This window comes from Pseudoclavibacter sp. CFCC 14310 (genome assembly GCF_008831165.1).
In the GTDB taxonomy this organism is placed as follows: domain Bacteria; phylum Actinomycetota; class Actinomycetes; order Actinomycetales; family Microbacteriaceae; genus Pseudoclavibacter_A.
Genome location: NZ_WBKC01000001.1, coordinates 287,723 through 518,408 on the forward strand (window position 1 = coordinate 287,723; position 230,686 = coordinate 518,408).

A 230,686-nucleotide genomic window follows, 5' to 3' on the forward strand; every position below is an offset into this window, starting at 1 on the left:
CTCTCTGCGCTCGTCGATGCGGGGGTCGCCCCGCAGCGAGCGCTCGAACTCGTGGCCGACGGCGTCGGCGGTCTCGACGGCGAGGTGCTCGCCGAGGCGCTGCCCAGAGTCCGGCAGCACGGTGCCTCGGCGTCGCTGCTCGATGCGGCGGCGCGACTGTCCCACGCGCCGCGCCGGTTCGCCGAGCAGCGTGGGCGCACATTGCAGCAGTCGGTTCGCAGCTGGCGTCGCATCGCGGCAGTCTGGGGCATCGCCGAACGAGCCGGGGCACCGTTGGCCGACGCGCTGCGGCGCATGTCCGGCATGCTCGAGCAGCTCGAGCGCATCGAGACCGAGTCGCGCATCGCCGCATCCGGTCCGACGTCCACGGCCCGACTGCTGCAGGCGATGCCGTTGGTGGGCGTGCTGCTGGGGGCGCTGCTCGGCGTCGATTCGCTCGGAGTGCTCTTCGGCACCCCGTTCGGGTGGGGCTGCCTCGTCGTCGCACTGGTGCTGATGCTGGTTGGTGCTCGCTGGCAGAAGAGGCTGCTCGCTTCGCTGCAGCCGCCCGATGACTCTGACGGCATGCTCCTGCTAATGGTGTCGCTGGGGGTTCGTGCGGGGCATGCCGCCGACAGCGCGATCGACCTGAGCGAGCGGATGCTGACTCGCGCCGGTCTTGACGCCGACCGCGACGACGAGCGCGCGAGACTGGATCGTCTGGTCGCACTCTGGCAGCGCTCCGGCGTGCCGCTGTTGGGGCTGCTCGACGGTCAGCTCGATGACGTGGCACGCATGCGTGCGGCCGCATTGCGAGTGCGTGCCGCCCGGCTCGAGACGCTGCTGCTGCTGCCACTGGGCGTCTGCTCACTGCCGGCCTTCATCGTGGTCACCGTGCTGCCGATGATCGCATCGATTCTGTTCTCCACATTTGTCGATCTGCGCTGATCTGTGCACAGCGGTCACGTATCCCAACGCTCTCTCCTCGGTTTCCGCGACGCTGAAAGCACAGCCAGGGTCATCCCTGACAGAGCAGAGAAAAGCACATCGAAGAAAAGAGGACACCATGCCGACGATCACCACAGTGACTGACCCCTCAGAGCCGCATGGCCGCCGAGCTCTGCACGCGGTCGCCAGCGCGCTGCTGCTGCGCGTGTCGCTGGCCGTCACCGACGTCGCGGCCGCGGCGGCTGCGCTGGCGCTCCAGCGTCTGAACGAGCTCCGGGCGCGCCCGCAGGAAAGCGGGGCCGCCACTGCTGAGTACGCCATTGCGATGCTGGCCGCCGTGGGCTTCGCCGGCGTGCTCGTGGTCATCCTGCGCGGCGACGAGGTGCGCGGGGTGCTCACCAACCTTGTGCGCAACGCGCTCAATGCGGCGCCTTAGAACGGCACCCGAGAATATGACTGTGCGCAGCACCAGAGGCGAGCGTGCCGAAGGCGCCGTCTGCGGCAGGGCTTGGGATGCCTGCGAGCAGGAGCGTGGGTCGGCCACCGCAGAACTGGCCGTCGTGCTGCCCGTCGTCGTGCTGGTGCTGGGCCTCGTGCTCGGCACCGGCGCGGCGTCGGCGCGCATCACCACGACCACAGAGGCCGCTGCGGCCGCCGCGCGCAGCCTGGGCCGCGGCGAGTCTCAGGCACAGGCGCGCAGCCTCGCCGCAGCGGTGCAGCCAGACGCGAAGCTGCAGATCTCTGACCAAGGCGATCTGGTCTGTGTGCGCGCGAACTCTGCCCAGCGTCTGCTCGGTGCGCTGCCGCTCGATATCACCCAACGTGTGTGCGTGCCGCGCGAAGGCCGCTGAGGGGCGTTGCGCCGCCGCCAGCGCGTGCTGACACGCCGGGTTGCGTCGAACACCCGATTCGCCGCGAGCGCACAGAGCTCCCGGCCCACATGCGAACAGTCGCAGAGAAGAGGAACGAACGGTGACGAACGACTCAGAACGGGGCAGCATGACCGTCGGCATCGTCGTGCTGGTCGCCGCTGTGGCGCTGCTGGCTGCGCTGGCAGGCGTCATCGCCGCACAGAGTCAGCACGACCAGGTGCGAGCGGCTGCAGGCATCGCCGCGCTGCAGGCCGCTGACGCACAGCGTGGGCTGATCGCAGACGTTCCGTGCTCACGAGCCGAACGAGTCGCCGTCGCTCACTCGGCGACAGTGGCGTCGTGCGGCGAGACTGACCGCGGCATGCTCGTCACGCTGACTCGTGACACGCTGCTTGGCCGGGCGGCCGCCACAGCGCATGCCGGCCGCAGCGATGAAGATTAGATACCGAATCGCTCAGGCGCTGCACAGCTTGTCGCAGGCCTCGTCTTTGTCGAGCTGCGGGCGTCGCCTTTGTAGAACCGAGAGCGCTCCCCTATATTGTGGAACGACGAGTCACAACTGGCGGAAGACTGAATCTCAAGGTCGCCGGGCGAGCTGTGACCGCAGGAACACCGCTAGTGCGCGGGGTGAGGAATCTCAAGTGGCACATACGAAGAGGCTGGTCATCGTCGAGTCTCCGGCCAAGGCGAAGACCATCGGCAAGTATCTCGGCGAAGACTACACAGTGCTCGCCTCGGTCGGTCACGTGCGTGACCTCATCGAGCCCAAGAACCTTCCGCCAGAGCTGAAGAAGGGCTCGCTCGGCAAATTCTCGGTCGACGTCGACCACGGGTTCGAGCCGTACTACGAGGTCAGCAGCTCGAAGAAGAAGACCGTCGCCGAGCTGCGCCGAGCGTTGAAAGGTGCCGACGAGCTCTATCTCGCAACTGATGAGGACCGCGAGGGGGAGGCCATCGCGTGGCACCTGCTGCAGGTGCTCAAGCCGAAGGTTCCCGTGCGGCGCATGGTGTTCCACGAGATCACCAAAGAGGCGATCACCAAGGCGAAAGAGACCACCCGAGATCTGAACACCGCGCTGGTCGATGCGCAGGAGACCCGACGCATCCTCGACCGTCTCTACGGCTACGAGATCTCGCCCGTGCTTTGGCGCAAGGTCGGGCCGGGGCTTTCGGCAGGGCGAGTGCAGTCGGCGGCGACTCGTCTGGTGGTCGACCGTGAGCGCGAGCGCATCGCCTTCCGATCGGCCGAGTATTGGGACGTCGTCGTCGAGGCCAAGGCCGATGAAGACGCGACCGAGTTCGAGGCCCGACTGGTCAGCTACAACGGTGTGAAGATCGCGACGGGGCGAGACTTCAGCGACCGAGGTGAGCTGAAGACCGCTGCGCATGTGCTCACCGGCGACGAGGCCAAGGCGCTCGCGACCGCACTCGAATCAGCGCGGCTCGAGGTCGCATCCGTCGAATCGAAGCCGTATCGTCGTCGTCCGGCAGCACCGTTCACCACCTCGACGCTGCAGCAGGAGGCCGCACGCAAGCTGCGCTTCTCGGCGCGACAGACGATGAGCCTGGCGCAGGGGCTGTACGAGAACGGCTACATCACCTATATGCGAACCGACTCGCCGATTCTGTCGCATCAGGCGGTCACCGCCGCCCGGGCGCAGGCGAAGTCGCTCTACGGTGAGAGCTCGGTTCCTGAGAAGCCTCGTGTCTACACCGGCAAGTCGAAGAACGCGCAGGAGGCCCACGAGGCGATCCGTCCGTCGGGCGACCACTTTCGGCTGCCCAGCGATCTGCGCTCGAACCTGCGCGCCGACGAGCTGAAGCTCTACGACCTGATCTGGAAGCGCACCGTCGCCTCGCAGATGGCCGATGCGACCGGTTCGACCGCCACAGCCACGCTGCGCTACGACGGCAAGGGCATGAAGAGCGAGTTCACCGCCTCGGGCACCGTCATCACGTTCCGCGGCTTTCTCGACGCCTACGAAGAGGGGCGCGACGCCGACCGCCATGCGACCGCAGAGCGCGCCGCCAAAGAGCATCGGCTTCCGGCGCTCGCGCAGGGGCAGTTCGTCTCGGTGATCGAACCCGAGTCGAAGCAGCACGAGACGCTGCCTCCGCCGCGCTACACCGAGGCGAGCCTGGTCAAGACCCTCGAAGAGCTGGGCATCGGGCGCCCGTCGACGTACGCGGCGATCATCTCGACCATCGTCGATCGCGGCTATGTGACACCCAAGGGGCAGTCACTCGTGCCGACGTGGGTCGCGTTCTCAGTGGTGCGTCTGCTCGAACAGCACTTCACGTCGCTGGTCGACTACGACTTCACCGCAGGCATGGAGGGCGACCTCGACCGCATCGCGGCCGGTCAGGAAGACCGCCGCCACTGGCTCAGTCAGTTCTACTTCGGCGAAGGCGATCACCCCGGCCTGCGCTCGGTCATCGACAACCTGGGCGAGATCGACGCCCGCGGCATCAACTCGACGCCGATCACCGACGCGATCACGCTGCGCATGGGCAAGTTCGGCCCGTATCTCGAGCAGCAGGTCGACGGAGAGGAGACCCCGAAACGGGTGAGCCTGCCCGACGGCCTCGAACCCGACGAGCTCACCGCTGCGAAGGCCGTCGAGATCATGGATCGCCCGAGCGGTGATCGCGAACTCGGCGTGAACCCCGACACCGGGCACGCCGTCGTCGTCAAGGCTGGCCGTTTCGGGCCGTACGTCACCGAGACGCTGCCCGAGGGCGAGGAGTGGCCCAAGGGGGTCAAACCGCCGACGGCGTCGCTGTTCCGCAGCATGGAGCCGGCGACGGTCGATCTGGCCACAGCCCTGAAGCTGCTCTCGCTGCCGCGCGTGGTCGGCGAGGTCGACGACGTGCCGGTCGAGGCGCTCAACGGCCGCTACGGGCCGTACCTCAAACACGGCAAAGAGACGCGTTCGCTGCCCGACGAGGATGCGATCTTCTCGATCGACCTCGAGAAGGCGAAAGAGCTGCTCGCCCAGCCGAAGTACGGCGGTCGTCGCGCGGCGGCTCCGCCGCTGCGCGAGTTTGACAAGCCCGACCCTGTCAGTGAGAAGCCGATCGTCGTGAAGAACGGCCGCTTCGGGCCGTACGTCACCGACGGTGAGATCAACGCGACCGTGCCCAAGGCCGAGAACGCCGAAGAGCTCACCTACGAGCGCGCCGTCGAACTGCTCGCCATCAAGCGAGAGAAGGGGCCGGCCAAGAAGCGCACTCGTAAGGCTCCCGCGAAGAAGGCGCCGGCGAAGAAGACGACCGCGAAGAAGTCGACTGCTCGCAAGACCGCGGCGAAGAAGACCCCGGCGGCGAAGACGTCCACAGCCAAGAAGACGACCCCGGCGAAGAAGGCCCCGTCGAAGAAGGCGACAACGGCCAAGACGACCACGGCAGCGAAGCCCGCGACCGCAGGTGACGGCGAGAGCACCGGCCAGTGACCGAGAAGGCTGAGCGGCATGGCCTCTTCGTCACCATCGAAGGCATCGATGGGGCCGGCAAATCGACACAGCTGACTCTGCTGCGAGACTGGCTGACCGATGCCGGCCGTGAAGTCGTCTCGACCTTCGAACCGGGTGCGACGCCGCTCGGCGTCAGTCTGCGAGAGCTGCTGCTGCATACTGAGGGTCCCGTCTCCGAGCGCGCTGAGGCGCTGCTCTATGCCGCCGACCGCGCCCAGCACGTCGATCAAGTCGTGCGGCCCGCTCTCGAACGCGGCGCGGTCGTGATCTCTGACCGCTATCTCGATTCGTCGATCGCCTATCAGGGCGCCGGGCGACGCCTGCTCGCGAACGAGATCCGTGATCTGTCGCTCTGGGCGACCGACGGGCTGCTGCCCGATCTGACCGTACTGCTCGATCTGCCGGTTGCGCAGGCTGCGTCGAGGGTGGATGCCGAGCCCGGCGAACGAGATCGTCTCGAGAGCGAGCGGGCAGACTTCCACCAGCGCGTGCGCAGCGGCTTTCTCGCGCTGGCAGCCGCCGACCCCCAGCGCTTCGAGATCATCGACGCCCGACTGGCGGTCGACGAGATCGCCGAGCGCATCCGCCGCGCCGTCATGCAGCGAATGACTGGGCAGATCGCGGCCGACGACTCTGTCAGCGAGCCTGCGAACCCTGATGTCAGCGGCGAACGCTAGGCTCCACACATGAACGCACCCGCAGCATCCGCATCACTGAGTCGGCGACTCGTCGGCCAGCCGCAGGTCGTCGCCCAGCTCGAGCACACCATCGCGCACGCCGACGACCCCAAAGTGATGACGCACGCCTGGCTGTTCACCGGCCCGCCCGGGTCGGGCCGGTCGGTCGCCGCGCTCGCCTTTGCCGCCGAGCTGCAGGCGATCGGCGCCAGCGATCCCGATCACCAGCGGGTCATGGTCGAGGCGGGCACGCACCCCGATGTGCAGGTGGTGCGCACCGACAAGGTCATTATCAGCATCGACGAGGTGCGCGACATCGTGCGCCAGTCGCAGCTGTCGCCGTCGGTGGGGCGCTGGCGCATCCAGGTCATCGAAGACGCCGACCGCATGAGCGAGCACACCTCGAACGTGCTGCTCAAATCGCTCGAAGAGCCGCCCGACCGCACCGTGTGGATTCTCTGCGCACCGGGCGAGGCCGATCTGCTGCCGACCATCCGCTCGCGCGTGCGCATCGTGCGGCTTGGCACGCCCTCTCCAGACGCCATCGCCGATCTGCTCACGAGCGAGTCGAACGTGAGTCGCGACCTGGCGCTGCTGGCCGCACGCGCTTCGCAGTCGCACATCGGCATGGCGCGGCGTCTGGCCACCGACGCGGCGGCGCGGGAACGGCGCCGCTCATCACTCACCGGCATTCTGAGCATCGACAGTCTCAGCCGTGCCATGGCCGTCTCGCGCCAGCTGCTGCAGATCGCCAAAGACGACGCCACTGCGCTGGTCGGCGACGAAGAGCAGCAGGAACGCGCCAAGCTGATGCGTCAGATGGGGCTCGGCCCCGACGACCGGGTGCCGCCGAAGCTGCGCTCGCAGCTTCGCGAGGCCGAAGACAACTGGAAGCGTCGCTCGAAACGTGCGCTGGCCGACGGCGTCGACCGGGTGCTCACCGATGCTCAGGCGCTGCTGCGCGACGCACTGCTGTCGAAGCTGGGCAGCGGGCAGCAGCTGATCAACGGCGACCTGATCGACGAGCTGCAGACCTTCGCACGGCGCTACACCGAGGCTCAGCTGCTGCACGGCATCGACGCCACCGAGCAGGCGAGAGGCCAGCTGGCGCACAACGTCTCGCCGGCCCTCGTGCTCGACGCGTATCTGGCGAGTCTCGTTCCGGGGGTGCTGCAGTGAGCGGGGCGGGCCGGTCGGCTCGAACGAGACCGCTGCTGGCCGCGCTCGCCGGTCTCGTTGCGCTGGCGCTCTCTCTTGGCGGATGCGCCCTCGGTCCGGTCGTCTCGGGATCGGACCCGAACTCCGGTGTGGCCGACGACTTCGACCCGACGCAGGGTGTGCCCGCCGAGCTGCAGCAGTTCTACGGCCAGCAGCTCGACTGGTCAGACTGCGGCGACGGCGCAGACTGCGCGGCGCTCACGCTGCCGCTCGACTGGTCGCAGCCGCAGGGCGATACCGTTTCGGTCGCTCTCGCCCGAAAAGCTGCCGACGGCAGCGGGCATCACCGGGCACTGGTGATGAACCCCGGTGGCCCCGGGGCTCCAGCCCTGGAGTACGCCACCGACAAGTCGTACCGCGACTACTTCTTCGGGTCTGCGCTGCAGCGTGAGTTCGACATCGTGACCTTCGACCCGCGAGGCGTCGCAGGCAAGTCCACACCGGTGCGCTGCGTCGATGCGCAGCAGATGGACCACTACCTCTACGACCTGCCGGCCGCGCCGCGAGGCACCCCGGCCTACATCGCCGAGGCAGAGGCGAGTTCGAAGGCGTTCGGTGCGGCCTGCCAGGCCAACACCGGCCCGCTGCTCGGGCATGTCGACACGGCGAGCGTCGCCCGTGACCTCGACGTGCTCCGCGCCGCCTTGGGGCAGCCGCAGCTCGACTACCTCGGTTACTCGTACGGCACGCGCATCGGCGCTACATACGCCGATCTCTTCCCTGATCGAGTCGGGGCGTTCGTGCTCGATGGGGCCGTCGACCCATCGCTGTCGGCCGAAGACATGCTGGTCGAACAGGTCGGCGGGTTCGAATCGGCGGCGCGGTCATTCCTGCAGAACTGCGTCTCGAACGCCTCCTGCCCCTTCACCGGCACTGCAGACGAAGCCGCCACACAGCTGGCCGCACTGATCGGCGGGCTCGACCAGCATCCGCTGTCAGTGGCAGACGGCCGTCAGCTGGGCAGTGACACCATGGTGACCGCGATCAGTTCGGCGCTGTACTCGCGCTCGCAGTGGGGCGCGCTGGCTCGGGCGATCACCAGCGTGAGTCAGGGCGACGCCCGAGGTGCGATGGCTTTGGCCGACCAGTACAACTCGCGCTCGGCCGACGGCACATACGAAGACAACTCCACCGAAGTGCTCACTGCGGTCAACTGCATCGACCTGCCCGCCGACCAGACCCCAGAAGGCGTGCAGCGGCTGAACGAGCGCATCCGGGCGGCGGGGCCGGTGTTCGGGCAGTTCCAGGCAAATGGCACGGCGATGTGCAGTGGGTGGCCGGTGCCGCCCACGGCAGCGCCGCACAAGGTCAGCGCGACCGGCTCGGCGCCCATCATGGTGATCGGCACGACCGGCGACCCAGCGACGCCGTATGCCTGGGCGCAGTCGCTGGCGGACCAGCTCGATCACGGTTTTCTCGTCACGAACGTGGGCGAGGGGCACACCGCCTACAACAGCATGGCATCGGTCTGCATCACGCGTGCGGTCGAGCGCTTTCTCGTCGCCGGTGAGCAGCCGGCCGACGGGCTGCGCTGCGAGTAGTGCGCAAGCCGCGCCGCAAGTTGTGCTGTGCGTCGTGCTGCGAATGGTGAATCCGGCTGAACTTCTGGTAGTCTGTTCGGCGGTGCCGCGAGGCATTGGCCACCTTAGCTCAGTCGGTAGAGCACTTCACTCGTAATGAAGGGGTCGCGAGTTCGATTCTCGCAGGTGGCTCTCGAATCTTCTCTGTGTTTCCTTTCTGCCTGCCAGGTAGGCTGAATCCATGAACCCCGCTTGACACGCCGGCTGGCCTGCAGTGCACGGTGATTGCTCCGCATTCTTTTCTCCCTATCCTCGGCCATGCAGAGGTCTGCCCTGCCAGGGGCACCGTCGGGCTGCCCTTCCATCTCGAGCTGCTGTGAACGAACGACAGCATGGATCTCGGCCCGTTGCTGCTGCCTGCACGAACGGCGGCTGCTGTCTTCACGAACGCTGGTTGCCCCAGTGAGAACCCTTCGGCTCGGGCAGCTTGCCCGTCTGTCTGACAGCAGTGATGGCACTTCGGTGGACATGTACTTGTAGGACAGCTTCGTACGCTCAGAAATGTTGCCTATGAGTCACATTTGTGATTAGATGAACGCGTCGTTGACCGCATGCGGGTTCTTGTATTGAGCATGCGGGAATTCCATGAGGGGGGAATGTGCGAAGCATAGTCAAGCCTGCGGGCGGGCTGGTTGGGGTCGCTGCACTGGCCAGTGTCTTGCTTGTCGGTTGCTCGAGCACCACCACCAGCACCAGCGGCACAAATGATGCAGTGCAGGAATCGGCGCAGCAAGATGCGAACGGCTCGAATGTCGAACCTGCCCCCGACACTGCGATCTACGAATATGACTCTGCGGATTCTCTGCCTGTTCGGGCCAAGACGATCACGGTCCGGCTGCCTACTGCTTTGGAGGCCAGGCTTCTCGCAGACGGGCTGCCTCGCCCAGAATTCGAGTCATACACTTTCGCCGCTGCGGCGGCGGATCCGCAGAATGACTCATCGAGGGATCTGTGCACGCTCAAGGCGAAGGCGGTCAGATCTGATGGGTCTGGTGATGAAGACGAAGCCCTTCGTCTTGCCTGTGGGAAGCCAGATCAATCTCTCAACGGCAGAAAGGGAGCCGTGTCGTACACCTTCCAAGTGGATCTGTCTCAAGTGCCAGCGTCGACTCTGTCGAAGCTGGGATTCGCTGACAAGGGCTTATCCACCGGCGGTGATCGTGGTGGAGCTGTCGTCGCATCAGTAACAGTCGCACCGATGAATGACGGCACCGTTGAGGTCGTCGGCGACCTTGATGGTCAAGTGGGGACGAAAGTCGACAAAGAGATGTACGTCATGGATCAGGGCGGCAACTGGGTGCCGAAACGGCCTCTGTGATGAGGAATGACACAGACGGGATCACAAAGCACATGATGAGGGCAGGCATGTTTCGGAAGACCTATCTCACGAACTCCCAAGACGGGGCAACTGTGAACCATGCGGGTACCGGCGCGCGAGTGGCGGCGCTTCTCCTCGCGGTGAGCGTGCTCGCAACCGGTTGCGCTACGTCTTCTGGCGGCTCGCAGAACGAGAGCAGTGCCTCATCGCCCGCCGACAGTGATACGACCTCAGGCTCTCAGGAGGGCACCGACGCTACCGCGGCCGATGTGCCGGATTCATTGACGTATGCCTATGACCCGTCCCAGCAGCTGCCTCTCCGTGCGAAGAAGATCACGATATCTCTGCCCGACTCGTTGAAACAGAAGCTGACCGCTGATGGAGTGCCCCTTCCAAAAATAGAGTCGTTCACGTTTACGGGGCTTGGTGAGAAGGCGACTTCCACGGGCGGCACGTCTGGGCAGTGCTCCATTCAGCAGTCGGCTTCGCCTGCAGGAGACGGAGCATATCCAGACGGCACACAGGATGTCTCCTGCGCATCGCCGATCAGAGGGGGTGGGACGCCTCTGCAGGTGCGGTTTGTCGCTCAGATGGACGGCGTCTCATCGACACGCCTGGCAGAGCTCGGTCTCGGTGATTCCTGGGCCGTTGGCTCTGCGACCGTTGTGTCGCTCCCAGACGGGAGCGTCATGCTCCTAGAGAAGACTCCAGACGGAGGCCGTACAGAGCTGTCATCAAACTATGTGCGGAATGCGAGTGGGGACTGGGTTGTGAATGTCCCAGAAGGCTCACGGTGATCGGCGATCAGCTCGGGGAGCCCATCTCTTCAAGGTATCGGGCCTCGGCTGGGCAGAAGGGGCATTTGAGCGTGGGGGAGTCCGAGCCTGGTGCGGCGGCGCTGCTGCGGCCTGCGACCCAGTCTGGCTGCCCGCGGAGTCGATGAATGAGGTTGGTGAAGCCAGGCTGTCGTAGTACTCACCGAAGAGCGCCCTTGGGGGTATCTGAAGCGCTTGGGCCAGTTTGACAATCGTGTCCAAGGTTGGATTTCGGCGGCCGCGTTCTATCCCAGACACGTACGTGCGGTCTAACCCTGCATGGAGGGCGAAGGCCTCCTGCGACGTCCACCCCGCGGAGCGACGGAGCCTTCGGAGCTGCCGTCCGAATGCAAGTCGATGAGCTGGAGTATCCACCCATCAACCTTGTAGACGAAGGGCTGATAAGTCCACGGACAATGAGTCACACAGGTCTGCGCCGACGGCCTGACGAGCAGGGACGCCATGGGGCGGACTGCGAGGCATGACCGAGAGGGGCAATGTGACGAAGTCTGAGGGATGCGGGCATGAAGAGAATTCGATCGTGATTGAGGGGGTGTGGAGTTTGTGAAAGACGCAAAACTGATCAGCATTCTCATTCCGGTGTACAACGAAGCTGAAGTGCTCCAGAAGTTGTACAGCAAACTGCAGAACATGGCTGAGGGTTTGAATGCCTACCGCTTTGAGTTTCTCTTTGTCGATGACGGAAGTGCTGATGCGAGCATGAGCATCATCCGCGACCTGGCCGCAACAGACGCACGCATTGCGTGGGTGAGCCTGTCTCGCAACTTTGGCAAGGAGCTTGCCATGCTTGCAGGGCTGGATAACGTCCGTGGCGACGCCACCGTGGTGATAGACGCAGATCTCCAGGACCCTCCAGAGCTCATTCCTCGCATGATCGAACAGTGGGAGCGCGGGTTCGATGATGTCTATGCTCGTCGAAGAACGCGCAGCGGAGAGTCTTGGCTGAAGAAGTCCACGTCAAAGCTCTACTACAGAATTCTGCAGCGAACGACCCGTGTGCAGCTGCAGATGGACACCGGAGACTTCAGGCTTCTTGACCGCAAATGTGTGGAAGCCCTTCGTCAGTTGAGGGAGTCGGAACGGTATACAAAGGGGATGTTCAGCTGGATAGGGTTTCGCAAGGTCGAAGTGGTCTACGATCGCCCGGCTCGGCAAGGGGGCATCACGAAATGGAACTACGGCCAACTGGTCCATCTTGCCATTGACGGGCTGACATCCTGCACGACGGCTCCTCTGCGGTTCTCCAGCTTCATGGGAGCCGTCATCTCGATCGCCGCTTTCGCCTATCTGCTCGTCATCGTCGTGAGAACGCTGATGTGGGGCAACACAGCTGTTGGGTACCCATCGCTCATGGCGGTGATGCTGTTTCTTGGTGGGGTGCAGCTGCTGAGTCTTGGCATCATCGGCGAGTACATCGGTCGCATCTTCATGGAGTCGAAACGCCGACCGGCATATCTCGTTCAGTCGATGCATGAGAGCAGGCCGGAATGACCAGAATGGCGTCAAGCTGGCAGAGATGGTTGGCTGTGGACTGGGCTCTGGCCGCTGTCACCTCGGTTGGCGTATTCTTTCTCGCGCTATGGCTGGCTGCCGGGCAGTCGATCTGGTACGACGAGGCCTACTCTGTACTGGTCGCTCAGAGCCCTGTTGACGACCTGTTTGCGCTGACCGCGGTGGATGCCCACCCGCCCTTCTACTACCTCTTGGTCAAAGCATGGGCGGGAGTGTTCGGGTGGAGTGAGCTGTCGCTTCGCAGTCTGAGTGCATTGGCGGCAGGTGCGACCGTCTTCGTCATGTTCTGCATCGTGCGAAGGATGTTCTCGTCGAGAATCGCGCTTATGACGTTGCCCTTCGTCTCACTGTCGGCGTACTCCCTTCGGTACTCATATGAAGTTCGAATGTATGCGATCGCCGGATTGATCTGTGCGTTGGCAACTCTGTGCCTGGTGAGCGTCGTGCTGTCGGAGAACACGCGGCGCCAGACAATTTTCAAGTGGTCTGCCTACAGCCTTCTGGTCGTACTCGGCATGTACACCATGTACATGTGTGCCGTTGTCTGGGTTGCGCATGCGATCTGGCTTGCAGCGCGATGGCACCGACTGCGAACGGGGCCGCTTGTCAAGCAACCGTGGCTCCTCGCGTTCGGAGCGGCCGCTCTGCTGTTCGCGGCGTATGTCCCGGTGGTCATGAACCAGCTGAGAGACAGTGCGTCTTCGGGGATCGAATCAGCGGTCACGGTCGAGAAGGCTGTCAACTTCTTCACAATGAGTCTGACGTACACCCCGATCTGGCGGGCGGGCGCATGGCTTTCGTGCCTGACTCTTGTGGCAGTGCTGCTCGTGCTCTACTCATTGCGTCATGTCGTGATCGAGCAGAGCCACCGTGACGCGATCAGCCTCTTGACCCTTCTCTCCATGGTGCCGATGCTGTTCGAGATGTGCGTCTCACTGCCTCCGCTGTCACCACATTTCGTCAATAGGTACATCTCTCACACGGTTGTCTATCCGCTTGCGCTCCTTCCTGTTCTGCTCTGGTTGGTCTGGAGGCGAAATGGCAGGAAGCAGCGTTGGGTCGCGATCATCAGCGCCTGCAGCGTCGTCGCGCTCCAGATCGTGGGCGTGACCACGCTGAAAGCCACCGGCAACTTCAACTTCGATAATCTGACCACGAATCATGCCCGCGAAGTGCGTGATTCGGTCGAATGCAGTCCACAGAACACCGTTGTCGCCGACACGCCGTTGGAAGGGATCGGATTCAGCTACTACTTTGCGGACTGTCCGCTGTACTTCGCCAGCAATGACGAGGTGGCCTTTCACGGTGGATACGCTCCACTTCACGGGAGTGACCGGCGAATTTCCTCATCATCGTCTATCGGCACACCTGAGCTGACGGTGCTGCGGATGGAAGAACCAGGGAAGCTATTGGTCGATGACCGCTACGAGCTGGTCAGAACTGACCGCATTGGCAGCGCGATCGTCGACCATTATGCGCTGCGCCCGTGAGAGCGCGTCTGGCTGGGCACACCTCTCAGCAGCATGAGCTGACTTGACTCTGGGCACAGAGACCGGCCCGACTCAACATCCCCCGAAGTGAGCCGGGCCGGCGTGGTTCGCGCTGAAGTCGGCCCTGCAGTGCACCGGTCACGGTGTGCAGCCGATCTGGGCGGTGCAGCGCCCGATGCCTGACCAGGGGCACGGGCATGCGCCGACTTCAACGCAGTCAGTGGGCGATCAGGCGGTCTCCTTCTCGCGTTCGTAGTTGTGCACGGCGATCTGCACGAGCGTCAGCGTGGCCGTGTCTTCGATGGTCGGCGGAACGATCAGCTTCTCGCCGTTGACGATCTGTCGCAGGTTCTTGCGCAGGATCTTACCTGAGCGCGTCTTGGGCAGCCCCTCGACGACGACCACGTCTTTGAACGCCGCGACGGCGCCGAGCTCTTTGCGCACCTTCTGCACGAGCTCTTTGCGCAGCACCTCTTCGGTGCTGTCGAACCCGTGCTTGAGCACGACGAACCCGAACGGCTTCTCTCCTTTGAGCGCATCGGCGGCCCCGATGACCGCCGCCTCGGCGACAGCCGGATGCGCACCCAGAATGCCTTCCATCTGGCCGGTGCTGAGGCGGTGGCCGGCGACGTTGATCACGTCGTCGGTGCGGCCCATCACGTAGACGTAGCCTTCACGGTCGATGTACCCGGAATCCCCGGTGAGGTAGTATCCCGGGAACGGCTTCAGGTAGCAGCGCTGGTAGCGCTTGTGACGGCGCCAGAGCGTGGTCAGCGTTCCCGGCGGCATCGGCTGCTTGATGACGATGTTGCCTTCGCCCATGTTCGGCACAGGGTTGCCCTCGTCGTCGACGATCTGCACGTTGTAGCCGGGGGTGGGCAGCCCGGACGATCCCGGCCGAGACTCGACCGGCTGCAGACCGATGAAGTTGCCGGTGATCGCCCAGCCCGTCTCAGTCTGCCACCAGTGGTCGACCACTTTCGGGTGGATGTTGGCGACCGCCCAGTGATATGTGTCGGGATCGGTGCGCTCGCCGGCGAGAAAGAGCGCCTGCAGCGACGAGATGTCGAACTGCTTCACGAGCTCGGCCTTCGGATCCTCCTTGCGCACGGCGCGGATGGCTGTGGGCGCAGTGAAGAACGAACGCACTTTGTGACGTTCGATGATGCGCCAGAACTGGCCGGCATCCGGCGTGCCGACGGGCTTGCCCTCGTAGACGACGGTGGTCGCACCGACCAGCAGCGGGCCGTAGATGATGTAGCTGTGCCCGACGACCCAGCCGACGTCCGACGCCGTCCACATGACCTGACCGGCCTCGATGTTGTAGAGGTTCTTCATCGTCCAAGCCAGCGACACGGCGTAGCCGCCGGTGTCACGGACGACGCCCTTCGGCGCGCCGGTGGTGCCCGAGGTGTAGAGAATGTACAGCGGATGCGTCGAGACGACCGGCACCGGTTTGTGCGGTGCCGCATGGGCCATTTCGTCGTCCCAGTCGTACCACTCGGTCTCGATGAGGTCGGCGACCCAGTCGGAGCCGTCCTTCGCGCCGCCGGGAATCTCTGGGCGGTCTTTGACGATGATCGAGTCGACGAAGTGGTCGCAGAGGGCGATGGCCTCGGCGACGATCGGCAGGTACTCGACGATGCGGTTCGGCTCGATGCCGCCGTCGGCGGTCACGAGCACCTTCGGCTTCGCGTCGTTGATGCGGGTGGCGAGCTCCTTGGCAGCGAACCCGCCGAAGACGACGGAGTGCACGGCTCCGAGTCGAGCACAGGCGAGCGAGGCGATCAGCGCCTCGGGGATCATCGGCATGTAGATGACGACGCGGTCGCCGAGGCCGACGCCGTGGGAGGCCAGCACGCCGGCGAAGCGAGCGACCTCGTCGCGCAGTTCGTTATAGGTGTACGTGCGCGACTTGTCTGTGACCGCCGATTCGTAGATCAGCGCCTTCTGGTCGCCGCGGCCCGCCTCGATGTGTCGGTCGAGCGCGTTGTAGGCGACGTTCAGCGTGCCGTTCGGAAACCACTGGTATTCCGGATCGTTGGACGAATCGAGCGCCTGTGTGGGCTCTGAATGCCAGTCGATGGCCTTAGCGGCGTCGAGCCAGAACGACTCTGGATCCTGGATGCTCTGCTGGTACGCCTGCCCGTAGGCTCTCTCACGCACCTGGTCACGCGTGATGTTCATCGTGTCCTCCTCATTGAGTACCTCCCGAGGATGCCGACACGACGGCTCTGTGGCGCCTCATCCTCGAAGCATGGGATCAATATACCGACGTTGTATACACAGATGCAAACATCAACAATGAACTGCAGATGCAATGTGCCAAATACGGCGCTTGATCGCGGGAGATGACGGGCTTCTGCGAAACTGTGTATACATTGACGTGTGATTTGTGTATACACTGATGGCGATCGATCGACGATGACCGAAGGAGGGGATCATGCGCGCAGGTGACCGGGCGTATCAGACTCTCCGTGAAGAGATCACCAACGGCGATCTGCCCGCGGGCACGGTGCTGGGCGAGGTTGAGCAGGCAGTGCGCCTCGGCATCTCCCGCACCCCGGTTCGCGAGGCCCTGCGGCAGCTGATCAGCGAGGGTTTGGCAGTGCAGCGGCCGCGCGGCGTCGAGGTCTCAGAGGTCTCGTTCGAGAACATCAGCGAGCTCTATGACGTGCGCCTGGCCCTGGAATGCCAGGCTGCTCGACTCGCCGCACGCAATCGTGACGTCGACGTGTTCCGAGCGCTGCTCGTGGACTTCCAGCACGTCAGCGACCTGCTCAACACCCGTGACCGCAACCGGCACGACTACTACGAACTCGTCAACCGCCTCGACGACGCCCTCGACCAGGCCGTGCGGAATCCCTACCTGGTCTCGGCGATGGCGACGGTGCGCACGCATCTCGCTCGCATCCGCCACATGGCGCGCAGCGATCGCGCCCGACTCATGGACGCCGCCCGCGAGCACGCGCTCATCGTGCAGGCGATCATCGACGGCGACGGCGATCTCGCTGCGCACGCCACGCATGTGCACCTCTACAACAGTCTTTCCCACCGACTGGCGAAGGCCGCCAGTCTCGAGACCCACTCCGCTGACGCCGTCAGCCCAGATGAAGGAGATGCTCGTGAGACAGCATGACGTCCGTGTGTACAAGAGCGAAGAGAACCTGGCTCGCAAGGATCAGCTCGCCTGGAAGATCGCCGAGGTCGCCGCTGACCCCGTCGAGGTCAGCCAGGAGGTGACCGACGAGGTCATCAACCGTGTGATCGACAACGCCTCGGTGGCCGCGGCATCGCTGCTGCGCGCCCCGATCGTCTCCGCTCGCGCACAGGCAAAGGCTCACCCGTTCACGCGGGGCGGCTCGACGGTCTTCGGCCTGCCCATTCCCAAACGCTACTCGCCAGAGTGGGCCACCTGGGCCAACGGCGTCGCCGTGCGCGAGCTCGACTATCACGACACCTTCCTCGCGGCTGAGTACTCGCACCCCGGCGACAACATCCCCGCGATGATCGCCGTGGCCCAGCACGTCACCGGCACCCGCAGCGCACAGGTCTCCGGCCACGACGTCGTGCGCGGCATCGCCACCGGCTACGAGATCCAGGTCGACCTGGTGCGCGCGATCAGCCTGCACAAACACAAGATCGACCATGTGGCCCACCTCGGCCCGTCGATCGCCGCCGGCCTCGGTACGCTGCTGCATCTCGATCCCGAGGTGATCTTCCAGGCGATCGGCCAGGCACTGCACACCACCACCGCGACGCGTCAGTCTCGCAAGGGGCAGATCTCGACCTGGAAGGCGCATGCCCCGGCATTCGCCGCGAAGATGGCTGTCGAGGCGGTCGACCGCGCGATGCGCGGCCAGACCAGCCCCGAACCCATCTACGAAGGCGAGGACGGCGTGATCGCGTGGATGCTGGACGGCCCCGACGCGCATTACTCGGTTCCGCTTCCCGAGCGCGGTGAGGTCAAGCGCGGCATTCTCGACACCTACACCAAGGAGCACTCAGCCGAGTACCAGGCGCAGGCCTGGATCGATCTCGCCCGTAAGCTGCACAACGAGCACCCGGAACTGGCGAACCCCGCAAACGTCAAGTCGATCGTGCTGCACACCTCGCACCACACGCACTACGTGATCGGCTCGGGCGCGAACGACCCGCAGAAGTACGACCCGACCGCGAGCCGTGAGACGCTCGACCACTCGATTCCGTACATCTTCGCAGTCGCACTGCAGGACGGACGCTGGCACCACGTCGACTCCTACGCTCCCGAGCGGGCCGGTCGGTCTGACACCGTGCAGCTGTGGCACAAGATCACCACTGAAGAGGATGCCGAGTGGACCCGTCGCTACCATTCGATCGATCCTGAAGAGAAGGCCTTCGGCGGCCGTGCCGAGATCGAGCTCGCCGATGGTTCGCACATCACGGCAGAGATCGCCGTCGCCGATGCGCACCCGCTGGGCGCACGCCCGTTCCAGCGAGAGAACTACATCCAGAAGTTCAAGACCCTCGCCGAGCCCGTGCTCGAACCCAGCGAGATCGAGCGCTTCCTTGATGTCGCTCAGCGCCTTGACACCCTGACCGCCGACGAGTTGGGCGAGCTGACCATCGTGGCCCGGCCCGGCCTGCTCGAGAGTGTCAACGACCCGAAGGGAATCTTCTGATGCTGTACTCGAAAGTCACCCCCGAGGCGAAGCGCCGAGCTTTTCGCGACGGGCTGGCCAGCGGACGACTGCAGCGGCTGCCAGGCGCGTTCAACGCGCTCTCGGCGCGGTTGATCGAGCGCAAAGGCTTCGAAGGGGTCTACGCGTCGGGCGGCGTGCTCGCCAACGATCTCGGCTTTCCCGACATCGGCCTGACGACGCTCACCGAGGTCGCCGGTCGCGTGCACACCTATGCGCGCTCGACCGATCTGCCGGTGCTCGTCGACGCCGACACCGGCTTCGGTGAGCCCATGAACGTGGCCCGCACGGTTCAGGAGCTCGAAGATGCGGGCGTCGCCGGCATCCACATCGAAGATCAGATCAACCCGAAGCGATGCGGCCACCTTGACGGCAAAGCCGTCGTCGATCAGGCGACGGCGGTCAATCGAATCCACGCCGCCGTCGAGGCGCGTCGCGACGAGAACCTGGTGATCCTGGCACGCACCGACATCAGGGGGTCTGAGGGGCTTGAAGCGGCCATCGACCGCGCGAAGGCCCTGGTCGACGCGGGCGCCGACGGTATCTTCCCGGAGGCCCTGAGAGATCTGGGCGAGTTCGAGGCGTTCCGCCAGGCGGTCGACGTGCCGCTGCTGGCGAACATGACCGAGTTTGGCAAGAGCGAGCTGTTCACGAATCAGCAGCTGCAGGATCTCGGATTTAACCTGGTGATCTACCCGGTCTCGCTGCAGCGACTGGCGTTGGGCGCCGCTGAGCGCGGGCTCGACGCGATCATCAGCGAAGGCAGCCTGAGCTCGCAGGTCGAGCACATGCAGACCCGAGCCGACCTCTACGAGTTGGTCGACTACCCGGCGTACAGCGAGTTCGACACCTCGGTGTTCAACTTCGACGTCGAGCGCGACAACTACCACTGATCCGCATTTCGAAAGAGACAATCATGACTGAGATCTACAAGGGCCTGGCCGGTGTGCCCGTCGACTACACCGCCATCTCGAAGGTGAACCCCGAGACGAACTCGCTGCTCTACCGCGGTTACCCCGTGCAGGAGCTCGCTGCGACGCAGTCGTTCGAGGCCGTCGCCTATCTGCTCTGGCACGGTGAGCTGCCCAACGACGAGCAGCTCGCCGAGTTCGTGTCGACCGAGCGCTCGCTGCGCGGTCTCGATGCGAACGTCAAAGCCGTCATCGACTCGCTGCCGACTGACTCGCATCCGATGGATGTCGTGCGCACGGCCGTCAGCGTGATCGGCGCGAACGACCCCAAGACGGCTGACGAGTCGCCCGAGGCCGAGCTCGAGAAGGCGGTGAACCTCTTCGCGAAGCTGCCGTCGATCGTCTCGTACGATCAGCGTCGCCGCCGCGGCGAGGCATACGTCGAGCCGAACGCCGACCTCGACTATTCGGCGAACTTCCTCTGGCAGACCTTCGGCAAGGAGCCCGACGACTTCGAGGTCGACGCATTCAGGGTGTCGCTGATTCTGTACGCAGAGCACTCGTTCAACGCGTCGACCTTCACCGCCCGCGTCATCACCTCGACGCTCAGCGACCTCTACTCGGCGGTCACCGGCGCGATCGGCGCGCTGAAGGGGCCGCTGCACGGCGGAGCGAACGAGGCGGTGCTGCACATCTTCAACGAGATCAACGCGCAGGCCGAGCAGCAGGGCGTCGAGATCGAGCAGGCCGCGCACGACTGGCTGACTCAGGCGTTCTCCGAAAAGCGCAAGGTCATGGGCTTCGGGCACCGCGTCTACAAGAAGGGCGACTCGCGTGTGCCGACCATGCAGCAGTCGACGCTCGAGCTGATCGAGCGCTACGACCGCGACGACCTGAAGCGTCTCTACGACGCGCTGGCCAAAGAGGTCGACGAGGCCAAGGGCATCAAGCCGAACCTCGACTACCCGGCCGGCCCAGCGTACTTTCTGCTCGGGTTCGACATTCCGACGTTCACGCCGATCTTCGTGGCGGCCCGCGTCACCGGCTGGACGGCGCACATCATCGAGCAGCGCGCGAGCAACGCGCTGATTCGCCCGCTCTCGCTGTACAACGGCGTCGATGAGCGGCACGTGCCGGGCTTCGAGGGATAGGCTTGCACTGCGGCACCCGAATCGGACGGGGCCGCGACTCACAGACCGGCGTCACTTGGGCATGAGCGTGGGTGGCGTCTACAGACGGGCGGGATGCGGAATCGGGGGATGCCGCATCCCGCCCTTTCCTGTCTGCTTGGGCGTCTGGCGCTTGGGCGCCTGGCTGCTTGGTGCCTGGCTGCTTGACACCTGTCAGCTGGGTGCCTGTCTGGCTGGGTTCCTGTCTGCCTGAGGCAGTGCCCACGGCATGGCATTCGTCGTCTGCTGCCGGCCTCACGTCCCCCGGATGCAGTGCTCTGCAGCCCGACGTGTTCGTTCCGGGCTTTGCCCCATCGAGACATGACAAATGACTGTCCTCCCCATCGAGACATGCCAAATTCCATGCCTGGATGCTTCAGAAGGACATCTGCCATGTCTCGATGCCTCGGCGGGTGTTCGTTCTGCACACATGAGCTGAACACGCTGCAGACAGACGAAGAGGCCGGGTCAGACATCATTCGTTGATGTCAGACCCGGCCTGTGTCATGCCCGGCTGCCGCAGCTCCAACGTCCGGCGGCAGCTCAGAGGGAGCTACCTTCGATCGAACCGTACGCCCTCGGGCTTGGAGTCGAGGGCGAGCAGCACGATCACGATGATGCCGCCGGCGAACGGGATCAGCGACAGGAAGTAGAAGGCGCCCGACTTGTCGGTGTCATGGAAGCGGCGCCAGACGAGTCCGAGCGTGGGCAGCAGCACGGCCAGGCTGTAAAGCACCAGAATCACGGCGACAGCGATGCCGAACGGCCCGGGCACGGACTGCTGGGTGGTCATGAGCTGGTCGCCGACGCGCACGGTCGAGACCTCGGTGCGTGAGCCGACCCCGGTCAGCACGCTCAGCACGAACGAGATCACGGCGTTGACCAGCATGACCCACCAGAACTCGCTGCGGCTGGCACGCCCTGAGAAGTTCACGTAGTTCTTGAGCCAGCGGACGACCGCCTGCTTGATCGTCGCACCGTAGAGCGGGAGCGTGAGGTCGTCGGGATCGCTTGCGCCGAGCGGCCCCGAGGGCTGGCCGTATCCCTGCGGGCCTCCGTACTGCGGCGGCTGTGGCGGCTGCTGCGGAGGCTGACCGTACTGGCCCGGTGCACCGTACTGCGGCTGCTGGGGGGCTCCGGCCTGGGGAGGCTGGGGCGCGGCATACTGCGGTGGCTGCGGGGGACGCGGTGGCTGTGGCGGCTGCTGGCCGCTGCCATCGGTCGGCTTGGGGCCGTTTGGCGACGCCGGAGGCTCATAGGGAGGAGGAATGGTCATGTCAGTGCCTTTCTCAGGTATCAGCCAGTCGTTGCCCAGCAGCCTAACAGCGAGCGGGCGGGGGAGACCAGTGACCGGCCGTGATCGCGAGGAGTCGGTGTGGCATCGGGGCGATCCGGTGATCACTGCCGAGCACTGATCACACCTGCAGCTCGGCCCCCATGACAACAGTGCGCTCTGGCGGCAGGTGAAACGCCTGTGTGCGGTTCGTCGACAGTCGCTCAAGCGCACGAAAGAGGCGGCGCTGCCACCGAGGCCAGTGGGCGACGTGCTCTGTCGCACCGGGCTCGATGCGGAACACGGAGAGCACGTAGGTCGCCGTCGACGGATCGATCTCGAGCTCTGGCGAGAGACCACGGGACTGCTCAAGCGCAGCAGGGATGTTCTGCGAATCGTTGAAACCGACTTGGTAGCGCAGCTGTACGATGCCGTCCTCTGTGTCGGTGAGATTGTCTACGACGATCCGCTGGTCGACCGGCACATGCGGAACGCCCAGGCTGCGCACGCAGACGATGACGACATGCTCGTGCAGCACGTGCGTGAAGTCGATGTTCGCGCGCAGAGCCAGCGGCGTGGTCGCGATGTCGCCATGTGGGTAGACGGCCACTCCGGGCACGCGATCGATGCCGCCGCAGCGCACCTCGTCGACGAGGTCGCCGATCGGCCCCTCCATATCGTGCCGTCGGCCGAAGGCGATCTTCGAGCCGCGGCTCCAGGTGAACATGATGACGACGAAGATCGCTGAGATCGTGAGCGGCAGCCATCCGCCGGTGATCACTTTCAGCGAGTTCGCCGCCAGCAGCAGCATCTCGAGCCCGCCGATGAGCACCGCCATCGTTGCGATGACCGGCCACGACCACTGCCAGACCGTGCGGGCGAAGACCAAGAAGAGCGTCAGCTCGAGCACCAGGGTGCCGGTCACCGCGAGCCCGTAGGCAGAGGCGAGCCGTTCGGAAGACCCAAATCCGAGCACTAAGGCGAGCACGCCGACCAGCAGCAGCGCATTGACCGCCGGCAGATAGATCTGTCCGGCGTTGCTGCGTGAGGTCTGCACGATCTTGAGCCTCGGCAGCAGGCTCAGACGAACAGCCTGGCGCACGATCGAGAAGGCGCCCGAGATCACGGCCTGCGACGCGATCACCGTCGCCAGCGTTGCCAGCACGACGATCGGCACCAGCGCCCAGCTCGGCGCCATGCGGAAGAACGGACTGCTGAGCGCGTCAGGATCATGAAGCAGCATCGCACCCTGGCCGAGGTAGTTCAGCAGCAGTGCCGGGAAGGCGAACATCAGCCAGCCGAGCACGATCGGGCGTCGGCCGAAGTGCCCGAGGTCGGCGTAGAGCGCCTCGGCGCCTGTGACGGCGAGCACAGCCGCTCCGAGAGCCATGAACGCGACCCATGGGTGAGCGGCTGCGAAGGAGAGCGCGTACGTCGGGGAGAGCGCTCGCAGCACGCTGGGGTCGGTGGCGAGCCAGCCGACGCCGAGCACGGCGAGCACGACGAACCACAACGCCATGATCGGGCCGAAGGCCTTGCCGATGCGCCCGGTGCCCCGAGGCTGCACGAGAAACAGCAGAGCCAGAATCACCACTGAGATCGGCACGACCCAGGATCCGAAGTCGGGGTCTGCCACCGAAAGCCCCTCCGACGCGCTCATCACGGAGATGGCCGGGGTGATCATGGAGTCGCCCAGAAAGAGCGCGGCGCCGACCACGGCGACTGCGATCGCGAACCCGGAGACGCGAGCACCGCGTCCGTTTTTGCGTCGAATCATGGCGGCGAGTGAGATGATGCCGCCCTCGCCCTGGTTGTCGGCTCGGGTGATGATGCCGACGTATGTCACTGTGACTATGACGATCAGGCACCAAATGATCATCGAGATGACGCCGAGCACGCTCTGCTCGTTGATGTCGGCGTCGGAGTGAGAGCGCAGCACCGTGCGCAGCGTGTACAGCGGGCTCGTGCCGATGTCGCCGAACACGATGCCGATGGCGCCGAGGGTGAGCGCAGCGATTGGACCGCGCTTCGATGCCGTCAGGGCGGTCATCTGCGTCGTGACCGGGCCGGTGTACGGATGACTCTCACCGGTGTTTCTGCGCGAGGCGAACATGATCGCCATCATGCCACTGGCGGGGTACGTCGTCTGCATCGCACGGCGTGTCACGGATACGACACTGAACGCTGTTTCGCGCAGCAGGCCGGACGAATTGGGCGGATGTCGGGCGGCTTCTCGTGGCACACCGCTCGGCCAAGAGTGCGCCGGGTGCGAAAGAAGGCCCCTCTCCCGTGTAAACACTGGGGAGAGGAGCCTTCGTGACGTGCCCCCCGAGAGTTTCGATCTCTCTACCCGCGGATTAAAAGTCCGCTGCTCTTCCGATTGAGCTAGAGGGGCCCAGTGCGCTTTGCGGCGCACCGCCCATCATTCTGCCACAATCGCCGAACCTTTCGCTACCAGCGCTCCTATTTACTTAGGCTAACTAATTGTCTAGTGTTGTAGCCAACATGAGTGTCTCTTCTACCTCTGAACCTGTCTCCCGATCACAGCCCCAGTCGACTCCGCCGGCTCCGGCGATCGCTGACGGCTCTGACCCCGCCTCGCTCCGCACGATCGCCGACCTCGCCGAAGAGCTGCGCACTGCGGTGGCTCGTATCAACCGGCGGCTGCGCTCAGAGAACCCCGGCGGCGTCACTCCGGCCCAGCTGACCGTGCTGCTCACCCTCGACCGCAGCGGCGAGCAGACGCTGGGGTCGCTGGCCGAGATCGTCATGGTCAGCCCTCCGTCGATGAACCGCACTGTGTCGCATCTGGTCGAGGCCGGTCTCGTCGAGCGCGAGCAGTCGCAGACCGACCGTCGCGTGACGCGACTGCGCATCACGGCATCCGGCCGAGTCGAAGCCGACCGCACCCGGGCTCACCGCGACGAATGGCTCGGGCGGCAGCTCGCGGCTCTCACCGCCGAGCAGCGCGCCGAGCTCGGCCGCGCCGCCGCATACCTCAGCGAGGTCGCCGCCCGATGATCTCGACCTTTCGCTCGCTCGCGGTGCGCAACTATCGCTGCTGGTTCGCCGGCGCGCTGGTCTCGAACGTCGGCATGTGGATGCAGCGCACGGCCCAAGACTGGATCGTTCTGACCCAGCTCACCGACCACGACGCGGCTGCCGTCGGCGTCATCACGGCGCTGCAGTTCGGCCCGCAGCTCCTGCTGACGCCGCTGGCCGGAATGGTGTGCGACCGGTTCCAGCGTCGTCGTGTGCTGTTGGTGACCCAGATCGTCATGGGGCTGCTCGGCTTCGCCTTGGGCGCTTGGGTGCTGCTCGGCAGCCCCGATCTGCTGCACATCTATGCCTTCGCCCTTGCCCTCGGCGTCGTCAGTGCGTTCGACACCCCGGCCCGTCAGGTGTTCGTCAGCGACCTGGTTCCCCGTGGAGCGGTCGGCAACGCGGTCGCGCTCAACTCCACGTCGTTCAACCTCTCGCGCATGGCCGGCCCGGCCGTCGCCGGTGTGCTCATCGCCATCGTCGGCGCGGGCTGGGTGTTCGTGATCAACGGATTCACCTTCGTCGGGGTGATCGCGGCGCTGCTGCTGATTCGTCCTCGCGACTACTACGGCGAACCCGTCGCGACCACGCCCAAGACGGCGCGCACCAGCGGCATCCTCGAGGGCATCCGCTACGTGCGCGGACGCTCCGATCTGCAGCTCGTGATGCTGATGATCTTCTTGATCGGCACGTTCGGCATGAACTTTCCTGTTCTGCTCTCGGCGATGGTCACCGTCACGTATCAGCAGGGGGCGCAGGAGTACGGCGTCATCTCGTCGGTGCTCGGCATCGGCTCGCTCGTCGGTGCGCTCATCAGCGCCTCTCTCGAACGGCCTCGGCTGCGCAGCGTGATGCTCGGCGCCGTCGGTTTCGGCTTCGTCATGCTCGGAGCCGCCTTCGCCCCGACGCTGCTCACCTTCGCGATCGCACTGGTCGCGCTGGGGCTGTGCACGCAGACCATTCTGGCAAGCGCCAACGGCTACGTGCAGCTGACCAGTGCCCCCACCGTGCGCGGCCGCGTGATGGCGCTCTACATGGCGCTGCTGATGGGCGGAACCCCGTTCGGCGCACCGCTGGTCGGCTGGGTGGCGAACACGTTCGGCCCCCGCTGGTCGTTGGTCGTCGCCGCAGCCTCGGGTCTGGTAGCAGCAGGAGCGGCGGCCTGGTGGCTCTTTCTCACGCACCATGGCCGTCTGCACCGCAACCCCGACGGCGGGCTGCGTCATGCCTTCGTCATCGAGCTCGACGGGGGTGAGGCTCGCACACCGGCGGATGTCGATCTTGCGGCCGCCTCGAAGCCCAGAGCTGGGCACGCGGGGGCCGGTGGCGACAGCGATCGGCAGCCTGTCACTCAGCCGGTCTCGACCGTGACGACCGAGATCGCCGTGATCGACGTCGACAGGCTCGGACGGCGTCGCCGAGTGCAGCGGCGGCAGAGGCCTCCGCATACACTGGAGCGGTGAGAGAACACCACAGACCCGTGCTCTTCGGCGACGGGGAGTTCGAAAGAATCGAAGGCGCAGCCGACCCGGCGGCGGTCTACCGCCTAGCTCATGAGACCGCCCGAACTCTGATGGCTCGGGCTCGAGGCATGGACGATGAGAACGTGCTCAAACGACTGTCTCACTACACCGACGAGCACGGCGTCGAAACGATCACGGAGCTTTGGGCGACCGCCTCTGCCGAGAGTCTGCCCGGCGTGCTCTGGCGCATCTATCTGCTGCGCAGCCTGATCATGGCGTCGACCGAAGAGGTGACCGCGCTCTACGACCTCGGGGCCCGGCGGCTGAGCACCGCAGACCCGATCGTCACCGGGCTCGACACGCCCGCACAGGTGCTCGAGGTGCAGCGACTCAGCGAACGCATCCTGCGCGGCGTCTTCAGCGGCGACTTCCACCTGGCTCTGATGCAGGCGGCGGCGTTCTGCAGCGTTCTCGCGGCCGGCTGCCTGGCGCACGTCGACGTGATCGAGCTCGCCGAGCCGGATGCGGCTGCACGACTCACCCGCCAGGCCGGGACGCTCACCGACATGGTCGTGGTCTTTCGCAGGGGGGCTGTGCTCTGGACGCAGGATGCCCTAGACTGACATGGCTCTCGGCAACGGGAGCTGGCCAGGTCGTGTAACCCCGGGCTCCAACTTTTGCCGCTTCGAGCGGCCTTCCGCCGAGAGGCGTTCGCGGCCTGGCCACACCACTTCTGATCGAGGGCGATGACGTGCCGATCGGCTGCCTCCCCGAGAGAGACAGGATCCGACATGCTCGACCGCCAGCGCATCCGCCATGACCTCAGAGTTCGCGAGGTGACGGTCAGCGCCGTCTCGCAGGTCTCGCCTTCCATGCGGCGAATTACTTTCTCGTCGCCGACGCTCGACGACTTTCTCGCCCCCGGACCAGCCGATCACGTCAAGCTCTTTCTGCCTGACGAGCACGGGGTGATCAACGCGCCCGCCGTCGATGCCGAGGGCCGCCTGCGACGCCCTGATGCGCCGCTGACCAGCCGTGACTACACCCCACGCGCATGGCGTGCCGCCGAGAGCGGGCACGAGGCGCAGATCGACATCGACTTCGCGCTGCACGAAGGCGGACCGGCGACCAGCTGGGCGCGTGCGGCGGCCGTCGGAGACCACTTGGTGATCGCGGGCCCGCGTGGATCGCGCACGGCTCCGCTTGAAGCCGCTCGCGCCGTGCTGATCGCGGATGTGACCGCGCTGCCCGCCTTGGCCCGCTGGCTCGAGGCGCTGCCGGGTCGCACGGTGATCGACGTGATCGTGTGGGGCACCTACGAGGCCGATGCCGAGTATCTCGACGCGCGGCTGCGAGCCCGCATCGCCAGTCTGAACTGGGTGCCCGCGGATGCGCCGTCATCGGCTCTCGAGGATGCTGTCGCCGGGATCGACTTTGCGGCGGGCACGTTCGTGTGGGCAGCCGGCGAGGCGTCGGCGCTGATTCCGGTGCGGCGTCATCTGCGCGGTCTTGAGACGCTCGACCGCCGTGATCTTGACGTCCAGGGATACTGGAAGCGGGGCGTGGTGGCACTTGACCATCACGCCCCGCTTGATCCCAGCGATCCGGAGTGACCCGGCACTGACGCCGTCGGCTTCCCCCTCCGAAGCCGACGGCAGGCCGGTGTTCGCTTTACCCGAAGCGACCCGAGATGTAGTCCTCGGTCTCTTTCTCGGTCGGGTTGGCGAAGATCTTGCGCGTGTCGTCGTACTCGATGAGGCGACCCGGCTTGCCGGTGCCCTCGATGTTGAAGAACGCGGTCTTGTCCGAGACGCGTGAGGCCTGCTGCATGTTGTGCGTCACGATCACGATCGTGTACTGCAGCTTCAGCTCTTCGATCAGGTCTTCGATGGCCAGCGTCGAGATCGGGTCGAGGGCCGAGCAGGGCTCGTCCATCAGCACCACGTCGGGTTTCACCGCGATCGTGCGCGCGATGCAGAGACGCTGCTGCTGACCACCCGAGAGACCCGATCCCGGGGCATCGAGTCGGTCTTTGACCTCGTTCCAGAGGTTTGCTCCCCGCAGCGACTTCTCGACGAGCTCGTCGGCGTCGCTGCGCGAGATGCGTTTGTTGTTCAGGGTGACGCCGGCCAGCACGTTCTCGCGAATCGACATGGTCGGGAACGGGTTCGGGCGTTGGAACACCATGCCCACCTGGCGGCGTACGAGCACCGGGTCAACGCCCGGGCCGTAGAGGTTCTCGCCATCGAGCAGCACTTCGCCCTCGACGCGGGCGCCGGGGATGACCTCGTGCATGCGGTTGAGCGTGCGCAGGAACGTCGACTTGCCACAGCCTGAGGGGCCGATGAAGGCGGTCACTGACTTCGGCTCGATGTCCATGTTGACATCGGCGACGGCCAGAAACTTGCTGTAGTAGACGTTGAGATCCTTGGCGACGATGCGTTTTGACATGTTCTGTGAATCCTTACGATGTGGGTCTGCGAGTCAAAGATGATCGGTGGGTGCTAGCGCGACTTCGGCGAGAAGATCTTGGCGATGATGCGCGCCGCGAGGTTCAGCACCATGACGATGAGCACCAGGGTCAGCGCACCGGCCCAGGCTCGCGCATAGTACGGGTCGGCGTCGATGCCGGGGTTCTGGTACTGGTTGTACACGAACACCGGCAGGGTCGTCATGCGCTCTGAGAACGCGTTGTAGTTCATGTTCGAAGCGAGCCCAGCGGTGACCAGCAGCGGGGCTGTCTCACCGATGACGCGGGCGAGGGCGAGCATGACACCGGTCATGATACCGGCCACCGAGGTGCGCAGCACGACCTTGACGATGGTGAGCCACTTCGGCACGCCGAGGGCGTACGAGGCCTCTCGCAGCTCGTTTGGCACCAGGCGAAGCATCTCTTCGGTCGAGCGCACGACCACCGGGATCATGAGCACCGACAGTGCGACTGCACCGGTGATGCCCATCTTCGCGTCGGCGCCGAAGAAGATCACGAACACTGAGAAGGCGAACAGGCCGGCGACGATCGAGGGGATGCCGGTCATCACGTCGACGAAGAACGTGATCGACTTGGCGAGCTTGCCGTGGCCGTACTCGACGAGGTACACGGCAGTCATCAGACCGATCGGCACTGAGATCAGCGCCGTCCAGCCGGTCACGATGAGCGTGCCCATGATGGCGTGGATCGCGCCGCCGGGAGCGCCCAAGGGCACCTGCATCGAGCTGCTGAAGAACTCGCCGTCGAAACGCGAGAGACCCTTCGAGATCACGACCCACAGGAGTGAGATGAGCGGAATCAGCGCGATGATGAATGCGCCCCAGACGACCACGCGCATCGTGACGTCTTTGGTCTTGCGCCGTCGGCTGTTGCCGGCCAACGCCGAAGAGGCAGAGAGGGTGTTGACTGTGCTCATCAGTTGGCTCCTGAGAATTCCTTGCGGCGGTTGACGATCCAGCGTGCGCCGAGGTTGGCGGCGATGCTGATCACGAAGAGCACGAGACCGCCGAAGATCAGCACGCTGATCTTGGTGCCTGAGGCCTCGGGAAAGTTCTGCGCGATAGCGGCGGCGATAGTGTTCGGGTTCTGACCCTGCAAGAGAGCAAAGCTGACCAGCCCGGGCGTAGCCGAGAGCACCATGGCGACAGCCATGGTCTCGCCGAGCGCGCGGCCGAGGCCGAGCATCGCACCTGAGATGATGCCCGGGCGTGCGAAGGGCAGCACGGCCATCTTGATCATCTCCCAGTGCGTGGCGCCGAGAGCGAGGGCGGCCTCTTCGTGCAGCGCAGGAGTCTGCAGAAAGACCTCACGGTTCATGGCAGTCATGATCGGCAGGATCATGATCGCCAGCACGATGGCTGCGGTCAGTACCGAGGTGGCTGGGTTGGCGACCGGGCCGGCGAACAGCGGGATCCATCCGAGGTAGGTCGACAGCCAGTCGTAGAAGGGCTTGATGGCCGGCGCGAGCACTGCGATGCCCCAAAGGCCGAAGACGACTGAGGGGATGGCGGCCAGGAGGTCGATGACGTAGCCGAGAACCTGAGCGAACTTGCGGTTCGCGTAGTGCGAGATGAACAGGCCGATGCCGATCGAGAACGGAAAGGCGATCAGGAGGGCGATCAGGGCGACCCACAGCGTGCCGAAGGCGAGCGGCCCGACGTACTCCCAGACGTTGTCGCCTGCCGTGCCGGGAATGTCGCCGTTCGCCCGCGATGCTCCGAACGCGGGCAGTGCCTGCCCGACCAGGAAGATCGCGACGCCGGCGAGGATGACCAGGATCAGCACGCCGGCGATGAGCGAGGTGCGCGAGAAGATGATGTCGCCAGGGCGCTGTTTCGCCCGCGGAGCGACTTGAGGGCTTGCGGTAGTGCTCATGATTCCCATCGGGTCAGAACGTAGAGGAGCGTGGAAGAGAACTGCTGAAAGACGACTGAGGCGGAGCGACGAAGGAATGTCGCTCCGCCTCAGCGAGGCTCGCGATGGGCGAGCCGGGTGTTTCGGACTACTTGATCGCGTTGACCGCGGTCTTGGCCTTCTCAGTGACGGCGTCGCTCAGCGGAGCAGAACCGGCATGGTCGGCAGCCTGCTTCTGGCCGTCGGCGCTGATGACGTACTCGAAGTACGCCTTGACGAGTTCGCCCTTGCCCTCGGTCTGGTACTCCTGGCAGCCGATCAGGTAACTGACGAGCACGATCGGGTAGGCGCCCTCGACGCTGTAGTCGAGCTTGTACGCCAGGTCGGCGTCGCCACGGCCGTCGACGAGCTTCGAGTGCTCGACGATCTTGGCGGCAGCGTCGGCCGAGTACTTGACGCCGTTGACGGCGACAGTGCCGAGGTCGCCGGCCTGAGAGGCGTCGAGGTAGCCGATGGCACCCTCTGCGCTGCTCAGCGCCTGCTTGACACCCTGGGTCTTCTGAGCCGACTGTGCGTTCGGGTTTGAGGCGAAGGGGAAGGTCTCGCCGACCTCTGCGCCGCCGAAGGCGTCAGCGGCCTCTGACTTCAGGTAGTTCAGGAAGTTCTTAGTGGTGCCCGACTCGTCGCCGCGGAAGATCACCTTGATGGTGGTGTCGGGCAGGTCGACGCCCGAGTTGAGGTCGGCGATGGCCGGATCGTTCCACTTGGTGATCTGACCGGCGAAGATCTTGGTGATCGTCGGAGCGTCCAAGCTCAGCGAGTCGATACCGTTGAGCTTGAAGGCCACGGCGATGGGCGAGATGTACGCGGGAATCTCGACGATGTCACTGGTCTTGCAGGCGGCGAACTTGCCGGCCAGCTCATCGGTGCTGACAGCGGCGTCACTGCCCGCGAAGTCGGCGGTGCCGCCGATGAACGCCTTTCGGCCTGCGCCCGAGCCCTCGGGGTCGTAGTTGACGGTCACGCCCGAGTTCGCAGCGGTGAAGCCGGCCTTCCATGCCTCCTGCGCGCCGCTCTGGCTCGAAGCTCCCGAGCCGCTGATCTGACCGCTCAGCGAAGAGGTCGATGAGCTGCTGCCGCTCTCGTTGCTGGCGCAGGCCGACAGCGAGATAGCGGCGACGCCGAGCAGTGCGGCGGCCTGGATGAGGCGAGTCTTCTTCACGATGTACCCTTTCAGGTTTCTTGCATGCGGCCGCAGTGAGAAGCGGCCCGGTTCGACTCTCAACCTACGGAGGCTCGGTGTCGGGATTCTCACCAGCGTCTTAACGGGAGGTGAACGACGGTGGGCCGTTCAGGTCGTCGAGTAACTCTGTGCAGAGAGCAGTCTGCCCGGGTCATCTCGTGGAGGGATGCCCCGGGCAGGTTGCCGTGCTCGCTCAGCGGCCAGGCAGGTCAGCTCTCATTCTCTTCGTCGAAGGGAGCGTAGGTCGCCACCGTGACGAGTTCGAACGGGTGCTCGGCGTCGCCCGTCTGGGCGATCTGCGCGATCACCAGCTCTGCTGGTGCCAGCGTGGCGTGTGAGAGCAGCAGGGCGCGGGCCGGTTCGTCGATGAGCGCGCCGACTGCTGAGAGTACGCCCGGAAGCACCGGCCGGTGGGTGCAGAAGAGAGCCGAACGCCCCTGCGAGACGACGTCGGTGACCAGATGCTCCGAGGCCTCGGGGTCGGTGGCATAGTCGGTCTCGGTGAGTTCGCTGGCACGACGCACGCGCGTTCCGCAGGCTGTCGCATACGGCTGCACTGTCGACAGACAGCGCTGCCACGGGCTCGTCACGATCTGCTGGAACGCTCCCCAGCACTGCAGCAGCGCAGTCAGGTGTGTGGACTGGGACTGTCCGTGCGAGGTCAGCGGGCGGCTGGCCTCGCCTTTGCTCCAGTCGACACGGGATGTGGCCTTGGCGTGTCGCAGCACCCCCACCGTGAGGATCGGGCGGTCGAGTGTGGGCAGCTGACCCTCGAGTCGAGTGAGCAGCTCGCGGTCGAAGTCGTAGGTCAGCAGTCGCTGCGCTTCTGCGAAGGGCAGCCAGAGCAGCTCGTCGACCTCATGATTCGGCGAGAAGTGCTTCGCACTGTCTTTGACCTGCTCGGCAGAGATCTGAGAGGTCCAGTAGTGCACGACCTTGGGCTTGCCCCCGACGTGATAGTGCACGGCGTCGAGATACGGCCCGAGAGCGGCCCGAATCCGGCTCTCTTCGCGCAGCTCGCGAATGGCCGTCTCAGGCACGCTCTCGCCTGGGTCCTGTTTGCCCTTGGGAAACGAGTAGTCATCATGGGCAGCGCGGTGGATGACCAGAATGTAGGGCTCGCCGGCGATGCGTCGCCAGCAGAGCACTCCGGCGGCGACGATCATTTGCGCTTCGCCCGGGCCCGAGCCTTGCGCGTCGCGGCGATGCGCAGGAGCTCCTCCTGCACATCGAGCAGCCGGTTGCCGTGATCGTCGAGGTAGTGACGTTTCCAGCTGCCGTCTGCGCTGAGGTGCCATGACGAGGTAGTGTCGGCGACACCCATCGCGAGCAGATCGGTGAGCTCTGAGATCTGGTCGGGGTCGACCAGCCGCACGAGCGCCTCGACACGACGATCGAGGTTGCGATGCATCATGTCGGCGCTGCCGATGTACACGATCGGGTCGCCCTCGTTCGCGAACCAGAAGATTCGCGAGTGCTCGAGAAAGCGACCGAGCACCGAGCGCACGGTGATGTTCTCGCTGAGCCCCGGCTCGCCCGGCTTGAGTGCGCAGATGCCGCGCACCCAGACCTCGACGGGAACGCCGGCCTGGCTGGCACGATAGAGCGAATCGATGATCTGCTCGTCGACCAGCGAGTTGACCTTGATCTTGATGCCGCTCGTCTTGCCTGCGCGTGCATGCGCGATCTCTTGGTCGACCAGATCGATCAGGCCCGTGCGAATGGTCTTGGGGGCGACCAGCAGACGGTTGTAGTCCGACTCGGCCGAGTATCCCGAGAGGTGATTGAACAGCCGGCCCAGGTCGGCTCCGACCTCCTCGGAGGCGGTGAGCAGGCCGAGGTCTTCGTAGAGACGTGCGGTCTTCGGGTTGTAGTTTCCGGTGCCGACGTGGCTGTAGCGCACCAGACGGCCCTCTTCTTCGCGCACGGCGAGCGAGAGCTTGCAGTGCGTCTTCAGCCCGACCAGACCGTAGACGACGTGCACGCCTGCGCGTTCGAGCTTGCGCGCCCACGAGATGTTGTTGGCCTCGTCGAAGCGTGCTTTGATCTCGACGAGGGCAAGCACCTGCTTGCCTGCGTCAGCCGCGTCGATCAGTGCCTGCACGATCGGGCTGTCGCCCGAGGTTCGGTACAGCGTCTGCTTGATGGCGAGCACGGTCGGGTCAGCCGCAGCATGCTCCAGGAACGCCTGCACGCTGGTCGCGAACGACTCGTAGGGGTGATGCAGCAGGATGTCCTGCTTGCGAATCGCCCCGAAGAACTCGGCGTGCTGATGCGGCTCGATGTCCTGCAGAAAGCGATTGGTGACGGGAACGGCGACAGGGTAGTGCAGCTCGGGTCTGTTCAGCCCCGAGATGGCGAACAGGCCGGTGAGGTCGAGCGGCTCGCGCAGCTTGTAGACGTCTTCGTTCTGCACGCCCAGTTCGCTGACCAGCAGCTCGAGGATCGTCGGGTTGATGTCGCTGGCCACCTCGAGGCGAACCGGCGGGCCGAAACGGCGGCGCAGAAGCTCTTTCTCAAGCGCCTGCAGCAGATTCTCCGCCTCGTCTTCGTCGACCTCGAGGTCTTCGTTGCGAGTGACGCGGAAGGCGTGCGACTCGACAACCTCCATGCCGGGGAAGAGCTGGTCGAGATGCGCAGAGATGAGCTCTTCCAACGGGACGAAATGCGTCTGTGCGTCGCCGATCTCGCCGACGCGAATGAAGCGGGGCAGTGACTGCGGCACTTTGACGCGGGCGAACTCGCGCTTGTTCGTCGTGGGGTTGCGCACGATCACGGCCAAGTTGAGCGAGAGGCCGGAGATGTACGGGAAGGGATGCGCCGAATCGACCGCCAACGGGGTCAGGATCGGAAAGACCTTCTCATCGAAGTAGGTGCGCAGACGAGCGCGGTCGGCCTGATCGAGGTCGTCGAAGTGCGAGATGCCGATGCCGACCTTCTCGAGCTCTGGCAGAACGTGCTCGTGCAGGATGCTCGACTGACGCTCCTGCAGACGGTGTGCCTCTTTCGAGATCGCGCTGAGCAGCTCGAGCGGGGCGTAGCCCGAAACGGCGGGAACGGCGATGCCGAGTGCCACGCGGCGCTTCAGGCCGGCGACGCGCACCATGAAGAACTCGTCGAGGTTGTTCGCGAAGATGGCCAGAAACGAAGCTCGCTCGAGCAGCTGCAGTCCGGGGTCTGCGGCCAGCTCCAGCACGCGCTCGTTGAACCCCAGCCACGAGAGCTCTCGATCCAGATAGCGGTCAGGTGGCAGCTGTGCGCTCTTCGGCTCTGCTGCGGCCGTGGGCGAAGGCTCTGTGACGGTGCTCTTCCCCTGGCTGTTCTTCGTCTTAGTCTGCTGTGACGGTTCGCTCATTCCTCAATCATCTCACCTGCCAATGAATATCTCGTGAACGCTCTTCGAAACCGAGTCGCCGGTACAGCGCGAGGGCAGGCGCATTGTCTGCTTCGACATACAGCGACACGTCGGCGACGCTCTCTGCCAGATGGCGAAGGCCGTGCTCCATGAGCACCCGTCCGAGACCGCGTCCGCTGTGGTCGGGGCTCACCGCGATCGCGTAGATCTCGCCCTCGGGTCTGCCGTCGGGGCCGGGGGCTATCTTCGTCCAGTTGAACCCGACAAGTTCGTCAGCCTGCCAGAGCAGCAGCACGTCGTCGGGCGAGTACCAGCTCTCGCGCTGCAGCGCGGCGAGATCGTCAGCGGTGATCTGGCCCTGCTCTGGATGCGCTGCGAAGGCCCGCGCATTCAGATCGAGCCAGGCCTGCTCGTCGCGGCCGGTCTGCATGGTCCGCAGCTCGAGCCCGTCTGGCAGCGTCCGGGTAGGTGCGTCGGAATCGGTCAGCTCCAGCAGCGCATGGTGCGGCAGCTGCATCAGCAGCAGCTCGCGAATCGCGACGGCGCCGCATGCCGTGGCGAGCGCCCGAGCCTCGTCAAGCCCCCCGTGGGCCCAGACGAGGCGTCCGCCGGCGCCGACCGCTGCCTGCCACAGTCGCCTGCCGAGCCCCTGTCGGCGCGCGTCAGGGGCGACCACGAGCTCGAATTCGTCGCCGGTGACGACTGCGGCGGCAGCCAGCGTCTTCTCGTCGGCGTGTATCAGTGCCACGCGGGCCTGACCCTCGCTCAGCTGGCTCCATGAGTGGTCGTTGAAGGGCTGGGCTCCGTCAGCCTGGAACGCTCGTGCGGCGAGGTCGCGCAGCGCTCGCAGGTCGGCGTGGCGCACCGGCCGTGGCCCGTCGATCGCCGAGACGATCACAAGCCCGCTCCGCTGGCGCCGTTCGCCGCGGCTATGGGGCGCTCTTGATCGACCGGGTTGAAGCGATAGCCCACGTTGCGCACGGTGCCGATCAGCGAGTCGAGCTCGCCGAGCTTGGCGCGCAGACGACGCACGTGCACGTCCACTGTTCGCGTACCGCCGAAGTAGTCGTAGCCCCAGACTTCGCTGAGCAGTTGCTCGCGGGTGAACACTCGGCCGGGGCGGCCGGCGAGAAAGCGCAGCAGCTCGAACTCTTTGTACGTGAGATCGAGCGGTTTGCCGTTGATGCGCGCCGAGTAGCTGGCTTCGTCGATGGTGAGCCCGGCAGCGCGGATGACCGAGGGGCCGTCCTGCTCGACGGCTGCGCTGATGCGCCGGGCCAGACGTATGCGAGCGTCGATTTCGGCCGGCCCGGCGGTCGACAGAATGAAGTCGGATGCGCCCCAGTCGCGGCTGATCGCGGCGAGTCCGCCTTCGGTCACGACCAGAATGACCGCGACATCGAGATGAGAGGCGGCCATCAGCGAGCAGAACTGTCTCGCGGCAGGCAGGTCGGCCCGAGCGTCGACGAGAACGACGTCGGCGTCGATGCATGACATGACGCTGCTGCTCGACGGCTGCACGGTCGTGACCTGGTGGCTGAGCAGGGTGAGAGCGGGCAGCACGCCGTCTTTCATGCTGGTGAGAACGACGAGCTTCGACACTGGGGGCCTTCCTGGGGAAAGTTGACCTCATCATAGTCGAGGCTGGGGCGATCGGCGTCAGCGCCGCGTCTCAGCCGCATCCATACCCCTGCTCGGGACGTGCGCGAGGGGGTGCGGAACGGGTTAGACTGCTGGCATGGACGGAATCGTTGCACTTGAGATTTTCTTCGTCGGCCTGCTCGCACTGGCCAGCCTCGCGATCGCCTTCGTGTCGGTGACCGTGCTGGTCAAGCTCTTCAAGGGTCAGCGCTGAGCGTGTTTGACATCCCAGAGGGGCTGCCCGCCGAGGTCAACCCGCTCAGCTGGCTGATCGGCGTGTGGGAGGGCACTGGCGTCGTCAGCTACGGGGTCGACGAAGACCACGTCGAATACGAATTTGGGCAGCGTGTCAGCTTCACCAATGAGGGCCTGGCTGACCTGCACTACAACTCGTACTACTGGCTGCTCGACGATGAGCGCACCCCGCTGACGACAGAAACCGGTTACTGGCGCCTGGCCGCGCCCGAGCGGCCTGCTGATCACGGGCCTGCGCTGCTGCCCGGAGCCGACGGTGCCGCACGCACCATCGACGACGTCGACGAGCTGCGCTCTGAGACCGGGTTTCCGCTCGAGGTGAGCGTGCTGCACCCTGACGGCATCAGCGAGCTCTATGTCGGCACCATCAACGGGCCCCGCGTGCAGATCGGCACTGATGCCGTGCTGCGCCCGGCAGAGTCGCGTCTCTATACCGCCGCCGAACGCATGTACGGCCTGGTCGACGGCCAGCTGATGTGGGCGTGGGACATCGCCGCGTTCGGCCGGCCGATGGCCTCGATGGCCTCGGGTGTGCTGGCTCGACGCAGTGCCTCCGGGGCAGATGCGGGAGCCGCTGAGTGACCTCCCGCGCACCGCTCGAGCCCCGACAGCTCGGTGACCCCCTCGGCGAGCAGCATCGGCTGATCACGGGGCGGGCGGTGCTGAGCATCCCCACGCGTGACGTCGTTCACGTGACCGGCGCCGATCGCGAGCGCTTTCTCAACGTGCTGCTCTCTCGTGACGTCGGATCCCTGCCCGCAGGCGCCAGCGATGAGGCTCTGCTGCTCGATGCCGCCGGCCATGTGCAGTTCGCCGTCGGTGCCGTCGGCGGCGCCGATGACGACATCTGGCTGCTGCCCGAGCGCGGTGGTGCCGAGCGCGTGGTCGAGTGGGTGCGCAAGATGCGCTTCATGCTGCGGGTCGATGCCGAGGATGCCACCTCGCGTTTTGCGCAGGTCGGCTGGTTCGCCGTCAACGGCCGTGACTGGCAGCCGGCGCTCGAACAGCTCGCCGACTTCGTCTGGTGCGACCCGTGGGCGCACCTGGCTGTCGGAGGCTGGCAGTACGCCGACGCTGAGACAGTCGAGTATGAGACGTGGACCTGGCGCATCGCCTTCGTCGACGGCAGCCGGCGTGCCGAGGCGAAGACGCTGCTCGACGACGCTGAAGTGCGCCGTTCCGGCGGCGACGCCTGGCAGGCGCTGCGCATCGCGGCTGCCCGCCCGCGTGAGGCCGACGAAGTCGACGACCGCACGATTCCGCATGAGCTCGACTGGCTGCGCAGCGCAGTGCATCTCGACAAAGGCTGCTATCCGGGTCAGGAGACGATCGCCAAGGTGCACAATCTGGGTCACCCGCCGCGGCGGCTCGTGCTGCTGCAGCTCGACGGCAGTGACACCTGGGTCGAACACGGCGACGCCGTGCTGGCAGGAGACCAGCAGGTCGGCACGGTCACGACCGGCGGCATGCACTGGGAGATGGGGCCCGTCGCGCTCGCGGTGGTGCGACGCGGGCTCGCTCTCGACGCCGAGCTGACCGTGCAGCACGGCGACGAGACGATGGTCGCTCGTCAAGAGGCGATCGTGCCGGCGGATGCCGGAGGACTGGCCGCCTCTGCCGTACGCGATCTGCGTCGGGCGCGTCGCCGGGCGCACTGACCTACGACGTCGAGGCGCGACGTTCGAGCGGCGTTAGGAGCGGGCCGGCCGGGTAGACTTGTCGCATGACTCAAGAGACGCGCACGTTGGTGCTGCTGCGCCACGGCAACAGTGAATGGAACAAGCTGAATCTCTTCTGCGGGTGGGTCGACGCCGACCTGTCCGAGAAGGGTGTCGAAGAGGGACGGCACGCAGGCGAGCTGCTCGCCGAGGCGGGTGTGCTGCCTGACGTCGTGCATACGTCTGTGCTCAAACGTGCGATCAAGACGGCGAATCTCGCGCTGGAGGCAGCGGATCGTCACTGGATCGACGTGCGCCGTTCCTGGCGTCTGAACGAGCGCCACTATGGCGCGCTGCAGGGCAAGAACAAGAGTGAGACCCTCGAGAAGTACGGCGAAGAGAAGTTCATGACCTGGCGCCGCTCGTACGACATCGCGCCTCCTGAGATCGCCGAAGACGACGAGTACGCCCAGACGAACGATCCCCGCTACGGGCTGCTCGAGCGCGTGCCGCGATCGGAGTGCCTCAAAGACGTGCTGGGGCGACTGGTGCCGTACTGGCAGGATGCCATCGTGCCCGATCTCGCAGCCGGCCGCACCGTGCTGGTCACGGCGCACGGCAATTCGCTGCGTGCGCTCGTCAAGCACCTTGATCAGGTGCCTGACGACGAGATCGCCAAGCTGAACATTCCGACGGGCATCCCTCTGGTCTACCGTCTGAACGAGGAGCTGCGCCCCCTCGTGCCGGGCGGCGAGTATCTCGACCCCGAAGCCGCCGCGGCCGGTGCTGCCGCCGTTGCCGCTCAGGGGCGCAAACAGCAGTGACCAGCTGAGCTGTCAGAAGAGGGCCCCGACACTGTACTGAGCAGTGTCGGGGCCCTCTTCTGACTGTCGCCTCTGGGCGAGGCGATCAGAGCGTGCTGCTGTCGCTCTCGTCGCCCTCGTTCGCCCAGTCGCCTGTGGCCAGATAGATGACCATGTTGGCGATGTTGACCGCGTGGTCGGCGAAGCGCTCATGGTAGCGGCTGGCGAGGGTCACGTCGACGGTGTCGAGCGCAGCGTTCTTCCACTCGTCAGAGAGCACGGTGTCGAACACATGCTTGTGCAGTGCGTCGACCTCGTCGTCGGCCTGACGGATCGCCTCGGCGAGCTCGAGATCCTGGGTGGCCAGGAGCTCCGGCACCTTCTTGGCGATGGCGACGTCGAGTGCGCCGAGGCGCATGAAGGTGTCGCGCAGATCGCCGGGAACGACGCGATCGGGAAAGCGGTACCTGGCCAGCTGGGCGACGTGCGCGGCGAGGTCGCCCATGCGTTCGACCGATGCGGTGATGCGCAGAGTGCTCACGATGGTGCGAAGATCTCGCGCAACCGGCTGCTGCTTGGCGAGGATCATGATTGAGAGCTCGGTGAGATCGGAGGCGAGCTCGTCGATGCGGTCGTCGTTGTCGATGACCTCTTCGGCGAGATGCACATTCGACTCGTTGAATGCGGTGACGGCCTTCTCGATGGCCTCGGAGACGAGTGTCGAGATCTCGACGAGCTTGCCCTGGACCTCTTCGAGCTCCTGCTGGAAAACGATGCGCACGGGATTCCTAACGACGTGACGGGTCAGCGATGCTGAACAACGCTGCTGATCATCTCGGAGTGAAGTGAACAACCGGTGAAGTGACGCTGAACACGAACGAACCGGCAGCTTACCATGCGACGGCCGTGACGATTCTGCGCCAACCTCCTTGCCTAGAATGGTGCCCATGGGTCTTTGGACGGTCGTTCTCGCCGCAATGGTCGGCGCGCTCGTGGCGACGACCGTCGGGCTGCTGCTCTTTCGCTCGTATCAGAAGGGCGAACGCGGTCGGTATATGGTCGCTCAGATTCTGCCCGACGGCGTCGTGCAGTCGCTGGAGGCTCTGCCCTTTCCCGCCTTCGTCGTGAACGCGTCGAACGAGGTACTGCTGACCACTCCGTCACTCAAGCCGTTGGGCATCGTCTCCGGCCGACGTGTGGTGCTCGACGAGATCACCCATGACATCGACCAGGTCAGAGAGACCGGTACCGCAGTGCAGCAGGAGCTCGTGCTGCGCCGCGGCCGCGGCGATCGGGCAGACAGCCACGTCACCACGCACGTCTCGGTGCTGGGCAACCGGTACATTCTCGTCGTCGTCGAAGACCGCACCCAAGAGGTGCTGGTCGAGGCCATGCGCCGCGACTTCACGACAAACGTCAGTCACGAGCTGAAGACGCCCATCGCCGCGGTGCTGCTGCTCAGCGAGGCTCTCGCCGATTCTGCGGACGACCCTGAGATGGTGGGTCGGTTCGCCCGGCAGCTGCGTTCCGAGACGCAGCGACTGAGCGACATGGTCGGAGACATCCTCTCGTTGAGTCGCATCGAGAGCGAGCTCGATCAGCGTACGCAGTTCTCCGACGTCAATCTGGCGGCGGTGGTCGACGCGGCAATAGCCACTGCGCAGGTGACGGCACAGCGCAAAGGGGTCAGCCTCTCCGCGCGCACAGAGGGCGATCTCAGCATCGAGGGCGACGAGAAGTCCCTGGTCTCTGCGGTCGCCAATCTGCTCACGAACGCCATCGAGTACTCGCCCCAGGGGAGTGACGTCGGTGTGCTGGCCTCAGGTCGTGATGATGGCGTCTCGATCGTCGTCACCGACAAAGGCGAGGGCATCTCGAAGGCGCAGCAGTCACGCATCTTCGAACGCTTCTATCGAGTCGACCCTGCGCGGGTGCGCTCCACCGGCACAGGGGGCACCGGTCTGGGGCTCAGCATCGTCAAGCATGTCGCCCGCACCCACGGTGGCACGGTCAGTGTCTGGTCCAGGGTCGGCATCGGCTCGAGCTTCACCCTGAATCTTCCGCGCAGCGGAGACCTGACCGGGCAGGTGATCGGCACCGATCGCGAGACGCCCACAGCTGCTCCCGTGGTGGTGCGGCGGCCGTGACCTCTGACATCCGCCCCCTGTTCAACAGATGCCAGAGCCAGTTCTGGCAAGATGGCGGCCTGCTGCCGCCGCGCGACGAGAGGAAGACACGTTGACGCACCTGCTGCTAGTCGAGGACGCACCGTCGATCAGCGAGCCCCTGACATACCTGCTGCGACGCGAGGGCTATGAGGTCACGGTCGCGCACGACGGTCTCAAGGCTCTCGAGGCCTTCGCCCAAGTCGAGCCGGATCTCATTCTGCTCGACCTCATGCTGCCGGGCATGAACGGTCTCGACGTCTGTCGGCAGATCCGCCAGACCTCGGACGTCCCCGTCATCATGCTCACCGCGAAAGACACCGAGCTCGACACGGTGCTCGGCCTGGAGGTCGGCGCAGACGACTATGTGACCAAGCCCTACTCATCTCAGGAACTGCTGGCTCGCGTGCGCGCAGTGCTGCGGCGCAGCGGCGGGGCCGACGTCGGCGGCGATGAGATCACGGTCATCGAGGCCGGCGGCATTCGCATCGACCTTGATTCGCATGTGGTCAGCGTCGAGGGCGGCGAGGTCTATCTGCCGCTGAAGGAGTTCGAGCTGTTGGCCTACCTCGCTGAGAACGTGGGCCGTGTGCTGACTCGAGGCCAGCTGATCGACCAGGTGTGGGGGCCCGACTACTTCGGCGACACCAAGACCTTGGACGTGCATGTCAAGCGCATCCGCTCGAAGATAGAGAAAGACCCCAAACACCCGCAGCGTCTGGTGACGGTTCGGGGTTTGGGGTACAAACTCGAGGCGTGACGTCTCGCGCGCCCGCCGGCGATGAGCCGGTCAGTGCGTTGTGTGCGACGGCGTCGCGGCTTCGTTCGGCGCGGTGGATGCGGTGCTCCCGTTCGGCGACGGCGTCTCGGACGACGAGATCGCAGCAGGCGAGCTGGGCTCGCTGCTCGGCACCAATGACGAGTACTCCTTGAGGTGCCCGGCGATGACCGGAATGGTCTTCTGATCTTCGGTCTGGCCGTCAGCGGTCGCCTTCGCGCGCAGCGTGGCGCCGGGCTTGGCGCCGAGATCGGTGAGCACGTGCTCGTTCTCGGTGGTCTCGAGATCGATCGGCTGGTTCGGCTCGACGTTCCAGCTGATCGGCTGCTGGCCTTCGATGGTCAGCGTGACGCTGGCCGCTTTGGTTCCAGAGGTGGCCACCTGGCCGATGAGTCGGGCCTGGCTGCCTTCGTCATCAGAGATCAGAGCGATGTTGCTCAGGGTGACGTCGCCGACGCCGATCACGATGCCGTCAGAGGCGTTGTAGGTGCGCTCGGTGGCGACTGGCGTCGCGTACGAGCAGCCGGCCGCTCCGACCGAGACCAGCGCGACGACGAGGGCGGCCAAAGATGCTCTGCGAATGCTCACGTTTCCTCCGCGGTAGTGCCCGCCCACGGCCGCGGGCGGTGAAATACTAGACGTACTCGGTCAGTCTACCGCGAATTCTGTGCGTCTCTCGTCACTCTGGGCGGGCACGGCGGAACGGACATATGAATATGGTATCCTTGCGGCCTACGGAGGGCGTTATTCAATGCGTTTTGAAGTCGGCGAAGTCGTCGTTTACCCCCATCACGGGGCAGCCAAGATCACTGAGGTCAAGAAGCGTGCCGTGCGTGGCGAAGAGAAGCTCTATCTCACGCTCGAGGTCGCACAGGGAGACCTGACGATTCAGGTTCCTGCAGACAGCGTCGAAGAGGTCGGCGTTCGTGACGTGATCGACAAGAAGGGCCTCGAGACCGTCTTCGCCGTGCTCCGCGAACCCTTCACCGAAGAGCCCACCAACTGGTCGCGTCGGTACAAGGCCAATGTCGAGAAGCTGGCCTCCGGCGACGTCATCAAGGTCAGCGAAGTCGTGCGCGACCTGTGGCGCCGCGACCAGGATCGCGGCCTGTCGGCGGGTGAGAAGCGCATGCTCGTCAAAGCTCGTCAGATTCTCATCTCAGAGCTCGCCCTGGCCGAGAAGACCGACGAAGACAGCGCCGGCGAGATGCTCGACAAAGTTCTGGCCTCCTGAGGCCGCAGCCTCTGAACTTCCCTCGATGACCACTCCGCCCGAGGCTCCGTCTTCCGCGACGCGAACCGGCATCGCCAGCGATGTCCATGCGTTCGGCGACTCCGGCATCCTGCGCCTCGCGGCTCTCGACTGGGCCGACACCCCTGCGCTCACCGGGCACAGCGACGGCGACGCAGTCGTGCACGCCATCTGCGACGCGCTGCTCTCTGCAGCGGGCCTGGGTGATATGGGCGAGCACTTCGGCACCGATCGGCCCGAGTATGCAGGTGCCCGAAGCGAGGTCTTTCTGCACGAGACGCTGCAGCTGGTCGCACAGGCCGGCTGGAGGGTCGAACACGTCGCCGTGCAGGTGATGACTCAGCGGCCTCGGATCTCGCCCCGCCGTCGTGAGGCCGAGCAGCGTCTCACCGAGCTGGTCGGGGCCCCGGTGTCGTTCGCGGCGACGACCGCAGACCGGCTCGGAGTCATCGGGGCGGGTGCCGGGCTGCTGGCCCAGGCGGTCGCGACGCTGCGACGATGACCTGGTCTTCGATCTGAGCCTTCGACGTAGACTTGCCCTGTGACGATTCACCTTTTTGACACCAAGAGCCGTGCCCTGCGCGAGCTGCGGCCGGTGCACCCCGGCCAGGTCGGCATCTACGTCTGCGGCCCCACTGTGCAGTCTGCGCCGCACATCGGGCACCTGCGATCGGCGCTGATCTACGACATCATGCGGCGGTGGGCCACGGCATGCGGACTCGAGGTCACACTGATTCGCAACGTCACCGACATCGACGACAAGATCCTCTCGGGCGCCGAGCAGACCGGCGAACCCTGGTGGGCGCTGGCCTATCGGGTCGAGCGGCTGTTCAACGACGCATATGACCGGCTGCGCGTGCAGCCGCCGACGTACGAGCCGCGTGCCACGGCCAACATCCAGCGCATGCAGCAGATCATCGCACGGCTGATCGAGCGCGGTCATGCCTATGCAGCCGAAGACGGCAGCGGCGATGTGTACTTCGACACGAAGTCCTGGCCGGCCTACGGCGAGCTCACCCACCAACGCCTCGAAGACATGGCCGACGCGGCAGACGCAGATCCGCGGGGCAAACGTGATCCCAGAGACTTCGCGCTGTGGAAGGGGCACAAGGCCGGTGAGCCCGAGACCGCCGCATGGGATTCCCCATGGGGGCGCGGTCGTCCTGGCTGGCACATCGAGTGCTCGGCGATGTCGACCCAGTATCTGGGCGAGACCTTCGACATCCACGGCGGCGGGCTCGACCTGCGCTTCCCCCATCACGAGAACGAGCTGGCCCAGTCGACCGCCGCCGGCTTCGAGTTCGCCCGCATCTGGGTGCACAATGGTCTGGTCGCCGTCGGCGACCAGAAGATGAGCAAGTCGCTCGGCAACTCGGTCTTCGCAGCCGATCTGCTCGATGCCGCCCCGGCGCAGGCCGTGCGATACTTTCTCAGCTCTGCGCACTACCGCTCGACGCTCGAGTACTCGCCGAGTGCCCTGGACGAGGCAGCTGCTGCTGTCGGACGCATCAACGGGTTCGTGCAGCGTCTGCATGAGACCGTCGAGGGCGTGGACGACGGCGCAGACCCCTGGGCCGCACTGCCGACGGCGTTCGTCGAGGCGATGGACGACGACCTCGGTGTGCCGCTGGGACTCGCCGTGCTGCACGAACAGGTGCGCCGCGGCAACGCAGCTCTGGCTGATGGCGATGCGGCGACGGCGCTCCAGGCCGGCGCTGCAGTCGAAGCCATGCTGCGGGTTCTGGGGCTGCACCCCGACGACTTCGCCGCTGAGACCGGCGGTGACGATGCGGCTGAACGCGTGCTCGACCATCTGGTGGCAGAGCGCCTCAAAGCGCGTGCGACGGCACGGAATGAACGGGACTTCTCGGCTGCGGATCGCATCCGTGACGAGCTGATCGCAGCCGGGCTGCAGATCGAAGACACCCCCAACGGGGCGAAATGGAGTGTGGAGTGATGGCAGAACGTCGTCGCGCGGGAGCCGTGCGCAAACACAAGAAGGGCGCGCAGGCCGGCTCGGGCGGTCAGGGGCGCAAGAAGCTCGAAGGCCGTGGGCCGACGCCGAAGGCTGAGGATCGGCCGTATCACCCCAAAGCCAAGGCGAAGGCCCGAGCCGAGCGCTCCGCCTCCGGTGCACAGCCCTACCGCGGCCATCAGAGCAGTCGCGCCGGTCGGCCGACTGTGCACAAGCAGCGCGACACCGAACTGATCGGTGGCCGCAACTCGGTCGTCGAGGCCCTGGTCGCCAAAGTGCCCGCAACCGCCCTCTATGTGGCCGAGCACATCGACGCCGACGACCGCGTTCGCGACGCGCTCGCTCGCGCGACCGGGCGCGGCATCCCTGTGACGACCGTCACCCGAGACGAACTCGACCGCCTGGTCGGCGAGGGTGCAGTGCATCAGGGCATCGCACTGCAGGTGCCGCCCTACCGGTATGCGAAGCTCGACGACCTGCTCTCGCAGGCCAGCGACCATGCGCCCCTCATCGTCGCGCTCGACGGTGTGACCGATCCGAGGAATCTCGGTGCGATCATCCGTTCGGTCGCAGCCTTCGGGGCTGACGGCGTCATCATCCCCGAGCGCCGCAGCGCCGGCGTGACGGCATCGGCCTGGAAGACCTCGGCGGGTGCCGCACTGCGCACGCATGTGGCGATGGTGCCCAACCTCACTCAGACACTGCGCCAGCTCAAGAAAGACGGCCTGTTCGTCGTCGGTCTCGACGGGGGCGGAGACGTGTCGCTGCCCGAGCTCAACCTCGCCACCGATCCGCTGGTGATCGTTGTGGGCTCGGAGGGCAAAGGGCTGTCACGTCTGGTGCGCGAGACGTGCGACGAAATCGTGTCGATTCCGATCACGAGCGGCGTCGAGAGCCTGAACGCCGGCATCGCCGCCGCTGTTGCGATGTATGCGGTCTCAACCGCGCGCAGCGGGAGCGGCGAGTAGTCGTCCGCTGTCGGCGTGGAACACCCATGCGAGCTCGACGGCGACGGCTAGACGCACGCGGTCACCGGGCTGCAGCCTGACGCCGTCGGTGCGCATCTGACACTCGCTGCGGTCGCGGTCGGCCAAGCGCAGGGTGAGTGTGTGCCCGCCGTTGGGCCCCGGTGCGATGTGTTCGACCGTGCCGCCGAGATCTTCGCGCTGGTCGCTCAGCGTCATGTGTCGCGAGGCGATCGCGAGCACCACCGGGCCGTCTGCTCCCGGAACGATGCGGCACTGATCGCCGACGCAGATCGTGCCGTCTTCGGCGGAGGCCGTCCAGCAGGTGAGCGGCTCGTCGATGACGGTCTGGGCGACGGTGAGATCCTCTGGTCGGCTGCGCAGATGTGCGAGCGAACCGATCTGGTGCAGCCGGCCGTCGTCGAGCACGGCGATGGGCTCGTCGAGCAACGCCGCCTCTGAGAGATCTCTGGTCGCGTAGAGCGTGGTGACGCCGAGTCGCGCAGCCAGAGTGCGGATGCTGCTGAGCAGTGGATGGCGCACATCGGCGGGCAGGCTGGTGAAGGGCTCGTCGAGCAGCAGTAGATCGGGGATGCGAGCGAGCGCCCGCCCCACGGCGACGCGCTGGCGCTCGCGGCCGGAGAGCTCGTGCGGTGACGAACTCAGCAGATCGTCGAGATCGAGGCCGTCGGCGACCACGCTGACGCGGCGATCACGTTCGGTCTGGTCGACGCCGGCGACTTTCAGCGCGAACGCGATGTTGTCGCGCACTGACATCTGCGGGTACAGCGCGTAGTTCTGAAACACCATGGCGACGTTGCGGTGTTTCGGGGGCAGGCGTGTGACCTCTCGCCCGTCGATGCGCACAGTGCCCGAGGCGGTCTCTTCGAGGCCGGCGATCATGCGCAGCAGCGTCGACTTGCCTGAGCCGCTCTGGCCCAAGAGGGTGAGAAAGGCTCCGTCGTCGACAGACAGCGACATGTCGCGCACCGCGGGATCGGCCGCGCCCGGATAGACGCAGGAGGCGCGTTCCAAAACCAGAGAGGGCATAGTCTCATTATGCGCGATTCTCGGGGACGCCAGGCAGTGGGTGACGCGGTATCCTCGGTGAGAGCTGTGAGACCACGCGATCCGGCCTGCTGTGTGGCATGCTGGTATGCGCAATCCATTGTAGGTGCAACTTATTTGGCCGAATCGACCAGAGGGAGATCATGGCAGGCAGCACATCAGGCGGCAATCCGCAGAGCCGCCCGACAAAGAACCAGCGCCGTGAGGCGGCGCGTGAGAAAGCCCGCCAGTTTCGCGAGCAGCAGGAGCGGCAGCGCAAGCGCAAGCGACTGCTCATTCAGATCGGCGTGATCGTCGCTGTGGTCGCTGTGGTCCTCGGAGGCTGGCTCATCATTCAGAGCGTGCAGAAGCACGAGCAGGCAGCGGCTTCGGTCATGCCGGCGAACATGCCCAACGACGGTGTGGTGATCTCTGAAGGTCTTGCGGTGCAGAAGGCCGAGCCACGTGCCGCCGACGTGCAGCCGGAACGTCAGACCTCGCCAGACGGGCGTCTCGTCGTAGAGATCTACGCCGATTTCATGTGCCCGATCTGCGGTCAGTTCGAGCAGACGTATGGACAGATGCTCAGCGAGCAGGCGCAGGCGGGCAACATCGACTTGGTCATCCACCCGGTGTCGATCTTGGATCAGGCGTCTCAGGGCACCAAGTACTCGACGCGGTCTGCCGCAGCCGCTGCCTCGGTCGCGACGTATGCGCCCGACAGCTTTCTGAACTACTTCACCACGCTGCTGCAGCCCGGCGTGCAGGCGAACGAGAGCACGAGCGGGCTGAGCGATGACCGGCTCGTCGAGCTGGCTCGCCAGGTGATCGGCGACGACCACCCCGAGCAGCAGGATCAGGTCGAGAAATCGATCCGTGACGGCGAGTTCAAGAAGTGGGTCAAACGGTCGACGGACGCGGCGAACCTCACCGGCACGCCTACGGTCTACATCGATGGACAGTCGCTTGACGACCTCAGCAAGGTCAGTGACACCCTGCAGCAGAAGCTCAAAGATCGCGGCATCGACATGACGCAGACCGGTGCCGGCGCTTCTGAAGGTCAGTGAGCGCCAGGCTGATCTGAGCATGATCGTGCGGACGGCCCGAATCACCCGCTAAGATGGGTTCGGCCGTTCGCGCGGTCGATGCCGACTTAGCTCATCTGGTAGAGCACCTGTCTTGTAAACAGGAGGTGGCGGGTTCGAGCCCCGCAGTCGGCTCAAGTGGAACAGCCCGGAATCACGGGCGAGTAGAGGCCTCAGAGCCCGCTTCGAACGTGAGCGCCACCGAGTTCATGCAGTAGCGCTGTCCCGTCGGCGTCTGGGGAGCATCCTCGAACACATGCCCCAAGTGCGAGCCGCACTTCGCGCAGCGCACCTCGGTGCGCACCATGCCGTGGGAGTCGTCCCTGACCAGCGTCACGGCGTCGGTGTCGCGCGGATCGTAGAAGCTGGGCCATCCGCAGCCTGACTCGAACTTCGTCGTCGAGGTGAAGAGCTCGGCGCCGCAGGCGCGGCAACGGTAGACACCGACGCGATGCTCGTCGAGCAGCTCGCCCGTCCACGGGCGCTCAGTGGCCGCCTCGCGCAGCACCGCGTACTCGATGGGGTCGAGCCTCTGCCGCCATTGCGGCTCGGTGACCGTCGCCGGGTCAGAGGCCGTGTCTGCATCGTGCGCGGGTGAATCGTGCTGATCTGTCATTGGATTGACCTCCGTGCCTCACCGCAGTCTGCGCAACGGCGAATCGTGCCTGAACGCCCCCACACTCATAGCGTAGACTCCCATACCATGTGCACGGGCGGGCTCACCTCACTGCAGCGTGACGTGCTGCGCTGCGAGATGGAGCTGCAGAACCTGCGACAGGGGCGCAGCCGGGCGATTCGCGACAGACTCGGCCTCAGTGCCGTGCGCTACGAGCAGATTCTGCGATCACTGGTCGGCGTGCCTGCCGCGGTGGCGTTCGCCCCCGACGTCATGCATCGCGTCGAGCGTCGACTGCACCGTCAGGAGCCTCGCGACCCACGTGCGCAGAAGTGAGAGAGAATTGAGACATGGCTGAGAAGTTCCCGAAAGACGAGTTCGACGACCTGCCCGTATCGCGCAAGGTCGGCGCGCATCGTGCGGTCGAACGTGGCTGGCGCACGCTGCGCATCGTGATCGGCGCGCTGGTCGCCACGGCTCTCGTGGTCGGCATCGTCTACGGAGTCATGCAGATCACTCGCAGTCAGAGCGTCTTCGATGACTATTCGGCCGCACCGCAGCAGAGCGAGAGCTCTGAGCCAGCGGAGTCTGAGAGTGCGTCGGCTGAACCTGCCGAACCGTCTGAAGAGCCCAGCGAGCCGGCTCCGTCGCCCAGTCCGTCGGCCCCGACCGTCAACCCGCACTCGCTCCAGGTCACTGTCTTCAACGCACAGGGAGCCAACGCGCAGAGCGGCCTGGCCGCACGCACCGGTGCGAAGCTCACGGCGAACGGCTGGAAGGTCGGGCAGGTGACCAACGCTCCTGCCAGCTTTGGCACACACCGCACCACGGTCGTGTACTACACCGATGAGCGCTACGCTGACGCCGCCAAACAGCTCAGCAGCGATCTGCAGCTTTCCAGCTCGCCGCAGCTCAATCAGACGCTGTCAGTGCCGCTCACGGTGGCGATCGGCAGCGACTATTCGACTCGCCGCTGACCGTTCGGCCGCCCTGCACCGGCCACGTCGCCGAACCGCACCACGAAGGAGACCCCATGAACAGCATCCGCACGCGAACCGCTCGTCGAGGCACGGCGGTGATCGGTGGTCTGCTGGCCCTGGGGCTGGGGGCTGCGGGGTTCGCCGGCTGCGCGAAGCACGAGCCGGAGCCAGATCCGGTCTCAGAGTCGCCGAGCCCGTCGGCCCCGGCTCTGGCTCCGCTCACCGGCGAAGAGATGCCCGACGTCGATCTGAACCATGCCGCGGTCACCGTGAAAGTGCCGAACGCGAACGACGGCGCTCGCCCGCAGGTCAACCTCAACTCGGCCGACCTCGTCTACGAAGAGCAGGTCGAAGGTGGCATCACCCGGTATGTGGCCGTCTACCACTCGCAGCTGCCGAGTCTCGTAGGGCCGGTGCGTTCGGCCCGCCCCACTGACACCAGTCTCGTGTCGCCCATTGGTGGAGCCTTCGTCTACTCGGGGTCGCACAGCGCTTTCGACGACGTGCTCGGATCGATGGCGGCCACCCGAATCGACGAGAGCCATGGTGATGTGCTCACTCGTGACGACAGCTGGGGGCGAGGCGCTCCGAACAACCTGTTCGCGCATCCGCAGGCCGCGCTCGATGCGCTCGACGACGGAGCGCGGACGACGCAGCCGGCCGCCCAGTTCGCCTACGCCGCGAAAGACCAGCCCGCGTCGGCCGCGCAGAGCGGCGACGCGCTGACGGGGCTGTCGGTCTCGGTCGGGGCGGATGCCCCGCGTCGTTGGACGTGGGATGCTGCGCAGAACCGGTGGGTGCGTTCGACGGCCAACGGCCAGGTCGACAGCACGCTGCAGGGCGAGTCTGCCAGCGCTGCCCAGTCGCAGCAGATCGCAGCAGACAACGTCGTGGTCATCAAATCGGTGCTCGGAAAGCCCTACGACCTGGGGCCGAAAGGCCTCTCGCCGCGCTACCAGCTCGACGGTGCCAACGGGCAGGGGTACGTGCTCTCGAACGGACGTGTGCTCGACGTCTCGTGGAGCAAGGCCGATGCCGCGTCGCCGTTCGTGCTGACCACGACCGACGGTGCCGGCGAGGTTCGTCTGCAGCCGGGATCGAGCTGGATAGAGCTGGTGCCCGACGGCAGCGGACAGGCCACGCCGGAGGGGCGGACCGCCGCCTGACGAACTTCGTCGTGTGACTTGCACTCTCATGGTGCGAGTGCTAATCATGTATTGGCACTCGTGAATGCCGAGTGCTAACGAAGCTGACACTTCCGAGAGTCCAGAAGGGACGATTTCACATGGCTAAGATCATTGCCTTTGAAGAGGAGGCCCGTCGTGGCCTCGAGCGCGGTCTGAACACCCTGGCAGACACGGTGAAAGTGACGCTGGGCCCGCGCGGTCGCAACGTCGTGCTCGAGAAGAAGTGGGGCGCCCCCACGATCACGAACGACGGTGTGTCTATCGCCAAAGAGATCGAGCTCGAAGATCCGTACGAGAAGATCGGCGCCGAGCTGGTCAAAGAGGTCGCAAAGAAGACCGATGACGTCGCTGGTGACGGCACCACGACCGCAACCGTGCTGGCACAGTCGCTGGTCAAAGAGGGCCTGCGCAACGTGGCCGCCGGAGCCGATCCGGTGGGGCTGCGTCGCGGCATCGACAAGGCGACCGCTGCAGTCGTGAAGCAGCTGCTCGAGACCGCCAAAGAGGTCGAGACCGAAGAAGAGACCGCTGCGACCGCATCGATCTCAGCCGGCGACCCCGAGATCGGCAAGATCATCGCCAAGGCGATTCACACGGTCTCGAAAGAGGGCGTCGTCACCGTCGAGGAGTCGAACACCTTCGGCATCGATCTTGAGATCACCGAGGGCCTGCGTTTCGACAAGGGCGTGCTCTCGCAGTACTTCATCACCGATCCGGAGCGTCAGGAGGCCGTGCTCGACGACCCCTACATCCTGATCGTCAACGGCAAGATCTCGGCGATCAACGACCTCGTTCCCGTGCTGAACAAGGTGCGCGAGGCAGGCAAAGAGCTGCTGATCATCGCTGAGGACGTCGACGGCGAAGCGCTGGCCACTCTCGTGGTCAACAAGATCCGCGGCATCTTCAAGTCTGTTGCCGTGAAGGCTCCGGGCTTCGGCGATCGTCGCAAGGCCATGCTGCAGGACATCGCCATCCTGACCGGCGGTCAGGTCATCGCCGAAGAGGTCGGCCTCAAGCTCGAGAACACCGACCTCAGCCTGCTGGGCCGTGCCCGCAAGGTCGTCGTGACCAAAGACGAGACCACCATCGTCGAGGGCGCTGGCGACAAGGCTCAGATCGACGGTCGTGCCGCGCAGATCCGCGCTGAGATCGAGAAGACCGACTCGGACTACGACCGCGAGAAGCTGCAGGAGCGCCTGGCGAAGATCTCGGGCGGCGTCGCCGTCATCAAGGTCGGCGCTGCGACCGAGCCCGAGCTCAAGGAGCGCAAGGCCCGTATCGAAGACGCTGTGCGCAACGCCAAGGCTGCTGCTGAAGAGGGCATCGTCGCAGGCGGCGGCGTGGCGCTGATCCAGGCCTCGCACGTCATCGACACCCTCGACCTCGAGGGCGACGAGGCGACCGGTGCACAGATCGTGCGCAAGGGCGTCACCGCACCGCTGAAGCAGATCGCACTGAACGCAGGGCTCGAGCCCGGCGTCGTCGCTGAGAAGGTCTCGACTCTGAAGCCCGGCGAGGGCCTCAACGCCGCGACCGGCGAGTACGTGAACCTGCTCGAGGCCGGCATCGCCGACCCGGTCAAGGTCACCCGCTCAGCTCTGCAGAACGCCGCGTCGATCGCCGGCCTGTTCCTGACCACCGAGGCAGTCGTCGCCGAGAAGCCCGAGAAGGCTGCTCCGGCTGCTCCGGCTGACCCGTCTGCAGGGATGGACTTCTGATCGGCTGACCTGCTCGGCTGACTGGTCTGGTTGATCTGTTCAGCTGACCGGTTTAACTGATCTGGTCACAAAAGCCCTGGCTGCGTTTCGCAGTCAGGGCTTTTGTCTGTCTGCGCGGCTGTGCCGCTGGTGCTGGTGCTGGTGCCGTGGGCTGTGCTGCTGCTCCGCCACGGATTGGGCGGCTTCGTCGCGGATTGGCAGGAATCGACCGACTTCCTGCGATCGGCGGTGGTGTTCTGAAATCGGTGCAGGTGCAGGTGCAGGTGCTGGTGCTGGTGCTGGTGCTGGTGCAGGCGCAGGTGTAGGTGCAGGTGCTGGGCGTTGCTGCAGGTGCTGGCGCTCAGCACAGGCGCAGCGGCAGAACGCAGCTGCGACAGTCGCCAGCTCAGGCGGGGATGCTCACCGGCAGGTCTTCGGCGTCGACGATGCGGTACGAGTAGCCCTGCTCGCTCAGAAAGCGCTGCCGAGACAGCGCGTAGTCCTGGTCGACGGTGTCAGCCACCACGATCGAGTAGAAGATCGAGCGTGAGCCGTCGCTGTTCGGGCGGATGATGCGCCCGAGTCGCTGCGCCTCCTCCTGCCGCGAGCCGAACGCTCCCGAGATCTGGATCGCGACGCGCGCATCCGGCAGATCGACCGAGAAATTGGCGACCTTCGAGACGATCAGGGCCCGCTGCTCACCGGTGCGGAACGCCGCGAAGAGCCGTTCTCGCTCCGGGGTCGGCGTCTTGCCCGTGATCAGCGGCAGCCCGGTGCGCTCAGCGACGAGCTCGAGCTGGTCGAGGTACTGCCCGATGACCAGAGTCTGATCGTCGGCGTGCTCGTCGAGCAGCTCGGCCACCGTGTCGAGCTTCGCCTCGGCCAGCGCCGTCGCGTGGTAGCGCTCGGCATCGGCGAGCATCGCATAGCGTGCCTGCTCGTCTTCAGTGAACTCGACGCGCACCTCGACACAGTCAGCCGGTGAGATGAATCCCTGTGCCTCGATGTCGCGCCAGGGCGCCTCGTAGCGCTTCGGCCCGATCAGTGAGAACACGTCGGACTCTTTGCCGTCTTCGCGCACCAGTGTCGCGGTCAGCCCCAGACGGCGGCGCGCCTGCAGCTCAGCCGTCAGTTTGAAGATGGGCGCCGGCAGCAGGTGCACCTCGTCATAGACGATGAGGCCCCAGTTCTCGGCGTCGAGCAGACTGAGGTGCGTGTACTTCTTGCTGCGACGAGCGGTGAGCATCTGATAGGTCGCGATGGTCACCGGCGCGATGATCTTGGCCTCGCCCGAGTACTCGCCGATCTGCTCGTCGGTGAGCCGGGTGCGTCGCAGCAGCTCGTCACGCCACTGGTGCGCCGCGAGCGTGTTCGTGACCAGAATCAGGGTCTTGCGGCTGAGCGCGGCCATCGCCCCCGCCCCGACGATGGTCTTGCCGGCGCCGCACGGCAGCACGACGACGCCGGAGCCCCCGGCGACGAACGAGTCGACGGCCTGCTGCTGGTAGGGGCGCAGGTGCCAGTCGTCCTCGTTCAGGTCGATCTCGTACGGGTCTCCGTCGGTGTAGCCGGCATGGTCTTCGGCCGGCCAGCCGATGCGCAGCAGCTCCTGTTTGAGCTGGCCGCGGGCCCACTCCTGCACGATCCAGGTGCGCTGGTCGACCTGCTCGGTCAGCAGCGCGGCGACGCGCTTGTGATTGGCCACGTCGGTCAGCAGGCGGGCATCGTCGGCGGTGAGCACCAGCCGGCCTTCACTGTCACGGATGATGTCGAGGCGGCCGTAGCGGTCGATCGCATCGGTGATGGTGCGCACGACGGTGTCGGGCACCGCGAACTTCGCATAGGTGTTCAGGGCGCTGATGATCTCGTCGGCGGTGACCCCGGCTGCAGCGGCATTCCAGAGCCCCATGCGGGTGATGCGATAGGTGTGCACGTGCTCGGGAGCGCGCTCCAGCTCGGCGAAGCCGCCGATCGCCTGCCGTGCGGCGTTGGCGTCGGGATGGTCGAGTTCGAGCAGCACCGTACGGTCGCTCTGCACGATCAGTGGTCCCATGAGGTCTCCTTCGTGATCGGATGCACTTCGGCGATGGCCTTCAGCGGCAGCGTGCGCTCGATCTCGGCACCGGGCTCGCGCCCGCGCAGGCGCGTCGCGCCCATGCCGATGACTTCGAGTACGACGGTGCGCAGGGCGTCACCGACGCGCACCGTGATCGAGATCGGAGCATGCTCGCGCAGCGCCGTCTCGAGCAGCAGGCGGATGCGTGCGTCTGGCGAATCGCGGAACTCACCGACCAGCGCACGTGCTCGGCTGACCGGGTCGCGGTCGTCGGTGGACTCCATCGTAATGCTCGGTGTGCTGCTTGGAGAGGTGCGGGGCGCAGCATGAGTCGATGCGGCTGCGGTGTCTGGCCGGCTGGGGCTGACGACGGCTTGGGGCGACTCGGCGAAGGAGCGCAGCAGATACTGCAGCGGCTGGCTCAGATCGCCGCGCAGCAGCGTCTTGAGAAAGTCGCGGATCTCGCCCACCGATTCGCCATGACCCACTGCTGCGGCGATCGTCTGCTCGCTGATCTGGTAGGTGTGCGTCTCGACGAGTCGCGTCGGCGTCGCGATCCGTCGCAGCTGCCTGGCGAGCTGCGGCGTGAGCAGTCCGGGCACCAGCAGCTCGAGGTGGTTGTAGAGATAGCCGTACTCGGTCGGAGCGGGCCACTGTTCGGCCAGGCTCTGCTGCCGTTCGTCGTCGTGGGCGCCCCACGCCTCACCGAGATCGGTCAGCTGGCCTGCCGCATCGATGACCGCAAGAACTCGCCAGTCGTGAAGCAGACGCTGCAGCCGGGCGGCGAGGTGCTCGTGTGCCAGCGGCCAGCGCGTGTTCGCCGCGTCGATCAGTCGATCAGACATCGACTGTGCGGTCTCGGCACCGTGCAGAACCGCCTGCTCGACGACAGGCGCGAGGTCTTTCGGGACTGTCGCGTCGGCGAGCGTGCGCCAGACATCGAGCAGTGAGAGGCCGAGCCAGCTCTCGGCTTCTGCTTCGGCAGAGATGTGGTCGTCATCGGTGTGGAACAGGCCTGCGGTCGTGGCGATTGAGATGAGCGCGCTCACCGTGCTGGGCTCGATGTCGAGGATGTGCCCCAGATCGGTCAGTGCGGAGACCGGCACATGGCCGGTCGCGGTCAGCGGCAGGGAAGAGTTCTCGGCCTGCAGCACGACGGTCTGCACTGCGACGACGGAGTGCCACGGCGCGGGTGCATCGAGAGCCGGTATGGCCGACACCTCTGGGCGCGGCAAGCCACGCATCGCCGCGATGCGATCTGCGACTCCGGGAAGAGGATGCCCGGCGCCATCAGCCAGCAGCAGTGCAGTGGCTGCCGCGCTGGGGGTGTCGGCTGCGAGCAGCGCGCGCAGGTCTTCGTCGGTGAGTACCGCGAGTCGGCGGTCGATCGCGTCAGGGTGGGCCAGCCGCGAGCTCAGATCGTAGAGATCGGCGATGCGCAGTCTGGGCAGGTGCGAGAGCGAGACGACGGTGTCGAGATCGGTGTCGGAGAGTGCGACCACGGCATCGGAGTAGGCGATGGTCTGTGACATTCACATCACGACTGTTCGCGACGGCGCTGGCGGATGATGACTGTGGTCAGCACCGCGATGAGCACGATTCCGATGGGGAGGCCGATGAGCGGCACGGTCTCGACAATGCGTGCGAACGTGCCGAGTTCGCTCTGCCTGGAGAGGAAGAAGATGGTGATCAGCGCACAGACTGAGGAAAGCACGAGGATGCCGATCGTGATCGCTCCGAGCACGTTCACCGCTCGCGAACGGCGGGGTGTGTCTTGTTGGATCATCCTTATAGAATACTTGTCGTGCGCGATCCGCGCGACGGAGTATCTTGCGCAGATGTCGCGAGACCGTGAGTGAACTCGAAAGAGATGTGCGATGCCAACCGGAAAAGTGAAGTTCTTCGACGAGGAGAAAGGGTTCGGCTTCATCACCGCTGATGACGGCCAACAGGTCTTTCTGCATACCTCGGCACTGCCCGCCGGGGTGACCTCGCTGCACCCGGGAACCCGTCTGGAGTTCGGTGTGGCCGAGGGCAAGCGAGGGGCGCAGGCGCTCTCGGTTCGCGTGCTGACGGCGCCGCCGAGCGTCGCGAAATCGCGTCGACGTGCGGCCGAAGACATGTCTGTCGTGGTCGAAGACCTGATCAAGCTGCTCGACGGCATCGGAGGCGGCCTGAAGCACGGCCGTTACCCGTCTGACGCACATGCGCGCAAGGTCGCTGCGGTGCTGCGAAAGGTGGCGGACGAACTCGATGTCTGACCCGACTGTGTCTGATCCCGCCGAGTTCCTGGCTCAAGAGGCAGCTGCGCGCTCGGCTTTGGCCGAAATCGCACCACGCCGGCAGATCGGGGCGCTGCTGCGGGCAGACCCCGAACCCGACGAGAACGTGTTCACTCTGCGGTTCGCCTCTGACGTTCCCGGCTACCCGCACTGGGAATGGGCCGCCGTGCTGGGCCGCGTCGACGCCGAATCGACTCCTACGGTGCTCGAAGTCGGGCTCATGCCCGGCGAGGGCGCGCTTGTTCCGCCCGCCTGGGTGCCGTGGTCCGAGCGCTTCGCCGAGTACAAGGCGCAGCATGATGACGACTCTGACGACTCTGACGACTCTGACGACTCTGACGACTCTGACGACTCTGACGACGTCGACGACGCGGACAGCCGTGACGACGCCGACGAAGATTCGACGGCCGATGCCGAATCGCAGTCTGACGGTGACGCCGAGTCCGAGTCTGCGGATGAGCCGATGAGCGAGGAAACATCTGAGACGACGTCTGAGGCGACGGCTGAGGCCGAGGGGTCACCCGCGCAGGAGTGACCCCGGCGGCATCACATGCGGTCGAGCACGTAGGTGACCGACTCGATGAGGCGCTGCACCTCAGCCGGCTCCACCGCGACGAACGTGCCGATGCGCAGCTGGTTGCGGCCGAGCTTGCGATAGCCGTTCACGTCGACGATGCCGTTCTCGCGCAGCGCTGCCGTGACATCGGCGGCGTGGATGCTCTCGTCGAGATCAATCGTCGTCACGACCTGTGATCGCACGGCCGGATCGCTGACGAACGGCGTGAGCCGCGTGTCGGCCTCTGCCCAGTCGTAGACGAGCTGTGACGACTCTTTCGTGCGAGCGTCGGCCCATGCCAGGCCCCCGTTGGCGAGCAGCCACTGCACCTGCTGATCGAGCAGAAAGAGCGTGGCGATCGCCGGAGTGTTGATCGTCTGATGCTTGCGCGAGTTCGTGATCGCACCCTGCAGCGAGAGGGCGGCAGGGATGAAGCGATCGCCGTCGGCGATGCGCGCAGCCCGTTCGATCGCAGCTGGTGACATCAGCGCGATCCAGAGGCCGCCCTCCGAACCGAGGTTCTTCTGCGGCGAGAAGTAGTAGACGTCGAACTGGGCGGGATCGACGAATGTGCCGCCTGCTGCGCTGGTGCCGTCGACGACGCTCAACGCGCCCATGGCATCCACTCGGCGAACCGGCAGCTGTACGCCGGTCGACGTCTCGTTATGCGGCCACGCATAGAGATCGACGCCAGGAGTCGGCACGTTGGCGGTCGCCTCACCGAACGCCGCCTCACGCAGGTCGGGCGCCTGCAGCCACGGTGCGCTCGCGGCCTTGGCGAACTTGGCGCTGAACTCGCCGATGACCACATGCTGACTGCGCTGCTCGATGAGCCCAGCGGCTGCAGTGTCCCAGAACACGCTCGCACCGCCGAGGCCGAGCACGACCTCGTAGCCGTCGGGCAGACCGTAGAGCTCGGTGAGATGCTGCTGCAGATCGGCGACGAGCTGTTTGACCGGAGCAGCTCGGTGCGAGGTGCCGATCAGGGCGCGTCCGGCGGTGTTGAGAGCGTCGAGCTGTTCGTCTCGCACTCGGCTCGGGCCAGAGCCGAAGCGGCCGTCACGGGGAAGCAGGGTCTGGGGAATCTCGATGGAAGCCATGCGTCAATGCTAGCTGCCGACATGACCGGACATCGGGACGATCATTGACGATCGTGCGCCGAGTCGACCAAATAATTAGGCTAGACTAACTTGGCGTGACGGCCGTGCGGGCGTCGGCCGAAGGAGGACTGCTCGGTGACTGATCTCATTGACACGACAGAGATGTATCTGCGAACCATTCTCGAGCTGGAAGAAGAGGGAATCGTGCCGCTCCGTGCACGGATCTCAGAGCGACTCGGTCATTCGGGTCCCACGGTCTCTCAGACGGTCTCCCGCATGGAGCGTGACGGACTGGTCGTGGTCAGCGGAGACCGTCACTTGGAGCTCACGGCAGAAGGGCGGGCAAAGGCCGTCCGCGTCATGCGCAAGCATCGCCTTGCCGAGCGTCTGCTCTCAGACGTGATCAAGCTGGACTGGGAGCTGGTGCACGACGAGGCCTGCCGCTGGGAACACGTGATGAGTGAAGACGTCGAGCGCCGCATCATCCCGCTCATCTCGCGGCTGGACGAGAGCCCGTACGGAAACCCGATTCCGGGGCTGGACGAGCTGGACGAACAGAGCAACGTGGAGTTTCTGCACGGCGTGGTCGACGTGCACACGCTGGCACGCACGGCCAAGGGGTCGCTGCAGCGCGCGGTGCGCCGAATGGGCGAGCCGGTGCAGCTCGATCCCGACCTGCTCAAACAGTTCCGCGAGGTCGGCATCGTGCCCGGCGCCGAGGTCACGATCCAGGCAGTGGGTGACTACACGCGCGTCAAAGTCGAGGGGCGCGACGAAGGGCTCGAGCTGGCACCCGAGATCGCGACGCACATCTTCGTGGACGACCACTGAGCCCGAGCCTGCGTGGGGGCGACGGGCGCAATGGTGACAAGAAGAGCGGGGCAAAGTAAGCTGGTTCACTGAGTATGTTCGCCCAAGAGAGGAATTCGCACGCGAATGCAGAGCGACAGTGACGCGGCTCGAGCCGAGACGCCCGCAGAGCAGCCGCTGACTCGACGTCAGATGCGTGAGATCTGGGCAGCTCAGGATCGTCTTGCCGAACAGCGCGCTCAGGACTCGTCGACATCTGAGACGCATGCCCTGCTTCCGGTGGCGATTCCCGGACACCTGCCTGTGTCAGAGCGGATGCCACGTCGGCAGCAGCTGCCCGATGGCGGAACGATTCGTCGTCGGCGTTCGCTCTCGCTGCCGTTCTCCTCACGCCGTATGCGCAGCACGCTCATCTTCTCTGTGGCGATGGGGCTGAGCTTCACCGCTGCGGTTCCCGCTTACGCGGTCTCGCCGTCGGTCTCGGCAACCGTCGACATGACTCGCACGTCACCGCAGGATCTCGTCCGGCATGAGGCCGAGCTCGTCGACAACGGCCACCTGCAGTCGGGTGCACTGCTCGCCTCTTCGGCGAGTGCCGTCGGGCAGCCCGGAGACGAACTGCTGACGGCTGAGGCTCGATCGGCTGCGCGCCTCACTGTGAACAACGTCTGCGAATTGGGGCAGAGCCCCTATACCGACGACGTCCAGTTCTCCATTCCGGTGCCGCAGGGCTCGTACACCGTGAGCTCCAGACTCGGCGAACGCTGGGGGCGCATGCACAAGGGCGTTGACTTCGCTGCGCCGATCGGAACCACCATCGCTGCGGCGATGTCGGGCACGATCACCAACGTCGGATTCACCGGAGTGAACCCGTATGTCCAGCTGACCAGTCGACTGCCTGACGGCACGAAGATCGACACTCTGTATCTGCACATGCCGCTCGACTCGGTGCGCGTTCAGGTCGGTGACCAGGTGAAGACCGGTCAGCCGATCGCCGAGGTCGGCAACGAGGGCAACTCACAGGGTGCCCATCTGCACTTCGAACTGCACATCAACGGCGGGGCCGATGTGACCTACGGGGCGGGTGAGGGCACGATCGTCGACGGGCTTGACTGGCTGCAAGCCCACGATGCCGCGACTCTGCCGGGTTGCACGGCCTGAGTCAGGGCTGTGCGCCTCTGACCTTTGTGGCAGCTGAGGCTTCGGCTGCCTGGGTTGAGTCAGCAGACCACTGCCTGTACTCTGAAACATATGGCTCTTTTCCACGTTCGTCAGCTTGTCCAGCCGCTGGCCACCGCAGCAGTAGTAGGTGGGATTCTCTTCTCGACGGCGGTTCCGGCTCAGGCCCAAGAGGTCTCAGCAGCCGTCGATCAGACGATTGAGGCTCAGGCGTTCAGGCAGAGCGTCGGCGCGATACGAGAGCCGCTCGACGAGACGCAGCAGGAGTTCGTGCATGCGGCGCTGGCGAATCCAGAACCGCTGACAACCGCAGATGACGATCGCGTCGCTCCGTCGCCGACCGCCACGACGGCCGTTGGGGCACAGTCGGCTGTCGCGGCGTCTGACAGCTCGCCCAGGGCGACCGTCGTCGGCAGCAGCATCACAGACACCGCTCTGCGGTACCTCGGCGTTCCCTATGTCTGGGGCGGGGCAAGCCCTGCAGGTTTCGACTGCTCGGGGTTCACCTCGTTCGTGTATGGGCTGCACGGCAAGTCGCTGCCGCACTCCTCATCGGCTCAGCGTGCTCTCGGCACAGTCGTTTCAGAGAGCAGTGCGCAGCCGGGTGATCTGGTCTGGTGGCCGGGACACATCGCGATCTACCTCGGCAACGGCAAGATCGTGCATGCGCTCGAACCTGGTTCCACCGTCGTCGTCGGTGCCGTCGGAGACCTTCGGGGCAGCGCCCCCACGTACCTGCGTTTCTGAGTCATGACCTGCTCAGCGCGCGCTACCGTAAAGACGATGTGCCAGTGGCACAGACAGAACTCGATATTCGTGAGTGCGTTAGGATGAATGAATGCTGATCAGACTCAACTCTTCGACGCTCACCGGGACCCTTGCTACGTTGGCGGTCTCAGGAGGCCTCGTCTTCGCTACGGCCGTACCCTCGCAGGCAGCAGAGGTGAGCCTCACACAGCAGTCGGGTGAGTCGCAGTTCGTGCGTCAAGAGATGCAGCGTCAGCAGGTGGTCTCGGCGTCAACGGGAGTGGACGCTGCTGGAACAGACGTTGTCTCACTCACGGCGTCCGTGCCCACACCGGAGCCGGCAGCACCCGCCGTCACTCCTGCGGCCACAACCGTGCTCACGCCGGGTGCAGGTGCGGCTGCGGCCGCCGCCACTGCCGGTGCCACAGCGACTGCCGCGGCGCCAGCGCGCCCGCAGGTGGTCGTTGGCTCGAGCATCATCGCCACCGCGTCGCAGTTCATCGGGTACCCGTATGTTTCGGGTGGCAACAGGCCTGAGACGGGCTTCGACTGCTCTGGACTGGTTCAGTATGTCTACGGGCTGCACGGGATCAGCCTTCCGCGCACTGACGCGGCTCAGAAGGCCGCAGGCACGGTCATCAGCGAGGCCGAGGCGCAGCCCGGCGATCTGGTCTGGTGGCCCGGGCACATCGGCTTCTACGCCGGAAACCATCAGGTCCTCGACGCTGGCAACCCGCGAGTCGGCGTGTCTCAGCGTGCGATCTGGGGGTCGCCGACCTTCATTCGCATCTGACCCGGTCGCGCAGCCTCTTCCATCGACTCCATCAGAGATCAGCGATGGTCGTCGTTGGTCTGCCTGCCGCCGTAGCTCAGTGGATAGAGCGACAGTTTCCTAAACTGTGCGTCGCGAGTTCGATTCTCGCCGGTGGCACTTGTCGGTCGAGCAGTCGGCATGTCACCGGCTGTCTCGCAGACAGTTTTGTCTCGCTCGCAAACGGCGGCAGACAAGTAAGCTGAGAGATGGAGTGCAACCGGATTTCGGAGGAGTTCGTGTGACTGCAGAATCAGATCAGCGCAGCGCCGCCTGGGCGGGGTGGCGCGATCGACTCACAGCAGTCGGCGAAAGCGCCCGCAGAGGCACCGAACGCTCGGCGATCCTCGATCTCAGCACCGCGCATCCCGGCGGCATCGCCCGACTCTTCAGCGGGCGAGTCACCCGTCTCTCGACGCTCATTCGCGATGAGAAGGCGCGCGCACGTTCGATGCGGGTCGCTCGGCAGATCGAGCACAAGGCGGCCGAACTGGCCGAAGACCGAGGCATCGACGCGGTGCACCTGCTCGCCGGCGAGATGCTCTGGCACGGCAGCAGAGGGCGCTCCGGACACCTGCCTCTGATCGTGCAGCCAGCCGCGATTCAGGCCGTGCCCGGAGACTTCGAGCTGCTCATCACCGGTCGTTCGCTGATCAATCCCGAGGTCGTCTCGCTGCTGGAACGCCGATTCTCTTCAGAGATCGACGTCGACGGCATCGTTGCGGCCGTGCATGACGAGAACGGCTTTCACCCGGATGAGGCGCTGCACCGTCTCGATCGCGAGTTCCACTTCGTCGACGGCGTCGACTTCCAGAGCCGACTCGTCATGGGAACGTACAGCACCGCGGCGAGCGGTCTCTCGACGCGGGCGGCCACGCGCATCCACCCCATTCTGGATGCGGTCGCCGGTGTGCCGGGCGCGGCCGATTCGCTGCAGGAACGGGCCCGGCTCGTCACTGTGAACAGCGCCGACGAACGCTCTGCGCTGTCGGATGCGCTGATACTCGATGCGAGCGCCGAGCAGGAGCGCGTCGTCGCCCAGGCCAGCACCGGCACATCGTTCGTCGTGCGCACAGTGCCGGGGTCAGGGGTTGCCCAGGCGGTGTCGAACATCTTGGCCACCCTGGTGCCGGTCGGGCGTCGGGTCGCGGTGGTCGCCTCGTCGCGCGCGACGCTGGATGCCGTGGCGGCGAAGCTGGCATCGCGCGGACTGGCCGGCATGGCGGTGACGGCGCAGCACCTGCGCCAGGATGTGGTGCACGCGATCTCGCGCAACGAGCGTGCGCAGGCGCCCCAAGACCGTGAGGAGCGCGCTGGGGCCTACGCCCGCATCCGCGACGCGCTGCTGGGCTACCGGCGCAGTCTGGGGCAGGTCAGTCAGACGTATGGCGTCTCGGTCGAGCAGGCGCTGAGCGAGCTGGCTCGTCTGTCGCTGCTGCCCGACCCGCCGCACACCAAGGTGCGTCTGCACTCGACCGTTCTCGAGGCGCTGGCCGTTGACCGCACCTCGGCAGCGGCTCTGCTGCGCAAGGCCGCTGATCTCGGCCAGTTCGACTTCGGGCCTGACGACTCGTCATGGTACGGGGCCGAGTTCGACACCCCGCAAGACGCTGAGAACATCTATCTGCTCGCCAAACGGCTGGCGGGCAATGACCTGCAGGTACTGGTCGAGAAGTCTCGGCGGGTGTTCCAAGACGCCGGTCTGCGCCGCCCCACGAATCTCACCGAGATCGGTGAGGGGCTCGCTCTGCTGCTGCGCGTGCGCAGCACTCTCGACCGTTTTCAGCCGGTGGTCTACGACCGGTCGCTCGAAGAGCTCATCATCGCGACGGCTCCGCGTCGCGAACAGGATATGCCGGTCGGCTCGCGCCGTCGCCTGCGTCAGCTGGCCAAGGAGTATCAGCGGCCGGGTGCCCACGTCAACGACGTGCACCAGGCGCTGCAGGAGATCCAGGAGGAGCGCATCCTCTGGGGGCAGCTGGTGGCCGACCACCGACCGCCCAACGTGCCGGTCGGCCTCGGCGACGTGAACATCATGTACACCGCGCTGACCGCCGACCTGCAAGAGCTGCAGCGGCCGCTCGACCGTGAGCGCATCGGCGATCTGATGCGTGTGCCGATCGAGCGGGTGCAGGAGGTGCTCGATTCCCTGTCGCGCGACGTCGGTGCGTTGGAGCACCTGCACGAGCGCGCCGAGCTGCTGGCAGCGCTCGAACGCGAGGGGCTCTCTGAGCTCGTCGACGACTTCGCCCGACGGCATGTGACGGCCGAGCACGCCGCTGACGAGCTCGAACTCGCATGGTGGCAGTCGGTGCTCGAACTGCTGCTCGAGCGCGACGGTTCGCTGCTCAACGCCAACACGCAGGTGCTGGCGCGGCTGGAGCGCGATTTCGTGCTCGAAGACCGCCGCGTGGTCGACGATCACGCCCAAGAGCTCGCAGCCACGCTCGCGAGCCGCTGGCGTGAGGCCATCGACGTGCATCCGGACGAGGCGGCCGAACTGCGGCAGCGTCTGCTCGACGACGCCGTCACGCCATCGACGCTCATGCAGCGTCTGCCTGTCGTCGGGCGGGCCATCGCACCGGTCTGGCTGTTCTCGCCGTACCAGTTCGGATCTGATGTGCCTGATCGAGCACATTTCGACACGGTGATTCTGCTCGATGCGGCGAGTATGGCGCTGTCTGAGGCGGTGCTGCCGATCGCCCAGTCCGAGCAGGTCATCGCCATCGGCGACCCGGTGCTCGGCACGCCCAGCCGGTTCAGCATCGATCCGAACGACCCCGAGGTGGTGCCGATCACCGACGAGCCGTCGGCGTTCGCAGCGCTTCGCGGGCTGCTGCCCGAGTTCACCCTCGACTTCAGCTATCGATCCGGCGGCCGTGCCCTGGCGTCGCTGGTGAATCGTCGCTGGTACGACCTGCAGATTCGCGCGCTGCCCTCGGCAGCCGAGTTCGCCGGACAGCGAGCCTACGACGTCGTGCAGGTCGACGCTCCTGGACGCGGCACGCCCGACCCCGACAGCGGCAACGTCGAGGCGCTGCCCGCTGAGGTGGCCAAGGTCGTCGATCTGGCCTTCGCCACTGCGGTCTGGCACCCGGACGACTCGCTCATGGTGGTCACGCCCAGCGAGGCCATGGCACAGCAGGTGCGTGCGGCGCTGCGCTCCGAGCTGGCTACGCGGCAGGCGCTGCAGACGTTCTTCGATCCGCGGCAGCCAGAGCCGTTCTTAGTGCTCACGGTCGCACAGGCTGCGGCGCGCAGTCGCGATCGCGTGATCTTCGCGCTCGGATACGGTCGCACGCCGCACGGCCGGATGCTGTCGGCGTTCGGGGCGATCACCCCAGACCCCAGCGGGATGCGCTGGCTGGGGGTGGCGCTCACCCGCGCTCGTCGTCATCTCACGCTGGTGGCAGCGCTGCAGCCGAGAGGCAATGAACTGGAACGGCTGACCGGAGCCCCGCGGGTGCTCTTCGACCTGCTCGGCGGAGACCGCGACCCTGCTCCAGAGCGCCGCTTCTTCTCAGCGCAGGCACTGCTCGTCGATCTCGGACGTCGGCTGCACCGCAAGGGGCTCAAAGTGAACGATCACTTCGACGACGACCTGGGGCTGGCGGTCGACGACGGCACCACGCAGATGATCATCGAGACAGACTCCGACTACAACCGCGACACGCTTCGAGAGGTGCTGCGCCTGCACCCGACGCTGCTCACCAAGCTCGGCTGGAAGTTTCGCCGGGTCTACTCGTTCGAGCTCTTCGCGAACCCGCAGCGCATCGCCGACGAGATAGCGGCCGAGCTCGATCAGCATCGTGCTGCGGCCGAGCGACAGCAGCGCGAGTACGCGCGCCGAGGGCAGCAGTGACCGAACGCATCCGTCGCATCGGCAGTCGGCGCGTGGTCTATGGCGAGGTGCCCGACGAACACGACGTGCAGGCCGAACGTGCGCTGACCCGGCGTGATCAGACCCTGGCCGCGGACGCATCCGCTGAGCACGGGGAGTGGGGCGATCAGACGGCCGAAGCCGAAGAGGACCGCTGGCTCAAAGCACAGCGGCCTCCGCACTGGGGCTGAGCCGGCGCGATCGGCTCCTGCCGCTCAGCAGACAGACAGAACCCCGCTGCCACGCCGATAGGGCGATGGCAGCGGGGCTCTGTCATGACACGGTTCTGTCACGACACAGTTCGCCGGGGCCCAGCGGAAGGACGCCCGACCACCGGTCATTTCTGCGCGTGAGCGCCGGAACCGGTGGAGCCGTTCTGCGCCTGCAGAGCCTCCTGGATCTCTTTGAGCACATCGAGCTCGGTGCGCGGGTCTACCGGTGCCTCGGGCTTCTTGGCGCTGTGCTTGACCTGGTACTCGCGCAGCTTGTTGAACGGCAGCACGATGCAGAAGTACAGTGCCAGCGCGATCAGCAGGAAGTTCACGATGGCAGTGATCACTGCGCCGACTGAGAAGTCAGCGCCGTTGATCGTGAAGTTGCCGACTGAGTCGAAGTCGGGCTTGCCGAAGATCGCCGCGATCAGCGGCATGATGAGCTTCTCGACCAGTGCGTTGACCAGCCCGGTGAAAGCCGAGCCGATGACCACACCGACGGCCAGCTCGATCGCGTTGCCTTTTGAGATGAAGTCTCGGAATCCGGCGAAGACCTGTTTCATTGCGTTTGCTCCTGAATCATGTGATTGCACGCATGGCGCGTTGAGGGGCGCCCCGTGCGCCTGTGCAGCGTCTGTGGAACGCCGCCACTCTCTACTGTATAGGCGTCGGCGGAGTCACGGCGAGGATTCGCCGATCGGTGACGATCCAGTCGACCGGTCGGTCGTGCGCTTCGATCGGCAGATCGGCGATCACCTCGTCGTCGAAGACGGCGGCGACCACTGGGGCGGTGAGCGCCCGGTCGGCCAGCGTGCGGTCGTAGAAGCCGCCGCCCTGCCCGAGACGTGCCCCGGTTTCAGAGGCGGCCAGCGCAGGAACGACGATGACCGACGCTTCACGCAGCGCACCCTCAGGCAGTGCGGCAGCATCCGCTTCGGGCACGCCGAGGCCGCTGTCGCGCTCGCCCGCCCCAGCGGCGTCGGCCCAGTCCAGGCCGCCGTCGACCCTGACCTGCGGCAGCAGAACACGGTGCCCGGCCTCTTGCGCGGCCGCGATGAACCCGCGCGTCTGCGGTTCGCTTCGGGAGGCCAGATAGCAGGCGACGGTTGCCGGGATGTCACTGGTCAGCTGGCTGAGCAGGCGCAGCAGATTGGGGGTGAGGTCTCGAGTCGGTGCTGGAGGCTGGCGCCTCGCTGCGCGGATGCGCTGACGCAGCGCTGCCTTGCGGGCTGTCGACGGCTCGGCCGCGGCGGTGCCCGGCGACATGTCTGGAATCGGGTCAGCGGCCATCGGCATCAGTCTAATCCCGTGAGCGCGCACGGGTGCCGGTAAGCTGAGGCGTATGACTGCAGAGAATCAGGGTGGTACGCAACAGCATCGTGCGGTGAAGGCGGTGGTGCCGGTTGCGGGTTTGGGGACGCGTTTTTTGCCGGCGACGAAGGCGGTGCCGAAGGAGATGCTGCCGGTGGTTGATCGTCCGGCGATTCAGTATGTGTTGGAGGAGGCTTCGGGTGCGGGGCTTTCTGATGTGTTGTTGGTGACGGGGTCGGGCAAGGGCGCGATCGAGGATCATTTTGATGCGGCGCCGTATTTGGAGTCTCGTTTGGCTGCTGATGGCAAGGATGCTTTGTTGGCGTCGGTGCGTGAGGCGACTGGGGTGGCTGATGTGCATTCGGTGCGTCAGGGTGTGCCGCGTGGTTTGGGGCATGCGGTGCTGTGTGGGCGTGAGCATGTGGGGGATGAGCCGTTCGCGGTGTTGTTGGGTGATGACCTGATTGATGCTGATGAGGATTTGCTGAGCCGGATGTTGGATGTGCAGGCTGCGCGGGGGGCGTCGGTGGTGGCGTTGTTGGAGGTGCCGGCTGATCGTACGCATTTGTATGGTGTGGCCGAGGTTGAGGCGACGGGTGAGGCTGATGTGGTGCGGATCACGGGTCTGGTGGAGAAGCCGGAGCCGGGGACGTCGCCGTCGAATCTTGCGGTGATTGGTCGGTATGTGCTGCAGCCGGGTGTGTTCGATGTGTTGGCGCGCACGGCTCCGGGTCGGGGTAATGAGATTCAGTTGACGGATGCGTTGGAGACGTTGGCGGCGGATGAGTCGATTGCTGGTCCGGTGTTGGGTGTGGTGTTTCGTGGTCGTCGGTTCGATACGGGTGACAAGCTCGAGTATCTGAAGACCGTGGTCACGCTGGCCAGCGAGCGCGACGATCTCGGGCCCGCATTCCGCACCTGGCTCAACGACTTCAGCAAGACGCTGTGAACCTGCCGCTGCATCGGTGCGTCTGGGGCGAGGTCGCCATTCGCCCGGTGCGGCAGCGTGACTGGCGGGCGCTCGACGCCGAGCTGAGAGCCGGCCGGGCCTGGCTGCAGCAGTGGGAGGCCACGCTGCCCGGTCAGCCGGCGGGAATGCCGGACACCCGACGTCAGGTGCGATCGATGATCGTCAGCATGCGCGAGGGCCTCTCGGTCACCTGCGTCATCGAATGGCGCGGCGAGATCGTCGGTCAGGTCAGCGTGGCGCAGATCGCCTGGGGAGCGATGAACTCGTGCTCGATCGGCTATTGGGTCGCCGAGCGTGTGGCCGGTCGCGGCATCGCACCGACGGCGACTGCCCTGATCTGCGATCTGCTGTTTCGGGAGTGGGGCATGCACCGGATCGAGATCTGTATGCTGCCCGAGAATGCGGCTTCCCGCCGCGTGCCCGAAAAGCTCGGCTTTCGCCCCGAGGGGCTGCGTCGTGGCTACATCCACATCGGTGACCGCTGGCGCGATCACCTGGTGTTCGCGCTGTTGGCCGAAGACACTCCTCGTGACGGCCTGATCGCGCACCTCGCGGCCGACGGCGGATGCTCGCCACACCGTGGCGAATCATCGCTAAACGACTCTGCCGAACGTAGGTTAATGCCATGAGTGGACTTCTCGGGCAGATCGGCGGCGCCATGCTGGTGCTCTGCATCGTGGGGCTGTGGCTCGCCGTGCTCACTCCAGGCTGGATCGAGCGACGCAATCTGCGCACCACCGCTCGCAACGCCACGCGTGTGCAGCGTGCTGTCAACGTCATCGCTCGCAACCAGGAACTCCCAGACGAATACGAAGAAGAAGTGAGCGCCCGCCGCGCAGCGGTGCTCGCGAGAGAGGCACGCCGAATGGAACGTGAGAGACAGCGTGCCCAGCGTAGCGAAGCTCGCCGCGAAGCCGGTCTGCCGCCGAAACTGCGGGCTGCCGTGCGCGGACAGCGAGTCGGCTCGACACTGAGCCTGATCGCTCTCGGCCTGGTCATCATCGGGGCGCTGCAGGTAACAAATCGTGCGAGCGGGTGGCTCTGGCTCGGCTGCGGCCTGGTCATCGGTGTGCTGGGGCTGGCCATGCGGGCGCGGGCGACTCGAGTCGTGCGCCATCAGCGTCGTCGGCTCGCGGCCGAGCAGACGGCGCAGCAGGTTCCCGCGCAGCAGACACCGGTCTATGACGTCGCCGACGATCTCGACGCCGATGCCCGGCGTCAGGCAGCTGCAGAGGGCGTCCAGGCGGATCACACCTGGACGCCGAATCCGCTGCCGAAACCGCTGGGCGTCACCCGCGACGAAGTCGTCGCGGCAGCCCTCGCTGAGGCAGCGCGCATCGGTGACGACTCGGCTCCCGGCCTTCGGCCCGCGGCGCCGAACCGCGCTGCAGACGAGCAGCAGGCAGACGTGCGCCAGCTCCCGGTCGTGACTCCGCAGGCGGACGCCGCGGGCGCATCCGCCGCAGAGCCAGCGCACAGCCGTGACACGCAGCCAGCCGCAGAGGCGGTCGCCGAAGAGATCGAGGCATCGCTCGGCGAGCACGACGAATACGACTGGATCGACGATCGTGCCGGGGTCGATGCGAGCTTCGACTCGGGGCGCCTCGACGACATTCTGAATCGGCGCCGCAACGTCGGATGAGCACGTGCTCATCGTCTCAGCTTCAGGCTGATTTGTTCTGCTCATAATTTTGAGTTCATCAAAATATTGCTAGACTGTGGGCATGAGCGTTCATGTCTCCATCGCTCCCGAATCGTGGGGTGAACAGCTGCGTGAGAGCGGACTGCGCGTCACTGCCGGCCGCCTGGCGACGCTGCAGTATCTCGACGAGCACCCGCACAGCTCGGCCGCAGACATTCTCGCGGGACTGAGCGACGACATGCCGAGCATCTCGGCGCAGTCGGTGCACAACATCGTGCACGATCTGACCCGCCACGAGCTTGTGCGGCGCATCGATCTGCCAGACTCCGGCAGCGCGCGATACGAGACGCGCACTCACGACAACCATCATCATGTGCAGTGCGTGGTCTGCGGACGCATCGAAGACGTCGACTGCGTCGTGGGGCATGCCCCCTGCCTGACGCCTGACGACGTGCACGGCATGCGCGTGCTGACCGCCGACATCACTTTTCGCGGCGTCTGTCCCGAATGCGAGCAGAAGCTGCGCGACCATGACCCCCAGTACTGAACACAGGGGCGATGTTGCCCTGTGACACGCAGAATCACAACCACAGCACGGAAGGAAGCACACATGTCTGAATCAAAGTGCCCCATCGACCACGAGACCGGAGCACCGGTCAGCGGCGATGCCACCGGGGTCACCATGCCCGGAATCCCTCAGAAAGAGCTGCCGCATCCCACGCAAGGCGACGCCAGCTTCGCCTGGTGGCCGAAGCACTTGAACGTCGGGCTGCTCGATGAGAATCCCCGTGAGCGCAACCCCGAAGAAGACGGCTTCGACTACAAAGCGGCTTTCGAGGCGCTCGATCTCGACCAGGTCAAGAAAGACATCGCCGAGGTGCTCACCACCTCGCAGCCCTGGTGGCCGGCCGACTTCGGGAACTACGGTCCGCTGATCATCCGTGTGGCCTGGCACAGCGCCGGCACCTATCGTCAGTTCGACGGACGAGGCGGTGCGGGCACCGGGCAGCAGCGTTTTCTGCCGACCGAGGCCTGGCCCGACAACGTGAGCACTGACAAAGGCCGTCGTCTGCTCTGGCCGGTGAAGCAGAAGTACGGTCGCAGCATCTCGTGGGGCGACCTGATCGTGCTCGCCGGCAACGTCGCACTCGAGATCATGGGGCTGCCGACTGCCGGCTACGGCGGCGGGCGCATCGACGCGTGGGAGCCCGAGAACGTCTACTGGGGCTCAGAGCCGCAGTGGAAGGGCACTGAAGACCGCATCACTGACAAGCAGCGGCGCGATCTCGAGAAGCCGCTCGGCGCGACAGTGATGGGGCTCATCTACGTCGACCCCGAGGGCCCTGAGGGACAGCCCGATCCGGCCCGCGCTGCGCATGACATCCGTGAGACCTTCGACCGCATGGGCATGAACGATCGCGAGACGCTCGCGCTGATCGCCGGTGGGCACACCTTCGGCAAATCGCACGGTGCCGCACCCGACGGAGAGCACGTGCACGGCAGTCCGGCTGAGGCCGGCATCCAGGATCAGGGCCTCGGCTGGAAGAACGACTTCAAGAGCGGCATCGGCGACGACACCATCACCTCGGGCCTCGAAGTGACGTGGACGTATCACCCCACTCGTTGGGACAACGAGTACCTGCACATTCTCTTCTCATACGAGTGGGAGTGCTACAAGGGTGAGGGCGGCCACTGGCAGTGGCGGCCGAAGGACGGCGCCGGGCAGGACATGGTGCCGCTCGCACACTCCGATGGCCGGCGCGAGCCGCGCATGTTCACCACAGACCTCGCACTGCGCGTCGACCCTGAGTACGAACGCATCGGTCGTGAGTTCCTCGGCGATCAGAAGCTCTTCGAGCAGGAGTTCGCCAAGGCCTGGTACAAGCTGGTGCACCGCGATATGGGCCCGAAGTCGCGTTACCTCGGCAAAGAGGTGCCCGCGGCCGACTACATCTGGCAGGATCCGCTGCCCGCAGCGACCGGGGAGCCGGTGCTGGCCGCCGACATCAACGAGCTCAAGCAGCAGATCCTCGCTTCGGGGCTGACTCGACAGCAGCTGGTGAAGACCGCCTGGGCGTCAGCCTCGACGTTCCGCGCGACCGACTATCGCGGCGGCGCAAACGGCGCGCGCATCCGTCTGGAGCCGCAGCGCCACTGGGAGGTCAACGAGCCCGAGCAGCTTGACCAGGTGCTCTCGGTCTACGAGAAGATCCAGAGCGATTTCAACGAGCAGAACGCGCCGCGCCACATCTCGCTGGCAGACCTGATCGTGCTCGGCGGCTCCGCTGCGATCGAGCAGGCCGCTCACGAGGGCGGCGTCGACATCGAGGTGCCGTTCACACCGGGTCGTGTCGACGCCACTCAGGACGACACCGACCCCGAGACGTTCGCATACCTCGAGCCGACCAACGACGGGTTCCGCAACTATCTGCGCCCCGGGCACTCGCTGCCGGCTGAGAACCTGCTGATCGACCGTGCTCAGCTGCTCGGACTGCGTGTGCCTGAGCTGACGGCGCTGATCGGCGGGCTGCGCGTACTGGGGACGGGCTATGAGGGCACCGACCTCGGCCTGCTGACCGATCGTCCCGGCGTGCTGAGCAACGACTGGTATCGCAACCTGCTCGAGAACGGCAACGTGTGGAACTCGACCGACGAGACGCAGAACACCTTCGAGATGCGCCACTACGGCGAAGACGAGGTCGTGTGGCGGGCCAGCCGCTTCGACCTGGTCTTCTCGGCCAACTCGGAGCTGCGCGCCGTCGCCGAGTACTACGCCTCAGACGATGCTCGTGACATCTTCGTGCGCGATTTCGTGGCCGCCTGGAACAAGGTGATGAACGCGGATCGCTACGATCTGCGCTGAACGGTGCGCAGCCGCTGAACGAAGCGCTGCATCCTGAGCGAAAGGGCCCCGTCCACGATCATTCCGTGGACGGGGCCCTTGCACGTCGCGAGCGCTGGCAGCGTCAGCGCTCAGACGATCGGCAGATCATCTCAGTTCGTCGGAAAGCCCAACTCGATCTGGCTTTCGCTGGGGTGCGGCCAACGCGAGGTCACGACCTTGCGGCGAGTGTAGAAGTTGAACGACTCCGGCCCGTACATGTGGGTGTCGCCGAAGAGAGAGCTCTTCCAGCCGCCGAACGAGAACGAGCCGACCGGCACCGGAATCGGCACGTTCACACCCACCATGCCCACCTCGATGTCGAACTGGAACTCACGGGCGGTCTTGCCGTCACGGGTGAAGATCGCGGTGCCGTTCGCATACTGATTGGAGTTGATCAGGTCGACGGCCTCGTCATAGCTGTCGACGCGCACCACTGCCAGCACCGGGCCGAAGATCTCGTCGTCGTACACGCGCATGCCGGGGCGCACGTGGTCAATCAGAGAGACGCCGATGAAGTAGCCGTCGCCCTCGAAGTGCTGCTCGCGCCCGTCGACGACGACCGTCGCACCTTCGCCAGCGGCAGAGCCGACGTACTCGGCGACGCGCTCCTGAGCCTGCCGGGTGATCAGCGGCCCCATCTCCGAATCCGGGTCGAAGCCGTCGCCGATGCGCAGATCGGCGATGCGGGCCGCGACCTTCTCGATGAGCGGGTCGGCCGTGTCGCCGACGGCGATCAACACCGAGACCGCCATGCAGCGCTCGCCGGCAGAGCCGTATGCCGCTGAGACCGCAGCGTCCGCAGCCGAGTCGAGGTCGGCATCCGGCATGACCACCATATGATTCTTGGCGCCGCCCAGCGCCTGCACGCGTTTGCCCGCGTGCGCCGCCGTCTCGTAGACATAGCGTGCGATCGGCGTCGAGCCGACGAAGGCCGCGCCGGCGATGCCGGGGTTGGTCAGCAGCTCGTCGACGACCTCTTTGTCGCCGTGCACGACATTGAGGATGCCATCGGGCAGACCGGCCTCGCGGAACGCCTCGGCGATCCAGACTGATGCGGAGGGGTCACGCTCAGAGGGCTTCAGGATGACGGCGTTGCCTGCTGCGATCGCAGTCGTCACCATCCACAGCGGCACCATGGCCGGAAAGTTGAAGGGCGTGATGCAGGCGACGACGCCGAGTGGCTGGCGCAGCTGATGCACGTCGATGCCGGTGGCGACCTGCTCGGCGAATTCGCCCTTGAGATGGTGTGTGAGCCCGGCGCAGAACTCGACGTTCTCGAGCCCGCGCGCGATCTCGCCGCGTGCATCGGGGACGGTCTTGCCGTGCTCGGCGGTGATGATGCGGGCGAGTTCGTCTGCGCGCTCGTTGATGATGTGCACGAGGCGGAAGAAGACCTGCGAACGCTTCGCGAGGCCGACGCGACGCCAGGCCCGCTGGGCCTCAGCAGCCTGCGCGATGGCGGCATCGACCTGTGCGGCACTGGCGAGCGGCACCTCGGCGGTCTGCCGCCCGGTGGCCGGGTTGAAGACCGGGCCGTACCGTTCTGCTTCGTCCGTCTCCTGACCGCCGATGACGTGCGGGATGCGAGTGAGCGTCTGCGTCGTGCTGGTGGTGGTGTTCATCTGAGCTCCTGTAGCTGCGAATCTGGTGTTTGTGATGAGCGGTGGGGGCGGCGCATGCGCATGATCAGGGCTGCCAGCCGCGCAGGGTGCCGTCAGGTGTGGCGTACTTGGCGACCAGGGTGCAGTCTTTGCCGCCGAGCCCTTCGTCGATCAGCCGCTGCAGCTGATCGGCCGCCAGCGTCGCCGCCGGGAGATGCACGCCGGTCTGTCGGCCGGCCTCAAGCGCCAGACCGATGTCTTTGTTCGCGAGGTCTGCGGTGAAGGTCGCGTCGAAGTTGTGGTCTGCTGCCGAGGTCGGAATCACGCCGGGCACTGGGTACCAGGTCTGCTGGGCCCAGGAACGGCCGGATGACGCGCTCGCGATCTGCCAGAAGACCTTGGGGTCGAGCCCGAGCTCCTCGGCCAGCTGCGAGCCCTCGGAATTCGCGAGCACGTCGATCAGCAGCATCATGTTGTTGACGATCTTGGCGGCGATGCCCATGGTCGGGCCTCCGGCGACGATGGTGCTGCCGCTCATCGGCTCGATGTACTCGGCGGCGCGAGCGGTGTCGGCCGGGTCTCCGCCGAGCATGAAGGCGAGTGTGCCGTCGGCGGCTCCGCTGATGCCGCCGCTGACCGGCGCGTCGACGAAATGGTGTCCGCTGACCTCTGACTGCTCGTGCAGATAGCGCGACGTCTCGACGTCGATCGTCGAGCAGTCGATCAGCAGCGTCGACGTGGCGGCATGCGCCCACACGCCGTCGGCACCCTCATAGACGCTGCGCACATGCTGCCCCTTCGGCAGACTGGTGAACAGCGCATCGGCGCCGTCGAGTGCTGCGGCGATGCTGTCGACGATGGTCACGCCCTCGGCCTGAGCCGCGGCAGTCGCCGCCGGGTTCAGGTCGTAGCCCAGCACGGTGTGGCCGGCACGCACGAGATGGCCGGTCATCCGACCGCCCATGTTGCCCAACCCGATCCAGCCCAAAGTTGCCATGATGATTCTCCTCGGCTCCGTTGTCGAAAAGTCGTATGTGTGATGACAGGCTAAGTCGCCGGTTCTGTGCGTGGCAATCTCTGAGAGACGTCATTTGTGCACCAGAGCTGTGCATTCATGCACAGCTCATGACGCGGATGCGGCACAATGGGGCCATGGAACACAGACTTGACGAGACGCACCTGCAGGGCCTGATGACGTTGCTCGCTGTTGCTCGTTCAGGACGCTTCACCGCCGCAGCGAAAGCGCTCGGAGTGAACCATTCGACGGTGTCGCGCAGAATCGGGCAGCTCGACGAGGCTTTGGGCGGACGCGTGCTGGTGCGGGGTGCGACGGGGTGGGAGCTCACCGTGCTCGGCACGAGAGCGATGCAGGCGGCTGAGCGCATCGAACGCTCCGTGCACGATCTGGTCTCAGACAAGCCCCATGATGCCGTTCGGGGCCTCGTGCGCGTGGGAGCACCGGATGCGTATGCGGTCTTCATCGCCATGCCGGCCTTGGCCTGGCTGCAGCGCAGGCATCCCGCACTCGACCTTGAGGTCGTCGCGGCGACGCAACAGGCTCGACAGCGCCGCTCAGGCGTCGACATCGAAGTGGTCGTCGGTCGGCCACAGGTCAACCGAGCGGTCACCGTCGAGCTGTTCTCATACCAGCTGCGGCTGTACGCGACTGCGGAGTATCTGTCGCGGATGGGTCGGCCTGCGAAGATCGCCGATCTGACCGAGCACCGTCTCAACTACTACATCGAATCGGCGCTGCAGGTCGACGATCTCGACGTTGCACTGCAGCTGCTGCCGCGGATGCGCGAGGCCATCAGCTCGACGAGCGTCTTTGCACACGTCGCTGCTACGCGTGCGGGGGCAGGCATCGGACTGCTGCCGGACTATGTGGCGCAGCGGTACGACGACTTGACCGTGGTGCTCGAACACGAGTTCTCTCACGGTGTCTCGTACTGGGCCGCGCTGCGCGAAGAGAACGACCGCAATCCGGCGGTCGGGGCCTGCCTGTCGGCAATGGTCTCCTACGCCCAGAGCAGCGACTTCGTGAAATGAGTCTGGCGGGCGGCCGAGAGGTCTCTCCTCGGCCGCCCGCCAGACTGTGACGGATGCGTTCAGGCTCCCGGTGTCGCTTCTGCGCGTGTGCTCTGCATCAACGGGGCGATGTGTCGTTCGTGGTCGCGCCGGTCGATCTCTTCGAGGGTGATTCCCTTGGTCTCGCGCAGTGAGACTGCGGCGATCAGGGTGATCAGTGCGGCTCCGACGAGGTAGAGCGCAATCGGCACCCACGAGGAGAATTGTCCGAGCAGCGCAGTCGCGATGATGGGCGCGACGGAGCCTGCCACGATCGAGGTCACCTGGTAGCCGAACGAGACGCCGGCATAGCGCATGCGCGTCGGGAACATCTCGGACATGATCGCAGGCTGGCCGGCATACATCAGGCCGTGCACGAACAGTCCGAGGATGATCGCCAGAATCACCATCAGCGGCGCAGCCGTGTTGAACATCGGGAAGGCGACGAACGGCCAGACACCGGTGAGCACGGCCCCGGCGATGTAGACGGGTTTGCGGCCGACCCGGTCAGTGAGCGCGCCGGTCAGTGGCACGATCACGAACTGGAAGACATGTGCGAAGAACATCAGCCCCAGAATGCTGCTGGTGTCCATCTTGACCCAGACCGACAGATACGTGATCGAGAACGTCACGACCATGTAGTAGAGGATGTTCTCGGCGAAGCGCAGACCCATCGCAGTGAGCACGCCACGCGGGTAGCGTTTGAGCACCTCGAAGACGCCGTAGCGCACCTCGTCCTCCTGCTCGATCTTTCGCTGCGTCTCTTGGAAGATCGGCGCATCAGAGATCTTCGTGCGCACGTAGTAGCCCACGGCCACGATGACGACCGACAGCCAGAAGCCGATGCGCCAGCCCCAGCTCAGGAACGCTTCGGGGGAAAGCGACGCCGAGAGCACCAACAGCACGATCGTCGCCAGCAGGTTGCCGAGAGGCAGGGCGGCCTGCGGCCAGCTGGCCCAGAAGCCGCGTGACTTCGCCGGTGCGTGCTCTGCGACGAGGAGCACCGCTCCGCCCCATTCCCCGCCGACGGCGATGCCCTGGATGAACCTCAGCGCGACGAGCAGCGCGGGCGCCCAGTACCCGACCGTGGCGAAGGTCGGCAGGCATCCCATCAGGAACGTCGAGGCTCCCACCATGATGATCGCCACCTGGAGCAGATGCTTACGGCCGTAGCGGTCGCCGAAGTGTGCGAAGACGATTCCCCCGAGCGGTCGAGCGACGAAGCCGACGGCGTAGGTAACGAATGCGGCGATGATCGGCGCATAGGGGTCTTCGCTGGGCGGAAAGAAGACCTTGTTGAAGACCAGGGTCGCGGCCGTCGCGTAGAGAAAGAACTCGTACCATTCGACGATGGTGCCCGCCATTGATGCGAGCACGACCTGTCGCAGGCCTTTCTTCGGGGCTGCCGGGGCTGACACAGACATCTGCTACCTCCTTGTAGTCAGGGATCTGAGAACATCCTGCAAGAGATGGTGTGTCATGTCTATGCACCGGCGCTGGTGATTGCGCACAGTGGCTGTGCATATACGCACAGGCACTGTGACCTCGCCAGACATGCAGCGAGCCGGGGTCTCCGTCGTGATGACAGAGGCCCCGGCTCGCGGGAATCGTATACGGAGTCAGTCGCTCACTTGTGCGATTCGGTGCGGTTCAGCTCGTCGTGCAGGTCTTCTGGAGACAGGTTGGCCTCTTCGAACGCCTCGGTGCGCGGCAGCGACAGACGCAGGTCTGTTCCGAGGCAGACCTCGACGGTGCCCTTGGCCATCTGGAAGTCGAGCACATGCCCGCCCATGGTGCGTTCATCGTCGATGAAGTGCACGTGGCAGCCGGGCACCGAGATACCCTGCTCATACACCGGCGTGCGGAAACCGCCGACGACGCCTGACACATTCTCGAAGCGCAGCGTCGGCTCGTCGTTGGTCGCATCGACCATGCGTGGGTAGGGCTTGCTCTGCAGCTGCACCGTGCGGGTCTTGACCCAGTCGAACTCGCCGGTGATGCGCAGCGCGTACAGATAGTTCGGCGACACCGTCAGCGAGTCGACCAGCGCCGAGACGTCTTCACGGCTGGAGTGCGGCTTGACCTCGGCACTCAGGCTGGTCACGAAGTTGGTGACCACGGCGAACGGCGTGCGCGCGTCGAGTGGTGCGGGCTGCACTGAGCCGTCGACGCGCATCTGCCAGCAGTGACCATCGAGAATGATCATCTCGCCGTCGAGCCCGTCGAAGGTGCCCAGACCGAAACTGCCCTGGCCGAGCAGCTCCGCGATGGTCATCTCGCCGTCATAGATGCCGTCGAGCAGTGCGCTCATCAGCGAGGTCTGAAAGACCTCGTGGCGGACGATGTGGTTCGAGACCCGTTTGGCGGCGGGTGCCGACGTCGAATCGGTAATGTCGGATGATGTGGTCATGACAGAACTCCCTCTCTGAGATCACCGGCGAGACCCGCGAGGTTGTCGCGGTAGTCGACCGGTACGTCGATGATGGTCGGGCCCGACTCGGCGAGCCCTGCGCGCACCTCGGTGACGAGTTCTTCGAGCGAGGTGGCGCGGCGGCCGTGGGCGCCGAACGACTCGGCGTACGCAGCCAGATCCGGGTGCCCCAGGGTGATGCCCGAGGTGCGCCCGTACTTCTTCATCTGCTGGAAGGCGACCATGTCATAGGTGCCGTCGTTGAAGATGACGTGGGTGAAGTTCGCTCCGCGGCGCACGGCTGTGTCCAGCTCCATGGCCGAGAACAGGAAGCCGCCGTCGCCCGACACCGAGAGCACCGGCTCGTCGGGGCGAACCATGGTGGTGGCGATGGCCCACGGCAGCGCGACGCCGAGCGTCTGCTGGCCGTTCGAGAACAGCAGTCGACGCGGGCGGTAGGTGCGGAAGTAGCGGGCCATGTAGATGTAGTGCGAGCCGACGTCTGAGATCACTGTGGTGTCATCGCTGACGAGGTCTCGCAGGGTGAGCGTCACGGCCACAGGGTCGAGTCCGAACTTGTCGTCGTGCTCTTCGCTCGGGCGTGCCTTCTCGGCGAGACGGGCGAGCTGCGAGTCGACGACCTCGCGAGCCGCGCTCTCGAGCTTCAACCCCTGCAGCCGGTCGGCGAGAGCCGAGACCGTGGTGGGAATGTCGCCGCGCAGCTCGAGCGCGGGCGCATAGCTTGCGTCGATGTCGGCTGCGATCTCGTCGAGGTTGATGATGCGACGCGAGCTGTCGTGATTCCACATCTTCGCGTCGTACTCGACCGGGTCGTAACCGATCGCAAGCACCACATCGGCGTGATCGAGGATGACGTCGCCGGGCTGGTTGCGGAAGAGCCCGACGCGACCGAGGTAGTGATCTTCGAGATCGCGTGACACGAGCCCCGCAGCCTGGAAGGTCTCGACGACCGGCAGCTCGGTGGTCTTCAACAGCTGGTGCAGTGCCTCGGCCCCAGAGGTGCAGGCTGAGCGCACGCCGGCCAGGATGACCGGGAACTTGGCCTTGCGCAGCAGATCTGCTGCCGCATCCAGCGACTTCTGAGAGGCCGGACCGAGGTCGGGCACCGGCTGCACAGGAGGCAGCGGCACTGAGGTGTGCTCCGCCATCACGTCAGAGGGCAGCACCAGCGAGGCGGCGCCCCGCGGCATCACCTCAGCCTGGCGGAAGGCGTTCACGATCGCCTCGGGAACGTTGTCTGCGGAGTCGACCTCGCCGGCGAACTTCGAGACGGTCGACAGCAGGCCCACGGCATCCATCGACTGGTGAGTGCGCTTCAGGCGGTCGCCGCGCGGCACGGCGCCACACAGCGCGATCATCGGATCACCCTCGGTGGTCGCCGTCACCAGTCCGGTGGCGAGGTTGCTGGTGCCGGGCCCTGAGGTGACCAGTGCGACGCCGGGGTGACCGGTCAGACGACCGACGGCGGCGGCCATGAATGCCGCATTCTGCTCGTGTCGGCAGACGACGACCTCGATGGGGGAATCCTCCAGAGCGTCGAAGACCTGATCGACCTTCGCGCCGGGAACGCCGAAGACCCATTTCACGCCTGCCGCCTCGAGTGCTTCGACGATGCGGTTCGCGCTGCGCACCGATTCTGCGCTGCTGTTCATTGCTGCTCCTGAACTGTGCGGTCGCCAGCTGGTGCCGGCGACCGGGATGTGTGTGATGGAAACCTGTGGGAAAGTGTGGACGAGCGGGTCGGTCTCGTCATGGCGCCTGCCGCTCTGTGAGGGAGCGGCAGCATCGCTGAGACGCTGAACCGACTGGCTCGAGAACACCCCGCGTCTTTGAGGTGGACTCACCGTATACAACATAGATACTAGATCTCTTTGGGGCTGAGCGCGAATCTGTTTCAGAAGAGCTCATCGGGACGAAGGCGATAGCTGCGGTCGTGCGGCGGTTGGGGCTGATGTGGGTGGTCAGCCGGGCGACTGTTCGGCCGGCCGGACGGATGATATGCGAAAAGTGTGGTCTACCCGAAGGTAGACCACACTTTTCGCTCGTCAGCTTTGTGCGCTGTTGCTACTGGCTCATCACGCTACTGGTTCAGCGGAATGCCCAGCGCGTCGAGCGTCGCCTCATGCATCGTCTCAGAGAGCGTCGGGTGTGCGAAGACCACATGCTCAAGGTCTTCGGCGGTGCCCTCGAGAGCTCGCAGCACGCTGAACCCGGGCAACAGCTCGGTCACGTTCGGGCCGACCAGGTGTGCGCCGAGCAGCTCGCCCGAGGCCGCATCGTAGATCACCTTGACGAAGCCCTCGGTGTCGTCGATGCCGATGGCGCGGCCGTTCGCGACGAAGGGCATATGCCCCACGTTGAGCTCATGACCCGCCGCACGAGCCTGCGGCTCGGTCATGCCCAGACTGGCGACCTCGGGATGCGTGTACGTCGCCCCCGGGATCCAGTCGCGGTCGACGGGCTGCGCACTGCGCACGCCGGCCAGGTGCTCGACCGTCGCGACACCCTCATGCGCGGCCTTGTGCGCGAGGCACGGCGGGCCCGCCACGTCGCCGATGGCGTACAGCCCCGCGACGTTAGTGCGCCCCCATTCATCGACCGCGATGAAGTGACCGCGATCGGTCAGCTCGCAGCCGAGGGGTTCGAGGCCGAGCCCCTCGGTGTTGGGCTGCACGCCGGCGGCGATCAGCAGACGATCGGCACGCACCTCGGTGCGTGAACCGTCGCCCGACACCAGTACCGCCGTGACCACGTCGGCCGTCGACTCGACCTGCTCGAGATGCGAACCGGTGTGCACCTCGATGCCGCGACGCTCGAACGAGCGACGCACCACGGCCGAGACCTCGGGGTCTTCGACCGGCAGATTCTGATCGGCGAGCTCGACGATCGTCACGCGGGCACCGAGATCGCGGTACAGACTTGCGAACTCGGAGCCGATCGCCCCCGAACCGACGATGAGCAGGTGCTCGGGCACATCGGTGGGAATCAGCGCCTCGGCGCTCGTCCAGATGCGCTCACGGTCGGGAACGATGCCCGGCAGTGCTCGCGGTCGTGCGCCGGTGGCCACGATCACGTGGTCGGCGGTGAACGTCTGGTCGGCGGCAGAAGCCTCCGACGCCTTGCCCGCGACCGGGGTGACGGACACCTCGCCCTTGCCGGTGAGCGCGGCCTCGCCGGCGATGACCCGCACGCCATTCTTGCGCATGAGGCCGGCGACGCCCTGTGACAGGCGATCGGCGACATCGCGGCTGTAGCGCACCAGAGCAGACAGATCGATGCCGAGCTCACCGGTGGTGAATCCGAGTCGGCCGGCCTGCGTGATGCTGTGCAGCGTGTCGGCTCCATGCAACAGTGCCTTGGTGGGGATGCAGCCCCAGTTCAGGCACACGCCGCCGAGCTCGGCCCGCTCGACGAGCACGGTGTCGAGACCGAGCTGCGCCGAGCGGATCGCTGCGGTGTAGCCGCCGGGCCCGCCGCCGATGATGAGCACATCTGCATGTTCGTTCTGTGTCGTCATCTCAGCCCCTCACGCCAGCAGCAGTTCGGGCGATTCGATGATCTTCGCCAGCTCGGCGAGGAATCGGGCGGCGAGTGCGCCATCGATCACCCGGTGATCGCTCGACATCGTCAGCGCCAGAATGCTGCGGCCGATGACCTGCCCATCTGCGTCGAACACGGGTCGACGCTGAGCGGCGCCGACGGCGAGGATCGCCGCCTGGGGTGGGTTGATGATCGCATCGAACTGCGTGACTCCGAACATGCCGAGGTTCGAGATGGTGAAGCTGCCGCCCTGGAACTCGTCCGGGGTCAGCGTGCCTGCCTTCGCCTTGGTCGCGAGCAGACGAGTCGCATCGCTGATCTCGGCCAGCGACTTGACGTCGGCCTCGCGCACGATCGGCGTGATCAGCCCGTTGGGCGTCGCCACGGCGATCGCGATGTCGGCGTGCCGGAACTGCAGAATGCTCTGGCTCGCTTCGTCGAACTGCACGTTGACCTCGGGCACCGTGACCAATGCCTGTGCCACCGCTTTGACGATGACGTCGTTGACCGAGAGGTGCACTCCGGGCAGCTTGTCGTTGAGTGAGGCGCGCAGTTTCAGCAGCGCGTCGACCTCGACCTCGTGCGTCACCCGGTAGTGGGGCGCGTTCTGCTTCGAGGCCTGCAGTCGCTGCGCGATGACCCGCCGCACCGAGGTGAACGGAATCGTCTCGAACGCCGGCTCGGCGAGCTGCTCCGGCGTCACTCCCGAGGCTTCGGCCTCGACGGCAATGCGCAGACGGTGTGCGGCCTCTTCGACGTCGGCCTTCGTCACACGACCGGCGCGACCGGTCGCCTTGGCGTCGTGCAGGTTGACGCGCAGCTCTTTCGCCACCCGACGAGCGACCGGCGTGGCAGGCACGGTCGAGTCGTCCTCGGTCGACCGCAGCACGACGCCGCGACCGCGAACGGGTTCGGGTACGGAGCCTCCTGCGGAGAGGACGGCTTTGCGCACGTCTTCGACGCTCACGCGACCGTAGCGATCAGTGCCGGTCACCTTCGACAGATCGATGCCTTCACCGTCAGCCAGTCGTCGTGCGTGCACCGTCGCTGCGACATCTGCATCGGTGCTGCCCGACAGCGCCGCCGGAATGCGGTACTCCTGGTCGGCGGCCGATTGCGCCGGCGCGCCCGAGGGCACGCTGACCGTCGCTGCGAAGGGCGATGCTGCGGCGGATGCCGGAATCGCCGCCGCTGGCACAGGTGCGCTGGCCGTCGGTGCCGGTGCGCTCACGGCCGCAGCGGCCGGGGCGGAGGCGACCGGCGCATCCGACGATGCTGCTGCCGCCGGAGCCTCGCCGAAGCGAACCGCGTCTTCGGCCTTGCGCTGCTCGATGAACGCGTCGATCTCGTCGTCGGGAACGCTCGGATCAGCGCTCACGCCGATGATGGCGCCCACGGGGCGCACATCACCCGAGTCGGCGACGATGCGCCGCAGCGTGCCGTCGAACGGCGCCTCAAGGTCGTTGGTGATCTTGGTCGACTCGACGGTGACGATGGGGTCGCCCTGTTTGAAGGAGTCGCCGACCTTGATGTTCCACGAGTCGATCGCCCCCTCTTCCATGGTCATGCCCCAGTTGGGAATCTCAAGGGCCTTGATCTCTGCCATGGTCATGCCTCCATGAGTTTGCGCACCGACGCCTCGATGCGCTCTGCCGAGGGCACCCAGTGCTTCTCGAGTGCGGGGGAGAACGGCACCGGGGTCAGCGGCGGGGTGATGAGCTCGACCGGTGCCTTCAGGCTGTTGAAGGCCTTGATCGACACCAGTGCGGCGACGTCCTGGCCGAACCCGCAGCGTGCGGACGACTCGTCGACGACCACGACGCGGCCGGTCGACTCGGCTGACTCGACGATCGCGGCCTCGTCGAGCGGCGAGGTCGTGCGCGGGTCGACCACCTCGACCGAGATGCCCTCGGCGCCGAGCTTGTCGGCGACCTCGTTGGCGGTGTTGACCAGCTTCGACAGCGCGATGATGGTCACATCGGTGCCTTCACGGGTGTAGTTCGCGACGCCCAGAGGAATCGTGTACGGCTCATCGGGCACCTCGCCCTTGATGTCGTAGAGCGCCTTGTGCTCGCAGAACATGACCGGGTCGTCGTCGCGGATCGAGGCCAGCAGCAGCCCCTTCGCATCGTATGGGTTCGACGGGGCCACGACCTTCACCCCGGCGGTCGAGGTGAACACGTTGTAGGGCGAGTTCGAGTGCTGCGCCGCAGCGCCCACCCCGGCGCCGATGATGCCGCGCACGGTGAGAGGTGTCTTGGCCTTGCCGCCGAACATGTAGCGGAACTTGGCCGCCTGGTTGTAGATCTCGTCGTAGCAGACGCCGAAGAAGTCCATGAACATCAGCTCGGCGACCGGGCGCAGACCGGTGACGGCCGCACCGGCGGCGAGCCCGAGGATGGCCGACTCACTGATCGGGGTGTCGACGACGCGCTCGTCGCCGAATTCCGTCCACAGGCCGCCGGTCACGTTGAACACGCCGCCGAAGGCCTCGACGGTCTTGTCCGGGTTCGTGCCGCCTTTACCGCCTCTGAGGTCTTCGCCGACCAGAAAGACGTTCTCATCTTCGCGCAGGGCATCGGCGAGTGCTTCGCGGATGGCCTCTCTATAGCTTTTCTTGCTCATTGCCGTTCGTCTCCCCAGTTCTTCAGTAGCTTGCGTACACGTCGGTGGTCAGCTCGTCAGCGCTGGGCCATGGCGATTTGCGGGCGTACTCGACCGCGTCGTCGACCTGCTGCTTGACTTCGGCTTCGATGGCGTCGAGCTCTTTGGCTGTGACCTTGCGACCGACCTTCTCACGGAAGATGCGCAGCGGGTCGTTGGCCTTTTTGATCTCGTCGAGCTGCTCTTTGGTGCGGTAGAGCCCCGGATCACCCTCAAAGTGGCCGTACCAGCGGTAGGCCTTCGCCTCGATCACCGAGGGGCCCTCGCCGGCGCGCGCACGGGCGATGGCTTTGCTGGCAGCCTCGTGCACGGCGAAGAAGTCGGTGCCGTCGACCTTCTCGGCGGGCAGACCGAAACCTGCGGCACGAGCGGCGATGTCGCCACTGCCAACCGCGAAATCAGCGCCGGTCGCTTCGCCGAAGCCGTTGTTCTCGAAGATGAACAGCGCCGGCAGCTTGAGCACGACGGCCATGTTCATGGCTTCGAAGACGGTGCCCTGGTTCGAGCCGCCGTCGCCGCTGAATGCGACGCCGATGTTGCCTTCGCCCTTGTACTTGCCGGTGAACGCCGCGCCGACGGCCAGCGGAGCAGCGCCACCGACGATGCCGTTGGCGCCCAGCATGCCCACTGAAAGGTCGGCGATGTGCATCGAGCCGCCCTTGCCGTGGTTCAGGCCGGTCTCTTTGCCGAAGATCTCGGCCATCATGCCGTCGAGGTCGCAGCCCTTGGCGATGGAGTGCCCGTGACCACGGTGCGTCGAGCCGATGACGTCGGTGGGGCGCAGGTTCTCGCACACACCGACGGCGACGGCCTCTTGACCGGCGTAGAGGTGGATGAAGCCGGGGATCTCACCCGACTGGTTCTCAAGGTGGACTCGCTCTTCGAAATAGCGGATCTCAGCCATTTTGCGGAATGCGTGCAGCAGCTGCTCTTTCGTCAGCTGGGACGCCTGTCTCTGAGCCATGCTCTTCCCTTCACTCGTGGTCGGTACGGTGATGGATGAGCCTCGGTGTCTCCATCGATACCGGCAACTTCAGGTTGATCTCAGACTACGCTGGCCGTCTGACGTCGAGGGTGCAGGTGAACACCATTGCAGAGGGTTGCACGGAGGTGGTTGATGGCACAAGAATCAGACGTGTGCCGAGGCCTCGGGCCACACCCCAGAGACACGAAAAGTGTGGTCTGCAGAGCTGCAGACCACACTTTTCACTACTCAGCTTTCGAGCGATGCCCCAACTGTCATCGGGCGCACTCCCGGCATCCGGCGATCAGATGTGCGTCGGGTACCCGATCGCGATGTCGGCGGCCTCGGCGATGGGCTCCGAGAGCGTCGGATGCGGGTGAATCGTCAGCGCGATGTCTTCGACGTTCATCTGAGCGTTGACCGCGAGGCTGAGCTCGGAGATGAGGTCGGAGGCCCCCGGGCCGACGATCTGCGCGCCGATCAGCGTGCCCTCGTCTTTCGTCGACACCAGTCGCACGAAGCCGTCAGGCTCGCCCAGCGACACGGCGCGGGCGTTGCCGGCGAAGGGGAACTTCGCCGTCTCGACCGCGACGCCCTGTTTCTCGGCCTCGTCTTTGGTCACGCCCACTGTCGCGACCTCGGGGTCGCTGAAGCAGACGGCAGGCACACCGATGTAGTCGTTCGCCGTCGGCTGCCCGGCGATGGCGCCGGCAGCGGTCTTCGCCTGGAAGAACGCCTTGTGCGCCAGAGCTGGCCCCGCCGTGATGTCGCCGATCGCGTAGATGTGCGGTGACGCTGTGCGTCCCTGCTCATCGGTGACGACGAGACCGTGGTTGTCGATCTCGACGCTGGTGAACTCGAGCCCGATGTTGTCGGTGTTGGGGCGGCGACCGACGGTGACCAGACAGTAGTCGGCCTCAAGAGTCTCTTCTTCGTCGTTCAGCGTAACGAAGACCTGCACGCCGTCGGCATCCTCATCGACGTCGCGCGCCCGCACGCCGGTGTGGATCTCGACGCCCTTGGCCTCGAGCCGCTTCGTGACGATCGACGAGAGATCGCTTTCGAAGAGCGGCAGGATGCTGGGGGAGCCTTCAAGGATGATCACCTTGGCGCCCATGTCGGCGTAGGCGCCGGCGAGCTCGGTGCCGATGTACCCGCCGCCGATGACGATCATGCGCTTGGGCACCTCGGGCAGATTCAGCGCACCAGTCGAGTCGATCACACGGTCGCCCCAAGGAAAGCTCGGGATCTCGATGGGGCGAGAACCGGTCGCGATGATCAGGTCGTCGAAGGTGAACTGTCGGCCGAGGTCGACGCTCATGAACTGCTGCGGGCCTGCCGGCATCACGCGCAGCACGGTGTCGCTGTCGAGGGTGGCGAAGCCCTGGACGATCTCGACGTCGTGCTTCTTGAGCAGCCCGCGCACGCCACGCGTCATGCGCTCGACCACGTCGTGCTGCTTCCAGTGCTGCGTCTTGGCGAAGTCGAGCTTCGGTGCTTCGAAGCTCAGGCCGTACTGGTCGGTGTCGTGTGCGGCGCGGATGCGGTGCCCGACGCTGATCAGAGCCTTCGAGGGCACGCAGCCCTCGTTCAGGCAGATGCCGCCGACTCGATCGGTGGCCTCGATCAGCGTGACCTTCTGCCCGAGCTCTGAGGCGCGGATGGCCGCGACGTAGCCGCCGGGCCCCGAACCGATGACGATGGTGCCGCGGTGTTCGACTGTGGAGTCGCTCATGATGTTCCTCTCAATGCTTCGTGTCGTGACGCGGCCGGATCAGGCCTCGACCAGCAGACGTGCTGGGTCGTGCAGCACCGCGGTGAGCAGGTTCAGCGCCTGCTGTGCCTTGGCGCCGTCGATGACGCGGTGGTCGGTCGTGAACGACAGCTGCAGCAGCTGCCCGACTTCGAGTTCGCCCTCGTCGTTGACGACCGGGCCCGGTTTTGCGCGCCCGACGCCCAGAATCGAGGTCTCAGGTGCGTTGAGGATCGGTGTGAACCAGCCGCCGCCGACGCTGCCGAGGTTGCTGATCGTGATCGACCCGTCGCCCATGTCGTTGGGGCCGAGCTTGCCGGCCTTCGCCTTCTCGGTGTTCTCGGCGATGCGCTGTGCCACCTCGAAGAGGCTCAGCCGGTCGGCATCGCGCACCACCGGCACGAACAGGCCGCGGTCGGTGTCGGTCGCAATGCCCACGTCGATGCGGTCGCGGTAGACGATCTCACCGGCGTCGAGGTCGAGCCGGGTGTTCAGATCGGGGAACTGCTTCAGCACGGCGACCAGCGCTTTGACGATGTAGGCGAGCGGCGTCAGATGGATGTCGCGTTCGACGGCGAGCTGCTTGTACGTCTTGCGATGTGCGAGCAGCGCAGAGATCTCGACCTCGGCGAAGAAGGTGACCGGCGGAATCTCGTGCGCCTTCGTGACGGCGTTCGCGGTGGCCTTGCGGATGCCGTTGAAGGGAGTGCGACGCTCGCCGCTGCCGTCGTAGGCCGGCGTGACGCTGACCTCGTCGGTCGGTGCGGCGGCTGCCTCGGGATGCGGCTCGGCGCTCGCGGCGACGGCCGGAGCCGACTCTGCATCCGCCGGCGCGGCGCGATGGCCGAAGACGGCGTCGACATCGGCACGCAGCACGTGACCGTGTGCCCCGGTGGGCACCACGGTCGACAGATCGACACCGTGTTCGCGGGCGTACAGGCGGACTGACGGCATCGCGAGCACCGGAGCGCCCTCGGCTGTCGGCGCTGCTGCGGGTTCGGCCGCGGGTGCGGCTGCAGCCGGTGCCGGGGATGCCGGAGCGGCGGGTGCCGCAGGTGCCGGTGCAGCGGGCGCGGGTGCGTTTGGCGCCTCGGGCTCGGCGGCATCCGCGGCTGGCGCCTCATCAGACGCGTCGGGCTCGTCTGGCGAGCCGTCATCGATGTCGATGATGACCTGGCCGACTTCGACGGTGTCGCCTTCTTTGAACTTCAGGCTCTTCACCGTGCCGCTGACCGGTGACGGCAGGTCGACGACCGACTTGTCGTTCTCGATCTCGACGAGGGTCTGATCAGTCTTGACCTCGTCGCCCTCTTTGACCTGCCAGGCTGAGATGACGCCCTCAGAGAGGCCCTCACCCAGCTCGGGCAGTTTGAACTTGAATGACATCTTGACAGTCCTTTCATTGCCCCGGTGGGGCCCGGCGTCTGCGCAGTCACACTGCGCAGACGCGCTTTGCAATCGACGTTTCGGCGCTGGTCGTGACCAGCGTGGGCAATCAGTAGGTCAGGGCCTCGCGGGCCTTGGCCTCGATGTCGGCGGCATTCGGAATCCAGTCGAGCTCGGCGGCGGCGAACGGATAGACCGAGTCGGGAGCCGCGACGCGCATGATCGGTGCCTCGAGGCTGAGGATGCGCTCTTCGGCGATGGCCGAGACCACCTGAGTTCCGACGCCGGCGATGCGCTGCGCCTCCTGCGCCACGACCACGCGGTGGGTCTTGTCGACGGAGGCGAAGATCGTGTCTGTGTCGATCGGCTGCAGCGAGATCAGGTCGATGACCTCTGCCTTGATGCCGTCGGCTGCCAGTGCGTCGGCCGCCTTGACGGCCTGCTGCACCATGGCGCCGTAGGCCACGATCGTCACGTCGGTGCCTTCGCGCACGACCTTCGCCGTGTCGAGTGCCACGCGGTACGGTTCTTCGGGCACATCGCCTTTGACCGAGCGATAGAGCTTCAGGTGCTCCATGAACAGCACCGGATCGTTGTTCTCGATCGCCGCGATGATCAGGCCCTTGGCATCGTAGGGATTGCTGGGGGTGACCACGCGCAGACCGGGAGTGCCGGTGAAGACATGCTCCAGGTTGTCGCTGTGCAGCTCGGCGGTGTGCGTGCCGCCGCCGTACGGGGTGCGCACGGTGATGGGCTGCGCGACCTTGCCGCCGAAGCGGAAGCGGTTGCGAGCCATCTGCGCGTTGAGCGAGTCGGCGGCTTCGAACGTGAACCCCATGAACTGGATCTCGGGGACGGGACGCCAGCCAGTGGCGGCCAGTCCGATCGAGAGTCCGAGGATGGCCGACTCGGCGAGCGGAGTGTCGAAGACGCGGTCTTCGCCGTACTTCGCCTGAAGGCCCTGCGTGGTGCGGAACACGCCGCCGTTCTTGCCGACGTCCTCACCGAAGATGAGGGTGCGGTCGTCTTCGGCGAGCGCCTGATCGAGTCCTTCAGTGATGGCTTTGATGTACGTCAGTTTTTTCGAGCTCATCTCACTCGGCCTCCTTCGCGGTGAATGCTTTGATCTGCTTGGCGACGCCCGGGGTGGGCACCTCGTAGGTGTTGCGCAGGAACTCTGCGACGGTCTGCTTCGGCGCTTTGTCTGCCTCTGCGAGCGCCTCACGGAACGACTTCTTGTACTGCTCGGTGAGGTCGCTCTCTTTCTCAGGGCTCCAGAGGCCGCGGGGAACGAGCAGGTCACGCAGACGGTTGAGCGGGTCACGCTCGATCCACGGCATCTCTTCATCGTGTGTGCGGTAGCGGCTCGGATCGTCGCCGGCGCTTGAGTGCGCTCCGAAGCGGTAGGTCAGAGTCTCGATCAGCACGGGGCCGTTGCCGGCGACCGCGTAGGCGCGGGCGGCGCGGGTCACGGCGTTGACCGCGAGAATGTCCATGCCATCGACCTGGACCGAGGGAATGCCTGCGGCGACGGCCTTCTGAGCGAGCGTGAGCGTATGGGTCTGCTTCGAACGCGGCACCGAAATCGCCCAGCCGTTGTTCTGGATGATGCCCACCAGCGGAGACTGGAACGCGCCGGCGAAGTTCAGTGCCTCGTAGAAGTCGCCTTGTGAGGTGGTTCCGTCGCCGCCGTATGCCAGAGCCACGTTCGGCTCGCCGTTCTTCTGGATGCCGAGGGCTGCTCCCGCAGCCTCGACGTACTGGGCGCCGATGATGATCTGCGGCATCCAGGCGCGGTGGCCTTCGGCCATCGCGTTGCCCTGCACGTGGCCGCGTGACCACAGATAGCCCTGAGCGGGTGTGATCGCACCGTGCTGAATGAGCTGGGGGAGGTCGCGGTACGCAGGGAAGAGGAAGTCCATGGGCTCGAAGGCGGTGATGGTGCCCATGTTACTGGCTTCTTCACCGAGAGTCGGGGCGTAGAAGCCGAGGCGACCCTGTCGGGAGAAGACGATCGTCTGTTCGTGCAGCGCACGCTCCCAGACCATCAGCTCGAGAAAGTGCACGAGCTCGTCTTCGCTGTAGGAGTCGAAAGTCTTCTGGTCGACCACGTTGCTGTTGCGGTCGAGCACGCTCACTGGGTGGTCGTACTCTTCGCCGAGGTTCTCGGCGATCGCCGCGAAGTCGACGATGGGTGTGGCCTCGTCGGTGGCCGGTGTGGCCTCAGGGCCATGAGGTGTGGTCATCATGCCTGTGGTTCCTTTCCTTGTTCATTGCTGCGGGTGCTCGACCGGAGTGCGAGCAGAGAATCGGTCGGTCATTCGACGGGGGCGGGTTTGCGGACCAAGAACAGGATCACCGCGCTGACCGCCAAGAACACGCTGCCGATCAGCAGCGAAGTGCCGAAAGTGATGATCTTCTGTGCCATCAGAATGTTGAAGATCAGCGTGATCAGGGCGCCGCTGGCGAAGCCCTGGTAGATCACGGAATAGTTCTTCGCCTGGTTGTTCTTGCCGAAGAACTCGCCGACGATGGTCGGGTAGATCGTGATGCAGCCGCCGAACGAGGCGCCGAAGAGCAGGAAGCCGACGATGTACAGCGCCGGCTGCGGCAGCCAGGCCAGACCCAAGACGAACGCGAAGACGGCGAGCACCGCGAGAGCCACGGCCACGATGAGGGTGCGCCGCACCCGGTCGGAGAGCCAGCCGAAGAAGAAACGACCGATCGTGTTGACCAGCCCGACCAGCGACACCAGCGTGATGGCCGTACCGATCAGGTACTTCGAAGGATCATCTGCCGCGATCGCGCCGTCACCCGCGTGCCCGATGATGAACAGGCCGGCGAAGCAGAACGCGGTGATGCCGAAGTACAGCAGGTAGGCCTGCGGGCGGCGAAGCATCTGCGGAATGGTGTATTCGTTGCTCGCGTGCGAGTGGTCTTTGGGGATCTCTGGGGCGTCTTTGAGCAGCAGCCCGCCGCCGCCGATGAGCACGATCACCGTGACCGCCCAGAGGATGAAACAGGTGGTGAGCCCGGCATAGCCGTTGTCGGCGCTGCCCAGCACGGGCGTGACGATGAACGGCAGGATCACAGCGGGCACGCCGTACGAGCCGACCGAGACGCCGGAGATCGCACCAGCTTTGTCGGGGTACCAGCGCAGGACGTTGGTCAGGCTGAGCAGATAGCCGATGCCGTCGGCGGCGCCGACGATGACGCCGGCGAAGATGTAGAGCATCCACAGGTTGGTGGCGAAGGCCGAGACGATCAGGCCGGCTCCGAGCACGATGCCGCAGGCGACCAGCACTTTACGCACGCCGAATCGATGCTGCAGCCATCCGATCAGCAGCGTCGACACCGACAGGCTGATCATCATGATCGAGAAGGTGATCGCGATGGGGAAGGTCTGCGTGCGATCGCCCGAGATGCGCTGCGCGAGAGCGGGATTCAGCACGCTCCAGGCGTAGACCGTGCCCAGGCCAAGCTGGGCGAGCACCGTGCCGAGCAGGACGCGACTCCGAGAACCGCCGGCACCGAGCGCGGCGGACGTCTGGGGCTTGAGTGTCTGGCTCATCGTCACTCCTTCGCAGAGCGAACCTGTGCGCAGCCATGTAGAAGACCATCGGTTTCAGTCTCACTCTGCGATCGGTTCTGATTCCACTCTACGTCTCTTTCCCCGACAGATGTCGGGGAGTCTGCATTGCGTTCAGACGTTGTTCATTCCTGACACGAAGCAGGTGCAGAAGATGTGCGCAGAGGGCTGGCGATGAGGCCGGGAAAGTGCCTATGCAGGGGAGGTGAAAGAAAGTAACGGCCGCCGAGTCTTGTCTGTGCAAGAACCGACGGCCGACTGTGGAGCTATGGGGAATTGAACCCCAGACCTCTTCATTGCGAACGAAGCGCTCTACCAACTGAGCTATAGCCCCGTGACCCTGACGGGCACCAGAAGATGCTACCACTTCTCAAGTGACGTCGCATCAGTCGAGATAGCGGTTGATCGTGATCATGGCGGTGCGATCGTCTGATGTGGCCGTCTCGGCCTCGCAGTCCGCGAGCCGTGCGGCGACGTCGGCCGCATCGACGCCGATGCCGATGAGCACGAGCTGCGTCTCGTCGACGAGCGGATGATTCGGCGACTGGCGCTGGCGGGCGAAACGCACGTGTGCGCCGACGCTCTGCACCTCGAGCGGATGCCGTGCCGCTCCCGGCCCCCGGGTGACGGTGAATCGGACGTGCCCTTTCAGGCGGTAGAGACCTGCCGGGCGGTGATAGAGGAGTTCGAGGAAGCGATGCGGGCTGAGCGGGCGGTCGGTGCGGAACGAGACGCTGGCGTACTGGTCGTGCAGGTGCGGGGGATGCCGGTCGTGAGCATGGCGTTCCAGGTTCTCGAAGGGCAGAGGCACCTGGCCGTATCGCGGCGGTTCGTGCCGGGCCCGGTCGAAGAGCAGCCGAGGATCGATCGTGCCGAACGTGGTCGGCAGCACCGGCGCACCTCGTGAGGAGTCGTCGAGCGTGCGCATGAGCTGGTCGAGGTCGGATGAGGACACCAGGTCTGCCTTGTTCAGCACGATCAGGTCGGCGATGCGGCCGTCCTGTGCGATCTGCGGGTGGCTGCGCAGCGTCTCGAGGTATTCGCCGGCGTCGACCATGAGAACGACGCCGGCGAATCTGACGCCGCGCGTGCTGCTGCGGCTGACGCGCAGAGCAAGGTTCGCCGGATCGGCCAAGCCGCTGGCCTCGATGACGACGGCGTCGATCTCGAGGCTCGGGTCGAGCAGCTGCTGCAGCATGTCGTCGATCTGACCGGCGTCGGTGACGCAGCAGAGGCACCCGCCGCCGAGCGTCACCATGGTGTCTACCGAGGCATCGACCAGCCAGCTGTCGACGGGGATGTCGCCGAAGTCGTTGATGATCACCCCGACGCGCACACCGAGTGCATTGTGCAGCAGCCCGTTCAGAAAGGTCGTCTTGCCACTGCCGAGAAAGCCGGCGAGCACGAAGACGGGAATCTGACGTGTGGGCATGGCAGCATCCTACGGCGATCGCAGCACGCCGAGAAACAGCATCAGCGCATCGACCATACGCTGTGCGCTCTCAGGTGTGAGATCGACGCCGAGGCCGTCGTCGGTGCTGCAGGTAAGGTAGGGGTCGGTGCCGCACTGGATCAGCCCGACCCAGCATTCGTGCCCGCGCGGCGTCGAGAGGACCTGTCCGTCGGTCATCAGCGTCTCGCGTACGACCAATGGCACGGGAACCATTGCGCTCATGTGCATCAGGTCGACCTCGAGGTCGTGCTGGTGGCTCTCGCCCAACACGCACCACGACGGGCAGTCGAGATGCAGTGCGTGGGCGTTCTCGAGAGGCCGCTGGTCGTGCGACGACGTGGCGGGAGCGTCGATCGAAGGGGCGTCGTCGGGCGTGGGCTCTGGGATGTCGTGTTCGTTCATGCGGCCAGTTCACCGGCAGGCGCTGACAGATCGGCACGTGGGTGGCCTCGGCCATCGAAGTGTGCACAGACGATGGTCGGTCGGTCGTCTGTGCAGAGTGCTCAGTCCAAGCGGATGTCGGGGTACTGGTCTGGAATGATGTCTTCGACGCGAACGTGCAGAGCGTTCGCCAGACAGATCAGGTTGATGAGCGTGAGGTTTGCAGGTCGACCGTCCTGGCCGCGCCCCTGCTCATAGCGCACATATGTGTAAGGAGCCATGCCTGCCTGAGCGGCGACGTACTCCTGACTGAAGCCGCGCTCTCGCCGCACCTGAGCGAGCAACAGCCCGAAGTCTGCCATGAAACGCTGCCAGTCCTGCTGCGCGTGAGCGGTCAGGCGGGCGTGACGGGGCATCCAAATAGGATGCAGCTCGCCTCGCCGCGGCATACCCTTGCAGACAAGGGGGAATGCGCAGACCGGCTTCGAGGCCTACGCTGTCTGTGTGAGCACCAATACCACTGCACCAGATGTGACCGCCGAAACCGACGTCGCCGCAGGCGAGAGCACGACGGTCTTCGCCGAGCTCGAGACGCCGCAGCAGCGAGCCGATCGGCTCTCGCGCGTCGGCACGGGCCCGGTGTGGATCATCACAGCGATCGTGCTCGACGCCGTCTCGATTCTGCTGTTCGCCTTCATCGGCGGTCGTGCGCACGCAGCCGACCCGAGCTTCCTGCATGTGCTCGAGGTGGCCTGGCCGTTCCTGCTGAGCGCGTTCGTCGGGTGGGTCTGGACGCACGCCTGGCGTCGCCCGCTCGACCTCTCGCACACCGCTGCGCCGATCTGGCTGTTCACCCTCGTCGGGGGCGTGCTGCTGCGCGGCCTCACGCTGCACGGCGTCGCCTTCGGATTCGTGATCGTCACCGGCACGGTGCTCGCCGTCTTCATGTTCGGCTGGCGAGCCATTCTGCGGTCGTTCGCTCGACGCTCAGCCGGCTGGCGTCGCTGACCTGCTGAGGTCGACCACGATCGGTCGATGATCGCTCGCGGTGACTCGCTGGCCGGAGATCGGCCAGAGGCCTCTGACCTGCCACTGATCGGTCGTGTATGCACGATCGATCGGCGCTCCCAGCCATGCCGGCAGCACGCTCGGCCAGGTGCCTCCTGTGGCCGACCCCTGCGTGTCTGAGCCCGGCGCCCGGCACGAGCCCAGCGTCGGCCCGATGTTCGCGTCGGTGCCGTTGAAGTCGCCGACGATGACGGCCTCGCCGCTGTCGCACCATGAGCCGAGCCACCCCAGGTGTGCCCGCCAGATCTGGGCTTGTTCCACGGCGAAGCCCGGCTGCTGCGCATGCGCCACCACGATGGTCGGCCCTTGGCCGTTGACCGGTTTGGCGGCGACTCCCGGACGCACCGACTGCGAAGTGTCGTCGACGACGCGGTACCTGCCCAGCTTCGAGCTGATCAGCACCGACGACGGCCATGCGCTGTCGCTGCCCTGCGCGGGAAGCACTCGCATGTCGAGACCGTCTGCTGCGAGCTGGTCGGCCAGGGCGTGCGCTTCGCTGGGGGTCGTCTCTGGGAGCGCGATGACCTGCGGCGAGACCTGCTGAGCGAGGGCTGCAACGTCGTCGATCGAATCGGCTGAGCCGCCCACGTTCCAGCTGAGCACGCGCAGGCCATCAGCGGATGCCGAGGGCAGGCTGGCGACGTCGAAAGCGCGCGGCGGGGCGGTCAGGCGCGGCGAGAGCCATGGCACCGAGGCGAGGGCGACGGCGAGCACGCAGACCAGCGTCAGCATCCGTGCGCGACGGTGCAGCAGCGAGGTGATCAGCAGCAGCAGGCCGATCAGAGCGAGGGCGGCGAGCCACGGCGCGGGCATCGCGAAGAACTGTGCGAAGCCGATCTGCTGGCCGAGGTGCGCGGGCAGCCAGGCGAGGGCTCCGAGCAGCGTCAACACGACGAGCGCCCAGAGCACCGTCACGAGACGACGCATGTGCGGCCTTCCCTCTCATCGCACGGCCGGGCTGCTGAGAGAACAGTACAGTTGAGAGCGTGCCGCACGCTCAACCCATGTTAGCGATGCGCGCCACGTTCGGGTGTCGAGTGCGCCTCCCGTACCTGTGAATCCGCTGAACACTCTGACAGGAGAACCACCCGTGCCCGATCTGCCCAAACTGGTCGCCTTCGATCTCGATGACACACTCGCGCCCTCGAAGTCGCGCGTGCCGGAATCGATGGCGCAGGTGCTGCGCCGGCTGCTCGACCGCACCCAGGTGTGTGTGATCTCGGGTGGCAACATCGGGCAGTTCCAGGCTCAAGTCATCGATGCGCTCGAGGCCGCCGGCGGCACCGACGACGAACTCGACCGGCTGCACCTGATGCCGACCTGTGGAACGCGCTACCACCGGCATGCAGGCGGCGCCTGGCACGAGGTGTACGCGCAGGATCTCAGCGCCGACGAGAAGGCGGCCGCCGAGCGTGCGCTGACCGAGCAGGCGAAACGGCTCGGACTGTGGGAGTCGAAGACGTGGGGGCCGATCATCGAAGATCGCGGGTCACAGATCACCTTCTCAGCGTTGGGGCAGCAGGCGCCGGTCGAGGCCAAGCAGACGTGGGATCCGACCGGCGAGCGCAAAGACGGGCTGCGACGTGCGGTGCAGGCCGTGCTGCCCGACCTCGAGGTGCGGGCGGGGGGCACCACGTCGATCGACATCACGCGGCGCGGCATCGACAAGGCGTATGGCATCCGGCAGCTCGCCGAACAGACCGGCATCGGCCTCGACGAGATGCTCTTCTTCGGTGACAAGCTCCATGAAGACGGCAATGACTACCCCGTGCGGGCTCTGGGAGTGGAGTCGGTCGAGGTGACCGGCTGGCCCGATACGGAGCAGCGTCTGCGACACCTGTTGGGGCTGTAGAAAATCGTTCTCGTGGCGTGTCGCACCCGCTTGGCGCACGCGATCCGCGTCATTCCGCGGCAGAACGCCATCGTGGTAATTACATTGGTGTTACACATCATCTAGTGGTGGCTTGCGTGGCCCGCCACTAGATGTAGTATCGACTCATATCTGCTGCGGCAGGCGCTCCAAGAGAGGGATCATCGAGAGCGCAGCTGCCCAGAACACTGAGAAGACACCGATTCGAACTGCCGCTGAGGGCGAGTGCGAGTCTGAAGAATGGAGACGAAAGATGTCAGTCACGGTCTACAGCAAGCCAGCATGCGTGCAGTGCAACGCGACCTACCGCGCTCTCGATAAGCGTGGCATCGACTACACCGTCGTCGACATCACCGAAGACGCCGCTGCGCTCGCCCAGGTCAAGGAGCTCGGCTACATGCAGGCGCCGGTCGTCGTGACCGATGGCGGTCACTGGTCGGGCTTCCGCCCCGACAAGATCGACGCGCTCGCAGCATCCGCCGTCGCAAGCCTGGCTTGAGACCGAGGCTGAGAACCATCTTGGACACCACGCACCCCGGCTCCGGAAGCGGCGAGAACAGCCAGCTCGACTACCACGCGCTCAACGCGATGCTGAACCTGTATGACGAGCAGGGACACATTCAGTTCGACAAAGACCACGAGGCGGCTCGGCAGTACTTTCTGCAGCACGTGAACCAGAACACGGTCTTCTTCCATGACCTGGAAGAGAAGATCGAGTATCTGATCGAGAACGAGTACTACGAGAAAGAGTTCCTCGACCTCTACCCGTGGCAGTTCGTCAAAGACCTGTTCAAACGGGCCTATGGCTACAAGTTCCGCTTTCCGACCTTCTTGGGTGCGTTCAAGTACTACACGAGCTACACGCTCAAGACCTTCGACGGCAAGCGCTATCTCGAGCGTTTCGAAGACCGCGTCACGATCGTGAGCCTCTACCTGGCAGCAGGCGACCAGGAGCTCGCGACGCATCTGGTCGACGAGATCGTCTCGGGCCGGTTCCAGCCGGCGACGCCGACGTTCCTCAACGCGGGCAAGAAGCAGCGCGGCGAACTCGTCAGCTGCTTTCTGCTGCGCATCGAAGACAACATGGAGTCGATCGGCCGTTCGATCAACTCGGCGCTGCAGCTCTCGAAGCGCGGCGGCGGCGTGGCCTTCCTGCTGTCGAACATTCGCGAGTCGGGTGCGCCGATCAAGCACATCGAGAACCAGTCGTCGGGTGTCATCCCGATCATGAAGCTGCTCGAAGACTCGTTCAGCTACGCGAACCAGCTCGGTGCGCGTCAGGGCGCCGGTGCGGTGTACATCAACGCACACCACCCCGACATCTATCGGTTCCTCGACACCAAGCGTGAGAACGCCGACGAGAAGATCCGCATCAAGACCCTCTCGCTCGGCGTGGTCATTCCCGACATCACGTTCGAGCTGGCCAAGCGCAACGAAGACATGTACCTCTTCAGCCCCTACGACGTCGAGCGCGTCACGGGCAAGGCGTTCGCCGACCTGTCGGTCAGCGAGCACTACTACGAGTGGGTCGACGACTCCCGTATTCGCAAGACGAAGATCAGTGCCCGCGAGTTCTTCCAGACGCTCGCCGAGATCCAGTTCGAGTCGGGCTACCCGTACATCCTGTTCGAAGACACGGCCAACCGGGCGAACCCGATCAAGGGCCGCATCAACATGTCGAACCTCTGCAGCGAGATTCTGCAGGTCAACGAACCCAGCCAGTACGACGAAGATCTGTCATACGCCCAGATCGGCAAAGACATCTCGTGCAACCTCGGTTCGCTGAACATCGCGAAAACGATGGACTCCGAAGACTTCGGTACCACCGTCGAGACCGCCATCCGCGGTCTCACCGCGGTCAGCGACCACAGTCACATCCACTCGGTGCCGTCGATCGAGGCGGGCAACGACCGCAGCCATGCGATCGGCCTCGGGCAGATGAACCTGCACGGCTACCTCGCTCGTGAGCGCGTCTTCTACGGCAGCGAAGAGGGCGTCGACTTCACGAACATCTACTTCTACACGGTGCTCTACCACGCACTGCGCACATCGAACCAGATCGCCATCGAGCGCGGCGAGCGCTTCGACGGCTTCGACGAGTCGAAGTACGCCAGCGGAGCGTTCTTCGACAAGTACATCGAGCAGGAGTGGAAGCCCACGACGCAGCGCGGCCGCGAGCTGTTCGAACAGGCCGGCGTGCGCATCCCCACACAGGACGACTGGCGCGAGCTCAAGGCGAGCGTGCAGGAGCACGGCATCTACAACCAGAACCTGCAGGCGGTGCCGCCGACCGGCTCGATCAGCTACATCAACAACTCGACCTCGTCGATTCACCCGATCGCCTCGAAGATCGAGATTCGCAAAGAGGGCAAGATCGGTCGCGTCTACTACCCGGCGCCGTTTATGACGAACGACAACCTGGAGTACTACCAGGATGCCTACGAGGTCGGCTACGAGAAGATCATCGACACCTATGCCGCGGCGACGCAGCACGTCGATCAGGGGCTGTCGCTCACACTGTTCTTCAAAGACACCGCGACCACCCGTGATCTGAACAAAGCCCAGATCTACGCATGGCGCAAGGGCATCAAGACGCTCTATTACATCCGTCTGCGCCAGATGGCGCTGGAGGGCACCGAGGTCGAGGGCTGCGTCAGCTGCATGTTGTAACGCAGATGTGACTGTTTGGCTGCGGCAGTCGGCTCAGGTCGATTGATGCGACTAGTCTCAGGAGGAGTCCCCGTTTCTGCGAGGGCTCCTCTTGTCTGCTGCCGTGACCGCGATTTTCATTCTGAGGGAGAGAGATGTCTGCACCGAAGCTCAAGCTCGTCGACCGGGTCGACGCGATCAACTGGAATCGCATTGAAGACGACAAAGACCTCGAAGTCTGGCAGCGTCTGACCGGCAACTTCTGGCTGCCTGAGAAGGTGCCGCTCTCGAACGACATCCAGTCGTGGGCCACGCTCACCGAGGCTGAGAAGACGCTCACCATGCGTGTGTTCACTGGCCTCACCCTGCTCGACACGATTCAGGGCACGGTCGGTGCGGTCTCGCTGATTCCCGACTCGATCACCCCGCACGAAGAGGCGGTGTACACGAACATCGCGTTCATGGAGAGCGTGCACGCGAAGTCGTACTCGTCGATCTTCTCGACGCTGTGCAACACGCCTGACATCGACGATGCCTTCCGCTGGTCGGTCGACAACCAGAACCTGCAGCGCAAGGCCGCGATCGTGCTCGAGTACTACCGCGGTGACGACCCGCTCAAACGCAAGGTGGCCTCGACGCTGCTCGAGTCGTTCCTGTTCTACTCCGGCTTCTACCTGCCCATGTACTGGTCGAGCCATGCGAAGCTCACGAACACGGCCGATCTGATCCGCCTGATCATTCGTGACGAGGCGGTGCACGGCTACTACATCGGCTACAAGTTTCAGAAGGGGCTCGAGGCGGTCGATCAGGCCAAGCGCGACGAGCTCAAGGAGTACACGTTCTCGCTGATGTACGACCTGTACGACAACGAGGTCGAGTACACGCAAGATCTCTACGACGAGGCCGGGCTCACCGAAGACGTCAAGCGCTTCTTGCACTACAACGCGAACAAGGCGCTGATGAACCTCGGCTACGAGCCGATGTTCCCGTCATCGGTCACCAACGTGAGCCCGGCGATTCTCTCGGCGCTGTCGCCGAACGCCGACGAGAACCACGACTTCTTCTCTGGCTCGGGCTCGTCATATGTGATTGGCAAGGCCGTCAACACCGAAGACGACGACTGGGATTTCTAATCTGACCCGGCACAGCGGTAGGTGCTGAGCTCTGTCTGCTGGAGCGCACCTGCGCCGATTGCACTCTGCCTGCAGGGATTGGACGAAATCGGCCGGTTTGCGAGTGATCGCGGTAGAGAGCGAGTGATCCGCGCAGGTGGGCTGTGCGCCCTCGCGAGAATCGACACCCCGGCATTCCTGAGCTCTCGATGCAGCAGGGGGCAGGCGGGTTGAGGTTGGGGCTCTCGCTGACACCGACGCTGAGAACAAACCTTTGTGCACCTCGGATTCAGCCACCCCTGCTGCAGTCTCCCACTACAGCTGCTCACGCGTCGCGGCGCGCTTGACCTTGACGCGGCCGTGCTGCGGCCTCGATCTGCTGCCTCCACGCATTCGCTATTGGCCGTGGTGTGCGGTTCCAGGTGGCGTTGGAAGCGGGCGCTGGGTGCGAGCGGATGAGGCACTCCGGTCGCAAGGTATATTGTTTACTAAGTTAGGTAAATCAAGTCAGCGACCTTCACTGACGCCTTTTCACGCGATGAGGCTGCGTACGCAGGTTCGGGGTGCGCCACCAACGCCTTCTCGCCATGATCGGAGCTTTCGATGGAGCAGAACACCGCTGTGCCCTATGCCTCGCCTGCAAGCGCAGCAGGGGCGCCGTTCGTCTCCCAGCCGCAGCGATACGACGGCATTCTTCTTGCCGGCTTCGGAGGCCCCGAAGGGCAGGAAGACGTCATCCCGTTTCTCAGAAACGTGACGCGCGGTCGCGGCATTCCAGAAGAACGGCTTGAAGAGGTCGCCCACCATTACCGTCGCTTCGGCGGCATCAGCCCGATCAACGCACAGAACCGAGCACTGAAGAAGGCGCTCGAGCGCGAGCTGGCGGCGCGAGGCATCGACCTGCCCGTGTACTGGGGCAACCGCAACTGGGCACCGTATCTGACTGAAGCGGTACGCGAGGCGGATGCGGCAGGCGACCATCGACTCCTGGCGCTCGCCACGAGTGCCTACAGCTCGTTCTCAAGCTGCCGTCAGTACCGAGAAGACTTCGCTCGTGCGCTCGAAGAGACCGGCCTCGCCGAGACCATGACGATCGACAAGATTCGTCAGTTCTTCGATCACCCGGGCTTCGTCGACTCATTCGTTCCGAGCGTTCTGTCTGCTCTGCAGAGGTTCCGCGACGATGGAACCGACGTCGAACACATGCGTGTGCTCTTCACCACCCACTCGATTCCTCTCGTCGACGCGCAGCGGTCGGGGCCACGAGATGCAGACTTCGGCCCGGGTGGCGCGTATGAGGCACAGCACCGGGCGGTGGCCGCAGCGGTGATGCGTCGCGTCGGCGATCAGAATGCGATGCTCAAAGACGTGAGCTGGGAGCTCGTCTACCAATCTCGATCAGGGCCCGCGGCGCAGCCCTGGCTGGAGCCGGACGTCTGCGACCGCATCGCCGAGCTGCCGGGCGAGTCGGTCGAGGCCATCGCGATCTCGCCCATCGGATTCGTCAGCGACCACATGGAGGTGCTCTGGGACCTCGACACCGAGGCACTCGAAGCGGCGTCAGAGGCCGGCCTTCGCGCCGTGCGAACGGATACTCCCGGCACCGCTCACACACAGGTGACCGGCATCGTCGACCTCATCGAAGAACGCATGTCGGCGGTCGATCCGGCTGATCGCCCGTCTGCCACCGCGCTCGGACCGTGGTTCGACGTGTGTCGGCCAGGCTGCTGCGAGAACGTCAGAGCGGGGTTCAAACGTGCTGCCGCAGGCGTCGCGCCGTGAGTGCAGCCGTCGTCGTGAAGCGTCCGCAGAGGCGCATTCCGCTGTTCGGCTGAGGGCCGTGACCGCCGATCGCGGCGTGTAACGTGGTGGAGGCAGGATGCCCTTCGGACGCGTCGAGGGTCGGCGCGTCGCTGCGAGACAGGATGAGGATTTCTGATGGCGACACACGGACTGATCATCGACCACCCCGGGCTCCCGACCGTTCCCGACCAGCGCGCGGCCCTCGACGACGCCCAGGTCAGCCAGTGCACAGAGATCGCACCACGCACGCAGGAAGACTGGCACTACCGCATTCGCGAGGCGCTGGAGACCTTCGACGCGGACGACACCGCGGTGGTCTCAGAACTCTGCGTACTCGGTCTGAACGCGGTGAGCCTGCTCGACAGTCTTGAGGCCGTCAGCGCGAGCCACGTGCGCTTCGTCTCGCTCGGGGAGGGCATCGACACCGCTGAGGATCCCCGCTTTCTGGCGCACGCCAAGACCATCAGCAACGCGCTCGAGGCCGGCAGGCTCGCGCAGGCGCGCACCATCATCGACCGCGCGAAGCATCGAGACGCGGTGACTCCGCCCAAAGCCGACTTCGTCGATCGCGACCTCTGGGAGGCCACGGCCGCTGAGACCATCGAGGACTGACTCAGGAAAGCGGGAGACCATGTCGCCGAACCAGTCGCAGCGTCTGAACGCCGAAGCGCTCGAGAAGTTCTCGTCGAACGCGCAGCGCAGACTGGACGCCGCCCGGCTGCAGGGCCGTGTGATCGATCAGTCTGACAAGGTCGCGGTCGACGGCTGGCTCGGCGCCATGGAGCGCGGTTTTCTCGATGCGCTGCCGCCGACACCGCGCATGCGTCGAGAGCTGCGCGACACGTTGGTCGGCAGCCGCATCATCGGCATCTACGACGAGGCTCTCAGCGTCGAGGTCGATTCTGCCGATCAGAGTGATCGCGAAATCGACGAAGACCCGACTGACGAAGAGGCCATGCACAGCGCGATCGCGGCATCGCCGGCGGGCACCGCCCAAGGGTGGCCGACCGGTCTCACGCTTGTCGGTGGCGCATCGGTGGATGCCTGGGCGATTTCTGCTGTGACGGTCGCCGGCACGCATCGTCGGCGGGGCATCGCCCGAGCCATGATCACGGATCAGCTGGACGCAGCGATCGCGAGCGGAGCATCCACCGCTGTGTTGACCGCAACCGAAGGCGGCATCTACGGGAGATTCGGATTCGGCCCGGCCACACGCTCGACGACGCTGCGCTTCGATCCGAGACGAGTCTCATGGCGCGACCAGGCAGACGACGATATGACTGTGCAGCTGGTCGCGCCGCAGACTCTGCGCGCCGAGGCGCCGCAGGTGTTCGAACGTGCGCGGAATGCCGGAGACATCGGCAGATGTGACGTGTGGTGGCAGCAGGCGCTGCGCGTCTTCTCGCTGCGGCTGTTCAACCACGGTGACTCAGGCACCACGCTTGCGCTGCGCGTCGACTCTGCCACGACTGGGCGACTTGAAGGCTTCGCCCTGTACCGAGTCTCCGGCGGCGAGGAGCACGGCCGTCTGGTGGTCGACGAGGTCTGTGCTGCAGATCCCGCTGCCGAGGCGGCGCTCTGGCACCATCTGCTCTCGACCGATCTCGTCGGTGAGGTCTCTGCCCGCAGCCAGCCGGTCGATTTCCTGCTGCCGTGGCTGCTGAACGATCCGCGGGCGGTCGCGGCGAAGCAGACCAGCGACTCGCTCTGGGTGCGTGTGCTCGATGTCTGTTCAGCGCTTGCAGCACGGTCGTGGTCGCGCAGCCCGGCCGGAACTCGGCTGCAGCTGCGCGTCGGCGACGCGTTGGGCTATGCCGACGGAGACTATCTGCTGCAGGTCGACGATCTGGGCGCAGGCACCGTCGAACGCCTGCGCAGCGCCGCGACGACGGACGCTTCGGTGCCGACGCTGGAACTGGACGTCGCCGACCTGGGGTCGCTGCTCTTCGGATACACCTCGGCGAGCCTGCTGGCTGGTGCCGGGCGAGCCCGTGGGCTGGGCCAATGCGAGGCGGAGACCTTGGCCCTGGCCGATGACCTGTTCTCGACCGCCCGTGCGCCGCACCTGCGCACACCCTTCTGAGGTCTGACCACAGAGGGGAGGCGCCAGCCCGATCGCGGGCGACGGAACCTCGACAGCGCTGGCGCACACGTGCGTGAAGACGTGGTGACGATTCGCCGCACACGATGCAAAAGACGGGCATACAATGAGGGGCGTGCCACGGCAGAATGACAGAGTTCTCGACCCCAGGGCGCAGCGAACTCGTCAGGCGCTGCGCACGGCCGTGCTCACCCTGATCAGTCAGGAGCCGATCGAGGTCATCTCGATCTCAGACGTCGTTCGTGAGGCAGGCGTCAACCGCAGCTCGTTCTACGTGCACTACAGCGATATTGACGAACTGCTCGCCGACGCGTTCGAAGAGCTCTCGATCAGCGTCAATCAGACGAACATGATCTCGCCCGGAGTGCCGCACGACGCCGAGACCGGCCTGCCCAAGACGCTCATGCAGTATCTGGAGCACATCGCCGAATACAAGTCGGCCTATGCCTGGGCGCTCGGCCCGAAAGGCAGCGCCGCGGTCACGCACCGTCTGCGCGAGCAGTTTCGTGCGATCATCGAGCAGAGTCTGTTGCAGTACGCCGACCGCAGCACCGCAGTGCCGATGGGGTTCGACGCCGACGCGGCCTTTCTCGCCGGTGCAGTGATCGGGACCATCTCGATCTGGCTCTCCGAAGCTCCCGAGGTGCCCGCCAAACGCGTGAGCGTGTGGCTGTGGCGCCAGCTGCAGCAGGACTTCCTGCGCATCCTCGAACGCTACGCACTCACCAACCGGCCGGCCGCCCGGCTGCCGAAGCGCGGGCGTCGTCCGAGCAATCCTGGTCGCGGCTGAGCGTCAGCGCACCACCTGTACCTGATCGCCCACAGTCTTCTGCACGAACGCGTAGCGGCTGTCGGCGCTTTCGCCGGGAAACTCGCTGCGCACCCGCTCGTCGGCCTGTGACATGGGCAGGATGCGCAGGCCGTGTCGAGCCCCCAGCGAGACGCCGCGAGCGACGAAGTCCATGAACGTCGGTGTGAACGTGGCCTGCTCGACGGTGACTGGTCCGTCGCCGGTGCGCACCAGCTGCCACTGCGCGATGCCTCCGGTGCGGTTGTTGACCGGCACCTGCGTCGAGAGCATGTTGCCCAGCGAGTTCCAGACCAGCGTGCGCCCGCCATCCGGACGATCGATGAACTCGGCCGGCTGCAGGACGTGCGGGCCGGTGCCGATGACGACGTCGGCGCCCGCGTTCACGAGCTTCTGCGTGAGCTCGCGCTGCGGGGCATCGGTCGCCGTGGAGTCTTCGGTGCCCCAGTGCATCGAGACCATGACGACATCGGCCTGTTTGCGGGCCTCGGCGAGCTGCTCGTCCATGAGCGGGCCGTCAGTGGTGTTCAGACCGAAGGTCGTGTGCCCCATGTTGCTCTGCGCGGTGAAGGCGAGCTGGGCGATCTTCATGCCGTTGATCTCGGCGTAGGCGATCGTGCGCTGCTCTTCGGAGCTGCGGTTGGCCCCGGCGATGAGCTTCGGCTGCAGGGCATCCCAGGTGTCGCGGGTGCGGTCGATGTCGGCCTGCTCGTAGTCGGCCATGTGGTTGTTCGCCAGGTTGATGTCGTTGCAGCCGACGTCGCGGCTCAGACTCTCGGCGAACTGAGTGGGGGCGCGGAACCGAGGATAGGTCGTGATCTGTGCAGGGGATGTGGCCGAGGCGAGCACTTCTTCGTTGCAGAAGACCAGGTCAGAGCTCTGGTAGATCGGCCGGATCGCGTCGAAGTAACGGCCGTAGTCGTAGCCGTCTGTCGTCTTCGCCTCGGCGTTGACCGCCTGATGCGGCAGCATGTCGCCCATTGCGCTCACGGTCACGCGCTGTTCTGTCGGTGCGCTTGGTGTGCTCGGTGCGGTGCTGGCCTGCTCTGGGGTGGATGAAGCAGGTGCATCTGGTGCGCTGTTCGAAGTGCACCCCGTCAGCGCGAGTGTCAGACCGAGCAGGCCGACGGCGAAAGACAGCGGCAGAGACCGAGGCAGGTGGCGCATGCGACTCATTATATGGGCTGCTGTGATTCAGCTGTGAGAGACGTTGTGCGAACGGTGACAGCCTGCGGAGTCGACTGATGAGGCGGAGCCGCCCGCGCATCCGCTCGACACGTCTTTGCGTTCGCATCTGCAGCCGTTGAGCGGGGTGTTCATCGATGCATCGGTCGCGGTAGAGTGAACGGCGTGACCAACGCGATTCCCACCCCATACGAAGACCTGCTGCGCGACGTCTCCGAACACGGCGCAGCCAAGGGCGACCGCACCGGAACCGGCACGCGCTCGCTCTTCGGGCGTCAGATTCGGTACGACCTCTCGAAGGGGTTTCCGCTGATCACGACGAAGCGCGTGCACTTCAAATCGGTCGCATACGAGCTGCTCTGGTTTCTGCGCGGCGAGTCGAACGTGCACTGGCTGCAGGAGCATGGCGTGAGCATCTGGGACGAATGGGCAGACGCCGACGGCGAACTCGGGCCGGTCTACGGTGTGCAGTGGCGGTCATGGCCGACGCCCGACGGCGGGCATATCGACCAGATCGCGCAGGTGATCGAGCAGCTGCGCAGCGACCCCGAGTCGCGACGCATCATCGTATCGGCCTGGAACGTCGCCGAGATCTCGAAGATGGCGCTGGCGCCCTGCCACGCCTTCTTCCAGTTCTACGTGGCCGACGGCAGGCTCTCGACGCAGCTGTACCAGCGTTCGGCCGACATGTTTCTCGGGGTGCCGTTCAACATCGCCTCGTATGCGCTGCTGACACACATGATCGCTCAGCAGGTGGGGCTCGAGGTCGGCGACTTCGTCTGGACGGGCGGAGACTGCCACATCTACGACAACCACACCGAGCAGGTCGAACGGCAGCTCGCGCGTGAGCCCTACCCGTATCCGACGCTGAAGATCCGTCGTCGGCCAGAGAGCATCTTCGACTATGAGTACGACGACTTCGAGATCGTGAACTACCAGCACCATCCCGGGATCAAGGCTCCGGTGGCGGTGTGAGCACGGGGGATGCTGCTGAGCAGGCTGCTCGTGGCGAACGCGGGGCAGACGTCGGCCTCGAAGAGATCATCGAGCACAGGCCGTTGATCGGGCTGATCTGGGCGCAGGATCGCCACGGCGTGATCGGCGCACAAGGCGGCATGCCCTGGCACGTGCCCGAAGATCTGGCGCACTTCAAAGCTGTGACGATGGGCGCGCCGGTGATCATGGGACGGCGCACCTGGGATTCGCTCAACCCGCGGTTCCGTCCGCTGCCCGGGCGGCGCAACATCGTGGTCACTCGACAGGACTCTTGGGGCGAAGCCGCCGCGGCGAGCGACGAGCGCGCCCGGCGCGGCCTCGAACGCGGCGATCTGCAGGTCGTGCACGCGCTGAGCGAAGCCGTGACGCTCGCGACGCAGGATGCAGCGGCAGAGGGAGCGGGGCATCCTGCGCCCGTCTCGCAGCCGACCGCAGGTGGCACGATGTCGCACGATGCGGCTGCGCGTGCTGGTGCGCAGGGTGCTGGTGCCCACGGTGCTGGTGCCCAGAGTCCGGCTGGTTCGGGCACGGCTGCACACGGCGCTGGTGCCCATGTGGAGATCGACGCCTGGATCATCGGGGGCGCCCAGCTGTTCGCCGAGGCACTCAATTCGGGGCTCGCCGATGTGGTCGAGCGCACGATGCTCGACGTCGACGTAGCGGGTGATGAGGGTGTCGTCGGCGATACCTTTGCTCCGGAACTCGGGGCTGACTGGCGGGCGGTCGCCGCCTACGAGGCAGACTGGGCGACCTCGCGCTCGGGCATGCGCTATCGCTTCGAACGGCTTGTGCGGGTCTGACTCTGCTGATTGGGCTAGGCCTAGGGGGGCGAGTGGGCGCTCTCAGCCGGTTGGCCGCTGGGGCTCACCTAGACCATCTGCTCTCAGCCCATCGAGCCATGGGATCTGCCGAGGCGTATCTGGTCTCAGCCCATCGAGGCATGGGAAATGATGCCTAAACCGATCCAGACATGGAACTTGGCATGACTGGATGTTCTGGTGCGTCATTTGAGGCGTCTGGATGTGGAGACGCGGCATTTGGAACGCTTGGAAAGAACCGATCAGTCGTGCGCAGGATGGGCTCTGGCCCATGCCTCTGAATAGGCGGCGCACACCTTGCGGGCAATGGCGAGTTCGCCTTCACGAATGTGTTTGGCGTTGAAGCGGAGGTTGACAATCCCGGCGCGTACCAATGCCTCTCCGCGTTCGGCGTCGCGAGCGTATTGGTAATTATCCAACCGATGATGCTGGCCATCGTACTCGAAGCCTAGCCGCAGGCCCGGATAGTAGAGGTCGAGCCGAGCAACGAGCTCACCCGAGTTCGTCATAATCTCGAAGTTCAGCTCTGGCTCGGGCAGCCCAGCACGAAGCACGATCATCCTGAGCTTGGTCTCGCGTGCAGACTGAGATCTTGTGCGTATCAGCTCGGCCGCTTCACGAAGACGTTGCGCACCCCGACAACGCTGCTCAGCCGCAACACTCTGAAGTTCGGTCGGCTGGCAACTCGGCACCCGACGGTCTGAGCGCAGTGGCTGCGACAGTACGATGGCATCGCCAAGCGTGACCAAATCATCGAGGCTGAACTCCTTCATCTGCGTCACCGTGCAGAACGTCATTGATTCAGACAGCACCGCCACACCATGGCGCCAGACAGTCGCACCCATCAGCTCTGCGTTGAGCTGGTGTCCGGTGATGCCGCGACCCCGAGGGCGATTACGGCGTTTCGGCACTGAGACATGCAGATTGAGCGCTTCGGGCGCACCCTGAATGGTCAGATAGTGGTCAGGGATTGGAAGTCCGTGCAGGATCGCCGCGGTGAGGTGGCTGAAGACTGCGTCTTTGCGCTCACGGCTGACATAGGCCTTGCACAGCGCAATGAGGCGTCTGCGAATCGTTGCGTATCGATCCTTCGCATCAGCGATCGGCTGTGGACGGTCGGCGGGCATACGCACACCATGGAACGGAGCCAGCAGGTCCACTGCATCGACAACGGATCTTCGCACGCCGAGATTGATCGCCTCTGTTGTGCTGAACGCGCGGTTTCGAAGTTCCATCGGTAGCTTTGTGCCGCTGCGAGGTGTGTGAGCAGCTGCTCCGTCGTCGCTTCGATTGGGTGGCCATGTCGACATACGCCCAGTCTCCGCCGAGATGGTCGTATGTGAACAGCGCAGCGAGCGCATTGTGAACACACTTGGAGCATTCCGAGCGATGTGGACAGCCAAAAGCTCACGCAACGGGGCTCCGGCTTGATCCAGACATGGCAAATGCCCTGCCTAGGTATCGAGACATGGAACTTGGCATGTCTGGATGTCTTGGTGCGTCATTTGGGACGTCTGGATGCCGTGGTGCGTCATTTGGCATGTCTGGATGCCGTGGTGCGTCATTTGGGACGACTGGATGTGGAGTGGGGTGGGACGGTCGCCACCATAATGCGACTGAATGCTGCCGAACACTGCTGAATGCTGCCGAACACTACTGAATGCTGCCGAACACTACTGAATGCTGCTGTTCGGAGCAGCGACAGAGGTCAGCCGCCGAACCGATGCGAGTCGATGACTCGCTGAGCGCGCTCGGCGTCGTCGAAGCTCGTGAACACGACCGTGTAGAGCCGCTGATCGAAGGTCTGCATCTGCAGCGCGGCCACGCCGCCGAGATTGAGCCGCACCCCGCGTGGATCGCGAGGCCGACCCATCACCACCCAGTCGAAGCCGGAGCGGCCGAGCGTCGCGTCGTCCACGACCGCCGTCTGTGCGATGTCGGCGATGTGCACCGACGCACGGTAGAACGGGGCTGCGAGCCGCACCTCATGCGACTGGATGCGCACGCGGATCACCGTCCATCGCATCCACCACCAGGTGACCAGCCCCAGGGCGACGACGACCGCGACCGAGAACACGACGCCGATCACGCCGCCGTCGAGCGTCATGGCGATGATGACGAGCACTGCGGCCACGAAGATCAGGGGCGCGACGGCGATCCATCGGGCCCATGTCGGCGGCCGGATGGCGAACTCTGCGAGATGCTCACCGGTCGTGCTCATGCCTCCACCATAGGCGCATGCCGGCGGGCGGGGCAGCGATGCAATACGACGCGCGCCCACGGAGCCGTGACTCCGTGTCGGCGGCCAGCGGGTCAAAGACTGACGGCGGGTGCGCCCCGCAGCAGAGCGGCGACCGACGTCACTCCGGGATCTCGGTGACGAAGTCGATCAGCTGCTCGACCCGACCGGTGAGCGAGGGCTCGAGATCGCGGTAGCTGCGCACCGTACCGAGAATGCGCGACCATGCTTTGCCGACGTCGGCCCCCGTCTCGCCGGGCCAGCCGAGCGCTCGGCACATGCCCGACTTCCAATCGATGCCGCGGGGGATGCTGGGCCAAGACCGTATGCCGAGTCGCTCGGGCTTGACGGCCTGCCAGATGTCGATGAACGGATGCCCCACGACGAGCACGGCGTCTCGCGCCGGCCCGGCGGGCAGCGCGTCGACGATGTGGGACTCCTTCGAGCCCTTGACGAGGTGATCGACGAGCACCCCCATGCGACGGGTGGGGCCGGGCTCGAACTCGGCCATGACCTCGGCGAGATGGTCGACGCCGAGCAGCTGCTCGACGACCACGCCAGTGGCCTTCAGATCGTCGCCCCAGACCTTCACCACCAGCTCGGCGTCGTGCTTGCCCTCGACGAAGAGCCGACTGGCCCGAGCCACCCGGGCCCGCTGATTCGGATCGACCCGCATGCCCGAGGCTCCGATGCGCAGCGATTCCGCAGCGCGACCGGCCGATCCGGCAGCTCCGCGCGCCCGTGGCGACCCGGCCGCCGTGCCAGCGCGACCTGCGCCGCCTTGCGCACGCGCGGCATCCCCCGGATGCACCAGATCGATCGGCTTGCCCTCAAGCAGCAGGCCGGGCCCCCACTGAAACGCGCGCACCGCACCATGCCGGTCTTCGAGCTCGACCACCTGCCGGTCGAAGCGCACCAGAGCTCCGCAGAATCCGCTGGCGACGTCTTCATAGACCTCGCCGAGCTGTGCGGCGACTCTCTTCGGTCCCACCGTGCGCCGCCACGACTGGTCGGCGAGCGGGTCGATGTCATAGCGATCGTCAAACATATGTCTTCTTCGGCTCCTACTTGGGCAGCTTCGCGAGCAGCTTCTTGAGTCGGGGAACGCTCGCCGTGCTGGCCGTGCCGAGCTCCTGCGCCCAGAGCCCGACCTGCAGCTCTTCGAGCATCCAGCGGGCTTCGTCGAGCACGCGGCTGCGCTCGTCGATCACACCCAGCCACCAGTCGGGCGAGGGAATGCTGCCTCCTGCGCCCTCGAAGAGCCGCAGCGCAGTGTCGGCCTCGGCACGCCACGTGTTGTCGCGGCCGGGCTGCGTCTCGAGCTTGTGCAGCCGCAGCGCGAGGCCCTCGAGATAGCGGGCGATGTGCGGCAGGCGCGCGGTGCCGCAGGCGCGGATGAACCCTTCGTAGACGAGTTGTTCGATGTGCGCACGGATGCCGCTGGTCGCCCCGAGCAGCGCCATCGAGGTGACCTGCTTCAGCGCGCGCTCGGTGTCACGCTGGGCTCCGAGCACCTTCGCCACCTGCGAGGTCGCCGCGAACAGGGCGTCGACGAGGTCAGCGCTGACTCGGTCGCAGAACTGTTCGAAGGCCTGCGGGTCGCGGGGCAGCGCCTCGGCGAGGTGCAGCAGCCGGGCGCGGTCACGACTGCCTGCGGATGCCCCGCTCGCCCCCGCCTGCGGGTCTGCTCCCGCCGTGTGGCCGGCGGCGTTCGGCAGCACCAGCTCGGCGAGGTGAGCGTCGATCACGGCCAGCGCCGCGTCCTCGATCGCGGCCCGCGGCGAGCGGTACGGCGACGAGGCCAGCGCGAGCTTCTCGGGGCCGGTCAGGTGTTTCAGCACGTACTCGGTCGGCATGGGTACGTTGAGCGCGACGAGGCGACGCACGCCGGCCCAGTGGCTGCGCAGCGCATCGCCCGGGGCGGCGAAGAGTCGCACCGCCACACTCCTGCCCTCGTCGACGAGGGCAGGGTAGCTGCGCACGACGTTGCCGCCGAGATCTTCGACGGTCTCGACGGGCAGCGCGCCGATGCCGCGGTCGGCGGCCTCGTCGCCGGGCTTCGACGCCCACGCGGTGAGCCCGGTGCGCTCGCTGGCCGAGCTGCGCGCCGCCACGGCGACTCGTGCGCTGTCATGGTGCTCTCGCTGCAGCTCGAGCAGGTCGGTCGACTCGCTGATCGCGCGGCCCTGATCGTCGAGCACACGGAACGTGGCCCGCAGATGCGCGGGCACGCGCTCGACCTCCCACGCGTCGTCGGGAATCGGCACGCCGCTGAGCGAGCGCAGGGCTGCGCCCAATGCGACGGCGAAGGGGCGGCCGTCAGGATGCTGCGGCAGCGTCTCGAGCGCGCGCCGCGCCCAGTCGGCTGCAGGCACCACGTTGCGACGGTGCACTTTCGGCAGCGAACGGATGAGAGCGACCGCAAGATCCTCACGCAGCCCGGGCACCAGCCAGTCGAAGCCCTCGGGTCGCAGCTGGGCCAGCAGGGCGAGCGGAACATCCACATTCACGCCGTCGGAGTCGCTGCCGGGGTCGAATCGGTAGCTCACGGCCAGCGTCAGGTCGCCCTGCCGCCAGGTGTTGGGGTAGTCGGTCTCGTCGACCGACTGGGCGCGATCGTCGGTCACGTCGTCGATGCTGAGCGTCAGCAGATCGGGCGTCTCGCGGCGCTGCTGCTTCCACCAGCGGTCGAAGGCGCGGCCGGTGTTGATCTCAGCGGGAATGCGGTGGTCGTAGAACGCGAAGAGCGCCTCGTCGTCGATCGCGATGTCTCGTCGCCGACTGCGGTTCTCGAGGTCTTCGACGTGCGCGCGCAGCCGCTGGTTCTCAGCGAAGAAGGCGTGCCGAGTGTGCCAGTCGCCCTCGACGAGCGCCTGCCGAATGAACAGCTCGCGGGCGACCTCTGCATCGACCCGGCCGTAGTTCGCGCACCGGCCGGCCACGATGGGCACGCCGTAGAGCGTCACCCGCTCGGTCGCGACGACCTGTTCGCGCTTCGCCGACCAGCGCGGCTCGGCATAGCTGTGTTTGGCGAGGTCGCCGGCGAGCTCCTCGGCCCAGCCCAGATCGACCTTGGCGTTCACGCGCGCCCAGAGCCGCTCGGTCTCGACCAGCTCGGCGGTCATCACCTCGGTCGGCGGCTTCTTGAACAGCCCCGAACCGGGGAACACCCAGAAACGCGTGCCACGGCTGCCCAGATAGTTGCGCTTCTTCTCGTCGTAGACGCCCAGCTGCGAGAGCAGTCCCGCCATGAGAGCGCGATGGATACCGTCGGCAGCCTCGGTGGTCGCGTCATCGCCGCGTCGGCGCCCGCTGCGCTGGTTGGAGCCGTGTCTGCTCTTCGTGTGACCGCGGTCGTTCGCGCGCTCGCCGACTGCTGCGGCACGCGTGGTGTCGTTCACTGCGGCCGTGCTCTCAATGCGGAACGACGACGGGTCATCGGGCTGCATGCGCTCAAGCTGGCGCACCAGATCGATCCACTCGCGCACCCGCACATAGTTGATGAACTCTTTGTGGCATAGCCGACGGAACGCGCTTGATGAGAGATCGTGGCGCTGCTGCTCAAGGTACTTCCAGAGTTTGAGCGTGCCCAAGAAGTCGCTCGACGGGTCGACGAACCGCGCGTGCTGCTGGTCGGCGGCCTGCTGCCGGTCGCGCGGGCGCTCGCGGGGATCCTGCACCGTGAGCGCTGCCACGATGACGGTCACCTCGTGTGCCACACCCAGACGCTGTGCTTCGACGATCATGCGCCCGAGTCTGGGATCGATCGGCACCCTGGCCAGTCGCCGCCCGATGTCGGTGATGTGCATCTCGCCGTCACGGCTGACCTTGGGCGACTCGATCGCGCGCAGCTCGACCAAGGTGTCGATGCCGCTGGCGATCGCTCGTGAATCGGGCGGCTGCAGAAAGGGGAAGTCGTTGATGGCACCGACCTTGAGCGTGGCCATCTGCAGAATGACGCTGGCGAGATTGGTGCGCAGGATCTCGGGATCCGTATATTCCGGTCGAGACATATAGTCGTCTTCGCTGTACAGCCGGATACAGATGCCCTCGGCGACACGGCCGCATCGCCCTGCGCGCTGATTCGCACTCGCCTGCGAGATGGCCTCGACCGGGAGGCGCTGCACGCGCGACCGAGTCGAATACCGGGAGATGCGGGCGGTGCCTGTGTCGATCACGTAGCGGATGCCGGGCACGGTCAGCGAGGTCTCGGCGACGTTGGTCGACAGCACGATGCGTCGACGGATGCCCGGGTTGCGGCCCGTCTCGAAGACTTTGTGCTGGTCGGCGGCGCTGAGTCGGCCGAAGAGGGTGAGCACCTCGGTGAAACGGTGGCGACCGGCGAGTGCCTTGGCCGCTTCGCGGATGTCGGCCTCGGTGGGGAAGAACACCAGGATGTCACCGTCGGGCTCGAGCATGAGCTCGTCGGTGGCCGACAGCATCGCGTCGAGGGTCTCTTCGTCCTTCTCTGGCGGACGATACCGAATCTCGACGGGAAAGGTGCGGCCGGACACCTCGATCACTGGAGCCTCGTCGAAGTGCTTCGAGAAGCGGTCGACGTCGATGGTCGCCGAGGTGATGATCAGTTTGAGGTCGCGGCGCTTCGGCAGCAGGCGCTTGAGGTAGCCGAGCAGAAAGTCGATGTTCAGGCTGCGCTCGTGCGCCTCGTCGATGATGATCGTGTCGTAGTTCATCAGGCGGCGGTCGCGGCGAATCTCGGCGAGCAGAATGCCGTCGGTCATCACCTTCACACGCGTCGAGGTGTCGGTGTGATCGGTGAATCGCACCTGATAGCCGATCTGCTCGCCAAGCTTGGTGTTCGTCTCGACGGCGAGGCGTTCGGCGATGGTTCGTGCCGCCAGACGGCGCGGCTGGGTGTGACCGATCTGTCGCGTGTAGGTGCGTTTTCTGCCGTCGTTCCCGGTTCGTTCGACGGGCAGGCCGCGGCCGAGCTCCAGACACATCTTGGGAATCTGCGTGGTCTTGCCCGAGCCGGTCTCACCCGCGATGATGACGACCTGGTTCGCCTCGATTGCCGCCATGATCTCGTCGTGGCGATCGCTGACCGGCAGCTGCGGGGGATAGGTCAGGGTCAGATCGGTCATCTCATCCACTGTACTTCGTACCTGAACGGAGCCTGATCGTCTCTGCGCGTTTTCGCACGTCGGCTCAGCGCGGGGAGTGGCCGTTCAGCACACAGCGTCAGAGCCAGCTGTGCGGGAGCCACGCGTGCAACGACCAGAATGTGCGCGAGACGTCCATCCCCGTCCAGAGGGGATAGAAGAATGCCGAGACGGCGACGACGAGAACGACGAACCCCGCCACGACGGGTCGTGCCCAGACCCGACGCGCCACCGCGGCGCCGGAGTTGTCCTGCGGGGGCGGCACCAGCATCCGCACGACGGCGACCACCGCGAGAATCAGGAACGGCTGCCACGCCACCGCGTAGAAGAAGAACACCGTGCGGTGCAGGTACATCAGCCAGGGCAGGTAGCCTCCGGCGAAGCCGAACAGAATTGCGACGGCCTGCCAGGTGACATCGCTCGCGGGCGACATCACACGCCAGGGCCGCCGCGCAGTCGAGCGACGCAGCACCCGAACGATCACGAAGACGATCAGCGTGAGCACTGCGAGGTGCGCGACCCACCAGAGCAGTGGGTTGGCGACCGATGAGATCGTGTTCACGCACCCGGAGTCATGCAGGCAGCCGTTCTCACCCGGATCGTCGATGGTGCGCCAGAACAGCGTGGGCTTGAGCATGAGCGGCCAGCTCAGCGGACTCGATGCCCAGGGGTGCGGGCTGTCGAGCCCCGTGTGGAATCGGTAGGCGACCGCGTGATACTGCCCGAACGACCGCAGCGCGTCGGGTACGACCGCGAGCCACCCTTCAGCCGGATTCGACTCGGCCCAGTGGCGTCCCCAGCCGTTCGAGGTGACGAACCAGCCCGTCCACGAGGCGAGATACACCAGCACGACGGTGGGCAGCACGGTGACGAGGCCGACCCCGGCCTGAGCCAGCGACTGCAGCGGCCAGGCCCGCGCCCAGAATGTCTGCCGGTGCGCGTGATGCCCTGAGGTCGCCCTCATGGGGATGCTGCCCGCGGCCCGAGCGAGCCGCCGCCTGGCGAGCAGGTCGTCGACGACGGTGTAGAGGCCGAAGGCGACGGCGAAGTAGACGCCCGACCACTTCACGCTGGTCGCGCAGCCGAGGAACACTGCGGCTGCGAACAGCCAGGGGCGCCACCAGACCACCCCCATCGACCCGCGTTCGTGCAGCCGTTCGGCGAGCATCCGGCGGTGCCGGCTGCGGTCGATGAGTAGCATCCAGAACGCGGCGAGCACGAACAGCCCGATGAACACATCGAGCAGTCCCGTGCGGCTCATCGTGATGGCGAGGCCGTCGATCGCGAGCAGGCCGCCAGCGAAGGTCGACAGTGCGGCGCTGTGGAACATCCGCTGAGCCACGACGCAGACCAGCAGCACCGTGAGGATGCCGGCGATCGCCGTCGACAGCCGCCATGCCCAGGCGTGTTCGGGCCCCGCCAGCATGCCCAGCCACATCATCCACTTGCCGAGCGGCGGGTGCACCACGAAGGCGCCGTCGCCGCTGAGAAACGAGTTGACATCGCCTGATTCGAAAGCCGGATTCGGTGACTCAGGCCAACGCGCCTCATTGCCGCGAGCGCCGAGCGTCCAGGCGTCTTTGACGTAGTAGGTCTCGTCGAAGACGAGTGTGTTCGGCCAGCCGAGATTCCAGAGGCGCAGCGCCGCAGCGAGCAGGGTGACTGCGGCCGGACCGAGCACTTTGAGACTCAGCCAGATTGGCAGTGGGCTCTGTGTGCCGAACCAGTGGGCCACCGGCTCGTGCCAGGTGGCGTGACGCAGGGTGTGCTGCTGCCCTCGCTGAGCGTCGTGAGCAGGAGTGGTGGAGGGCACCTCGCCATTCTACGGTCGGGACGGGGCGGGGTGGTCGGGACGGGGCGGGGTGGTCGAGACGGGGCGGAGTGGTCGAGACGGGGCGGAGTGGTCGAGACGGGGCGGAGTGGTCGAGACGGGGCGGGCAGAGCTGGTCAGGATGGCCGACCGTGATCGGGCTGGTCGGGACGGCTTCGAACGAGGCATGGCAAATGTCGTTCCAAACCATCGAGGCATGGAACTTGGCATGTCTGGATGGGGTTGGGCTGCATTTGGCATGTCTGGATGTCTGGATGGGGGATGGAAGATGCCTCAAGTTCCGGAGGGCTGACACTCGGCACGGGGCATTTGGGGTTGGGCGCTGGACACTGGGCACGGGGCACTTGGGGGTGGGTACTGGGCACTGGTTACTGGTTACTGAGCACTGAGCCCTGAGCACTGGTCTCCAGGAGTCCGGAGGCTGTGGAGGCGCAGACCTCGGCGACGTCAGCCGATCAGTCGGCGAAGTAGATGTCGTGGTGGCGCGAGCACCGCGGGTTGAAGGCCGCGCCGCAGACCGGGCAGCACGGCTCGATCGTCTCCATCGTCGTGAGGTAGGCCGAGGCGTTGAACTGGGAGCCGCATCCGCCGCAGCGCACGGCAGGCTGCGCGCGATCGACCGGCCACGGCAACGCCGCGTGATCGGCGAGCTGGGCGTGGCACTCTGTACACGCCCAGTAAGTGTCGCAGCAGGCGAAGCGCAGTGCCACGATGTCAAGTTCGGTATGCCAGTGCGCGCAGCGCGACGCAGGGTCGAGGTCGACTCCGCGCACGGGCAGGCAGGCGTCAGACTCCAGAGCAGGCGCATGCCGGTCGCTCATCCGACGCCTCGTGCGGTCAGCGCGTCGGCGAGGTCGTCCGAGTACTTCAGCGTCATGACGAGCAGCGGCAGCACGTAGGCGCGGATGCTCGGCGGCGTGCCGCGCGCGATCTGGGCTTCGCGGATGCTGTGCGAGAGCCCCGAGACGACGGGCACGGCGTTGATCGCCAGTGAGAGCGTGAGCGCCACCCGTTCTGGGGAGATGCCGACGAACCGCAGCGGACCCATCGCCCGGGTCAGCGCGTCGAGCATTGCGGTCGTCGTCGTGGTCAGGGTGATGAGCCCGGCGAGCACGATCAGCGTGACGAAGCGCGTCGTCTGCACGAGCGCGGGCATCGGCCCCTGAAAGATCAGAATCAGCAGGCCAAAGAACACGATGATCCACTTGGCCATCCAGAACTGCGCAGGCAGCCTGCGCAGCACCGGCCCGGCCAGCGCATAGAGTGCCACGGTCACGACCAGCAGCCCGGCCGACGCCCACCACACTGCAGGCAGCAGCGAGACGATCAGCGCGATCGACAAGAGTGCCAGCAGCTTGAGGCCCGCGGGCAGGCGGTGCATCGGGCTGTCGCCGGGAACGTACTGCGAGATCACGCGAACGCTCGCTCGTATTCGTCGACGACCTCGGCGGGGTCTCCCACGCGGATGATGCGGCCTGCCTCGAACCGGATCGCCAGGTCGCAGCGGCGTGCGAGGGCGAGGTCGTGCGTGGCGATGACCACGGGGCCGGGCAGCTCGTCGACGAGCAGACGGCTGATGCGTCGGGCATTGCCCAGATCGAGCATCGTGGTCGGCTCGTCGGCAAGCACGAGACGGGGCTCGCGAATGAGCACCGCAGCGATCGCGAGGGTCTGCTTCTGTCCGCCCGAGAGGCTGTGCGCCGGAACGTCGGCGCGATCGAGCAGCTCGTAGCGGTCGAGCCAGGCGTCGACCCGCGCCCGCACCTCGTCGCGCGGCAGTCTGAGCCCGCGCAGCGAGAACGCGAGGTCTTCGCGCACGGTGGGCATCACGATCTGCGTGTCGGGGTTGGTGAACACGAAGCCGACCTGGCGGCGCAGTGCCTTCGCCTCGCGCACCGGGTCGAGTCCGAGCACCCGCACTGCGCCTGCACTGGGGCGCATCAGGCCGTCGAGCACACGCAGCAGCGTCGACTTGCCAGACCCGTTGGCCCCGATCACCGCAAGCCGACGCACGGCGACCTCGAGACTCACCTCGTCGATGATGCGCGTGCCGCCCGCGTCGACGCAGAGCGCGTCGAGCCGAATCTCGGCAGCATCCATCAGAGCACCTCGGAGGTCATGATGTCGAGCCTACTTGCCGGCCAGCTGCATGCGTGCCGGGAAGGCCTGTGGGTACGCCTTCCAGAGTCCCGTGGTGATCAGAGTGGCCAGAACGGCTTTGATGGCGTCACCGGGCAGAAAGGCGAACGACGAGACGAGAGCCTGTGACAGCGGCAGGCCGGCGACCATCGAGGTCACCGGGATACCGAAGAGGTACACCACGAAGATGCCGCCGACGACGGCGCCGAGCAGGGTTCGCCACCAGACGATTCTGCGGCCGGCATGGGTGATCGCGCCGGCGACCAAGGCTCCGGCGATCCATCCGAAGAGATAGCCGGCAGACGGGCCCATGAACGCCGCTGGGCCGCCGCGCCCGCCACTCAGCAGTGGCAGACCGATCAGTACGAGCAGCAGCAGCACGACCACGGCGAGGGCGCCGCGTCGGCCGCCCAACACCGTGCCGGCCAGCATCACCCCCAGAGTCTGTGCGGTGATCGGCACGAGCCCCGGCACGGGGATGGGCCCCACCAGGCCGAGCGCGGCGATCAGAGCAGCGAACACCGCGATGCGGGCGATGTCGCGGTTGTCGAAGCCTCGGTGCGTCGTCGCCGGGGTCTTCGTGGATGCGTCGCTGACGGCCGACGTGGTGCGCGTCGGCTGGGTGGGCGAGGTGGACATCGTGTCTGCTCCTTCACTGAGAACGACCCCTGTCGAGTGTCAGGGGCGGTCGTCGAGCCGGTGGCGACCGCTCATCACACTACCTGAACGGCGTTCACCTGAACACTGTTCGGTTGGTACGACGCCGCTACACTCGTTTTGTGGATGTCGACAACGAGCGCACAGGCGCCGAGCAGCGGGAGCGTCGTGGCGCACGTCACAGCCGTGACGACGTCATCGCTGCGGCAGTGCAGCTGCTCGACCACAGCGGGCTGCCCGATCTGACCATGCGACGACTGGCCACCACTCTGGGCGTGCAGCCCAGTGCCCTGTACTGGCACTTCGAGAACAAGCAGAGTCTGCTGGCCGCCGTCAGCGACTGGATCACTCGCGACCGCCCCGAACGCGACCAGCTGCGCACGGCGTTCGTGCAGGCACGCCCCGGGTGGACGAGCGCCCTGCGCGCCGAGGCTCTCTGGCTGCGCTGCGCACTGCTCGATCACCGAGACGGCGCTGAGATCGTCGCGAGCACCGTCGCGCTGGGTCTCGGCCATGGCATCCCCATGCGCCACCTCGAGAAGAGCGTTCGCGACGGCGGCTTCGACGATCAGACCGCCCAGGCCAGCGCCGCGGCTCTGCTGCACTTCGTGCTCGGTTCGACCCAGCACGAACAGCAGCGTGACCAGGCAGGCGAGCTGGGCCTTGATGTGCCGGCAGCACCACGCGTCGACCATCGCATCGGCGACGGCGCGTTCGCCGCAGCCGACCTGGACGCCTTCGGCGCGATGGTGGTCGATAGCGTGCCCGGCGACTTCGCGTTCGGCGTCGACCTGCTCGTCGACGGCCTCGCGGCTCGCCGCAGCGGTGCAGACCAAGAGTCGAGGCGCATCCGATGAGCTCTGTGCTGCAGCCGGGCCTCGCCGTGCTCGCCGTCGTGCTCGGCACGCTGGTCGCATTCGTGCTCTTCGTGCCCTTCGTCATCGTCAGCTACCGTCGTCGCGGCAGCGCTGACGGCTGGTGGGTCGGCGGGTGGCTGATCACCGCGGTGTACCTGGCCGCTCTGGTCTGCTACACGCTGCTGCCGCTGCCGTCGAGCGGGCAGTACGTGTGTCGCGGCGTGCAGCTGAGCCTCGGCCACGATCTGCGCCATCTGCTGGCGAGCGGGCCGTCGGTCGGCGGGCTGATGCGCAGCATGGTCGTCTGGCAGCTCGCGCTCAATGTGGCGCTCTTCGTGCCGCTCGGCGTGCTGCTGCGTGTGCGTCACAGTGCGGGCGTCGTCGTCGCAGCCATCGGCGGGCTCGGCGTCTCGCTGCTCATCGAGCTCACCCAGCTCACGGGGGTTTGGGGGCTCTATCCGTGCGCCTATCGGGTCTTCGACGTCGACGACCTGACCACGAACACGCTGGGTGCGATCATCGGGTCGCTGGCGGCCATCCCCTTCATCAGTCGCGGAACACAGTCAGACCGCACCGCGCCGACGCCGGTCACCGCACTTCGCCGCCTGACCGGCATGCTCTGCGATGCGACCCTGGTGTTTCTGGCTCCGCAGGGCCTGTCGCTGATGTTCTTCATGGTCGTCGCCGGGCTGTGGCCGGGCAGCGGCCGCGCCGAGACGCTGGCGGCCGACCCGCGTGTGACCTGGCTGATCTGGTGCGTGCCGTTGGCCGTGCAGCTCGTGTTCGTGCTCTGGCGCGGTCGCACGTTCGGCGAGTGGGCGGTGCTGCTGCGCAGCAGGCCGGCGGATGCACGACCTGCGTGGCTCGAGCGTGGCCTGCGTTTCCTGGCCGGTTCGGGCGGGTTCGGGCTGCTCGCCATGCTCGATGCGGCTTCGGTGTCGGGCACGATCAGCGGAGCGGCCGGTGAGAGCGCCGACGGCTGGCGGGCGTGGCTGCTGCCCGCGGCCTGGGTCTTTGCGATCGCGAGCCTGATCGGCGTCTGGGCGACGCGCGACCGCCGCGGTCTCGCCGCTGCCGTGGCGGGTCTGCGCATCGAAGACCAGCGTGCGTCGGCCGCCAGCGCGCACGCCTCACGCCCGGCGGGCGACGCATCCGCATCCCGCGAACACACTGAGGAGACACGATGATCATCTTGGCCGGAACACCCATCGGCAACGCGGGCGACGCCTCGCCTCGACTCATCGAGCTGCTCGAGAACGCCGAGATCGTCGCGGCCGAAGACACCCGGAACACGCTGCACCTCTTCGACGTGCTGGGCGTCGAGAACCGCCCGCGCATGATCAGCATGCACGAGTACAACGAACGCGAACGCATCGACGAACTGCTCGACCTCGCCCGCGACCACGACGTGGTGGTCGTGACCGATGCCGGCATGCCGACGATCAGCGACCCCGGCTTTCAGCTGGGCGCCGCGGCCCGCGAGGCCGGCGTCACCGTGACGTCGGTGCCCGGGCCGACGGCGGTGCTGACGGCGCTCGCAGTCTCAGGCCTGCCCACCGATCGGTTCAGCTTCGAAGGCTTCGTGCCGCGTCGACCGGGCGAGCGCACCAGGCTGTGGCGGGCGCTCGCCGATGAGCAGCGCACCATGATCTTCTACGAGTCGCCGCACCGCGTCGCCGAGGCGCTGGCGAGCATGATCGAGGTCTTCGGCGCCGATCGGGCCGCGAGCGTGAGCCGCGAGCTGACCAAGCGCTTCGAGCACACCGAGCGCGGCTCGCTCGGGCATCTGGCCGAGTGGGCTGCCGAAGGCGTGCGCGGCGAGGTGGTCATCGTGATCGCCGGTGCGCCCGCTCGCATCGAGTCGCCCGACGATCATGTGGATGCCGTGCTCGCGCTGGTCGCCGAAGGGCGTCGGCTGAAAGAGGCGTCGGCCGAGGTGGCCGAACGCACCGGAGTGAGCCGCAAGGCTCTCTACGATCTCGCACTGCAGCGCCGTGCCGAGCGCTGACGCTGGCGAGTTTGCGGGCTCTGGGACTCTGCACAGCCTGAGCTGTGCACAGACTTATCCACAGGCATGCCGACGCCATCGTCGGTGAGCTGAGACCCTCGTAACGTGCTGATCACGAACGACGCCACCCGGCGTCGGCACTGATCATCAGGAGGGTCATCATGGCAGGTTCGAGCATCTCGGTCTCATACGACGAACTGCAGGGCGCGGCAGCGCGGCTGGAGTCACAGAAGCAGACGATCATCGGCGAGCTCGACCGGGCACGGTCGCAGATCGCCGAGCTGGTCAGCGGAGGCTTCGTCACGCAACATGCGTCCGGCAAGTTCAACACGGCGACCGAGCAGTTCGTGACCGGGTCGCAGCGTGCGATGGAAGGTCTCGCCGATCTCGGCCAGTATCTGCGGCAGACGGCCTCAGCGCTGCAGCAGGTCGACCAAGAACTCGCCTCGCGCATCGGCTGAGCGACACAGACGAGCGGCGAGGGGCGGGAGCGAGCATGTCGATGACACTCGAACTGAGTCATGAAGTGCTGCACGACGTCGGCAGCACGCTGAGCGGCGCGCAGGCGACGGCTGCGCTCGAGAGCCTGAGCCGAGTGCAGACGGCAGAAGGGCTCGACTACGGCGATGCCAGGGTGCAGGCGGCCTTGTCGCAGGTGGGCTGCGCGCTCGCAGCCGCGGCTCGGGTGCTCGTCGAGGGGTGCGAGCTCGGTGCTGCCGCGGCTCGCACCATCTCGACATCGGTCACTGCAGCCGATCAGCAGCTCGGCCTCTCAGCCGATGCGCTGCGCGCCGGAGCGGGGGAGTGATGGCGAGCGTCGAGAGCGTGCTCACCGGCGATCATCCCGGACGAGGCGAGCCCGAGTCGATCCACGGACTCGGAACCCACCTCGCCCGGCAGACCGACGGCGTGCTGCAGGTGCATGCCGCGATCGTCCAGTCACGCTCGGCTTTCGCAGGGCAGCAGGCGACGGCCTGCGATCGAGCCGAGCAGCTGCTGGCACGACCTCAGCAGTTGGCGGTATCGCTCAGTGAGACGGCACAGCAGAGTTCCACCCAGCTGCACTGGTACGCCGGTGAGGTCTCTGAGCTCGATCTGCAGGCCGAGCGAGTACGCAGTGAGGCGGCAGATCTGCTGCAGCAGATTGCACGGTGCCGCCGAGAGCTGATCGCGAGCGGCGGGTTCACCCAGATGGTGACGACCGACTGGCGGGCTCCTTCGGCGGCCGGCGTCGACCGACTGGCGCAGCCGGGCGCAGAAATGGCCGATGCGGAGCTGCAGCGTCGGGCGGGTCGGGCTGCAGAGGCCGAGCGAGTGCTGAGCCGCTGGCGAGCGCTGGAGGGCGAGGTCGATCGTCTGATCGCCGCGTGGCAGCGGCTGCAGAGTCGACGCAGCGAGGTGAACACCGAGATGTGCGCCCGAGCGAATGGGCTGTCGCTGCCAGCGCAGTGCTCCGGCACCGGCTATGACGGTGCGCTGGTCGCCATGCGGGGCCTGCACGGCTGGGCGGCTGACCGGGCCTCGGCCCAGGCCTATCTGCAGCAAATGCAGCACGACCCGGCCGCAGTCGGCGCGTTCTGGGTGCAGCTCGACGAGAGCACGCGTGCCGAGCTGATCACCGGTGCGTCGTGGTTCGTCGGCGGTCTGGCCGGCGTGCCGTTCGTCGACCGGATCGCGGCCAACCGCCACAGTGCCGAAGACGTGCTGCACGACGCAGAGGAGTCGCACAGGCAGTGGGAGCAGCGCTGCCCACAGGGCGAAGCGACCAATGGCGACTGCGCGATGATGCTGCCGCGCTCGCAGGAACAGCTCGACTATCTGCGCGGCATCGTCTCTGGCGAACGACAGCTGGTCGTCTTCGATCCGCGCAACGACAGGCTTGTCGAGGTCATCGGCGACATCAGCCGACCGGCGACTCACGTCATGACCTACCTGCCTGGCACCGGGGCCGATCTGCACGGCTTCTACCGCAACGAGACTCAGCAGGTGGCGAACTACCTCGTTCGAGATCTGAACGAGACGTCGGGCGGCAACGCCGTGGCGTTCGTGTACAAAGACGGTCCGTGGCCCAGCTGGGCAGGGGAGCGTGCCAATACCAATGAGCGCTATCTCTCAGATCTCGGCAGTCGGGTGGCGGAATTCGAACGGCAGATCGGTGCTCAGCCGAACCTCGCAGACGCCAGACGGGTGGGCATCGGTCACAGCGCTGGGCACACCATACAGCTGGCCGCCGAGACGCATGGGGCTCATCGCCATAGGGTGCTGGGCATCGGCGGGGCCTACGCGCCGCAGTCGTGGACGGCGGCAGACGAGACGTTGTATTTCAGCTACAACTACGAGGGCGATGCGATCAGGGTCATCGACCGAGTCAGCGACGCGAGCGAAAGCCTCTCGCCAAGCGGAGCGAGACTGCCCTACCAGACGGCCAGTGCCTCGGATTTCTTCGCGCACCGGTTCTTCCCCGAGGTCGAGGGCGACTCTGCGATCGACCAGCACAATCGCATTGCCAAGGGGCCAGACGAGAACGAGAGGGCGCTGGGCGCGATGCGTGACGACATTCTCGGAAGAAGACCACAATGATGCGTGTATCGACGACGCCGAGCAATTTCGGCGGCAAACGGCGCCACGTGACGAGGCAGGTCCTGCCGAGGATGCTTCTGACGATGATGCTGACAGCCGGGCTGCTGCTGAGCGCCTGTGTCACCCCGAAGAAGCAGGCCGTTGAGGCGTTTCCCAATCTCGAAGCTGCGAAGACCAGTTTGTTCGAACACCGCAATGAGATTCTTGCGCTGCTTCCGGAGGGCTCGATCGTGGAGCACACCGGGTCGCCGGATCGTAAGCGAACGGTCTTCAAATGCAACGAAGAAGAGACCCTGTTCAGCTGGCCGAGCACGAGTGATACGAAGGTCACGCCAGAGACCGATCTGTGGGCACATGCGCACCAGGTCGAGCAGGAGTGGGGTGCGCGCCCCGAGTGGAAGCTGGAATGGGACGAGACTGCTGGCGGCACGACGAACCTTTACATGAAGCACGAGAATGGCATGTCGCTCAACATGTTCATCCACAATGACACGCATTGGCTGAGCATTGCAGGGTTCACCGCCTGCTTTCCGATCCCGGACTACAACCGTCTTTCGGAGTACTGAGTTCGCTGGTGAAACCCTGCTGGCCCGACGACCTGCTCAGAACAGCGAGCCGTGCACCTGCTCGCCGTCGATGAGCGTGGCCACCACCTGGTAGCCGAATGTCACGCCCTGGAACGGCGTGTTGAGCCCCTTCGTGTGCTGCGAGGCACCGTCGACGGTCTGCTCCTGCTGCTCGTCCACGAACACCAGCGTTGCTGGGTCTCCGGCGCGCACGGCGCTGTTCGCAACCTCGGGCAGACTGCCGATCGCAGCAGGCCGATCGTGCATGATGTGGGTGATCATGCGCCAGTCGACCACACCGTCGACCGCGGTCACGCTGGCCACCACGGGCAGCGCCGTCTCGAGCCCGGTCATCCCGAACGCCGCCTGCGACCATCCGCACGACTTGCTCGCCACCGTGTGCGGGGCATGGTCGGTCCCGATCGTCTCGATCACACCGTCGGTCAGCGCCGCGCGCAGTGCGTGTACGTCGTCGGACGAGCGCAGCGGCGGGTTCACCTTGAACGTCGGAGAAGCCAGTGCCGAGAGCTCGTCGGTCAGCAGCAGATGATGCGGAGTCACCTCGGTCGACACCGGCCAGCCGTTCGCCTTGGCCGCACGAACGACCTCGACCGTGCGTCGCGTCGACACATGGCACACATGCAGGTGTCCGCCGGTCTCAGCGGCGAGTACCGAGTCGCGGGCGACGATCGCAGCCTCGCCGCTCACCGGCCACGGAGCGAGTCCGGTGCGCTCGGCGGCGAAGCCTGCGTTGAGCTGCCCCGAGCCGGCGAGAGCATGCGACTGCGCATGCTGCGCGACGGTCAGGCCCAAGGCACCCGTGCGCTGCAGAGCGTCCTGCATGAGACCGGCGTCGTCGACGCACTTGCCGTCGTCAGAGAACAGGGTGACCCCGGCATCGGCCAGCTCTTCGATAGGTGAGACGCGCTCGCCGGCCAGGCCGATCGTGATCGAGCCCACCGGATGCGCACGCACGCGCGACGTCTGCTCGGCCTGCTCGCGCATCCACTGCACTCGCTCGGGAGTGTCGGTGACGGGGTTGGTGTTCGCCATCGCAAAGACATCCGAGAACCCGCCGGCGGCAGCCGCAGCCAGACCGGTCGCAATCGTCTCTTGATCGCTGCCGCCCGGCTCGCGCAGGTGCACGTGCAGGTCGACGAACGCGGGCACCACGACGAGGCCGTGCCCCGCGATGACCCTCGCCGGCTGCGCATGCTGCAGCACGAGCGGGCGCAGGCGGGGGTCGAAGACGCCGGCGATGACCGGCCCGTCGATGAGCAGGTCACGCGGCTGCTCGCCGTACGGGCGCACGTCGGTGATCAGCACAGCAGAAGTGGTTCGGGGGATGCCTTGGTGTGACTGTGTGGAATCCTGCGTCATCGGGTGGTCTCTTCTCTATCTCGGGGGTGCAGCGTCAGCTGCGGGGTGACGAGTTCGTGTCTTGGGCGGTCAGTGCGTGCGCACGAGCGGCATCGAGCAGCAGGCGCACCGCGAAGACGATCACGACGATCAGGGCGGCGACCTGCAGGCACTCGAGTACGACGTAGGCGCTGTGCAGCAGGGAGGGGCCGGGATCGCCGCCGGCGACGATGACGTCGCTGCGGGCGTTGAGCAGCGGGCGCACCCAGACCACTTTGAGCAGGAGCACGCCTACGGCGGCGACCAGCGACCAGGTGAGCCCTCTGGCACGCAACTCATGGATCGCCGACGAGCGGCGGGCAACCAGCAGCGTGACGACCGTCGCGAGAGCGAGGGCGATCTCGACGATGTTCAGCGCGGTGAACACCAGACGCCCGATGCCCAGACCGAGCGGGATCGTGATACCCGGTGCCTGGAACTTCAGCGGAGCCTCAACGAACGAGATCGCCAAGATCATGCCGAGCCACAGCGTGGGCAGCAATGGCAGCACGGCCACCGCACGCAGGCCCGCGTGGCTGCGCACAACTTCCACCGAGACGGCGTTGGGCGAGTTGGTCATGCCCCCAGTCTACGAAACAGGGTGTCAAGCATGGCTCGCATGCGCGCACGTAGAATGGAGGTCATGGCCAAGCGCGACTCCTTCTTCATCACCACCCCCATCTTCTATGTGAACGACGTGCCCCACATCGGGCACGGCTACACCGAGGTGGTCTCAGACGTGCTGGCGCGCTGGCACCGGCAGCGTGGTGACGACACCTTTCTGCTGACCGGCACCGACGAGCACGGGCAGAAGATTCTGCGCACCGCCACGGCCAACGAGGTGACCCCGAAACAGTGGGCCGATCGCCTCGTGGAGTCTGCCTGGAAGCCGCTGCTGAAGACGCTCGACATCTCGAACGACGATTTCATCCGCACCACCGACCAGCGCCACGAAGACAATGTGAAGGTCTTCCTGCAGCGCCTCTACGACCGCGGATTCATCTACACCGGCGAGTTCGAGGGCTACTACTGCGTGGGCTGCGAAGAGTACAAGCAGGAGAGCGACCTGGTCGACGGCGTGGGGCAGTTCGCCGGTCAGAAAGTCTGCGCGATTCACTCGAAGCCGGTCGAGCTGCTCAAAGAGAAGAACTACTTCTTCAAGATGAGCGAGTTCACGAAGCCGCTGCTCGACCTCTACGAGCAGCACCCTGACTTCATTCAGCCGGCCAGCGCGCGCAACGAGGTCGTCTCGTTCGTGAAGCAGGGGCTCACCGATCTGTCGATCTCGCGTTCGAGCTTCGACTGGGGCATCAAACTGCCGTGGGACGAATCGCACGTGCTCTACGTGTGGATCGACGCGCTGCTGAACTATGCGACCGCGGTCGGCTATGGGCAGGACGACGAGGCGTTCGAGCGTCGCTGGCCTCCGCAGGTGCACATCGTCGGCAAAGACATCCTGCGCTTCCACGCCGTGATCTGGCCGGCGCTGCTGCTCGCGGCCGGGCTTGACCTGCCGCAGCACGTCTTCGGCCACGGCTGGCTGCTGGTCGGCGGCGAGAAGATGAGCAAGTCGAAGCTCACCGGCATCGCACCCACGCAGATCACCGACGTGTTCGGCTCAGACGCGTTCCGCTACTACTTCCTGCGCGCCATCACCTTCGGCCACGACGGATCGTTCTCGTGGGAGGACATCGCCGCGCGCTACGAGGCCGAGCTCGCCAACGGCTTCGGCAACCTCGCCTCGCGCACGCTCGCGATGATCGCGAAGTACTTCGACGGCACCGTTCCCGAGGCTGGCGAGCTCACCGAGGCAGACCAGGCGATCGTCGACCTGGTTGCCGAGGTCCCGGCGAAGGCTGACACCGCGATCGCCGAGTTCCGCACTAACGACGCGATCAGCGAGATCTGGCGTCTGGTCGACGCGCTCAACGGCTACATCACCGAGCAGACCCCGTGGGCCGTCGCCAAGCGCGGCGAGACCGAGCGGCTCGGCACGATTCTGCACACCGTCTGGTTCGGGCTGGGCGCGCTCGACGTGCTGCTCTCACCGGTGATCCCTGAGGCCGCGGCGAAGCTCTGGGAAGTGCTCGGCACCGGTGCGATCACCGACGTGACCATCACCGAGGCAGATCAGTGGCAGCGGTACGCCGCACCGACCGTGCACGCGATCGAGGCGCTCTTCCCGCGCGTCGACTCGTCCGAGGTGCCCGAGACCCCCGTGCCCCAGCACCAGGCGTAGTCGATGGGCCACAAACACCGCGACCACAGCTACCCGCCGGCTCCCGAGCCGCTGCCCGCTCCCGTCTACGACAACCACACGCATATCGAACCGTGGCTCGAGGATGCGATCCTCACGCCCGCCCGAGAGGCAGCGGCCGCTGCGGCGCGCGACGCGAACGGTGATGCGGATGCCATCGCGGGCAACGCCGATCGCACCGACTTTCCGGGCACGGACGTCGAGAACGCGCCCGCCGACTGGGTCGAGCAGCTCGACAGGGCCCAGGCCGTCGGGGTGGCCGGCATCGTGCAGGCGGGCACGACCATGGCATCCTCACAATGGGCGGCCGAGCATGCGGCGCAGGATCGCCGCATGCTCGCAGGCATCGCGATTCACCCCAACGAGGTGCCGGCCTACGTCGACGCGGGCGTGCTCGACGACGCGCTCGTCACGCTCGATCGTCTCGCGGCCGAAGACCGGGTGCGCGTCGTCGGAGAGACCGGGCTCGACTTCCACTACACCGAGCCAGAGCGCTTCGCCGACCAGATCGGGTCGTTCGAGCGTCACATCGAGCTTGCGAAATCGCACGGGCTGGCGATGCAGATTCACGATCGTGACGCGCATCGCGAGGTCGTCGAGACGCTGCTGCGGGTCGGTGCGCCCGAGCGCACGGTCTTTCACTGCTTCAGCGGTGACGCCGAGCTGGCCGAGATCTGTGCCGAACACGGCTGGTACGCGTCGTTCTCGGGCACGGTGACCTTCAAGAACGCTGAGAACCTGCGCGACGGCCTGCGGCGCATGCCCCGCGACCACATCCTGGTCGAGACCGACGCGCCGTATCTGACGCCGATGCCGTACCGTGGCCGGCCGAATGCGCCGTATCTGCTGCCGAACACGCTGCGGTTCATGGCCGAGACGCTTGAGACGCCGGTCGCCGAGCTCGCCGAGCAGATCGCCGCGACCACGGTGCGCGTCTATGGGGAGTGGTGACGATGACGGTGCAGCTGTTGGGGCCGGCGCAGGTGCGAGCGCTCGCCGAGCGGCACGGGGTGACCCCGACGAAGCGGCTGGGGCAGAACTTCGTGATCGACGCCAACACGATTCGGCGCATCGTGGCCGCGGCCGGAGTGCGTGCCGACGACCGAGTGCTCGAGGTGGGCCCGGGGCTCGGGTCGCTGACGCTGGGGCTTCTTGAAGTCGCCGACGACGTGACGGTCGTCGAACTCGATCCCGGGCTGGCTGCGGCACTGCCGGGCACGATCGCCGAGCAGGCGCCCGGTCGCAGCGTGCGCGTGATTCAGGGCGACGCCGTCAAAGTCACCGCCGCCGACTGGGACGAAGCTCGGGGCGGCGCATCCGGTGCGCCGGGCATGGACGCAGTTGCCCATGCCGCCGATTCTGCAGCGCTCACTGCCGTCGATGACGGGCCCACTGCGGTCGTCGCGAACCTGCCGTACAACGTCGCCGTGCCGATCATGCTGCATCTGCTCGAGACTTTTCCGAGCATCCGCCGCGTGCTGGTGATGGTGCAGTCCGAGGTGGCCGATCGCGTCGCGGCGGCACCAGGCAGCAAGATCTACGGCGTGCCAAGCGTGAAGGCGGCCTGGTACGGCCCGTGGCGGCTCGCCGGATCCGTCGGTAAACACGTGTTCTGGCCCGCGCCGAACGTGACGTCCGGGCTGCTCGCCGCCGACATCCGTCCGGTCGCCGACCGCCCGGGTGACGAGGCGCTGCGGCTGTCGACCTTCCGCGCGGTGGATGCCGCCTTCGCGCAGCGTCGAAAGACCTTGCGTCAGTCGCTGGGCGCTATTGTCGGGGGGCCGAAATCGGCCGAGACCCTGTTGCGCGCGGCCGGGGTGGAACCCGGTCTGCGCGCCGAGCAGCTGGAACTCGACGAGTTCGTGGCGATCGGTCGCGCGCTTGCGGCGCCAGAACGGCGCTGACCGCTTCTGGACGACTTTCACAAGGAGTGAACAGATGACTGTTCTGCAGGCTGTGCTCGGATTCGGCGCGATCGCCGCGGTACTGACGGTCATTCCCGGGCTCGACACGATGCTCGTGCTGCGCAGTTCGCTGGTGAACGGTCGCAGTCACGGCTTCGCGGCTGCGGTCGGGGTGAATCTCGGTGCGCTCACCTGGGGTGCCGCGGCCGCGCTCGGTGCGGCCGCCCTGGTCGCCGCTTCGAAGATCGCGTACTCGATCGTGACCTATGTCGGTGTCGCGTACATGGTCTATCTGGGCGCCTCGATGATCTGGAAGAGTTGTCGCAAGGTTCCGCAGCGCGCTGACGTGCTGATCGATGCGGCGCCGGCCCCGCTGTGGCGCAGCTTCGTCAACGGGTTCACCACGAATCTGCTGAACCCCAAGATCGGCATTTTCTACATCGCGACGATTCCTCAGTTCATTCCGTCTGGCGTGCCGAATCTGCCGATGGGACTGCTGCTCGCTGGTGTGCATGTCGTACTGGGGATGCTCTGGCTGGGTCTAGTGACCATGGGCGCGTCGATGGCGCGTCGATGGCTGTCGACCCCGTTCGCTCAGCGCATCGTCGACCGCGTGGCCGGTGTGGTGCTGATCGGCTTCGGGGCCGAGATCGCCTGGCGAACTGCTCGTGCCTGAGCTGCTGCCGCTCGTCCGGTCGCAGCCGGGCGCTTTGTATGGTGCCCGGCTCTAGGAACAGTCGCTGAACTCACAGTGAACCGCTGTCTGGGGTCGCGTTTCCCCCAAATCGTACATGTATTGCGAGGGGTTATCAGTACGTGTACGATGAACAGTCGTCGGCAAACCTCAAAAGGTATTGCTTGTGATCGTCTGATGAAGTGTGAATCTGGCTGCAGTCGACCACTCATGGTCCGAGCCGGGCAGTCCTCGCCAGTCGACACTGACATCCGAACACTGAAAGACGAGGCGTCATGCACGCGACCACATCCACTCCCCAGTCGAAATCGGCATCCGGGGCCGCAGCTCGAAAGCGGGGGCTCACCCCTCGTTCGCTGATCAACGTCGGCATCTATGCGGCGCTGTACTTCGTGATCGTCTTCGCCTGCGGCATGATCGGCATGGTCAGCCCGCTGTTCAGCGTGGTCGGCTACGTGGTCGGCATTCTGGTCAACGGCACGGTCGTCATGCTCTTCATGGTCAAGACGCCGAACTTCGGCGCGATGACGCTGCTCTCCCTGATCACTTCGTTGCTCATGGTGGCGACCGGTCACTTCTGGGGCACCATTCCGATCGCAGTCGTGTGCGGTCTGATCGCCGACTCTCTCATAAAGTCGGGAGGCTACCGGTCGAAGGGCCGCAACATCCTGGCCTACGGCATATTCCAGCTGTGGCTGATCGGCCCGTTCCTGCCGATGTTCTACGATCGCGCCGGCTATGCCGAGTACGTGGGGTCGTCAATGGGCGCCGAGTACGCAGAGGCCTGGATGCAGCTGTTCACCCCGCTGAACCTCGTGCTCATCCTGGCGCTGCTCTTCGTCGTCTCGCTGGTCGCCGCATGGATCGGTTCGCGCATTCTTGAGCGCAGCTTCGCGAAAGCCGGCATCCTGTGACCCAGCAGACGCTGTCTGCTGCGACCGTGCAGGTGCCGTCGGTCATGAGGTCGACGGCCCTGCTCGATCCACGTACCAAACTGCTTGCGCTGTTCCTGATCAACACGATCGCCTACGGCACGGGCTCACTGCTCGCACAGTTTCTCGCCGCTGCCGCTGTGGCGCTGTTGCTCGCCACCCTGCGCGACCGCAAGCCCTTGGCGATCTATGCGATCACCTATGCCGTGTCGACTGCGCTGTATCTTGCCCTGCCTCACCTGATCACGGGCTGGCTGCCTGCGCTGCTGGTCGCCGTTGGCTTCTGGGTGGCCCGGTTTGCGATCACCATCGGCTACTTCGCCTACTTTCTGCTGTCGACGGGCCCCAGCGAGCTGACCGCCGCGCTGGCCACGCTGCGTGTGCCGCGACTGATCTCTGTGCCGCTCGCCGTCGTGCTGCGCTTCGTGCCGACCGTCATCGATGAGCTTCGCGCCATCGTGGATGCCATGCGGCTTCGAGGCCTCGCCTCGAGTGCCAGCGCGCTCGCATTGCATCCGATCAGCACTACACAACATGTGCTGTTGCCACTGCTCGCCTCGACGTCGCGCATTGCCGACGAACTCAGCGCCTCGGCTCTGATTCGCGGGCTCGGCCGACCGGAGCGTCCCACCACGGTGGTGCGTCTGCGCTTCGGTCTTGCCGATGCCGGCATGCTGGTGTTCCTGGGCGTGCTGGTCGCCGTCTCTGTGATGAACGTTGGGGTCTCATGGTCGTTCCGATGATCCGCGTCGAAGATGTGCGCTTCAGCTACGCGCAGGGGCATGCCGACGCCTCGCCTTACGGGCCGGCGCTCGACGCAGATGCGATCTCGAAAACCCCGGCTGTTCTCGTGCTCGACGATCTGTCGTTCGAGGTGCCAGCGGGCACTCTGACTGTGCTGTGCGGTGCGAGCGGTTCGGGCAAGTCGTCGGCATTGCGTCTGCTGAACGGGCTCGTGCCGAACTTTCATCATGGCGATCTGACCGGTGTGGTCGAGGTCGCCGGCATCAATGTGCCCGCAACCGACCTGCTGGAGGCCGGCCGCACCACCGCGACCGTATTCCAGAACCCGCGCACACAGTTCTTCACCGCCGATGTGCGCAGCGAGCTCGCCTTCCGAGACGAGAACTACGGGCTTGACCCGGCAGAGATCCAACGTCGCAGCGTGGCCGCGGCCCGCCAAGTGGGCATCGAGAACCTGCTCGACCGCGGGCTGCGCCAGCTCTCGGGCGGCGAACTGCAGAAGGTCGCCTGTGCACAGGCGATCGCAGCCGGAACGAGCGTGCTGCTCTTCGACGAGCCCACCTCGAACCTTTCGCCAGCCGCCATCGCCGAATTCGCCCAGCTGCTGGGCCGCCTCAAAGCTCAGGGCCACGCGATCGTGGTCGCCGAACATCGTCTCTACTTTCTGCGCGACCTCGCCGACCAGGTGCTGCAGCTCGACCACGGTCGGGTGCATGATCGCTGGTCTGGTGACGAGTTTCGTGCACTGAGCGAGAGCTCCGCGGCTGCGCTCGGGCTGCGCACGCTGCGTGCGCCGGCTGCGCTTGCGGCCCTGCTGGTCGCCGAGCATGCGGATGCCGTGGTCGCCGACCACGCCGGCTCAGGTTCGTCACGGCTCGCCGACGAACGAGGCGAACTCGCCCGTGAGATCGTGGGCCGAAGCAATCGAGCACAGGAGCCTCGAGAGGCAGGTGCGTCCACGCCCGAACATGGACTCGTGCTCGATGCGGTGCGGTTCCGCTACGGTCGGCACGACGTGCTCGACATCCCGCACCTCGAGTTTCCCCGCGGGCAGATCAGCGTGATCGTCGGGGCGAACGGCGTCGGCAAGTCGACGCTGGCCCGCGTGATCTGCGGGCTTGCCGCCGAAGATCGGGGCAGTGGCATTCGTCTCGATGGCAGGCGCGTCTCGCCCAAGATGCGCATGGCACGCAGCGGCATGGTCATGCAGGATGTGCACCGACAGCTCTTCTGCGACAGCGTGGCCGACGAGGTGCGGCTCGGGCTCGATTCGCAGGCGCGTGACGAGGTCGACATCGATGCGCTGCTGCAACGCTTCGACCTGGCCGAGCTCGCAGACCGGCATCCGCTGTCGCTCTCGGGCGGGCAGAAGCAGCGCGTCGTCATCGCTGCGGCGCTGGCGAAGCAGCCGCAGGTCTGTGTGTTCGACGAACCGACCAGCGGCGTCGACCGCCGGCACCTGCGAGCCATCGCCGAGTGCCTGCGCGAACTGGCCGAGGCCGGCACGGTCGTGATCGTGATCACCCACGACCCCGAACTCATCGATGCGTGTGCCGATCGCCTCGTCGCCATCGGCCGTCTCGGCGATGAGCACCCAAGCGGCCAGAGCATCCACATCACAGAACTCTCGAGAAACAGGTCAGACCATGCAGACTGAACAGAGCGAACGGTCGACGCAGCCAGGGTCGTCAACCGCTGACCGCGCGGCGAACGCCGTGGGGCAGGCCGCACCCGACCTCGCCGACCCCAAGCAGAAAGACAAAGCCGGCCGAGCGGCGCTGAAAGACATGATGAAGCCGGTCGCAGGGCATCTGATGCTCGCTCGCGCGCTGTCGGCGCTCTCGGCGGTGCTCGCGATCTTTCCCTATGTCTCGCTGGTGTGGCTGGGCGGACTGCTTCTCGACGCATGGACGCAGGGGCGTGCTCCGGACGCACAGGCGGTCGGCCTTGCGGTCAACGTGCTGATCGGCACCTTCATCGGTCGCCTGGTGCTCTACTTCGTCGCACTCACGGTGACGCACTTCGCCGATATGCGGCTCGGCGGTCTGCTGCGTGGTCGCATCATCGACACCTTGGGCCGCGCGCCGCTGGCATGGTTCACCTCGGCCACGTCGGGGCGCATCCGCAAGGCTGTGCAGGACGACACGCACACGCTGCACGCCCTCATCGCTCACGCCCCGGTCGAGACGACGTCTGCAATCGTGATGCCCATCGCGATGTTCGTCTACGCGCTCATCGTCGACTGGCGGCTCGGCCTGCTGACCATTGCGATCTTTCCGCTCTATCTGGCCCTGCAGCTGCTCGGCTATCGAGGCATGGGCACGAAGACCGCTGAAATGGACACGAAGCTGGCCAAGGTCTCGGCGACTATGGTCGAGTTCGTCAGCGGCATCACGGTGGTGAAGGCCTTCGGCCGAGTCGGTCGCGCGCACAGAAACTACGCTCAGGCGGCAGACGAGTTCAGCAAGTTCTACCTCGACTGGGTGCGCCCGATGCTCAAGACGTCTGCGCTGTCGATGGCGGTCGTCTCGCCTGCTGTGCTGCTGCTCGTCAACCTCGGCTGTGGTGCGGCGATGGTCGCCGCCGGCTGGGTGACCCCGGTTCAGGTGCTCACCACCACGCTGATCGCTCTGGTGCTGCCCGCTTCGATCACCACGATCGGAACCAGCCAGTGGTCGTATCAGCTTGCCGGGGCGGCCGCGCTGCGCATCGAAGAGGTGCTGCACGTCGACGCTCTCGTCGAGAGCACGACCCCGCAGCATCCGCAGGGGCACGCCGTGCGCTTCGAACACGTGAGCTACGGATACGGCGATCTGCTGGCCGTCGACGACGTCACGCTCGACCTTGCCGAGGGCAGCACCACCGCGCTCATCGGGCCCAGCGGATCGGGCAAGTCGACGCTTGCCACGCTGGTCGCCCGGTTCGACGACCCGCGGTCGGGCACGGTGACGATCGGCGGCGCCGATGTGCGCCACATCCCGCGCACCGAGCTCTATCGCACCGTCGCGTTCGTGCTCCAAGACCCGCAGCTGCTGCGCATGAGCGTGCGCGACAACATCGCACTGGCGCGGCCGGATGCCTCGCTTGAGCGGGTGCGCACGGCTGCGCGCGATGCGCAGATCGATGACTTCGTCATGACGCTGCCGAACGGCTACGACACGGTGATCGGCGATGACACCGTGCTGTCAGGTGGTCAGCAGCAGCGCATTGCGATCGCACGGGCGCTGATCACCGACGCGCCTGTCCTGCTGCTCGACGAGGCCACTGCGTTCACCGACCCGGAGTCGGAGGCTGAAATTCAGAAGGCGCTGAACCGACTGGTTCGCGGGCGCACCGTGCTGGTGATCGCGCATCGGCCGGCCTCGGTCGCCGGGGCCGATCGCATCGTGGTGCTCGACCGCGGCAGGGTGCTCGCACAGGGCACCCACGAAGAGCTCGTCGACGAGCCGCACTATGCGGCGCTGCGACGAGCGACCGGCGAGCATATGGCTGAGCTGGGGCGCACCGCGACAGCTGGATCAGTCGCTCAGGAACAGGAGGGCCGGGCATGAACACCTCGCGGCAGAACATCGGCGTCAGCAGCGCCGCCGAAACAGGCGCGATTCCCGAAGACGAGATCGTGCACGCACCTGAGATGATCGCGCGCTTCGCGAGGCTGGTGTCGAAGCCCGCCCGCGGCCAGCTGACGCTCACGCTCGTGCTCGCCATCGTCTCCGGCGTGCTGCGGGGCATCGCACTCGTCGTTCTGCTGCCCGCCGCGGTCGCACTCGCGATGGGGGAGACGATCTGGGGGCTGCCCGTCTCTGGGTGGCTGTGGACTTTTGCGGTGCTGGCTGTTCTCGGCATGATCGCCGAGTACTGGCTGGCGATCACGAACTATACGGTCGCTCTCGACCTGGTCAAGAACGTGCACCGTCGCATCGGCGACCGGCTGACGCGGCTGCCGCTCGGGTGGTTCCGCGATTCGGCTGCCGGACGCATGTCTCGGCTCGTCTCGCACGAGGTGCTGATGCTCGGCGAGTCGCTGGCGCACCTGCTCGCATCGATGGCGTCGAACGCAGCGACAGCCGCAGTGATGGTCATCGGCAGCTGGATCTGGGACTGGCGCCTCGGTCTCGTGCTGACGATCGCGGTGCCTTTCTACCTGGGGGCGCTCTGGCTCGGTCGCAAAGCGATCACCCGCGGCAAGCGCATCAGCGAACCGGCCGAAGAGGATCTCGGCGACCGCATCGTCGAATACGCGCGCTGCCAGGGGGCGCTGCGGTCGACCGGTCGCTCGGGCGACTTCGAGCCGCTGCGTGCGGCGAATGAGCGTTCCGTCGTCGCCGGCCGCACTGATCTCTGGTGGGGAACCCTCGCGCTCATGCTGCATGGTCTGGTGGGGCAGTTCATCGTGGTCGCAATGATCACCATCGCTGTGCGGTTGGCGCTCGGCGAGGCGATGGGGCCGATCGAGACCATCGCGTTCATCGGTCTGTCGCTGCGGTTCATGCAGACGCTCGAAGACCTTGGGGGCATGGTGGTCGCCAACGAAGAGCGCAAGGTCATGGTCGAGAACGTGAATGAGATTCTGACCACGCCGGGGCTCCCCGCACCGGCGACGTCTGCCGAGTCGACGGCTCCCGGGCGCATTGAGGTCGATCACGTCGACTTCGGCTACGACGCCGAGCATCAGGTGCTGCACGATGTGAGTTTCGAGGTGTCGGCAGGATCGATGTGCGCGCTGGTCGGGCCGTCGGGGTGCGGCAAGACGACCGTCGCGAAGCTCGTCGCGCGCTTCTACGACGTCGACCGCGGAGTCGTCCGCGTGGGAGGCGCAGACGTGCGCGACCAGACGACGGCCGATCTGATGGCTCAGCTCTCGATGGTGTTCCAAGACGTCTATCTCTTCGACGACACGCTGGAGGCGAACATCCGCGTGGGCGACGAATCGGCGACGGATGCTGAGATCCAGGCCGCTGGCGATCTCGCGGGCGTGACCGAGATCGTCCGACGCCTGCCAGACGGCTGGCAGACGCGAGTCGGTGAGGGCGGGCATGCGCTTTCAGGCGGTGAGCGTCAGCGCGTGTCGATCGCACGTGCACTGCTCAAGCACGCTCCGATCGTGCTGCTCGACGAGGCGACCAGCGCGCTCGACCCCGAGAACGAGGCCCATGTGATGGCGTCGATGCAGCACCTGCGTAAAGAGGCCACGCTGCTGGTCATCGCGCACAAACTCGACACGATTCGGTCTGCCGATCAGATCGTGGTGCTTGGCCACAACGGGCACGTCGAACAGCGCGGCACCCACGATGAGCTGATCGCACAGCCCGGTCAGTACCGTTCGTTCTGCGAGGCGCGGGCTGCGGCCTCTGGCTGGCGGCTGGTCTGACTCGTCACTCCTGCGCAGCAGCGCTGCTGGCGGGCGCGCCGGCAGCACTGTGCTGCAGCACCGTTCCGGTCACCAGCGCTCGTATGGACGTCTGCAGCGAGTACCCGGCAGAGAGCTCTCGCCAGTGCGGCAGCAGCCTGCTGACCTGTGTCAGGCCCTGCACACACTCGCTGTCGGTCGTCTCATACCAGGCACGTTCGTCGCTGCTGCGTTCGGCAGCCGCCGCCTGCATCTGCAGGTCGGCCGAGATGAGGTACCAGACTCCTCGCCAGAGGGCGAGCATCGCGGCGTCGTCGAGGCCGGCGTCAGCTGCGGCGGCGAAGAAGTGCTCAGTCGAGGCCAGTGCAGAAAGACCGATATTGGTGCCGCGCGACAGAATCGGCACGACCCAGGGCAGCCTGCTGAGGTTCTCATGCACCTCGACGCCCACTGCGACCATGCGCTCGATCGGTGTTCCGCTGGGAATGGCCCAGTCGATCTCTGCGGCGGCGTCAGACAGTGCGAGCGTGAGCAGCTCCGACTTGTTGCGCACGTAGTGATAGAGACTCATCGGCCGTGAGTTGAGGCGTGCCGCGAGGGCACGCATCGTCAATGCGGAGTAGCCTCCGGTCTCGAGCAGCGCGCGGGCCTCCGTGACGATGCGCTCCAGAGTGAGCGGCTGAGCCGGATCAGCGCCATGAGCGTCATCAAGTCGGGCCATAGAGCCAGCCTAACGGCTGTCCATGTGTCCGAGACCGCGACTGGGCCGCGTGGTATCGTTATGAGAATGGCTCGCAATAATAGTCGCTCGCTGTCGCGCAGTGGAGACCCGCGCAAACGTGCGCAGCACCGTCGGCAGAATCAGCCTGTTGCGGTCACTGTGCTGAACGGCTTTCTCGGTGCGGGAAAGACCACTCTGCTGCAGAGCCTGCTGGTACAGGCCTGGCAGCGCACGCCTCACCTTCGGCCCGCGGTGATCGTCAATGACATGAGCTCGCTCGACGTTGACGGTCTGGTGGTCGAAGACACTGAAGTGGTCAGCCACCAGATGGGCAACTTCGCCAGCATCAAGGGCGGCAGCGTGCACAGCGCCGAGCTGCTGCCCAAGCTGATCGCCACTGCCGAGCAGATGCTCGACGGCTATCAGCCTGAGCACATCTTCATCGAGACCTCAGGCAGCACGCGACCTTGGCCTCTCGTGAAAGCCCTCACCCGGCATCCGCGCCTGCAGCTGCACGGGTTTCTCTCTCTCGTCGACGCGGCCATGCTGCGCGACGACTTCGCCTGCGGAGAGCTGATCGCCGATCAGGTGGCCCGTCAGCTCGGCGCTGGCACGCTCGGGGTCGAGTCGCTGGTCGCCGAGCAGGTGATGTTCGCCTCAGGGGTCTATCTGACCAAGCTCGACAAGCTCGAGCCCGAGCAGGTCACACGCACCGCTGCCGCCCTGCACCGGCTCAACCCCTACGCGGGCATCACCGGTCTGCGTTTCGGCAACCTGCGGCTCGACGCAGTGCTCGCACAGCCGCGTTATCCTCGTGACCGAGTGGCGCAGCTGGGTCGCGAGACCGAGCAGCGTGACGCAGAGCATCCAGAGACCGGTCGGCTGGTGTCGCTGGTGCTTGACGATGCGCGTCCGTTTCATCCTCGCAGGCTCTGGGAGGCATACACGACCGCACTGCCGCAGACGCTCTATCGCAGCAAGGGCATGACCTGGATTCCCACGCGCGACGACAAAGTGCTGCTCTGGAACCAGGCTGCCGGGGGCGTGAACCTTGAGTTCTTCGGCTACTGGAAGTCGGGTGTGCTCGACCGCGAGCAGCGCGCGGTCGCCGACGCGCAGACTTCCTCTCGCGAGGCAGAGCGGCGCAGACTGCTGCCGCGCGAAATCGAGCAGCTGCAGCGTGAGGTCGACGAGATCGACCCGGTCTTCGGCGACCGGCGCACGAGCATCACCCTCCTCGGCGAAGACTCCGACACCCGGGCGTTTCTCGCTCGGCTCGAGCAGTGCCTGTGCACTCCGGAAGAGGTCATGGCATGGCGCAGCGGCGAGGAGTTCGACGACCCATGGCCGCAGCAGACGGTGACGGTCGACCAGTTCGCCCGTACTGCCGGTCTCGGCCGTCGGCGCATCTGAGCTTCGCCTCGTGCCGCAGCTGCGTTCGGCCCTCAGCGACGGCGGCTGCCCCCACGACGTCCGTGCACTATCGGCGCAGAGTCGTCACCGCAGCGCCCACATCGCCACGGCACTCGATGCCGCGACGTTGAGCGAGTCGATGCCGTGGGCCATCGGAATCTCGACCAGTGTGTCTGCCGTGCGCAGGCAGGCGTCTGAGACGCCGTAGCCCTCAGACCCGAGCACGAGCGCGAGGCGGTCGAAATGAGCGGGCATCGAGCGCACCTGCTCGGCGAACTCGTCGAGCGTGACCGATCGCTCGTCGAGTGCGAGCGTCGCCACGTGATAGCCGGCGTCGTGCAGCTGCGGGCCGAGTTCGCGCCATCCGCCGACATGCGCCCACGGCACCTGCAGCACCGTGCCCATGCTCATGCGCACCGCCCGGCGATACAGCGGGTCTGCAGTGCGGGGCGTGAGCAGAATGCCGTCGGCTCCGAGCGCTCCGGCCGACCGAAAGATCAGCCCCACATTCGTGGGATCGACCACGCCCTCGATCACGACGAGACGCCGTCTGTCGGTTCCGCCTGCAGCATCCGCCGCCGTGCGCCCGGCGATCACATCAGCCGCATCGAGCAGGGAGGGCCGATTCATGCACCCGATCACGCCATGATGCAGCTCGAAGCCGGTCAGACGTTCGAGCACGGCGGCATCGCCGGTGAACACCGGAACCGGTGGCAGACCCGCCTGCTCCCGCACGGCATCCCCGAAGCCGGCAGCCGTCAGCAGAAACCCGACCTCGGGCAGTGCGCTGCGCTCGGCCAGCACCGAACGCGGTTCGTGCCCGGCGGCCAGCGCGCGCTCGAAAACGAACTTCGACTCGGCCAGGTAGAGCCCGCGCTCACTGTCGATGCGACGCCGCAGCGCCGAGTCGGTCAGTCGGGCGAAGTCGTTCAGCCGCGGGTCGTCGAGGTCATGCAGTTCGATGGTGGGCACGCAGTCAGGGTACCGTGCGCGGTGGTGCGATCGTCGGGCGCGCCGCGGCTAGACTTGGGGCCATGCATCCCGCATCGCCGCCGATCGTGACCCGCACGCCGGGCAAGATCAACCTGCTGCTTGCCGTGGGCGGGCAGTATGACGACGGGTATCACAAGATCGTCAACGTGTTTCAAGCGGTCGATCTCTATGAAGACATCTCGGTGCGCTGGGCCCCGGAATGGTCGCTGCACTTCACCGGCAGCCACTCTCTGCTCGTCGACGACGACAACCTCGTGCTGCGTGCCGGTCGGCTGCTTGCCTCGCGCGCCGCAGATCTGCGCACCGCATCGTCACCCGAGAACCTGGCCGCTGCGTGCATGGTGCGCAAGCGGGTGCCGATCGCGGGCGGCATGGCCGGCGGTTCGGCGGATGCCGCAGGCACGCTGGTCGCACTCGCCAAGCTGTGGCGGCTCGAGGTCGCGCGCGAGCAGCTCGGCGAGATGGCGGCGGAACTCGGTGCTGACGTGCCGTTCAGTCTGGTCGGTGGTACGGCGATCGGCACAGGGCGGGGCGACCGTCTGACGGCTGTGATCACGCGCGAGTCCTACCACTGGGTGCTGGTGACGCAGGCCGAGGGGCTGAGCACGGTCGACGTCTATCGCCGGTTCGACGAGCTGGTCGACGACGGCGAGATCGATGCGACGGGCAAGGCTCGGGCGCTCTCGGAGGCTGAATCCGTGGTCACTGCGCTGGCAACGGGTGATCCGGAGCAGCTGGGCAGGCACCTGCGCAACGACCTGCAGGCTGCGGCGATCAGTCTGCGCCCGAGCCTGCAGCGCACGCTGGACGAGGCACGTGACCTCGGTGCCGTCGCAGGCATCGTGTCAGGGTCGGGGCCGACGATCGCACTCTTGGCCGGTGATGCGCATCACGCTGCGGCGCTGGCGCAGTCGCTGCTGGCTCGCGGGCATCAGGCCAGTGTGGTCTCGAGCCCTGCGCGCGGTTCGCACGTGTTGTGAGGAATGCGGGACGGGCTGCGCTTCAGATCAGCCCGAGTTCGAGAGCCTTGGTCACCGCGCGGGTGCGGTCGTTGACCTCCAGCTTCTGGTACGTGCGCAGCAGATGCGTCTTCACAGTGGGCTCAGAGATGTAGAGGCGCTCGGCGATCTGCGCGTTGCGCATCCCCTGTGCGACCAGCCGCAGCACTTCGGTCTCTCGCGGAGACAAAGGGCTGATCCGTCGGGCATGAGTCCACCTGAGCGCATCCGCCGCGACTTCCACCACCTCATCGACTTCAGAAGCCTCTGGGAAATCGGCACCTGCGGTATCCGGCACAGCGCTGCGCTGCAGCCGTGACACCAGTGCAGTCGCCACCTGTGGAGACAGAGCGACCTCGCCCGCGACCACGGCACGCACTCCTGCGATGAGCTCATCCGCAGGTGCGGCCTTGATCAGGTAGCCTTTGGCCCCCGCAGCGATAGCTGCCACGATTGCCGCGTCATCCTCATACGTCGTCAGGATGATCACCCGTGTCTCTGGGGCCTGCTCTGAGACGACCCGCGTGACCTCGACCCCGTCACGTCCGGGCATGCGCAGATCGCACAGCAGCACATCGGGGTGCTCAGCCGTGACCAGCGCCACCGCCTCGTCGCCGTCGCTCGCCTCGCCGATCAGGTCGATGCCGGTCAGGTCGCCGAGCAGCGCGACGAGTCCGCTGCGCACGATGGGGTGGTCGTCGGCGATCGCCAGTCGAATCGTGCTCACAGGGTCGCCTCCAGAATCGTGCCGTGCGGGTGCCGAGAACGCAGGGTCAGGGCGCCGCCGGCCTGAGCGATGCGCTGTTCGAGACCGGGCAGACCGAACCCGTGGCTGCTCGCCACAGTGAACCCGGGCGGCAGGCCACGCCCGTCATCCGTCACGGTGAGAGTGACCGCGTCGCCGGCGGATGCCCGGCGCAGCGCCACCTGCACCACACCAGCACCAGCGTGCTTGCGTGCGTTCGCGAGCCCCTCCTGCGCAGCGCGGACGAGCAGCGTCTGTCGTCTTTGTGTCATCGCCTGATCATCCACAGTGATGAAGTCGGTGCGCACATCGATGCCGGTCTCACGCGCGAAGCGCTCACAGGCCTGCGCGAGCGCGGGCGCCAGGCCGGTTGCCGAGCTGAGCCCCACAGTGCTGGTAGCGGCTACCAACGACCGGGCCTCGGTGAGCGCCTGATTGGCGCTCGACTCGATGACTGCGAACAGCTGGGCTGACCGCTCGGGGCTCTGCTCTCGTGCACCCTGCTGCGCGAGCATGACGATGCCGGCGATGCTCTGCGAGACGGTGTCGTGTAGATCGGCCGCCATGCGAGCGCGCTCGCGTTCGGCAGCCAGATCGGCTCGCTCTGCTGAGAGCTCTGCCTCCTGCCGGCGCAGCTGGTTGAGCAGCACCTCGCGCTCGTGTCCGCGAGTGAACGCCATCGTCAGCCAGACGCCCATCGCGGTGCTGAACAGCCAGGAGACGACGCCGATCGATCCGGCTCGCAGCAGCTCGGTCGGCAACGTGCCGTCGCCGGCATCGCTTGACGACAGGCCGGTCCAGCCGCTGTCACCCCATGCGCCGAGCAGAAGCCCCGCGGTGACGCTGACTGCGGTGATCAGATTCCAGATCAGCCCGCGTCGAAGCCCGCGCGCGAGCATCCACAGGCTCGGATAGAACACCGCCTGCAGCGTCGCCATCTGCGGGTCGCCGGTCAGGGCGAGCATCAGCCCGGGGATTGCGACGGCGAAGTACCGCATCACCTGTGCGGCGTGGCTGCGCATCGCGCGTGGCGGCACCGTGCGGCCGGCGACGAGCTGCCGATCGAGTCGTGCCGTCGAAGCCATCGCCCTGCGGCCGAAGACCAGCCAGGCGAACAGAAAGACGGCTGAGCCCGTCAATGACATCACCAAGGCGAGCGGCGAGGCTCGAAAGTCGTTGGCCCACTGCGAATCGGCGCCGACGCCAGTGCCTGTACCGCTTTCGGCGTACCACGACAGCACGGTCGAGGTGGCGAGAGCCACGGTCACCGCAATGAAGAGCAGGGACCACACCCAACGCCACGAGCGCTGGGCGTGCTCGTCGGTGGATGCCCGCGTGCGCCCGTCGACGGATGCGTCAGCGATGAGGTCGGGCATGTCCATCAGCCTAGCCGCACGTGTCCGCGGCCTGGCCTCTCGCGAGAGCTCGCCGGATTCGGCATCCGCAGACAGGGATCATCGGCGGTCACCGGGCACCCATCTGAACGTGAGCAGGGTCACGACCAAGCCAGAGACGAACCACACGGCCAAGACCGTCGCGACGAGACCCAGGTGCCAGGCCTCGCCACGCTCGAGCACCGCGAACTGGTCAGGCAGCAGGGCTGCGCGAAAGCCCTGGGCGATCCACTTGAGCGGAAACACCGAGGCGACATTCTGCAACCACTCGGGCAGTTGCGAGAACTGCAGGTAGACGCCCGAGACGAACTGCAGAATGAGCACCGGTGGCAGGATGACGGCTGTGGCACTCTTTGCGCTGCGCGGCAGATACGAGACGAGAAAGCCCAACACGACCGACGTGCCGAGCCCGAGCAGAAAGACCCAGATCAAGGTCGTCCAGGCTGACCAGGAATCGGGCAGAGGCACATCGAAGGCGAAACGGGCCACGGCGATGAGCAGCACCGCCTGCACCAAAGCGGTGATCAGCACGAGGCCGAGTTTGCCGAGCAGATAGGCGGCGACGGGCAGGGGAGTCAGGGCGAGGCGCCTGCGCGTGCCGTCATATCGTTCGACGGCGAGGTCGGAGCCGAGATTCTGAAAACCGCTGAGCAGCACACCGCTGGCGAGCATCGCAGGCAGGTAGTAGCCGGCGGCGGTCAGCCCGAGGTCGTCTGGGCCGAATGACAGGTTTGAGAAGGCCGTCGCGAAGATGCAGAGCATCATCACCGGGAACAGAAACGTGAAGAACACGGTGTCAGGCTGACGGCGGTAGCTGCGCAGCTCCACGCTGATGCGCGAAAGCGTCAGCGTTGCGAGAGTCGGTCGGTGCCGGGGGCTGCCCTTCGCCGGTCGGACCTTGTCTTGCAGTTGGGTGTGCTGATGCGGGTTCATCGTCTGGGCGCTCATGCTGCGGGCCTTTCTTCGGTGCTGCTGGAGTTGTCGTCGATCAGCGCGAGGTAGGCGTCGGCGAGGGTGGGGCGGTGCACCTCGAGGTGCTCGGGCTCGCCCTGAAGCCGGGCAGTGAGCGAAACGATCAGTGCACCCGGCGTCGCGGTGGTCTCGGAGCGGTCTCGGCCGTCCTCGTGCCACCGCACAGTCGGCAGATGCAGCTCGGGTCGATCTGCGAGGGTCGGCGTCTGGGCCAGGTCGCTGCCCAGCGCGACCAGACGGCCGTTGACCATGACGGCGACGCGGTCAGCGAGATGCGCGGCCTCTTCGAGGTAGTGCGTGGTGAGCACGATGGTGGTGCCACTGGCTTTGATCGAGTCGATCAGGTGCCAGAATGCGGTGCGCGCCTGCGGATCGAAGCCGGTGGTCGGCTCGTCGAGAAAGAGCACCTCGGGGTGTCCGACGACTCCCTGGGCGACGTCGAGACGTCGGCGCTGCCCACCTGACAGTGCTCGCACGCGTCGGTCGGCTGCGGCAGTGAGGCCGACGCTCGCAATCAGGTCGTCGACCGGCCACGGATCGTCGTACATACCGGCGAAGTGCGTGAGCTGCTCGCGAACGGTGAGCACGCCTGACTCCTGAGTCTCTTGCAGCACGACCCCGACGCGATTGCGCATGTCTCGGGTTGAGTGTCGCGGGTCGGATCCCACCAGTCGCACACTGCCTTGGTCGGGACGGCGAAAGCCGACGATCGTCTCGACCAAGGTGGTCTTGCCGGCGCCATTTGGCCCGAGCAGCGCGAGCGTCTCTCCGCTGCGCACCTCGAGGGTGATGTCGTCGAGCACCTTTCGGCCGCGATACGACTTTGAGAGACCGCGCACCGCGATCGGTGCGGGTGTGGGGGCTGCAGCTCGTGCAGGTTCAGGTGCGAGGGCCGGCATTGGCGCGAGTGCTGGTTCGCCTGCATGAACCGAGTTTGCGGGGTGTGTGGGATCGTCTGTTTGAGCCATGACCCAATATTCGCCGGATGCAGTGCTCGAGCACATCGACCGGCTGACTGAATGTGCGGGGGCTGGGGGCATCGCCGGTGTCATCCATTCGGTTGACACGTGCGGGATGCCGGTGCAGCTCATTACCCGACCCAGCATCCTCGTCTCGCCGAACCCCGCCGCACCGGCACACCGCCGCACCGCTGCACCGGCGCGGTACCCTTGTCGAATGGCACATCTTCTCGGCGCCGAACACATCAGCCTCAGTTACCCCACCAAAGACGTCTTCGACGACCTCTCGCTCGGCCTCGCCGAAGGGCAGCGCATCGGCATCGTCGGCCGCAATGGTGACGGCAAGACCACGCTGCTGCGACTGCTCGCCGGCGAGATGCAGCCCGACACCGGCCGGGTCACCCGTCGCGGCGGCATCACCGTCGGAGTGCTCGCCCAGACACCAGACCTCGACCCCGACGAGACGGTCGGCCACGCAGTGGTGGGCGATCTGCCTGAACACGAGTGGGCGTCGCAGCCGCGGGTGCGAGACGTGCTGCAGGGTCTGCTCGGCGACCTCGACTGGCACGCTACGACCGGTGTGCTCAGCGGAGGCCAGCGTCGTCGCGTCGCGCTCGCGGCCCTGCTGCGGCAAGACTGGGATGTGCTCTTTCTCGACGAGCCCACCAACCACCTCGATGTCGAGGGCATCACCTGGCTTGCTCGGCACCTCAAGCAGCGCTGGCCGAAGAACGCCGGCGGCCTCGTCATGGTTACGCACGATCGGTGGTTCCTCGACGCGGTCTGCACCGACACTTGGGAGGTGCACGACGGCACTGTCGAGCCCTTTGAAGGCGGGTACGCGGCCTACATTCTGCAGCGCGTCGAGCGCGACCGGCAGGCAGCGGCGGTCGAGGCCAAGCGTCAGAACCTGATGCGCAAAGAGCTGGCCTGGCTCGGCCGCGGTGCGCCGGCGCGCAGCTCGAAGCCGAAGTTCCGCATCGAGGCGGCCAACGAGCTGATCGCCGACGTGCCGCCCGTTCGCGACCGCGTGCGGCTGCAGTCGATGGCGACCTCTCGTCTGGGCAAAGACGTCATCGACGTGCTGGGCGTGACGGTGCAGTACGACGAGCATGTGCTCATGCACGACGTCGAGTGGCGAATCGGCCCCGGCGATCGACTCGGGCTGCTCGGTGCGAACGGCGCCGGCAAGTCGACACTGCTGAGCCTGATCAAAGAGGCCTCGGCCAAGGCCGGATCGACCCAGGCCGCCCAGCTCGACGCAGGCGACGGCACCGCGGTCACGGCCGGCCGCATCAAGGTCGGCAAGACCGTCAAGCTCACCGAGCTCACCCAGGAGCTGCACGAACTCGACGCGGTGAACGACGACCGCGTGCGCGAGGTCATCGGCCGAGTGCGCACGACCTACAAGGTCGGCGACGAAGACCTCAGCCCGTCGCAGATGCTCGAACGGCTCGGCTTCTCGAGCGTGCAGCTGTCGACCCCCGTGCGCGATCTCAGCGGAGGCCAGCGCCGCCGCCTGCAGCTGCTGCTCACCCTGCTCGACGAGCCGAACGTGCTCGTGCTCGACGAACCCACCAACGACCTCGACACCGACATGCTCGCCGCCATGGAAGACGTGCTCGACGCCTGGCCCGGCACGCTGATCGTCGTGTCGCACGATCGCTACTTCCTGGAGCGCGTGACCGACGACCAGTACGCCCTGATCGGCGGAACACTGCGGCACCTGCCCGGCGGGGTCGACGAATTCCTGCGGCTCGACGCTGCTGCGCATGAGGGCTCTTCGGCGGATGCCGACAAGACCCCGTCCTCATCTCGCGCCGCGAGCGGGGCCGGTCACGCAGCGGGCGCGGCTTCGGGGGCGGGGGCGAGCGGTGCATCCGCCGCGGGGCTGAGTGGTGCCGAGCGTCGGGCCGCCGAAAAGCGGCTTCAGGCGCTCGAGCGCAAGCTGGCCAAGGCGCGCGATGCGCTGACGAAGGTCGATGCCGATCTCGCCGCGGCCGACCAGAGCGACTTCGAGGGGCTTTCGAAGATCGATGCGCTGCGCAGGTCGACCAGCGGCGAAATCGATGAGCTTGAGGCCGAGTGGCTCGACCTCGCGGAGCAGCTCGAGGGATAGTCGCACGTTCTGCACTCTCGCTGGGCCCTGCTCTCTGGGCCCTGCTCTCTGGAACCCGCAGGTTCTGCGCTCGCTCAGGCCCTGCACCTGAACCGGGCAGATTCTGCGCTCTCGCCAAGGCCTGACCGCAGAAAAACACAGGTTCTGTGCTTTCGTTGGTTCAGACTGGTGCTTTTACTCGTTGAGTGTGCAGAATCCGTCATATGCGCGTCGAGAGTGTAGAAGGTGCGGGCTTCATCGGCTGATGCTCGCAGGTTCTGCACTTTCGGTGGGCTTGTGTCGCTGAACCCGCAGATTCTGCGCTTGCGCCCTACGCCGCAGCCGCAGCCGCAGCTGCAGCGACCTCCCACTGCATGAGCGCGGCATTGACGGTGGCTTCGACGGTGGCATCAACCGTGGCTCCACTGCCTATTGAGACGGTATGTCGGCACGTTCGCGGCCGGATGCTCACGTTCTCGGCGGTCCACAGCAGCGGGCGGCTCGTGCGCCCATGGCGTCGGTCTGCAGAAGCGATCTCAACCCGAACGGTGCGTCGACATGGTCGAGTTTGATATCGGCGACGCACGCGTCCAGCGGATGCACGCGCGACTACACGAACAGGGCGTCGAACTCGAGCACTGATCTTTCGTTCGTCTCGAAGCCCCCGCGTTCACTCAGCCGGTGGTGCAGCTCCCCGAGCTCACCGTCGCAGTGAGCCCGGGGGCTTTCTGTACCACGGGCTTGAGATCGCTGAGCGGAATCGCATAGCCCACGTTCGACACCGACCTTTCTTTGGCGAAGACCACACCGGCAATCTCGCCGTCTGTGGTGATCAGTGGACCGCCCGAGTTGCCCGGCTGCACGTTCGCCGCCAAGGTGAGCACGTCGCGCGGGCCTGAGCCGCTGAAGTCAACAGTGCCGGCAGCCATGACGCTTGCCGGGCCTGAGGTGAACGGGCCGCCACCGGGGTAGCCCTGCACCGCGCCCTGTGTGCCGCGACCGACGGCTGCGGCGGATGCCAGCGGCAGCACGGGGGCCCCGAGCCCGTCGACGTCGATGACGGCGAGATCGGCCTTCGGGTCGAAATAAGTTATGCGGCCGCTCTTCGCGGGCTTGCCGGGCACCTCGACGACCGGCTCTGAGACGCCGCTCACCACATGGGCGTTCGTGACGACTCGATCATCGCTGATCACGAACCCCGAGCCGGTCTGCTCCTGCCCGCATGCGTATGCGGGGCCGCTGATGCGCACGACCGACTTCGCCGCCTGGGTGAGCTGGGGTGTCTCCAGATCGACTTGAGGCAGCGATGGCTCTTGCGACACACCGCCCAGCGCCTCGACGACCCAAGGCAGGCCCTCGTCGATGGCGCTCTGGCCCCAAAGCGTGGCAGTCGATCGCAGGCTGCTCGGCATCAGTCCGTCGATCACGGTGACGACGCGAGACGAACTCAGCGCCTGAGTGAGCCACGGGGCACCGATTCCCGAGACCGCCGAAGAGACCAGCCCGATCATCAGGCTGCTTGCGAGCAGCCCGGCCACGGCGCCCAACAGCCTGTTCACGGTACCGAGCCGCACGCGTTCGAGCACACCGCCGATCGATCTGCCGATCGCCCCGCCGATGCAGCCGCCGATGACGACGAGCCCCAACCCCACGATCATGACCATCGCGATGCGGGTCGCACCGTTGCCTCCCAAAGTCACGACCCAAGGGATGGCGAGCCAGGCGGCGAAACCGCCCACCACCATGCCGGCAAGACGCAGCGCGACCCGCGCGAGACCGCGCCGCGCACCGCTGACGGTCTGCCACGTGATGATGCCCAGCAGCACGAGGTCGAGAGGCAGCGCGCCGAGTGTCAGATCCATGAATGACATCGTATGCACTGCCTGCGACATTGCAGAGAAGAAGTCGACGTGGAACCGGTCGGCAAGGTGCTGCGAAGCAGCTGGAGAGTGCGGGGTCTTCTGCAGCGAGGTGGCAGCAGACGATCAGCCACGAGTAAAGTGGTCTGCGGCAGTCTCGCTGCCGGTCCGCCTTAGTGTAACGGCAGCACGACAGCCTTTGGAGCTGTGAAGACCAGGTTCGAATCCTGGAGGCGGAGCGCAGTCGAACCGATGGGAGCTCAGGCAAATGGCTGACAGCAACTTGGCAGTGATCATTCTGGCGGCAGGGCAGGGAACCCGCATGAAGTCTGCGACGCCCAAAGTGCTGCACGCGCTTGCCGGTCGGCCGCTCATCGGGCACGTGCTCGCCGCAGCCGATGCGCTCGAACCAGAGCGTGTGGTTCTCGTCGTCCGTCATCAGCGTCAGCGCGTCGAAGAGGCCGCCCGCACACTGCTGCGCCGCGTCGAGATCGCCGAGCAGGGAGATATCCCCGGCACCGGTGCCGCTGCCGAAGCAGGTCTCGACGTGCTCGACGAGGGGTTCGTCGGCGATGTGCTGATCACGAGCGGTGACGTGCCGCTGCTGGGCGAGGATGCCTTGGCCGAGTTCATCACCGCGCACCGTGCCAGCGGGGCGGCTGCAAGCGTACTGACTGCACGAATCGCAGACCCGACGGGTTACGGCCGGGTCGTGCGCACGGCATCCGGCGACCTCGAGGCGATCGTCGAACAGCGTGACGCGACCGAGCAGCAGCTGCTCATCGACGAGGTCAACTCCGGCACTTATCTCTTCCAGGCCAACGACCTGCGCCGCTCGCTCGCCCAGGTGGGCGTCGACAATGCGCAGAACGAGAAGTACCTCACCGACGCCGTCGGCGTGCTGGTGCGCGAAGGGCGACCCGTCGCCGCCCACGTCATCGACGACCCGATGCTCGTACAGGGCATCAACGACAGAGAGCAGCTGGCCGAGGTCGCCACCGAGCTCAACCGACGCATCATCCGACGCTGGCGTCTGGCCGGCGTCACCATTCAGGACGCCGCGAGCACCTGGGTCGACGTGACCGTCGAACTGGGGCAGGACGTCACGCTGCTGCCCGGAACCCAGCTGCGCGGCACGACTGTCGTGCAGGATGAAGCCGTGATCGGCCCGGACACCACACTGGTCGATACCGAGGTCGGCTTCGGCGCCGAGGTCTGCCGCACCCACTCGCTCTCTGCCCGCATCGGCGAGAACTCGCACGTCGGGCCGTTCTCGTACCTGCGCCCGGGCACCGTTCTGGGCAACGAGGGCAAGATCGGCACGTTCGTCGAGACGAAGAACGTCACCATCGGCCACGGTGCCAAGCTGCCGCATCTCAGCTATGCGGGCGACGCCGAGATCGGCGAGGGCTCGAACATCGGTGCAGGCACGATCTTCGCGAACTACGACGGCGTGCACAAGCACCGCTCGACGGTCGGCCCGCAGGTGCGCACCGGTGCGCACAACGTGTTCGTCGCCCCTGTGCACATCGGCGCTGGCGTCTACTCGGGCGGCGGCACCATCATTCGCAAAGACGTCCCGGCGGGTTCGCTCGTGATCACCCAGGCCCCTCAGGTCAACAAAGAGGGCTGGGTTATCGAGCATCGCGCCGGAACGGCCGCGGCGGAGGCAGCCGAGGCCGCTCTGAACGGCGATCAGAACGCCGAGCAGAGCAACAGCCGCACCAGCGGCAACGAGTAGTCAACAACGAGCAGCAGTCGGCGACAGGCGACAGAAGGGCATCCCGTGTCGGGAATTAATGCGGACAACCATAAGCGACTCGTTCTGGTCAGCGGCAGGGCACACCCTGCACTGGCCCGAGAGATCGCGAAGAACCTCGGCACTGAACTGGTGCCGACCAAAGCGCTGAACTTCGCCAACGGCGAGATCTACGTTCGATACGACGAGAGCATCCGCGGGTCTGACGCCTTCGTGATTCAGTCGCACACCTCGCCGATCAACGAGTGGCTCATGGAGTCGCTCATCATGGTCGATGCGCTCAAGCGCGCCTCGGCCAAGCGCATCACTGTCGTGGCCCCCTGCTATCCGTACGCTCGCCAGGACAAAAAGCACCGAGGTCGCGAGCCCATCTCGGCGCGCCTCGTCGCCGATCTGTTCAAGGCCGCAGGCGCCGACCGCATCATGTCGGTCGACCTGCACTCGCCGCAGATTCAGGGTTTCTTCGACGGCCCCGTCGACCACCTCTTCGCGCAGCCGATTCTGCTCGAGCACTTCCGTGAGACCCTCGGGCATGACGATCTGACCATCGTCTCGCCCGACATGGGCCGCGTGAAGGTCGCCGACACCTGGAGCGACAAGCTGGGTGCGCCGCTGGCCATCATCCACAAACGTCGCGATCCGCTGGTGCCGAACCAGGCGACTGCGCACGAGATCGTTGGCAACGTGCAGGGGCGCACCTGCCTCGTGGTCGACGACCTGATCGACACCGGCGGCACGATTCTCGCCGCTGCCCGTGCCCTCAAGGCGCATGGAGCCGCGAAGGTCGTCGTCGGCGCCACGCACGCCGTGTTCTCAGACCCGGCTGTCGAGCGGCTGACCAGCCCCGAGATCGACCGCGTCGTGGTGACGAACACGCTGCCGCTGCCGGCCGAGAAGATCTTCCCGACGCTCACCGTGCTGTCGATCGCGCCGCTGATCTCCAAGGCGATTCACGAGGTCTTCGCCGACGGTTCGGTGACGTCGATGTTCGACGGCGCGGCCTGAGCCGTCTTCGAGCGAGTGCGTCTCACACTGGTGCACACCGGCGGCACAATCGGCATGTCCGAGAGCGCCGCCGGTCTTGTTCCCGACCCTGATTTCGTCGGTCGCCTGCTCGCCGAGGGGGCGCTGCCCGAGGGCACAGACGTCGTCGAGCTCGCTCCGCTGCTCGACAGTGCCAATGTGGGGCCGGTCGAGTGGCAGCTGATCGTCGACGCAGTGGTCGCCGCGATCGAACGTGGTGCGGATGCCGTGGTCGTGCTGCATGGCACCGACACGTTGGCCTTCACTGCGGCTGCGCTCTCACTCGCGCTGCCGATCGTGCTGCGGGAGGTCGACCGACCGGCACGGGTGGTGCTGACCGGTGCGCAGCATCCGCTGTACGGGGCCGACGGCACGCACGATGCCGACGCCGAGGCCAACCTGCGCGATGCGCTTGCTGCAGCCCAGACGCTTGCGGCGGCCCTGACTCAGGCGCTTGCGGCGGCCCCGACCCAGGCGCTTGCGGCGGCCCCGCCCCAGACGTCTGCGGCGAGGTCTGCGCAGGCACCCGAGGTCGGCACCGCGGGCGCGGTCGGCGTGTTCGTGCAGTTCGGCGGCCGTCTGCTGCCCGGTCTGCATGTCTCCAAGATTTCGTCGGTCTCGGCGCAGGGCTTCGTCGCGACGAACGGCCGCCGCGACTCGTTCGCCGCTGCGGGTGCTGTCGACGGCGCATCAGGAGGCCGGCTGGAGTTCGGGGCGTTCGCTCCGCACGAGATCGGGGTCGCCATGGTGTATCCAGGGGTGACCGCCGCGCAGCTCGATGCGGCGCTCGGCAACGGGCCGGCCGCTGTGCTGTGCTGCTTCGGCTCGGGCGCGGTGCCGTCTGGGACTCCCGGAGTCGAAGACGTGCTGCGTCAGCACGCGCGCCGACAGACCGTCGTCGCCATCAGTCAGAGCGGACACGGCGGTGTGCATCTGGGGGCCTACGCCGCAGCGGCCCCGCTGCAGACCGCTGGAGTCGTCGACGGCCGCGACCTCACCCTCGAAGCGGCGCTGGCGGCACTGCACGTCGCCCTTGCCTGCGGCCTCTGTGGCGCGGGCGCCGCCGACTTCGTCGCTGCGGTGGCTGGTCAGAGCGCGAGTTGACGGCCGGGTCGGCCCTGATCGCCTCGCAGCGTTTCACGACCTGCTGAGGTCTGACCACACGGGCGACTCGATCTGAGCGCCGCCACCACACAGATATCCATGACAACAGCATCCATCACAAGACAACCTTGAGAGCAGAGCAGTATGAGCGAGCATGACGACGTCTGGTCGCCAGCCGAGAAGCGCGCCGGACGCATCGGCACCGAAGAGCAGACCGGATTCAAGAAAGGGCTGAAGCCCCGGCAGGTGCAGATGATCGGCTTCGGCGGGGCCATCGGCACCGGGCTCTTCCTCGGCTCCGGCGGGCGACTCGAACAGGCCGGCCCTGCCCTGCTGATCGACTATGCCGTCTGCGGAATATTCGCCTTCCTCATTCTGCGCGCGCTCGGCGAGCTGGTCGTGCATCGCCCGTCGTCGGGGTCGTTCGTCTCGTACGCCCGCGAGTTCTACGGCGAGAAGATGGCCTTCTTCAGCGGGTGGATGTATTGGGTGAACTGGGCCACGACATCGATCGTCGATGTCACCGCGGTCGCGATCTATGTCAAGTGGTTCGGCGACGTGGGCATGCTGCCCTGGCTGCAGGGCGTGCCGCAGTGGTCGATCGCACTCATCGCACTCGTCGTCGTGCTGGGCATGAACATGATCTCGGTGAAGGTGTTCGGCGAGCTGGAGTTCTGGGCGGCGCTCATCAAAGTCGTCGCGCTGGTGGCGTTCTTGGTGGTCGGGTCGCTGTTCCTGATCTTCGGCATGCCCGACGGGTCACCCCGCGGGCCGACGCTGATCTTCGAGAACGGCGGCATGTTCCCGAACGGCGTGATGCCTGCGCTGGTGATTCTGCAGGGCGTGGTGTTCGCCTACGCCAGCATCGAGCTGGTCGGCACCACCGCAGGCGAGACCGAGAACCCTCGCAAAGTGATTCCCAAGGCGATCAACACCGTCGTGATGCGCATTGCCCTGTTCTATGTGGGATCGGTTCTGCTGCTCGTGCTCCTGCTGCCGTACACAGCCTTCCACGCGGGCGAGAGCCCATTCGTCACCCTGTTCCGCGGGGTCGGCTTCGAGGCCGCTGCCCCGATCATGGAACTGGTCGTCCTCACCGCCGCCCTCTCGTCGCTGAACGCCGGCCTGTATTCGACCGGGCGCATCCTGCACTCGATGGCTAAGGGCGGAACCGCACCCGCCTTCGCCGGGCGCCTGTCGAAGGCGGGCGTGCCCTACGGCGGCATCCTGCTGACATCGGTCGTGACCCTCGCTGGCGTCGTGCTGAACATGGTCGTGCCCGACCAGGCCTTCGAGATCGTGCTGAACCTCGCGGCCTTCGGCATCATCTCTGCCTGGGGAACCATCACGCTCACGAACATGCGCTTCGTCAAGCTGTCGAAGCTTGGTCTCTATGAACGCCCTGAATATCGCATGCCCGGTGCGCCGTACACGAACTGGATCACGCTGGTGTTCCTGGCCGCGGTCGTGGTGCTGATCGGCTTCGACTATCCGACCGGAACCTTCACGATGCTCTCGATGGTCGTGGTGGCTGCCGCGCTCGTTGCCGGCTGGTTTGCCTGCCGCGGTCGGGTGCGTGCGATCGCCGAGCAGCGCCTTGGTGAGACGGGGATGTTCCCGGTCGTCGCGAACCTGCCTCACGAACCCGGCGAGGTCGGGCTTCGTCGCCGGGTAGAGGGACGCGTGACGCACGACGATGAGGCTGAAGGCTGACCCGCGCTGAGCCTCGCGCGCAGCAGGCGGCACCACTTGACCTTGCCCCCCAGCTCAGCCATCTCTCCGTCGAGAAGTGCACGGTTCCGCCCAGATGTACATGGTTCCGCTCAAACTTGGCCAATCTCGACGGAACCGTGCCCGTCTCGACGGAACCGTGCCGTTCTTGACGAAGCTGTGCGCAACCCCCTGTGGGCAGAGTCGCCCAGCCGCACATATGTGACAGCAGCCCGTCGATCTGTCGATGCGTCTCTTGCAAAGAGAATCGCCCTGCCCCTCATTTGCGAGGACGCAGGGCGATTTGTCAGGGCAGCCGCAGTCTGTCTCGGTGTCCAGAATCAGCGGCAGGCTGTGATCACTCTTGAGAATCAGCGGCAGGCTGTGATCACTCTTGAGAGTCAGCGGCAGGCAGTGCTCAGTGCTCAGAATCAGTGGCAGGCTGTGCTCAGTCGTTGACGCGGTGAATGAGCTTCACGAAGGCGTCGACGATGCTCGTCACGAACTTCGTGGTGCTCTCGCTGGCGAACTCGCCGGCCTCGTTGAGCAGCTCCGGCGTGAACTGGATGAAGCCCTCGGGCTGACCCAGCTGAATGGTGTTGAGGAATGAGAGGATCGAGCGCAGGTGCTGCTGTCCTGCGGCGGTTCCTACTGCACCAGGGGAGGTACCGACGACTGCGACGACCTTCTCGTTGAACGAGTTGGTGCCCCAAGGGCGGCTCGACCAGTCGATGGCGTTCTTCAGAGGCGCGGGAATCGAGCGGTTGTACTCCGGGGTGACGATGAGGATGCCGTCTGCACCCTCGATCGCTGCCTTGAGCTCCTTGCCTTCGGCAGGGTAGTCCGCATCGTAGTCGTAGCTGTACAGCGGCAAGTTCTTGATCGGAATCTCGAAGAACTCGACGTCGGCGACGTCGAGCTTCGTGATGGCCTCGGCAAGCTTGCGGTTGATTGACTGGCTGGCGATGCTGCCGACGATGTAGCCGATCTTGAGAGTCATTCGGGTCTCTTTCTGCTTTCGTGCTGATGGGTAGTGATGCATGACGCGTGTGTGCGTGGAGTCGATTGCGGACGACGCGCTGCGCACTTACACAAATCTATAACTATTGTTGTGTCAACTAAATGTTTCGCGCCTCGTCGGCGTGTCGGCCCTAAGGCACTGCTCCCCGACACTGCGCGCGCTTCGCGGCCGCACCAGGCTCGCCCAATAGAATGACCGCATGACTACCGCTGCTGAGATCAATGCCACTCGTGCTTGGAACCGCTTCTATGCAGACGGCACGCCGAAAGACATCGATCTGCCCGCAGGATCGCTCTACGACATGCTCGAAGGCAGCGCCAACCGTTTCGGCGATCGCGTGGCCATCGAGTTCTTCGGGCAGGAGCTCACCTTTGCCGAACTGCGCTCCCAGGTCGACGCGGTGGCTGAGGGGCTCCGGCTCGAAGGCGTTGCCGCAGGCACCCGCGTCGCACTGATCATGCCGAACTGCCCGCAGCACGTGATCGCGTTCTATGCGGTGCTGCGGCTCGGCGCGATCGTGGTCGAGCACAACCCGCTCTACACCGCCAGCGAGCACGAGAAGCAGTTTCTCGATCATGAGGCCGACATCGTCATCGCCTGGACCAAAGTGGTCGGTGCCCTGCGCAGCATGAGCGACGCCGCCGTGCCCAGTCGCGTCATCTCCGTTGATATCACCCGGGCAATGCCACTCAAACTGCGGCTCGCACTGCGGCTGCCAGTTGCGAAGGCCCGCGAGAAGCGTGCGGCGCTGGTCGGCCCGGCGGCCGAGACCAAGCGTTTCGAACAGCTCGCCAAATACGGCCCGATCGACCCGTCGTACCCGCGGCCGACGAACGAGTCGCTTGCGGTGCTGCAGTACACCAGCGGCACGACCGGCGACCCCAAGGGTGCGAAGATCACGCATGGCAACCTCTGGGCCAATGCCAGGCAGGGTGCCGCCTGGATGCCGCGTTTCACTCCGGGTGCTGAGACGATCTACGGCCTGCTGCCGATGTTCCACGCGTTCGGACTGCTGCTCTCGGTGATCTATGCCGTGCACGTTGCCGCACGGGCGACGCTCTTTCCCACCTTCGATCCGGCGCTCGTCGTCGAGGCGTCGAAGAAGCATCCGGCCACGTTCATACCGGCCGTGCCCCCGATGTATGACCGGCTTGCGCGAGTGGCGCGCGACGGCAAGCTCGATCTCAGCGGCGTGATCTACGCGATCTCGGGAGCGATGACTCTGAACGACGCCATCGTCGAACGCTGGGAGGCGGTCGCGGGCGGTCGCCTCGTCGAAGGCTACGGGCTCACTGAATGCAGCCCGGTCGCGCTCGGCAACCCGTTCTCAGACGAACGCAAGACCGGTACGATCGGCATCCCGTTCCCGTCGACCGACATCAAGGTGGTCGACCCGAACGATGTGAAGCGCGAAGTCGACACCGGTGAGATCGGCGAGCTGTTGATCCATGGCCCACAGGTGTTCCAGGGGTACTGGAACCGCCGCGAAGAGACCGAGGCCGTCCTGCTCGACGGCGGGTGGCTGCGCACCGGCGACCTGGTCACGCAAGATGCCGACGGCTTCGTCACTGTCGTCGACCGCAAGAAAGAGCTCATCATCACTGGCGGCTTCAATGTGTCGCCCAGCGAGGTCGAAGCGGTGATCTCGAAGGTGCCGGGCGTCGCGGAGTGCGCGGTGGTCGGTGTTCGGCGGGGTACGTCGCAGGCAGAGAGCGTCACGGCCGTGATCGTGCCCGAGTACGTGGATGCCGGCGCGACCCCGTCCCCAGCAGAAGCCCCAGGCTCCACCGGCACAGCGTCCACTGACGCGGCATCCGCAGCGAAGCCGGCTGCGCTGCTCGACGACTCACCCAAGCGGTTCGACGAGCAGGCGGCGCGCGAGTACGCCCGAGAGCACCTTGTCGAATACAAGGTTCCGCGATCGTACGTCATCTGGGATGAGCTGCCGAAGTCGCTGATCGGCAAGGTGCTGCGCAAAGAGGTGCGTGAGCGTCTTGAGAACGACCGCAGCTCGGGTCAGCAGACGAAGTAGCCAGCATCGGCAGCAGACGGCCCGCAGCCGAGGCCACGTAAGTGGCCGTGGATGAGACAGAGGGCGCACGCCAGGCAGATACCGGCGTGCGCCCTCTGTGCGTGCGCTTGCGATGCGGCGAGCGTCAGTCGTCGGTCGCGGTGACGTTCACGGGGATGTTGCCTCGCGTCGCGTTGCTGTACGGGCAGACCTGGTGGGCCTTCTCGACCAGCGCCTGAGCTTCGTCGTGGGGCAGACCGGGGATGTTCACCTCGAGGTCGACGGCAAGAGCGAAGCCGCCTTCACCATTGGGGCCGATGTGCACGCGTGCGCCGACCGAGGTGTCATGGATGGCGATGCCCTCGCTCTTGGCGACGAGCTGCAGTGCGCCGTGGAAGCAGGCGGCGTAGCCCGAGGCGAAGAGCAGTTCGGGATTCACTTTGCCGCCGGCTCCGCCCATCTCAACGGGAACGGCCAAGTCGAGATCGATCTGACCGTCGGTGGTGTGCACGTGGCCGTTGCGTCCGTCTCCGGTGGCGAGAGCCTCGGCAGTGTAGAGAGTCTTAGTGATGGGCATTGGTGTTCCTTCCCTCGGCATCGAGACGACGCCAGGTCTTGGGGACGATGGGCAGACCCCATCGCGTATGCCGTCATTGTCTCGCACGAGGCCGGGTGCGGCCAGAGTGACGAGTGAACGAATAGGAAACACTCAGTTGGATGCTCATGCTCATGCTCATGCTCATGCTCATGCTCATGCTCATGCCTGTGCCTGTGCCTGTGCCTGTGCCTGTGCCTGTGCGTGTGCCTGGGTTGGTGGTGTTCGACACGCCCGGGTGGTTGGTGTGGTTTTGGGTGGTTGGTGGGGTGTGGGTATTGTTTCTTCTTGTCACCCCAAAGGTGCTGGGATCTGTAGGGTTCTGGGCCTCAAGCGGGGGCCGCTCATTGTGTTGCTGGGGCCGTTTGGTTTTGGTGTATGGTGGGTGTCTGTGTTGCTTGGTTGTTTGCGTGTTGGTCTGGTTTTTCCGGGTTGACGTTGTGTGAATTTCTGGTAACATAGTGAAGCGCCTTGGCCGTTCTGGTCTTCTGGTTCTCCTGGTTTTGTCTGGGTGTCCTGGTTTGACTTGGTGGATGGTTGTGGTAAGCTGGAAAAGTTGCGCCGGCAGGTAGTCGCCCAGGTTTGGGTGGTGATGGTTGGTTGCGTCCGATCCTTGAGAACTCAACAGTGTGCACATGTCGATGCCAATTGATTTGGATTGCTGAGACCGTTTGGTTTTGGTGGTTCATGTTTTCTTTTGGTTTTATGCCATCACTTTTGTGGTGGTTTTTAGAGCCATGTCAGATTTTCTTCGGAGAGTTTGATCCTGGCTCAGGACGAACGCTGGCGGCGTGCTTAACACATGCAAGTCGAACGATGAAGCTGGAGCTTGCTTCGGTGGATTAGTGGCGAACGGGTGAGTAACACGTGAGTAACCTGCCCCTGACTCTGGGATAACTGCTGGAAACGGTAGCTAATACTGGATATGAACCGTACAGGCATCTGTAGCGGTTGGAAAGATTTTTTGGTTGGGGATGGACTCGCGGCCTATCAGCTTGTTGGTGAGGTAATGGCTCACCAAGGCGACGACGGGTAGCCGGCCTGAGAGGGTGACCGGCCACATTGGGACTGAGACACGGCCCAGACTCCTACGGGAGGCAGCAGTGGGGAATATTGCACAATGGGCGAAAGCCTGATGCAGCAACGCCGCGTGAGGGATGACGGCCTTCGGGTTGTAAACCTCTTTTAGCAGGGAAGAAGCGAGAGTGACGGTACCTGCAGAAAAAGCGCCGGCTAACTACGTGCCAGCAGCCGCGGTAATACGTAGGGCGCGAGCGTTGTCCGGAATTATTGGGCGTAAAGAGCTCGTAGGCGGTTTGTCGCGTCTGCTGTGAAATCCCGAGGCTCAACCTCGGGCTTGCAGTGGGTACGGGCAGACTAGAGTGCGGTAGGGGAGACTGGAACTCCTGGTGTAGCGGTGGAATGCGCAGATATCAGGAAGAACACCGATGGCGAAGGCAGGTCTCTGGGCCGTTACTGACGCTGAGGAGCGAAAGCATGGGGAGCGAACAGGATTAGATACCCTGGTAGTCCATGCCGTAAACGTTGGGTGCTAGACGTGGGGGCCTTTCCACGGTTTCCGTGTCGTAGCTAACGCATTAAGCACCCCGCCTGGGGAGTACGGCCGCAAGGCTAAAACTCAAAGGAATTGACGGGGGCCCGCACAAGCGGCGGAGCATGCGGATTAATTCGATGCAACGCGAAGAACCTTACCAAGGCTTGACATATAGAGGAAACGGCCAGAGATGGTCGCCCCGCAAGGTCTCTATACAGGTGGTGCATGGTTGTCGTCAGCTCGTGTCGTGAGATGTTGGGTTAAGTCCCGCAACGAGCGCAACCCTTGTCCTATGTTGCCAGCACGTTATGGTGGGAACTCATGGGAGACTGCCGTGGTCAACACGGAGGAAGGTGGGGATGACGTCAAATCATCATGCCCCTTATGTCTTGGGCTTCACGCATGCTACAATGGCCGGTACAAAGGGCTGCGATACCGCGAGGTGGAGCGAATCCCAGAAAGCCGGTCTCAGTTCGGATTGGGGTCTGCAACTCGACCCCATGAAGTCGGAGTCGCTAGTAATCGCAGATCAGCAACGCTGCGGTGAATACGTTCCCGGGCCTTGTACACACCGCCCGTCAAGTCACGAAAGTCGGTAACACCCGAAGCCGGTGGCCTAACCTTTTGGGAGGAGCCGTCGAAGGTGGGACTGGTGATTGGGACTAAGTCGTAACAAGGTAGCCGTACCGGAAGGTGCGGCTGGATCACCTCCTTTCTAAGGAGCTTTCGGAACCGTTTGGTTTCGTTGATAGTGCCTGCCAGTGTTTCCAAGAGAGCTGGTGGGTTGCTCATGGGTGGAATCATCGACATGCCTGCGTCTGGTGCATTTGAGTGTGAGTACGGTCTTCTTCGGAGGGTTTGGAAAGTGTTTGGGTGTGTTGGGTGTGGGGTGCATACTGTTGGGTCCTGGGGGATCGGGTCGGCCGCTTTTGGTGGTTGGACGGTTTTCCTTGGGCTTTGGCCCTTCTGGGCCGTGGTCTGGCTGGTCTTTGTGGCTGGTTGGGGTGCGGTGCTGGTCGTTGGTTGAGAACTGCATAGTGGACGCGAGCATCGGACACGCTCGCCTTTTGGTGGGTGTGTCGGATAGATATTTGTAGTCAATTTTGTTTGCACCATTGCGGCTGTTGTCGTGGTGGTTCGGACTGATGACACTGGTGAACATGATGAATTGATTTTGTTGTGTTCGTTACTTATGTGGTCAAGTTTCGAAGGGCAAACGGTGGATGCCTTGGCATCTGGAGCCGAAGAAGGACGTGGTAATCTGCGATATGCCTCGGGGAGCTGATAAACGAGCTTTGATCCGAGGATTTCCGAATGGGGGAACCCAGCCGGGCTGTGACCTGGTTACTCCAGTCTGAATGTATAGGGCTGTGAGAGGGAACGTGGGGAAGTGAAACATCTCAGTACCCACAGGAAGAGAAAACAAATTTAGTGATTCCGTGAGTAGTGGCGAGCGAAAGCGGATGAGGCCAAACCGATTATGTGTGATAGCCGGCAGGTGTTGCATGGTCGGGGTTGTGGGAGTCTCCTGTCGCGCTGCTGAGCGGCGAGGGTAGTTGAATAGCATAGTTGAATGGTCTTGAATGGCCGACCGTAGTGGGTGCGAGTCCCGTAGACGAAATGCTGTGATCGCCCGGAGGATTTCCCAAGTAGCACGGGGCCCGTGAAATCCCGTGTGAATCTGCCAGGACCACCTGGTAAGCCTAAATACTTCCAGATGACCGATAGCGGACGAGTACCGTGAGGGAAAGGTGAAAAGTACCCCGGGAGGGGAGTGAAATAGTACCTGAAACCGTTTGCCTACAATCCGTCGGAGCGCCCTTGTTGGTGTGACGGCGTGCCTTTTGAAGAATGAGCCTGCGAGTTAGTGATATGTGGCGAGGTTAACCCGTGTGGGGGATCCGTAGCGAAAGCGAGTCTGAATAGGGCGTTTGAGTCGCATGTTCTAAACCCGAAGCGAAGTGATCTATCCATGGCCAGGTTGAAGCGCGGGTAAGACCGCGTGGAGGACCGAACCCACTTAGGTTGAAAACTGAGGGGATGAGCTGTGGATAGGGGTGAAAGGCCAATCAAACTTCGTGATAGCTGGTTCTCTCCGAAATGCATTTAGGTGCAGCGTCATGTGTTTCTTACCGGAGGTAGAGCTACTGGATGGCTAATGGGCCCCACAGGGTTACTGACGTCAGCCAAACTCCGAATGCCGGTAAGTGAGAGCATGGCAGTGAGACAGTGGGGGATAAGCTTCATTGTCGAGAGGGAAACAACCCAGACTACCGACTAAGGCCCCTAAGCGTGTGCTAAGTGGGAAACGATGTGGAGTTGCATAGACAACCAGGAGGTTGGCTTAGAAGCAGCCACCCTTGAAAGAGTGCGTAATAGCTCACTGGTCAAGTGATTCTGCGCGGACAATGTAACGGGGCTCAAGCACACCGCCGAAGTCGTAGCATTCGCATTTGTGACAGGCCTTCGTGGTCCAGTCGTGCGGATGGGTAGGAGAGCGTCGTGTGGGCGTTGAAGCCGCGGGGTGACCCAGCGGTGGAGGCCACACGAGTGAGAATGCAGGCATGAGTAGCGAATGACGGGTGAGAAACCCGTCCTCCGGAAGACCAAGGGTTCCAGGGCCAGGCTAATCCGCCCTGGGTAAGTCGGGACCTAAGACGAGGCCGACAGGCGTAGTCGATGGACAACGGGTTGATATTCCCGTACCGGCGAAGAACCGTCAGAGCCAACCCAGTGATGCTAAGAGCCCGAATCCTCTGGCTTGCCCTTCGGGGTAGGAAAGAGGCCTAGCGCTCGACCCTGTCTGGTGCGGCTAGCGTATCTCTGGTGTGACGCAGGAAGGTAGCCTCCGCGGGGCGATGGTTGTCCCCGTCTAAGGGTGTAGGCCGAGGAGTTGGCAAATCCGCTCCTCATTCGGCTGAGACCTGATGGTGAGACCGTATGGTCGAAGTGGGTGATCCTATGCTGCCGAGAAAAGCATCGACGCGAGGTTCTAGCTGCCCGTACCCCAAACCGACTCAGGTGGTCAGGTAGAGAATACTAAGGAGATCGAGAGAATCATGGTTAAGGAACTCGGCAAAATGCCCCCGTAACTTCGGGAGAAGGGGGGCCCGGTGATGTGATCGGATTTACTTCGTGAGCGTTGTCGGGCCGCAGAGACCAGTGGGAAGCGACTGTTTATCAAAAACACAGGTCCGTGCGAAGTCGCAAGACGATGTATACGGACTGACGCCTGCCCGGTGCTGGAAGGTTAAGAGGAAGGGTTAGCTTCGGCGAAGCCTAGAATTTAAGCCCCAGTAAACGGCGGTGGTAACTATAACCATCCTAAGGTAGCGAAATTCCTTGTCGGGTAAGTTCCGACCTGCACGAATGGCGTAACGACTTCCCAGCTGTCTCAACCATGAACTCGGCGAAATTGCACTACGAGTAAAGATGCTCGTTACGCGCAGCAGGACGGAAAGACCCCGTGACCTTTACTATAGTTTGGTATTGGTATTCGGTGCAGTCTGTGTAGGATAGGTGGGAGACGTTGAAGCGGTCACGCTAGTGGTCGTGGAGTCATTGGTGAAATACCACTCTGACTGTTTTGGATATCTAACCTCGGCCCGTGATCCGGGTCAGGGACAGTGCCTGATGGGTAGTTTAACTGGGGCGGTTGCCTCCCAAAGAGTAACGGAGGCGCCCAAAGGTTCCCTCAACCTGGTTGGCAATCAGGTGGCGAGTGTAAGTGCACAAGGGAGCTTGACTGTGAGAGAGACATCTCAAGCAGGGACGAAAGTCGGGACTAGTGATCCGGCAGTGGCTTGTGGAAGCGCTGTCGCTCAACGGATAAAAGGTACCTCGGGGATAACAGGCTGATCTTGCCCAAGAGTCCATATCGACGGCATGGTTTGGCACCTCGATGTCGGCTCGTCGCATCCTGGGGCTGGAGTTGGTCCCAAGGGTTGGGCTGTTCGCCCATTAAAGCGGTACGCGAGCTGGGTTCAGAACGTCGTGAGACAGTTCGGTCCCTATCCGCTGCGTGCGTCGGAAATTTGAGAGGATCTGTCTCTAGTACGAGAGGACCGAGATGGACCAACCTCTGGTGTGCCAGTTGTTCCGCCAGGAGCATGGCTGGTTGGCTACGTTGGGAATGGATAACCGCTGAAAGCATCTAAGCGGGAAGCCGGCCTCAAGATGAGATTTCCATACCATTTATGGTGAGAGGACCCCAGCAGAACACTGGGTTGATAGGCCGGATGTGGAAGCACCGTAAGGTGTGGAGCTGACCGGTACTAATAGTCCGAGAACTTGACAACACACATAAATTCTTTCTGTAACGATGAACGCGTCCACTCTGCGGTTCCCGATCCATGACCGGGAACCACCACAACACACCTTTTGGGGTGTGGGTGTGGGTTGAACTGAATAGTGATCGAAGCCGTTACGGCGGCCATAGCGTGAGGGAAACGCCCGGACACATCCCGAACCCGGAAGCTAAGCCTCACAGCGCCGATGGTACTGCACGGGGGACCGTGTGGGAGAGTAGGACACCGCCGGAACATTATTCACGGAAGGCCACCCCGCTAGCGGGGTGGCCTTCCGTCGTTAACCACACACACGAACGCCAATCACACACGCAACACGAGACTGGCAGGATTGCTTCACCATGATGAAGACCCTGTCTACAACAGGAGAGACCTCATGAGTGAATACAACGATCGCGACGACAGCCGCGGAGACCGCAGTCACGGCCGCAACGAACGAAACGACCACCGGGGCGGTGCGGGCAATGGTCGCCGCAGTAGCAGTGGCCCCAAGCGTCAGTACCGAGAAGGCGGCCGGAGCGGCAGCCAGGAACGTCACGAGTACCGCGGCGGCGGTCGCTGGTCGGATCGCCCCCGCCGGGACGGCGACGGGTCGGGCTCCTCTCGCGGAGGGTACCGCGGGCACGATGATCGCCGCAACGAGCGTAATGACCGTGATGGTCAGCGTGGCGGCTACCGCGGTGGCAGTGATCACCGCGAGGATCGACGCGGTGGATATCGCGACGACCGTCAGGGAGGCTACCGCGGTGGCCGTGACCGCCGGGACGACCGTCAGGATGATCGCCGAGGCGGTTACCGGGACGATCGCTCGGGCGGATATCGCGGTCGTGATGATCGCCGGAACGACCGTAATGACCGTGATGGTCAGCGTGGCGGCTACCGCGGTGGCAGTGATCACCGCGAGGACCGTCGCGGTGGATATCGCGACGACCGTCAGGGAGGCTACCGCGGAGGCCGTGATGGCCGCGACGGCCGTCAGGATGATCGCCGGGGCGGTTACCGGGACGACCGGCGTGACGACCGGCGTGGCGGATATAGCGGTCATGATGATCGCCGCAACGACCGTGACGGTCAGCGTGGCGGCTTCCGTGGCGGTAGCGACCGGCGTTCCGACTTCCGCGGCAATGATGACCGTCGTGGAGGGTACCGGGGAAACAGCGACCGGCGTGATGACCGGGGTTCGAACTATCGCGGTCGGGACGATGATCGTCGCGGCGGCGCTCGTGACGACCGCCGTCATGATGGCCACGACCGCAACGATCGCAGGTTCGACGACCGCGCACCGCGGCGCAATGAGCCGCAGCTTCCCGCGAATGTGCGCCCCGACGACCTGCCGTTCGGCATGCGCGTCGAACTCAAGACGCTCGCTCGCGAGAACGCCGATGTGGTCGCGCAGCAGCTGGCCGTCGCCCTCGCACTGATCGACGATGATCCGGCTGAGGCCTACACCTATGCGGCTGCAGCCGTGAAGCGAGCTGGTCGTATCGCGATCGTCCGCGAGGTCGCCGGCATCGCCGCGTATCGTTCGGGTGACTGGCAGACCGCGCTGCGCGAACTGCGCACGCACCGTCGCATCACCGGCAGTCAGCTGAACATCGCGCTCCTGGCCGACGCCGAGCGTGGCCTGGAGCGCCCCGCAGATGCCATCGCGCTGGCCGAAGAGACCGATCTCACCGATGTGCCCACCGAGGTTCGCGTCGAGCTCGCGATCGTCGTCAGCGGCGCCTGGCGCGACCAGGGCAAGCTCGCTGAGGCGCGGAAGGCGCTCGAGATCCCGGAGCTCGATCCTGATACAGCGTTCTCATACAGCGGTCGGCTCTTCGAAGCGTACGCAGATGTGCTGCGTGCGCTCGAAGACCCTGAAGCGGATGCCTGGGAGCGTCGAGCCAAGATCGCTGCCCGCGTCTGGAACGAGCACAAACACGGCACAAGCGGCGAACCGAAGCCGCTTGTCGACGACGAAGTCGAGGTCCAAGATCTGGGCGAGATTCTCGAGTAGTCCTCGCACCATGAACGACCCGGCGGGGATGCTGACCAGACTTGCGCGGTCCACCTTTCGCGCCAAGTTCCGTCTGACGAAGGCCGACGCTGACTACGCGAGGCAGCGAGGCAGGGCGACCATCGCATCCCACGCTCGTGACCTGCTGACCAAACGGATCGGCGCTGCGCACCCCGTGCACGATGGGCGTCAGACGCCGTATCGCGGGCACCCGGTCTTTCCGGCACAGCACGCCACGGCCACCTGCTGCCGTGGATGCGTCGAGAAGTGGTACGGCATTCCGAAGGGGCGTGAGCTCACACCACAGGAGCTCGACCGACTCGCCGCAGTGGTCATGGCATGGATCGACCGCGACCTGCAGCGTGATGCGGCGAGCCGAACGGGCGCACCGTCGAAGAGTGTTGCGACGAGCGTCTCCGAGAGCGTCACAGGGAGTGCTTCGAGCAGAGGCTCGGAAAGTGCCTCAGCGGGCACGCAGTCGGCGCCGCGCGCCAGTGCACAGGAGAGGCAACGACACGGATGAAGCGATTCACGAGAGCGGAGCTGCTCGCACATGAGAACGGAACGGTCGACGACATCATCGGTGCGGACACAGAGATGCTCTTCGTCGGAGTGAACCCGGGGCTGTGGACGGCGGCGGTGAACGCCCCGTATGCCTACCCGGGCAATCGGTTCTGGCCTGCGCTCGAACGATCGGGGCTCGTGCAGCGACACTTCGATGCCAGCCACGGGCTGAGCCCTGCCGACCGGGCCGACTTCGTCGCAGCCGGACTCGGCTCGACGAACTTCGTCAACCGTGCGACGATTCGTGCCGACGAGCTCTCAGCCGACGAGCTGCGCGCTGGCGCTGCGCATCTGGACAATCTGGTGACGCGCGTGCGTCCACGTGTGGTCGCGGTGCTCGGTATCATGTCGTACCGGACCGCCTATCACCGGCCCAAGGCACACATGGGGCTGCAGGCGGAGCGACTGGCCGGTGCTGAGCTGTGGGTGCTGCCGAACCCGAGCGGGCTCAACGCGCATGAGACGATCGACAGCATCGCAGCGAAGATGCGCGAGGTCGGCGTGGCCGCCGGGCTGCTCGAGGCGTCTGCCTGAGCGCATCGAGGGGGTAAAAGGTGCGCCCTTGCGGGGCCAGCCGACCCGAACCCGGGTTCTGCGCGCCAGACGTCAGGCGCGCCGCCCGTTAAGCCTCGACTTCGCTGCGGTCGCCCGACCACAGCGTGTGGAAGGCTCCCTCGCGATCGACGCGACGATACGTGTGCGCACCGAAGAAGTCACGCTGCCCTTGCACGAGAGCGGCAGGCAGACGAGGCGAGCGCAGCCCGTCGAAGTAGGCCAACGAGCTGGCGAAGGCGGGTACCGGGATGCCGCCGAGCGCCGCATGCGCGACGATCTGTCGCCACGCGCCCTGCGTCGCATCGAGCACCTCGGCAAAGTGAGGCGCAGCGATCAGCGAGGCCGGTGCATCCGCCGGATCGCCCTCGTATGCCGCCGCGATCAGATTCAGGAAGCCGGCGCGAATGATGCAGCCACCACGCCAGATGCGGGCGATGGCCGCAAGGTCGATGTTCCAGCCGTGCTCCGCCGCACCGGCCCGGATCTCGTCGAAGCCCTGCGCATAGGCCACGATCTTCGACGCGAGCAGTGCGAGACGAACCGCCTCGACGAAGGCGTCACGGTCGGTGACGCCGAGCTGGCCGTCGGGGTATCCGGCGGATGCCGTGAAGCGCCGCTGCGCCGCCTCACGCTGAACGGGGCGGCCGCTCAAACCGCGGGCGAACACGGCCTCGGCGATGCCCGTGACCGGCACGGCCAGGTCGAGGGCGGTCTGCACGGTCCACGTGCCAGTGCCTTTCATGCCGGCCTGATCGACGATCACGTCGACGAGCGGGCTGCCGGTCTCGGCGTCGACTTGGCGCAGCACCTCGGCGGTGATCTCGACGAGGTACGAGTTGAGGTCGGTCTTGTTCCACTCGGCGAACACATCGGCGATCTCGGCGGGCTCGAGGCCGGCGCCGCGGCGCAGCAGGTCGTAGCTCTCGCCGATGAGCTGCATGTCTGCGTACTCGATGCCGTTGTGCACCATCTTCACAAAGTGGCCAGCGCCGTCGGTGCCCACGTGTGTGACGCAGGGCTCGCCGTCGACCTGCGCGGCGATCGACGCGAGGATCGGGCCGAGGGTGGCGTACGACTCGTCGCTGCCGCCGGGCATGATCGAGGGCCCGTTGAGCGCGCCCTCCTCGCCGCCCGAGATGCCTGCGCCGACGAAGTGCAGCCCGCGGGCACGCGACTCGCGTTCGCGTCGAATGGTGTCGGCGAACTGTGCGTTGCCGCCGTCGACGATGATGTCACCCGGCTCGAACACTTCGCTGAGCTGGCGGATCACCTCGTCAGTCGGCTGGCCGGCCTTGACCATGATGATCGCGGTGCGCGGATGCTGCAGCGCCTGAGCGAACTCGGTCACGGTCTCGGTGGGCACGAAGTCACCCTCGTCGGCGTGGTCGCGCATCAGATCGCGGGTGCGCTGCGGAGTGCGGTTGTAGAGAGCGACGGTGTTGCCATGCCGGGCCAGGTTGCGGGCGAGGTTGCTGCCCATGACGGCGAGGCCGACGACGCCGATGTTGGCTGATGCGCTGGAAGTCATACAGAGAATTCTACCGTGACCGCCCGGTAGACTAGAGCGGTCTCGTGCCCTCCGGCCCGAGTGGTGCGTCGGGAAGCCTGGTCGACAGAGACGAGGAGACACATGCCCGCACCCAACGAGCCGAGCGCGCAGAACCACTCGGGCGCGCAGAACGACGTGAGCGTCGCCAGCGAGGCGAGCCAACCGAGCGCAACCACGCAGCCCGCCGCCTCTGCTGCTCGCGACGTGACCGACGCATCCGCCGAACGGGCGCACCGCGCTCGCAGCGGACGCCGCGCCGAAATGCTGCCCGGCCTTCTGCTGATTGCGGCGACGGGAGTCGCGCTCGTACTGGCCAATTCTGCGGCGAGCGGAGCGTGGCACGGCGTGGTCGAGGCACGGCTCGGCCCGCTCACGGTGCACGAGTGGGTCGCCGAGTGGCTGCTCGCCGTGTTCTTCTTCGTGACCGGCGTCGAGCTGCGCGAAGAGTTCTCACGGGGCAGTCTGTCGACTCCGCGGCGGGCGCTGACGCCGATCATGGCGGCGCTCGGAGGCATGGTCGTGCCGGCCGTGATCTTCGTCGCGTTCACCGCGGGCGGGTCGGCTGCGCACGGATGGGCCATTCCCACGGCGACCGACATCGCCTTCGCGGTCTCGCTGCTCGCGCTTGTGGCGCCGGGAGTGCCCGCTCCTGCGCGTGCGTTTCTGCTCGCGCTCGCGGTCGCCGACGACCTGTTCGCGATGATCGTGCTCGCGGTGTTCTACACGCCGGGGCTGCATCCCACGATTGTGGCCGTAGCGCTCGGCCTGCTGATTGGGCCGTGGGTGCGGCCGCGCCTGCGCCGGATGCTGCAGCAGCTCTCGATGTGGATCGTCGTGCCCGCCTTCGCCCTGGTCAGCGCCGGGGTGCCGCTGTGGGGCGGGGGTGCCGGGGAGGTGTCGGACGCCGCTGTCGGGGGTGGTGGTGCTGGTGCTGTGGCGCTCGGTGCTGACCCTGTCTTCTTCGGAGTGTTCTTGGGGCTTGTCGTCGGCAAGCCGGTCGGCATCATCCTGGCGACGTGGATCGTGCAGCGGATCGGCCGCGCGTGGAGCGTCAGCCGCGCTCGGCGCGCTGGCACGGCCGTGGTTCAGCGCACGCCGGCATCAGTCAGCTGGCCGGATCTCTGGGTGGTCGCCCTGCTCGCCGGTGTCGGGTTCACGATGTCGCTGCTCGTGGCGCAGCTCGCGTTCTCCGGCGGTGGGGCGGATGCGGTGCTGCATACCGAGCACGCCACGTTGGGCGTGTTGGCGGCTTCGTTCGTAGCCCCGGTTTTGGCAGCGATCGCGTATCGACTGCTGCGGAGGCGTCGGAAGTAGTTCGCGGGGGTCTTCGAGGAGAGAGATCTCCGGGGAGAATCAGCCAAGGTCATCATTCTGCCTACATCGGCAGCCCCGCACCGCCGGGAAGGCTCCAGATGCGAGGCAAAGGGCAAAGGGCAAAGGGCGAGGGCAAGGGCAAGGCGAAGGCACCCTCTGCCACCTCTGCCACCTCTGCCACCTCTGCCACCCCTGCCACCCCTGAAAGGCCGGGAAGGCCGGGAAGGCGGGGCTGGTCTCGAGAGGGCAGAACGTGCTGAATGCACGGTGAGTGTGCAGAAGATGCGGGCATTGCGCATTGATGGTCGCGCATTCTGCACTTTCGGCGTCGGGGAGCTGAGAGGGACGCCATCGAGACATGGGAGATGTCGTTGTGCGGCATCGAAGCATGCAACTTGGCATGTCTGGTTGGCGGTGGGGAGCATTTGGGGCGGATGGATGTGGCGAACGGCGCTGGGTGTGGATGCGCTGGGCGTGGATGTGGTGGGTGTGTGGATGTGGCACGGCGTCGGGTTTGGCACGGCGCTGGGTGCGGCACCTGTCGGATGGCGTCTGGGCGGGCGGGCAGATGCGGGCCAGCATCGAGGCGAACGAATATCGTGTGACGCAACACGTCGCAGTTGCGTGCGAACGACGGCCACACTGGATATGGTGTGCAGACATCCGAGCGAGCGGGCCTGCGCCTGAACAACGAGCGCCCACCTCCGAACAACGCCTGACCGAAAGGCAAACAGACAATGACCAAGTCAGCGACCAGAGTGATCGGCAAGAGCGGCATCGAGATCTTCCCCCTTGCATTCGGCGGCAACGTCTTCGGCTGGACAGCCGACGAACAGCGTTCGCACGAACTGCTCGACCGGTTCACCGAGGGCGGCGGCAACCTGATCGACACGGCAGACTCCTACTCGGAGTGGGCCGACGACGAGCACGTCGGCGGCGAATCCGAGACGATCATCGGGTCATGGCTGCGCGGGCGGGATCGTTCGTCTGTGGTGATCGCCTCGAAGGTGGCGAAGTATTCCAAGCGCCCCGGGCTCTCACCGGCGAACGTCGCAGCCGCAGCAGACGACTCGCTACAGCGACTCGGCACCGACTACATCGACCTCTATTACGCGCACGAAGAAGACCCCAACGTGCCCATCGAGCAGACTGCGCAGGCCTTCGACGACCTGGTGAAGGCCGGCAAGATCCGTGCGATCGGCGTCTCGAACTTCTCTGCCGAGGCGACCGAGGCCTGGCTGAAGGCTTCGCGTGACAACGGCTGGGCAGAGCCGGTGGCCATCCAGCCGCACTACAACCTCGTTCATCGCAATGACTACGAAGAGCATCTTGCGCCGCTCGCCGCGCGCGAGAACCTCGCGGTGCTGCCGTACTGGTCACTTGCCTCGGGGTTTCTCACCGGCAAGTACCGCGAGCCCGTCGAGCAGGGCGACTCGCCGCGGGCAGGTGCCGCATCGAAGTACGCAGTGCCAGCCGGTCTGGCGATCATCGACCAGCTCGACGAGATCGCCAAGGCACACCAGACGTCGATCGCCACGGCCGCCCTCGCCTGGCTGCTTGCGAAGCCGCAGGTGGTGGCGCCGAACGCTTCGGCTTCACGCGTCGATCAGGTCGCGGGGCTGCTTGCGGTCGGCGACGTCGAGCTGACCGCCGACGAAGTGGCCGAGCTCGACAAAGTCTCGACCTGGGCCCACTGAGCCTCCGCTGATGCGGCGACCCGGGGCTCTCTGAACCCCGCATCGGGAGATGCGCACGCTTGAGGTGCAGCTGACAGGGCGACCCGGGGCCTCCCACGACGATCTAGCCGCGGGCACGCTTCAGCTCGGCGACGAGCGTGCGCACGAGGTCGGCCGCCGGCATCTCGCGAGCCCGGCCGACCTCGGAGCCGGCCCAGTGCGCGGCGAACGAGGTGGCATCCCCGTGCGCGGATGCTGCGGCGGCCAACGCCTTGCCCGCGTCGTAGGTCAGCGGGTAAGCGGGGATCTGCACACCGAGCTTTCTGGCCCGCACGCCGATCTCGTGCATTCGATTGCGCAGCCCGCGTGCAGGGCGGCCCGAGACCGCGCTGGTGAATGCCGTGGGGTCGATCGCCTCGAGCTGCTGCTGGCCGAGATCGGTGCGGGGGATGTTCAGCCCGTGGGCGCGACTGACCTCTTCGCGGATGCGCTCGCGGTGTGCCGGCCCGGTGGCCGCCTCGGGGCACAGCAGAAACACGGTGCCCAGCTGTGCTGCAGCAGCGCCCGCGTCGAGGGCACGTGCGACGTCGACGCCGTTCATGAGCCCGCCTGCGGCGATCAGCGGCAGGTTGACGGCTCGCGCCGCCGCCGCGACGAGGTCGAGGGTCGAAGACCCGCGCGAGGCATGTGCGTCGCCGTCGACATCGCCGTCGAGCGTCGAATCGAACACGCCACGGTGTCCTCCGGCCTCGCGCCCCTGAGCGACGACGGCATCCGCACCGGCCCGCTCGACGAGGCGCGCCTCCTCGGGCGTGGTCGCCGTCACGAACACCAGGATGCCGGCGTCGTGCAGCTGCTCGATCACGCCCGCGGCAGGCAGCCCGAAGTGAAAGCTCACGACGGCCGGACGAGTGGCCGCCAGCACGTCGACCAGTCGCTGGGTGTTCACACCGGGCGTCGCCGCACTGGCGTAGATTGCGCGCAGCGTGCCCGGCGAAGCGGTCGCGAAGGCTGCGAACTCGGGCTCCAGCAGCCGCAGCCACGACTGTGTCACCAGCGCACTCGAACGCGGCTCTGCGTGTGCGAAGAAGTTGACCATGAACGGCCGTTCGGTGAGCTCTGCCGTGCGCGCGATCTGCTCGGCCGCGCGCGTCGGGTCGGCGCCGCCGATGCCGAGCGATCCGAGGCCGCCGGCGTTCGACACGGCGGCCGCGAGCTCTGGTGTGGTCGCACCAGCCATGGGCGCCTGGATGATGGGGGTGTCGCGCAGCAGCGCCTGTGTCTGTTCGCGCAGCGAGGCGGATGCAGGCTCGGGCGAAGACGAAGTGGGGGACATCGGGGCCTCCTTTGGCTCGTTAAGCGTACGAGAATCCCCAGCTGTCGCAGAATTCACGGCTTGGCAGGCGGGGCCGCCGCGGCATAGACTGTGCACTGATACTTCGGCGAGGGCCGAGACCCCTGCGTGAGCAGATGTCTCAGCCGTTATCGACGCAGTGAGTGGGCAGCCCGCCCTCTCCTCGCGCGTGAGTGCTTGAGTTGAGAAAACCGTCGACCACCAGATGACATGCAGCATGAGACTGCGGGATTCGAGCGCGTCGGCGCCACACGGCGGGTGCGCATGGGGCGCATCCCACAGACCAAGGAGACAAAATGGCAGACAACGCCGAGAACACCTTCGACGCCATCGTGCGCACCAGCTTCGGCAAGGGCGCTTCGCGTCAGCTGCGCCGCGAGGGCCAGACCCCCGCAGTGATCTACGGCCACGGTGCAGAGCCCGTGCACGTCGCACTCGAGGCCCACCAGCTCGGCCTCGCACTGCGCACCTCGAACGCCCTGCTCACCGTCAAGACCGGTGACGACGAGCACCTGGTGCTCGTGAAAGACGTCCAGCGCGACCCGGTGAAGCGCATCATCGAGCATGTCGACCTGCTGGCGGTCAAGCGTGGTGAAAAGGTCGAGGTCGAGGTGCCGCTGCACCTCGTCGGCGAGCCCGTCGGCGGAACCATCGCCGAGACCGACCTCAACACCATCCTGCTGAGCGTCGAGGCCATCGCCATCCCCGAGAACGTCAAGATCGAGATCGAGGGCGCCGAAGAGGGCACCAAGATCTTCGCCAAGGATCTCGTGCTGCCCGAGGGCGCCGAACTGGTCACCGATCCCGAGGCCCTCGTGCTCTCGGTCATCATCCCGAGCGCGGCCGACATGGGTGACTCGGCTGACGAGCTCGCCGTCGAGGCCGCTGAGGCCGAGGCCGCAGCCGAGGCTGAGGGCGCCGGCGACGCCGAGACGACCGAGGCCTGATCGACTCGATCATCCGCTCTGCTGGGCCGTGTCGCGTTCGTTCGCGCGCGGCCCAGCTCCACCTGCAGGCACATTGACGGCTGGCTGTCAGACAAGAAGAGAGCATTCACCGCACCGTGAGTGACACCCCGTATCTCATCGTCGGTCTCGGCAACCCCGGGCCCGACTACGAGGCGACCCGACACAACGTCGGGCACATGGCCGTCGAGCGCCTCGCCGACGACCTGAGCGCCGGATCGTTCCAGCGCAACAAACGCGCCAACGCCTTCGTAGCGACGGGCGTGACCCGAGCATCCGCCGCGAACGCGGCGCATGCGCCGGGCCAGACGATCAAGCTGCTGCTCGCACACCTCGGCAGCTTCATGAACACCTCGGGCGGCCCCGTCGCCGCCCTGCTCGATTACTACAGCATCACCCCCGATCACCTGATCGTGGTGCACGACGACCTCGACCTGCCGTTCGGCACGCTGCGCCTTAAGAGCGGCGGCGGTCACGGCGGGCACAACGGTCTGCGCGACATCATCGCCGCGACGAAGACCCGTGACTTCTCGCGGGTGCGCGTGGGCATCGACCATCCGCCGGGTCGGCAGCCGGTCGCCGACTATGTGCTGCGTCCCTTCTCAAGCACCGAGCGTCGCGAGCTGCCCATGCTGGTCAGCGATGCGGCGGATGCGGCGCTCGCCCTCGCTGCTGAGGGTCTCGAACCGGCCCAGCAGCGTTTCCACGCCCCGCACGACAACCGAAAGTGAGTATGGCAGCCAAGCGCAGGAACGCCGAGACCGAAGCAGCTGAGGCGGCCTTCGTGCTGCCGGATCACGCCGAGTCGATCACCCGAGCCTTCGCGGGCACAGAGGCCTTTCAACGAGTGCGCGAAGCGATCGACGAACGCGACCTGAACGTCGTCGGCATCGAGAGGCTGCGCACGGCGCTGCTGGCGGCGATGATCGACGAGTACTCAGGCGACCTCGCTGCGGCGAACGCCGGGGGGCAGTACCTGATCATCACGCCGACGGGGCGTGAGGCCGACGTGCTGCTGCGCGCTCTGCGCGAGCTGCTGCCAGAAGCCTCGGTGCAGGAGCTGCCGGCGTGGGAGACCCTGCCGCATGAGCGACTGAGCCCGTCGCCGCAGGTCACCGGGCAGCGTCTCGAGGTGCTGCGCTCACTCGCCGACTGGCGCGATGCGCGCGGTGCAGGCGGCGAGGCGGATGCCGCGTCGAGCTCCGAGCAGACCCCGGCTGCAGAGGGCGGCGCGGCTGCGGCTCAGCCGCAGGTGCAGATCGTGATCGCGAGTGTGCGAGCGGCACTGCAGCCGGTCGCCGACAACCTCGCCAGCATTCGCCCACTGCATGTCGCGGTGGGCGAGGACCACCCGCTCGAAGAGTTCGCCACCCGCCTCGTCGAGATGGCCTACGCACGCGTCGACCTGGTCACCCGTCGCGGCGAGTTCACCGTGCGCGGCGGAATCATCGACGTGTTCCCGCCGACCGCCGACTATCCGGTGCGCATCGAGCTGTTCGGCGACGAGGTCGACACCATCAAGCCGTTCCACGTGGCCGACCAGCGCACCGACGAACAGCAGCTCGACCAGGTCGACATCGGCGCCAGCCGTGAGCTGCTGCTCACCGAGCACGTGCGTCAGCGCGCCGCCGAGATGCAGCACGAGTTTCCGAACCTCTCGGGCATGCTCGAGAAGCTCTCGCAGGGCATTCCGGTCGAGGGCATGGAATCGCTGGCTCCCGCGCTCGACGATCATCTCGTGCCGATCACCGACTACCTCGCGCGCGATGCCGTCGTCGCCGTCGTGAGCCCGGAGCGAGCCCGTACCCGCGCCGAGAATCTGGTCGCGACCAACCGCGAGTTTCTCGAGGCGGCGTGGAGTGCCGCAGTCGCCGGAGCCGAAGCGCCGATCGACCTCAGCGCCGGCGAGTATCTCGACCTGGACGCGCTGCGCAAGGCGGCGTCTCCACGCCACTGGTGGCAGCTGTCGCCGTTCGACAGCGAGATCGCCGGCGCCGACACGAGTGGGGCGGATGCCGCAGACGCGCCCGCCGGATCGGTGCCCGTGGTCGCGCGGGCCGTCCCGAGCTTCGCAGGCGACGCCAACGGCGCGGTCGAGCATGTTCGCGCTCTGCTCTCTGACGGCTGGCGCGTGGTGATCACGGCGGCTGCCAAGGGCACGGCCGCCCGCACCATGCAGCTGCTTGCCGATCAGGAGGTCGCCGCGCGCGCCGCATCCGCCGGAGCCATCGAGGCGGGCGTGGCCAGCATCCTCGTGGCCGACGTCGACGAGGGCTGGGAGCTCGCCGACGAACGGCTGGCGCTGATCACCGAGGCCGAGTTCTTCGGGCGCACTGCCAGCTACAACCGCGGCCAGCCGAAGAAGCTGGCGAGCCGGCGACGCAAGACGGTCGATCCGCTGCAGCTGAAGCCCGGAGACCTGGTCGTGCACGACAAGCACGGCATCGGCCGGTTCATCGAGCTGACCAGCCGTGAGGTCGGCGGGCGTGACGGCCGGCATCTGCGCGAATACCTCGTGATCGAGTACGCACCGAGCAAGAAGGGACACCCGGGCGACCGGCTCTACGTGCCGACCGACCAGCTGGACCAGCTGACGCGGTATGTGGGCGGGGAAGACCCGACGCTGTCGAAGCTCGGCGGCTCGGACTGGTCGCGCACCAAGAGCAAGGCCCGCAAGGCGGTGCGCGAGATCGCGGTCGGGCTGGTGAAGCTCTATGCCGAGCGCACCCGGGCGAAAGGGCACGCCTTCGGGCCCGACACCCCCTGGCAGCACGAGCTCGAAGAGGCCTTTCCGTACGCCGAGACGCCTGATCAGCTGCAGACCATCGACGAGGTCAAGCACGACATGGAGCGCGAGATGCCCATGGATCGCCTGCTCGCCGGCGACGTCGGCTTCGGCAAGACTGAGGTCGCGGTGCGTGCGGCGTTCAAGGCGATTCAGGACGGCTACCAGGTCGCGATGCTGGTGCCGACCACACTGCTTGCGCAGCAGCACGCCGAGACGTTCGCCGAGCGGTATGCGGGTTTTCCGGTGAAGTTGCGCACGCTCTCGCGTTTTCAGACGGCGAAAGAGACCGCCGACACGATCGCAGGACTCGCCGACGGGTCGGTCGACATGGTGATCGGCACCCACCGCATTCTGAGCAAGAGCGTGCACTTCAAGAAGATCGGGCTGGTGATCATCGATGAGGAGCAGCGCTTCGGCGTCGAGCACAAGGAGCGTCTCAAAGAGCTGAAGACGAATGTGGACGTGCTCTCGATGAGCGCCACGCCGATTCCGCGCACCCTGGAGATGGCTGTCACGGGCATCCGCGAGATGTCAACGCTCGCGACACCGCCCGAGTCACGTCACCCGGTGCTCACGTATGTGGGGGCGTTCAGCGACAAGCAGGTCGCCGCGGCGGTGCGGCGCGAGCTGCTGCGCGAGGGGCAGGTGTTCTATGTGCACAACCGTGTCGGCGACATCGCCAAGGCTGCGGCGCACATCGCCGAGCTGGTGCCCGAGGCACGCGTCGGCGTCGCGCACGGGCAGATGGGCGAGAGCGAGCTGGAGCGGGTCATCGTCGACTTCTGGGAGCAGAAGTTCGACGTGCTCGTCTCGACCACGATCATCGAGACCGGCATGGACATTCAGAATGCGAACACACTGATCGTCGACGATGCACAGCGCTATGGTCTGTCGCAGCTGCACCAGCTGCGCGGGCGTGTGGGGCGCGGGCGCGAGCGTGCCTACGCGTACTTCCTGTACGACCCGGAGAAGACGCTGACCGACACCGCCCACGACCGGCTTGAGACGATCGCTGCGAACAACGAGCTCGGCGCCGGCATGCAGGTCGCGATGAAAGACTTGGAGCTGCGCGGTGCGGGCAACCTGCTGGGCGGCGAGCAGAGCGGACACATCGCGGGAGTCGGGTTCGACCTGTACCTGCGGATGGTCGGCGAGGCCGTCGACGCGTTCAAAGGCGGGGATGCTGCGGAGCAGATCGAGCTTCGGCTCGAGCTTCCGGTCGATGCGCACATTCCGACCGATTACGTCGACTCGGAGCGACTTCGACTCGAGGCCTATCAGAAGCTGGCGACCGCCTCGAGCCCGACCGGGCGCGACGGAGCCATCGACGCGGTGGTCGAGGAGTTCGAAGACCGCTACGGCAGGCTGCCGCTGCCCGTGCGCAATCTCATCTCGGTGTCGCGTCTGCGGCGCGCGCTCGCGGGCTCCGGGCTGGCCGAGGTCATCGCGGTGAGCGGTCGGCTGCGCCTCGCGCCGCTGGAGTTGAGCGATTCGCTGCAGATGCGCCTGCGCCGGCTCTACGGCTCGTACACGATGCTGCCCGCGGGCGGCGGGGCGCTGATCACCGTGCCCGAAGAGCTGCTGGGCTTGGACGATGTGCAGCCGCTGGTCGACTGGGTGACCGGAGTTCTGGTCAGTCTCGAAGTGATCGAGGCTCCGGTCGCTGCTGCGATTGAGAGCTCTGACGCTGGGGCTGAGAGCAGCGGTGTCGGCACTGGGGGGAGTGCTGGCGGTGTTGGCGCTCCAAGCGGGGCAGGTGTTGGCGCTGAGAGCGGCGCCGCAGGTCAGACGGGGAGTCGACGTGGCACAGGTTCTGCGCGCACCAGTGCCAGACGGACCGACAGCGGCGATTCGGCGTCGAAGGGATCTCGTGCTGCGGGCGCAGGGCGTCAGGGCCGCAGTGCATCGGCCGCTTCTCGGTCTTCAGAGGCTGGCTCGGCTTCTGAAACCCACGCTCAGACCAGCGCACACGGGGAGGCAGGGGAGAGCGGAGCATCCGCATCATCTGCCTCAGACCGTGATTCGGGTGTTGCCCGGCCGCAGACCTTCGAGGAGCGAGCCGCCGCCCGTCGTGCCGCGGCCGATGCTCGCGCGCGCGAACGCAGGGCCCGCCGGCGCAAGGCCGACGACTTCTGATTCGGGCGGGGCTGTTTCTGGTCTTGGACTGCTGTGATTCCACGCTGGGTGGGACCGAGGCATGGGAAATGCTGTTTCTGCCGATCGAGACATGGGAATTGTCGCTCTAGGCGATCGAGGCATGGGAATTGTGGCTCTAGGCGATCGAGGCATGCCAAGTGTCATGTCTGGATGCGGTGGTGCAGCATTTGCGGCGGCTGGATGGGGTGGGCAGGCTAGGGACCGAGACGCAGCACGATGAAAGGAGTGCCACAGGACTCGAGTGTGCAGAACCTGCTGAATGGGGTCGGTGGCTGGCTGCGAGTGTGCAGAACCTAATGAGCGGGGTGGATGCTCGGGCGCGAGTGTGCAGAATCTGTCGAATGGAGCCGGTGTCTGAACTCGAGTGTGCAGAACCTGCTGAATGCGGGGCGAGTGTGCAGAAGTGGTGGGCATCGTTTGCTGATGTCCGCAGGTTTTGTACTTTCGGCATCTGCACACCCGCGCAGCATCCTCTATGGCGCCCCGAACCCATATTCAGACCGCCCCGTCGAAGCGCCCCGCCCGGCGTCGGTCAGGCCGTCTTGCCTCCACGCCGCCCGCGCAGCATGGCCCCGATCACCAACAGCACGACTCCAGCGGCTGCCCACAGCAGCAGGGTCAACCACTGTCCGCTCGTCGAGGCATCAGGGAAGTAGCTCAGCGACTTCATCAGGCTCACGACCGTGCCGTTCGGCAGTTGCGCGCCGAACGTCCCCATGAACCCCGGCAGAAATTCGGTCGGTACCATGATGCCGCCCCAAGGCGTGCCGATCAGCAGAACGAGCGCGACCCCGATCCCCATGCCGGCAGGGCCGAACAGCGTGCCGAGTCCCGCGATCACCGAACTGATCGCCAGCGCACCGAGACCCAACGCCAGCGCGTGCGCCCAGTAGCTGCCCGGGATCATGTCGAACCACGGGCCGAGCACGGCGGCACCGATGAGTCCGGCTCCGAGTGCGGCGACGCCGAGCGTGATCAGCCGCGCATAAGGCCGTTTGACCATGAGCATCGAGAACATGCCGCCCATCATGCCGGCGATCAGAGCGGGCAGCATGGTGAGGTTCCCCGCGAACGCGTTGCCTCCGCCGACGACATCGGTGACCGTGACGGTGGTCGCAGCCTTCGCCTTCTCGTGCAGCGTCTGCTGCATGGCCAGAATCTGTTCGGCGGATGCGCCCTGCGATTTGGCTGCGGAAAGCGCGTCGTCGATCGCCTGGTCGCTCTTTTGCTCCAGCCCCTGTCGCATGCCGGTGGCGACCTGACCAAGCATCTGCGTGACCTGTGCGTTGCCGGCCGACGCGGTGAGGAATTCGGTGCCCTGTTCGCCGACGATCACGGCGCCGTCGACGTCGCGGCGCTCAATCGCGCCGATTGCGGCGTCCCGGTCGTTCTGCTGGGCGAATGAGAACAGATCCGCCTGCTGTGCGGTGAGAGCGGATTCGATCTGCGACACCTGTGCATCGGGGCCGGCGACGGCGAGTCGAATGCCCTCCGGGTGCATCTGACTCATCGGCCAGAGGAAGGCACTTACGAAGACGCCACAGATTACGGCGACCAGCAGGCCGGGCGCGAGCGCCTGCATCCATATCGGAAGGGGACGCTTCGCAGGTTTGCCGCGACTGGCCGGTGGCGCTGATCGCGTCGTGTTCTCAAGCGGCGTGCGCTCGTCGTCTGTCGGGCGATTCTGCGGGTTCATGGGGCTCCTTGTGTCGCTGTTTAGTAATTCAACACTCATTGAACTCAACGTGCGTTGAATAATGTAGCATGGGTGTATGCGAGACACCAGCGGCACAGCGAGACGTACCCCAGGGCGGCCGAAAGGCGGCTCGACGAGCCGCGAGCAGATTCTGAAGGCAGCTGTAGAGGTGTTCGCCGAGCGCGGGTATGAGGGGGCGAGTCTGCGTGTGATCACGACGCGCGCGGGGGTCGACGTCGCGTTGGTGAGCCACTTCTTCGGCGGCAAACAGGGACTTTTTGACGAGGCCGTCACCCAGCACGCCGAGCGTATGCTGAGCAACCTGATGAAGATCGATCCGGAAAGCGCCGGTGCTCGCGATCTGCTCGACACCTATTTCTCGATGTGGGAGTCGCCCGAGACGGCCCTCATGGTGCGGGCGCTGTTCCGTGCCGCTTTGGAATCTGAAGACAGCCGCGAACGCCTGCAGCAGATGGTGACGAATCGTCTGATCGTCGGTCTGGCACAGCTCGCCGCGCGCCGTGGGGCTGCCGATGCCTCAGCGGATGCGGTGGCTGGAGCCGCCATCGATGTCGCAGCCGACGGCACGATCACGGTTCAGAGTCAGCTGCTCGCGGCGCATCTGCTCGGCGTCGGCATCTCCCGCTACATCATGAAGGTGACACCGCTGGCAGATCTGAGCCGTGACGAGCTCGTTGAACAGCTGATTCCTGCGGTCGAGGCGTATTCGTCCGGTTGCCCGCGCTGATGGTCGCAGGTTTTGCACTTTCGGTGGTCAGCGAGTGGGGGCGGGTGTGTTTGAGCCCCCAAGTGCGCAGAAACCGCTGATCGAGGCATGGAGAACGGTGTTCCAGCCGATCGAGGCGTGGGAAATGTTGCTCTCAGCGATCGAGACATGTCAACTGCCATGTCTGGATGCGGTGGGGCGGCATTTGTGGCAGTTGGATGTGATGGGTGTCTGGGCTGGAGGCTCAGCGCACTGAAGCGTGTCCAGCTGACCGCGAGCGTGCAGAATCTGTCGGATGGGGCCGGCGGCTGGGCTCGAGTGTGCAGAACCTGCTGAAGGGGAGGGGCGACCACGCGTGGTGCGCAGAAACCGCCGGCCCTAGATACCAATGTCCGGCCCCGCACCAATGGCCGGCTCCGCACCAATGGCCGGCTCGGCACCAATGGCTGGCCCGGCACCACTTGCTAGCCCAGTACCGTTTCCAGCCCCGTACTACCTGCCAGCCCAGTACTACTCGCCCGTGCTGTCGCTGCCCGTGCTGTCGCCCGTCACACCGATGACTCCGGCATCAGAGCCGGCCTGCTCGGCCGCGTGAATCTCGCCCTGAAAATCACGCAGCGTCGAGCGCAGCGCCCGCTCCGAATCGAGCCCGGACGCCTTCGCCGACGCCACGATTGCAAGCAGCAGCTTGCCCAAGTCATCTTCGTCTTCGAGCTGAAACGCTCCGGGCTGGGTCGCATCGAGCAGCCCCAACTTGTGCGCGCGACCGATGACCTTGTCAGCGAGTGCGAGCGCGGGCAGATCCTGCGGAATCCCATCGAGCACGCTGGTGCGCTCGCTCTTCTCGCGGGCCTTGGCCGCATCCCACACCGCAACCACTTCGTCGGCAGTCTCGGCATGCGCATCGCCGAAGACGTGCGGATGCCGATCGCGCATCTTCTTGTCGACCGCGGCCGCGAGGTCGTCGATGTCGAACCGCCCCTCGGTCTGGGCGAGGCGCGCGTGAAAGAGCACCTGGTAGAGCACGTCTCCGAGCTCCTCTTTCAGCGCGGCGGTCGCCTGCTCAGACCCATCGTCGGTCTCGATCGCGTCGAGCGCCTCGTAGGTCTCTTCGAGCAGGTACTTCGCGAGCGAGCGGTGGGTCTGCTCGCGATCCCACGGGCAGCCGCCCTCTGCGAGGAGTGTGTCGACCGTGTCGACCAGCCCGTCGAGCCCCGGATGATCGGCGGCGGCGGCCGCGTTCGAGAACAGCGAGTCAGCCAATGCGCTGCCCCTTCGCAGAGTTGCGGTACGGTGCGCGGGTGCGCGACGTGGCCCACCCGAGCAGAATCAGCGAGAGCACGACCTGCCCTGCGATGCCCCAGAACCACACCGGCTGCGTGCCGGCCATCTGCTGCTCAGGAGTCTTCGAGTCGGCCGACCACTCGCACTCCTCGATCGTCTCGACCGGAATCGTCGAGTGCTGCGCCTTGCGCAGTTCGACCTTGAGCGTGGTCAGCAGGTTCGTCGGGTACCCGACCGCAGTTCCGGCGTCACCATGCCCGAAGCGGGCGGGGGTGGCATCCGCCAGAATGACGAACGGGTTCGCTGCCAGCACAGGCCAGACCAGATCGGGGCGCTGATAGCTGCGCTGCTCAGAGACGACCTGGCAGCGTCGGCTCTGCGTGCCCTCGCCGGGCTGCGTGCCGTCGGCGGATGCTCCCTCGCCCTGCGACTGCGCGCCGCTGCCCGCCTCGCCGTCAGTACCAGGCTGTCCGTTCGACCCGTCTGCGGCAGAACCGCTCTGCTGGCTCGAGGCTGTGACATGCGTGTTCACCTGGACGGTGCGCTCGCTGGTCAGCAGCGCAGCGCCGATGTTGAACGCGAAGACGGAGCCGACGCTCAACAGCGCGATCACGAGGTATGACATCGCGGTCGCGGCACCGGCGCGGCTGAAGATGCCCGAGAACGCGACCGAGATGGCTGAGAAGAAGGCGAGCTCCAAGAAGAGCACGACTAACGCGGGCACCACGATGATCCAGCCGACATTGCCGATGACCGCTGCGAAAAGCAGGAACGGCAGTGCAACCAAGACCAGCACGAGCGAGGCGATCCAAGCGGCGAACGCCTTGGCCCAGACGATGGTGGCAGCCGAGACCGGCGCGGTCTGGACGAGTGCGAGCACTCCGCTCTCACGATCGCCGTTGATCGACCCGCCGCCGAGTGCGGGCACCACGATTGCGGCGAGGAACAGGGTGAAGTACAGGATCAGCGAGAACAGCCACGCGCCCATGGGCTGGCCGTTGCTCTGGCTGATGAAGTAGGCGCCGGCGGTGAGCCCGCCGATTGCGAGCAGCCAGATGATCAGCAGTGGGAGCCACCCAGACCCGCGCATACGCTGGCGCAGCTCGAGGCCGATGAGTGTGAGCATCAGCGGTCACCTCCTTTGCGGTCGGATCGGTCGGTTGTGCGACCTGCGCCCCTGCCGCGGCCCTTGCGGGGCCTCTCGTGCGAGGCTTCGGCCGGCCCGTCGCTATCGTCAGCGGCACCGCCGACGGAGGCGTCAGCCGTGTCGTCTGTCTTCGCGCCGAGCGCGTCGAGCACCGACTCGGTCGTATCGGCCGGAGCCTGCTGCTGCAGAGCCCGGAACGTCTGCTCGGTCGCGCTGAACGCCGGGCTGTAGTCGTGTACCGGAACCCCGGCGATCACGAGCCGCGCGAGCAGCAGGTTCGCCGCCTCATCGCTGCCCATCAGCACTTCGACGGCCTGCGTGACCGGGTCGAGATCGAACGGCGTCTCGAACCGCTGCAGGGCCTCGAGCAGCGCCTGCGGGTCGAGACTGCGGATGCGCCACGCGCGCGGTGCGGTCGCGGCCTGATTGACCTCGGCTGACGAAGCGCTGACGCCTTCGGTGAGATAGACGACGTGGTCGGCGTAGTCGTCGAGACCTTCGAACCAGTTGGTCGAGATGACCACCGTCTTGCCCTCGTCGGCGAGCTGACGCAGCGCGGCCTGCACGCGATCGCGGCTGATGTTGTCGAGACCTGACGTGGGCTCGTCGAGCAGCAGCACCTGCGGGTCGTGCACGAGCGCCCGAGCGAGCGAGAGCAGCTGACGCTGACCTCGCGAGAGCTGCCGCGCCTGACGCTTGGCCACATCGTTGAGCCCGGTCTTGGTCATCAGATCGATCGTGCGCTTGCGCGCCTCGGCCCGAGGCAGTCCGTAGAGCCGAGCGAAGGTCTGCAGCGTGTGCCGCACGGTCATGCGCGGCCACAGCGGAATGTGGTCGGGCACCCATCCGATCGACGAGCGGGCATCCTGCGGGCGGGCCACGGCGTCGATGCCGTTGATGCGCACCTCGCCGTTCTGCGGCTTGAGCAGCGTCGCAAGAATCTGCAGCACTGTGCTCTTGCCGGCGCCGTTCACGCCGACCAGAGCGGTGACATGCCCTGATCGTGCGGTGAAGCTGACATCGGTCAGCGCCCGGTTCTTGCGGCCGAACGACCGCTGCAGATGGCGCACTTCGACGTTGCGTTCGGTGATGAGCGGCGCCGATGAAGGTTCGAGCTCATCGTCTTCGGCCGGCGTCTGAGTCGCGGCCGCGGTCACGCTCGGGGCGATCTGGCGTGTGGATGCGGCATCGGGCGCATCGTCCCGGTCGCCTGGTCTCGGGGTGGCTTCGACGGTCTCTTCGGGAATTTCAGCGGTAGGCTGCTCGGCGACCTCGGCAGCCGCAGCGGCGACTGACGCATCACGGGCAGACGCCGGTGCCAGAGGCGCGGTCGCCGCTTCGAGCGGCGCGGGCTGCGATACGGGCCTCGCTGCTGCAGCAGGCTCTGTCGTCGCAGGCTCCTCGCCCGCAGGCGCCACAGCAGCTGCCGGTGCGTCGTCGAGCGAGATCGGCGTCGCAATCAGCGGCTGTGCTGACGGATGCGTATCGACGTCGACGTCTGGATCGTACGTCGACGTGGTGCGAGGGGCTCCGTCGAGCGGAGGCTTCTCGGCGTCGTCACTCTGCTGTGCGAGGAGTGCGCTCGCCGCCGCCTCTTGCGGGGCGACCGGATTCGGCTCGGTCACTGGGGCCGGTGCGTCTTCCTGCGAGCTCTCTGACTTCTCTGAGCTCTCTGAGTTCGCAGGGCGCTCTGAGTTCGCTGAGTCCTCTGGGCGCTCTGGCGCCGGTGCTGCTGCAGCTGCTGCAGATGCTCCTGCGGAGGGCGCTGATGATGCTGCATTCGCAGAGGGCTCAGGCGCTGACGCCTGTGCAGCTTCGCCCGTGGACGGGGTCTCGACAGCCGAGGCCAGGGCGCCTGCAGCTGCATCGCCGCTCTCGGTCTTCTGCGCATCGACTGGCGTCACGTCATCGCGTCGTGGCTCAGCAGGGGGAGTCGCGGTCGCACTCGAGGTCTCTGAGATGTTGGCCTTGGCGGCATCGACGTCGGCGGGTTTCACCGTGCCAGTGGCATCAGCCGCCCCCGCATGATGCTCATGCAGCGGGTCGGGTGCTCCGGCGGGCCGGCGGGCGCGAGCCGCGCGCAGGATGCGGGCAGCATCCGCCGCAGCCTGACCGCTGTCATAGACGGGGCGCTCGGGCATTGCCGGCGGAACGAACCGATCACCCGGCTGTGTCGCCGCACCGGAGACCTGCGGGCCGTGCGCATCGAGGCCGGCTTCAGCCGCACTCGGCACATCGGACTTCTGGTCACCTGCGGCTGAACCGCCGTCAGCGCCGGCTTCGGGTACGTCGATCGACTGCGGGTCGACTGGGTCAGCGGATGCGATGAACCCCTCGGGCTCACCGATGGGCGCCGTCTGTGGGTGCGGTTCGTTCGCAGGCCGATCGGCATCGACCGTGGAGGGGCCAGGCTCGGGCACCTCGACGGTCGTCTCGGCCTTGGTGCGCTTGCGCCAGCCGAAAAGACCGCGCTTGTGCTCGTGCGCGTCGTTCTCGTTGTTCGCCATGCTCCGCCTCACTGATCGGGTTCAGACACCTGTCTGAACATTCAGCCTAAGCATGAACCTCTGACATACTCTGTTCCTCTTCGGCGCGCCCCGCACATTCCGCGTGTGAGATCCACCGCGTACGGGCGTCCTGCACCGGCTTGCGGAGCCGCCGACCGGGCCACGCGTGGCATGATAGACAACCATGGCTCAGCAGATCAATCCGCCTCGCGGCATGCGCGACTTCCTGCCCGCTGACAAAGCACGCCGAGAGCGTGTGCTGTCGACGATTCTCGACACCTACCGTCGACACGGGTTCACCCAGATCGAGACACCGGTGCTCGAAGAGCTGAGCAGGCTGACCTCGGGCATGGGCGGCGACAACGAGAAACTGGCCTTTCGCGTGCTGCGTCGCGGGCTCACCCCCGAGAAGCTGCAGCGCGCGCTTGAGACGGGAGACGAAGCCGATCTCTCAGATCTCGGCCTGCGCTTCGACCTGACTGTGCCTCTGGCGCGCTACTACGCCTCGCATCACGCCGAGCTGCCCAAGGTTTTCCGTTCGATTCAGGCCGGGCCGGTCTGGCGGGCCGAGCGCCCGCAGAAGGGCCGCTACCGCCAGTTCGTGCAGTGCGACATCGACATTCTGGGCGAGCCGAGCGTGCTCGCCGAGCTCGAACTCATCACCGCTACCTCGGCGGCGCTCGCTGAGCTGGGGCTCACCGGGGCGACCATCCGCATCAACGACCGCGGCATCCTCAATGCGATTCTGGCCGACTCGGGCTTCGCTGAGGCCGACACCGCTCGCGTGCTGATCAGCATCGACAAGCTCGACAAGATCGGTGCCGATGGCGTGCTCGCCGAACTGCGCGAAGCCGGCCTTGGCAGCCAGGCAGAGCGTCTGGGAGGCTTTCTCGAGCGTGTGGAACGGCTCGGGCAGCAGCCGCTCAGCCGCGAGGCGATCACGACGGCGCTCGGCGACATTGAGGCACCAGCGGCAGTGGAGAATCTGGTCACCATCGCAGACGCACTCGCTGCGACGACCGCCGGCGACGCATCCGCCGCAACCACGGCTGCCGCCGCCGGTGTGCGCCGCAAGGGCGCGCCGGCAGCGGCGAAGCTCGTCTTCGACCCGACCCTCGTGCGCGGCATGGGCTACTACACCGGTACGATCTTCGAGATCTCGCACCCCTCGTCGAAGTCGTCCGTCGGTGGTGGCGGCCGCTACGACGGCATGATCGGACGCTTCTTGGGGCAGCAGGTTCCGGCAGCCGGGTTCTCGATCGGCTTCGAGCGCATCATCGACCTCGTCGATGATTCGGCGTCGGGTCCCGAGGGCGGCCTCGTGCTGCTCGCCGACCGCAGAGCCGCTGCCGCCAATCTCATCGTGATCAAGGCGCAGGCTCTCGCGCAGACCGACCACACACGTGTCGACATCGTCACCGAGCCCAAGAAGGCGGGCAGGCTGCTCGACGAGCTGGTGGCCGACGGGTACACGCACTTCGCACGCGTTCCGGCGGATGCCACGTCACTCGCCGAGATCGAGGTGCGCGCGCTGGGCTGAGTGCGATGAACGTCTGCACGACGACGGAAGCTCTGGCCGCGCTGGTGCGCGCCCGGCCTCCTGCGGCGTGCATCGTTCGCAGGTGCGGGAAACGTCACACTCCGTCACATTCTTGGTCGTGATTGGGGGCTCGTGGTCTAGTACGGCTAATATTTGCGAGTGATCACCGCTTCTCACCTCTACAAAACCTACGGCTCGGGTGCTGCCGCCGTGCACGCGCTCGACGACGTGAGCCTCACCGTCGCCGATGGCGAAATCTTCGGGGTAATCGGGCAGAGCGGCGCTGGCAAGAGCACGCTGCTGCGCACGATCAACGCGCTGGAGCGCCCCGATCGCGGCAGCGTCGTCGTCGGCGATCGCGAGATCACCGCACTGACCGGCAGCGCACTGCGCGCCGCCCGTCATGAGATCGGCATGGTGTTTCAGCACTTCAACTTGGTGGGCAACCGCACGGTGCAGCAGAACGTGGAGTTCGCGCTCGAAGCCGTCGGCGTGCGCGGTCGTGAGCGTTCCTCGCGAGCTCGCGACATGCTCGATCTGGTGGGCCTTGCCGATCGCGGCGGGCACTATCCGGCGCAGCTCTCGGGCGGGCAGAAGCAGCGCGTGGGCATCGCACGGGCGCTCGCAGGCGAACCGAAGGTTCTGCTCTCTGACGAGGCGACGAGCGCACTCGACCCCGCAACCACGCGTTCCATTCTCGAGCTCTTTCGCCGCATCAATCGTGAACTCGGGCTGACCGTGCTGCTGATCACCCACGAGATGGACGTCGTCAAAGGGGTATGCGACTCGGCTGCGCTGATGGAGCACGGCCGCATACTCGAGCAGGGGCGGCTTCTCGATCTGATCGCGACTCCAGGGTCGAAGCTCGCGCGCGAGCTCTTCCCCCTCGGCGTCGATCAGGCGGGGGCATCGAGCGCGCTCGGGCAGACCGTCGTTGATGTCACCTTCGGCGGCGGTGAGGTCGGTCAGGCCGTCATCGCACGGCTCGCACGCCGACGCAGTCTCGACGTCAGCATCCTCGGAGCGATGATCGAGCGCATCGCCGGCCAGTCGGTCGGCCGCACACGGCTCGCGCTGCCGGCAGTCGGTGCCGAGGCAGAGGCCGCGATCGCAGAGCTCAAGGCAGAAGGGCTGATCGTCGATGTGCTTTCGGGCGGAGCCGCCGCGTCCGCGTCGTCCGCCGCGCACATCGCGAACCCCGAAACGGCGCACACCGATGAGGAGGCCGGCCGATGATCGACATGAACGACCCGAAATTCTGGCCGAATCTCTTCGACGTGGTGCTCGAAGGCACCGGCGAGACCCTGTACATGGTGCTGATCGCGACGATCATCACCGTGATCGTGGGGCTGCCGCTCGGCGTGCTGCTCGTGGCCACCGAACGCAACGGCTTTCTGAGCAGCATCTTCGGTTCGCGTGTGCTGGCTCGTGTGCTGAACGCAGTGCTCTCTTTCATCGTGAACCTGGGGCGATCGGTGCCGTTCGTGATTCTGATGATCGCGCTCATCCCCGTGACCCGGTGGCTGGTCGGGTCGTTCATCGGCACCGGCCCGGCGATCGTGCCGCTCACGCTGGTGGCGATTCCCTTCTTCGCGCGGCTCGTCGAGATCGCGGTCAAAGAGGTCGAACCAGGGCTGTTCGAGGCATCCGAGTCGCTGGGCGCGAGTCGCTGGCAGCTCGTGCGGCGCGTGATTCTGCCTGAGGCGATGCCGGCGATCGTGCTCGGCCTGGCCACCACGTTCACGTCGATCGTCAACTTCTCGGCGATGGTCGGCGTGGTCGGCGGCGGCGGGCTGGGCAATGTCGCGTTGAGCTATGGCTGGCAGCGCTACAGCTGGATGCATGTGGTCGTCGTGATCGTCGTGCTCTTCGCGATCGTGCAGATCGCCCAGCTCATTGCGAACTTCGCCGCCCGCCGGCTGAGCCGCCAAGACGCAGGACGCACCGAGACCGTGCAGAAAAACCTCGAGACCGCCTGAACGACAGGCGCTCGACACACGTTCGACCAATAAGAAAAAACAGGAGAGACACATCATGAACAGACTCACCAAACGACTGCTCGCAGCCGGTGCCATCGTTGCCGCGGCAGTCAGCATGACGGCCTGCAGCAGTGGGTCTGGGGCGTCGAACGACGGCAGCAGCCTGGGCACGATCAAGGTCGGCGCGCTGCCCACTCCGGCCGGTGACATCCTCAAGTTCGTCGCCGACGGCCAGGCGAAAGACGCCGGGCTCGACCTGCAGTACGTTGAGTTCAGCGACTACAACACGCCGAACCCTGCGCTCGCAGACGGCTCGGTCGACGCCAACCTGTTTCAGCACCAGGCCTTCCTCGACAACTCGAACAAGAGCAACGGCACTGATCTGGTGAGCGTCGGCACGATCTACCTGCCGGCCGCCGGTTTCTACTCGAAGAAGGTCGACAGCCTCGACGCGCTGGAGAACGGCAGCACCGTGGCCATTCCCAATGACCCGACCAACGAGGGCCGCGCACTCGAGCTGCTCGCTGCGAACAAAGTGATCGAGATTCCCGCGGGAGCCACATCGGCGAGTGAGATCTCATCGAACCCGCGAGAGCTGAAGTTCGAAGAGCTCGACAACCCGACACTGGCCCGCGCCGTCGACGATTCGAACATCGACGCGGCCTTCGTCACCTCGACGTTCGCACTGGGCGCGGGGCTGACCGCCGACCAGGCGATCATTCTCGAGACCACCGAGAAGTACGCCAACGTGCTGGCGACTCGTCCTGAGCTCAAAGACGACGCGCGCGTGCAGAAGCTGCACGAGTTGCTGACCAGCGATGAGACGAAGAAGCACATCTCTGACACCTGGCAGGGTCAGGTGCTGCCGCTCAGCTGAGTGCGCCCATCGTCTGATCGATGACGGATGCCCGGGGCACGTTCGCGTGCACCCGGGCATCTCTGCGTGGTGAGGCAGGCCTGGTGCGACGTGGGTCGGAGACCCATGGGTGGTGGGCCGGGTCTGGCGAAGACAACGTAGACTGTTGAGAGAACCCGTATCAGCACCGACTGTCGCCCCGCGGCGGCGCATGGCTGCCTGCGGGTTTCACACAGAGATCACGAGCCGAAGACATCACCTTCGGAGACCCTGAGAGGCATTCAGCATGGCAGGCATCGTTTCGGTTTCAGCACGCGAGATCCTGGACTCGCGCGGCAACCCCACCGTCGAGGCAGAGGTCACCCTCGACGACGGCACCCTCGGTCGTGCAGACGTTCCCTCGGGTGCGTCCACCGGCCAGTTCGAGGCTGTGGAGCGTCGTGACGGCGGCGACCGCTACCTGGGCAAGGGAGTGCTGGGCGCAGTCGAGTCGGTGAACACCGAGATCAGCGATCTGCTCGCCGGGCGTGACTCCGCAGACCAGCAGGGCATCGACGAGGCGCTCATCGCGCTCGACGGCACCCCGAACAAGGCTCGCCTCGGCGCCAACGCCATTCTCGGCGCATCGCTCGCCGTGGCACGGGCCAACGCTCTGTCGAAGCAGCAGGAGCTCTACATCTCGGTCGGCGGCGACGCTGCGGTCACTCTGCCCGTGCCTATGATGAACATTCTCAACGGCGGCGCACATGCCGACTCGAACGTCGATTTCCAGGAGTTCATGATCGCCCCGATCGGGGCGAAGAGCTTCGCCGAGGCGCTGCGCTGGGGCAGCGAGGTCTATCACACCCTCAAATCGGTGCTGAAAGAGCAGAAGCTCAGCACCGGTCTGGGCGACGAGGGCGGCTTCGCACCGAGCCTCGGGCACAACGCCGACGCCTTCGCCGTCATCACCGAGGCGATCGAACGTGCCGGCTACCGGCTGGGCAGCGACATCGCGCTGGCACTCGACGCCGCATCCAGCGAATTCTTCAGCGACGGCAGCTATCACTTCGAAGGCGAATCGCGTGATTCGCAGTGGCTCATCGACTACTACGACAGCCTGGTCAGCGAGTACCCGGTGGTCTCGATCGAGGACGGCCTCGACGAGAACGACTGGGCCGGCTGGAGTGCCCTGACCGCCAAGCTCGGCGATCGCGTGCAGCTGGTGGGCGACGACCTGTTCGTCACGAACCCAGAGCGTCTGCAGCGCGGCATCGACGATCAGGCGGGCAACTCGATTCTGGTCAAAGTGAATCAGATCGGTTCGCTCACCGAGGCGCTGCGTGCCGTCGAACTCGCTCAGACGAACGGCTACAGCGCCATGATGTCGCATCGCTCGGGTGAGACCGAAGACACCACGATCGCCGACCTGGCCGTCGCCACCAACTGCGGTCAGATCAAGACCGGCGCCCCGGCACGCAGCGAGCGTGTCGCCAAGTACAACCAGCTGCTGCGCATCGAGCAGCAGCTCGGCGACCGCGCGGTCTACGCAGGCGCAACGGCGTTTCCCCGGTTTGCGAAGTAAGCAGCGCGACTGCAGATGAGCGAACAGCGACAAGGGCGGCGGTTTCCAGCGTTCCCCGTGATTCTCACGGTGGCGCTGGTCGCCGCCGCCCTGCTGCTGACGCCGAACATCCGCCTCTACGTCGAGCAGCAGCAGCAGAAGCAGCAGCTGCAGTCCGAGGTCGACCAGCAGCGCAGCGAACTCGGCGAGCTGCAGCAGGAGCGTGCACGCTGGGACGATCCCGCGTACATTCGTGCGCAGACGCGCCAACGCCTCTATTTCGTGGTGCCGGGCGAGACGACCTATGTCGTGGTCGACGGCGACCAGGCGAAGAGCTCCGATGACCGCGCGCACCAGACGCCGAGCCAGAGCGTGACCAGCAGCGATCAGAAGTGGACCGATCTGTTGGGATCGTCGATCGTTCAGGCGGGTGTCGGAGACCAGCCACTCGACGGCGACCAGACGCAGAGCGACGCCGGTCAGCCTCCGTCGAACGACGACGATCAGGGCGACCAAGGTGGCCAGAACGGCCAGAACGGTCAGAACGACCAGGGCGAGCAGCAGGAGCAGCAGTGACCGAAGCACAATACGAGGTGAGCGAGCGCGACCTCGAGATCATGAGCGAGCAGCTCGGCCGGCCGGTACGGTCGGTCGTCGCGGTGGCCGCACGCACCGGCGACGGCACTCCCACCGTGGTCAGCACCGCCCCGCGGCTGGCCGATGGCACGCCGTTTCCGACCTTCTACTACCTGACGCATCCGGGGCTGACCGCTGCGGTCTCGAATCTCGAGGCAATCGGGCGCATGAACGACTTCAACGACATGCTCGCCGCCGACGAAGAGCTTGCCGAACGCTACCGACACGCACATGCGGCCTATATCGCCGATCGCGAAGAGTTCGGCGAGGTGCCCGAGATCGCCGGCGTCTCGGCAGGAGGCATGCCGACTCGTGTGAAGTGCCTGCACGCGTTGGTGGGGCACGCCCTGGCCGCCGGACCGGGCGTGAACCCAATCGGTGACCTGGTGCTCGAACAGGTAGGCTGGGACAACCTCCACGGCACCTGCGCGCGGCCCCGCGTGCAACCTGATGCAATCTGAGACGGTCCCGAGACCTCGCAGGCGCTTTGGAGTAGATTGATCCATGTTCGTCAACAAGTCTGCAAAAGGAACGTCGTGACCAAGATCCTGATCATTGGTGGTGGCTACGCGGGTTTCTACACCGCGCGCACACTCGAGAAGCTGCTGAACCCCGGCGAGGCCGAGGTAACTCTGGTCGATGCTCGACCCTATATGACCTACCAGCCCTTCCTTCCTGAGGTCGCGGCCGGGTCGATCGAGCCTCGCCACGTCCTGGTGCCGCACCGTCGCCACCTGAGCCGTACGAACCTCATCAACGCCAAGGTGACCGCTATCTCGAACGCTGACAAGCAGGTCACCGTTCAGGCTGAGGGAGGTGCCCCCTACGAGCTGGACTATGACGTCCTCGTCGTCACGCTGGGCGCTGTCTCTCGCACCTTCCCGATTCCGGGCATCGCCGAGAACGCGATCGGTCTGAAGTCGGTCGAAGAGGCCGAGTGGATTCGCAACAAGATCACCACCAACTTTGACCGCGCGGCGAACCTCCCCGTCGGTCCCGAGCGTCAGCGTCTGCTGACCTTCGTCGTCGTCGGCGGCGGTTTCGCAGGCATCGAGGGCTTCGCAGAGGTGCGCGGCCTGGCCACCAAGCTGCTGAAGTTCTACCCGCAGATCAGCGAGAGCGAGCTGGAGTTCCACCTCATCGAGGCCGCTGACCGCATCATGCCTGAGGTCTCGCTCGAAACCGCCAAGTGGGTCATCGACGACCTCAAGAACCGGCACGCGACGATTCACCTCGAGACGCAGGTGACCAGCGCGGTCGACGGCATCGTCGAGACCTCGAAGGGTGACAAGTACCCGACCGACGTGATCATCTGGACCGCTGGTCAGATGGCCAACCCGGTGCTGCGCAACAGCGACCTGCCGCTTGAGCCTCGTGGCCGTCTGCGCCTGCGCGCCGATCTGCGCGCCGAGACCGACGACGGCGTGCTCGAGAACGTGTGGGGAGCTGGCGACTCGACGCAGGTTCCCGACGTGACCGGTAACGGCCTGCCCTTCGACGGCTCGTGCGTGCCGAACGCGCAGCACGCGGTGCGCCAGGCGAAACGCCTGGGCAAGAACATCGTGGCCTCGCTGCGTGGCGATGCCCCCATCGACTATGTGCACAAGCCCGCTGGCGCGGTTGCCGGTCTGGGCGTCGGCAACGGCGTGTTCACCGGTGGACAGAAGAAGTTCTCGCTCAAGGGCTTCCCGGCGTGGGTGTTCCACCGCGGCTACCACGGTCTGGCGATTCCGATGTGGGAGCGTAAGTTCCGCGTGTTCGGCGACTGGTGGCACCAGATGTGGATCGGTCGCGACCTCGCGACCACCAGCCACGGTGTCGAGCCTCGTGCCTTCTTCGAGGAGTTCGCCTCGCGCCCGCGGCCGAAGCCGGCCGAGGCTGAGAAGCCTGCTGAGAGCAAGGCCGCAGACAAGGCGGCTGACGCCAAGCCTGCTGATGCCAAGCCTGCTGATAAGGCTGCTGCGAAGTAGATCCTGCTGCCGGTAACCACTGACGTCGGTGGTTGCGAAGCAGGTTCTGTCGAGCTGACGTGGAGAGGCCCCGCACTGTGAAGTGCGGGGCCTCTCCACGTTTGAGCGGGTAGTCAGGGCCCGCGCAGGGCTGCGGCAGGCGAAGCTGTCCAGCGTGAAGAACTCCTGTGGCCACAGAGGCTTTGAACTGGTGAGCAGTATTTGTGGTTCTGCGTGTCGATTCCCACACAAAGTGTTGATCGGACGTGTGCGTCGTGTTGATCGGACGTGTGCGTCGTGTCGATTGGATGTGCACGTCTTGTTGATCGGACGTGCGCGTCACCGATGAGAGCTTCGACTCTGCCTGACGTCAGCCTTCAGAACTTGTCGGCACTGTTCAGCAGGCGGCGGATGCGGTCGGGAATCGGCGGGTGCGTCGCGAACAGTCTGTCGACGAATCCGCTTTTCAACGGGTCTGCGATGTACATGTGCGCCATCGCCGAGTTCTGCCGCGCCAGTGGCTGTGAGTACCGTTGCAGCTTGTCGAGCGCACTCGCCAGCGCCTCGGGGTCACGGGTGGTGAGCGCCCCGGTCGCATCGGCCAGATACTCGCGCTGTCGCGACACGGCCAGCTGCACCATCGTCGCCGCCAGGGGAGCCAGCACGGCTGCAGCGATGCCGACGACCAGCATGATCGGGTTGCCACCGCCGTTGTTGTTATTGCGGTTGCCGCCGGTCATCCCGCTCCAGAAAGACATGCGCATCAAGATGTCGGCGACCATGCCGATCGCCGCGACCAGCCCGAACACGATCATGTTCAGCCTGATGTCGTAGTTGCGCACGTGCCCCATCTCGTGGGCCATGACCCCGGCGAGCTCCCGATCGGTCATCAGCTCGAGGATGCCACTGGTCGCACACACGATGGCATGCTCAGGGTCGCGGCCGGTCGCGAACGCGTTGGGCGCGGGGTCGTCCATGATGTAGACCTTGGGCATCGGGGTGCCCGTGGTGATGGCGAGGTTCTCGACGATGCGCCACAGCCGGGGGTTTTCGGCCTTGGTGATCTCACGCGCCCCGCTCATGGCGACAGCAGCACGGCCCGCCATGAAGTACTGGATCACTGCATAGATGCTTGCTCCGACGAGAGCCCAGATGGTGATCGTCCAATTGCCGAAGAGCAGGCTCGCGGCGTATCCGAGCACCGCGATCAACACGATGAACATCAGGATGATGAACACCGTGTTGACCTTGTTACGGCGGATGGCTCGATACATGGATCAGATCAGAACTGGACGCGCGGCGGCTCGGCGATCGCGCTGGGGTTGTCGACCTCGAAGAACTCGCGGCTGGTGAAGCCGAAGGTGCCCGCGATGATGTTGGTCGGGAAAGTCTGAATCTTGGTGTTCAGCTCGCGCACGCCTCCGTTGTAGAAGCGGCGTGACGCTTGGATCTTGTCTTCGGTGTCGACGAGCTCCTGCTGCAGATGCAGAAAGTTCTGGTTCGCCTTGAGGTCGGGATACGCCTCGGCCACGGCGAACAGACTCTTCAGTGCCTCCTGCAAATGCCCCTCGGCCACGGTCGCCTCTGCGGGTGTGGCTGCGTTGACCGTCTCGGAACGCGCCTGCGTGACCGCTTCGAACACGCCCTTCTCGTGTGCTGCGTACCCCTTGACGGTCTCGATCAGGTTCGGCAGCAGGTCGGCTCGCCGTTTCAGCTGCACGGTGATGTCGCTCCAGGCTTCGTCGACGCGCACGCGCAGACGAACCAGAGCGTTGTACGTGGCCCATAGCCAGATGCCGATGATCGCGACGATCGCGATCACGACAATGAGGGTGATCCATCCAGCGCCCACAATGATCTCCTTGTTCAAGTCATCAGCGGACATGGTGCCCGCTAGCTTAACTCTACAGAGGCCGTCTTTCGCAGCCACTAAGATGTCAGAGCAGGCGATGCGCTCGCAGCGGAATGTCGCTGCCGATCTCGCTCGTATCGGGCCCCCATAGCCCAATTGGCAGAGGCAGCCGACTTAAAATCGGCCCAGTGTCGGTTCGAACCCGACTGGGGGTACAGATCTGCCGATCTCGTAACTCGCCGGTCGAAGCCTTCGCGGCGCAAGCTTCGTCACAGCACCACGGCAAAGCTCGTCAGAGCAGAGCCTCCGACGAGAATGACTCGCCCATAACGCGGCCCTCTGTGTCCTCATCGTTCTGGTCGTTCTGGTCGTTCTGGTCGTTCTGGTCGTTCTCGTCGTTCTCGTCATCGGGCAGCAGGCTGATCAGCTGCCTGTCGATGCGGCATCGGGAGCAGGAATCTCATGCGGTCGGTAGCGGGGCAGGCGTGAGGCGGGGAGGATGGCGATCGCACTGAGACCAGCGAGGATGAGCAGGCCCAGTTTGAGAGCGCGCAGACGCTGCTCCTCGTTGAGCTGAACCGCTGCCTCGACCTGAGCTCCGGTCGCGTCGGTCTGCGACAGGACCTCTTCGAGCCGATCGTTCGACACGAAGTTGACGCTGTCGAGATCGACCTGTGTCACGAGATCGTCAGGGAGTTCGGGGTGCTCCGTCACGGCGCGCCCGACGCCGACGCTCAAGAGAGCGACCAGCAGTGCGCCGACGACGGCGGTGCCCACCGCCGAGGCAAGGTTCTGCGTGCTTCCGCGAATCGACCCGACGTCTCCAGCGAGTTCGGCAGGCGCAGCGCTGACGAGAACGTTGAACATGAGAGTCACGAGGGCACCCTGGCCGATGCCGAAGAGGATGAGTCCGAGGATGGTCGGCAGTGTCTCCCAATTGTTCGTGACCACGAAAGAGAGCCACACCAGCGCGCAGGTCGTGAGGACGAACGCTGCCATGCCGATGGTCCGAGGGCTGAAGCGCTTGTAGAAGCGCACAACCAGTGTCGCAGTGATGAACACCGTCAGGTTGAACGGCATCATGGCAAGCGAGGTCTCGAACGGGGTGCGCCCTTGCACGATCTGGATGTACATGGGAACCGTGAAGTTCAGGGTCGCCTCAAGCGCGACAACGACGAACATCGCATACACGGCTGCTCGCTCAGAGGGGGAACCGAGCACCGAGAGGTCGACGAGGGGAACCTTGCCCTGACGCATCCGTCGCCGTGTCCATGCGAAGAATGCCTGGCCGAAGATGATGCCGAAGACGATGAGCATCGGCGCCGGGGAGATTCCCAAGACGTCGAAAGGCGCACCTGGTGTGGCGAAGAATGCGCCCCACCCGTTGAGATTGTTGAAGCCGAGGGTCAGCAGCATGATCGACAGACCGAAGAGGGCCGAGGCGACGAGGTCGATTCTGATACCAGCATCCCCCTTGTCTGAGCGCAGCTTGAAGCTGAAGAGGAACACGGCGATCGCGAGAGCGAGCACAATCATGAAGACCGGTCGCCAGCCGACCAGCGTGCCGAGCGTTCCTCCGATCAGGAAGGCGCTGATGCCTGACAGCGCACGAGCCGACCCGAGAGAGCCGATCGCGGTCGCCTGCTGGTCGCCGCTGTAGTTCTCTGCGATCAGCGCGACAAGAGAAGGCACGATGATCGCCGCAGCGGCACCTGCGAGACACTAACCAGCGATCGCCCAGCCGACTGAAGGCGCCAGAATCATCATCAGCGACGATCCGGCGAACACGACGATGACGCAGCGAAAAATGAGCCCCCATCCGACGCGCTGCCCGAGCTTTGCTCCGGTCATGACCAACGCCGCGACAACCAAGCCGTACACCACGATCGTGGTGCTCGCGGTGGTGGGCGGAACCCCGAAGTCAGCGACCATGCCGCCATTTGACATCGGCAGCGCTGCAACGTTGAACGACATGAGAATCTGAGCGAGGAAGAGACCGATCAGAGGAACCCATGATCGCTTCGTCTCTGATTGAAGCGTCTCTGCGGTGGCGGTTATCAGGCGACCTTTCCTGTCTGTCGTTTGCTGTCGGAAGCGAAGAGATTCAGGCCCAGTGCCCGAGAGAGATATGCAATCGCACGCTGGCCGCGCACACTGTTTCCTGCGGAGTTCAGACGCGGGGAGAACGTGCCGATGGAGCCCTTGCCGGGAGCGATCGCGACGATGCCCCCTGCCACACCTGATTTCGCAGGAATCCCGATCTCGAACAGCCATTCGCCTGACCGTTCGTACATTCCGCTCGCGGCGAGCACCGAGAGCGTGTCTCTGCAGACCTCGGCCGATACGACCTGCTCACCCGTCACCGGGTTCATGCCTCCGTCGGCGAGCGTCGCCCCCATCACTGAGAGATCGTGCGAGGTGACGAGCATCGCGCACTGCCGGGTATAAATGTCGACCATATCTAAAGGGTCGTGGTCGAGGCGTCCATAGCTTTCGAGCAGTCGGGCGATGCCCTTGTTGCGAGAGTTGGTCTTCATCTCTGAGGCATAGACCTCACCGTCCATGGTCAGCTGGCGACCTGCGAAAGTCGAAAGGCCGGTGCGAATCAGCTCCCATTGCTCTGCGGGCGTGGCTCCGGGCATCATCGCGGTCGTCGCGATCGCCCCAGCATTGACCATGGGGTTCATCGGGTGGCCGCCGTTGAGCTCGAGTGCCATGACGGAGTTGAAAGGCAGGCCGGTGTTGTCGACGCCGACTCTCTCTTTGACGACTGCATGGCCATAGGCTTCGCACACCAGTGCGTACACGAATGCCTTGGAGACGGACTGGATGGAGAACGAGTAGTCGCTGTCGCCGGCATCGTGTGTAGCGCCGTTCACCTCGCTGACTGACAGGCCGAACAGCGTCGGATCCGCCTCGGCCAGCGCGGGAATGTAGTCGGCCACCCGTCCGTCGTCCAATTGGCGACAGCGCTCATAGGCGGTGGTCGTCAGCGAAGCGACCTCGGCCTGCCCGGGAAGATGCCCGGTCGACACCTGTTGATCGACCGTCTGAGATTCTGAAGTGATCATGACTCCGCCTCTTCGTATCCGTAAAACAGAGAAATGCGCTCGTGAGAATCGACGACTGAGGAGAAGTGCGCGGGGGAGATCTCTTCAGGCGCCGGTCAGCTGGCCTGACGCATCGGAGCGGTCTCTTGCGCCAGAATCTCCTGGGCTCGCGCGCCGGGTGCGCCCGTGGACTGAGCCTCGTCGGTCGCGGCAGCCCCATGGGCATCGACCTCTGTCGTGCCCTGCGTGATGGCTGGGGTGCCGGATGTGTCGGGCGAAGCCGTGTTGCGAGTGCTGCGTGACCACCATGAGGTCCAGGAATGCGACCGCGGAGACTCCGCCTCTGCTGTGCGGCGCGCAGCACGGGTCTGTCCGGTGACCCGGGGCGCAGCTGCCGATGACGATGCGGATGCGGTGGCCGGCTGCACGTGGGACGGCGAGTTCGTCGCAGCTTGAGTCGGCGACGCGTGAGGGACAGAGCTGGCGGCTGCCTTGGCCGTGGTCTTTCGCCTGGGCTTCTGCCAGACGCTCTTCTTTGCCTCAGTCGGGGCAGGAGTGACTGCTGCGGCGCCGGCGGAGGCAGGTGTACGTGCACCTGCAGGACGAGATGTCTGCGCTGTGGCCTTCGCACGCTTCTCGCGTTCGAGCTTGGCGCGACGCTGAGCCTTCTCATGCTCGTATTCGCGCAGGGCGGTGCGTGTGCCAGACCGCACGGCTTCACGAATGACCACGTACATGAGCAGCAGCCCGACGACGATGACGAGCAGCGAACCGGCCACGATGAGCAGGATGAAAGCGACCGTCGTCACATCGATGTTCTCCATAACTCGCCTCCCCGTCTGAGAAGAGTCTATGAGAAGCCTCTGACATTGCGCGCGACATGCCGACGACAGTGATCGAATCGTTACGGAACGACGTGTCGCACAGGTCGTAGAATCTGCTGAGTGACGGTTCGTCGCCGTCGCGCGACCAGCGCCGCGCCGTCCCGGGCGCTCAGACGACGTGATGAACGGAGAGCACAATGCCTGCACAGAAGTCGACATCGGCAGACGAAGTGGGCTCGGCACCCAACGCGACGATCGCCGCGCAGCTCGCACACCGCAGCATCCGCGCGTACACGGCAGAGCCGGTCGACGAGTCGACCATGCAGACGCTGCTCGACGTCGCGTCACAGGCGGCGACCAGCAGCTTCTACCAGCAGCGAACGATCATCCGAGTGAAAGACCCAGAGGTGCGTCAGCGCATCTTCGAGTCGTCGGGTCAGCCCTACGTCGGCGGCGACCGGGGCGAGCTGCTCATCTTCGTCGTCGATCTGTACCGCAACGCACAGATTCGCCAGAGGCAGGGGCGAAGCCTCGATCCGCTCGAGACCACTGCTCTGTTTCTGCAAGGCGTCGAAGACATCCTGATCGCGGCGCAGAACGTGGTCGTGGCCGCTGAATCACTTGGACTCGGCACCGTCTACTTGGGCAGCATCGGGGGAGACCCCCGTAAAGTCATTGACGCGCTGCAGCTGCCGAATCGCACCTTTCCTCTGGTCGGACTGCTGATCGGCCACCCTGACCAGGAGCCGCAGCTCAAGCCGCGCCTGCCCAAAGAGATCACGGTCGGCGTTGACGCATACCCAGATCTCACCGACCACGATGACGCGCTCGCAGCCTACGACGAGATCGTGCAGACCTACTATGACCTTCGCGACACCAGCCGTCGCATCGATTCGTTCTCACTCCAGATCGCCACAAAGCCAGGCAGCGGGGCGGCCGAGAAGGCTCCTCTGCTGGAGGTGCTCCACGAGCAGCGGCTTGCGCTGCGCTAGTCGGTGGGATGTCGCACGACGCGGGCGCGGAGAGTGCCTCTGCCCGGTCAGTCAGGCCGGAATGCACTCCCGTGCGGTGCGCCCCAGCTCGCGCCGGAAAGCCGTATTCAGCCCGTTGACGCTTGCGTAGCCAACTCGACGAGCGACTTCCTGCAGCTCGATGCCGCTGCCGAGCAGAGGCAGGGCATGTTCGATGCGAGCTCGAGTGCGCCAGCAGGAGAAACTCGTGCCGGTCTCCGCTGTGAACCCGCGTTGCAGGGAGCGGGTGCTCATGCCTGCCGCTGCCGCCCAGTCGTCAACAGTCTGCGGGTCGCTGGGATGCGCAAGCAGGCGCTCGGCGATCGTGCGGAGTTCGACCGTCTGTGGAAGCTTGAGGTGCACCTGAGGGGCGGTGAGAGCAGGCATGAGGCGAAGCGCGTGCTCTTTCTCACGGGCCATGTCGAATCGTGGACTCAGATGTGACTGAACGATGCGCATCAGCGTCCAGCGGAGCGCCTCGTTGACGCGCAGCAGCACGGGCAGACGAAGCTCGCTCGGCAGTGGCTGCGGGTCGAATCTGATGGGAAAGATCACCTGGCTTGCCGCTGCAACGACGCGATGGGGCGTTCCAGCCGGAACCCAGAGCGCATGGGTGGGTGAGATGCGCCAGCGATGAGCATCTATGACGAGTGTCAGAGGGTCATGCGGAGCCCAGTTCAACTCGTGCTGCGTGTGAATGAATCTCGACAACGGAGAACACCTCCGACTTTCGTTGTCACACTCTGCGTCACAGGACGTGTCGCATTCATGTCGCTTACAGTGTCGGATCTGATCAGCTGATTGATGCCGCACCGCTCGTGCTGTTGTATTGAAACCGCTCTGAGGTAGCTTAGGCATGCCTTCCCATGGTGTCCATCCCGGTGCCGCTTGTGGTCGCTGTCATTCGTGTCAATGGCGACGATCCTCTCGGTGAACAGCGGATGTCCATGAGGAGTTCCTTGCCCTTTCATCTGCTGAGCTGGCGCACGTTGCGTCATCCGTTGAATGAGGAGAACATGGCGAATTCACAGAAGGCGACGACCCAGAAGCGTCGCAGTGGTAGCAAGGCGGCTTATGCAGCTGCTTCAACAGTGGTCGGTCTCGGGTTGGTCTTCGGCGCAGGCGCGCCCGCCTTGGCCGCACCTGCCGGTGCATCGTTTGGCGAAGCCGCCGTCGTTGCCCCGTTGGAGGTCTCAGCCCCCAGTGTGTCCGTGGATCCTTCACAGGTCACGACCGATGGCGGCACGATTCACATCACAGGCGCTGGAGTCGCTGGCGCTGCCGCGGCGCGAGGGTGGTTCGCGGTCAAGCTCGACAAAGGCAGCGGCTCTTGGGGAACCGGCGCACAGCCGGCAGGTTCGGTCGAGAGCAATGGCAACTACATCCAGGTGACGAACGAGTCGGCGAATCTCACCGATGACGGCGAGTACTCGTTCGATGTCGTCATTCCTGCAGGTTTCACTGAAGGGGACCACACCCTGCACATCTTGGGAGACGGCGGATACGCCCCCACCGCGACCTTCACCGTGGTGAAGAAGCAGGAGCAGGGAGCCGACGCAACGCTGACCGCCGGTGCGGTGACGGTTGCCGCAGATGGTAGCACGACCGTTGCAGTCACCGGGCAGGGATACACGCCTGGCGCTGTGGTGACACCTTACTTTGACGGAGAAGCCGTCACATTCAAACCAGCCCGCGGGGCAGCTACGGCAACACTGACAGTGCCTGACAGTGGAAGCTTCAGCGGCAACATCGCCATTGCTGCGGGCAAGGCTCCTGCCGGCAGCAGCTACACGGCAACGGTCAAGAGTGACAAAGACATCGACCAGAGCGTGGAGTTCACCGCAGCACCGTCCGTGTCGTCATCGCTCGCGACGGTCTCGCTCAACCAGACCGGTACGTTCACCATCGGAAATCTCCCGGCTGGCGCTCAGCTGACCGCCTTCGGCGTTGAGGGAGAGAACTGGATCGAGGGCGCACCGCTGACCGCTGACGAAAGCGGTTCGGTCACCACCTCAGAGATCACCATTCCAGCCGATGCTACGGTTAACGCGCCAGTGATCGGTTCGTTCACGGTTGACGGCCAGGCGCACGCCTTCACCTCATCTCTGAAGATCGCTCCGGACAACAGCGCTCAGAACGAAGAGGGCTATGACATCGCCAGCACGGTCATCGAGCAGGGCAGCCTTTACCAGGTCGCGATCGATGAGACCACAGGTTACCTCTACGTGAGTTCCTCAGCGACAGGAGAGGGCGCGGGAAGCATCCTCAAGCTCGATCCCAAGACCCTTGAGGTTGTCGAGAAGTCGTCGATCTCTCAAGTGGATGGCACAGCAGATCCGGTCTTCGGCTTGGGGATCGACAGCAAGAACAAATTGGTCTACGGAACTTCCACCCGAGACAACGGGGTTGTCATCTGGGATCTGAACAACCTGCAGGCAGCTCCCACAGTGCTCGCAGACACGTCCACACACTCACGCGATGTGGCAGTCGACCAGACGACGGGGCTGGCGTACGTGTCGAGTTCGGCAGGCTCGACCGTCACCGTATTCGATGGTGCGACCAAAGCGAAGGTCGGCACCATCGATCTTGCGGCGACCCCAGGTCACGAGTCGTTCACCCCGGTAATGAGCCTTGACCTCGACCAGGCGACGGGCAAACTCTACACCGTGTCTCTGCACGGCAAAGAGGCAGTCGAGATCGACGTGCGCAATAACAACAGTCTGCGTTACTTCAGCCTTGGTGAGACCGACAACAGTGCGTCAGGAGTTGCCTACGATCCAGTGACACATAATCTCTTCGTCGCGAACCAGACGTCGAACGACCTCACTGTCGTCAATGTGATCTCGGGCCAAATCATCAAGACCATTCCTGTGGGAAGCGGCGCGCTCAACGTCGCGTACGATCCGGTGCACCGACTCGTCTACACGGCGAATCGGACCGGCGGCACTTTCTCGGTTGTCGACGCCGAGACCCTGACTCGTATCGGAAACATTGAGGCAGGACAGAACCCGAACCACATCGAAGTCTCTGCGGCCGGCGTCGCATACGGCACGACCAAGGACTCAGCGGGTAACCGAGTATTCGCCATCACCTCGAAGGCGGATGCCAAGGGAGCTCACACCGCGGTGACTGAGGAGAGTGCCACCGCAGACAACAAGGGCTCGATCGTACTCGACAAGTCCACGGTGAAGCCCGGCGACACGGTGAAGGTCAGCGGTCTCGATGCGCTCAACGGCCAGCAGGCCGACGCTTATGTCGCGTCCGACCCGGCGCTCGTCGCCGACGACGCAACTGTTGCTGACGGCACACTGACTGTCACAGTGCCAGAAGGTACCACTGAAGATCAGCACAAGCTCATCATCACCAATACGTATGGCACAGTCTTTGGATGGGCTGATCTGACGGTGTCGACTGATACTGATGACAATGGTGGCTCAGGTAACGGTGACGGCTCGGACAACGGCACCGATGGTAATGGCGGTTCGGACAACGGCACCGGCAACGGCACCGGCAACGGTGACAATGGCACCGGTGGCACGACGACCGGCGGGGCAGCCAACGGCGACGGAACGCTGGCTAGAACCGGAGCTGACTCGTCTCTCTTGCTGGTCGCAGGCGGCGCAGCTGCTGCGATCGCAGCAGGCATGATTCTGGCTGCTCGCCGCCGCCAGCACTGAGTCCGTTGAGAACTTGCTGCGGAGGTTCAGGAGCCGGAGGTACAGCCCCTGAACTCTGCAGGAGTTTCACCCGCAAATGATATGCGTCGAACCCTGAGAACACCGATCAGGCAGAGACATTGTGAATGGAGAGGAGGAGCGCACTCAGATTGTGCGCTCCTCCTCTCGTTTCTAGGGAGACTTTGGATGACCCGGACTCATCAGGGCAAGCAGGATGTACGTGTACAGGTGGCGGCTAGGTCGTCTCGTCGGAACCGAATTCCTCGACGCTGGCGATGGAGCGCAGCGACGATGCTTCTCGCGGCATCGGCCATGCTCGCGGGCTGCGGCGTCGTCTCAGGCAGCTCCGACAGCACCGCTGATGCACAAGGAAACCGCACCATCACAGACGCAACCGGCGCGGAGGTGGTGATTCCGGCCTCTCCGAAGACGGTCGTCACCCTGAGCGAGCCGACACTTGACGGTGCGCTCGCCTTAGACGTGACACCAGCGGGAACGACCTCAGGCCGTGGGCAGAAGACAGCGCCGGGATACCTCGGAGATCGCGCTGCGAGCATTCCGATCGTCAGCGACGTCGCGAACCCCAACTTCGAAGAGATCGGCAAACTCAAGCCCGATCTGATTCTCACCGATGGCACGAGCATCAACGACGATGCACAGATTCAGCAGCTCAAGGCGATCGCCCCCGTGGTGATCGCAGGCGAGGCCGGTGGCTCTTGGCGAGACAACTTCGGCATCGTGGCCGATGCGCTGAACAAAGCCGACGACGGTAAGAAGGTCGTTCAGAACTACGACGACCATGTCCAACAGGTCAAATCAGGTCTTGGCACCTACCAGGACAAGACGTTCTCCATCGTCCGCTGGCAGGGCAACACGGCATCCCTGATCTTGAAAGAGCTCCTGCCCGGGCAGGCTCTCGAAGACCTCGGGCTCAAGCGTCCCGAGAACCAGGACCGAGCTGGTGCCGGTCACTCCGAACCGGTCTCACTCGAGAACCTGAGCGAGATCGACGCTGACTACATGTTCTTCGGCACGCTTGGCGGCTCATCCGTCGGCAACGCGGATGCCGGCGGTGCGACCGACGAGCAGGGCGCGAAGGATGCGCTGCGTCAGGCAGTTGCCGTGCCCGGGTTCACCGATCTCAACGTCTACAAACAGCAGCATGTCTTTCTGGTCGACGGGTCCCGGTGGACATCGACCGGCGGTCCGATCCTGATGGACTCACTGATCACTGATGTGCAGCAGAAACTCGGCGGAGCTCAGTGATGCAGAGGAGAGTCAACGAAGTGAGACACGATGTGAGCGTGCTCGACCGGTCTTTCACCGCCGTTCGCAACCTCACCGCATTCGCCGCGGCCGGCCTGTTGGCGCTTGGCGCGCTCGGCGCAATGCCAGCTTCGGCTGCGACGGGAGCGTCAGGAGAGACTGACGGAGGGAGCGTGCAAATCCTTGGCAGCGGATCTCCAACGGAATCGCTGCAGACCGTCCAAGCAGCATCTGAGAGCGCTGCAGCGCAGGATGCTCGCTGCGAGGATCTGACAACGCAGGGCACCCCGAGACCAAACGGACAGGACCAGGGTGCTATCGCGGTTCTCAACTGTCGCAGCGTCATCACGGGCGATCTGATCACTGTGACCGGTCAGGGAATGGCTCAGCGCCCTGAAGGAACAGGGAAGCTCACCTTCAAGATCGACGATGTCAACGACAACGATCACACGCGCTTGGCCGTTGATCAGCCGAACGGCACGATCGATCAGGGCGGTGTGACGGTCACCGATGCCCGATACCTGCCCAATGCGAACGGTGACATGTCCGTTCAGCTCAGGCTCAGCCCGAGTCTCTCAGATGGTGTGCACTGGGTGCGCGTCTTGGGCGGTTCCGGTGACGGTGGCGAGGGCGTCAGCCAGTACGCGAAGTTCCTGGTCGGGCCCAAACCCGACACGTCCTCTCCCTCCGTCGCACCCCAACCCGGGAGTACCGTCACCAGTGGCTATGGCGCGACGTTCGAGCTCAGCGGGTTCACGAAATCTGCAGGGCAGACGGCCGCCCTCGTCCTTCAGGAAGACAAGCCCAACGGCCAGTCGTGGCCGTTGGCCGCTGCTGCCGCTGGGAACGCGGTGCTCTCGTCAGATGGCGCTGCAACCGTCGCTGTGACGATGCCCAAGGGGCTGGCGTCCGCGAGTTATCGGCTGACAGCCAAGACAGATAGCGAAGAGGCTGCGTCCCAGCCGTTCGCTGTGGAACGCGCGCAAGCGCCCGTCTTCACCCAGCGGATGCAGCCGCAGACCGTGGCTGACAAGGGCGATGGCGAATTCGAGACCGAAGTGAACCTTGATGCATCACCGATTCCCAGCGTGGTGTGGGAGCGTTCGCACGATTCCGGCGTTACATGGGAGAAGATCGTTGGTCCGGATTCTCAGCGAGGAAAGCTGACTCTGAAACTCCCCGGGCGCATGTCACCCGAGCAGAACGGCGATCTCTACCGGGTGACAGCGACCAACGGCGAAGGAACATCACAGAACATCGCGTCGTTGATTCTGGCGACCGGTGGCGGCTCGAATGGCGGCTCTGGAGGCATCAGAGAAGAAGGTTGGAACTGCCGAACCCAAGATGTGACGACCGAAGCAGAGCCCCAGCTGAGACTCTGCATGGTCAAAGCCGTAGCCGAGCAAGGCCGACTCCATTTGGAGGGTCGAGGGTGGAAGACTGCGGACGGAGACCTTGGCTCATGCTTCGCCGTGAAGTTCGAGGACGGCAAGGTCGAGGCATCGAACCCGCCCAAGACGGACTCTTCCAACACCTGCAGCGGCGGTGGCACCGTCAGCAACATCTTCAGTTACTTCAAAGCCGATGACAATGGTGATTTCGTCGTCGATGTTCCGATTCCGACACGGGCGAACTCTTCCACGCTCGCAGCCGCCGGCAGCGAGTGGAAGACCGGTGAATCACACGAGGTCACCCTGCTGACCGGTAGCTCACGCAGCGGCGATCGCGGCCGTTCCGTCAAACTCGAATTCGGCATCGGCACAGATTCGCCCGACCCGCGCCCGCAGTCGCAGGATGGCGGCGCATCCGATACGGTCGTCGTGCAGCAGGCAGCAGGGAGCACAGGCGCCAGCAACCTCACACTGAAGGCGTCAGGCAACAGCCTCGTGAGCATCGGCGAAGCCGCAGCGGGGCAGCGCCCACTCATTACCCCGGCTGCCCCGGTGTCGGCAGAAGAAGACTTGACCGATCTCAACCGTGGCGATGTCGAGGTTCAACAGGACGGCACGGTTCTGACGACCACGTTCAACAGCCTCGAACCGGGTGACTGGGTGTATCTGCACGCGTGGCCCGGCCCACAGGGAGTGGACTGGCTGCAGCTCGACGCAGAGAAGAAGGTGCGGTTCGACATCGTCGATCTTGAGCCGGGAGACCACAAGTTCAGCTTCGTCGGGCAGCAGGGAGAACTCGTCGGCTGGGTCGACGGCAACCTGCCAGGAGAGAGCAGCCGCAAGAGCTTCGAGAACACAAAGCCGGTTGCAGGGCTGGTCACCCCCACGAACTGGAACGGCCCGCTGCTGATCGCATCCTTCGGAACATTGGCCCTGGGGCTTGCGGCGACCACGATTCTCGGCATCGCACGCAGCAGGAGGTCGGCATGAGGCACAACAGCGATGAGACCCAAACGAACCGCGACCCGGCACGCAGCTGGGTGCGCATCGGCCGACGGATGCTGGCTGCGGCGGCCGCGACGCTTGCGTTGACCTTCGGCGCCTCTTCGATTGCATCCGCTCTGCCTCCGGCGGGGGCGAGCCCAGACAGTCCGGGTACGAGTTCTACGGTCAGCTCTCGCTCGGTGAGCGCTGGGGAGCCTCTCTCATTCACTGTGACCGGGTTCCCCGCGAACCGTCAGATCAGTGTCAAGATCGCTGACGGCCAATACTGCGGCCAGGGTGTTCGCTATGGGTCGTGCGTTGTGACCCGCGTGCAGAGTGACGCCAGTGGGCGGGCCAGCGGAACGATCGTGATCCCGAATGATCTCACCGCTGGCTCGTATTGGCTGCGTTTTCTGACAGACACACCTGCGACCTCCAACCGTGGAAACAGCGAGTTCAAAGTCGTTCCCAAGAGCGCTTCGTCGGCACAGGGAGGAAGCGCGACGGTCGAAGGCGGCGGGTCGGCCATGACCCAGCAGGTCGAGCAGCAGAAGACCGTCGGCGACGGGGCCGTCTTGATGGTGCCGGCTCCAGACCCGGCTCAGGCCGCCAAATCGGTGACCGACGACGAGCTGCCGATCGCGGGCGGGGCCTCCAACGGCGGAAGCAGCAGCGTGGATTCCTCGGCAGCTGCAGACAGCAGTGAGGCGGCACAGTCGGCAGATCACACGGCATTCTCCAAGCCCGGCTTTCCGTGGGCTGGCACGGTCGTCTTCGCCGTGACGCTGCTGCTGGTCGCAGCGGGAGTCATCGCAGTTCTCGTCTGGCCGCGCAGACGGCCGGGAGCATGAACCCAGTCGTCGTCAGTCAAAGCCGCCCGGATGCGTGAGTTCGCGGAGGGCCCAGCGATCCGAAACGGTACCATCCAACCATGACCCAAGTCGCACCCGCATCGAGTGCCCGCGTCCCCGGCGCGGGCACTCCCGGGTCTGGCTCCCCGTCGAAGCCGAGCGCGGCGACTGATCACAGGCCAGGCCCCAAAGAGATCCATCGTCCAGGCGCGGTCAGAGTCGCCGCCCTGGCGGGTGTGCTCGTCGCCTTGGCGCTCGCCGTGCTGCTGAGCCTTTCGCTCGGGTCGAAAGACATTCCGTTGGGTGAGACCTGGCGTCTGCTGCTCGCCCCAGACGGCAGCCAGAACTCGGTCGTGCTGCACGAGCTGCGCATTCCGCGCACTGCGATGGGCCTCATCGTCGGCGTCGCGCTCGGCGTGGCCGGAGCCCTCATGCAGTCACTCACGCGCAACCCGCTCGCCGACCCCGGCATCCTCGGTGTCAACGCCGGTGCCTCGTTCGCCGTCGTGCTCGCCGTCGCGCTGACCGGCATCAGCGGCATCAGCTTCTACCTGTGGTTCGCCTTCGCCGGCGCCGCCGTCGCCTCGGCCGCGGTCTACGCGCTGGGTGCCAGCGGGCGCTCGTCTGCGACCCCGGTGCGCCTCGCTCTGGCCGGCGTCGCGATCAGCGCGGCACTGCAGGCACTCACCGAGGCCGTCATCCTCGGCAACCAGGTGGCCTTCAACGAGTTTCGCTTCTGGGTCGCCGGGTCGTTGGAAGGCCGCGGCTGGGACGTGTTCGTGCTCGTGCTGCCGTTCATCGTCGTCGGGCTGATCATCGCGCTGCTGCTGTCGCCCTCGCTCAACGCCCTCGCCCTCGGCGATGACACGGGCAAGGCGCTCGGCGTGCGGGTCACCAGCACCCGTGTGTTCACCATGATCGCCGTCACCCTGCTCGCCGGAGCTGCCACGGCCGCCGTCGGCCCGATCGGCTTCGTCGGTCTCGCCGTGCCGTTTCTCGCACGCTGGCTGGTGGGCACCGATCAGCGCTGGGTCACCGCATTCAGTGCGATGCTCGGGCCGGTCTGGCTGCTGGCGGCGGATGTCGTCTCGCGTCTGCTGGTTCGGCCGGACGAAGTGCAGGTCGGCATCATCGCCTCACTGATCGGCGCCCCGATCTTCGTGCTCATCGTGCGCAGAAAGAAGATCGCAGCACTATGAGCCAGACACCCGTGAAACCCGCCGATCGCGGCCCCCAGGCGAAGGCGCCCAGCCAGGCGAAGGTGCCCAGCCAGCCGAAGGTGCGCAGCCAGGCGAAGACGCGCAGCCAGCGTGACATGGCATCCGCCGCACACCTGTCGCTGATCACGCCGACGCGCGAACAGGAGCAGCAGGTCAGGGCCAGCCTGCGCCAGGCGCACTCGCACTGGAGCCTCGGCCCGATCACGCTGCGCTTCGAACGCCGAGGCGCGATCGTCTACCTGGTTCTGATCGTCGCGATTCTGATCGCAGGCACAGTCAGCGTGCTGCTCGGCGACTACGACATCTCGGTCGGTGACGTGTTCGGCGCGATCTTCGGCACGCAGCGGTTCGATGACCCGCTGGTGCCCTACTTCGTGAACCAGGTGCGCCTGCCGCGCGTGGTCAGCGGCATTCTGGTCGGCATGGCGCTCGGCACCTCGGGCGCGATCTTCCAAGTGCTCAGCGGCAACCCGCTCGGTTCGCCCGACATCATCGGGTTCACCCGCGGTTCGGCCACCGGCGCGATTCTGGCGATCATGTTCTTCGGCGGCTCGACCCCGATCGTGGCGGCGGGGGCGATCGGCGGCGGCCTGATCACGGCAGCCATCGTGTACGGGCTCTCGTGGCGCGGCGGAGTCGCCGGCTACCGCCTCGTGCTGGTGGGAATCGGTGTGGGCGCGGTGCTTGCAGCGATCAATTCGCTGCTCATCGTGAAAGCCGATCTCGCCGCAGCACAGAAGGCCCAGCAGTGGATGGCCGGGTCGCTGAATGCTTCGCTGTGGCCGGAGTCTGGCATGATCGCGGTCGCGCTCGTGCTGCTGCTGCCTGCGGCGTGGAGCCAGTTTCGCGCGATGACGCTGATGCCGCTGGGCGACCCGCTTGCGATCGGGCTCGGTGTGCGGGTCGAGCGCTCGCGTCTGGTGATGGTCGTCGTCGGGGTGGCGCTGATGGCCGTGGCCGTCGCGGCCGCCGGCCCGATCTCGTTCGTAGCGCTCGCCGCGCCGCACCTTGTGCGGCGCATCACTCGCACACCGGGTGTGGGGCTGATCGGCGCAGGACTCATGGGGGCGTTCTTGGTGCTGGTGTCAGACCTGATCGCCCGGCGCATCTTCGCGCCGAACGAGTTGGCGGTCGGCGTGGTCACGGGATCCCTCGGCGGCATCTATCTGATCATCCTGCTTGCCATGGAATGGAGGAAACGCGCATGAGCGCATCCACCGAACACGCAGCTTCCCAAATGGGCGTGACCGCAGCGGCACAGGCGGACTCGACCGCAGCGGCGCAGGCGAGTGGAGCATCCGCCGCAACGTCGCGGCTGCGCACCGAGAGGCTCGTCACCGGATACGGCAATGCGAAGACCGGGCGCGAGATTCTGCATGAGGTTTCCGTCGAGATTCCCGAGGGGGAGCTCACGGTCATCGTCGGGCCGAACGCGTGCGGCAAGTCGACGCTGCTGAAGTCGATGGCGCGGATGCTGCCGCCGCGCACCGGATCGGTGTGGCTCGACGAGCAGCAGATCACGGACTATGCGCCGAAGGAGGTCGCCCGACGGCTCGGGCTGCTGCCGCAGAACCCGAATGCGCCGGAGGGCATCATCGTGTCTGATTTGGTGGCGCGGGGGCGGTTCCCGCATCAGAACCTGCTGAAGCAGTGGACGCCTGCCGACGAGCGCGCCGTCATCGAGGCGATGGCCGCGGCGAACGTATCTGATCTGGCCGACCGCACGATCGACCAGCTCTCGGGCGGCCAGCGGCAGCGGGTGTGGATCGCGATGGCGCTGGCGCAGCAGACGCCGCTGCTGCTGCTCGACGAGCCGACCACGTACCTGGACATCGCGCATCAGGTGGAGGTGCTGAACCTGGCTCGGCGGCTGCACCGCAGCGGTCGCACGGTCGTGGCGGTGCTGCACGAGCTGAACCTGGCGTTTCGGTACGCGACGCACCTGATCGTGATGAAGGGCGGCATCGTGGTGACACACGGGGCGCCCCAAGAGATCGTGACGTCGGAGCTGATCGAAGACGTGTTCGGGCTGCCCAACGCGATCATCGAAGACCCGATCAGCGGTACGCCCCTTGTGGTGCCGCGCATCGAGGAGTTTGACGAGCCGGCAGGGGAGTAGGCACGGCCGGGCCGCTGCCGAAGAACTGGCTGAGGGCCCGACGAGCCTGTGGGAGGATCTTCAACGTCGACGGTGCGGCTGTGTGCGAGACCGAGTGGCCGACGATGCTGTGGGAAGGTCAGGTTCGGTGCTGTCCCTCTATGGGGCTGTTGCCGGTCTTGGTGACTTGGAGAATGCTGGTCCATTCCGATTGGGGCATGGGATTTGTCGTTCCAGACGGTCGAAACATGCCAAGTGGCATGCCCCGATGCTGTGAAGCGACATCTGCCATGTCTGGATTGTGGGTGCTCCTCTCTGATGAGGCCTCGGCAACATCTGCCATGTCTGGATGCGAAATGAGCCCGTCTGCGTAGGCGAGAGTTCTGTCCTGACGTTCGCGGCCAGACCATCCACAGGTGGTATGGTGTGAGTTCTGCTGGGTTATCTGACCCAGGTGGTCATGCCCTTCAACCTGCCGCTGAGCGTCGTATGCCGGGATGGTCCGAGGCTGGAAACCTCCAGTTCAGCCCAAGTGACCTGCGACTGTGCGCAGAGTCCGCTTCGAACGATGTGTTCACGCGCGTGCGCAACGCTCGGGCTCTGCAGTTGTCGAGCGTCTCGAGCCCCTGTGTGCGCCGAGCGAGTGCAGCACCTGCACGGCGCCCCGTGCTGGGCGCAGGGGCCGGGTGCAGAGTGCGCGTCGCGCCCGAACCCGATCGAGCGGCTTTGCTCTGAGCGGGCCTCGAAACCTGATGGAGGAGCATCCGCATGCCGGTTCTGCTGAAGAAAGGCGGCCGCTGGCTGCCGCTCATCGTGATCGCGATGACCCAGCTGATGGTCGTGCTCGACGGCACGATCGTGAACATCGCACTGCCGCACGCCCAGGCCGACCTCGGCCTCACCGATGTGCAGCGGCAGTGGGTCGTCACGGTCTACGCCCTTGTATTCGGATCGCTGCTGCTGCTCGGTGGCCGCGTCGCCGACTACTGGGGGCGCAAACGCTCGTTCGTCGCCGGCATGATCGGGTTCGGCATCGCGTCGGCCATCGGCGGCCTCGCGCAGAACGGCACCGAGCTGCTGGTCGCACGCGGGCTGCAGGGACTCTTCGCGGCGCTGCTCGCTCCGGCGGCGCTCGCGCTGCTCACCACGACGTTCACCGCAGGTCGTGACCGGCAGATCGCATTCGCCGTCTTCGGGGCCGTCGCCGGCAGTGGTGCGGCGGTCGGTCTGCTGCTCGGCGGCATCCTCACTGAGTTCGCCTCGTGGCGCTGGTGCCTGCTCGTCAACCTGATCTTCGCAGTCGTCGGCGTCGTCGGCGGACTGCTGCTGGTCGGGGAGAGCCGCGCCGACGGCGATCACAGCTACGACATCTGGGGCGCGATTCTCGTCTCGCTCGGATTCGGCGCGCTCGTGTTCGGGTTCACGCTCGCCGAAGACAGCTGGACGAAGCCCTCGACCATCGGGCTGCTGGTCGCGGGCGTGGTGCTGCTGGTCGTCTTCGTGCTGGTTGAGATGAAGGTCAAGAACCCGCTGATGCCACTGCGCATCGTGCTCGACGGCACACGAGCAGGGTCGTTCCTGGTCCAGGCTCTGATGGGGACCGTGTTGATCGGCGCGACGCTGTTTCTCACCCTGTACCTGCAGAACGTCATGCACCTGACCCCGCTGCTGACCGGGCTCGCGGCTGGGGCGATGACGGCATCCACATTGATCAGCACACCGATTCTGACCAGGCTCATCGAACGCACCGGGGCGCGCATGTTCATGCTGCTCGGCCCGCTGCTCGGGGCGGCCGGGCTGATTCTGCTGTCGGTGAGCATCTCGCCCGACGGCAGCTACTGGACGCACGTGATGCCTGCGCTGATCCTGCTTGGCGTCGGGAATGCGTTCATCTTCATTCCGCTGCAGAACCTCGCGCTGACGGGCGTGGCGAACAGGGACGCTGGCGCGGCCTCGGCGCTCGTGAACTCGTCGCTGCAGATCGGCGGTTCGATCGGCCTGTCGGTGTTCTCGCTGGTGGCGGCGCGTTCGCTGGCGGCTGCCGGCCCTGCGGCGTCGATGCCGGATGCGATGACCGGCGCGTACAGCGAGGTCTTCTTGATCGCGGGGCTGTGCATGGCTGCAGCGTTCGTGGTTTCTTTCTTCATGGTGCGGCCGCCGAAGGCGCAGCCGGGGGTGTGAGATGGAGGCGGGCTGTGTTCGCCGCTGTCGAGTGTGTAGAACCTGTTGAGCCGCGCTCGAGTGTGTAGAACGTGCGGGCGTGGGCGAGTGATGGTCGCAGGTTCTGTGCTTTCGGCGTCGGGTGGAGCCTCCCGGTCGTTCTGATCGAGACATGGGAAATGACGTGCCACGGGATCGAAGCATGCCAAGTGCCATGTTTGGGTGTCGTAATGGCTCATTTGTGGCGGTTGGATGCCGTGGTACGGCTTCGAGCCGCTGCAAGACGCGAGGTACCCGTACGGCCAGCCGAGCACCCGATGAATCTTGCTCCGATGAATTTTGCTCCGATGAATTTTGCTCCGATGAACCTTGTTCCGATGAACCCTGCTCCGACAAAGCCGTCTGGCCGAGTGCCGCCGTGTGCGGTTGAGCAGGGTCATGCGTGGCTTCTGTCCGGACAGGGATGATCGAGTGCGGTCGGCGCCGGTGCGGTCGAGTCCGGTTGCATGCGGTTGCACACTGCGAGGTGCATCTGCGCATGGCCAGAGCCCGACCACCGTGCCAGAATGAGCGGGTGAGCAAACAACGGGTGAATGCGCAGTGAAGAGCGTCGCCGAACCAACAGGGGAGCCGAAGATGAGCCCGGCCAGGCGGCATCCGCCGAAGACCCGCCGCCCAGAACCGGCACCGCTGACCACCAGCCCGTTGATCGCCGGGCTCGAAGCCCGCATCGCTGACCTGCTCCAGCATCCTGACGGCATACGCACGCCGCAGACACTCGCCGACGAGTTTCGGGCCGAGCACCCGGCGAGCCCGGTGTTCGAGCACCTGCCCGCCACTCCCGAGCATCCCGACGCTCCAGACGACCCCGATCACCGCATCGTCACTTTCGTTCTGCATGACGCCGCGGCCGAGCAGGTGCTGCTCTTCATCAACCGCATCACCGACGAGACCGACCTCGACCGGTCGCTGATGCATCGCATCCCCGGTACCGACCTGTGGCACCTCAGCTATCTCATGCGACGCGACTGGATTGCCTCGTACAGCTACCAGATCGCCCTGCCGGGGGCACCGGTTCCGTGGCAGGGGCTCGATCAGCGCGGCATCCGCGAGGTGCTCGACCACGGGCTGCCCGACCCGCGCAACCTGCGCCAGATCACGAACCGGGCCGGGGTGCGCATGTCGGTCGTGGCGCTGCGGCACGCGCCGTCCGATGAATGGCGGGCACCTCGCGACGACGTTCCCGAGGGCACGCTGGCCGAGCATGTCGGCCCGGACGGCCGTCGCCTCTGGGTCTACGAGCCCAGCGCGCTCGAAGTGGCGAAGCCTGGCCGCACACATCAGGCGCTCGCCGACGCCGGCGCTCAGGCGATGCTCGCGGGCCAGCAGCTGCCCCTGCTCATCGTGCTCGACGGCGACGTCTGGGCGGGCGTGCAACCGCTGCCGACCATCCTCGACAACATGATCGCCGAGGGAGTGATCCCTCCGCTGCTGGCCGTCTTCGTCGACAGCGCCGACCGCGAACGCCGCTGGGACGAGCTCGACGAGCACGGTGGCATCGTCGACTGGCTCGCAGATCGCCTGCGCCCGTGGGTGGTCGAGCACTGGGGTGCGGCTCTGAGCTGGGACCCGCATCGCACCGTCGTCGCCGGCCAGAGCCTCGGCGGTCTCGCAGCGATCGCTGCCGTGGTGCGGCGTCCTGACGTGTTCGGCGGCGCGATCAGCCAGTCTGCCGCGCTGTGGCAGCCGGATGTCGCGCTCGAGGCCGCCGCCCGGCCGCCGGTGGGTGCGCGCATCGACCTGCAGGTCGGCCTGCAGGAGTGGGTGCTGCTCGAACCGACGCGCGCGCTGGCGGCTCAGCTGAGCGAAGCGGGTGTGGACGTCACGCTCACCGAAATGAACGGAGGCCACGATTACGCATGGTGGCGTCGCACGCTGGCCACCGCGATCGAGCATCAGTTCGGCGACGACCCGGTGCATGTTCGCCGCTGATGACCGCAATGGGGGAGAGAAGCGCTGTGGAGAAGGATGCCGTGGTCGAGACGCGTCGCGCGAGGCGCAACCGTGAGCGCAGCGGCGGCCTGAGGCAGCGCATCGGACTGCTCTCGCGCGGAGAGCGCGCGCTGCTCGGCGGCGCAGTGACCGCAGGCGTGGCAGGAGTCGTCGCCCTCGGGCTCGTGATCGGCGCGGCAGCCACAGGCATGGTGTCGACCGGCGGCGCGACCGAGGCACAGGCGCAGTCGCAGAATGAGGCAGCTTCCACAGACCTCGACGCATCGGAACACGGCGCCGACGCCGCAGCGGACGAAGCGGCAACGAGCGGGGCATCCCCATTGCGTGTTGGAGGCATCTCACAGCTCGCCGATGCGGCCTGGGCCCAGCGCATCGCGACCAAGACCGGCATTCCAGAACGGGCGATGCGGGCATATGCCGGGGCGACGATTCGGGCAAAGCAGCAGTACCCGTCGTGTCGGCTGGGGTGGAACACGATCGCCGCGATCGGCCAGGTCGAAAGCCACCACGGCACCCTCGACGGCGGCTCGATCGGCCCGGATGGTGTCGCCGCACCCACCATCGTGGGCGTCGCACTCGATGGCTCAGGCGTCGCGGCCATCGCCGACACCGACGGCGGCACGCTCGACGGCGACGCCGCGCACGATCGGGCGGTGGGGCCGATGCAGTTCATTCCGCAGACGTGGAAGCAGCACGGCGTCGACGGCAGTGGTGACGGTGTCGCCGACCCACAGAACATCGACGACGCGTCTCTGACCGCTGCGGCGTATCTCTGCGCCGACGGCTACGACCTCAGCAGCGGCTCTGGCTGGATCGCGGCGATCGACGGGTACAACCGCGGCGTCGAGTACAACAACCTCGTGGCCGACGCAGCGAACCGCTACGCCCGCGCGAAGTGAGGCGGAGCGTGCAGGCACTCTTGGCGCCGCTAGGCTGAGAGCATGAGCTTTCGAACCAAAGACGGCAAGCGGCTGGCAAAGACTCTGCGCGCGCGGGCATCGCAGCCACGCGTGGGCGAGCGGGCACCCAGCGACAAGCAGCTGCGCCAGTATCTGAAATCGGCAGGCAATGCTGCCGATCACTCCGGGCTGCGTCCGTGGCGCATGATCACGCTGCGTGGCGACGAGCGCTCCCGGCTGGGTGCTGCGATGAGCGAGGCTCACGGTGACAAGCATCCGAGCACGAAGCCGCTGCGTGCGCCCCTGCTGATCGCGGTGGTCGGCAGCTACCGCGCTGACAAGTACTACAAGGTGCCGCAGTGGGAGCAGCTCGCGGTGGCCGTCGAGGTCGTGCACGGGCTGCAGCTGCTGCTGCAGGCCGAAGGGTGGGGTTCTTTCTGGCGCACCGGACGCGTCGTCGAAGAGGCCGCCGTGCGTGAGTTCCATGGCTTGGGCGAGCACGAACAGCTGCTGGGCTGGCTCTATGTCGGTGAGATGACCGATCGTCCCAAGGCCGCCCGCAGACGTTCGCTGTCGGATGCCTCGCTCACCTCGCTGCGCGGCTGACGGCCGCGTGGCATGTCACTGCGCTGTGAAGGGTCGCGTGTGGCACGGTGGTGTCTGCGCGCACGACTAGAATACTGAGCATGTCAGCAGACTCAGGTCGAGACCGGTCGTCGGATCGCGAGAGCGAGTTCGTGCCCTTGGGCGTGCGCATCGCCGCCGGCTGGAGCTGGCGGGTGATCATCATCGTGGCTGCTGTCGCACTGATCGTCTGGACGGTCGTGCAGATCAGACTCGTGGTGATCCCCGTGGTGGTCGCCGTGCTCTTCGCCTCGCTGCTGCGCCCGCTCGTGCTCTGGCTGCGCCGGCACGGCATGCATCTCTGGCTTGCGGTGGCACTGGTCGAACTCGGCTTTCTGGCCATCGTCGCCGGGCTGTTCTGGACGATCGCCACCCAGCTCAGCCGCGGCCTGAACGGGCTGATAGAGCACTCAGAGAACGCCTACCGCGAACTCAAGACCTTTCTGCTCGACTCGCCGCTGCACATCACCGAAGACGACATCAACAACTACCTCGGCGGGCTGTGGCATTCGGCGCAGCAGGACAGCCACGCGATCGTCAGCGGCGCACTCTCGGTGGGCACCACGGCCGGGCACATCGCCACCGGTGTGCTGCTTGTGCTCTTCTCGCTGATCTTCTTTCTCGCCGACGGGCGAACCATCTTCTTCTGGGCCATGCGCCTGGTGCCGACGCGAGTGCGCGCGGCGGTCTCCGGTGCCGGCCACGCGGGCTGGCGCACGCTGTCGAGCTATGTGCGCGTGCAGATTCTGGTGGCCGCCTGCGACGCGGTCGGCATCGGCATCGGTGCCGCGATCCTTGGTCTGCCCATGGTGGTGCCACTGTCGATTCTGGTGTTCATGGGATCGTTCGTGCCCTTCGTCGGCGCGATCGTCTCAGGCATTCTGGTCTGCGTCGTGGCCTTGGTCTACAAGGGATGGATCATCGCGTTCATCATGCTCGCTGTCGTCATCGCGGTGCAGCAGCTCGAGAGCCACGTGATGCAGCCGCTGATCATGGGCAATGCGGTCAAGGTACACCCGCTCGGCGTGGTGCTCTCTGTGGCGATCGGCACGATGCTCGCCGGCATTCCTGGTGCGCTCTTCGCGGTTCCCTTCGTCGCGGTGACGAACCGCATCGTCAACTACTTCGGCGACCGTGACTGGGAGACCGATCTCTTCGCCCAAGGCGTGCAGCTGACCATCGATGACAACTCTGGCAGGTCGTCGTTCACCGGTCCGCATGCGGCGAAGAAAGACGCAGCCGTGGTCGCAGCGGCTGTAGCCAACGGGCTCAGCGATGGGGCATCCGTCGCTGCAGACGCCCACGATGCGGGCACCTCAAACGAAGACGGGCCGGAAGACGAGAACGGCGACGGGCCGAGAATTACTAAGGGCTGAGCGCCCTGCGCCAGCCCGCACCAAGCCTCCTTGCAGACGCAGTCGGCTGCTGCGCCTGCCTACGAACCGACCGGCCGGTATTCTGGGAACGTCGCAGCATTGCATGCATGGTTCAGACCATCTGCACACGGTGCCGCGTGTGACCGGTGAAATCGCACGAAAGCAGAAGAACTTCACATGACCACACCAACAGGACTCGCCGCGGCACCTTCGCTGCAAGAGATTGAACGAGCACGCGCCAACGTCTCGCAGATCGCCAAGATCACTCCGATCGAGCGGTCGAAGGCTTTGGGGGCCGAGCTCGGTCACGAGGTGTTCATCAAATGCGAGAACCTGCAGCGCACCGGAGCCTACAAAGTGCGCGGAGCGTACACCAAGCTGCTCTCGCTGACGGACGAAGAGCGTGCCCACGGAGTCGTCGCGGCTTCGGCGGGCAACCACGCGCAGGGCGTCGCGATGGCGGCTCGTGAGCTGGGCATTAAAGCGACGATCTTCATGCCGATCGGCGTGGCGCTGCCCAAGCTGCAGGCCACCCGGCGCTACGGAGCCGAAGTGGTGCTCGAAGGCGACATCTTCGACCGCACCCTGGCCGCGGCCAAGGCGTTCAGCGCCGAGACCGGTGCCACGTTCATCCCGCCGTACGACGACCCGAGAGTGATCGCCGGCGCCGGAACGATCGGGCTCGAGATTCTCGACCAGCAGCCCGACGTCGAGACCGTCGTCGTGCCGATCGGCGGGGGAGGCCTCATCTCGGGCGTCGCCGCAGCGGTGAAGCAGAAGGCGCAGCTGCTCGGCCATCGCATCCGTGTGGTGGGGGTGCAGTCAGACCGCGCCAGCTCGTATCTGCCCTCGCTCGACGCGGGGCACCCCGTGACCGTACCGGTACATCCGAGCATCGCTGACGGCATCGCGGTCGGGCGTCCGGGAACATTGAACTTCGAGATCATCCGCGATCTCGTCGACGAGATCGTGACGGTGCGCGATGAAGAGATCGCGCGGGCCATCGTGCTGATGCTCGAACGCGCGAAGCTCGTCGTCGAACCGGCAGGTGCGGCTGCCCCCGCGGCGATTCTCGCGGGCAAGGTGCACAGCGCCGGAACGACCGTTGCGATCGCATCAGGCGGCAACATCGACCCGCTGTTGCTGCAGCAGATCATCCAGTACGGTCTGGTCGAGCTGTCGCGCTACGCCACCATCTCAGTGATGCTGCCTGACCGGCCGGGGCAGCTGCAGATCATCTCGGAGCATGTGGCCGGCCAGGATGCGAACGTGGTCGAAGTGCTGCACACGCGGCACGGCAAGGGCTTCGACATCGGTGCGGTCGAACTGCAGATTTCGGTCGAGACGAAGGGTGAGGAGCACCTGCAGCAGGTGCTCAACAGTCTGCGCGAGATCGGGTACGACCCGCAGATCGTGCGGTGAGCCTACTCGCCTGAGTAGGTCTCGACCGAGACGATCTCGACCTGCATGGTCTTGCCGTTGGGGGCCTCGTACGAGACGGTCTCGCCGGCCTTGTGATTCACAACAGCGCCGCCCAGGGGGCTCGCTTCGCTGAAGACCTTGATGTCGCCGCTGGCGATCTCACGGTTGCCGAGCAGAAAGCGCAGCTCGCGACCGGCGACGTTGGCTGTGACGACGGTTCCACGCGCGGCGCGGCCGTCTTCTACCTCGACGGTGCCGACCTGCGCGTTGTGCAGCAGCGCCTCGAGTTCGCGAATGCGCCCCTCGAACTTGCCCTGCTCGTCTTTGGCAGCATGATAGCCGCCGTTCTCTCGAAGGTCGCCCTCTTCGCGCGCCTCTTCGATGCGCTTCGCGATGTCGCGGCGCCAGGGGCCGCGCAGATGGTCGAGCTCTTCGTGCAGGCGGTCGTATGCCTCCTGCGTCAGCCAGGTTCCCTCTTGCTGATCAGCCATTGCACTCTCCTCAGATGACTAAAGGCCAATTGTACCCCCACCCTCTGACAAGGAGTGGCCGCTCGTGCAGGCTGCGAACGGCGGGTCAGACGATCCAGCAGCTGTCGACCGAACCGGCCATGGCCGGCTGCACGGTCTTCACGGTGACCTCGATGGTGCGGCTCTGTGCGTCAGCTGCCGGCACGTCGACGTACTTCCACCCGACCTGACTCTGGCCTTCGCCGCGGGCGTCGACCGCACAGCGCGTCGTGGTGCCTGGGGCGACGTTGAGCGTGAACCGCACGTTCGCATTGCCGTGATCGTCGATCGCCGACGTCGTCGTCTTAGCCTGCACCGAGGCCATCGGCTGCGATGCAGAGAACCAGGCGAGCGCAATGATCGAGAGCACGATGAGCGCCGAGCCGAGCCAGATCCAGCCGCGGCGACTCAGCCGACGGGGAGCCCGGCCGTAGCGCTCCTGCAGCATCGCACTGTTGCCTGCACTCATGCTCTGACCCTCACCTTGTCTCGACAGTCACTCCGCTTGAGTCTATCTGTGTCAGTGCGAGTCAGACACGTCGGGAGCGATGCTGGTCAGACACGTCGGGAACGATCGCAGCCGACCACTCTGATTACACTTGAGTCTGCGCACGCGAGTGACGATGCATCCGGCGACGGACGCGCACGCCCCGCCCAGTGCGCGAACGCAGCTGAGGAGGCCCGCCAGTGACACTTCGCCTGATGGCCGTGCACGCGCATCCCGACGACGAGTCGAGTAAAGGGGCAGCCACATTCGCACACTATGTGCAGGCCGGAGCCAGTGTCACGGTGGTCAGCTGCACCGGCGGTGAGAGCGGCTCGGTACTCAACCCGGACCTGCGTCGCATTGCGTGGGCCCAACGTGACATCGCCGGTCTGCGCCACACCGAGATGGCGGCTGCCCGCGACATCCTCGGTGTCGACCACATCTGGCTCGGCTACCGTGACAGCGGTCTGCCTGACCCCGGCGAGACGGTGCCGCCGCTCTCATTCGCATCTCTGCCCATCGAGCTCACCGTGCAGCCGCTCATTCGGGCGATCCGTCGCATCCGCCCCCACGTGCTCATCACCTACGACGAGAACGGCGGCTACCCGCACCCCGACCACATTCGCTGCCATGAGGTGAGCGTGCACGCGCTGCGCGCGGCTGCCGATGCTACCGTGCACCCGGATCTCGGGCCGGCGTGGCAGGTGCAGAAGCTGTACTACGACCGCATCCAGAACTACCAGCGCTTTCAGGCGGTGCACGCGGCGATGGCCGCTGACATCAGCGAGACCTGCAGCAGCAGCTCGAACGGCTGCGAGGGAGGCGATGGCGCCGTCGAGCGAACCGCTGAGGCTGACGAGCGGGCTGCGGCCGCCGCTCGGGTCGGCGAGGTCGCGGAGCTGTTTCGGGAACGGCCGCTCAAGGTCACGACCCAGGTGGAGTGCGGGGAGTGCTTCGAGACGCGCGATGCGGCGCTGCGCTCGCATGAGAGTCAGGTCGCGCCAGACAGCCCGTTCTTCTTTCTGCCCAACGACCTTCAGCGACGGGTGTGGCCCCACGAGGATTACCAGCTGGTCGACTCGCGGGTGCCGACCGCGATTCCCGAGCACGACCTCTTTGCCGGTGTCGTGGATGATGGTGATGGCGTCGTGGGTGCTGGTGCTGGTGCTGGTGCTGGTTCTGGTTCTGGTGCGACGAGCGATGCCGCTGCCGGAGTCGATGGTGCTGCAGGCGCTTGAGGCGCTTGAGGCGCTGCAGCGTGACAGATTGATCGTGCCCCAACCGTGAGAGACTAGAGACCATGACTGTGCTGCCTGAAACCGTGACTTCGGCTCTGCCGATCGCTGACGCTTGGAGTGCCGAGACAGAGACCAGCCCCTCGCCGTCGCCGACTGACCAGCCTCAGCAGGATCAGCAGCAGATCGGCGCCGGTCCGGGCGCATTCTTCGCGATCTTCGTCATCGCCATACTCGTGGCTCTTCTGGTCTTCGACCTGGTTCGGCGACTGCGACGCATGCGCTACCGGCGCGAGGCTCGAGTCGAGCTGGCAGAGAAGTACGGCGTGGTCGAAGAGGAGTTCCCCGAAGGACTCGACGAAGACGATGAGCCGGTTGATCCGTTCGAGCGTAAGAAGCGGCAGATCGCCGAGCGCGACGCCAAGTTCGAGGCTCGTGCTGCCCGCCGCGAGGCCAAGCGCAGGAACCGCGGCTAGGGGCGTCTGACCTGGCTTTGGCGTGGGCGGTTGTGGTGCTCAGGACTGGGCGGCGCGGTCGGCAGGTGCGAGGCTGTTGCAGCGGTGGCGGGTCTTCGTCGCTGCTCTGCCCGCTGAAGGCCCGGCTGTTGCTATTGTGCTGCGGCTAAGCCTCCGACTGCTCCCCGTTGTTCGGCCGCGTTCGCTCCAGCTGATTCCTGTCCTGCTGCATCCGCCCGTCCCAGGTGTTGGCCAGACTCATCGAGCCGTCCCAAATGTCTGTCAGCGTGATCGAGGCATGCCAAGTTCCATGTCTGGATGCTGTGGGGCGTCACTGGGGCGTCATTTGAGGCGGATGGATGTGCCAGAGTACCGGCTATCGCGCCGTCCCGGCTATCCCGCCGTACGGCCATTCCTACTGTTCCGACCATTCTGACCGTCGGGGCAGCCTAGGCGCCATCCGACCCTCCGGCCAACCAGGCCGCCGGCCAGAGCGACCGATCAGCTGCCGAAGCGTCGCTGCCGCAGGGCATACGCCCGCAGCGCGCGCAAGAAGTCGACCCGGCGAAAATCGGGCCACAGCACGTCAGCGAAGTAGAACTCGCTGTGTGCCGCCTGCCAGAGCAGAAAGTCACTCAGCCGCTGCTCTCCAGAGGTGCGCAGAATCAGGTCGGGGTCGGGCTGGCTGCCCGTGTAGAGATGGCTCGCGATCTCGCTCTCGCTGACCTTCGCGGCGAACTGCGCCAGCGACCGCCCCTGATCTTCCCAGTCACGGGCGGCCAGGCGCACCGCATCCACAATCTCACGGCGACCGCCGTAGCCGACCGCGAGATTCACCTGCATGCCGGTGGCGTCGGCGGTGCGCGCCTCGGCCGACTGCAGCGCCTCGACCAGCTCACGCGGCAGATCGTCGATGCTGCCCACATGATGAATGCGCCAGTCGCTGCAGCGCGAGATCTCGTCGGTGAGATCGATGATGATCTGTATCAGCTGGGTGAGCTCGTCGGTTCCGCGGTGGCTGAGATTGTCGGTCGACAGCAGATACAGCGTCACGATGCCGATGCCGAGCCCGTCACACCACCCGAGGAACTCTCGGATCACGGCGGCTCCGGCGCGATGCCCGGTCGCCGCCTGGGAGTTCTGCTTCTGCGCCCAGCGACGGTTGCCGTCCAGAATCACCGCCACATGCTGCGGAGGAGTCTGCGGCCTCAGCTGCTTCTCGAGACGACGCTCGTAGATGCGATACAGCAGAGGGGTGCGATGTGCGGTACTGGACACTCCCCCAACGATACCCAATTGCAGGCGGTCGCGGGCTGGCCGCTGATCCGCTCGCGAGTAAACTGTGGCCCATGAGCGACCAGACACGGGGGCAGGGTGTGGGGGCTGATGCGGGGAACGCGCAGGGTGCGTCGGGTGCGAGGGCCGCGGCTGAGGGGTCTGCGGCGGATGCCGAGAGCCTGAATCGAGCAGAGCCTGACGGTGCACGGCCGGCTGAGTGCGCTGCCGTCAACGGCACTGAGCAGGAGGTCGAGCGTGCCGTTCAGGCCGAGGAACCTCGACTGCCGCACCTGCCGATCACCGAGGTCACCCGCGAGATCCGTGGCGACAAACCCATGCTGCGCGGGTGGCTGCATGCAGTGAGCTTTCCGTTGGCGCTGGCCAGCGGCATCGTGCTGATCACCTTGGCGCATGGCCTGTGGCCGAAGCTGGCCTGCGCCGTCTACATGGCCTCGTCGATCATGCTCTTCGGCAATTCGGCGGTCTATCACATCTTCAACTGGGGGCCGCGAGTGAAGCTGGTGCTCAAACGCATCGA

General features: G+C 65.6%; 194 protein-coding genes, 7 tRNA genes, 3 rRNA genes and 1 pseudogene (2 of these 205 cut by a window edge). 124 read left to right on the top strand and 81 right to left on the bottom strand.

Going from position 1 to position 230,686, the window contains the following annotated elements; genetic code table 11:
* From F8O06_RS01285 to F8O06_RS01330, 10 genes are all read left to right on the top strand, one after another.
* Positions 1-927 carry the 3' portion of a type II secretion system F family protein gene (locus F8O06_RS01285; RefSeq protein WP_158037108.1) on the top strand. The gene continues 42 nt to the left of window position 1, outside the view, so the window shows 927 of its 969 coding nt (coding positions 43-969); its start codon lies off the left edge, out of view; it ends in the stop codon at positions 925-927.
* A gap of 136 nt (positions 928-1,063) precedes the next feature.
* The gene (locus F8O06_RS01290; protein ID WP_225733316.1) at positions 1,064-1,363 is read left to right on the top strand and encodes a DUF4244 domain-containing protein; all 300 of its coding nucleotides are present in this window, start codon (positions 1,064-1,066) and stop codon (positions 1,361-1,363) included.
* A 22-nt stretch (positions 1,364-1,385) separates the two neighbouring features.
* Positions 1,386-1,778, top strand: a complete 393-nt coding sequence (locus tag F8O06_RS01295) for a TadE family type IV pilus minor pilin (RefSeq protein ID WP_225733317.1) — start codon at positions 1,386-1,388, stop codon at positions 1,776-1,778.
* A gap of 121 nt (positions 1,779-1,899) precedes the next feature.
* A complete protein-coding gene (locus F8O06_RS01300) occupies positions 1,900-2,241 on the top strand; it encodes a hypothetical protein (protein WP_158037111.1) in 342 nt (113 codons plus the stop codon).
* A gap of 199 nt (positions 2,242-2,440) precedes the next feature.
* A complete protein-coding gene (gene topA, locus F8O06_RS01305) occupies positions 2,441-5,251 on the top strand; it encodes a type I DNA topoisomerase (RefSeq protein ID WP_158037112.1) in 2,811 nt (936 codons plus the stop codon).
* Positions 5,248-5,949 carry a dTMP kinase gene (gene tmk / locus F8O06_RS01310; protein WP_158037113.1) on the top strand — a complete coding sequence of 234 codons (702 nt, stop codon included), beginning with the start codon at positions 5,248-5,250 and terminating at the stop codon, positions 5,947-5,949. The genes topA and tmk overlap by 4 nt, the downstream gene beginning before the upstream one ends.
* A 9-nt stretch (positions 5,950-5,958) precedes the next feature.
* Positions 5,959-7,128 (top strand): DNA polymerase III subunit delta', encoded by a 1,170-nt coding sequence (locus F8O06_RS01315; protein WP_158037114.1) that lies wholly within the window; start codon positions 5,959-5,961, stop codon positions 7,126-7,128.
* Positions 7,125-8,708 (top strand): alpha/beta hydrolase, encoded by a 1,584-nt coding sequence (locus F8O06_RS01320; protein WP_158037115.1) that lies wholly within the window; start codon positions 7,125-7,127, stop codon positions 8,706-8,708. Before F8O06_RS01315 ends, F8O06_RS01320 begins: the two co-directional genes overlap by 4 nt.
* 98 nt (positions 8,709-8,806) lie before the next feature.
* Positions 8,807-8,879 (top strand) — tRNA-Thr (locus F8O06_RS01325).
* A gap of 949 nt (positions 8,880-9,828) precedes the next feature.
* Positions 9,829-10,065: a hypothetical protein gene (locus tag F8O06_RS01330; protein ID WP_158037116.1), complete on the top strand. Its 237-nt coding sequence runs from the start codon at positions 9,829-9,831 to the stop codon at positions 10,063-10,065.
* Between the two features lie 788 nt (positions 10,066-10,853).
* Here F8O06_RS01330 and F8O06_RS12530 read toward each other — a convergent pair.
* Complete coding sequence (locus F8O06_RS12530; RefSeq protein ID WP_158037117.1) at positions 10,854-11,255, bottom strand: helix-turn-helix domain-containing protein; 402 nt, start codon at positions 11,253-11,255, stop codon at positions 10,854-10,856.
* Positions 11,256-11,435: 180 nt separating this feature from the next.
* Between F8O06_RS12530 and F8O06_RS01340 the strand changes: the two genes are divergently transcribed.
* Both F8O06_RS01340 and F8O06_RS01345 read left to right on the top strand, forming a co-directional pair.
* Entirely contained in the window at positions 11,436-12,392 is a 957-nt protein-coding gene (locus tag F8O06_RS01340) for a glycosyltransferase family 2 protein (protein WP_225733318.1), read from the top strand.
* On the top strand, positions 12,389-13,903 hold the full coding sequence (locus F8O06_RS01345; protein ID WP_158037118.1) for a glycosyltransferase family 39 protein: 1,515 nt from the start codon (positions 12,389-12,391) through the stop codon (positions 13,901-13,903). Before F8O06_RS01340 ends, F8O06_RS01345 begins: the two co-directional genes overlap by 4 nt.
* 228 nt (positions 13,904-14,131) lie before the next feature.
* On the opposite strand, the gene F8O06_RS01350 is transcribed toward F8O06_RS01345, so the two are convergent.
* Positions 14,132-16,090, bottom strand: coding sequence for an acetate--CoA ligase (locus F8O06_RS01350; RefSeq protein ID WP_158037119.1), 1,959 nt, complete (start codon positions 16,088-16,090; stop codon positions 14,132-14,134).
* Between the two features lie 256 nt (positions 16,091-16,346).
* On the opposite strand from F8O06_RS01350, the gene F8O06_RS01355 reads away from it, so the two are divergent.
* The 4 genes from F8O06_RS01355 to F8O06_RS01370 are packed head-to-tail and all read left to right on the top strand — an operon-like array spanning position 16,347 to position 20,644.
* Positions 16,347-17,042: a GntR family transcriptional regulator gene (locus F8O06_RS01355; RefSeq protein ID WP_158037120.1), complete on the top strand. Its 696-nt coding sequence runs from the start codon at positions 16,347-16,349 to the stop codon at positions 17,040-17,042.
* Positions 17,023-18,564, top strand: coding sequence for an MmgE/PrpD family protein (locus F8O06_RS01360; protein WP_158037121.1), 1,542 nt, complete (start codon positions 17,023-17,025; stop codon positions 18,562-18,564). The genes F8O06_RS01355 and F8O06_RS01360 overlap by 20 nt, the downstream gene beginning before the upstream one ends.
* Positions 18,564-19,475 (top strand): methylisocitrate lyase, encoded by a 912-nt coding sequence (prpB, locus tag F8O06_RS01365; protein ID WP_158037122.1) that lies wholly within the window; start codon positions 18,564-18,566, stop codon positions 19,473-19,475. The genes F8O06_RS01360 and prpB overlap by 1 nt, the downstream gene beginning before the upstream one ends.
* Positions 19,476-19,498: 23 nt before the next feature.
* Positions 19,499-20,644 (top strand): bifunctional 2-methylcitrate synthase/citrate synthase, encoded by a 1,146-nt coding sequence (locus tag F8O06_RS01370; RefSeq protein ID WP_158030261.1) that lies wholly within the window; start codon positions 19,499-19,501, stop codon positions 20,642-20,644.
* Between the two features lie 571 nt (positions 20,645-21,215).
* On the opposite strand, the gene F8O06_RS01375 is transcribed toward F8O06_RS01370, so the two are convergent.
* The 3 genes from F8O06_RS01375 to F8O06_RS01385 all read right to left on the bottom strand — a co-directional run bounded on the left by F8O06_RS01375 (position 21,216) and on the right by F8O06_RS01385 (position 24,330).
* Positions 21,216-21,938 (bottom strand): DUF805 domain-containing protein, encoded by a 723-nt coding sequence (locus F8O06_RS01375; RefSeq protein WP_158037123.1) that lies wholly within the window; start codon positions 21,936-21,938, stop codon positions 21,216-21,218.
* A gap of 139 nt (positions 21,939-22,077) precedes the next feature.
* Positions 22,078-24,087, bottom strand: coding sequence for a potassium transporter Kup (locus F8O06_RS01380; RefSeq protein ID WP_225733319.1), 2,010 nt, complete (start codon positions 24,085-24,087; stop codon positions 22,078-22,080).
* Positions 24,088-24,257: 170 nt separating this feature from the next.
* Positions 24,258-24,330: transfer RNA gene (locus F8O06_RS01385), tRNA-Lys, on the bottom strand.
* 110 nt (positions 24,331-24,440) lie between these two features.
* Between F8O06_RS01385 and F8O06_RS01390 the strand changes: the two genes are divergently transcribed.
* The 4 genes from F8O06_RS01390 to F8O06_RS01405 all read left to right on the top strand — a co-directional run bounded on the left by F8O06_RS01390 (position 24,441) and on the right by F8O06_RS01405 (position 28,053).
* Positions 24,441-24,956: a MarR family winged helix-turn-helix transcriptional regulator gene (locus tag F8O06_RS01390; RefSeq protein WP_158037124.1), complete on the top strand. Its 516-nt coding sequence runs from the start codon at positions 24,441-24,443 to the stop codon at positions 24,954-24,956.
* Entirely contained in the window at positions 24,953-26,440 is a 1,488-nt protein-coding gene (locus tag F8O06_RS01395; protein WP_158037125.1) for an MFS transporter, read from the top strand. The genes F8O06_RS01390 and F8O06_RS01395 overlap by 4 nt, the downstream gene beginning before the upstream one ends.
* The gene (locus F8O06_RS01400) at positions 26,437-27,063 is read left to right on the top strand and encodes a DNA-directed RNA polymerase subunit beta (protein ID WP_158037126.1); all 627 of its coding nucleotides are present in this window, start codon (positions 26,437-26,439) and stop codon (positions 27,061-27,063) included. Before F8O06_RS01395 ends, F8O06_RS01400 begins: the two co-directional genes overlap by 4 nt.
* Positions 27,064-27,231: 168 nt before the next feature.
* The gene (locus F8O06_RS01405) at positions 27,232-28,053 is read left to right on the top strand and encodes a siderophore-interacting protein (protein WP_192496789.1); all 822 of its coding nucleotides are present in this window, start codon (positions 27,232-27,234) and stop codon (positions 28,051-28,053) included.
* A gap of 58 nt (positions 28,054-28,111) precedes the next feature.
* On the opposite strand, the gene pstB is transcribed toward F8O06_RS01405, so the two are convergent.
* The 8 genes from pstB to F8O06_RS01445 form a co-directional block, all read right to left on the bottom strand.
* The gene (gene pstB, locus F8O06_RS01410; protein WP_158037128.1) at positions 28,112-28,891 is read right to left on the bottom strand and encodes a phosphate ABC transporter ATP-binding protein PstB; all 780 of its coding nucleotides are present in this window, start codon (positions 28,889-28,891) and stop codon (positions 28,112-28,114) included.
* A 53-nt stretch (positions 28,892-28,944) separates the two neighbouring features.
* Positions 28,945-29,847, bottom strand: coding sequence for a phosphate ABC transporter permease PstA (pstA, locus tag F8O06_RS01415; protein WP_158037129.1), 903 nt, complete (start codon positions 29,845-29,847; stop codon positions 28,945-28,947).
* A complete protein-coding gene (gene pstC / locus F8O06_RS01420) occupies positions 29,847-30,806 on the bottom strand; it encodes a phosphate ABC transporter permease subunit PstC (protein WP_158037130.1) in 960 nt (319 codons plus the stop codon). Before pstC ends, pstA begins: the two co-directional genes overlap by 1 nt.
* A 127-nt stretch (positions 30,807-30,933) precedes the next feature.
* Positions 30,934-32,007 carry a phosphate ABC transporter substrate-binding protein PstS gene (locus F8O06_RS01425; RefSeq protein WP_158037131.1) on the bottom strand — a complete coding sequence of 358 codons (1,074 nt, stop codon included), beginning with the start codon at positions 32,005-32,007 and terminating at the stop codon, positions 30,934-30,936.
* A gap of 230 nt (positions 32,008-32,237) precedes the next feature.
* Positions 32,238-33,194, bottom strand: coding sequence for an NUDIX hydrolase (locus F8O06_RS01430; protein WP_158037132.1), 957 nt, complete (start codon positions 33,192-33,194; stop codon positions 32,238-32,240).
* Positions 33,191-35,383 carry an RNA degradosome polyphosphate kinase gene (locus F8O06_RS01435; RefSeq protein ID WP_158037133.1) on the bottom strand — a complete coding sequence of 731 codons (2,193 nt, stop codon included), beginning with the start codon at positions 35,381-35,383 and terminating at the stop codon, positions 33,191-33,193. The genes F8O06_RS01430 and F8O06_RS01435 overlap by 4 nt, the downstream gene beginning before the upstream one ends.
* Before the next feature lie 7 nt (positions 35,384-35,390).
* On the bottom strand, positions 35,391-36,281 hold the full coding sequence (mshD, locus tag F8O06_RS01440) for a mycothiol synthase (RefSeq protein ID WP_158037134.1): 891 nt from the start codon (positions 36,279-36,281) through the stop codon (positions 35,391-35,393).
* On the bottom strand, positions 36,278-36,985 hold the full coding sequence (locus F8O06_RS01445; RefSeq protein WP_225733320.1) for a winged-helix domain-containing protein: 708 nt from the start codon (positions 36,983-36,985) through the stop codon (positions 36,278-36,280). The genes mshD and F8O06_RS01445 overlap by 4 nt, the downstream gene beginning before the upstream one ends.
* A gap of 255 nt (positions 36,986-37,240) precedes the next feature.
* Here F8O06_RS01445 and F8O06_RS01450 point away from each other — a divergent pair, with 255 nt between their 5' ends.
* From F8O06_RS01450 to F8O06_RS01460, 3 genes are all read left to right on the top strand, one after another.
* Positions 37,241-37,861: an FABP family protein gene (locus tag F8O06_RS01450; RefSeq protein WP_158037135.1), complete on the top strand. Its 621-nt coding sequence runs from the start codon at positions 37,241-37,243 to the stop codon at positions 37,859-37,861.
* Positions 37,858-38,937 (top strand): YgfZ/GcvT domain-containing protein, encoded by a 1,080-nt coding sequence (locus F8O06_RS01455; protein ID WP_158037136.1) that lies wholly within the window; start codon positions 37,858-37,860, stop codon positions 38,935-38,937. The genes F8O06_RS01450 and F8O06_RS01455 overlap by 4 nt, the downstream gene beginning before the upstream one ends.
* A gap of 65 nt (positions 38,938-39,002) precedes the next feature.
* Positions 39,003-39,761 (top strand): phosphoglyceromutase, encoded by a 759-nt coding sequence (locus tag F8O06_RS01460; protein WP_158037137.1) that lies wholly within the window; start codon positions 39,003-39,005, stop codon positions 39,759-39,761.
* 85 nt (positions 39,762-39,846) lie between these two features.
* On the opposite strand, the gene phoU is transcribed toward F8O06_RS01460, so the two are convergent.
* Positions 39,847-40,521 (bottom strand): phosphate signaling complex protein PhoU, encoded by a 675-nt coding sequence (phoU, locus tag F8O06_RS01465; RefSeq protein ID WP_158037138.1) that lies wholly within the window; start codon positions 40,519-40,521, stop codon positions 39,847-39,849.
* A 166-nt stretch (positions 40,522-40,687) separates the two neighbouring features.
* Between phoU and F8O06_RS01470 the strand changes: the two genes are divergently transcribed.
* Together F8O06_RS01470 and F8O06_RS01475 are read left to right on the top strand one after the other, a co-directional pair.
* On the top strand, positions 40,688-41,887 hold the full coding sequence (locus tag F8O06_RS01470; protein ID WP_192496790.1) for a sensor histidine kinase: 1,200 nt from the start codon (positions 40,688-40,690) through the stop codon (positions 41,885-41,887).
* Between the two features lie 91 nt (positions 41,888-41,978).
* Complete coding sequence (locus F8O06_RS01475; protein ID WP_158030241.1) at positions 41,979-42,665, top strand: response regulator transcription factor; 687 nt, start codon at positions 41,979-41,981, stop codon at positions 42,663-42,665.
* 30 nt (positions 42,666-42,695) lie between these two features.
* Here the strand turns inward: F8O06_RS01475 and F8O06_RS01480 are convergent, their stop codons facing one another.
* On the bottom strand, positions 42,696-43,271 hold the full coding sequence (locus tag F8O06_RS01480; protein WP_158037140.1) for a hypothetical protein: 576 nt from the start codon (positions 43,269-43,271) through the stop codon (positions 42,696-42,698).
* A gap of 163 nt (positions 43,272-43,434) precedes the next feature.
* Between F8O06_RS01480 and F8O06_RS01485 the strand changes: the two genes are divergently transcribed.
* From F8O06_RS01485 to rlmB, 4 genes are read left to right on the top strand one after another with little or no spacing between them, the layout of a single operon-like run.
* On the top strand, positions 43,435-43,917 hold the full coding sequence (locus tag F8O06_RS01485; RefSeq protein WP_158030239.1) for a CarD family transcriptional regulator: 483 nt from the start codon (positions 43,435-43,437) through the stop codon (positions 43,915-43,917).
* A 25-nt stretch (positions 43,918-43,942) separates the two neighbouring features.
* The gene (gene ispF, locus F8O06_RS01490; RefSeq protein WP_158037141.1) at positions 43,943-44,437 is read left to right on the top strand and encodes a 2-C-methyl-D-erythritol 2,4-cyclodiphosphate synthase; all 495 of its coding nucleotides are present in this window, start codon (positions 43,943-43,945) and stop codon (positions 44,435-44,437) included.
* Positions 44,438-44,476: 39 nt separating this feature from the next.
* Positions 44,477-45,892 carry a cysteine--tRNA ligase gene (gene cysS, locus F8O06_RS01495; protein ID WP_158037142.1) on the top strand — a complete coding sequence of 472 codons (1,416 nt, stop codon included), beginning with the start codon at positions 44,477-44,479 and terminating at the stop codon, positions 45,890-45,892.
* Positions 45,892-46,878: a 23S rRNA (guanosine(2251)-2'-O)-methyltransferase RlmB gene (rlmB, locus tag F8O06_RS01500; protein ID WP_158037143.1), complete on the top strand. Its 987-nt coding sequence runs from the start codon at positions 45,892-45,894 to the stop codon at positions 46,876-46,878. The genes cysS and rlmB overlap by 1 nt, the downstream gene beginning before the upstream one ends.
* On the opposite strand, the gene F8O06_RS01505 is transcribed toward rlmB, so the two are convergent.
* Positions 46,849-47,925: an ABC transporter ATP-binding protein gene (locus F8O06_RS01505; protein ID WP_158037144.1), complete on the bottom strand. Its 1,077-nt coding sequence runs from the start codon at positions 47,923-47,925 to the stop codon at positions 46,849-46,851. The genes rlmB and F8O06_RS01505 overlap by 30 nt on opposite strands.
* Before the next feature lie 161 nt (positions 47,926-48,086).
* Between F8O06_RS01505 and F8O06_RS01510 the strand changes: the two genes are divergently transcribed.
* Both F8O06_RS01510 and F8O06_RS01515 read left to right on the top strand, forming a co-directional pair.
* Positions 48,087-48,989, top strand: coding sequence for a DsbA family protein (locus F8O06_RS01510; RefSeq protein WP_192496791.1), 903 nt, complete (start codon positions 48,087-48,089; stop codon positions 48,987-48,989).
* Between the two features lie 80 nt (positions 48,990-49,069).
* A tRNA-Thr gene (locus F8O06_RS01515) sits at positions 49,070-49,142 on the top strand.
* A 19-nt stretch (positions 49,143-49,161) separates the two neighbouring features.
* Here F8O06_RS01515 and msrB read toward each other — a convergent pair.
* Positions 49,162-49,623, bottom strand: coding sequence for a peptide-methionine (R)-S-oxide reductase MsrB (gene msrB, locus F8O06_RS01520; protein ID WP_158037146.1), 462 nt, complete (start codon positions 49,621-49,623; stop codon positions 49,162-49,164).
* A gap of 87 nt (positions 49,624-49,710) precedes the next feature.
* On the opposite strand from msrB, the gene F8O06_RS01525 reads away from it, so the two are divergent.
* From F8O06_RS01525 to groL, 4 genes are all read left to right on the top strand, one after another.
* Complete coding sequence (locus F8O06_RS01525; RefSeq protein WP_158037147.1) at positions 49,711-49,959, top strand: DUF3263 domain-containing protein; 249 nt, start codon at positions 49,711-49,713, stop codon at positions 49,957-49,959.
* 14 nt (positions 49,960-49,973) lie between these two features.
* Positions 49,974-50,600, top strand: a complete 627-nt coding sequence (locus tag F8O06_RS01530; RefSeq protein ID WP_158037148.1) for a LytR C-terminal domain-containing protein — start codon at positions 49,974-49,976, stop codon at positions 50,598-50,600.
* A 56-nt stretch (positions 50,601-50,656) separates the two neighbouring features.
* A complete protein-coding gene (locus F8O06_RS01535) occupies positions 50,657-51,769 on the top strand; it encodes a DUF3048 domain-containing protein (protein ID WP_158037149.1) in 1,113 nt (370 codons plus the stop codon).
* A gap of 119 nt (positions 51,770-51,888) precedes the next feature.
* Positions 51,889-53,508, top strand: coding sequence for a chaperonin GroEL (gene groL / locus F8O06_RS01540; protein WP_158030229.1), 1,620 nt, complete (start codon positions 51,889-51,891; stop codon positions 53,506-53,508).
* A gap of 385 nt (positions 53,509-53,893) precedes the next feature.
* Here the strand turns inward: groL and F8O06_RS01550 are convergent, their stop codons facing one another.
* From F8O06_RS01550 to F8O06_RS01560, 3 genes are read right to left on the bottom strand one after another with little or no spacing between them, the layout of a single operon-like run.
* The gene (locus F8O06_RS01550; RefSeq protein WP_158037150.1) at positions 53,894-55,540 is read right to left on the bottom strand and encodes a DNA repair helicase XPB; all 1,647 of its coding nucleotides are present in this window, start codon (positions 55,538-55,540) and stop codon (positions 53,894-53,896) included.
* Positions 55,528-57,075: a helicase-associated domain-containing protein gene (locus F8O06_RS01555; protein ID WP_158037151.1), complete on the bottom strand. Its 1,548-nt coding sequence runs from the start codon at positions 57,073-57,075 to the stop codon at positions 55,528-55,530. The genes F8O06_RS01550 and F8O06_RS01555 overlap by 13 nt, the downstream gene beginning before the upstream one ends.
* A 5-nt stretch (positions 57,076-57,080) precedes the next feature.
* Positions 57,081-57,329: a hypothetical protein gene (locus F8O06_RS01560; protein WP_158030226.1), complete on the bottom strand. Its 249-nt coding sequence runs from the start codon at positions 57,327-57,329 to the stop codon at positions 57,081-57,083.
* A gap of 91 nt (positions 57,330-57,420) precedes the next feature.
* On the opposite strand from F8O06_RS01560, the gene F8O06_RS01565 reads away from it, so the two are divergent.
* Positions 57,421-57,804 (top strand): cold-shock protein, encoded by a 384-nt coding sequence (locus F8O06_RS01565; RefSeq protein ID WP_158030225.1) that lies wholly within the window; start codon positions 57,421-57,423, stop codon positions 57,802-57,804.
* Positions 57,797-58,360 carry a DUF3027 domain-containing protein gene (locus F8O06_RS01570; protein ID WP_192496792.1) on the top strand — a complete coding sequence of 188 codons (564 nt, stop codon included), beginning with the start codon at positions 57,797-57,799 and terminating at the stop codon, positions 58,358-58,360. Before F8O06_RS01565 ends, F8O06_RS01570 begins: the two co-directional genes overlap by 8 nt.
* Positions 58,361-58,371: 11 nt before the next feature.
* Here F8O06_RS01570 and serC read toward each other — a convergent pair whose 3' ends face one another.
* On the bottom strand, positions 58,372-59,481 hold the full coding sequence (gene serC / locus F8O06_RS01575) for a phosphoserine transaminase (protein ID WP_158037153.1): 1,110 nt from the start codon (positions 59,479-59,481) through the stop codon (positions 58,372-58,374).
* Between the two features lie 135 nt (positions 59,482-59,616).
* On the opposite strand from serC, the gene F8O06_RS01580 reads away from it, so the two are divergent.
* The 7 genes from F8O06_RS01580 (at position 59,617) to F8O06_RS01610 (ending at position 67,099) form a co-directional block, all read left to right on the top strand.
* The gene (locus tag F8O06_RS01580; RefSeq protein WP_158030222.1) at positions 59,617-60,312 is read left to right on the top strand and encodes a metal-dependent transcriptional regulator; all 696 of its coding nucleotides are present in this window, start codon (positions 59,617-59,619) and stop codon (positions 60,310-60,312) included.
* Positions 60,313-60,417: 105 nt separating this feature from the next.
* On the top strand, positions 60,418-61,452 hold the full coding sequence (locus tag F8O06_RS01585) for a M23 family metallopeptidase (protein WP_158037154.1): 1,035 nt from the start codon (positions 60,418-60,420) through the stop codon (positions 61,450-61,452).
* A gap of 90 nt (positions 61,453-61,542) precedes the next feature.
* A complete protein-coding gene (locus F8O06_RS01590) occupies positions 61,543-62,217 on the top strand; it encodes a C40 family peptidase (RefSeq protein WP_158037155.1) in 675 nt (224 codons plus the stop codon).
* A gap of 91 nt (positions 62,218-62,308) precedes the next feature.
* On the top strand, positions 62,309-63,010 hold the full coding sequence (locus F8O06_RS01595) for a C40 family peptidase (RefSeq protein ID WP_158037156.1): 702 nt from the start codon (positions 62,309-62,311) through the stop codon (positions 63,008-63,010).
* Positions 63,011-63,075: 65 nt separating this feature from the next.
* Positions 63,076-63,148: transfer RNA gene (locus F8O06_RS01600), tRNA-Arg, on the top strand.
* 121 nt (positions 63,149-63,269) lie between these two features.
* Positions 63,270-66,890, top strand: coding sequence for a DEAD/DEAH box helicase (locus F8O06_RS01605; RefSeq protein WP_158037157.1), 3,621 nt, complete (start codon positions 63,270-63,272; stop codon positions 66,888-66,890).
* On the top strand, positions 66,887-67,099 hold the full coding sequence (locus tag F8O06_RS01610) for a hypothetical protein (protein WP_158037158.1): 213 nt from the start codon (positions 66,887-66,889) through the stop codon (positions 67,097-67,099). The genes F8O06_RS01605 and F8O06_RS01610 overlap by 4 nt, the downstream gene beginning before the upstream one ends.
* 146 nt (positions 67,100-67,245) lie before the next feature.
* Here F8O06_RS01610 and mscL read toward each other — a convergent pair whose 3' ends face one another.
* Together mscL and F8O06_RS01620 are read right to left on the bottom strand one after the other, a co-directional pair.
* Positions 67,246-67,683: a large conductance mechanosensitive channel protein MscL gene (mscL, locus tag F8O06_RS01615; RefSeq protein ID WP_158037159.1), complete on the bottom strand. Its 438-nt coding sequence runs from the start codon at positions 67,681-67,683 to the stop codon at positions 67,246-67,248.
* Between the two features lie 91 nt (positions 67,684-67,774).
* Positions 67,775-68,410 (bottom strand): 5-formyltetrahydrofolate cyclo-ligase, encoded by a 636-nt coding sequence (locus tag F8O06_RS01620; protein ID WP_192496793.1) that lies wholly within the window; start codon positions 68,408-68,410, stop codon positions 67,775-67,777.
* Positions 68,411-68,462: 52 nt separating this feature from the next.
* Here F8O06_RS01620 and F8O06_RS01625 point away from each other — a divergent pair, with 52 nt between their 5' ends.
* The 5 genes from F8O06_RS01625 to katG all read left to right on the top strand — a co-directional run bounded on the left by F8O06_RS01625 (position 68,463) and on the right by katG (position 73,906).
* Positions 68,463-69,380, top strand: a complete 918-nt coding sequence (locus F8O06_RS01625; RefSeq protein WP_158037161.1) for a UTP--glucose-1-phosphate uridylyltransferase — start codon at positions 68,463-68,465, stop codon at positions 69,378-69,380.
* Complete coding sequence (locus F8O06_RS01630) at positions 69,377-70,030, top strand: GNAT family N-acetyltransferase (protein ID WP_225733321.1); 654 nt, start codon at positions 69,377-69,379, stop codon at positions 70,028-70,030. Before F8O06_RS01625 ends, F8O06_RS01630 begins: the two co-directional genes overlap by 4 nt.
* Complete coding sequence (locus F8O06_RS01635; protein WP_158037162.1) at positions 70,027-71,043, top strand: hypothetical protein; 1,017 nt, start codon at positions 70,027-70,029, stop codon at positions 71,041-71,043. Before F8O06_RS01630 ends, F8O06_RS01635 begins: the two co-directional genes overlap by 4 nt.
* An 82-nt stretch (positions 71,044-71,125) precedes the next feature.
* A complete protein-coding gene (locus F8O06_RS01640) occupies positions 71,126-71,590 on the top strand; it encodes a Fur family transcriptional regulator (RefSeq protein ID WP_158037163.1) in 465 nt (154 codons plus the stop codon).
* A gap of 63 nt (positions 71,591-71,653) precedes the next feature.
* Positions 71,654-73,906 (top strand): catalase/peroxidase HPI, encoded by a 2,253-nt coding sequence (katG, locus tag F8O06_RS01645; RefSeq protein ID WP_158037164.1) that lies wholly within the window; start codon positions 71,654-71,656, stop codon positions 73,904-73,906.
* Between the two features lie 131 nt (positions 73,907-74,037).
* On the opposite strand, the gene F8O06_RS01650 is transcribed toward katG, so the two are convergent.
* Entirely contained in the window at positions 74,038-75,549 is a 1,512-nt protein-coding gene (locus F8O06_RS01650; protein WP_158037165.1) for a CoA-acylating methylmalonate-semialdehyde dehydrogenase, read from the bottom strand.
* A gap of 64 nt (positions 75,550-75,613) precedes the next feature.
* Positions 75,614-76,525, bottom strand: coding sequence for an NAD(P)-dependent oxidoreductase (locus tag F8O06_RS01655; RefSeq protein ID WP_158037166.1), 912 nt, complete (start codon positions 76,523-76,525; stop codon positions 75,614-75,616).
* A gap of 155 nt (positions 76,526-76,680) precedes the next feature.
* Here F8O06_RS01655 and F8O06_RS01660 point away from each other — a divergent pair, with 155 nt between their 5' ends.
* Entirely contained in the window at positions 76,681-77,577 is an 897-nt protein-coding gene (locus F8O06_RS01660) for a LysR family transcriptional regulator (protein ID WP_225733322.1), read from the top strand.
* A 59-nt stretch (positions 77,578-77,636) separates the two neighbouring features.
* On the opposite strand, the gene F8O06_RS01665 is transcribed toward F8O06_RS01660, so the two are convergent.
* The 16 genes from F8O06_RS01665 to F8O06_RS01740 all read right to left on the bottom strand — a co-directional run bounded on the left by F8O06_RS01665 (position 77,637) and on the right by F8O06_RS01740 (position 96,172).
* The gene (locus F8O06_RS01665) at positions 77,637-79,019 is read right to left on the bottom strand and encodes an MFS transporter (RefSeq protein ID WP_158037167.1); all 1,383 of its coding nucleotides are present in this window, start codon (positions 79,017-79,019) and stop codon (positions 77,637-77,639) included.
* Positions 79,020-79,222: 203 nt separating this feature from the next.
* A complete protein-coding gene (gene budA / locus F8O06_RS01670; RefSeq protein WP_158030208.1) occupies positions 79,223-80,005 on the bottom strand; it encodes an acetolactate decarboxylase in 783 nt (260 codons plus the stop codon).
* The gene (gene alsS / locus F8O06_RS01675) at positions 80,002-81,678 is read right to left on the bottom strand and encodes an acetolactate synthase AlsS (protein ID WP_158037168.1); all 1,677 of its coding nucleotides are present in this window, start codon (positions 81,676-81,678) and stop codon (positions 80,002-80,004) included. Before alsS ends, budA begins: the two co-directional genes overlap by 4 nt.
* Before the next feature lie 428 nt (positions 81,679-82,106).
* Positions 82,107-83,543, bottom strand: coding sequence for a dihydrolipoyl dehydrogenase (lpdA, locus tag F8O06_RS01680; RefSeq protein ID WP_158037169.1), 1,437 nt, complete (start codon positions 83,541-83,543; stop codon positions 82,107-82,109).
* Positions 83,544-83,552: 9 nt separating this feature from the next.
* A complete protein-coding gene (locus F8O06_RS01685; protein WP_158037170.1) occupies positions 83,553-85,172 on the bottom strand; it encodes a dihydrolipoamide acetyltransferase family protein in 1,620 nt (539 codons plus the stop codon).
* A gap of 2 nt (positions 85,173-85,174) precedes the next feature.
* Positions 85,175-86,191 carry an alpha-ketoacid dehydrogenase subunit beta gene (locus tag F8O06_RS01690; RefSeq protein WP_158037171.1) on the bottom strand — a complete coding sequence of 339 codons (1,017 nt, stop codon included), beginning with the start codon at positions 86,189-86,191 and terminating at the stop codon, positions 85,175-85,177.
* 22 nt (positions 86,192-86,213) lie between these two features.
* The gene (locus F8O06_RS01695; RefSeq protein ID WP_225733323.1) at positions 86,214-87,194 is read right to left on the bottom strand and encodes a thiamine pyrophosphate-dependent dehydrogenase E1 component subunit alpha; all 981 of its coding nucleotides are present in this window, start codon (positions 87,192-87,194) and stop codon (positions 86,214-86,216) included.
* Between the two features lie 304 nt (positions 87,195-87,498).
* A complete protein-coding gene (gene lpdA / locus F8O06_RS01700; RefSeq protein WP_158030206.1) occupies positions 87,499-88,929 on the bottom strand; it encodes a dihydrolipoyl dehydrogenase in 1,431 nt (476 codons plus the stop codon).
* A gap of 39 nt (positions 88,930-88,968) precedes the next feature.
* A complete protein-coding gene (locus F8O06_RS01705; RefSeq protein ID WP_158037172.1) occupies positions 88,969-90,333 on the bottom strand; it encodes a dihydrolipoamide acetyltransferase family protein in 1,365 nt (454 codons plus the stop codon).
* A gap of 109 nt (positions 90,334-90,442) precedes the next feature.
* A complete protein-coding gene (locus tag F8O06_RS01710) occupies positions 90,443-91,426 on the bottom strand; it encodes an alpha-ketoacid dehydrogenase subunit beta (protein WP_158030204.1) in 984 nt (327 codons plus the stop codon).
* Position 91,427: 1 nt separating this feature from the next.
* Entirely contained in the window at positions 91,428-92,582 is a 1,155-nt protein-coding gene (locus F8O06_RS01715) for a thiamine pyrophosphate-dependent dehydrogenase E1 component subunit alpha (RefSeq protein WP_225733324.1), read from the bottom strand.
* 68 nt (positions 92,583-92,650) lie between these two features.
* Positions 92,651-93,904, bottom strand: coding sequence for an MFS transporter (locus F8O06_RS01720; RefSeq protein WP_158037173.1), 1,254 nt, complete (start codon positions 93,902-93,904; stop codon positions 92,651-92,653).
* Between the two features lie 279 nt (positions 93,905-94,183).
* A tRNA-Ala gene (locus tag F8O06_RS01725) sits at positions 94,184-94,256 on the bottom strand.
* A 51-nt stretch (positions 94,257-94,307) separates the two neighbouring features.
* Positions 94,308-95,354, bottom strand: a complete 1,047-nt coding sequence (locus F8O06_RS01730; protein WP_158037174.1) for a CobW family GTP-binding protein — start codon at positions 95,352-95,354, stop codon at positions 94,308-94,310.
* A 9-nt stretch (positions 95,355-95,363) separates the two neighbouring features.
* Positions 95,364-95,777, bottom strand: a complete 414-nt coding sequence (locus F8O06_RS01735) for a DUF6907 domain-containing protein (RefSeq protein WP_158037175.1) — start codon at positions 95,775-95,777, stop codon at positions 95,364-95,366.
* A 101-nt stretch (positions 95,778-95,878) separates the two neighbouring features.
* Positions 95,879-96,172 (bottom strand): helix-turn-helix domain-containing protein, encoded by a 294-nt coding sequence (locus tag F8O06_RS01740; protein ID WP_192496794.1) that lies wholly within the window; start codon positions 96,170-96,172, stop codon positions 95,879-95,881.
* A gap of 88 nt (positions 96,173-96,260) precedes the next feature.
* Between F8O06_RS01740 and F8O06_RS01745 the strand changes: the two genes are divergently transcribed.
* Positions 96,261-96,764 (top strand): DUF3054 domain-containing protein, encoded by a 504-nt coding sequence (locus F8O06_RS01745; protein WP_192496795.1) that lies wholly within the window; start codon positions 96,261-96,263, stop codon positions 96,762-96,764.
* Here F8O06_RS01745 and F8O06_RS01750 read toward each other — a convergent pair.
* Entirely contained in the window at positions 96,744-97,751 is a 1,008-nt protein-coding gene (locus F8O06_RS01750) for an endonuclease/exonuclease/phosphatase family protein (RefSeq protein ID WP_158037178.1), read from the bottom strand. The two genes, F8O06_RS01745 and F8O06_RS01750, sit on opposite strands and share 21 nt — an antisense overlap.
* 163 nt (positions 97,752-97,914) lie before the next feature.
* Here F8O06_RS01750 and F8O06_RS01755 point away from each other — a divergent pair, with 163 nt between their 5' ends.
* From F8O06_RS01755 to F8O06_RS01790, 8 genes are all read left to right on the top strand, one after another.
* Complete coding sequence (locus F8O06_RS01755) at positions 97,915-98,676, top strand: HAD-IIB family hydrolase (protein ID WP_158037179.1); 762 nt, start codon at positions 97,915-97,917, stop codon at positions 98,674-98,676.
* Positions 98,677-98,947: 271 nt separating this feature from the next.
* Positions 98,948-99,193, top strand: a complete 246-nt coding sequence (nrdH, locus tag F8O06_RS01760) for a glutaredoxin-like protein NrdH (protein ID WP_158037180.1) — start codon at positions 98,948-98,950, stop codon at positions 99,191-99,193.
* A gap of 20 nt (positions 99,194-99,213) precedes the next feature.
* Positions 99,214-101,364, top strand: a complete 2,151-nt coding sequence (gene nrdE, locus F8O06_RS01765) for a class 1b ribonucleoside-diphosphate reductase subunit alpha (RefSeq protein ID WP_225733325.1) — start codon at positions 99,214-99,216, stop codon at positions 101,362-101,364.
* Positions 101,365-101,498: 134 nt separating this feature from the next.
* Positions 101,499-102,476 carry a class 1b ribonucleoside-diphosphate reductase subunit beta gene (gene nrdF / locus F8O06_RS01770; RefSeq protein WP_158037181.1) on the top strand — a complete coding sequence of 326 codons (978 nt, stop codon included), beginning with the start codon at positions 101,499-101,501 and terminating at the stop codon, positions 102,474-102,476.
* Positions 102,477-103,058: 582 nt separating this feature from the next.
* Positions 103,059-104,237 (top strand): ferrochelatase, encoded by a 1,179-nt coding sequence (locus F8O06_RS01775; protein WP_158037182.1) that lies wholly within the window; start codon positions 103,059-103,061, stop codon positions 104,235-104,237.
* A gap of 156 nt (positions 104,238-104,393) precedes the next feature.
* Entirely contained in the window at positions 104,394-104,870 is a 477-nt protein-coding gene (locus F8O06_RS01780; protein WP_158037183.1) for a hypothetical protein, read from the top strand.
* A 19-nt stretch (positions 104,871-104,889) separates the two neighbouring features.
* Positions 104,890-106,341 carry a GNAT family N-acetyltransferase gene (locus F8O06_RS01785; RefSeq protein WP_158037184.1) on the top strand — a complete coding sequence of 484 codons (1,452 nt, stop codon included), beginning with the start codon at positions 104,890-104,892 and terminating at the stop codon, positions 106,339-106,341.
* A gap of 133 nt (positions 106,342-106,474) precedes the next feature.
* Positions 106,475-107,149 carry a TetR/AcrR family transcriptional regulator gene (locus tag F8O06_RS01790; RefSeq protein ID WP_192496559.1) on the top strand — a complete coding sequence of 225 codons (675 nt, stop codon included), beginning with the start codon at positions 106,475-106,477 and terminating at the stop codon, positions 107,147-107,149.
* A 3-nt stretch (positions 107,150-107,152) separates the two neighbouring features.
* On the opposite strand, the gene F8O06_RS01795 is transcribed toward F8O06_RS01790, so the two are convergent.
* Positions 107,153-108,163 carry a CapA family protein gene (locus F8O06_RS01795; RefSeq protein ID WP_192496796.1) on the bottom strand — a complete coding sequence of 337 codons (1,011 nt, stop codon included), beginning with the start codon at positions 108,161-108,163 and terminating at the stop codon, positions 107,153-107,155.
* 345 nt (positions 108,164-108,508) lie between these two features.
* Here F8O06_RS01795 and F8O06_RS01800 point away from each other — a divergent pair, with 345 nt between their 5' ends.
* Together F8O06_RS01800 and F8O06_RS12535 are read left to right on the top strand one after the other, a co-directional pair.
* Positions 108,509-109,327, top strand: coding sequence for a thymidylate synthase (locus tag F8O06_RS01800; RefSeq protein ID WP_225732956.1), 819 nt, complete (start codon positions 108,509-108,511; stop codon positions 109,325-109,327).
* Positions 109,324-110,148, top strand: coding sequence for a dihydrofolate reductase (locus F8O06_RS12535; protein ID WP_412973458.1), 825 nt, complete (start codon positions 109,324-109,326; stop codon positions 110,146-110,148). Before F8O06_RS01800 ends, F8O06_RS12535 begins: the two co-directional genes overlap by 4 nt.
* Before the next feature lie 260 nt (positions 110,149-110,408).
* Here F8O06_RS12535 and F8O06_RS01810 read toward each other — a convergent pair whose 3' ends face one another.
* The 9 genes from F8O06_RS01810 to F8O06_RS01850 all read right to left on the bottom strand — a co-directional run bounded on the left by F8O06_RS01810 (position 110,409) and on the right by F8O06_RS01850 (position 122,137).
* Complete coding sequence (locus F8O06_RS01810) at positions 110,409-111,401, bottom strand: hypothetical protein (protein WP_158037187.1); 993 nt, start codon at positions 111,399-111,401, stop codon at positions 110,409-110,411.
* A 473-nt stretch (positions 111,402-111,874) separates the two neighbouring features.
* Positions 111,875-112,387: a hypothetical protein gene (locus F8O06_RS01815; RefSeq protein WP_158037188.1), complete on the bottom strand. Its 513-nt coding sequence runs from the start codon at positions 112,385-112,387 to the stop codon at positions 111,875-111,877.
* A gap of 139 nt (positions 112,388-112,526) precedes the next feature.
* The gene (locus F8O06_RS01820) at positions 112,527-113,453 is read right to left on the bottom strand and encodes a DUF3097 family protein (RefSeq protein ID WP_158037189.1); all 927 of its coding nucleotides are present in this window, start codon (positions 113,451-113,453) and stop codon (positions 112,527-112,529) included.
* Positions 113,454-113,469: 16 nt separating this feature from the next.
* Positions 113,470-117,510 carry an ATP-dependent RNA helicase HrpA gene (hrpA, locus tag F8O06_RS01825; RefSeq protein ID WP_158037190.1) on the bottom strand — a complete coding sequence of 1,347 codons (4,041 nt, stop codon included), beginning with the start codon at positions 117,508-117,510 and terminating at the stop codon, positions 113,470-113,472.
* Between the two features lie 97 nt (positions 117,511-117,607).
* Complete coding sequence (locus F8O06_RS01830) at positions 117,608-119,341, bottom strand: dolichyl-phosphate-mannose--protein mannosyltransferase (protein WP_158037191.1); 1,734 nt, start codon at positions 119,339-119,341, stop codon at positions 117,608-117,610.
* A 473-nt stretch (positions 119,342-119,814) separates the two neighbouring features.
* The gene (locus F8O06_RS01835; RefSeq protein ID WP_192496797.1) at positions 119,815-120,180 is read right to left on the bottom strand and encodes a CHY zinc finger protein; all 366 of its coding nucleotides are present in this window, start codon (positions 120,178-120,180) and stop codon (positions 119,815-119,817) included.
* On the bottom strand, positions 120,177-120,773 hold the full coding sequence (locus tag F8O06_RS01840) for an energy-coupling factor transporter transmembrane component T family protein (protein WP_158037192.1): 597 nt from the start codon (positions 120,771-120,773) through the stop codon (positions 120,177-120,179). The genes F8O06_RS01835 and F8O06_RS01840 overlap by 4 nt, the downstream gene beginning before the upstream one ends.
* Positions 120,770-121,459: an energy-coupling factor ABC transporter ATP-binding protein gene (locus F8O06_RS01845; protein WP_158037193.1), complete on the bottom strand. Its 690-nt coding sequence runs from the start codon at positions 121,457-121,459 to the stop codon at positions 120,770-120,772. The genes F8O06_RS01840 and F8O06_RS01845 overlap by 4 nt, the downstream gene beginning before the upstream one ends.
* A gap of 30 nt (positions 121,460-121,489) precedes the next feature.
* Complete coding sequence (locus F8O06_RS01850; protein WP_158037194.1) at positions 121,490-122,137, bottom strand: biotin transporter BioY; 648 nt, start codon at positions 122,135-122,137, stop codon at positions 121,490-121,492.
* A 140-nt stretch (positions 122,138-122,277) separates the two neighbouring features.
* Between F8O06_RS01850 and F8O06_RS01855 the strand changes: the two genes are divergently transcribed.
* The 7 genes from F8O06_RS01855 to F8O06_RS01885 all read left to right on the top strand — a co-directional run bounded on the left by F8O06_RS01855 (position 122,278) and on the right by F8O06_RS01885 (position 128,166).
* Positions 122,278-123,012: a TetR family transcriptional regulator gene (locus F8O06_RS01855; RefSeq protein ID WP_225732957.1), complete on the top strand. Its 735-nt coding sequence runs from the start codon at positions 122,278-122,280 to the stop codon at positions 123,010-123,012.
* The gene (locus tag F8O06_RS01860) at positions 123,009-124,199 is read left to right on the top strand and encodes a VanZ family protein (RefSeq protein WP_158037195.1); all 1,191 of its coding nucleotides are present in this window, start codon (positions 123,009-123,011) and stop codon (positions 124,197-124,199) included. Before F8O06_RS01855 ends, F8O06_RS01860 begins: the two co-directional genes overlap by 4 nt.
* Entirely contained in the window at positions 124,196-125,020 is an 825-nt protein-coding gene (gene rsmI, locus F8O06_RS01865; RefSeq protein ID WP_158037196.1) for a 16S rRNA (cytidine(1402)-2'-O)-methyltransferase, read from the top strand. Before F8O06_RS01860 ends, rsmI begins: the two co-directional genes overlap by 4 nt.
* 161 nt (positions 125,021-125,181) lie before the next feature.
* Positions 125,182-125,481: a WXG100 family type VII secretion target gene (locus F8O06_RS01870; RefSeq protein WP_158030179.1), complete on the top strand. Its 300-nt coding sequence runs from the start codon at positions 125,182-125,184 to the stop codon at positions 125,479-125,481.
* A gap of 35 nt (positions 125,482-125,516) precedes the next feature.
* Entirely contained in the window at positions 125,517-125,828 is a 312-nt protein-coding gene (locus F8O06_RS01875; protein WP_158037197.1) for a hypothetical protein, read from the top strand.
* Positions 125,828-127,600 (top strand): hypothetical protein, encoded by a 1,773-nt coding sequence (locus tag F8O06_RS01880; protein WP_158037198.1) that lies wholly within the window; start codon positions 125,828-125,830, stop codon positions 127,598-127,600. The genes F8O06_RS01875 and F8O06_RS01880 overlap by 1 nt, the downstream gene beginning before the upstream one ends.
* Positions 127,601-127,683: 83 nt before the next feature.
* The gene (locus F8O06_RS01885) at positions 127,684-128,166 is read left to right on the top strand and encodes a hypothetical protein (protein ID WP_158037199.1); all 483 of its coding nucleotides are present in this window, start codon (positions 127,684-127,686) and stop codon (positions 128,164-128,166) included.
* Positions 128,167-128,202: 36 nt separating this feature from the next.
* Here F8O06_RS01885 and F8O06_RS01890 read toward each other — a convergent pair whose 3' ends face one another.
* Together F8O06_RS01890 and F8O06_RS01895 are read right to left on the bottom strand one after the other, a co-directional pair.
* Complete coding sequence (locus F8O06_RS01890; protein ID WP_158037200.1) at positions 128,203-129,546, bottom strand: dihydroorotase; 1,344 nt, start codon at positions 129,544-129,546, stop codon at positions 128,203-128,205.
* 34 nt (positions 129,547-129,580) lie between these two features.
* Positions 129,581-130,144 carry a hypothetical protein gene (locus F8O06_RS01895; protein ID WP_225733326.1) on the bottom strand — a complete coding sequence of 188 codons (564 nt, stop codon included), beginning with the start codon at positions 130,142-130,144 and terminating at the stop codon, positions 129,581-129,583.
* 63 nt (positions 130,145-130,207) lie between these two features.
* Here F8O06_RS01895 and metG point away from each other — a divergent pair, with 63 nt between their 5' ends.
* The 9 genes from metG to F8O06_RS01940 all read left to right on the top strand — a co-directional run bounded on the left by metG (position 130,208) and on the right by F8O06_RS01940 (position 141,466).
* Complete coding sequence (gene metG, locus F8O06_RS01900; protein WP_158037201.1) at positions 130,208-131,803, top strand: methionine--tRNA ligase; 1,596 nt, start codon at positions 130,208-130,210, stop codon at positions 131,801-131,803.
* 3 nt (positions 131,804-131,806) lie between these two features.
* Entirely contained in the window at positions 131,807-132,772 is a 966-nt protein-coding gene (locus F8O06_RS01905; protein WP_158037202.1) for a TatD family hydrolase, read from the top strand.
* Between the two features lie 2 nt (positions 132,773-132,774).
* Positions 132,775-133,725, top strand: a complete 951-nt coding sequence (gene rsmA / locus F8O06_RS01910) for a 16S rRNA (adenine(1518)-N(6)/adenine(1519)-N(6))-dimethyltransferase RsmA (RefSeq protein ID WP_158037203.1) — start codon at positions 132,775-132,777, stop codon at positions 133,723-133,725.
* A gap of 34 nt (positions 133,726-133,759) precedes the next feature.
* Positions 133,760-134,401 carry a LysE family translocator gene (locus F8O06_RS01915; protein ID WP_158037204.1) on the top strand — a complete coding sequence of 214 codons (642 nt, stop codon included), beginning with the start codon at positions 133,760-133,762 and terminating at the stop codon, positions 134,399-134,401.
* Between the two features lie 293 nt (positions 134,402-134,694).
* Positions 134,695-135,333 (top strand): MptD family putative ECF transporter S component, encoded by a 639-nt coding sequence (locus F8O06_RS01920; RefSeq protein WP_158037205.1) that lies wholly within the window; start codon positions 134,695-134,697, stop codon positions 135,331-135,333.
* Positions 135,330-136,094 carry an energy-coupling factor transporter transmembrane component T gene (locus tag F8O06_RS01925; protein ID WP_158037206.1) on the top strand — a complete coding sequence of 255 codons (765 nt, stop codon included), beginning with the start codon at positions 135,330-135,332 and terminating at the stop codon, positions 136,092-136,094. The genes F8O06_RS01920 and F8O06_RS01925 overlap by 4 nt, the downstream gene beginning before the upstream one ends.
* Entirely contained in the window at positions 136,091-137,752 is a 1,662-nt protein-coding gene (locus F8O06_RS01930) for an ABC transporter ATP-binding protein (protein ID WP_158037207.1), read from the top strand. The genes F8O06_RS01925 and F8O06_RS01930 overlap by 4 nt, the downstream gene beginning before the upstream one ends.
* Positions 137,742-139,646: an ABC transporter ATP-binding protein gene (locus F8O06_RS01935; RefSeq protein WP_158037208.1), complete on the top strand. Its 1,905-nt coding sequence runs from the start codon at positions 137,742-137,744 to the stop codon at positions 139,644-139,646. The genes F8O06_RS01930 and F8O06_RS01935 overlap by 11 nt, the downstream gene beginning before the upstream one ends.
* Positions 139,643-141,466, top strand: a complete 1,824-nt coding sequence (locus tag F8O06_RS01940) for an ABC transporter ATP-binding protein (RefSeq protein ID WP_225733327.1) — start codon at positions 139,643-139,645, stop codon at positions 141,464-141,466. The genes F8O06_RS01935 and F8O06_RS01940 overlap by 4 nt, the downstream gene beginning before the upstream one ends.
* A gap of 4 nt (positions 141,467-141,470) precedes the next feature.
* Here the strand turns inward: F8O06_RS01940 and F8O06_RS01945 are convergent, their stop codons facing one another.
* On the bottom strand, positions 141,471-142,166 hold the full coding sequence (locus F8O06_RS01945; protein ID WP_158037209.1) for a TetR/AcrR family transcriptional regulator: 696 nt from the start codon (positions 142,164-142,166) through the stop codon (positions 141,471-141,473).
* A gap of 66 nt (positions 142,167-142,232) precedes the next feature.
* Between F8O06_RS01945 and F8O06_RS01950 the strand changes: the two genes are divergently transcribed.
* Positions 142,233-143,579, top strand: a complete 1,347-nt coding sequence (locus tag F8O06_RS01950; RefSeq protein WP_192496798.1) for a CobW family GTP-binding protein — start codon at positions 142,233-142,235, stop codon at positions 143,577-143,579.
* A gap of 84 nt (positions 143,580-143,663) precedes the next feature.
* On the opposite strand, the gene F8O06_RS01955 is transcribed toward F8O06_RS01950, so the two are convergent.
* Entirely contained in the window at positions 143,664-144,551 is an 888-nt protein-coding gene (locus F8O06_RS01955) for a TrmH family RNA methyltransferase (protein ID WP_158037211.1), read from the bottom strand.
* 62 nt (positions 144,552-144,613) lie between these two features.
* Between F8O06_RS01955 and F8O06_RS01960 the strand changes: the two genes are divergently transcribed.
* Positions 144,614-145,552: a 4-(cytidine 5'-diphospho)-2-C-methyl-D-erythritol kinase gene (locus tag F8O06_RS01960; protein ID WP_158030162.1), complete on the top strand. Its 939-nt coding sequence runs from the start codon at positions 144,614-144,616 to the stop codon at positions 145,550-145,552.
* A 22-nt stretch (positions 145,553-145,574) separates the two neighbouring features.
* Here F8O06_RS01960 and F8O06_RS01965 read toward each other — a convergent pair whose 3' ends face one another.
* The 4 genes from F8O06_RS01965 to F8O06_RS01980 all read right to left on the bottom strand — a co-directional run bounded on the left by F8O06_RS01965 (position 145,575) and on the right by F8O06_RS01980 (position 149,649).
* Positions 145,575-146,297 carry a response regulator gene (locus tag F8O06_RS01965; RefSeq protein ID WP_158037212.1) on the bottom strand — a complete coding sequence of 241 codons (723 nt, stop codon included), beginning with the start codon at positions 146,295-146,297 and terminating at the stop codon, positions 145,575-145,577.
* Positions 146,294-147,691, bottom strand: a complete 1,398-nt coding sequence (locus F8O06_RS01970) for a sensor histidine kinase (protein WP_192496799.1) — start codon at positions 147,689-147,691, stop codon at positions 146,294-146,296. The genes F8O06_RS01965 and F8O06_RS01970 overlap by 4 nt, the downstream gene beginning before the upstream one ends.
* A gap of 78 nt (positions 147,692-147,769) precedes the next feature.
* Positions 147,770-148,657 carry an ABC transporter permease gene (locus F8O06_RS01975; protein WP_225733328.1) on the bottom strand — a complete coding sequence of 296 codons (888 nt, stop codon included), beginning with the start codon at positions 148,655-148,657 and terminating at the stop codon, positions 147,770-147,772.
* On the bottom strand, positions 148,654-149,649 hold the full coding sequence (locus F8O06_RS01980) for an ABC transporter ATP-binding protein (protein ID WP_225733329.1): 996 nt from the start codon (positions 149,647-149,649) through the stop codon (positions 148,654-148,656). Before F8O06_RS01980 ends, F8O06_RS01975 begins: the two co-directional genes overlap by 4 nt.
* A gap of 208 nt (positions 149,650-149,857) precedes the next feature.
* Here F8O06_RS01980 and F8O06_RS01985 point away from each other — a divergent pair, with 208 nt between their 5' ends.
* Entirely contained in the window at positions 149,858-151,759 is a 1,902-nt protein-coding gene (locus F8O06_RS01985; protein ID WP_158037214.1) for an ABC-F family ATP-binding cassette domain-containing protein, read from the top strand.
* A 653-nt stretch (positions 151,760-152,412) separates the two neighbouring features.
* Here the strand turns inward: F8O06_RS01985 and F8O06_RS01990 are convergent.
* Positions 152,413-153,600 (bottom strand): MarP family serine protease, encoded by a 1,188-nt coding sequence (locus tag F8O06_RS01990; protein WP_192496800.1) that lies wholly within the window; start codon positions 153,598-153,600, stop codon positions 152,413-152,415.
* A gap of 164 nt (positions 153,601-153,764) precedes the next feature.
* Here F8O06_RS01990 and F8O06_RS01995 point away from each other — a divergent pair.
* The 5 genes from F8O06_RS01995 to F8O06_RS02015 all read left to right on the top strand — a co-directional run bounded on the left by F8O06_RS01995 (position 153,765) and on the right by F8O06_RS02015 (position 159,196).
* A tRNA-Gln gene (locus F8O06_RS01995) sits at positions 153,765-153,836 on the top strand.
* A 29-nt stretch (positions 153,837-153,865) separates the two neighbouring features.
* The gene (gene glmU, locus F8O06_RS02000) at positions 153,866-155,338 is read left to right on the top strand and encodes a bifunctional UDP-N-acetylglucosamine diphosphorylase/glucosamine-1-phosphate N-acetyltransferase GlmU (protein WP_158037216.1); all 1,473 of its coding nucleotides are present in this window, start codon (positions 153,866-153,868) and stop codon (positions 155,336-155,338) included.
* A 45-nt stretch (positions 155,339-155,383) separates the two neighbouring features.
* Entirely contained in the window at positions 155,384-156,361 is a 978-nt protein-coding gene (locus F8O06_RS02005; RefSeq protein WP_158030155.1) for a ribose-phosphate diphosphokinase, read from the top strand.
* 30 nt (positions 156,362-156,391) lie between these two features.
* Positions 156,392-157,483, top strand: a complete 1,092-nt coding sequence (locus tag F8O06_RS02010; RefSeq protein WP_225733369.1) for an asparaginase domain-containing protein — start codon at positions 156,392-156,394, stop codon at positions 157,481-157,483.
* Between the two features lie 144 nt (positions 157,484-157,627).
* Complete coding sequence (locus F8O06_RS02015; RefSeq protein WP_158037218.1) at positions 157,628-159,196, top strand: amino acid permease; 1,569 nt, start codon at positions 157,628-157,630, stop codon at positions 159,194-159,196.
* A gap of 445 nt (positions 159,197-159,641) precedes the next feature.
* Here the strand turns inward: F8O06_RS02015 and F8O06_RS02020 are convergent, their stop codons facing one another.
* On the bottom strand, positions 159,642-160,193 hold the full coding sequence (locus F8O06_RS02020; RefSeq protein ID WP_158037219.1) for an NADPH-dependent FMN reductase: 552 nt from the start codon (positions 160,191-160,193) through the stop codon (positions 159,642-159,644).
* Positions 160,194-160,413: 220 nt separating this feature from the next.
* Here F8O06_RS02020 and F8O06_RS02025 point away from each other — a divergent pair, with 220 nt between their 5' ends.
* Positions 160,414-162,246 carry an AMP-binding protein gene (locus F8O06_RS02025; RefSeq protein WP_158037220.1) on the top strand — a complete coding sequence of 611 codons (1,833 nt, stop codon included), beginning with the start codon at positions 160,414-160,416 and terminating at the stop codon, positions 162,244-162,246.
* A 124-nt stretch (positions 162,247-162,370) separates the two neighbouring features.
* Here the strand turns inward: F8O06_RS02025 and F8O06_RS02030 are convergent, their stop codons facing one another.
* Positions 162,371-162,802 carry an organic hydroperoxide resistance protein gene (locus tag F8O06_RS02030; protein ID WP_158037221.1) on the bottom strand — a complete coding sequence of 144 codons (432 nt, stop codon included), beginning with the start codon at positions 162,800-162,802 and terminating at the stop codon, positions 162,371-162,373.
* Between the two features lie 766 nt (positions 162,803-163,568).
* Here F8O06_RS02030 and F8O06_RS02040 point away from each other — a divergent pair.
* From F8O06_RS02040 to rrf, 3 genes are all read left to right on the top strand, one after another.
* Positions 163,569-165,090: ribosomal RNA gene (locus F8O06_RS02040) — 16S ribosomal RNA — on the top strand.
* Between the two features lie 481 nt (positions 165,091-165,571).
* Positions 165,572-168,673: ribosomal RNA gene (locus F8O06_RS02045) — 23S ribosomal RNA — on the top strand.
* A 126-nt stretch (positions 168,674-168,799) separates the two neighbouring features.
* Positions 168,800-168,916, top strand: a 5S ribosomal RNA gene (gene rrf, locus F8O06_RS02050).
* The 16S, 23S and 5S rRNA genes sit together here, the layout of an rRNA operon.
* A 46-nt stretch (positions 168,917-168,962) precedes the next feature.
* Here rrf and F8O06_RS02055 read toward each other — a convergent pair.
* Complete coding sequence (locus F8O06_RS02055; RefSeq protein ID WP_158037222.1) at positions 168,963-169,931, bottom strand: hypothetical protein; 969 nt, start codon at positions 169,929-169,931, stop codon at positions 168,963-168,965.
* 66 nt (positions 169,932-169,997) lie between these two features.
* Between F8O06_RS02055 and F8O06_RS02060 the strand changes: the two genes are divergently transcribed.
* Genes F8O06_RS02060 through F8O06_RS02070 form a run of 3 tightly spaced genes read left to right on the top strand, consistent with a single transcriptional unit; the run spans position 169,998 to position 171,779 of the window.
* Entirely contained in the window at positions 169,998-170,681 is a 684-nt protein-coding gene (locus tag F8O06_RS02060; RefSeq protein ID WP_158032132.1) for a hypothetical protein, read from the top strand.
* Positions 170,682-170,691: 10 nt separating this feature from the next.
* Positions 170,692-171,204 (top strand): DUF4186 domain-containing protein, encoded by a 513-nt coding sequence (locus tag F8O06_RS02065; protein WP_158037223.1) that lies wholly within the window; start codon positions 170,692-170,694, stop codon positions 171,202-171,204.
* A complete protein-coding gene (locus F8O06_RS02070) occupies positions 171,201-171,779 on the top strand; it encodes a mismatch-specific DNA-glycosylase (RefSeq protein WP_158037224.1) in 579 nt (192 codons plus the stop codon). Before F8O06_RS02065 ends, F8O06_RS02070 begins: the two co-directional genes overlap by 4 nt.
* A gap of 88 nt (positions 171,780-171,867) precedes the next feature.
* Here the strand turns inward: F8O06_RS02070 and gndA are convergent, their stop codons facing one another.
* Positions 171,868-173,328: an NADP-dependent phosphogluconate dehydrogenase gene (gene gndA / locus F8O06_RS02075; RefSeq protein WP_158037225.1), complete on the bottom strand. Its 1,461-nt coding sequence runs from the start codon at positions 173,326-173,328 to the stop codon at positions 171,868-171,870.
* A 102-nt stretch (positions 173,329-173,430) separates the two neighbouring features.
* On the opposite strand from gndA, the gene F8O06_RS02080 reads away from it, so the two are divergent.
* Both F8O06_RS02080 and F8O06_RS02085 read left to right on the top strand, forming a co-directional pair.
* Complete coding sequence (locus F8O06_RS02080; RefSeq protein WP_158037226.1) at positions 173,431-174,663, top strand: Na+/H+ antiporter NhaA; 1,233 nt, start codon at positions 173,431-173,433, stop codon at positions 174,661-174,663.
* 737 nt (positions 174,664-175,400) lie between these two features.
* Entirely contained in the window at positions 175,401-176,360 is a 960-nt protein-coding gene (locus F8O06_RS02085; RefSeq protein ID WP_158037227.1) for an aldo/keto reductase, read from the top strand.
* Positions 176,361-176,463: 103 nt separating this feature from the next.
* On the opposite strand, the gene F8O06_RS02090 is transcribed toward F8O06_RS02085, so the two are convergent.
* Positions 176,464-177,675 carry an NAD(P)H-dependent flavin oxidoreductase gene (locus F8O06_RS02090; RefSeq protein ID WP_158037228.1) on the bottom strand — a complete coding sequence of 404 codons (1,212 nt, stop codon included), beginning with the start codon at positions 177,673-177,675 and terminating at the stop codon, positions 176,464-176,466.
* A gap of 314 nt (positions 177,676-177,989) precedes the next feature.
* Between F8O06_RS02090 and F8O06_RS02095 the strand changes: the two genes are divergently transcribed.
* From F8O06_RS02095 to mfd, 3 genes are all read left to right on the top strand, one after another.
* Positions 177,990-178,640, top strand: coding sequence for a 50S ribosomal protein L25/general stress protein Ctc (locus F8O06_RS02095; RefSeq protein WP_158037229.1), 651 nt, complete (start codon positions 177,990-177,992; stop codon positions 178,638-178,640).
* A gap of 116 nt (positions 178,641-178,756) precedes the next feature.
* Positions 178,757-179,389: an aminoacyl-tRNA hydrolase gene (pth, locus tag F8O06_RS02100; protein ID WP_158037230.1), complete on the top strand. Its 633-nt coding sequence runs from the start codon at positions 178,757-178,759 to the stop codon at positions 179,387-179,389.
* A gap of 2 nt (positions 179,390-179,391) precedes the next feature.
* The gene (mfd, locus tag F8O06_RS02105; RefSeq protein WP_225733330.1) at positions 179,392-183,582 is read left to right on the top strand and encodes a transcription-repair coupling factor; all 4,191 of its coding nucleotides are present in this window, start codon (positions 179,392-179,394) and stop codon (positions 183,580-183,582) included.
* A gap of 553 nt (positions 183,583-184,135) precedes the next feature.
* Here mfd and F8O06_RS02110 read toward each other — a convergent pair.
* Positions 184,136-185,299, bottom strand: a complete 1,164-nt coding sequence (locus tag F8O06_RS02110) for a hypothetical protein (RefSeq protein ID WP_158037231.1) — start codon at positions 185,297-185,299, stop codon at positions 184,136-184,138.
* A 76-nt stretch (positions 185,300-185,375) separates the two neighbouring features.
* Between F8O06_RS02110 and F8O06_RS02115 the strand changes: the two genes are divergently transcribed.
* Positions 185,376-186,047 carry a TetR/AcrR family transcriptional regulator gene (locus tag F8O06_RS02115; RefSeq protein ID WP_158037232.1) on the top strand — a complete coding sequence of 224 codons (672 nt, stop codon included), beginning with the start codon at positions 185,376-185,378 and terminating at the stop codon, positions 186,045-186,047.
* Positions 186,048-186,536: 489 nt separating this feature from the next.
* On the opposite strand, the gene F8O06_RS02120 is transcribed toward F8O06_RS02115, so the two are convergent.
* From F8O06_RS02120 to F8O06_RS02130, 3 genes are read right to left on the bottom strand one after another with little or no spacing between them, the layout of a single operon-like run.
* A complete protein-coding gene (locus F8O06_RS02120) occupies positions 186,537-187,289 on the bottom strand; it encodes a MazG family protein (RefSeq protein ID WP_158037233.1) in 753 nt (250 codons plus the stop codon).
* Positions 187,282-188,436: an ABC transporter permease gene (locus F8O06_RS02125; RefSeq protein ID WP_158037234.1), complete on the bottom strand. Its 1,155-nt coding sequence runs from the start codon at positions 188,434-188,436 to the stop codon at positions 187,282-187,284. The genes F8O06_RS02120 and F8O06_RS02125 overlap by 8 nt, the downstream gene beginning before the upstream one ends.
* The gene (locus F8O06_RS02130) at positions 188,436-190,964 is read right to left on the bottom strand and encodes an ABC transporter ATP-binding protein (protein WP_158037235.1); all 2,529 of its coding nucleotides are present in this window, start codon (positions 190,962-190,964) and stop codon (positions 188,436-188,438) included. Before F8O06_RS02130 ends, F8O06_RS02125 begins: the two co-directional genes overlap by 1 nt.
* A 184-nt stretch (positions 190,965-191,148) precedes the next feature.
* Here F8O06_RS02130 and hisS point away from each other — a divergent pair, with 184 nt between their 5' ends.
* The 8 genes from hisS (at position 191,149) to F8O06_RS02170 (ending at position 199,488) form a co-directional block, all read left to right on the top strand.
* Positions 191,149-192,504 (top strand): histidine--tRNA ligase, encoded by a 1,356-nt coding sequence (gene hisS, locus F8O06_RS02135; RefSeq protein WP_158037236.1) that lies wholly within the window; start codon positions 191,149-191,151, stop codon positions 192,502-192,504.
* A 159-nt stretch (positions 192,505-192,663) separates the two neighbouring features.
* Positions 192,664-193,740 (top strand): methionine ABC transporter ATP-binding protein, encoded by a 1,077-nt coding sequence (locus tag F8O06_RS02140; protein ID WP_158037237.1) that lies wholly within the window; start codon positions 192,664-192,666, stop codon positions 193,738-193,740.
* Positions 193,737-194,483 (top strand): methionine ABC transporter permease, encoded by a 747-nt coding sequence (locus F8O06_RS02145; protein ID WP_158037238.1) that lies wholly within the window; start codon positions 193,737-193,739, stop codon positions 194,481-194,483. The genes F8O06_RS02140 and F8O06_RS02145 overlap by 4 nt, the downstream gene beginning before the upstream one ends.
* 55 nt (positions 194,484-194,538) lie before the next feature.
* Positions 194,539-195,360 (top strand): MetQ/NlpA family ABC transporter substrate-binding protein, encoded by an 822-nt coding sequence (locus F8O06_RS02150; RefSeq protein WP_158037239.1) that lies wholly within the window; start codon positions 194,539-194,541, stop codon positions 195,358-195,360.
* A gap of 265 nt (positions 195,361-195,625) precedes the next feature.
* Positions 195,626-196,903 carry a phosphopyruvate hydratase gene (eno, locus tag F8O06_RS02155; RefSeq protein ID WP_158037240.1) on the top strand — a complete coding sequence of 426 codons (1,278 nt, stop codon included), beginning with the start codon at positions 195,626-195,628 and terminating at the stop codon, positions 196,901-196,903.
* A gap of 15 nt (positions 196,904-196,918) precedes the next feature.
* Positions 196,919-197,458 (top strand): FtsB family cell division protein, encoded by a 540-nt coding sequence (locus F8O06_RS02160; protein WP_158037241.1) that lies wholly within the window; start codon positions 196,919-196,921, stop codon positions 197,456-197,458.
* Between the two features lie 41 nt (positions 197,459-197,499).
* Entirely contained in the window at positions 197,500-197,979 is a 480-nt protein-coding gene (locus F8O06_RS02165; RefSeq protein WP_158037578.1) for a DUF501 domain-containing protein, read from the top strand.
* 75 nt (positions 197,980-198,054) lie between these two features.
* Positions 198,055-199,488 carry an NAD(P)/FAD-dependent oxidoreductase gene (locus F8O06_RS02170; RefSeq protein WP_158037242.1) on the top strand — a complete coding sequence of 478 codons (1,434 nt, stop codon included), beginning with the start codon at positions 198,055-198,057 and terminating at the stop codon, positions 199,486-199,488.
* Between the two features lie 356 nt (positions 199,489-199,844).
* On the opposite strand, the gene F8O06_RS02175 is transcribed toward F8O06_RS02170, so the two are convergent.
* Both F8O06_RS02175 and F8O06_RS02180 read right to left on the bottom strand, forming a co-directional pair.
* Positions 199,845-200,741, bottom strand: a complete 897-nt coding sequence (locus F8O06_RS02175) for a M48 family metalloprotease (RefSeq protein ID WP_158037243.1) — start codon at positions 200,739-200,741, stop codon at positions 199,845-199,847.
* An 8-nt stretch (positions 200,742-200,749) separates the two neighbouring features.
* The gene (locus F8O06_RS02180; protein ID WP_158037244.1) at positions 200,750-201,352 is read right to left on the bottom strand and encodes a LemA family protein; all 603 of its coding nucleotides are present in this window, start codon (positions 201,350-201,352) and stop codon (positions 200,750-200,752) included.
* 108 nt (positions 201,353-201,460) lie between these two features.
* On the opposite strand from F8O06_RS02180, the gene F8O06_RS02185 reads away from it, so the two are divergent.
* Positions 201,461-201,534, top strand: a tRNA-Leu gene (locus tag F8O06_RS02185).
* Between the two features lie 208 nt (positions 201,535-201,742).
* Here the strand turns inward: F8O06_RS02185 and F8O06_RS02190 are convergent.
* The 4 genes and pseudogenes from F8O06_RS02190 to F8O06_RS02200 form a co-directional block, all read right to left on the bottom strand.
* A pseudogene (locus tag F8O06_RS02190) lies at positions 201,743-203,026 on the bottom strand (MFS transporter); the annotation flags it as partial.
* Between the two features lie 15 nt (positions 203,027-203,041).
* Positions 203,042-203,293: a hypothetical protein gene (locus F8O06_RS12330; RefSeq protein ID WP_225733332.1), complete on the bottom strand. Its 252-nt coding sequence runs from the start codon at positions 203,291-203,293 to the stop codon at positions 203,042-203,044.
* 83 nt (positions 203,294-203,376) lie between these two features.
* The gene (glsA, locus tag F8O06_RS02195; RefSeq protein WP_158037245.1) at positions 203,377-204,390 is read right to left on the bottom strand and encodes a glutaminase A; all 1,014 of its coding nucleotides are present in this window, start codon (positions 204,388-204,390) and stop codon (positions 203,377-203,379) included.
* Between the two features lie 95 nt (positions 204,391-204,485).
* Positions 204,486-205,193 (bottom strand): hypothetical protein, encoded by a 708-nt coding sequence (locus F8O06_RS02200; RefSeq protein ID WP_158037246.1) that lies wholly within the window; start codon positions 205,191-205,193, stop codon positions 204,486-204,488.
* A gap of 197 nt (positions 205,194-205,390) precedes the next feature.
* Here F8O06_RS02200 and F8O06_RS02205 point away from each other — a divergent pair, with 197 nt between their 5' ends.
* Positions 205,391-206,185: an NADPH-dependent oxidoreductase gene (locus F8O06_RS02205; protein ID WP_158037247.1), complete on the top strand. Its 795-nt coding sequence runs from the start codon at positions 205,391-205,393 to the stop codon at positions 206,183-206,185.
* A 51-nt stretch (positions 206,186-206,236) separates the two neighbouring features.
* On the opposite strand, the gene F8O06_RS12130 is transcribed toward F8O06_RS02205, so the two are convergent.
* On the bottom strand, positions 206,237-206,758 hold the full coding sequence (locus tag F8O06_RS12130) for a helix-turn-helix transcriptional regulator (protein WP_192496801.1): 522 nt from the start codon (positions 206,756-206,758) through the stop codon (positions 206,237-206,239).
* 461 nt (positions 206,759-207,219) lie between these two features.
* On the opposite strand from F8O06_RS12130, the gene F8O06_RS02215 reads away from it, so the two are divergent.
* From F8O06_RS02215 to F8O06_RS02250, 8 genes are all read left to right on the top strand, one after another.
* A complete protein-coding gene (locus F8O06_RS02215; RefSeq protein WP_192496802.1) occupies positions 207,220-209,880 on the top strand; it encodes a WD40 repeat domain-containing protein in 2,661 nt (886 codons plus the stop codon).
* Between the two features lie 291 nt (positions 209,881-210,171).
* On the top strand, positions 210,172-211,146 hold the full coding sequence (locus F8O06_RS02220; protein WP_158037250.1) for an iron-siderophore ABC transporter substrate-binding protein: 975 nt from the start codon (positions 210,172-210,174) through the stop codon (positions 211,144-211,146).
* A gap of 20 nt (positions 211,147-211,166) precedes the next feature.
* Positions 211,167-213,527 carry a hypothetical protein gene (locus tag F8O06_RS02225; RefSeq protein ID WP_158037251.1) on the top strand — a complete coding sequence of 787 codons (2,361 nt, stop codon included), beginning with the start codon at positions 211,167-211,169 and terminating at the stop codon, positions 213,525-213,527.
* Positions 213,524-214,372 carry a hypothetical protein gene (locus F8O06_RS02230; RefSeq protein WP_158037252.1) on the top strand — a complete coding sequence of 283 codons (849 nt, stop codon included), beginning with the start codon at positions 213,524-213,526 and terminating at the stop codon, positions 214,370-214,372. The genes F8O06_RS02225 and F8O06_RS02230 overlap by 4 nt, the downstream gene beginning before the upstream one ends.
* An 80-nt stretch (positions 214,373-214,452) precedes the next feature.
* Positions 214,453-215,571, top strand: a complete 1,119-nt coding sequence (locus tag F8O06_RS02235; protein WP_158037253.1) for a FecCD family ABC transporter permease — start codon at positions 214,453-214,455, stop codon at positions 215,569-215,571.
* Complete coding sequence (locus F8O06_RS02240; protein WP_225733333.1) at positions 215,568-216,800, top strand: FecCD family ABC transporter permease; 1,233 nt, start codon at positions 215,568-215,570, stop codon at positions 216,798-216,800. Before F8O06_RS02235 ends, F8O06_RS02240 begins: the two co-directional genes overlap by 4 nt.
* Complete coding sequence (locus tag F8O06_RS02245; protein ID WP_225733334.1) at positions 216,797-217,711, top strand: ABC transporter ATP-binding protein; 915 nt, start codon at positions 216,797-216,799, stop codon at positions 217,709-217,711. Before F8O06_RS02240 ends, F8O06_RS02245 begins: the two co-directional genes overlap by 4 nt.
* A 747-nt stretch (positions 217,712-218,458) precedes the next feature.
* Positions 218,459-219,871: an MFS transporter gene (locus tag F8O06_RS02250; RefSeq protein WP_225733335.1), complete on the top strand. Its 1,413-nt coding sequence runs from the start codon at positions 218,459-218,461 to the stop codon at positions 219,869-219,871.
* Positions 219,872-220,085: 214 nt separating this feature from the next.
* Here F8O06_RS02250 and F8O06_RS12540 read toward each other — a convergent pair whose 3' ends face one another.
* On the bottom strand, positions 220,086-220,229 hold the full coding sequence (locus F8O06_RS12540) for a pentapeptide repeat-containing protein (protein WP_158037585.1): 144 nt from the start codon (positions 220,227-220,229) through the stop codon (positions 220,086-220,088).
* A 257-nt stretch (positions 220,230-220,486) separates the two neighbouring features.
* Here F8O06_RS12540 and F8O06_RS02260 point away from each other — a divergent pair, with 257 nt between their 5' ends.
* The 5 genes from F8O06_RS02260 to ilvA all read left to right on the top strand — a co-directional run bounded on the left by F8O06_RS02260 (position 220,487) and on the right by ilvA (position 226,184).
* The gene (locus F8O06_RS02260) at positions 220,487-221,842 is read left to right on the top strand and encodes an enterochelin esterase domain-containing protein (RefSeq protein ID WP_158037254.1); all 1,356 of its coding nucleotides are present in this window, start codon (positions 220,487-220,489) and stop codon (positions 221,840-221,842) included.
* Between the two features lie 8 nt (positions 221,843-221,850).
* Positions 221,851-222,762 (top strand): lytic transglycosylase domain-containing protein, encoded by a 912-nt coding sequence (locus F8O06_RS02265; protein ID WP_225733336.1) that lies wholly within the window; start codon positions 221,851-221,853, stop codon positions 222,760-222,762.
* A 42-nt stretch (positions 222,763-222,804) separates the two neighbouring features.
* Positions 222,805-223,368 carry a nitroreductase family protein gene (locus tag F8O06_RS02270; protein ID WP_158037255.1) on the top strand — a complete coding sequence of 188 codons (564 nt, stop codon included), beginning with the start codon at positions 222,805-222,807 and terminating at the stop codon, positions 223,366-223,368.
* A gap of 80 nt (positions 223,369-223,448) precedes the next feature.
* Positions 223,449-224,762 (top strand): AI-2E family transporter, encoded by a 1,314-nt coding sequence (locus F8O06_RS02275; RefSeq protein ID WP_158037256.1) that lies wholly within the window; start codon positions 223,449-223,451, stop codon positions 224,760-224,762.
* 177 nt (positions 224,763-224,939) lie between these two features.
* The gene (gene ilvA / locus F8O06_RS02280) at positions 224,940-226,184 is read left to right on the top strand and encodes a threonine ammonia-lyase (protein ID WP_158037257.1); all 1,245 of its coding nucleotides are present in this window, start codon (positions 224,940-224,942) and stop codon (positions 226,182-226,184) included.
* A 2-nt stretch (positions 226,185-226,186) separates the two neighbouring features.
* Here the strand turns inward: ilvA and greA are convergent, their stop codons facing one another.
* Entirely contained in the window at positions 226,187-226,675 is a 489-nt protein-coding gene (gene greA / locus F8O06_RS02285) for a transcription elongation factor GreA (RefSeq protein WP_158032091.1), read from the bottom strand.
* A gap of 85 nt (positions 226,676-226,760) precedes the next feature.
* Complete coding sequence (locus tag F8O06_RS02290; RefSeq protein WP_158037258.1) at positions 226,761-227,162, bottom strand: DUF4307 domain-containing protein; 402 nt, start codon at positions 227,160-227,162, stop codon at positions 226,761-226,763.
* Positions 227,163-227,380: 218 nt separating this feature from the next.
* On the opposite strand from F8O06_RS02290, the gene mca reads away from it, so the two are divergent.
* Positions 227,381-228,418 carry a mycothiol conjugate amidase Mca gene (mca, locus tag F8O06_RS02295; protein ID WP_225733337.1) on the top strand — a complete coding sequence of 346 codons (1,038 nt, stop codon included), beginning with the start codon at positions 227,381-227,383 and terminating at the stop codon, positions 228,416-228,418.
* A gap of 62 nt (positions 228,419-228,480) precedes the next feature.
* Entirely contained in the window at positions 228,481-228,891 is a 411-nt protein-coding gene (locus tag F8O06_RS02300; RefSeq protein ID WP_158032089.1) for a hypothetical protein, read from the top strand.
* A gap of 480 nt (positions 228,892-229,371) precedes the next feature.
* On the opposite strand, the gene F8O06_RS02305 is transcribed toward F8O06_RS02300, so the two are convergent.
* On the bottom strand, positions 229,372-230,148 hold the full coding sequence (locus F8O06_RS02305; RefSeq protein ID WP_158037259.1) for an isoprenyl transferase: 777 nt from the start codon (positions 230,146-230,148) through the stop codon (positions 229,372-229,374).
* Positions 230,149-230,483: 335 nt separating this feature from the next.
* On the opposite strand from F8O06_RS02305, the gene trhA reads away from it, so the two are divergent.
* On the top strand, positions 230,484-230,686 hold the beginning of the coding sequence (trhA, locus tag F8O06_RS02310; RefSeq protein WP_158032164.1) for a PAQR family membrane homeostasis protein TrhA. Its footprint extends 409 nt past the window's final position; the window shows 203 of its 612 coding nt (coding positions 1-203); the start codon lies at positions 230,484-230,486; its stop codon lies off the right edge, out of view.

Bases quoted from the DNA above. Each gene is read 5' to 3' on its own strand.
- F8O06_RS01315 (WP_158037114.1), top strand. From the start codon at position 5,959: ATGAACGCACCCGCAGCATCCGCATCACTGAGTCGGCGACTCGTCGGC.
- F8O06_RS01345 (WP_158037118.1), top strand. From the start codon at position 12,389: ATGACCAGAATGGCGTCAAGCTGGCAGAGATGGTTGGCTGTGGACTGG.
- F8O06_RS01350 (WP_158037119.1), bottom strand. From the start codon at position 16,090: ATGAACATCACGCGTGACCAGGTGCGTGAGAGAGCCTACGGGCAGGCG.
- F8O06_RS01355 (WP_158037120.1), top strand. From the start codon at position 16,347: ATGCGCGCAGGTGACCGGGCGTATCAGACTCTCCGTGAAGAGATCACC.
- F8O06_RS01360 (WP_158037121.1), top strand. From the start codon at position 17,023: ATGCTCGTGAGACAGCATGACGTCCGTGTGTACAAGAGCGAAGAGAAC.
- prpB (WP_158037122.1), top strand. From the start codon at position 18,564: ATGCTGTACTCGAAAGTCACCCCCGAGGCGAAGCGCCGAGCTTTTCGC.
- F8O06_RS01370 (WP_158030261.1), top strand. From the start codon at position 19,499: ATGACTGAGATCTACAAGGGCCTGGCCGGTGTGCCCGTCGACTACACC.
- F8O06_RS01375 (WP_158037123.1), bottom strand. From the start codon at position 21,938: ATGACCATTCCTCCTCCCTATGAGCCTCCGGCGTCGCCAAACGGCCCC.
- F8O06_RS01380 (WP_225733319.1), bottom strand. From the start codon at position 24,087: ATGCAGACGACGTACCCCGCCAGTGGCATGATGGCGATCATGTTCGCC.
- F8O06_RS01390 (WP_158037124.1), top strand. From the start codon at position 24,441: ATGAGTGTCTCTTCTACCTCTGAACCTGTCTCCCGATCACAGCCCCAG.
- F8O06_RS01395 (WP_158037125.1), top strand. From the start codon at position 24,953: ATGATCTCGACCTTTCGCTCGCTCGCGGTGCGCAACTATCGCTGCTGG.
- F8O06_RS01405 (WP_192496789.1), top strand. From the start codon at position 27,232: ATGCTCGACCGCCAGCGCATCCGCCATGACCTCAGAGTTCGCGAGGTG.
- pstB (WP_158037128.1), bottom strand. From the start codon at position 28,891: ATGTCAAAACGCATCGTCGCCAAGGATCTCAACGTCTACTACAGCAAG.
- pstA (WP_158037129.1), bottom strand. From the start codon at position 29,847: ATGAGCACAGTCAACACCCTCTCTGCCTCTTCGGCGTTGGCCGGCAAC.
- pstC (WP_158037130.1), bottom strand. From the start codon at position 30,806: ATGAGCACTACCGCAAGCCCTCAAGTCGCTCCGCGGGCGAAACAGCGC.
- F8O06_RS01430 (WP_158037132.1), bottom strand. From the start codon at position 33,194: ATGATCGTCGCCGCCGGAGTGCTCTGCTGGCGACGCATCGCCGGCGAG.
- F8O06_RS01435 (WP_158037133.1), bottom strand. From the start codon at position 35,383: ATGAGCGAACCGTCACAGCAGACTAAGACGAAGAACAGCCAGGGGAAG.
- F8O06_RS01460 (WP_158037137.1), top strand. From the start codon at position 39,003: ATGACTCAAGAGACGCGCACGTTGGTGCTGCTGCGCCACGGCAACAGT.
- F8O06_RS01470 (WP_192496790.1), top strand. From the start codon at position 40,688: ATGGGTCTTTGGACGGTCGTTCTCGCCGCAATGGTCGGCGCGCTCGTG.
- F8O06_RS01485 (WP_158030239.1), top strand. From the start codon at position 43,435: ATGCGTTTTGAAGTCGGCGAAGTCGTCGTTTACCCCCATCACGGGGCA.
- ispF (WP_158037141.1), top strand. From the start codon at position 43,943: ATGACCACTCCGCCCGAGGCTCCGTCTTCCGCGACGCGAACCGGCATC.
- rlmB (WP_158037143.1), top strand. From the start codon at position 45,892: ATGGCAGAACGTCGTCGCGCGGGAGCCGTGCGCAAACACAAGAAGGGC.
- F8O06_RS01505 (WP_158037144.1), bottom strand. From the start codon at position 47,925: ATGCCCTCTCTGGTTTTGGAACGCGCCTCCTGCGTCTATCCGGGCGCG.
- F8O06_RS01510 (WP_192496791.1), top strand. From the start codon at position 48,087: ATGGCAGGCAGCACATCAGGCGGCAATCCGCAGAGCCGCCCGACAAAG.
- msrB (WP_158037146.1), bottom strand. From the start codon at position 49,623: ATGACAGATCAGCACGATTCACCCGCGCACGATGCAGACACGGCCTCT.
- F8O06_RS01525 (WP_158037147.1), top strand. From the start codon at position 49,711: ATGTGCACGGGCGGGCTCACCTCACTGCAGCGTGACGTGCTGCGCTGC.
- F8O06_RS01530 (WP_158037148.1), top strand. From the start codon at position 49,974: ATGGCTGAGAAGTTCCCGAAAGACGAGTTCGACGACCTGCCCGTATCG.
- F8O06_RS01535 (WP_158037149.1), top strand. From the start codon at position 50,657: ATGAACAGCATCCGCACGCGAACCGCTCGTCGAGGCACGGCGGTGATC.
- groL (WP_158030229.1), top strand. From the start codon at position 51,889: ATGGCTAAGATCATTGCCTTTGAAGAGGAGGCCCGTCGTGGCCTCGAG.
- F8O06_RS01550 (WP_158037150.1), bottom strand. From the start codon at position 55,540: ATGGGACCACTGATCGTGCAGAGCGACCGTACGGTGCTGCTCGAACTC.
- F8O06_RS01555 (WP_158037151.1), bottom strand. From the start codon at position 57,075: ATGTCACAGACCATCGCCTACTCCGATGCCGTGGTCGCACTCTCCGAC.
- F8O06_RS01560 (WP_158030226.1), bottom strand. From the start codon at position 57,329: ATGATCCAACAAGACACACCCCGCCGTTCGCGAGCGGTGAACGTGCTC.
- F8O06_RS01565 (WP_158030225.1), top strand. From the start codon at position 57,421: ATGCCAACCGGAAAAGTGAAGTTCTTCGACGAGGAGAAAGGGTTCGGC.
- F8O06_RS01570 (WP_192496792.1), top strand. From the start codon at position 57,797: ATGTCTGACCCGACTGTGTCTGATCCCGCCGAGTTCCTGGCTCAAGAG.
- serC (WP_158037153.1), bottom strand. From the start codon at position 59,481: ATGGCTTCCATCGAGATTCCCCAGACCCTGCTTCCCCGTGACGGCCGC.
- F8O06_RS01585 (WP_158037154.1), top strand. From the start codon at position 60,418: ATGCAGAGCGACAGTGACGCGGCTCGAGCCGAGACGCCCGCAGAGCAG.
- F8O06_RS01590 (WP_158037155.1), top strand. From the start codon at position 61,543: ATGGCTCTTTTCCACGTTCGTCAGCTTGTCCAGCCGCTGGCCACCGCA.
- F8O06_RS01595 (WP_158037156.1), top strand. From the start codon at position 62,309: ATGCTGATCAGACTCAACTCTTCGACGCTCACCGGGACCCTTGCTACG.
- mscL (WP_158037159.1), bottom strand. From the start codon at position 67,683: ATGAAACAGGTCTTCGCCGGATTCCGAGACTTCATCTCAAAAGGCAAC.
- F8O06_RS01620 (WP_192496793.1), bottom strand. From the start codon at position 68,410: ATGGCCGCTGACCCGATTCCAGACATGTCGCCGGGCACCGCCGCGGCC.
- F8O06_RS01625 (WP_158037161.1), top strand. From the start codon at position 68,463: ATGACTGCAGAGAATCAGGGTGGTACGCAACAGCATCGTGCGGTGAAG.
- F8O06_RS01635 (WP_158037162.1), top strand. From the start codon at position 70,027: ATGAGTGGACTTCTCGGGCAGATCGGCGGCGCCATGCTGGTGCTCTGC.
- F8O06_RS01640 (WP_158037163.1), top strand. From the start codon at position 71,126: ATGAGCGTTCATGTCTCCATCGCTCCCGAATCGTGGGGTGAACAGCTG.
- katG (WP_158037164.1), top strand. From the start codon at position 71,654: ATGTCTGAATCAAAGTGCCCCATCGACCACGAGACCGGAGCACCGGTC.
- F8O06_RS01650 (WP_158037165.1), bottom strand. From the start codon at position 75,549: ATGAACACCACCACCAGCACGACGCAGACGCTCACTCGCATCCCGCAC.
- F8O06_RS01655 (WP_158037166.1), bottom strand. From the start codon at position 76,525: ATGGCAACTTTGGGCTGGATCGGGTTGGGCAACATGGGCGGTCGGATG.
- F8O06_RS01660 (WP_225733322.1), top strand. From the start codon at position 76,681: ATGGAACACAGACTTGACGAGACGCACCTGCAGGGCCTGATGACGTTG.
- F8O06_RS01665 (WP_158037167.1), bottom strand. From the start codon at position 79,019: ATGTCTGTGTCAGCCCCGGCAGCCCCGAAGAAAGGCCTGCGACAGGTC.
- budA (WP_158030208.1), bottom strand. From the start codon at position 80,005: ATGACCACATCATCCGACATTACCGATTCGACGTCGGCACCCGCCGCC.
- alsS (WP_158037168.1), bottom strand. From the start codon at position 81,678: ATGAACAGCAGCGCAGAATCGGTGCGCAGCGCGAACCGCATCGTCGAA.
- lpdA (WP_158037169.1), bottom strand. From the start codon at position 83,543: ATGACGACACAGAACGAACATGCAGATGTGCTCATCATCGGCGGCGGG.
- F8O06_RS01685 (WP_158037170.1), bottom strand. From the start codon at position 85,172: ATGGCAGAGATCAAGGCCCTTGAGATTCCCAACTGGGGCATGACCATG.
- F8O06_RS01690 (WP_158037171.1), bottom strand. From the start codon at position 86,191: ATGAGCAAGAAAAGCTATAGAGAGGCCATCCGCGAAGCACTCGCCGAT.
- F8O06_RS01695 (WP_225733323.1), bottom strand. From the start codon at position 87,194: ATGGCTCAGAGACAGGCGTCCCAGCTGACGAAAGAGCAGCTGCTGCAC.
- lpdA (WP_158030206.1), bottom strand. From the start codon at position 88,929: ATGAGCGACTCCACAGTCGAACACCGCGGCACCATCGTCATCGGTTCG.
- F8O06_RS01705 (WP_158037172.1), bottom strand. From the start codon at position 90,333: ATGTCATTCAAGTTCAAACTGCCCGAGCTGGGTGAGGGCCTCTCTGAG.
- F8O06_RS01710 (WP_158030204.1), bottom strand. From the start codon at position 91,426: ATGAGCTCGAAAAAACTGACGTACATCAAAGCCATCACTGAAGGACTC.
- F8O06_RS01715 (WP_225733324.1), bottom strand. From the start codon at position 92,582: ATGATGACCACACCTCATGGCCCTGAGGCCACACCGGCCACCGACGAG.
- F8O06_RS01720 (WP_158037173.1), bottom strand. From the start codon at position 93,904: ATGAGCCAGACACTCAAGCCCCAGACGTCCGCCGCGCTCGGTGCCGGC.
- F8O06_RS01730 (WP_158037174.1), bottom strand. From the start codon at position 95,354: ATGCCCACACGTCAGATTCCCGTCTTCGTGCTCGCCGGCTTTCTCGGC.
- F8O06_RS01735 (WP_158037175.1), bottom strand. From the start codon at position 95,777: ATGAACGAACACGACATCCCAGAGCCCACGCCCGACGACGCCCCTTCG.
- F8O06_RS01740 (WP_192496794.1), bottom strand. From the start codon at position 96,172: ATGCCCCGTCACGCCCGCCTGACCGCTCACGCGCAGCAGGACTGGCAG.
- F8O06_RS01750 (WP_158037178.1), bottom strand. From the start codon at position 97,751: ATGCGTCGTCTCGTGACGGTGCTCTGGGCGCTCGTCGTGTTGACGCTG.
- nrdH (WP_158037180.1), top strand. From the start codon at position 98,948: ATGTCAGTCACGGTCTACAGCAAGCCAGCATGCGTGCAGTGCAACGCG.
- nrdF (WP_158037181.1), top strand. From the start codon at position 101,499: ATGTCTGCACCGAAGCTCAAGCTCGTCGACCGGGTCGACGCGATCAAC.
- F8O06_RS01775 (WP_158037182.1), top strand. From the start codon at position 103,059: ATGGAGCAGAACACCGCTGTGCCCTATGCCTCGCCTGCAAGCGCAGCA.
- F8O06_RS01780 (WP_158037183.1), top strand. From the start codon at position 104,394: ATGGCGACACACGGACTGATCATCGACCACCCCGGGCTCCCGACCGTT.
- F8O06_RS01785 (WP_158037184.1), top strand. From the start codon at position 104,890: ATGTCGCCGAACCAGTCGCAGCGTCTGAACGCCGAAGCGCTCGAGAAG.
- F8O06_RS01810 (WP_158037187.1), bottom strand. From the start codon at position 111,401: ATGGAACTTCGAAACCGCGCGTTCAGCACAACAGAGGCGATCAATCTC.
- F8O06_RS01815 (WP_158037188.1), bottom strand. From the start codon at position 112,387: ATGAGCACGACCGGTGAGCATCTCGCAGAGTTCGCCATCCGGCCGCCG.
- F8O06_RS01820 (WP_158037189.1), bottom strand. From the start codon at position 113,453: ATGTTTGACGATCGCTATGACATCGACCCGCTCGCCGACCAGTCGTGG.
- hrpA (WP_158037190.1), bottom strand. From the start codon at position 117,510: ATGACCGATCTGACCCTGACCTATCCCCCGCAGCTGCCGGTCAGCGAT.
- F8O06_RS01835 (WP_192496797.1), bottom strand. From the start codon at position 120,180: ATGAGCGACCGGCATGCGCCTGCTCTGGAGTCTGACGCCTGCCTGCCC.
- F8O06_RS01845 (WP_158037193.1), bottom strand. From the start codon at position 121,459: ATGGATGCTGCCGAGATTCGGCTCGACGCGCTCTGCGTCGACGCGGGC.
- F8O06_RS01850 (WP_158037194.1), bottom strand. From the start codon at position 122,137: ATGTCCACCTCGCCCACCCAGCCGACGCGCACCACGTCGGCCGTCAGC.
- F8O06_RS01860 (WP_158037195.1), top strand. From the start codon at position 123,009: ATGAGCTCTGTGCTGCAGCCGGGCCTCGCCGTGCTCGCCGTCGTGCTC.
- rsmI (WP_158037196.1), top strand. From the start codon at position 124,196: ATGATCATCTTGGCCGGAACACCCATCGGCAACGCGGGCGACGCCTCG.
- F8O06_RS01870 (WP_158030179.1), top strand. From the start codon at position 125,182: ATGGCAGGTTCGAGCATCTCGGTCTCATACGACGAACTGCAGGGCGCG.
- F8O06_RS01875 (WP_158037197.1), top strand. From the start codon at position 125,517: ATGTCGATGACACTCGAACTGAGTCATGAAGTGCTGCACGACGTCGGC.
- F8O06_RS01880 (WP_158037198.1), top strand. From the start codon at position 125,828: ATGGCGAGCGTCGAGAGCGTGCTCACCGGCGATCATCCCGGACGAGGC.
- F8O06_RS01885 (WP_158037199.1), top strand. From the start codon at position 127,684: ATGATGCTGACAGCCGGGCTGCTGCTGAGCGCCTGTGTCACCCCGAAG.
- F8O06_RS01890 (WP_158037200.1), bottom strand. From the start codon at position 129,546: ATGACGCAGGATTCCACACAGTCACACCAAGGCATCCCCCGAACCACT.
- F8O06_RS01895 (WP_225733326.1), bottom strand. From the start codon at position 130,144: ATGACCAACTCGCCCAACGCCGTCTCGGTGGAAGTTGTGCGCAGCCAC.
- metG (WP_158037201.1), top strand. From the start codon at position 130,208: ATGGCCAAGCGCGACTCCTTCTTCATCACCACCCCCATCTTCTATGTG.
- F8O06_RS01905 (WP_158037202.1), top strand. From the start codon at position 131,807: ATGGGCCACAAACACCGCGACCACAGCTACCCGCCGGCTCCCGAGCCG.
- rsmA (WP_158037203.1), top strand. From the start codon at position 132,775: ATGACGGTGCAGCTGTTGGGGCCGGCGCAGGTGCGAGCGCTCGCCGAG.
- F8O06_RS01915 (WP_158037204.1), top strand. From the start codon at position 133,760: ATGACTGTTCTGCAGGCTGTGCTCGGATTCGGCGCGATCGCCGCGGTA.
- F8O06_RS01920 (WP_158037205.1), top strand. From the start codon at position 134,695: ATGCACGCGACCACATCCACTCCCCAGTCGAAATCGGCATCCGGGGCC.
- F8O06_RS01930 (WP_158037207.1), top strand. From the start codon at position 136,091: ATGATCCGCGTCGAAGATGTGCGCTTCAGCTACGCGCAGGGGCATGCC.
- F8O06_RS01935 (WP_158037208.1), top strand. From the start codon at position 137,742: ATGCAGACTGAACAGAGCGAACGGTCGACGCAGCCAGGGTCGTCAACC.
- F8O06_RS01940 (WP_225733327.1), top strand. From the start codon at position 139,643: ATGAACACCTCGCGGCAGAACATCGGCGTCAGCAGCGCCGCCGAAACA.
- F8O06_RS01945 (WP_158037209.1), bottom strand. From the start codon at position 142,166: ATGGCCCGACTTGATGACGCTCATGGCGCTGATCCGGCTCAGCCGCTC.
- F8O06_RS01950 (WP_192496798.1), top strand. From the start codon at position 142,233: ATGGCTCGCAATAATAGTCGCTCGCTGTCGCGCAGTGGAGACCCGCGC.
- F8O06_RS01960 (WP_158030162.1), top strand. From the start codon at position 144,614: ATGCATCCCGCATCGCCGCCGATCGTGACCCGCACGCCGGGCAAGATC.
- F8O06_RS01970 (WP_192496799.1), bottom strand. From the start codon at position 147,691: ATGCCCGACCTCATCGCTGACGCATCCGTCGACGGGCGCACGCGGGCA.
- F8O06_RS01975 (WP_225733328.1), bottom strand. From the start codon at position 148,657: ATGAGCGCCCAGACGATGAACCCGCATCAGCACACCCAACTGCAAGAC.
- F8O06_RS01980 (WP_225733329.1), bottom strand. From the start codon at position 149,649: ATGGCTCAAACAGACGATCCCACACACCCCGCAAACTCGGTTCATGCA.
- F8O06_RS01985 (WP_158037214.1), top strand. From the start codon at position 149,858: ATGGCACATCTTCTCGGCGCCGAACACATCAGCCTCAGTTACCCCACC.
- F8O06_RS01990 (WP_192496800.1), bottom strand. From the start codon at position 153,600: ATGGATCTGACACTCGGCGCGCTGCCTCTCGACCTCGTGCTGCTGGGC.
- glmU (WP_158037216.1), top strand. From the start codon at position 153,866: ATGGCTGACAGCAACTTGGCAGTGATCATTCTGGCGGCAGGGCAGGGA.
- F8O06_RS02015 (WP_158037218.1), top strand. From the start codon at position 157,628: ATGAGCGAGCATGACGACGTCTGGTCGCCAGCCGAGAAGCGCGCCGGA.
- F8O06_RS02020 (WP_158037219.1), bottom strand. From the start codon at position 160,193: ATGACTCTCAAGATCGGCTACATCGTCGGCAGCATCGCCAGCCAGTCA.
- F8O06_RS02025 (WP_158037220.1), top strand. From the start codon at position 160,414: ATGACTACCGCTGCTGAGATCAATGCCACTCGTGCTTGGAACCGCTTC.
- F8O06_RS02030 (WP_158037221.1), bottom strand. From the start codon at position 162,802: ATGCCCATCACTAAGACTCTCTACACTGCCGAGGCTCTCGCCACCGGA.
- F8O06_RS02065 (WP_158037223.1), top strand. From the start codon at position 170,692: ATGAACGACCCGGCGGGGATGCTGACCAGACTTGCGCGGTCCACCTTT.
- F8O06_RS02070 (WP_158037224.1), top strand. From the start codon at position 171,201: ATGAAGCGATTCACGAGAGCGGAGCTGCTCGCACATGAGAACGGAACG.
- gndA (WP_158037225.1), bottom strand. From the start codon at position 173,328: ATGACTTCCAGCGCATCAGCCAACATCGGCGTCGTCGGCCTCGCCGTC.
- F8O06_RS02080 (WP_158037226.1), top strand. From the start codon at position 173,431: ATGCCCGCACCCAACGAGCCGAGCGCGCAGAACCACTCGGGCGCGCAG.
- F8O06_RS02085 (WP_158037227.1), top strand. From the start codon at position 175,401: ATGACCAAGTCAGCGACCAGAGTGATCGGCAAGAGCGGCATCGAGATC.
- F8O06_RS02090 (WP_158037228.1), bottom strand. From the start codon at position 177,675: ATGTCCCCCACTTCGTCTTCGCCCGAGCCTGCATCCGCCTCGCTGCGC.
- F8O06_RS02095 (WP_158037229.1), top strand. From the start codon at position 177,990: ATGGCAGACAACGCCGAGAACACCTTCGACGCCATCGTGCGCACCAGC.
- mfd (WP_225733330.1), top strand. From the start codon at position 179,392: ATGGCAGCCAAGCGCAGGAACGCCGAGACCGAAGCAGCTGAGGCGGCC.
- F8O06_RS02110 (WP_158037231.1), bottom strand. From the start codon at position 185,299: ATGAACCCGCAGAATCGCCCGACAGACGACGAGCGCACGCCGCTTGAG.
- F8O06_RS02115 (WP_158037232.1), top strand. From the start codon at position 185,376: ATGCGAGACACCAGCGGCACAGCGAGACGTACCCCAGGGCGGCCGAAA.
- F8O06_RS02125 (WP_158037234.1), bottom strand. From the start codon at position 188,436: ATGCTCACACTCATCGGCCTCGAGCTGCGCCAGCGTATGCGCGGGTCT.
- F8O06_RS02130 (WP_158037235.1), bottom strand. From the start codon at position 190,964: ATGGCGAACAACGAGAACGACGCGCACGAGCACAAGCGCGGTCTTTTC.
- hisS (WP_158037236.1), top strand. From the start codon at position 191,149: ATGGCTCAGCAGATCAATCCGCCTCGCGGCATGCGCGACTTCCTGCCC.
- F8O06_RS02145 (WP_158037238.1), top strand. From the start codon at position 193,737: ATGATCGACATGAACGACCCGAAATTCTGGCCGAATCTCTTCGACGTG.
- F8O06_RS02150 (WP_158037239.1), top strand. From the start codon at position 194,539: ATGAACAGACTCACCAAACGACTGCTCGCAGCCGGTGCCATCGTTGCC.
- eno (WP_158037240.1), top strand. From the start codon at position 195,626: ATGGCAGGCATCGTTTCGGTTTCAGCACGCGAGATCCTGGACTCGCGC.
- F8O06_RS02160 (WP_158037241.1), top strand. From the start codon at position 196,919: ATGAGCGAACAGCGACAAGGGCGGCGGTTTCCAGCGTTCCCCGTGATT.
- F8O06_RS02165 (WP_158037578.1), top strand. From the start codon at position 197,500: ATGAGCGAGCAGCTCGGCCGGCCGGTACGGTCGGTCGTCGCGGTGGCC.
- F8O06_RS02175 (WP_158037243.1), bottom strand. From the start codon at position 200,741: ATGTATCGAGCCATCCGCCGTAACAAGGTCAACACGGTGTTCATCATC.
- F8O06_RS02180 (WP_158037244.1), bottom strand. From the start codon at position 201,352: ATGTCCGCTGATGACTTGAACAAGGAGATCATTGTGGGCGCTGGATGG.
- F8O06_RS12330 (WP_225733332.1), bottom strand. From the start codon at position 203,293: ATGTCGTTCAACGTTGCAGCGCTGCCGATGTCAAATGGCGGCATGGTC.
- glsA (WP_158037245.1), bottom strand. From the start codon at position 204,390: ATGATCACTTCAGAATCTCAGACGGTCGATCAACAGGTGTCGACCGGG.
- F8O06_RS02200 (WP_158037246.1), bottom strand. From the start codon at position 205,193: ATGGAGAACATCGATGTGACGACGGTCGCTTTCATCCTGCTCATCGTG.
- F8O06_RS02205 (WP_158037247.1), top strand. From the start codon at position 205,391: ATGCCTGCACAGAAGTCGACATCGGCAGACGAAGTGGGCTCGGCACCC.
- F8O06_RS02215 (WP_192496802.1), top strand. From the start codon at position 207,220: ATGGCGAATTCACAGAAGGCGACGACCCAGAAGCGTCGCAGTGGTAGC.
- F8O06_RS02220 (WP_158037250.1), top strand. From the start codon at position 210,172: ATGCTTCTCGCGGCATCGGCCATGCTCGCGGGCTGCGGCGTCGTCTCA.
- F8O06_RS02230 (WP_158037252.1), top strand. From the start codon at position 213,524: ATGAGGCACAACAGCGATGAGACCCAAACGAACCGCGACCCGGCACGC.
- F8O06_RS02235 (WP_158037253.1), top strand. From the start codon at position 214,453: ATGACCCAAGTCGCACCCGCATCGAGTGCCCGCGTCCCCGGCGCGGGC.
- F8O06_RS02240 (WP_225733333.1), top strand. From the start codon at position 215,568: ATGAGCCAGACACCCGTGAAACCCGCCGATCGCGGCCCCCAGGCGAAG.
- F8O06_RS02245 (WP_225733334.1), top strand. From the start codon at position 216,797: ATGAGCGCATCCACCGAACACGCAGCTTCCCAAATGGGCGTGACCGCA.
- F8O06_RS02250 (WP_225733335.1), top strand. From the start codon at position 218,459: ATGCCGGTTCTGCTGAAGAAAGGCGGCCGCTGGCTGCCGCTCATCGTG.
- F8O06_RS02260 (WP_158037254.1), top strand. From the start codon at position 220,487: ATGAGCCCGGCCAGGCGGCATCCGCCGAAGACCCGCCGCCCAGAACCG.
- F8O06_RS02265 (WP_225733336.1), top strand. From the start codon at position 221,851: ATGGGGGAGAGAAGCGCTGTGGAGAAGGATGCCGTGGTCGAGACGCGT.
- F8O06_RS02270 (WP_158037255.1), top strand. From the start codon at position 222,805: ATGAGCTTTCGAACCAAAGACGGCAAGCGGCTGGCAAAGACTCTGCGC.
- F8O06_RS02275 (WP_158037256.1), top strand. From the start codon at position 223,449: ATGTCAGCAGACTCAGGTCGAGACCGGTCGTCGGATCGCGAGAGCGAG.
- ilvA (WP_158037257.1), top strand. From the start codon at position 224,940: ATGACCACACCAACAGGACTCGCCGCGGCACCTTCGCTGCAAGAGATT.
- greA (WP_158032091.1), bottom strand. From the start codon at position 226,675: ATGGCTGATCAGCAAGAGGGAACCTGGCTGACGCAGGAGGCATACGAC.
- F8O06_RS02290 (WP_158037258.1), bottom strand. From the start codon at position 227,162: ATGAGTGCAGGCAACAGTGCGATGCTGCAGGAGCGCTACGGCCGGGCT.
- F8O06_RS02300 (WP_158032089.1), top strand. From the start codon at position 228,481: ATGACTGTGCTGCCTGAAACCGTGACTTCGGCTCTGCCGATCGCTGAC.